206 protein-coding genes, 2 pseudogenes and 2 riboswitches (2 of these 210 cut by a window edge) are annotated in these 230,686 nt (G+C 63.6%); of the genes and pseudogenes, 135 read left to right on the forward strand and 73 right to left on the reverse strand.

Annotated elements, in window-relative coordinates:
• Positions 1-610, forward strand: partial view of a glycogen/starch/alpha-glucan phosphorylase gene (locus tag BUS12_RS05430; protein ID WP_074294594.1) — the 3' portion only. Its footprint begins 1,841 nt before the window's first position; the window shows 610 of its 2,451 coding nt (coding positions 1,842-2,451); its start codon lies beyond the left edge, outside the window; its stop codon occupies positions 608-610.
• Positions 611-716: 106 nt separating this feature from the next.
• Here BUS12_RS05430 and BUS12_RS05435 read toward each other — a convergent pair whose 3' ends face one another.
• From BUS12_RS05435 to BUS12_RS05445, 3 genes are all read right to left on the reverse strand, one after another.
• Complete coding sequence (locus BUS12_RS05435; protein ID WP_074294595.1) at positions 717-1,796, reverse strand: hypothetical protein; 1,080 nt, start codon at positions 1,794-1,796, stop codon at positions 717-719.
• 220 nt (positions 1,797-2,016) lie between these two features.
• Positions 2,017-2,364: a hypothetical protein gene (locus BUS12_RS05440; protein WP_074294596.1), complete on the reverse strand. Its 348-nt coding sequence runs from the start codon at positions 2,362-2,364 to the stop codon at positions 2,017-2,019.
• A gap of 161 nt (positions 2,365-2,525) precedes the next feature.
• Positions 2,526-2,921: a DUF6232 family protein gene (locus tag BUS12_RS05445; RefSeq protein WP_074294597.1), complete on the reverse strand. Its 396-nt coding sequence runs from the start codon at positions 2,919-2,921 to the stop codon at positions 2,526-2,528.
• A gap of 386 nt (positions 2,922-3,307) precedes the next feature.
• Between BUS12_RS05445 and BUS12_RS05450 the strand changes: the two genes are divergently transcribed.
• Entirely contained in the window at positions 3,308-6,160 is a 2,853-nt protein-coding gene (locus BUS12_RS05450; RefSeq protein WP_074294598.1) for an autotransporter family protein, read from the forward strand.
• Positions 6,161-6,294: 134 nt separating this feature from the next.
• Here BUS12_RS05450 and BUS12_RS05455 read toward each other — a convergent pair whose 3' ends face one another.
• The 3 genes from BUS12_RS05455 to BUS12_RS05465 form a co-directional block, all read right to left on the reverse strand.
• Entirely contained in the window at positions 6,295-7,455 is a 1,161-nt protein-coding gene (locus BUS12_RS05455; RefSeq protein ID WP_074294599.1) for a porin, read from the reverse strand.
• A gap of 456 nt (positions 7,456-7,911) precedes the next feature.
• Positions 7,912-9,027 carry a succinylglutamate desuccinylase/aspartoacylase family protein gene (locus tag BUS12_RS05460; protein WP_074294600.1) on the reverse strand — a complete coding sequence of 372 codons (1,116 nt, stop codon included), beginning with the start codon at positions 9,025-9,027 and terminating at the stop codon, positions 7,912-7,914.
• A gap of 267 nt (positions 9,028-9,294) precedes the next feature.
• Positions 9,295-10,077 carry an ABC transporter substrate-binding protein gene (locus BUS12_RS05465; RefSeq protein WP_074294601.1) on the reverse strand — a complete coding sequence of 261 codons (783 nt, stop codon included), beginning with the start codon at positions 10,075-10,077 and terminating at the stop codon, positions 9,295-9,297.
• Between the two features lie 372 nt (positions 10,078-10,449).
• On the opposite strand from BUS12_RS05465, the gene BUS12_RS05470 reads away from it, so the two are divergent.
• The gene (locus tag BUS12_RS05470) at positions 10,450-11,010 is read left to right on the forward strand and encodes a hypothetical protein (protein ID WP_074294602.1); all 561 of its coding nucleotides are present in this window, start codon (positions 10,450-10,452) and stop codon (positions 11,008-11,010) included.
• A 37-nt stretch (positions 11,011-11,047) separates the two neighbouring features.
• Positions 11,048-11,635, forward strand: a complete 588-nt coding sequence (locus BUS12_RS05475) for a hypothetical protein (RefSeq protein ID WP_074294603.1) — start codon at positions 11,048-11,050, stop codon at positions 11,633-11,635.
• 18 nt (positions 11,636-11,653) lie between these two features.
• Here the strand turns inward: BUS12_RS05475 and BUS12_RS05480 are convergent, their stop codons facing one another.
• Positions 11,654-13,135 carry a mannitol dehydrogenase family protein gene (locus tag BUS12_RS05480; protein ID WP_074294604.1) on the reverse strand — a complete coding sequence of 494 codons (1,482 nt, stop codon included), beginning with the start codon at positions 13,133-13,135 and terminating at the stop codon, positions 11,654-11,656.
• Between the two features lie 165 nt (positions 13,136-13,300).
• On the opposite strand from BUS12_RS05480, the gene manD reads away from it, so the two are divergent.
• The 4 genes from manD to BUS12_RS05500 all read left to right on the forward strand — a co-directional run bounded on the left by manD (position 13,301) and on the right by BUS12_RS05500 (position 17,944).
• Entirely contained in the window at positions 13,301-14,509 is a 1,209-nt protein-coding gene (gene manD / locus BUS12_RS05485) for a D-mannonate dehydratase ManD (RefSeq protein ID WP_074294605.1), read from the forward strand.
• A gap of 98 nt (positions 14,510-14,607) precedes the next feature.
• The gene (locus tag BUS12_RS05490) at positions 14,608-15,645 is read left to right on the forward strand and encodes an L-idonate 5-dehydrogenase (RefSeq protein WP_074294606.1); all 1,038 of its coding nucleotides are present in this window, start codon (positions 14,608-14,610) and stop codon (positions 15,643-15,645) included.
• Between the two features lie 101 nt (positions 15,646-15,746).
• Positions 15,747-17,036, forward strand: a complete 1,290-nt coding sequence (locus BUS12_RS05495; RefSeq protein WP_074294607.1) for an MFS transporter — start codon at positions 15,747-15,749, stop codon at positions 17,034-17,036.
• Positions 17,037-17,110: 74 nt separating this feature from the next.
• Complete coding sequence (locus tag BUS12_RS05500; protein WP_074294608.1) at positions 17,111-17,944, forward strand: GntR family transcriptional regulator; 834 nt, start codon at positions 17,111-17,113, stop codon at positions 17,942-17,944.
• Positions 17,945-17,963: 19 nt separating this feature from the next.
• Here the strand turns inward: BUS12_RS05500 and BUS12_RS05505 are convergent, their stop codons facing one another.
• From BUS12_RS05505 to phnG, 7 genes are read right to left on the reverse strand one after another with little or no spacing between them, the layout of a single operon-like run.
• Positions 17,964-19,097, reverse strand: coding sequence for an alpha-D-ribose 1-methylphosphonate 5-triphosphate diphosphatase (locus BUS12_RS05505; protein ID WP_074297134.1), 1,134 nt, complete (start codon positions 19,095-19,097; stop codon positions 17,964-17,966).
• A gap of 33 nt (positions 19,098-19,130) precedes the next feature.
• Positions 19,131-19,898: a phosphonate C-P lyase system protein PhnL gene (gene phnL / locus BUS12_RS05510; RefSeq protein ID WP_074294609.1), complete on the reverse strand. Its 768-nt coding sequence runs from the start codon at positions 19,896-19,898 to the stop codon at positions 19,131-19,133.
• 8 nt (positions 19,899-19,906) lie between these two features.
• A complete protein-coding gene (gene phnK / locus BUS12_RS05515; RefSeq protein ID WP_074297136.1) occupies positions 19,907-20,677 on the reverse strand; it encodes a phosphonate C-P lyase system protein PhnK in 771 nt (256 codons plus the stop codon).
• An 8-nt stretch (positions 20,678-20,685) separates the two neighbouring features.
• On the reverse strand, positions 20,686-21,603 hold the full coding sequence (locus BUS12_RS05520; RefSeq protein ID WP_074294610.1) for an alpha-D-ribose 1-methylphosphonate 5-phosphate C-P-lyase PhnJ: 918 nt from the start codon (positions 21,601-21,603) through the stop codon (positions 20,686-20,688).
• Positions 21,600-22,757: a carbon-phosphorus lyase complex subunit gene (locus tag BUS12_RS05525; protein ID WP_074294611.1), complete on the reverse strand. Its 1,158-nt coding sequence runs from the start codon at positions 22,755-22,757 to the stop codon at positions 21,600-21,602. The genes BUS12_RS05520 and BUS12_RS05525 overlap by 4 nt, the downstream gene beginning before the upstream one ends.
• On the reverse strand, positions 22,757-23,383 hold the full coding sequence (phnH, locus tag BUS12_RS05530) for a phosphonate C-P lyase system protein PhnH (RefSeq protein ID WP_074297138.1): 627 nt from the start codon (positions 23,381-23,383) through the stop codon (positions 22,757-22,759). Before phnH ends, BUS12_RS05525 begins: the two co-directional genes overlap by 1 nt.
• Before the next feature lie 23 nt (positions 23,384-23,406).
• Complete coding sequence (phnG, locus tag BUS12_RS05535) at positions 23,407-23,889, reverse strand: phosphonate C-P lyase system protein PhnG (RefSeq protein ID WP_074294612.1); 483 nt, start codon at positions 23,887-23,889, stop codon at positions 23,407-23,409.
• Between the two features lie 178 nt (positions 23,890-24,067).
• Between phnG and phnF the strand changes: the two genes are divergently transcribed.
• The 4 genes from phnF to BUS12_RS05555 all read left to right on the forward strand — a co-directional run bounded on the left by phnF (position 24,068) and on the right by BUS12_RS05555 (position 27,460).
• Positions 24,068-24,826: a phosphonate metabolism transcriptional regulator PhnF gene (gene phnF, locus BUS12_RS05540; protein WP_074294613.1), complete on the forward strand. Its 759-nt coding sequence runs from the start codon at positions 24,068-24,070 to the stop codon at positions 24,824-24,826.
• Positions 24,823-25,575: a DUF1045 domain-containing protein gene (locus tag BUS12_RS05545; protein WP_074294614.1), complete on the forward strand. Its 753-nt coding sequence runs from the start codon at positions 24,823-24,825 to the stop codon at positions 25,573-25,575. The genes phnF and BUS12_RS05545 overlap by 4 nt, the downstream gene beginning before the upstream one ends.
• Positions 25,572-26,129 (forward strand): phosphonate metabolism protein/1,5-bisphosphokinase (PRPP-forming) PhnN, encoded by a 558-nt coding sequence (gene phnN / locus BUS12_RS05550; protein ID WP_074294615.1) that lies wholly within the window; start codon positions 25,572-25,574, stop codon positions 26,127-26,129. Before BUS12_RS05545 ends, phnN begins: the two co-directional genes overlap by 4 nt.
• Positions 26,130-26,257: 128 nt before the next feature.
• Positions 26,258-27,460 (forward strand): M20 aminoacylase family protein, encoded by a 1,203-nt coding sequence (locus tag BUS12_RS05555; RefSeq protein ID WP_074294616.1) that lies wholly within the window; start codon positions 26,258-26,260, stop codon positions 27,458-27,460.
• Positions 27,461-27,559: 99 nt separating this feature from the next.
• Here BUS12_RS05555 and BUS12_RS05560 read toward each other — a convergent pair whose 3' ends face one another.
• On the reverse strand, positions 27,560-28,339 hold the full coding sequence (locus tag BUS12_RS05560) for an IclR family transcriptional regulator (RefSeq protein ID WP_171991656.1): 780 nt from the start codon (positions 28,337-28,339) through the stop codon (positions 27,560-27,562).
• Positions 28,340-28,655: 316 nt separating this feature from the next.
• Between BUS12_RS05560 and BUS12_RS05565 the strand changes: the two genes are divergently transcribed.
• The 9 genes from BUS12_RS05565 (at position 28,656) to BUS12_RS05605 (ending at position 38,515) form a co-directional block, all read left to right on the forward strand.
• Complete coding sequence (locus BUS12_RS05565; RefSeq protein ID WP_074294618.1) at positions 28,656-29,360, forward strand: FadR/GntR family transcriptional regulator; 705 nt, start codon at positions 28,656-28,658, stop codon at positions 29,358-29,360.
• A 106-nt stretch (positions 29,361-29,466) separates the two neighbouring features.
• Entirely contained in the window at positions 29,467-30,360 is an 894-nt protein-coding gene (ltnD, locus tag BUS12_RS05570; protein ID WP_074294619.1) for an L-threonate dehydrogenase, read from the forward strand.
• Between the two features lie 13 nt (positions 30,361-30,373).
• Positions 30,374-31,717: a 3-oxo-tetronate kinase gene (otnK, locus tag BUS12_RS05575; protein WP_074294620.1), complete on the forward strand. Its 1,344-nt coding sequence runs from the start codon at positions 30,374-30,376 to the stop codon at positions 31,715-31,717.
• Positions 31,714-32,370 (forward strand): 3-oxo-tetronate 4-phosphate decarboxylase, encoded by a 657-nt coding sequence (gene otnC / locus BUS12_RS05580; protein ID WP_074294621.1) that lies wholly within the window; start codon positions 31,714-31,716, stop codon positions 32,368-32,370. The genes otnK and otnC overlap by 4 nt, the downstream gene beginning before the upstream one ends.
• A 109-nt stretch (positions 32,371-32,479) precedes the next feature.
• On the forward strand, positions 32,480-33,829 hold the full coding sequence (locus tag BUS12_RS05585) for an MFS transporter (RefSeq protein WP_074294622.1): 1,350 nt from the start codon (positions 32,480-32,482) through the stop codon (positions 33,827-33,829).
• A gap of 74 nt (positions 33,830-33,903) precedes the next feature.
• The gene (otnI, locus tag BUS12_RS05590) at positions 33,904-34,692 is read left to right on the forward strand and encodes a 2-oxo-tetronate isomerase (RefSeq protein WP_074294623.1); all 789 of its coding nucleotides are present in this window, start codon (positions 33,904-33,906) and stop codon (positions 34,690-34,692) included.
• A gap of 97 nt (positions 34,693-34,789) precedes the next feature.
• A complete protein-coding gene (denD, locus tag BUS12_RS05595) occupies positions 34,790-35,770 on the forward strand; it encodes a D-erythronate dehydrogenase (RefSeq protein WP_074294624.1) in 981 nt (326 codons plus the stop codon).
• 460 nt (positions 35,771-36,230) lie between these two features.
• Positions 36,231-37,433, forward strand: coding sequence for a 3-oxoadipyl-CoA thiolase (pcaF, locus tag BUS12_RS05600; protein ID WP_074294625.1), 1,203 nt, complete (start codon positions 36,231-36,233; stop codon positions 37,431-37,433).
• A 497-nt stretch (positions 37,434-37,930) separates the two neighbouring features.
• Positions 37,931-38,515, forward strand: coding sequence for a hypothetical protein (locus BUS12_RS05605; protein ID WP_074294626.1), 585 nt, complete (start codon positions 37,931-37,933; stop codon positions 38,513-38,515).
• A 90-nt stretch (positions 38,516-38,605) separates the two neighbouring features.
• Here the strand turns inward: BUS12_RS05605 and BUS12_RS05610 are convergent, their stop codons facing one another.
• Positions 38,606-38,992 carry a DUF2917 domain-containing protein gene (locus BUS12_RS05610; RefSeq protein ID WP_074297141.1) on the reverse strand — a complete coding sequence of 129 codons (387 nt, stop codon included), beginning with the start codon at positions 38,990-38,992 and terminating at the stop codon, positions 38,606-38,608.
• Between the two features lie 189 nt (positions 38,993-39,181).
• Here BUS12_RS05610 and BUS12_RS38700 point away from each other — a divergent pair, with 189 nt between their 5' ends.
• The 4 genes from BUS12_RS38700 (at position 39,182) to BUS12_RS05625 (ending at position 42,307) form a co-directional block, all read left to right on the forward strand.
• Positions 39,182-39,325 carry a hypothetical protein gene (locus BUS12_RS38700; protein ID WP_171991599.1) on the forward strand — a complete coding sequence of 48 codons (144 nt, stop codon included), beginning with the start codon at positions 39,182-39,184 and terminating at the stop codon, positions 39,323-39,325.
• Between the two features lie 105 nt (positions 39,326-39,430).
• Positions 39,431-40,138: a response regulator gene (locus tag BUS12_RS05615; RefSeq protein WP_074294627.1), complete on the forward strand. Its 708-nt coding sequence runs from the start codon at positions 39,431-39,433 to the stop codon at positions 40,136-40,138.
• Positions 40,139-40,307: 169 nt separating this feature from the next.
• Complete coding sequence (locus tag BUS12_RS05620) at positions 40,308-41,105, forward strand: alpha/beta hydrolase (RefSeq protein WP_083640254.1); 798 nt, start codon at positions 40,308-40,310, stop codon at positions 41,103-41,105.
• Positions 41,106-41,185: 80 nt separating this feature from the next.
• Complete coding sequence (locus tag BUS12_RS05625) at positions 41,186-42,307, forward strand: ATP-binding protein (protein ID WP_074297145.1); 1,122 nt, start codon at positions 41,186-41,188, stop codon at positions 42,305-42,307.
• A gap of 28 nt (positions 42,308-42,335) precedes the next feature.
• Here the strand turns inward: BUS12_RS05625 and BUS12_RS05630 are convergent, their stop codons facing one another.
• Positions 42,336-44,672, reverse strand: coding sequence for a patatin-like phospholipase family protein (locus BUS12_RS05630; RefSeq protein WP_083640255.1), 2,337 nt, complete (start codon positions 44,670-44,672; stop codon positions 42,336-42,338).
• 317 nt (positions 44,673-44,989) lie between these two features.
• On the opposite strand from BUS12_RS05630, the gene BUS12_RS05635 reads away from it, so the two are divergent.
• The 4 genes from BUS12_RS05635 to BUS12_RS05650 all read left to right on the forward strand — a co-directional run bounded on the left by BUS12_RS05635 (position 44,990) and on the right by BUS12_RS05650 (position 47,832).
• Positions 44,990-45,529: a sigma-70 family RNA polymerase sigma factor gene (locus BUS12_RS05635; RefSeq protein WP_074294629.1), complete on the forward strand. Its 540-nt coding sequence runs from the start codon at positions 44,990-44,992 to the stop codon at positions 45,527-45,529.
• Entirely contained in the window at positions 45,529-46,335 is an 807-nt protein-coding gene (locus BUS12_RS05640) for an anti-sigma factor family protein (RefSeq protein ID WP_074294630.1), read from the forward strand. The genes BUS12_RS05635 and BUS12_RS05640 overlap by 1 nt, the downstream gene beginning before the upstream one ends.
• 169 nt (positions 46,336-46,504) lie before the next feature.
• Positions 46,505-47,449: a metallophosphoesterase family protein gene (locus tag BUS12_RS05645; protein WP_074294631.1), complete on the forward strand. Its 945-nt coding sequence runs from the start codon at positions 46,505-46,507 to the stop codon at positions 47,447-47,449.
• A gap of 38 nt (positions 47,450-47,487) precedes the next feature.
• Positions 47,488-47,832, forward strand: a complete 345-nt coding sequence (locus tag BUS12_RS05650) for a cupredoxin domain-containing protein (RefSeq protein WP_074294632.1) — start codon at positions 47,488-47,490, stop codon at positions 47,830-47,832.
• A 58-nt stretch (positions 47,833-47,890) separates the two neighbouring features.
• On the opposite strand, the gene BUS12_RS05655 is transcribed toward BUS12_RS05650, so the two are convergent.
• Positions 47,891-49,504 carry an EAL domain-containing protein gene (locus BUS12_RS05655; RefSeq protein ID WP_143788266.1) on the reverse strand — a complete coding sequence of 538 codons (1,614 nt, stop codon included), beginning with the start codon at positions 49,502-49,504 and terminating at the stop codon, positions 47,891-47,893.
• A 507-nt stretch (positions 49,505-50,011) separates the two neighbouring features.
• On the opposite strand from BUS12_RS05655, the gene BUS12_RS05660 reads away from it, so the two are divergent.
• The 9 genes from BUS12_RS05660 (at position 50,012) to BUS12_RS05700 (ending at position 64,092) form a co-directional block, all read left to right on the forward strand.
• The gene (locus tag BUS12_RS05660) at positions 50,012-50,557 is read left to right on the forward strand and encodes a GNAT family N-acetyltransferase (protein ID WP_083640256.1); all 546 of its coding nucleotides are present in this window, start codon (positions 50,012-50,014) and stop codon (positions 50,555-50,557) included.
• 82 nt (positions 50,558-50,639) lie between these two features.
• Positions 50,640-50,972, forward strand: a complete 333-nt coding sequence (locus BUS12_RS05665) for a DUF6916 family protein (RefSeq protein ID WP_074294634.1) — start codon at positions 50,640-50,642, stop codon at positions 50,970-50,972.
• A gap of 58 nt (positions 50,973-51,030) precedes the next feature.
• Entirely contained in the window at positions 51,031-51,639 is a 609-nt protein-coding gene (locus BUS12_RS05670) for a phage tail protein (protein ID WP_074294635.1), read from the forward strand.
• A 48-nt stretch (positions 51,640-51,687) separates the two neighbouring features.
• A complete protein-coding gene (locus BUS12_RS05675) occupies positions 51,688-57,645 on the forward strand; it encodes a DUF4347 domain-containing protein (RefSeq protein WP_074294636.1) in 5,958 nt (1,985 codons plus the stop codon).
• Positions 57,642-59,225, forward strand: coding sequence for a TolC family protein (locus tag BUS12_RS05680; protein ID WP_083640257.1), 1,584 nt, complete (start codon positions 57,642-57,644; stop codon positions 59,223-59,225). The genes BUS12_RS05675 and BUS12_RS05680 overlap by 4 nt, the downstream gene beginning before the upstream one ends.
• Positions 59,222-60,025, forward strand: coding sequence for an efflux RND transporter periplasmic adaptor subunit (locus BUS12_RS05685; RefSeq protein WP_074294637.1), 804 nt, complete (start codon positions 59,222-59,224; stop codon positions 60,023-60,025). Before BUS12_RS05680 ends, BUS12_RS05685 begins: the two co-directional genes overlap by 4 nt.
• Before the next feature lie 5 nt (positions 60,026-60,030).
• On the forward strand, positions 60,031-61,512 hold the full coding sequence (locus BUS12_RS05690) for an efflux RND transporter periplasmic adaptor subunit (protein WP_083640258.1): 1,482 nt from the start codon (positions 60,031-60,033) through the stop codon (positions 61,510-61,512).
• 29 nt (positions 61,513-61,541) lie between these two features.
• The gene (locus BUS12_RS05695; protein ID WP_083640442.1) at positions 61,542-63,656 is read left to right on the forward strand and encodes a site-2 protease family protein; all 2,115 of its coding nucleotides are present in this window, start codon (positions 61,542-61,544) and stop codon (positions 63,654-63,656) included.
• A gap of 103 nt (positions 63,657-63,759) precedes the next feature.
• A complete protein-coding gene (locus tag BUS12_RS05700; RefSeq protein WP_074294639.1) occupies positions 63,760-64,092 on the forward strand; it encodes a DUF2322 family protein in 333 nt (110 codons plus the stop codon).
• Between the two features lie 26 nt (positions 64,093-64,118).
• Here BUS12_RS05700 and BUS12_RS05705 read toward each other — a convergent pair whose 3' ends face one another.
• On the reverse strand, positions 64,119-65,993 hold the full coding sequence (locus tag BUS12_RS05705; protein WP_074294640.1) for a hypothetical protein: 1,875 nt from the start codon (positions 65,991-65,993) through the stop codon (positions 64,119-64,121).
• A gap of 282 nt (positions 65,994-66,275) precedes the next feature.
• Positions 66,276-67,169: an SDR family oxidoreductase gene (locus tag BUS12_RS05710; protein WP_074294641.1), complete on the reverse strand. Its 894-nt coding sequence runs from the start codon at positions 67,167-67,169 to the stop codon at positions 66,276-66,278.
• A 101-nt stretch (positions 67,170-67,270) separates the two neighbouring features.
• Between BUS12_RS05710 and BUS12_RS05715 the strand changes: the two genes are divergently transcribed.
• Positions 67,271-68,110 (forward strand): helix-turn-helix transcriptional regulator, encoded by an 840-nt coding sequence (locus BUS12_RS05715; RefSeq protein ID WP_171991600.1) that lies wholly within the window; start codon positions 67,271-67,273, stop codon positions 68,108-68,110.
• Positions 68,111-68,188: 78 nt separating this feature from the next.
• On the opposite strand, the gene BUS12_RS05720 is transcribed toward BUS12_RS05715, so the two are convergent.
• Positions 68,189-69,046, reverse strand: coding sequence for an oxidoreductase (locus BUS12_RS05720; protein ID WP_074294643.1), 858 nt, complete (start codon positions 69,044-69,046; stop codon positions 68,189-68,191).
• Positions 69,047-69,163: 117 nt separating this feature from the next.
• On the opposite strand from BUS12_RS05720, the gene BUS12_RS05725 reads away from it, so the two are divergent.
• From BUS12_RS05725 to BUS12_RS05735, 3 genes are all read left to right on the forward strand, one after another.
• The gene (locus BUS12_RS05725) at positions 69,164-70,117 is read left to right on the forward strand and encodes a LysR family transcriptional regulator (RefSeq protein ID WP_074294644.1); all 954 of its coding nucleotides are present in this window, start codon (positions 69,164-69,166) and stop codon (positions 70,115-70,117) included.
• A 116-nt stretch (positions 70,118-70,233) separates the two neighbouring features.
• Positions 70,234-71,427 (forward strand): phytanoyl-CoA dioxygenase family protein, encoded by a 1,194-nt coding sequence (locus BUS12_RS05730; protein WP_074294645.1) that lies wholly within the window; start codon positions 70,234-70,236, stop codon positions 71,425-71,427.
• A gap of 202 nt (positions 71,428-71,629) precedes the next feature.
• Positions 71,630-71,986 carry an RcnB family protein gene (locus BUS12_RS05735; RefSeq protein WP_074294646.1) on the forward strand — a complete coding sequence of 119 codons (357 nt, stop codon included), beginning with the start codon at positions 71,630-71,632 and terminating at the stop codon, positions 71,984-71,986.
• A 47-nt stretch (positions 71,987-72,033) separates the two neighbouring features.
• Here the strand turns inward: BUS12_RS05735 and BUS12_RS05740 are convergent, their stop codons facing one another.
• Positions 72,034-73,002: a LysR family transcriptional regulator gene (locus BUS12_RS05740; RefSeq protein WP_083640259.1), complete on the reverse strand. Its 969-nt coding sequence runs from the start codon at positions 73,000-73,002 to the stop codon at positions 72,034-72,036.
• A 113-nt stretch (positions 73,003-73,115) separates the two neighbouring features.
• Here BUS12_RS05740 and BUS12_RS05745 point away from each other — a divergent pair, with 113 nt between their 5' ends.
• From BUS12_RS05745 to BUS12_RS05780, 8 genes are all read left to right on the forward strand, one after another.
• On the forward strand, positions 73,116-74,393 hold the full coding sequence (locus BUS12_RS05745) for an MFS transporter (protein WP_074294648.1): 1,278 nt from the start codon (positions 73,116-73,118) through the stop codon (positions 74,391-74,393).
• 220 nt (positions 74,394-74,613) lie between these two features.
• Positions 74,614-75,492 carry a sensor histidine kinase gene (locus BUS12_RS05750; protein WP_171991601.1) on the forward strand — a complete coding sequence of 293 codons (879 nt, stop codon included), beginning with the start codon at positions 74,614-74,616 and terminating at the stop codon, positions 75,490-75,492.
• Between the two features lie 18 nt (positions 75,493-75,510).
• Complete coding sequence (locus tag BUS12_RS05755) at positions 75,511-76,038, forward strand: DUF892 family protein (RefSeq protein ID WP_074294650.1); 528 nt, start codon at positions 75,511-75,513, stop codon at positions 76,036-76,038.
• Between the two features lie 85 nt (positions 76,039-76,123).
• The gene (locus tag BUS12_RS05760; protein ID WP_074294651.1) at positions 76,124-78,490 is read left to right on the forward strand and encodes an HAD-IC family P-type ATPase; all 2,367 of its coding nucleotides are present in this window, start codon (positions 76,124-76,126) and stop codon (positions 78,488-78,490) included.
• Between the two features lie 291 nt (positions 78,491-78,781).
• On the forward strand, positions 78,782-80,764 hold the full coding sequence (acs, locus tag BUS12_RS05765; RefSeq protein ID WP_083640261.1) for an acetate--CoA ligase: 1,983 nt from the start codon (positions 78,782-78,784) through the stop codon (positions 80,762-80,764).
• 144 nt (positions 80,765-80,908) lie between these two features.
• Positions 80,909-81,508: an acetate uptake transporter gene (locus BUS12_RS05770; RefSeq protein ID WP_074294653.1), complete on the forward strand. Its 600-nt coding sequence runs from the start codon at positions 80,909-80,911 to the stop codon at positions 81,506-81,508.
• On the forward strand, positions 81,444-81,785 hold the full coding sequence (locus tag BUS12_RS39615) for an NAD(P)(+) transhydrogenase (Re/Si-specific) subunit beta (RefSeq protein WP_290439558.1): 342 nt from the start codon (positions 81,444-81,446) through the stop codon (positions 81,783-81,785). The genes BUS12_RS05770 and BUS12_RS39615 overlap by 65 nt, the downstream gene beginning before the upstream one ends.
• A 33-nt stretch (positions 81,786-81,818) precedes the next feature.
• Positions 81,819-82,853: a zinc-dependent alcohol dehydrogenase gene (locus tag BUS12_RS05780; RefSeq protein ID WP_074294654.1), complete on the forward strand. Its 1,035-nt coding sequence runs from the start codon at positions 81,819-81,821 to the stop codon at positions 82,851-82,853.
• 289 nt (positions 82,854-83,142) lie between these two features.
• Here the strand turns inward: BUS12_RS05780 and BUS12_RS05785 are convergent, their stop codons facing one another.
• Positions 83,143-83,355 (reverse strand): hypothetical protein, encoded by a 213-nt coding sequence (locus tag BUS12_RS05785; protein ID WP_074294655.1) that lies wholly within the window; start codon positions 83,353-83,355, stop codon positions 83,143-83,145.
• A gap of 234 nt (positions 83,356-83,589) precedes the next feature.
• Between BUS12_RS05785 and BUS12_RS05790 the strand changes: the two genes are divergently transcribed.
• Positions 83,590-84,402, forward strand: coding sequence for a PRC-barrel domain-containing protein (locus BUS12_RS05790; RefSeq protein WP_074294656.1), 813 nt, complete (start codon positions 83,590-83,592; stop codon positions 84,400-84,402).
• 87 nt (positions 84,403-84,489) lie between these two features.
• Here the strand turns inward: BUS12_RS05790 and BUS12_RS05795 are convergent, their stop codons facing one another.
• Positions 84,490-85,209 carry a Crp/Fnr family transcriptional regulator gene (locus BUS12_RS05795; RefSeq protein ID WP_074294657.1) on the reverse strand — a complete coding sequence of 240 codons (720 nt, stop codon included), beginning with the start codon at positions 85,207-85,209 and terminating at the stop codon, positions 84,490-84,492.
• 118 nt (positions 85,210-85,327) lie between these two features.
• A complete protein-coding gene (locus BUS12_RS05800) occupies positions 85,328-86,242 on the reverse strand; it encodes a LysR family transcriptional regulator (protein ID WP_074294658.1) in 915 nt (304 codons plus the stop codon).
• Between the two features lie 89 nt (positions 86,243-86,331).
• Between BUS12_RS05800 and mdlC the strand changes: the two genes are divergently transcribed.
• The 4 genes from mdlC (at position 86,332) to BUS12_RS05820 (ending at position 92,421) form a co-directional block, all read left to right on the forward strand.
• Positions 86,332-87,972 carry a benzoylformate decarboxylase gene (gene mdlC / locus BUS12_RS05805; protein ID WP_074294659.1) on the forward strand — a complete coding sequence of 547 codons (1,641 nt, stop codon included), beginning with the start codon at positions 86,332-86,334 and terminating at the stop codon, positions 87,970-87,972.
• A 73-nt stretch (positions 87,973-88,045) separates the two neighbouring features.
• Entirely contained in the window at positions 88,046-89,497 is a 1,452-nt protein-coding gene (locus tag BUS12_RS05810) for an aldehyde dehydrogenase (RefSeq protein WP_074294660.1), read from the forward strand.
• 114 nt (positions 89,498-89,611) lie between these two features.
• Positions 89,612-91,015: an MFS transporter gene (locus tag BUS12_RS05815; protein WP_083640262.1), complete on the forward strand. Its 1,404-nt coding sequence runs from the start codon at positions 89,612-89,614 to the stop codon at positions 91,013-91,015.
• Positions 91,016-91,284: 269 nt separating this feature from the next.
• The gene (locus BUS12_RS05820) at positions 91,285-92,421 is read left to right on the forward strand and encodes a porin (RefSeq protein WP_074294661.1); all 1,137 of its coding nucleotides are present in this window, start codon (positions 91,285-91,287) and stop codon (positions 92,419-92,421) included.
• A gap of 47 nt (positions 92,422-92,468) precedes the next feature.
• Here the strand turns inward: BUS12_RS05820 and gabD are convergent, their stop codons facing one another.
• The 3 genes from gabD to gabT all read right to left on the reverse strand — a co-directional run bounded on the left by gabD (position 92,469) and on the right by gabT (position 97,212).
• Positions 92,469-93,953: an NADP-dependent succinate-semialdehyde dehydrogenase gene (gene gabD / locus BUS12_RS05825; RefSeq protein ID WP_074294662.1), complete on the reverse strand. Its 1,485-nt coding sequence runs from the start codon at positions 93,951-93,953 to the stop codon at positions 92,469-92,471.
• 608 nt (positions 93,954-94,561) lie between these two features.
• Positions 94,562-95,697 (reverse strand): IS3 family transposase gene (locus BUS12_RS05835; RefSeq protein ID WP_253190019.1). Its coding sequence is split into 2 segments (ribosomal slippage): positions 94,562-95,439 and positions 95,439-95,697, totalling 1,137 coding nucleotides; the frame shifts between segments, so codons are not numbered across the junction.
• A gap of 225 nt (positions 95,698-95,922) precedes the next feature.
• Positions 95,923-97,212, reverse strand: a complete 1,290-nt coding sequence (gabT, locus tag BUS12_RS05845; protein WP_074294666.1) for a 4-aminobutyrate--2-oxoglutarate transaminase — start codon at positions 97,210-97,212, stop codon at positions 95,923-95,925.
• A gap of 115 nt (positions 97,213-97,327) precedes the next feature.
• On the opposite strand from gabT, the gene BUS12_RS05850 reads away from it, so the two are divergent.
• The gene (locus BUS12_RS05850; protein WP_074294667.1) at positions 97,328-98,854 is read left to right on the forward strand and encodes a MocR-like pyridoxine biosynthesis transcription factor PdxR; all 1,527 of its coding nucleotides are present in this window, start codon (positions 97,328-97,330) and stop codon (positions 98,852-98,854) included.
• A 54-nt stretch (positions 98,855-98,908) separates the two neighbouring features.
• Here BUS12_RS05850 and phnE read toward each other — a convergent pair whose 3' ends face one another.
• The 3 genes from phnE to phnC are packed head-to-tail and all read right to left on the reverse strand — an operon-like array spanning position 98,909 to position 101,633.
• Entirely contained in the window at positions 98,909-99,733 is an 825-nt protein-coding gene (phnE, locus tag BUS12_RS05855; protein ID WP_074294668.1) for a phosphonate ABC transporter, permease protein PhnE, read from the reverse strand.
• Entirely contained in the window at positions 99,730-100,695 is a 966-nt protein-coding gene (gene phnD, locus BUS12_RS05860) for a phosphonate ABC transporter substrate-binding protein (RefSeq protein WP_074294669.1), read from the reverse strand. The genes phnE and phnD overlap by 4 nt, the downstream gene beginning before the upstream one ends.
• 59 nt (positions 100,696-100,754) lie before the next feature.
• The gene (phnC, locus tag BUS12_RS05865) at positions 100,755-101,633 is read right to left on the reverse strand and encodes a phosphonate ABC transporter ATP-binding protein (RefSeq protein ID WP_074294670.1); all 879 of its coding nucleotides are present in this window, start codon (positions 101,631-101,633) and stop codon (positions 100,755-100,757) included.
• Between the two features lie 292 nt (positions 101,634-101,925).
• Between phnC and BUS12_RS05870 the strand changes: the two genes are divergently transcribed.
• From BUS12_RS05870 to BUS12_RS05895, 6 genes are all read left to right on the forward strand, one after another.
• Positions 101,926-102,960, forward strand: a complete 1,035-nt coding sequence (locus BUS12_RS05870; protein ID WP_074294671.1) for a M14 family zinc carboxypeptidase — start codon at positions 101,926-101,928, stop codon at positions 102,958-102,960.
• On the forward strand, positions 102,957-103,733 hold the full coding sequence (locus BUS12_RS05875; protein ID WP_074294672.1) for an alpha/beta fold hydrolase: 777 nt from the start codon (positions 102,957-102,959) through the stop codon (positions 103,731-103,733). The genes BUS12_RS05870 and BUS12_RS05875 overlap by 4 nt, the downstream gene beginning before the upstream one ends.
• A gap of 18 nt (positions 103,734-103,751) precedes the next feature.
• Positions 103,752-104,297, forward strand: coding sequence for a DUF3455 domain-containing protein (locus BUS12_RS05880; RefSeq protein WP_074294673.1), 546 nt, complete (start codon positions 103,752-103,754; stop codon positions 104,295-104,297).
• Positions 104,298-104,438: 141 nt separating this feature from the next.
• On the forward strand, positions 104,439-109,274 hold the full coding sequence (locus BUS12_RS05885; RefSeq protein WP_074294674.1) for an NAD-glutamate dehydrogenase: 4,836 nt from the start codon (positions 104,439-104,441) through the stop codon (positions 109,272-109,274).
• Positions 109,275-109,430: 156 nt separating this feature from the next.
• Positions 109,431-110,525 carry a selenide, water dikinase SelD gene (gene selD, locus BUS12_RS05890; RefSeq protein ID WP_074294675.1) on the forward strand — a complete coding sequence of 365 codons (1,095 nt, stop codon included), beginning with the start codon at positions 109,431-109,433 and terminating at the stop codon, positions 110,523-110,525.
• Between the two features lie 9 nt (positions 110,526-110,534).
• Positions 110,535-111,464, forward strand: coding sequence for a cation diffusion facilitator family transporter (locus tag BUS12_RS05895; RefSeq protein ID WP_074297156.1), 930 nt, complete (start codon positions 110,535-110,537; stop codon positions 111,462-111,464).
• A 59-nt stretch (positions 111,465-111,523) separates the two neighbouring features.
• Here the strand turns inward: BUS12_RS05895 and BUS12_RS05900 are convergent, their stop codons facing one another.
• Positions 111,524-112,504: an aldo/keto reductase gene (locus BUS12_RS05900; RefSeq protein WP_074294676.1), complete on the reverse strand. Its 981-nt coding sequence runs from the start codon at positions 112,502-112,504 to the stop codon at positions 111,524-111,526.
• Between the two features lie 272 nt (positions 112,505-112,776).
• On the opposite strand from BUS12_RS05900, the gene BUS12_RS05905 reads away from it, so the two are divergent.
• Positions 112,777-113,847 carry a purine-nucleoside phosphorylase gene (locus BUS12_RS05905; RefSeq protein ID WP_074294677.1) on the forward strand — a complete coding sequence of 357 codons (1,071 nt, stop codon included), beginning with the start codon at positions 112,777-112,779 and terminating at the stop codon, positions 113,845-113,847.
• A 76-nt stretch (positions 113,848-113,923) separates the two neighbouring features.
• On the opposite strand, the gene BUS12_RS05910 is transcribed toward BUS12_RS05905, so the two are convergent.
• Entirely contained in the window at positions 113,924-114,928 is a 1,005-nt protein-coding gene (locus tag BUS12_RS05910; protein WP_074294678.1) for a LysR family transcriptional regulator, read from the reverse strand.
• A 192-nt stretch (positions 114,929-115,120) separates the two neighbouring features.
• Between BUS12_RS05910 and BUS12_RS05915 the strand changes: the two genes are divergently transcribed.
• From BUS12_RS05915 to BUS12_RS05940, 6 genes are all read left to right on the forward strand, one after another.
• Entirely contained in the window at positions 115,121-115,987 is an 867-nt protein-coding gene (locus tag BUS12_RS05915) for an alpha/beta hydrolase (RefSeq protein WP_074297158.1), read from the forward strand.
• A gap of 42 nt (positions 115,988-116,029) precedes the next feature.
• Positions 116,030-117,250: an efflux RND transporter periplasmic adaptor subunit gene (locus BUS12_RS05920; RefSeq protein WP_074294679.1), complete on the forward strand. Its 1,221-nt coding sequence runs from the start codon at positions 116,030-116,032 to the stop codon at positions 117,248-117,250.
• A 64-nt stretch (positions 117,251-117,314) separates the two neighbouring features.
• Positions 117,315-120,500: an efflux RND transporter permease subunit gene (locus BUS12_RS05925; RefSeq protein ID WP_074294680.1), complete on the forward strand. Its 3,186-nt coding sequence runs from the start codon at positions 117,315-117,317 to the stop codon at positions 120,498-120,500.
• Positions 120,501-120,511: 11 nt separating this feature from the next.
• Complete coding sequence (locus tag BUS12_RS05930; protein WP_074294681.1) at positions 120,512-122,107, forward strand: efflux transporter outer membrane subunit; 1,596 nt, start codon at positions 120,512-120,514, stop codon at positions 122,105-122,107.
• Positions 122,108-122,350: 243 nt separating this feature from the next.
• Positions 122,351-123,553: an acyl-CoA dehydrogenase family protein gene (locus BUS12_RS05935; protein ID WP_074294682.1), complete on the forward strand. Its 1,203-nt coding sequence runs from the start codon at positions 122,351-122,353 to the stop codon at positions 123,551-123,553.
• 61 nt (positions 123,554-123,614) lie between these two features.
• Entirely contained in the window at positions 123,615-124,943 is a 1,329-nt protein-coding gene (locus BUS12_RS05940; RefSeq protein WP_074294683.1) for an Nramp family divalent metal transporter, read from the forward strand.
• A 68-nt stretch (positions 124,944-125,011) separates the two neighbouring features.
• Here the strand turns inward: BUS12_RS05940 and flhC are convergent, their stop codons facing one another.
• From flhC to BUS12_RS05960, 4 genes are all read right to left on the reverse strand, one after another.
• Positions 125,012-125,593 (reverse strand): flagellar transcriptional regulator FlhC, encoded by a 582-nt coding sequence (flhC, locus tag BUS12_RS05945; RefSeq protein WP_074294684.1) that lies wholly within the window; start codon positions 125,591-125,593, stop codon positions 125,012-125,014.
• A gap of 13 nt (positions 125,594-125,606) precedes the next feature.
• The gene (gene flhD, locus BUS12_RS05950; protein WP_074294685.1) at positions 125,607-125,927 is read right to left on the reverse strand and encodes a flagellar transcriptional regulator FlhD; all 321 of its coding nucleotides are present in this window, start codon (positions 125,925-125,927) and stop codon (positions 125,607-125,609) included.
• Between the two features lie 756 nt (positions 125,928-126,683).
• Positions 126,684-127,211 (reverse strand): GNAT family N-acetyltransferase, encoded by a 528-nt coding sequence (locus tag BUS12_RS05955; protein WP_074294686.1) that lies wholly within the window; start codon positions 127,209-127,211, stop codon positions 126,684-126,686.
• Between the two features lie 110 nt (positions 127,212-127,321).
• Complete coding sequence (locus BUS12_RS05960; protein ID WP_074294687.1) at positions 127,322-128,173, reverse strand: helix-turn-helix domain-containing protein; 852 nt, start codon at positions 128,171-128,173, stop codon at positions 127,322-127,324.
• Positions 128,174-128,387: 214 nt separating this feature from the next.
• On the opposite strand from BUS12_RS05960, the gene BUS12_RS05965 reads away from it, so the two are divergent.
• The 4 genes from BUS12_RS05965 to BUS12_RS05980 all read left to right on the forward strand — a co-directional run bounded on the left by BUS12_RS05965 (position 128,388) and on the right by BUS12_RS05980 (position 129,782).
• Entirely contained in the window at positions 128,388-128,642 is a 255-nt protein-coding gene (locus BUS12_RS05965) for a type II toxin-antitoxin system RelE family toxin (RefSeq protein ID WP_074294688.1), read from the forward strand.
• Entirely contained in the window at positions 128,626-128,952 is a 327-nt protein-coding gene (locus BUS12_RS05970; protein WP_074294689.1) for a helix-turn-helix domain-containing protein, read from the forward strand. The genes BUS12_RS05965 and BUS12_RS05970 overlap by 17 nt, the downstream gene beginning before the upstream one ends.
• 150 nt (positions 128,953-129,102) lie before the next feature.
• Positions 129,103-129,471 (forward strand): nuclear transport factor 2 family protein, encoded by a 369-nt coding sequence (locus BUS12_RS05975; RefSeq protein ID WP_074294690.1) that lies wholly within the window; start codon positions 129,103-129,105, stop codon positions 129,469-129,471.
• A gap of 53 nt (positions 129,472-129,524) precedes the next feature.
• Complete coding sequence (locus BUS12_RS05980; protein ID WP_074294691.1) at positions 129,525-129,782, forward strand: hypothetical protein; 258 nt, start codon at positions 129,525-129,527, stop codon at positions 129,780-129,782.
• On the opposite strand, the gene BUS12_RS05985 is transcribed toward BUS12_RS05980, so the two are convergent.
• Complete coding sequence (locus tag BUS12_RS05985; protein ID WP_074294692.1) at positions 129,760-130,698, reverse strand: LysR substrate-binding domain-containing protein; 939 nt, start codon at positions 130,696-130,698, stop codon at positions 129,760-129,762. The two genes, BUS12_RS05980 and BUS12_RS05985, sit on opposite strands and share 23 nt — an antisense overlap.
• A gap of 181 nt (positions 130,699-130,879) precedes the next feature.
• Between BUS12_RS05985 and BUS12_RS05990 the strand changes: the two genes are divergently transcribed.
• The 6 genes from BUS12_RS05990 (at position 130,880) to BUS12_RS06015 (ending at position 136,611) form a co-directional block, all read left to right on the forward strand.
• The gene (locus tag BUS12_RS05990) at positions 130,880-131,731 is read left to right on the forward strand and encodes an ABC transporter permease (protein ID WP_074294693.1); all 852 of its coding nucleotides are present in this window, start codon (positions 130,880-130,882) and stop codon (positions 131,729-131,731) included.
• A gap of 4 nt (positions 131,732-131,735) precedes the next feature.
• Positions 131,736-132,764, forward strand: a complete 1,029-nt coding sequence (locus BUS12_RS05995; protein WP_074294694.1) for an ABC transporter ATP-binding protein — start codon at positions 131,736-131,738, stop codon at positions 132,762-132,764.
• A gap of 41 nt (positions 132,765-132,805) precedes the next feature.
• Positions 132,806-133,897, forward strand: a complete 1,092-nt coding sequence (locus tag BUS12_RS06000; RefSeq protein WP_074294695.1) for an extracellular solute-binding protein — start codon at positions 132,806-132,808, stop codon at positions 133,895-133,897.
• 13 nt (positions 133,898-133,910) lie between these two features.
• The gene (locus BUS12_RS06005) at positions 133,911-134,756 is read left to right on the forward strand and encodes an ABC transporter permease (protein ID WP_074294696.1); all 846 of its coding nucleotides are present in this window, start codon (positions 133,911-133,913) and stop codon (positions 134,754-134,756) included.
• Positions 134,734-135,303, forward strand: a complete 570-nt coding sequence (locus BUS12_RS06010; RefSeq protein ID WP_074294697.1) for an SLOG cluster 4 domain-containing protein — start codon at positions 134,734-134,736, stop codon at positions 135,301-135,303. Before BUS12_RS06005 ends, BUS12_RS06010 begins: the two co-directional genes overlap by 23 nt.
• Before the next feature lie 108 nt (positions 135,304-135,411).
• A complete protein-coding gene (locus BUS12_RS06015) occupies positions 135,412-136,611 on the forward strand; it encodes a porin (protein WP_074297161.1) in 1,200 nt (399 codons plus the stop codon).
• A gap of 62 nt (positions 136,612-136,673) precedes the next feature.
• Here BUS12_RS06015 and BUS12_RS06020 read toward each other — a convergent pair whose 3' ends face one another.
• Positions 136,674-137,582: a LysR family transcriptional regulator gene (locus tag BUS12_RS06020; protein ID WP_074294698.1), complete on the reverse strand. Its 909-nt coding sequence runs from the start codon at positions 137,580-137,582 to the stop codon at positions 136,674-136,676.
• Positions 137,583-138,022: 440 nt separating this feature from the next.
• Here BUS12_RS06020 and BUS12_RS06025 point away from each other — a divergent pair, with 440 nt between their 5' ends.
• From BUS12_RS06025 to BUS12_RS06040, 4 genes are all read left to right on the forward strand, one after another.
• Positions 138,023-138,217 (forward strand): hypothetical protein, encoded by a 195-nt coding sequence (locus BUS12_RS06025; protein ID WP_143788268.1) that lies wholly within the window; start codon positions 138,023-138,025, stop codon positions 138,215-138,217.
• Positions 138,218-138,330: 113 nt separating this feature from the next.
• On the forward strand, positions 138,331-139,593 hold the full coding sequence (locus BUS12_RS06030) for an alginate lyase family protein (protein WP_171991602.1): 1,263 nt from the start codon (positions 138,331-138,333) through the stop codon (positions 139,591-139,593).
• Between the two features lie 55 nt (positions 139,594-139,648).
• Positions 139,649-139,957, forward strand: a complete 309-nt coding sequence (locus BUS12_RS06035; protein ID WP_083640264.1) for a hypothetical protein — start codon at positions 139,649-139,651, stop codon at positions 139,955-139,957.
• A gap of 125 nt (positions 139,958-140,082) precedes the next feature.
• A complete protein-coding gene (locus BUS12_RS06040; RefSeq protein ID WP_074294701.1) occupies positions 140,083-140,982 on the forward strand; it encodes a cytochrome c oxidase assembly protein in 900 nt (299 codons plus the stop codon).
• Between the two features lie 55 nt (positions 140,983-141,037).
• On the opposite strand, the gene BUS12_RS39620 is transcribed toward BUS12_RS06040, so the two are convergent.
• From BUS12_RS39620 to BUS12_RS06060, 4 genes are all read right to left on the reverse strand, one after another.
• A complete protein-coding gene (locus BUS12_RS39620) occupies positions 141,038-142,612 on the reverse strand; it encodes a methyl-accepting chemotaxis protein (RefSeq protein WP_171991603.1) in 1,575 nt (524 codons plus the stop codon).
• 59 nt (positions 142,613-142,671) lie between these two features.
• The gene (locus BUS12_RS06050) at positions 142,672-143,535 is read right to left on the reverse strand and encodes an amidohydrolase family protein (RefSeq protein WP_074294703.1); all 864 of its coding nucleotides are present in this window, start codon (positions 143,533-143,535) and stop codon (positions 142,672-142,674) included.
• Positions 143,536-143,544: 9 nt separating this feature from the next.
• The gene (locus BUS12_RS06055) at positions 143,545-144,792 is read right to left on the reverse strand and encodes an MFS transporter (protein ID WP_074294704.1); all 1,248 of its coding nucleotides are present in this window, start codon (positions 144,790-144,792) and stop codon (positions 143,545-143,547) included.
• Between the two features lie 143 nt (positions 144,793-144,935).
• Positions 144,936-145,667 (reverse strand): GntR family transcriptional regulator, encoded by a 732-nt coding sequence (locus BUS12_RS06060; RefSeq protein ID WP_074294705.1) that lies wholly within the window; start codon positions 145,665-145,667, stop codon positions 144,936-144,938.
• Positions 145,668-145,778: 111 nt separating this feature from the next.
• Between BUS12_RS06060 and solA the strand changes: the two genes are divergently transcribed.
• Entirely contained in the window at positions 145,779-146,951 is a 1,173-nt protein-coding gene (gene solA, locus BUS12_RS06065) for an N-methyl-L-tryptophan oxidase (protein ID WP_253190020.1), read from the forward strand.
• Positions 146,952-146,994: 43 nt separating this feature from the next.
• Here solA and BUS12_RS06070 read toward each other — a convergent pair whose 3' ends face one another.
• The 4 genes from BUS12_RS06070 to BUS12_RS06085 form a co-directional block, all read right to left on the reverse strand.
• Positions 146,995-148,413 carry a phospholipase D-like domain-containing protein gene (locus tag BUS12_RS06070; protein ID WP_074294707.1) on the reverse strand — a complete coding sequence of 473 codons (1,419 nt, stop codon included), beginning with the start codon at positions 148,411-148,413 and terminating at the stop codon, positions 146,995-146,997.
• Between the two features lie 81 nt (positions 148,414-148,494).
• Positions 148,495-149,550, reverse strand: a complete 1,056-nt coding sequence (locus BUS12_RS06075; RefSeq protein WP_216352694.1) for an aldo/keto reductase — start codon at positions 149,548-149,550, stop codon at positions 148,495-148,497.
• Complete coding sequence (locus tag BUS12_RS06080; protein ID WP_074294708.1) at positions 149,547-149,924, reverse strand: TIGR04076 family protein; 378 nt, start codon at positions 149,922-149,924, stop codon at positions 149,547-149,549. The genes BUS12_RS06075 and BUS12_RS06080 overlap by 4 nt, the downstream gene beginning before the upstream one ends.
• Positions 149,925-149,926: 2 nt before the next feature.
• Complete coding sequence (locus BUS12_RS06085; protein WP_074294709.1) at positions 149,927-150,463, reverse strand: cupin domain-containing protein; 537 nt, start codon at positions 150,461-150,463, stop codon at positions 149,927-149,929.
• Positions 150,464-150,721: 258 nt separating this feature from the next.
• On the opposite strand from BUS12_RS06085, the gene BUS12_RS06090 reads away from it, so the two are divergent.
• The 4 genes from BUS12_RS06090 (at position 150,722) to BUS12_RS06105 (ending at position 154,960) form a co-directional block, all read left to right on the forward strand.
• Complete coding sequence (locus BUS12_RS06090) at positions 150,722-151,000, forward strand: DUF3311 domain-containing protein (protein WP_074294710.1); 279 nt, start codon at positions 150,722-150,724, stop codon at positions 150,998-151,000.
• Positions 150,997-152,490, forward strand: coding sequence for a sodium:solute symporter family protein (locus tag BUS12_RS06095; protein ID WP_074294711.1), 1,494 nt, complete (start codon positions 150,997-150,999; stop codon positions 152,488-152,490). The genes BUS12_RS06090 and BUS12_RS06095 overlap by 4 nt, the downstream gene beginning before the upstream one ends.
• A 44-nt stretch (positions 152,491-152,534) precedes the next feature.
• Positions 152,535-153,740, forward strand: coding sequence for a porin (locus BUS12_RS06100; RefSeq protein ID WP_074294712.1), 1,206 nt, complete (start codon positions 152,535-152,537; stop codon positions 153,738-153,740).
• 206 nt (positions 153,741-153,946) lie between these two features.
• Positions 153,947-154,960 (forward strand): alpha/beta hydrolase family protein, encoded by a 1,014-nt coding sequence (locus BUS12_RS06105; protein ID WP_253190021.1) that lies wholly within the window; start codon positions 153,947-153,949, stop codon positions 154,958-154,960.
• 6 nt (positions 154,961-154,966) lie between these two features.
• Here BUS12_RS06105 and BUS12_RS06110 read toward each other — a convergent pair whose 3' ends face one another.
• The 4 genes from BUS12_RS06110 to BUS12_RS06125 form a co-directional block, all read right to left on the reverse strand.
• A complete protein-coding gene (locus BUS12_RS06110) occupies positions 154,967-155,368 on the reverse strand; it encodes a hypothetical protein (RefSeq protein WP_074294713.1) in 402 nt (133 codons plus the stop codon).
• A gap of 142 nt (positions 155,369-155,510) precedes the next feature.
• Entirely contained in the window at positions 155,511-157,220 is a 1,710-nt protein-coding gene (locus tag BUS12_RS06115) for a LeoA/HP0731 family dynamin-like GTPase (protein WP_074294714.1), read from the reverse strand.
• Positions 157,220-159,421, reverse strand: coding sequence for a hypothetical protein (locus BUS12_RS06120; protein ID WP_074294715.1), 2,202 nt, complete (start codon positions 159,419-159,421; stop codon positions 157,220-157,222). Before BUS12_RS06120 ends, BUS12_RS06115 begins: the two co-directional genes overlap by 1 nt.
• A 247-nt stretch (positions 159,422-159,668) precedes the next feature.
• On the reverse strand, positions 159,669-160,511 hold the full coding sequence (locus tag BUS12_RS06125; protein WP_074294716.1) for a DMT family transporter: 843 nt from the start codon (positions 160,509-160,511) through the stop codon (positions 159,669-159,671).
• A 99-nt stretch (positions 160,512-160,610) separates the two neighbouring features.
• Between BUS12_RS06125 and gcvA the strand changes: the two genes are divergently transcribed.
• Positions 160,611-161,534 (forward strand): transcriptional regulator GcvA, encoded by a 924-nt coding sequence (gene gcvA / locus BUS12_RS06130; RefSeq protein WP_074294717.1) that lies wholly within the window; start codon positions 160,611-160,613, stop codon positions 161,532-161,534.
• 72 nt (positions 161,535-161,606) lie between these two features.
• Here the strand turns inward: gcvA and BUS12_RS06135 are convergent, their stop codons facing one another.
• Positions 161,607-162,197, reverse strand: coding sequence for a TMEM165/GDT1 family protein (locus BUS12_RS06135; protein WP_074297169.1), 591 nt, complete (start codon positions 162,195-162,197; stop codon positions 161,607-161,609).
• 13 nt (positions 162,198-162,210) lie between these two features.
• Positions 162,211-162,393: riboswitch (yybP-ykoY riboswitch) on the reverse strand.
• Positions 162,394-162,509: 116 nt separating this feature from the next.
• A riboswitch (yybP-ykoY riboswitch) is annotated at positions 162,510-162,681 on the forward strand.
• Between the two features lie 6 nt (positions 162,682-162,687).
• Between BUS12_RS06135 and mntP the strand changes: the two genes are divergently transcribed.
• Positions 162,688-163,257 (forward strand): manganese efflux pump MntP, encoded by a 570-nt coding sequence (mntP, locus tag BUS12_RS06140; protein ID WP_074294718.1) that lies wholly within the window; start codon positions 162,688-162,690, stop codon positions 163,255-163,257.
• A gap of 26 nt (positions 163,258-163,283) precedes the next feature.
• Here the strand turns inward: mntP and BUS12_RS06145 are convergent, their stop codons facing one another.
• Positions 163,284-163,637 carry a hypothetical protein gene (locus BUS12_RS06145; RefSeq protein ID WP_074294719.1) on the reverse strand — a complete coding sequence of 118 codons (354 nt, stop codon included), beginning with the start codon at positions 163,635-163,637 and terminating at the stop codon, positions 163,284-163,286.
• Positions 163,638-163,685: 48 nt separating this feature from the next.
• Between BUS12_RS06145 and BUS12_RS06150 the strand changes: the two genes are divergently transcribed.
• Positions 163,686-164,123, forward strand: coding sequence for a MarR family winged helix-turn-helix transcriptional regulator (locus tag BUS12_RS06150; RefSeq protein WP_074294720.1), 438 nt, complete (start codon positions 163,686-163,688; stop codon positions 164,121-164,123).
• Between the two features lie 102 nt (positions 164,124-164,225).
• Here BUS12_RS06150 and BUS12_RS06155 read toward each other — a convergent pair whose 3' ends face one another.
• On the reverse strand, positions 164,226-165,047 hold the full coding sequence (locus BUS12_RS06155) for a CsgG/HfaB family protein (RefSeq protein WP_216352695.1): 822 nt from the start codon (positions 165,045-165,047) through the stop codon (positions 164,226-164,228).
• Between the two features lie 451 nt (positions 165,048-165,498).
• Positions 165,499-166,593, reverse strand: a complete 1,095-nt coding sequence (locus BUS12_RS06160; protein WP_074294721.1) for an MBL fold metallo-hydrolase — start codon at positions 166,591-166,593, stop codon at positions 165,499-165,501.
• Positions 166,594-166,677: 84 nt separating this feature from the next.
• On the opposite strand from BUS12_RS06160, the gene BUS12_RS06165 reads away from it, so the two are divergent.
• On the forward strand, positions 166,678-167,292 hold the full coding sequence (locus BUS12_RS06165) for a TetR/AcrR family transcriptional regulator (protein ID WP_074294722.1): 615 nt from the start codon (positions 166,678-166,680) through the stop codon (positions 167,290-167,292).
• Between the two features lie 23 nt (positions 167,293-167,315).
• Here the strand turns inward: BUS12_RS06165 and BUS12_RS06170 are convergent, their stop codons facing one another.
• Entirely contained in the window at positions 167,316-168,737 is a 1,422-nt protein-coding gene (locus tag BUS12_RS06170; RefSeq protein WP_074294723.1) for an aldehyde dehydrogenase family protein, read from the reverse strand.
• A 101-nt stretch (positions 168,738-168,838) separates the two neighbouring features.
• Here BUS12_RS06170 and BUS12_RS06175 point away from each other — a divergent pair, with 101 nt between their 5' ends.
• Both BUS12_RS06175 and BUS12_RS06180 read left to right on the forward strand, forming a co-directional pair.
• Positions 168,839-169,783, forward strand: a complete 945-nt coding sequence (locus tag BUS12_RS06175; protein ID WP_074294724.1) for a LysR family transcriptional regulator — start codon at positions 168,839-168,841, stop codon at positions 169,781-169,783.
• Between the two features lie 176 nt (positions 169,784-169,959).
• The gene (locus tag BUS12_RS06180) at positions 169,960-171,912 is read left to right on the forward strand and encodes a putative bifunctional diguanylate cyclase/phosphodiesterase (RefSeq protein WP_074297173.1); all 1,953 of its coding nucleotides are present in this window, start codon (positions 169,960-169,962) and stop codon (positions 171,910-171,912) included.
• Between the two features lie 59 nt (positions 171,913-171,971).
• Here BUS12_RS06180 and BUS12_RS06185 read toward each other — a convergent pair whose 3' ends face one another.
• A complete protein-coding gene (locus tag BUS12_RS06185) occupies positions 171,972-172,424 on the reverse strand; it encodes a MarR family winged helix-turn-helix transcriptional regulator (RefSeq protein ID WP_143788269.1) in 453 nt (150 codons plus the stop codon).
• Positions 172,425-172,531: 107 nt separating this feature from the next.
• Here BUS12_RS06185 and BUS12_RS06190 point away from each other — a divergent pair, with 107 nt between their 5' ends.
• A complete protein-coding gene (locus BUS12_RS06190) occupies positions 172,532-173,497 on the forward strand; it encodes a quinone oxidoreductase family protein (RefSeq protein ID WP_074294726.1) in 966 nt (321 codons plus the stop codon).
• 69 nt (positions 173,498-173,566) lie between these two features.
• On the forward strand, positions 173,567-174,070 hold the full coding sequence (gene msrA / locus BUS12_RS06195; RefSeq protein ID WP_074294727.1) for a peptide-methionine (S)-S-oxide reductase MsrA: 504 nt from the start codon (positions 173,567-173,569) through the stop codon (positions 174,068-174,070).
• Positions 174,071-174,147: 77 nt separating this feature from the next.
• On the opposite strand, the gene BUS12_RS06200 is transcribed toward msrA, so the two are convergent.
• Entirely contained in the window at positions 174,148-174,726 is a 579-nt protein-coding gene (locus BUS12_RS06200; protein ID WP_074294728.1) for a thioredoxin family protein, read from the reverse strand.
• Between the two features lie 205 nt (positions 174,727-174,931).
• Here BUS12_RS06200 and BUS12_RS06205 point away from each other — a divergent pair, with 205 nt between their 5' ends.
• The 7 genes from BUS12_RS06205 (at position 174,932) to BUS12_RS06235 (ending at position 180,426) form a co-directional block, all read left to right on the forward strand.
• Entirely contained in the window at positions 174,932-175,303 is a 372-nt protein-coding gene (locus BUS12_RS06205) for a GFA family protein (RefSeq protein WP_074294729.1), read from the forward strand.
• A gap of 212 nt (positions 175,304-175,515) precedes the next feature.
• Entirely contained in the window at positions 175,516-175,836 is a 321-nt protein-coding gene (locus BUS12_RS06210) for a DUF4148 domain-containing protein (RefSeq protein WP_074297175.1), read from the forward strand.
• Positions 175,837-175,912: 76 nt separating this feature from the next.
• Entirely contained in the window at positions 175,913-176,956 is a 1,044-nt protein-coding gene (locus BUS12_RS06215) for an alpha/beta fold hydrolase (protein WP_074294730.1), read from the forward strand.
• A gap of 303 nt (positions 176,957-177,259) precedes the next feature.
• On the forward strand, positions 177,260-177,655 hold the full coding sequence (locus BUS12_RS06220; protein WP_074294731.1) for a hypothetical protein: 396 nt from the start codon (positions 177,260-177,262) through the stop codon (positions 177,653-177,655).
• Between the two features lie 233 nt (positions 177,656-177,888).
• Positions 177,889-178,647, forward strand: coding sequence for an SDR family NAD(P)-dependent oxidoreductase (locus tag BUS12_RS06225; RefSeq protein WP_074294732.1), 759 nt, complete (start codon positions 177,889-177,891; stop codon positions 178,645-178,647).
• A complete protein-coding gene (locus tag BUS12_RS06230) occupies positions 178,628-179,464 on the forward strand; it encodes a carboxymuconolactone decarboxylase family protein (RefSeq protein ID WP_437123857.1) in 837 nt (278 codons plus the stop codon). Before BUS12_RS06225 ends, BUS12_RS06230 begins: the two co-directional genes overlap by 20 nt.
• 89 nt (positions 179,465-179,553) lie before the next feature.
• Positions 179,554-180,426, forward strand: a complete 873-nt coding sequence (locus tag BUS12_RS06235; protein WP_083640266.1) for an ABC transporter substrate-binding protein — start codon at positions 179,554-179,556, stop codon at positions 180,424-180,426.
• A 23-nt stretch (positions 180,427-180,449) separates the two neighbouring features.
• Here BUS12_RS06235 and BUS12_RS06240 read toward each other — a convergent pair whose 3' ends face one another.
• Positions 180,450-180,851: a VOC family protein gene (locus tag BUS12_RS06240; protein ID WP_074294735.1), complete on the reverse strand. Its 402-nt coding sequence runs from the start codon at positions 180,849-180,851 to the stop codon at positions 180,450-180,452.
• 256 nt (positions 180,852-181,107) lie between these two features.
• Positions 181,108-181,749 carry a TetR/AcrR family transcriptional regulator gene (locus BUS12_RS06245; RefSeq protein ID WP_074294736.1) on the reverse strand — a complete coding sequence of 214 codons (642 nt, stop codon included), beginning with the start codon at positions 181,747-181,749 and terminating at the stop codon, positions 181,108-181,110.
• 182 nt (positions 181,750-181,931) lie between these two features.
• Between BUS12_RS06245 and BUS12_RS06250 the strand changes: the two genes are divergently transcribed.
• The 5 genes from BUS12_RS06250 to BUS12_RS06270 all read left to right on the forward strand — a co-directional run bounded on the left by BUS12_RS06250 (position 181,932) and on the right by BUS12_RS06270 (position 189,174).
• Complete coding sequence (locus BUS12_RS06250) at positions 181,932-183,083, forward strand: serine hydrolase domain-containing protein (RefSeq protein ID WP_074294737.1); 1,152 nt, start codon at positions 181,932-181,934, stop codon at positions 183,081-183,083.
• Between the two features lie 267 nt (positions 183,084-183,350).
• The gene (locus BUS12_RS39625; protein WP_074294738.1) at positions 183,351-185,126 is read left to right on the forward strand and encodes a methyl-accepting chemotaxis protein; all 1,776 of its coding nucleotides are present in this window, start codon (positions 183,351-183,353) and stop codon (positions 185,124-185,126) included.
• Between the two features lie 235 nt (positions 185,127-185,361).
• A complete protein-coding gene (locus BUS12_RS06260) occupies positions 185,362-187,959 on the forward strand; it encodes a DNA-binding protein (protein ID WP_074294739.1) in 2,598 nt (865 codons plus the stop codon).
• A 127-nt stretch (positions 187,960-188,086) separates the two neighbouring features.
• The gene (locus BUS12_RS06265) at positions 188,087-188,524 is read left to right on the forward strand and encodes a lysozyme inhibitor LprI family protein (RefSeq protein WP_074294743.1); all 438 of its coding nucleotides are present in this window, start codon (positions 188,087-188,089) and stop codon (positions 188,522-188,524) included.
• 128 nt (positions 188,525-188,652) lie between these two features.
• On the forward strand, positions 188,653-189,174 hold the full coding sequence (locus BUS12_RS06270; RefSeq protein WP_074294745.1) for a low affinity iron permease family protein: 522 nt from the start codon (positions 188,653-188,655) through the stop codon (positions 189,172-189,174).
• A gap of 21 nt (positions 189,175-189,195) precedes the next feature.
• On the opposite strand, the gene BUS12_RS38705 is transcribed toward BUS12_RS06270, so the two are convergent.
• Positions 189,196-189,342: a hypothetical protein gene (locus tag BUS12_RS38705; protein ID WP_171991604.1), complete on the reverse strand. Its 147-nt coding sequence runs from the start codon at positions 189,340-189,342 to the stop codon at positions 189,196-189,198.
• Positions 189,343-189,404: 62 nt separating this feature from the next.
• Between BUS12_RS38705 and BUS12_RS06275 the strand changes: the two genes are divergently transcribed.
• Entirely contained in the window at positions 189,405-189,806 is a 402-nt protein-coding gene (locus tag BUS12_RS06275) for a DUF302 domain-containing protein (RefSeq protein ID WP_074294747.1), read from the forward strand.
• A gap of 51 nt (positions 189,807-189,857) precedes the next feature.
• Here the strand turns inward: BUS12_RS06275 and BUS12_RS06280 are convergent, their stop codons facing one another.
• Positions 189,858-190,061, reverse strand: a complete 204-nt coding sequence (locus BUS12_RS06280) for a hypothetical protein (RefSeq protein WP_074294749.1) — start codon at positions 190,059-190,061, stop codon at positions 189,858-189,860.
• A 199-nt stretch (positions 190,062-190,260) separates the two neighbouring features.
• On the opposite strand from BUS12_RS06280, the gene BUS12_RS06285 reads away from it, so the two are divergent.
• Positions 190,261-192,072: an ABC transporter transmembrane domain-containing protein gene (locus tag BUS12_RS06285; protein ID WP_074294751.1), complete on the forward strand. Its 1,812-nt coding sequence runs from the start codon at positions 190,261-190,263 to the stop codon at positions 192,070-192,072.
• A gap of 80 nt (positions 192,073-192,152) precedes the next feature.
• Here the strand turns inward: BUS12_RS06285 and BUS12_RS06290 are convergent, their stop codons facing one another.
• The 3 genes from BUS12_RS06290 to BUS12_RS06300 form a co-directional block, all read right to left on the reverse strand.
• The gene (locus BUS12_RS06290) at positions 192,153-193,385 is read right to left on the reverse strand and encodes an NAD(P)/FAD-dependent oxidoreductase (protein WP_074297177.1); all 1,233 of its coding nucleotides are present in this window, start codon (positions 193,383-193,385) and stop codon (positions 192,153-192,155) included.
• Between the two features lie 108 nt (positions 193,386-193,493).
• A complete protein-coding gene (locus BUS12_RS06295; protein ID WP_074294753.1) occupies positions 193,494-195,062 on the reverse strand; it encodes a PqiB family protein in 1,569 nt (522 codons plus the stop codon).
• A gap of 20 nt (positions 195,063-195,082) precedes the next feature.
• Positions 195,083-195,745 (reverse strand): DUF3313 domain-containing protein, encoded by a 663-nt coding sequence (locus BUS12_RS06300; protein ID WP_074294754.1) that lies wholly within the window; start codon positions 195,743-195,745, stop codon positions 195,083-195,085.
• A 321-nt stretch (positions 195,746-196,066) separates the two neighbouring features.
• Here BUS12_RS06300 and BUS12_RS06305 point away from each other — a divergent pair, with 321 nt between their 5' ends.
• The gene (locus tag BUS12_RS06305; RefSeq protein WP_074294756.1) at positions 196,067-196,636 is read left to right on the forward strand and encodes a TetR/AcrR family transcriptional regulator; all 570 of its coding nucleotides are present in this window, start codon (positions 196,067-196,069) and stop codon (positions 196,634-196,636) included.
• 83 nt (positions 196,637-196,719) lie between these two features.
• Here the strand turns inward: BUS12_RS06305 and BUS12_RS06310 are convergent, their stop codons facing one another.
• Positions 196,720-196,968 carry a hypothetical protein gene (locus BUS12_RS06310; protein ID WP_143788270.1) on the reverse strand — a complete coding sequence of 83 codons (249 nt, stop codon included), beginning with the start codon at positions 196,966-196,968 and terminating at the stop codon, positions 196,720-196,722.
• A 384-nt stretch (positions 196,969-197,352) separates the two neighbouring features.
• Between BUS12_RS06310 and BUS12_RS06315 the strand changes: the two genes are divergently transcribed.
• A complete protein-coding gene (locus tag BUS12_RS06315) occupies positions 197,353-199,422 on the forward strand; it encodes a hypothetical protein (protein ID WP_074294760.1) in 2,070 nt (689 codons plus the stop codon).
• A 3-nt stretch (positions 199,423-199,425) separates the two neighbouring features.
• Here the strand turns inward: BUS12_RS06315 and zapE are convergent.
• Positions 199,426-199,911 (reverse strand): annotated as a pseudogene (gene zapE / locus BUS12_RS06320) (AFG1/ZapE family ATPase); the annotation flags it as partial.
• A 292-nt stretch (positions 199,912-200,203) separates the two neighbouring features.
• Here zapE and deoC point away from each other — a divergent pair.
• The 8 genes from deoC (at position 200,204) to BUS12_RS06360 (ending at position 210,081) form a co-directional block, all read left to right on the forward strand.
• Positions 200,204-201,214, forward strand: coding sequence for a deoxyribose-phosphate aldolase (gene deoC, locus BUS12_RS06325; RefSeq protein ID WP_074294762.1), 1,011 nt, complete (start codon positions 200,204-200,206; stop codon positions 201,212-201,214).
• 13 nt (positions 201,215-201,227) lie between these two features.
• Positions 201,228-203,624, forward strand: a complete 2,397-nt coding sequence (locus BUS12_RS06330; RefSeq protein WP_074294764.1) for an aldehyde dehydrogenase family protein — start codon at positions 201,228-201,230, stop codon at positions 203,622-203,624.
• 50 nt (positions 203,625-203,674) lie between these two features.
• Positions 203,675-204,154, forward strand: coding sequence for an RbsD/FucU family protein (locus BUS12_RS06335; protein ID WP_074294766.1), 480 nt, complete (start codon positions 203,675-203,677; stop codon positions 204,152-204,154).
• Entirely contained in the window at positions 204,151-205,113 is a 963-nt protein-coding gene (rbsK, locus tag BUS12_RS06340; RefSeq protein WP_074294768.1) for a ribokinase, read from the forward strand. The genes BUS12_RS06335 and rbsK overlap by 4 nt, the downstream gene beginning before the upstream one ends.
• Positions 205,114-205,224: 111 nt before the next feature.
• Complete coding sequence (locus BUS12_RS06345) at positions 205,225-206,253, forward strand: ABC transporter permease (RefSeq protein ID WP_074294770.1); 1,029 nt, start codon at positions 205,225-205,227, stop codon at positions 206,251-206,253.
• Positions 206,254-206,372: 119 nt separating this feature from the next.
• Positions 206,373-207,377 carry a substrate-binding domain-containing protein gene (locus BUS12_RS06350; RefSeq protein WP_074294772.1) on the forward strand — a complete coding sequence of 335 codons (1,005 nt, stop codon included), beginning with the start codon at positions 206,373-206,375 and terminating at the stop codon, positions 207,375-207,377.
• 99 nt (positions 207,378-207,476) lie between these two features.
• The gene (locus BUS12_RS06355) at positions 207,477-209,009 is read left to right on the forward strand and encodes a sugar ABC transporter ATP-binding protein (protein WP_074294774.1); all 1,533 of its coding nucleotides are present in this window, start codon (positions 207,477-207,479) and stop codon (positions 209,007-209,009) included.
• A 25-nt stretch (positions 209,010-209,034) separates the two neighbouring features.
• Positions 209,035-210,081 carry an ABC transporter permease gene (locus tag BUS12_RS06360; protein ID WP_074294776.1) on the forward strand — a complete coding sequence of 349 codons (1,047 nt, stop codon included), beginning with the start codon at positions 209,035-209,037 and terminating at the stop codon, positions 210,079-210,081.
• 18 nt (positions 210,082-210,099) lie between these two features.
• Here the strand turns inward: BUS12_RS06360 and BUS12_RS06365 are convergent, their stop codons facing one another.
• Entirely contained in the window at positions 210,100-210,456 is a 357-nt protein-coding gene (locus BUS12_RS06365; RefSeq protein WP_074294778.1) for a hypothetical protein, read from the reverse strand.
• A gap of 245 nt (positions 210,457-210,701) precedes the next feature.
• Positions 210,702-212,021, reverse strand: a complete 1,320-nt coding sequence (locus BUS12_RS06370; protein ID WP_083640269.1) for an MFS transporter — start codon at positions 212,019-212,021, stop codon at positions 210,702-210,704.
• Between the two features lie 304 nt (positions 212,022-212,325).
• On the opposite strand from BUS12_RS06370, the gene BUS12_RS06375 reads away from it, so the two are divergent.
• The 9 genes and pseudogenes from BUS12_RS06375 (at position 212,326) to BUS12_RS06415 (ending at position 220,911) form a co-directional block, all read left to right on the forward strand.
• Positions 212,326-213,102, forward strand: a complete 777-nt coding sequence (locus BUS12_RS06375; protein ID WP_074294779.1) for a hypothetical protein — start codon at positions 212,326-212,328, stop codon at positions 213,100-213,102.
• 124 nt (positions 213,103-213,226) lie between these two features.
• Entirely contained in the window at positions 213,227-216,202 is a 2,976-nt protein-coding gene (locus tag BUS12_RS06380; protein WP_074294781.1) for a putative bifunctional diguanylate cyclase/phosphodiesterase, read from the forward strand.
• Between the two features lie 185 nt (positions 216,203-216,387).
• Positions 216,388-217,146 carry an SAM-dependent methyltransferase gene (locus tag BUS12_RS06385; protein WP_074294783.1) on the forward strand — a complete coding sequence of 253 codons (759 nt, stop codon included), beginning with the start codon at positions 216,388-216,390 and terminating at the stop codon, positions 217,144-217,146.
• Positions 217,147-217,199: 53 nt separating this feature from the next.
• Positions 217,200-217,646: pseudogene (locus tag BUS12_RS39240) on the forward strand (TIGR02594 family protein); the annotation flags it as partial.
• 93 nt (positions 217,647-217,739) lie between these two features.
• Positions 217,740-218,126, forward strand: coding sequence for a GNAT family N-acetyltransferase (locus BUS12_RS39245; protein WP_290439570.1), 387 nt, complete (start codon positions 217,740-217,742; stop codon positions 218,124-218,126).
• A gap of 47 nt (positions 218,127-218,173) precedes the next feature.
• A complete protein-coding gene (locus tag BUS12_RS06400; RefSeq protein WP_074294784.1) occupies positions 218,174-219,076 on the forward strand; it encodes a hypothetical protein in 903 nt (300 codons plus the stop codon).
• A 16-nt stretch (positions 219,077-219,092) separates the two neighbouring features.
• Complete coding sequence (locus tag BUS12_RS06405; protein ID WP_074294786.1) at positions 219,093-219,638, forward strand: GNAT family N-acetyltransferase; 546 nt, start codon at positions 219,093-219,095, stop codon at positions 219,636-219,638.
• 118 nt (positions 219,639-219,756) lie between these two features.
• Positions 219,757-220,446 carry a GIN domain-containing protein gene (locus BUS12_RS06410; protein ID WP_074294788.1) on the forward strand — a complete coding sequence of 230 codons (690 nt, stop codon included), beginning with the start codon at positions 219,757-219,759 and terminating at the stop codon, positions 220,444-220,446.
• Between the two features lie 27 nt (positions 220,447-220,473).
• A complete protein-coding gene (locus BUS12_RS06415; RefSeq protein ID WP_074294790.1) occupies positions 220,474-220,911 on the forward strand; it encodes an acetyltransferase in 438 nt (145 codons plus the stop codon).
• Between the two features lie 36 nt (positions 220,912-220,947).
• On the opposite strand, the gene BUS12_RS06420 is transcribed toward BUS12_RS06415, so the two are convergent.
• Positions 220,948-221,394 carry a GNAT family N-acetyltransferase gene (locus tag BUS12_RS06420; protein WP_074294792.1) on the reverse strand — a complete coding sequence of 149 codons (447 nt, stop codon included), beginning with the start codon at positions 221,392-221,394 and terminating at the stop codon, positions 220,948-220,950.
• 269 nt (positions 221,395-221,663) lie between these two features.
• On the opposite strand from BUS12_RS06420, the gene BUS12_RS06425 reads away from it, so the two are divergent.
• Both BUS12_RS06425 and BUS12_RS06430 read left to right on the forward strand, forming a co-directional pair.
• Positions 221,664-223,814, forward strand: a complete 2,151-nt coding sequence (locus BUS12_RS06425) for a tetratricopeptide repeat protein (RefSeq protein WP_074294794.1) — start codon at positions 221,664-221,666, stop codon at positions 223,812-223,814.
• A gap of 121 nt (positions 223,815-223,935) precedes the next feature.
• A complete protein-coding gene (locus BUS12_RS06430; protein WP_074297181.1) occupies positions 223,936-224,337 on the forward strand; it encodes a VOC family protein in 402 nt (133 codons plus the stop codon).
• A gap of 39 nt (positions 224,338-224,376) precedes the next feature.
• On the opposite strand, the gene BUS12_RS06435 is transcribed toward BUS12_RS06430, so the two are convergent.
• Positions 224,377-225,102 carry a DeoR/GlpR family DNA-binding transcription regulator gene (locus BUS12_RS06435; RefSeq protein ID WP_074294796.1) on the reverse strand — a complete coding sequence of 242 codons (726 nt, stop codon included), beginning with the start codon at positions 225,100-225,102 and terminating at the stop codon, positions 224,377-224,379.
• A 265-nt stretch (positions 225,103-225,367) separates the two neighbouring features.
• On the opposite strand from BUS12_RS06435, the gene BUS12_RS06440 reads away from it, so the two are divergent.
• The 3 genes from BUS12_RS06440 (at position 225,368) to BUS12_RS06450 (ending at position 226,792) form a co-directional block, all read left to right on the forward strand.
• A complete protein-coding gene (locus BUS12_RS06440) occupies positions 225,368-225,799 on the forward strand; it encodes a DoxX family protein (RefSeq protein ID WP_074294798.1) in 432 nt (143 codons plus the stop codon).
• A 90-nt stretch (positions 225,800-225,889) separates the two neighbouring features.
• Positions 225,890-226,162 (forward strand): hypothetical protein, encoded by a 273-nt coding sequence (locus BUS12_RS06445; protein ID WP_074294800.1) that lies wholly within the window; start codon positions 225,890-225,892, stop codon positions 226,160-226,162.
• Positions 226,163-226,312: 150 nt separating this feature from the next.
• Entirely contained in the window at positions 226,313-226,792 is a 480-nt protein-coding gene (locus BUS12_RS06450) for a DUF2501 domain-containing protein (protein WP_074294801.1), read from the forward strand.
• An 82-nt stretch (positions 226,793-226,874) separates the two neighbouring features.
• Here BUS12_RS06450 and BUS12_RS06455 read toward each other — a convergent pair whose 3' ends face one another.
• Both BUS12_RS06455 and BUS12_RS06460 read right to left on the reverse strand, forming a co-directional pair.
• Positions 226,875-228,365, reverse strand: coding sequence for an MFS transporter (locus tag BUS12_RS06455; RefSeq protein WP_083640271.1), 1,491 nt, complete (start codon positions 228,363-228,365; stop codon positions 226,875-226,877).
• Between the two features lie 98 nt (positions 228,366-228,463).
• On the reverse strand, positions 228,464-229,780 hold the full coding sequence (locus BUS12_RS06460; protein ID WP_074294803.1) for an MFS transporter: 1,317 nt from the start codon (positions 229,778-229,780) through the stop codon (positions 228,464-228,466).
• A gap of 419 nt (positions 229,781-230,199) precedes the next feature.
• Here BUS12_RS06460 and BUS12_RS06465 point away from each other — a divergent pair, with 419 nt between their 5' ends.
• Positions 230,200-230,686, forward strand: partial view of a response regulator transcription factor gene (locus tag BUS12_RS06465; protein WP_074294804.1) — the 5' portion only. 233 nt of this gene lie beyond the right edge of the window; only the first 487 of its 720 coding nucleotides appear in the window; its start codon is at positions 230,200-230,202; the stop codon falls past the right edge of the window.

Genomic DNA, 230,686 nt, shown 5'->3' on the forward strand with positions numbered 1-230,686 from the left:
TCACGACCCGCTGATCGGCGATCGCCTGAAGGTGGTGTTCGTGCCGAACTACGGCGTGAGCGTCGCGGAGCTGATCATTCCGGCCGCCGACCTGTCCGAACAGATCTCGATGGCGGGCACCGAAGCGTCGGGCACCGGCAACATGAAACTGGCGCTCAACGGCGCGCTGACGATCGGCACGATGGACGGCGCCAACATCGAGATTTGCGATGCCGTGGGACGGGAGAATATCTTCATCTTCGGCCATACCGCCGACGAGGTGGACGGCTTGCGTGCAGCCGGCTACCGTCCGCGCCAGCTCTACGAAGAGAACCCTGAACTGCGCATGGCGCTCGACCAGATTCGCACAGGCTTTTTCTCACCCGACGATCCGCTGCGCTTCGCGGACATCTTCCATACGCTGGTCGACTGGGGCGATCACTACATGGTGCTGGCGGATTTCGCGGCGTTTGCCGAGGCGCAGAACGCGGTGGATGAGCGTTTTCGCAATCCGCGTGCGTGGGCCGAAAGTGCGATCGAGAACGTGGCCGGCATGGGGCAGTTCTCGTCCGATCGCACGATCGGCGAATACGCCCGCAATATCTGGCACGTGAAGCCGCTCGATATGTGAGGACGTCGAGGATATCGACGATGTCGACGATATAAAAACGCCGCCGGGCCGCATGGAGGAACATGCGGCCCGGCGGCGTTTCGCGCTTGCGGTGTCGCGCGCGGGATTACGGCGCGAGCGTTTCCGACGTTGTGGCAGCGTGCAGCCCAAGCTGCCCGTGCGGGAAATCGAGCAGCACGTCGAGGTTCTGCATCGCCATCAGGCCGATCACGATGCGGTTCGCGCCGGGTTTCGACTTGGCGATCGTCACTTGCGCGCTTTCATAACGATGCCCCCACGAGCCGACGCCGAGCGCGACGTTGTAGTTGCCTTGCGCGAGCACGTCGTTTTCGTCGCCGTCGCCGGTCCAGTTCGGCGCCTTGTCGGTTTCCACACGAATCATTTCAGTGCTGCCGGTGGAGAACACCACGGGCGCGCAGAAGCGCATCTTGTCGCCTACCTGGACGCAGCCCACCGGCCACTGCGCCGCGCCGTTCTGCGCCGCCGTCATCGGCACCAGCGTGAACTCGCGCGTGAGGCCCGTCGACGGACTCAGAATCACAAACGGCTTGCCGAAATTGGCATGTACCAGATAGCGCTGACCGATGTTGCCCGGCAGCGCGCGCAGCGGCTGCGTGCAGCAGTCGTCGTTCGGTTGCGCGGCGCCTGCGCCGACGATGCCCGAGAACGCCCAGCCGAATTCGCCGGTGTAGCCGTCCATGGCCAGGCAGTGTTTCTGGCTGCGCTGGCAGCGCACGTCGTTGACGGTCTGCGCGGTGACATCCACCGGCTTCGTGCCGACCATGCTAAACGGCAGCTTGACCGACGGCCCCGACACCTGGGCGCCATTGGCGAACGTCAGCGAGGTGGCCGCGCCGGTGACGGGATAGTTCACGCCCGGCAGCACCGACGACAGCACGCGCACGCCTTGCGTGCCGGTGTCGAACGCCATGTACACGGCTTTGCCGTCGAGTTGGACCGGCAGGCCGAGCCGCGCGTGACCTTCGTCGGCGCGTTCGACATGCAGCGGAATCAGCACGCCGTCATTGCCGCCGTTGATCAGCGAGGCGGCGGGGGCGGGCGGCGTGGGAACCGGAAAGGTGACGGCGCAGCCGCCGAGCGCCGCCGCGCCGACCAGCGCGGCGGTGGTGCAGGCGCTCAAACGGCCGCGCAGGAAACGAAGGCAATATTGGGACAGCAGGAACATAGGGCCACACTTTGCAAAAGAGCGTGTCCCTGACGAAGGCGGTGTAGCGTGAACTGCAAGGCGTGCCGCAGTGGCGACAATCGCAAGGGCCGTCTGCCTTGTGGGCAGTGGAGCGGAGGCGCTTGCGAGGCCTGCGGGAGGGAACGCGGGATAAGAGAGCCGCAGACTGTACCTGCCTCGCTATACCGAATTGCAAATATGTGTAAATACTTGATCTTGATCAAAGATTGCAGGCGAGATCGAGTGGGCGGCGGATCACGCTTTCCACTGCGCGGCCGAGGATCGCCCGGTCGAGTGCGCGCGCTAGCGCGCCGATCACTTCATCGAGGGTGCGGGAGATGACTTCGACGCGGAAGGTGATGCGCTCGTTGCGTTTGTCGATGGTGACGACGTAAAGCCGCAGATTTTTGCCTAGCGCTGCATGCAACGCGCGCCTGCCGGTAGCCGAGGAGGTGCCGGGTACGGTGACGTTGAGTGTGACGAGGGGGACTCGGACGGGTGCCGAGGGCGCAAGCGAGCGCAAACCTCGGGGGACAACCGTGGCAGGCGTGGCGGTGGACTGTAACATCGTGATGCGCCGCTACGGAGTGGGGCGGCGTGTTGTGGAGACGAGTCCACTGTATCCGCGCGAGTCTCAAGCGAGTGCAAAAGCTCGCGGCGTTCAGGTTAATTTTGTGTTAACGCCGAAGCCGCGAGCGGCGTGGTTCTTTGGCCCGCAAGCTGGCTGGATCAGGCTTTTGGCGCTGCAGCCGGAGCGCTTGCAATGGTATCGCGGACGGTTTGCGCCACCCGTTCGACAAACTCGAGGTCGATGCTCGACAGCGCTTCGCGCTCGCCGCTGCTGGTTTCGACGATCAGGCGGTGCGTGACGTCCTGGGTGGACCACGTGAGCCAGCCCACCACCGCCAGCATGACGCCGCATACGATGCCGGCCGACGAGCGGAACACGCCGCCGACAATGGCACCCACCAGCCCGATCACCGAGATGGCAATGGGCAGTACCTTGTTCTTCTGCACGGTGACGACGCGCACGTTGAGGATCTCGCGGAGCGGGAAGACCTGGCCGGCGGCGGAAAGCGCATTGCGCGTGACCGAGACGCCACGGTCGTTGAAAGGGGTTTCCATCGGGTTCAATGCAAGCGGTGGCAAAGGGCGCAGGGTACCAGAAGCGGCGCGGGAGCAGGAAGGGGTGGGGTGACGCAGAGTGGTTGTTTGTTGCGCAAGTTGTGAATACTCCCGGCGACTGTTGACAATAAGTCACTTCGATTCGCATGACGTGCGAAATGATACGCGATAGGCGTCTGGACTTTTTGCCGGGAAGTCCGATAATCAATTGCACGAATTGGGATCTGACGAAAGTTGTTCTCTTTGGAGGTTAAATGGCCGCCATCGCGTGCAACGGCACATCTCCTCCAGCAACTCGGGTTGTTCACAACCGGCAAGGTGGGGTGCGGCGGCCAACGCGCCGGGCGTTGCCAAAGCGGACAGCGTTATCTCTATGCGTGGCGACTATGCTGACGCCGCCTGCCCATGCGCAGGTCACCATTCCCAACTCCACCGCGACCGTGCAGTTGCAGATTCTGAGCCCGGGCTCGAGCACGTTCCAGGCGCCGGCTGGCGCCGTCATTAACGTCGCCAGTGGCAGTGCCATCGTCGGAGACAATAGCCAGAACTGGCAGCTTACCAATTCCGGGCTGATTCGCTCCACCAGCGGCGGGGGAGGCTTTGGCGTCGTCCAGTTGAACTCCGCCACGTCCGGTGGCGCCCGCCTCGACAACTTCGGCAGCATAGTCTCTACAGCGGACGCTTCGAATAGCGTCGAGGGTGTTTATCTGCTTAAAGGCGGAACGGTTAACAACCATGCAGGGGCAAGCATCAGTGGCGCCAGCCAGTACGGCATCCTCGCGACGGGGGTGGCCAACGTTTCGAATGACGGCAATATATCCGCTGTCGCCGGCGGCATCCGGTTGGGATCCGGGGGCTCCGTCACACAAAGCCAGACCGGAACAATTACCGCCAGCAATGGTCCCGGCCTGTTGAACGACAATGGGCCGCTGACAGTCAGCAATGCCGGAACCATCACGGGCACAAACGCCCCCGCCGTGCTGATTCGTGGTACGAGCACCGGCACGCTCGTCAATAGCGGTTTCATCTCGGGCCTGGTCGGGGTGCAACTGCAAAGCAGCGGGATGGCGCTAACCAACACCGGCACGATCACCGGCACCGGCGGCACCGCCGTTACCATTAGCGGTAGTAACAATTCGCTGACGCTGGGAACGGCTTCGGTACTCAACGGCAATGCTGTGGTCACATCCGGAACCGGCAACACCCTCGTGCTGCAGGGCACCGGTAGCACAGGAAGCAGTTTCACCGGTTTTAACAGCCTGACCCTGTCCGGCTCGAACTGGACGCTGAGTGGCCCGGTCTCGACTACCGGCACGACGGCTGCGGCGACGAATGTGCAAAGCGGCACGTTGATACTCGCCGGTGCACTCGCTAACAACGGTACCGGTGGCGGTACCACCATCGGCGCAGGCGCCACCCTGCAGGTCGGTAACGGCGGCACCAGCGGCAGCGTCGCCGGTGACATGACCAACAACGGCGCGCTGGTGTTCGATCGTTCGGATAGCCTGATCTATGGTGGAACGATCAGCGGTACCGGATCGGTGACGCAGTCCGGCAGCGGCACGGTGATATTGAACGGGGTGCAGACTTATAGCGGCAAGACCGCTGTCACGGCCGGCACGCTGGCCATCGGGGATGCTTCGCACACGGGCGCGGAACTGGCCGGAGGCGGTCAGACGACGGTGAGCGCCGGGGCGGCGTTCGGCGGCTACGGCACGGTCACCGGAACGGTGATCAACGATGGTCTGATGGGTGTCGGCAATGCGCTCCCGGCGCTCTCCAACGGGCCGGATGCGATCTTTACGGTTATCGGCAACCTCGACAATCGCGGCACGATCACCATGGCTAACGGCGTCGCCGGTGACCGTATGATCGTGACGGGAGGAACCTACACTTCCGACGGCGGACAACTCCGGATCGACACGGTACTGAACGAAGGCGGCGCCAGTTCGCAAACCGATACGCTGGTGGTCGATGCAACCGCCGTGGGCGTGGGCGGTGCAACACGTATTACGGTTCAGCGCGTAGCAGGCGACGGGGCGGTCACGCAGGCTGACGGCATCCAGGTGGTCGATGTGGTCGATCCGAGCCGCTCGGCCAGCGGTGCCTTTACGCTGGATGGCCGGGTGGTTGCGGGACCCTATGAATACCGGTTGTTCCAGGGGGGGGGCAGCGATCCGGACAATGGCCAGTGGTATCTTCGCTCCGAGCAGCCGCCGACCCCCACTCCTACGCCTACGCCTACACCTACACCCAACCCCACGCCGGTCCCGCCGAAGCTGCTGCGACCGGAGGCGGGGGTGTATCTGGGCAACCAGTACGCGGCGCAGACGATGTTCCTGACCACGCTGTACGACCGGCTGGGCGATCCGCAGATCCCGGACGACGATAAACCGGACGGCAACGCGAGACTCGCGGCAGGCTGGGCGCGCATCGCGGGAACGAGCGTGCGCAGTCAGGGTGCCGACGGACAGTTGGAGGTGAATACGCAGGGCGAGGTATTGCAGGCGGGGGGAGATGTTGCGCAATGGTCCGCCATACAAAGTGGCGACCGTCTGCATCTTGGTGTGATGACCGCCTACGGCAACATGCGCACGAACGCGAGCGCGGCAGGTAACCCTTACGATGCGTACGGCACGGTCAATGGCTACGCGGTGGGAACCTATGCGACGTGGTTTGCCAATGAGAAGAGCCGGCTCGGCGCATACGTCGACGGCTGGATCCAGTACGGCAATTTCGACAACCAGGTACAGGGCGATCTGCTCCCCGGTGAAAGATACAGTTCACATAGCTGGACCAGTTCGCTGGAAACAGGCTACGCGGCGAAGCCGTTCGGTAACGATTGGGTGATACAACCGCAAGGACAACTGATTTATATCGACTACAGTGCCGGCACCCACACGGAGGTCAACGGGACGCAAGTGGCGGCCGATAGCTCAGGTGGTCTGGTGACGCGTCTCGGAGCGCGCCTCTACCGGGATTTTGCAAAGGACAGCGGCAAGATCATTCAGGCGTCGTTTGAAGCCAACTGGTGGTACACCAATCGCAAGAATGCAATCGCGATGGACGGCGTGAACGTCCCGCTCGATGGTGTCGCGAAGAGTACGGGCGAAGTCAAGGCAGGCGTCCAATACCGGTTTGCTCACCGGTGGCAGACCTGGGGTAACGTGGCGTGGGCCTTTGGCGGTAACGACTTCCAGCGGCTGACCGGCATGGCCGGCGTGCACTACGCCTGGTAGCGCTCACATGGCGTCGTCAAGTTGCTGAAGACGAGCCCATGCGATGACTTGCACACCGCGAAGGAACCTCCTTCGCGGCGTTTCCCACTTCACGCTCCGGGAAGCCAGCAGCCTCCCGAAGACGCGAATTCAGCTTAGAACTTGTGACGGATGCCCACGCGAACGGCCAACTGCGTGTCCGCACCGGCTGTCGGCAGGTAGCTGCTCGTGCTCACACCGATCTGCGACTGCAGGGCGGCGCCGTTCGAAGCCTTGCCCTTGGCGTCCTGGAACACGCCGAGCAGGTACACGTCGGTGCGCTTGCTCAGTGCGTAGTCGACGCTGGCGTCAACCTGGTTCCAGTGACCGTTGGTCAGGTCCTTGGCTTGCATGTACGTGTAGCCCAATGCGCCAGTCAGTGCCGGCGTGAAGGCGTACTTGGCGCCTGCTTCATACGCATTGAACGTCGTCATGTGGCCGACGATCTGCTCGATGTTCGTGTGGGTCCACAGGGCCCACATCGTAGCCGCTCCGATCGAGTACTTGGCGCCGACGCCAGCCGTAGCCAGATCCTTCACGACGCCAGCTGCGCCCGTGGTCGACGACGAACCCGCCACCGTCGTCGTGAAGGCTGCCGGCGTTGCCGAGGCCGGGAAACGGATGTCCGTGTACGCAGCGCCAATGCCGAACGGACCGTTCACATAGTTCAGGCCGAAGCTATAGGCAGACGAACCCGAGTTCGATGCGGTCGTCGGTGCGCCCTGGAACGCGCCAGCCGAGTTCGAGAAGCCGTACATCGCGCCGAACGTCAGGCCGTAGAAGTTCGCGCTGTTGAACTTGACGGCGTTGCTGATACGGCTCGACGTGAGCTGGTCGATATCGTTGATGTGGTAGCCGTAGTTGCCGGCGACGGTCTGGCCGCCGTTGGCATACGAGCCGCCCAGATAGTCGGTCGAGAACGAATACTGACGGCCGAGCGTGAGCGAGCCGACGCCGTCTTGCGTCAGGCCGACATAGGCCTGGCGGCCGAATTCCGAGCTGCCTTGACCCAGCGCGCCGGTACCGACGTTGAAGCCGTTTTCCAGGTTGAAGATGGCCTTCAGACCGCCACCGAGGTCTTCGGAACCGCGCAGGCCCCAACGGCTGCCTTGAGCGACGCCGTCGCCGAACTGGACGAGGTCCTTGCCGCCCGTGCCGGCGTGGTTCACATACGTGACACCCGCGTCGATCAGGCCGTACAGCGTGACGCTGCTTTGCGCGTGAGCGGCGCCTGCGAAGGAGGCGAGGATAGCGGTGGCTAAAACTTTCTTGTTCAAGAGATTCTCCGGTTTAAAAGAGGCAATCGCGTGCCTGGCTCTGTTGGCAGGTCATGCGATGGCCGCAATTTAAGGGAGCGGGGCGAAAGGAATGTGACAGCTAGATTATTTGGAGAATCTGTCGTACGAATGCGACATCTGAAACGCGGACCTAAAGAAAGTCGTGCACAGGCACGTCGCTTATGCAGCCTGGAGAATCACGATTATTGCGTAAAACAAGGTATATAACGATTCTGCAATGCGGTTTGTTATCGAAAAATAGAGTGCTAAGTGAAGCGGGAAAATCGCGGTGTGAGACGCCCATTATTCAATAACGAATCGCAGACAACGTTTGCGCGATGCGATGAATAATGGCAAGCATGACTAATCATCTTGCGTCGATTTAATCTCATTTGAAAATGAGCGGCCGGACCGGTGGCGGCATCTCTGCCGCCACCGCTACCGTCGACGCATCGATCAGTTGGACAACAGCGATCCCGAGCGGAAGGCCTTTGCGCCGGCAATGCGGGCGAATTCGATGCCTGCGGTCGCGAAGCGCGTCAGATGCCGCGCATACAGCACGCCGGCGACGCTGCTCTTGAGCGTCACGACGCGATCGGTCAGCGGGTCGACGATATCGGCGATCTCGTGACCGGCGTCGACCCAGGTGCCCACTTCGGTGCGATACACCAGCACGCCGCTGATAGGCGCGACGATCGGCTCGGCGCCGGCCAGCGGGGTGGCGGCGAATTCGAGCGCGGGCATCGGCGCCGCCGTGCCGTCGATCACGCCACGATGCGTCAGATATTCGATGATGCCTTGCGCGTCGTGTTCGGCGAGTTCATACGAGACGTTGCGCTGGCCGCGCAGTTCGATTGTCACCGAGACCGAGCCGTTCGGAATCGGGAACCGCTCGCCGTAACGGCCGCGCAGATCCGACCAGCAGAAGCTGTGGATTTCGTCGAACGGATTGCCCACCGAATTCAGCGCCAGCAGCGAGGCCTTGGCTTCCAGATAGCGCGCGAGCGGTTCGACTTCCGTCCACAGGTCCGGATTGGTGTAGATGTGCATGGCCGCTTCCCAGTCGCAGTGCAGGTCGAGCACGACATCGGCGTCGTACGAGAGCTTCTGCAGCGCGAGGCGTTGCGATTCCAGCTCCGTCTCCGGTTTGATCGCCTCCAGCGCTTCGCGCATCGCCGTGCGGATGGCCTTGCGGTTCTGGTCGATGTTGTCGCTCAGGCGCGCTTCGATTACCGGCTGCACGAGGGCGGACAGATCGTGGAAGTTGCGGTTGAAATTCTGCGCCGTGCCGGTTTCGAAGCGTCCCGTGTGAAGGCCGAGAAAATGCTGGTTCAGACCGATCGGATTCGCCACCGGCACGATCACGACCTCACCCTTGATCTTGCCCGCGGCTTCGAGCGCAGCCAGCTTGTTGCGCAGCGTCCAGGACACCAGCATGCCGGGCAGCTCGTCGGCGTGCAGCGAGGACTGGATGTAGATTTTTTGCCCGCCGCCGGGACCATAGTGAAAACTCGTCAGGTTGCGTGCGGTGCCGAGTGTCGGGGAAATCAGCGGATGGGTTTGGGTTTGCATGATGTCTGAAGCGCGGCGGCCTCGCGAGGGGTCGCGCTATGTTGTTGATTTCAGATTGAAAAGTGGACTTGCTGGGACGCTTGCCGCAGCGTCGAAGTGGCTCGCGCCGCGCGGCGTAATCGTTCGATCTTAGCCGATAAGCCGGCCGGATGTGAATCGATGCGCTGAATCCATGCGCGATGACGGGGCGCCAAACGAAACGGGCTCCGCGTGTTGCGGAGCCCGTCTGTGCAAGCGAAGTGGCGCGGCGAGCCGCGCCGGCCGCGCTTAGCTGCCGTACACGTCGAACGTGAAGTACTTGTTCTCGAGCTTCTTGTACGTGCCGTCCTTGATGATGTCGGCAATCGCCTTGTCGATCTTGGCCTTCAGGTCGGTGTCTTCCTTGCGCAGGCCAATGCCCGCACCGTTGCCGAGGACCTTCTCGTCGACGATGTCTTTGCCGGCAAACTCGTAGCCGGCACCGCGCGGGGTCTTCAGGAAGCCGATGTCAGCTTCCACGGCGTCTTGCAGCGAGGCATCCAGACGGCCCGACAGCAGGTCGGTGTAGACCTGGTCCTGGTTCTGGTACGAGACGACCTTGGCGCCCTTCGGCTCCCAGTAGGTCTTCGCGTACGTTTCCTGGATCGTGCCCTGTTCGACGCCCACCGACTTGCCTGCCAGCGATGCCGCCGTCGGCTGCAGCCCCGAGCCCTTCTTGGTCACGAGGCGCGTCGGCGTGTTGAACAGCTTCGCCGAGAAGGCGATCTGTTCCGCACGTTGCGGCGTCATCGACATGGACGACAGCACGCCGTCGAACTTCTTGGCCTTCAGTGCCGGGATCATGCCGTCGAAGTCGTTTTCGACCCAGACGCACTTCGCATTCAGACGCTTGCAGATTTCGTTGCCGAGGTCGATATCGAAACCGACGAGCTTGCCGTCCGAACCCTTCGATTCGAACGGGGGATAGCTGGCGTCAACGCCGAAACGGATCGTGGTCCAGTCCTTCGCATGTGCGCCAATCGAGACGGTGGCAAGCAGAGCAACCGTCAAAGCCGCTAGCAGTTTTTTCACTGTTTTACTCCTCGGAGTGGTTCGTATTACACCCGCATGCGGTTGTGCCGCTGCGAGATCGTGCCCGGCGCGACTCACGACCGGGCAGGGTTAAAAGGCTGCGGGCCGGAGCGGCCTGCAGCGCGGGCAAAGCTTATCAGGTCAAAAAGATTACGTACTCAGTAAAACACCGGATGGCGCTTGATCCCGGCGTCTAAAGTTCGCCGGCGACCCGCCGTTAAATCACCTTGACACGCCGCCGTGCGGGCCAGCCGGCGCGGGTCTCCGCCGAGTGCGTCGTCATGCTGGTTGCATAGGATGAGGGCATGAAGCGTGGCTGCGATTGACGCGGGATTGTGCGAGTTTCACCACTAAATCAACAACATTGGACCTATGAACCTTCTGATACGTGTAGGCGGCTGGCTTGCGCCGACTCTTCTCGCAACGGCCTGCTCGGTCGTGGCGCCGCCGTATACCCCTTCCATCGACAACGTGCAGGCGCTTAAAAATGCGCAGACTGCACAAGCGCACCTGGGCACGTTCGACTCTCAAGCGGGTACGTCCAACACTTACCCCGTGGCAGTGCGAGCCAACCTGATGCGCTCGCCGGTGGGCGATTCGTTTGGCCCCTACCTGGCCGATGCGATGACCCGCGAACTGACGATGGCCGGACGCCTCGCGCCGCAAAGCGACATCGAAGTCAAAGCGACCTTGCTGAAGAACAACGTGGATGCCGGCATTGCCACGGGAGAGGCTACGGTGTCGGCGCGCTTCGTGGTGACGCGAGCCGGCGCGGTGCGCTACGACCAGGTGAAGACGGCGGGCGCGAAGTGGGATTCGTCGTTCGCGGCCGCGATTGCGGTGCCGAAGGCGGTTCAGGAGTACCCGACGGCCGTGCAGAACCTGCTCGGTCAACTGTATGCCGATCCTGCCTTCATCCAGGCAATCCAGTAAACCACAACAACATACTCAAGACAGGAAGACCTACACCATGGCTATGATTCGCATGATTGCGGCGGCAAGCGTCGTCGCGGCGCTCTCGGGTTGCGCCCACCAGATTTCGCTCAGCACAGACGAGTCGAAAGTGCCGGCGCTGTCCACCCAGCCGCTCGACAAGAACGTGGCGATCGTCATCACCGAGGAGCAGTCGACCCAGGAAGTCATCACGCCGGGCGGCGGTGGCGACAAGGTCAGTTATCGTCCGTATCACGATCTCGAACTGCCGATGTACGTGAGCCTCGGTCACGTCTTCAAGAACGTGACGAAGCTTAAGAGCGCGCCGGATGCGGCGACCATCCAGGCGCAGCATCTGGACTACGTGATCACGCCGACAATCAAGACGACTTCGTCGTCGCCGAGTCTGCTGACGTGGCCGCCCACCGACTTCTCGGTGACGCTCACGTGTACCGTGACCGACCCGACCGGCCAGAAAGTCGTGACCGAAGACGTGACGGGTACGGGTCACGCCGAGTTCTCCGAGTTCAAGCGCAACTTCGGTCTCGCAGGCCAGATCGCGACCACCGATGCGGTGACGAAGCTGCAGACGGCGCTGGAGAATGCACCTGAACTGAAGAAGTAAACAGCAGAACCCGCTTGTTCAAGCCGCGTAAGCGGCGATCGCGCTGCGCGCGCCGTTGCCCAACACCTGCAACGCGTCGCGCAGCGCGCTTCTGAAGCGCGGCTGGGCGGCCAGCTCGGCGGGGAATACTTCGCGGACTTCGAGCAGGGCCGCAACGAGGGCGTCCGGTTCATCGTGCGCGGCGGCGGCGAGTGTCTGCAGCCGGGCGGCGAGCGGGTCTTTCACCTCAAAGCGCGTGCCGTCGTCGGCATGGCCGCGCAAAAACCTCATCCATGCGGCGACGGCCAGTGCGAGCCGGGCAAACGGCTGTCCGGCGTCGATGCGTGCCGCGATCGTGCCGAGCAGGCGCGGCGGAATTTTCTGGCTGCCGTCCATCGCGATCTGTGCGCAACGATGTTTGAGCGCCGGGTTGGCGTAGCGTGCGAGCAATGCGTCGCGATAGCTTAGGATGTCGAATGATCTGGGCACGCTCAACGTGGGGGCGATTTCGTCGCTCATCATGGCGTGGATCAGACGCCGCATGTCGGGGTTGCCGATGGCCGCATCGATGGTGTCGAAGCCGGCCAGCATCGACAGGTAGGCAAGCGTCGAATGCGTGCCGTTCAGCATGCGCAGCTTGGCGAGTTCGAACGGCGTGACATCGTCCACCAGTTGCGCACCGACGGCGTCCCACGCAGGACGTCCGGCCGGAAAGCGGTCTTCGATCACCCATTGCCGGAACGGCTCGCACGGCACCGGCGCGGCGTCGCAGTAGCCCAGCACGCGTGCCGCCGACTCCCGCTCGCTCTCCGTGGTGGCGGGAACGATGCGGTCGACCATCGTCGAAGGAAACGCCACGACGTCGGCAATCCAGTCCGCCAACGACGGATCGAGTTGCCTTGCGAACGAACACACCACCCGACGCAAGGCGGCGCCGTTATGCGCGAGGTTGTCGCACGACAGCACGGTGAACGGGTTGTCACTGGCGCGCCGCCCGCGCAACGCGGCGGCCAGAATGCCCGGCACGCTGCGCGGCGTATGCGGATTCGCCAGATCGTGCGCCACCAGCGGGTCGTCCAGTGCGACCTCGCCCGTCTTCGGATCGCGGCAATAGCCCTTCTCCGTCACCGTCAGCGAGACGATGCGCACCTGTGGATCGGCGAGGCGTCCGAACAACGCGTCGTGGTCGTGCGGCATCGCCAGCACTTCGAGCAGCGCACGCGCGAGCGTCACCTTTTCGCCGGCGGGGCCGCGCTCGACGACGCTATACAGACCCTGCTGCGCCATCAATGCGTCGCGTTTGCTCACGTCGCCCTGCAGCGTGACGCCACAGATGCCCCATTCGCCGCCTGCGGCGAGCATCGCCTCTTCGGTGTACAGCGCCTGATGGGCGCGATGAAAATTGCCGATCCCGAGATGCACGATGCCGATTCGCGGTTCGCACCATGACGTGGACAAAACGTGCGCATCGAGTGCAGGCAGGGCGTGGCGAGTCAGGCGAGGCAGGGCGGACGAGGTCATGAGCGTGAGATCCGGGAGTGAAGCAAACGGTGCAACCGAACGGTAACGCGGGCATCCCGGCCCGAAGCACGGGGGGAAACCCTCATTTGACGTGTTGCTATACTTGTATGGTAGCATCGTTTTCAAGCTGTTCTTCGCCGTCCCTGAACCTGCAAGGAAGCCTTCATGAAGATCGTTCGCGCCGACGTCATCGTCACCTGCCCAGGGCGCAATTTCGTCACCTTGAAGATCGTCACGGACGAAGGGGTCCACGGCATCGGCGATGCGACCCTCAACGGCCGCGAGCTGGCAGTGGCGTCGTATCTGAAAGACCACGTGTGTCCCACCTTGATCGGCCGAGATCCGGGCCGCATTGAGGACATCTGGCAATACCTGTACAAGGGCGCGTACTGGCGCCGCGGTCCGGTGACAATGACGGCGATTGCCGCCGTGGACGTGGCGCTGTGGGACATCCTCGGCAAAATCACGGGCATGCCGCTGTACCGCCTGCTGGGAGGCGCGTCGCGCGACGGCGTGATGGTCTACGGGCATGCCACGGGCCGGGATATTCCGGAAGCGCTCGATCGCTACGCGGAACATCTCGAAGCGGGCTACAAGGCGATCCGCATCCAGTGCGGCGTGCCGAACATGCGCTCGGTGTATGGCGTGTCGAAAGGCAAGGGCATGTATGAGCCGGCTACCAAAGGCGCGGTCGAAGAGCAGAGCTGGTCGTCGGAAAAGTATCTCGACTTCGTGCCGAAGCTGTTCGAAGCGGTGCGCGAGAAGTTCGGCTTCGAGTCGCATCTGCTGCATGACGTGCATCACCGTCTCACGCCGATCGAAGCGGCACGTCTCGGCAAATCCGTCGAACCCTACCGCCTGTTCTGGATGGAAGATCCGACTCCGGCTGAGAACCAGGCGGGCTTCCGCCTGATTCGCGAGCATACGGTGACGCCGATTGCAGTTGGCGAAGTGTTCAACAGCATCTGGGACTGCAAGCAACTGATCGAAGAGCAACTGATCGACTACATCCGCGCCACGCTCACGCATGCGGGCGGGATTACCCATTTGCGGCGCATTGCGGATTTTGCTTCGCTGTACCAGGTGCGCACCGGTTGTCACGGACCGTCGGATCTGTCGCCGGTCTGCATGGGCGCTGCCCTGCATTTCGACCTGTGGGTGCCGAACTTCGGCGTACAGGAATACATGGGCTTTCCCGAGCAGGCGCTCGACGTGTTCCCGCATGCGTGGCGTTTCGATCAAGGCATGATGCATCCGGGCGAGGCGCCGGGGCACGGCGTCGATATCGACGAAGCGCTGGCCGCCCGCTATCCCTACGATCCGGCCTATTTGCCGGTGGCGCGCCTCGAAGACGGCACGTTGTGGAACTGGTGAGCTGAGTCTGCCTGACGCCTTGCGACGTCGCTGCGCGTCCCGTCTTCTTCTTCAGTCGCGCCACCCTGCACGCGCGGCCTTACCGATTGGAGTCTCCCATGCTGGCAGCCGTTCTCCACGAACCCAAACTGATCCGCATCGACGCGCTCGATGCACCCGAACCCGGCGCAGGACAAGTACGCGTGCGGGTCCGCGCGGGCGGCATCTGCGGCTCGGATCTGTCGTACTACTTCAAGGGCAAGAGCGGCGATTTCGCGGTACGCGAGCCGTTCGTGCTGGGTCATGAAGCCGCCGGCGAAGTGGATGCAATCGGCGAGGGCGTAACGGGTCTCGCTATCGGCCAGCGTGTGGCGGTGAATCCGGGGCTCGCATGCGGCGCGTGCCGGTTCTGCGTGAGCGGCATGCCGAACCACTGCCTGCACATGCGCTTCATGGGCAGCGCGTCGACGTTCCCGCATACGCAAGGCATGTTCCGCCAGTTCATTGTCGTGACGGCGCGTCAATGCGTGCCGGTGCCGGACGGCGTCGACTTTGCCCAGGCCTCGATGGCCGAGCCGCTCGCGGTCGCATTGCACGCGGTCCGGCAAGCGGGGTCGCTGGTCGGGGCGCGGGTGCTGCTGGTCGGCTGCGGGCCGATCGGTTGCATTCTGCTCTCCGTGGCGCGGCGTGCCGGCGCGCATCGTCTCGTCGCGGTGGATATTTCGGACGCCGCGCTGAAGATGGCCCGTGCGCTAGGGGCCGACGAAACCGTCAATGCCATTGACGGCGCAACCATCAACACGTGGGCCGAGCAGCGCGGTCATTTCGACGTGGTGATCGAGGCATCGGGCAGTCCCGGGGGTCTCGATACCGCGTTGCGTTCGGTGCGAGCGGGCGGCACGGTGATTCAGGTCGGCAATCTGCCCGCCGGGCAGTCTCCGGTGGCCGCCAATCTGGTGATGGCGAAGGAAATCCGCTATCAGGGGTCGTTCCGCTTCACCGACGAATATGCGATTGCCGCCGAGGAAATCGCTGCGGGCAAGGTCGATCTGCGCCCGCTCATGACGCATGCGTTTGCCATGGAGGAGGCTAACCACGCCTTCGAAGTGGCGCTGGACCGTTCGCAGTCGATGAAGGTCCATTTGCATTTCGACTGATTGCCGCCGCGCCGCACCCCGGCAAGCTGTTTCACAACGCGCGGTTCCCGAACACGCCGTCAATCATCGCCCGGCAAGAGGCGACACGTAGGAGACACTTCATGATCAAGAGCCAGCGTTGGTTCGTCGTCGCACTGTTTTTCCTCGCGGGCGTTATCAATTACCTCGACCGCTCCGCGCTTTCGATTGCCGCGCCGCTGATCCAGAAAGACCTGCACTTCTCGCATGCGCAAATGGGCATCGTGTTCAGCAGCTTCTTTATCGGTTATGCGTTGTTCAATTTCGTCGGCGGCGTGCTGTCCGACCGCATCGGCGCGAAGCGCGTGTTCGGCGCCGCCATGGGCGTCTGGTCGATCTTCTGCGGCGCGACCGCGCTGGCGGGCGGGATCGTCTCGCTGATCGTGTTGCGGGTGCTGTTCGGCATGGGCGAAGGGCCGTTCAGTTCGTCGAACAGCAAGATGGTCAACAACTGGTTTCCGCGCAAGGAAGTGGCGAGCGCGATCGGCGTGATCAGTTCGGGCACGCCTTTGGGCGGCGCGATCGCCGGTCCGGTGGTGGGCTACATGGCATTGCGCTTCGGCTGGCGCTGGGCGTTTGTCGCGATCATGCTGCTGGGTCTCGCGTGGCTGGTGTTGTGGGTGACCATGACCACGGAGCATCCGCAGGACCATCCGCGCATTGCTCGCGAGGAGGTCGAACTCATCAAGTCAGGGCAAGCCGACGAGCATGCCATTTCGCACGCGGCGGACGGCGAGCGGCTGGGCCTCGGCTACTTCATCCGCCAGCCGGTGATTCTCGCCACCGCATGTGCGTTTTTCGCCTACAACTACGTGCTGTTCTTTTTTCTGTCGTGGTTTCCCACCTACCTGACTGAAGCGCATCATCTGAGCCTGCGCGACATGAGCTTCGCCACCGTCATCCCGTGGCTGCTCGGCAGCATCGGGCTGGCTGCCGGCGGCTTCGTTTCGGACGGCATTCTGCGGCTCACCGGCAAGCCGCTGCTGTCGCGCAAGATTGTGCTCGGCGTATGCCTCGGCGCCGCTGCCGTGTGCGTGGCGCTGGCCGGACGGGTTGCCAGCACGCAGGGCGCGGTCGCGTTGATGTCGGTATCGATCTTCTTCCTGTATGTGACCGGCTCGGTCTATTGGGCGGTGATCCAGGATACCGTGCCGCGTGAACATGTCGGCGGCGTGGGCGGCTTCGTTCACCTGCTGGCGAACCTGGCAGGCGTGATCGGGCCTGCGGTGACGGGCTTCATTGTGCAGGCGACGCACGGCGCTTACGGCAGCGCGTTTGTGCTGGCCGGCGCGATTGCCGTCCTCGGTGCGCTTTGCTCGCTGGTCTGGATTCGCGAGCCCCGTCCAGCGGCTTTGATGAAACGTGCATGGTAGTATGGTGCGGTGCCTGAGGCGACTGCCTCGGGCGCCTTTCTGTCGTCTCCCACACTCTCCCGCTGTTCCGTCCGATGCCGATCAAGAACTCCCGCGCTATCGCGCCCTCCGTGCCTGTCGACGCATTGCTCGCGACCCCGCGTGGCCGCCGCCGCGCCAGTGCGGCGGCCGAGCCGCGCGCTGCGTTGCCCGATCTCACCGAAAGCGTTTCGTTCGACTCGCACGAGCCAATCAGCAAGCAGATTTTCCGTGCCTTGCGCGAGGCGATCTTTGCCGGTCAGATGGTGCCGGGCACACCGCTCTCCGAGAAGGAAGTCTCGGATATGTTTCAGGTGTCGCGGCAGCCGGTACGTGAGGCCTTTATCAAGCTGGTGGAGACCGGTGTGCTGCAGGTGCTGCCGCAGCGCGGCACGCTGGTGAAGCGGATTTCGCCGCGCAAGGTGCGCGAGGGACGCTTCATCCGCGAGGCGATTGAAACGGCGGTGGTGCGCAAAGCGGCGCTGGCGATTACCGACGCTCAGCTCCAGACGCTAGCCGACAATCTGCGCGACCAGAAACTCGCGGCGAAATCCAACGATACGGCCGCATTCCTCGCCCTCGACGAAGCGTTTCACTACGGTATCGCGCAGGCGATCGACTGCACCGCGGCATGGGAAACGATTCAGGACATCAAGGCCCAGATGGACCGGGTGCGCTATCTGAGCCTGCCCGATGTGTCGCCGCTGGATCTGCTGATCCGGCAGCATGCGAAGATTCTCGCGGCACTGCGCATGCACGATGCCGGCGCAGCGGAAGAGGCGATGCGCCGGCATCTGCGCGAGATTCTGGTGTCGCTTGGGCCGATTGCCGCGCGCAATCCGGACTGGTTCGAAGCGGACGAGCCGGAACTCGTGCCGCTATCGGTCTGATCTCACGGGCCTGCTGCGCCTAGACGATCCGCGCCCCTTCGCGATAGGTGGCGCGCGGCACCGGCAGCGTGTCGAGCATCGTTACGCGCACGAAGTCGGCCCGCAGACCCGGCGCAATCGCGCCGCGATCGAGCAAGCCGGCGGTGCGCGCCGGTTCGGCCGACACGGTCGCCATGGCGCGCGGCAGCGTCCAGTCCGCTTTCTCCACCAGATCGAACACGGCCGTGAGCAGGCTCGACGGCACGTAGTCCGACGACAGGATGTCGAGCAGATCCGCCTTGGCGAGTTCGAGCGCGGACACGTTGCCCGAGTGCGAACCGCCGCGCACGATATTCGGTGCGCCCATGATCGTGGAGATGCGATGCGCGCGAGCCGCTTCGGCGGCGATGCGGGTGGTCGGAAATTCCGCCAGCACGATGCCCTCGGCGGCCGCCTGTTCGACGTGCTCGACGAGCGTATCGTCGTGGCTCGCCACCGGCAGGCCGAGCGTCTTGCAGCGTGCGACGATCTCGCGCCGGTGCGCGTCGGCGTAACGTTCCTGTTCGACGCTCAGTTCGGCCAGCGCCGTCGTCACATGCTCGTCGCTCAGCTTGCCGTTGCGTTCCTGGAAGCGGCGCCATTGTTCGCGGTCGTGCCATTGACGCTGGCCCGGCGTGTGATCCATCACCGAGGCAAGGCGCAGCAGTGGATGCCGGCAGAGCGAGTCGAATACTTCGACCACGTCGGCGGTGGCGATCTCGCAGCGCAAATGCAGAAAATGCTCGGCGCGCAGCAGGTGCCGCTCGGAGAAGCGGGTGAGGGCTTCGGCACACTGCGTCTGCAAGTCGCGGCCACGCAGACCGACGTTCGAGCGCGAGCCGATGGCGAGCGCGTCGAACACCGTGGTGATGCCGGCCGCAGCAACCTGCGCGTCGTGGATCACAAAGGCGGCATCCGTATTCCACTGCACGCCGGGGCGCGGCGCCAGATGCTTCTCGAGATTGTCCGTATGAAGCTCGATCAGACCGGGCAGCAGATAATCGCCGTCCCAGTCTTCGGCTTCGCGTGCCGAGGTCGTGCCGCGTTCGACGTCATGAATCTTGCCGTCTTCGATGCGCACCACGCCGGTAAATACTTCGTCTCGCGTCACGATGCGAGCGTTCCTGATCAACATCGACATGCTCCGTAGTCAGTCTGCGGTTGTACGTCAGTGCAGCGCCGGCTGACGACGCAGCGGCGGCTGGAGTTCAAGGCGGCGCGTGGCCACTTTGGTGCGGGTATCTTCATCATGAAAGATACCGACAATCGCCGCACCGCGCTCGCGTGCCTCGATAATCAGATCGGCTACCACGTCGCGGTTTTCGGCGTCGAGCGAAGCGGTGGGCTCGTCGAGCAGAAGCAGCGGATGTCCGGCGATCAGGCCGCGCGCAATATTCACGCGCTGCTGCTCGCCGCCGGAAAACGTTGCGGGCGCAAGCGACCACAGCCGTTCGGGCACATTCAGCCGCGCCAGCAGCGCGGCGGCGCGCTCGCGCGCTTCGTCTTCGGGCACACCGCGGGACACCAGCGGCTCGGCGACCAGCGTGAGTGTCGTCACACGCGGAATCACCCGCAGGAACTGGCTCACATAGCCCACCACGTTGCGTCGCAAGCGCAGCACGTCATGCGGCTCGGCGCCAGTAATGGCGACATGCTGCGCTTCGTGCGCCTGCGAGCGGATCGCAATGGAACCCGAGCTTGCCAGATAGTTGCCGTACAGGCAGCGCAGCAGCGTACTCTTGCCCGCCCCGGAAGGGCCGACCAGCACGACGCATTCGCCCTGTTCGACGTCGAGCGAGACGCCTGCAAGCGCATCGATCTGCACGCCGCCCTGGGCATGCAGCGTGAAGGTCTTGCCGATGTTGACGGCGCGCAGCATCAGCGCTGCGTTGTCGATGAAAGCGCGTTCGGACGCGCGTGATTCGATGGATGACATCGTGGACCTCAAACCGGCAGGACGGAAGAAACCAGCGTTTGCGTGTACGGGTGTTGCGGATCGTCGAGCACCTGATCGGTCAGACCCGCTTCGACGACCTCGCCACCTTGCATGACCATCAGACGATGCGCAAGCAGGCGCGCCACGCCAATATCGTGCGTGACGATCAGCACCGACAGATGCAGCGTGCTGGTGAGCGTGCGCAACAGATCGAGCAGACGGGCCTGCACGGAGACGTCGAGACCGGCAGTCGGCTCGTCCATGAATACGAGGCGCGGTCCGGTGACGAGATTGCGGGCAATCTGCAAACGCTGCTGCATGCCGCCGGAAAACGCGGCCGGCAATTCGTCGATCCGTGTGGCGTCCAGTTCGACCCGTTCCATCCATTGCGTCGCGGTATGGCGAATCTGGCCGTAGTGGCGCGCGCCGACCGCCATCAGCGGTTCGCCGATATTGGCGCCGGCCGACACGCCGCTACGCAGGCCGTCGCGCGGATTCTGCTGGACGAAGCCCCATTCGGTGCGCATCAGCAAGCGGCGGCGCGGCTCGGACAACGCTCGCAGATCGAGCCGGTCGCCGTGCGTGGCGTGGTAGTGCAGGGTGCCGCTATCGGCTTCCGTGCGCAGCGCGAGCGTGTTCAGCAAGGTGGTCTTGCCCGAACCCGATTCGCCGACGATGCACAGCACCTCGCCCGGATAGAGATCGAAGCTCACGTTTCTGCAGCCGTTACGGCCGCCGTATTGCTTCGTGATGGCGCGGGCGCTCAGAAGCGGGGTCATGCGCGCGGTCATGCGGACTCTCCTTCAGCAATGGCACCGGTCTCGTCGCCCTGCTGGTCGCGCCGGTCGTGACAATAGTCGCTATCCGAGCAGACGAACATGCGCTTGCCCGCATCGTCGACGATCATTTCGTCGAGGAAGCTCTCAGTCGATCCGCACAGCGCGCAAGCATGTTCCCAGCGCTGGATTTCGAACGGATGATCGTCGAAGTCGAGACTGCGCACTCGCGTGTACGGCGGAATGGCATGGATGCGCCGCTCGCGGCCGGCGCCGAACAACTGCAGCGCGGCGTTCATGTGCATCTTCGGGTTGTCGAACTTCGGGATCGGCGAGGGCGAGCTCAGATAGCGCTCGTTGACGATCACCGGATAGTCGTACGTCGTGGCAATGCTGCCGTGATGCACGATGTCCTCATACAGCTTCACGCTGATCAGGCCGTAGTCCGCCAACGCATGCAGCTTCTTGCATTCGGCGACGCGCGGTTCGAGCCGGTATAGCGGCTCGGGCATCGGCACCTGGTAGACGAGAATCTGCTTGTCGGTGAGCGGCGTTTCGGGAATGCGGTGACGGGTCTGCACGATCGTCGCTTCGGACGTGCGGCGCGTCGTCGCCACGCCGGTGGTGCGTGCGAAGAAGCGGCGGATGTTGACCGCGTTGGTGGTTTCGTCCGAACCCTGGTCGATCACCTTCAGTGTGTCGTCGCGGCCGATGATGGCCGCGGTCACCTGGATGCCGCCAGTACCCCAGCCGAAAGGCAAGGGCATTTCGCGCGAGGCGAACGGCACCTGATAGCCGGGCACCGCGATGGCTTTCAGCAGCGAGCGGCGGATCATCCGCTTGGTCTGCTCGTCCAGATAGGCGAAGTTGTAGCCTTCAGCCGCGCTATCGTACGACGCGCTGGTCAGTTGTGTGTCGGGCGCGTTCATGCGGCTTGCTCCTGCTGATCGTGGCCGTGGTCGGGTTGCGCTGCTTCTGCGGCATGCTGTGCACGCAAGCGGCGCACGAGTTCGAGCTCGGCCTGGAAGTCGACGTAGTGAGGCAGTTTCAGATGCTGGACGAAGCCGGACGCTTCGACGTTATCACTATGCGACAGCATGAATTCGATATCCTGGGTCGGCGACCCCAGCGTTTCGCCGAGTTCTTCGGCACGCAGCGCACGGTCCACCAGGGCCATCGCCATCGCCTTGCGTTCCGAATGACCGAACGCGAGACCGTAGCCTTGCGTGAAAGTGGGCGGCACGTCGCTGCTGCCGGCGAACTGGTTGATCATCTGGCATTCGGTAATGTCGATCTCGCCGATTTCCACCGCTTCACCGAGTTCGTCCAGTTCCATTTCTACGGTCACCGAACCGAAACGGATCTCGCCCGCGAACGGATGCGAATTCGCGTAACCGCGCTGCGTGGCATAACCCATGGCCAGCAGGAAACCTTCGTCGCCGCGGGCCAGATTCTGCAAGCGGGTCGCACGGTCCGCCGGAAACGCGAGCGGCTGGCGCGTCAGGTCGCCGGGTTCCGGCGCGTCGGGCACGGGCGCTTCCTGTTCGATCAGGCCTTCCCTGTTGAGCAGCGTGACGACCCGCGGCATGGCTTCGGGCGCTTCGGGAATCTCCTGAAGCGCAGCACGCGGTGCGGCAACCTGAGCGCTGGTCGCGTCGCTGCCGTCGGACTGTGCCTCGGCCATCAGCTTGAAATCCAGCAGACGCTGCGTGTAATCGTAGGTCGCGCCGAGCAACTGTCCGCCGGGCAAATCCTTGAAGGTCGCCGAGATGCGGCGCTCGACCACCATCGCTTCGCTATCGAGCGGCTGCGTGTAGCCGAAACGCGGCAATGTAGTGCGATACGCACGCAGCAGGAAGATCGCTTCCACCAGATCGCCGGCAGCCTGCTTGATGGCGAGCGCGGCGAGATCTTCGTCGTACACCGAACCTTCGGTCATCACGCGGGCCACCGAAAGACGCAACTGCTCGCGAATCTGCCCGACGCTCAACTCGGCCAGCCGCGTATCGCCGCGGCGCGACTTGTCGAGCAGACGCCACGATGCTTCGATCGCGCGTTCTCCACCCTTGACGGCTACGTACATCAGTTCACCTGTGCATGTGTTGTGCGCGGCAGGCCGATCAACGTATTGCCGCAGACGAGATAGCAATCGATGCCGCACGGAAACAGCGGCGCGAGGCTGGCGCGTTCGCGCCAGAAATGTTTGGGCAGGCCGAGCGGCGAGATGGTGGCGGTGTGCTCGATGCCCGGGCCGCTCAGCACGACCTGCGGACCGCCGCTCAGCGCCTCGACGCGGATCAGCAAGGTCACCGACTGCTCCGGCGTTTCCGCCGCGCCGAGCGAGAAGTGTTCGAGTTCGGGCAGCAGCGCGGCGTCGTGGATATAGGCGAACGCCGCGTCATGCACCTCGTCGACGAGCGGCGCACCGGTGTGAAAGCGCAGTGCCGAGGCCAGGGCCGCGTCGGGCTGTGCGAGCCAGACCGGGGTCGAGTAGTCGCACAGCGTGAGCAGTGCCGCTAACGCAGCCAGATCGGCGCGCGAGCGATGCGTGCCGGTGGCTTGCGACGCCGGCAGAACGTTGTCCACCACACCGACCGTGCCCGGCCGCGAGAGCGCATCGAGCAGCGTGCGAAACACCGCCTGGGTGTCGTGGACCGGATCGGTAAAGCCCGGTGCGAGCGTGGAAAGGGCAATCTGTGAGGGGTTCATCGCGTTTTCGGTCAGGTTGTCCATCAGTCGCCTCGCACCATCGTGAAGAATTCGACGCGCGTCGAAGCGGCGTCGTGCCGGCGCGCGGCACGCTGTGCCGCAAGCTGGGCGGCGAGCGGTTCGATCAGTTGATCGTGCAGACGCGCATGCTGCTCCGGCAATTGCAGCAGCGCGTCGGCGAATGCCGCCAGTTCGGCGCGGCGGCGGTCGCGGCCCAGATGGCAGGCCACGCCCACCGGTGCCGCGCCGGCCGCATTGCGCAAGCGCAGCGTGGCGCGGGTGACGGTGGCTTCACCGAGGTTGAAGGCGTCGCCGCTGCCGCCGATGCGCCCGCGCACCATGGCAAGCCCGGTTTCGGGCGGACGCAGCCAGTCGAATTCAGGCGGGCTCACACCCTCCAGCACCTGGCTCAATGCGGCTTCGAGTTCGGCGCGCGGCGTGTGCGCCAGGACGGCCATCCATGCGCGCCGCATGGCGGAGGAAGGCGAGGCGGAAGTGGCACTCATCGGGGTTCCTGTTGATCCAGCGAGTCGTCATTTGACCATCTATTCATCTAAACGTCTAGACGTTTAGAGGTAAAACGCTTGTGTCTGCGGCACGCTCGTGTTTTCATATTTCCATCACGGCTTGCGCACTACAATGCACGTCACAACGAATATTTGAACTGAAGGGAATGACAGCACCATGACATCGAACGACACCGCCACGCCAGGTACGCAGCTTGAACGGGGCGCGGGCGTTGCCGTGTGGCGGCAAATCGAGCAGATCCTCGCCGCTGAAATTGCGGCGAGCGGCTTCGGCGCAGAAGGACGCCTGCCGAGCGAAGGCGAACTGGCCAAGCGCTTCGACGTCAACCGTCACACTGTGCGGCGCGCCATGCTTGGACTGGCCGCGCTGGGCCTCGTCAGTGTGGAGCAGGGGCGCGGCACGTTCGTGCAGCCCGGCGCAATCGACTATTCGATCGGCCGTCGCACGCGCTTTACCGAGAACCTGCGTCAGCAGCATCACGCGTCGGCCGGCGCCATGTTGTCGGCGGCGCGGGTGAAGGCCGAACCGAACGTGGCCAAGGCGCTGGGCCTGCGGGCCGGTGCGCCGGTCTACCGGATCGAGACGATGCACGAATCGGACGGCGTGCCGCTCACTTTTGCGCGCAGCTGGTATCCCGCCACGCGTTTCCCGGATTTGCCCGACGTGCTGGAGCGCACCGGCGGCATCACCAAGGCGATGGCCGAAATGGGCGTGCCCGACTATCTGCGCAAGTGGAGCCGGATCGGCAGCGTGCTGCCCGAGCCCGAAGTGGCGCGGCGCCTGAATATCAACCGGCAACAACCGGTGCTGTGGGTCGAGAACGTCGACGTGGATCTGCAAGGCGTGCCGGTCAAATACGGTGTCACGCACTTCGCTGCGGATCGTGTGCAACTGATGGTGGAAAACGACGTATGAGCAGCGCGGCTAGTGTGGTGAACGAAGCAGTTGAATGGTCTGCCGAGGCGCGTTTTGCGGTGTATTACGCGCCGTCGCGCGAGTCGGCCTGGTGGCAAGCGGGTTCCGAATGGCTCGGCGGCGACGTGGAGAGCGGCGTCCGGTACACACCGCCGCAACCGGCTACGGTGGTTCGCGCCGTGAGCGATCTCACGCAGGCACCGCGCCGTTATGGCTGGCATGGCACGCTGGTCGCTCCCTTTCGGCTTGCTGACGGTGTGACTTCGCTTGGCTTGCTGGATGACGCGCGCGCTTGGGCGCGGCAGCAGGCGCCCTTCGATTTACTAGTGGAAGCGGCGACGCTCGGCGATTTCGTCGCGCTGCGGCCGGCCTTGCCCGCAGGCGACGCCGCCATGCGCGAGCTCGCCTCCAGCGCGCTGCGCACGCTCGGCGGCTTGCGGGCCAAACCGTCCGCGGCCGACCTGGCGCGCCGGCTCGCTGCGCCGCTCACGGAGCGCCAGCGGAGCTTGCTGATCGAATGGGGTTATCCGTACGTCTTCGACGAATTCCGTTTTCACATGACGCTTTCGAGTTCGCTCGAAGCCGCCGACGAGCGCGCTGCGCTGGTCGCGTGGTGGCACGAAAGAGCGGCCGGGCTCGGCCCGCTGGTGGTCGACAGTGCCGCGCTGTTTGTCGAACCGGCGCCGGGCGAGCCCTTCGCGCTGTGGCAGCGTCTGCCGTTTCAAACTGGGGGAGTGGCGCAACAATGAGTGGCCGTTTGATCTATGTGATGGGCCCGTCCGGCGCGGGCAAGGATTCGCTGCTGGGTTTCGCACGCAATCGGCTCAAGACCGAACCTATCCTGTTTGCGCATCGCTACATTACGCGGCCGAGCGGCAATGGCGAAGCGCACGTCGAACTGTCCGACGAGGAGTTCGAGGTGCGCTCCGCGCTCGGTCTGTTTGCGCTCGAATGGTCGAGTCACGGGCTGCGTTACGGCATCGGCATCGAGCTCGACGCGTGGCTCGAACGCGGCTGTACGGTGGTCATCAACGGTTCGCGCCAGCATCTTGAGCAAACGCTCAGGCGCTATCCCGCGGCCGACGTGGTCCATATCGACGCGGCCCCTCACGTGCTGGAGGCGCGGCTCGGCGCGCGCGCCCGCGAGAGCGCGGAGCAGGTGGCGGCCCGCCTTGCGCGGCGCGCACCTTTCTCGTTGCCCGATGGGGTTCATTTCACGACAATCGACAACTCCGGCGCACTCGAAGACGCGGGCCGTGCGTTCGTCGAGATGCTGCGCGGCGCGGTGGCCTTCGGGCTGTGACGCCGCGTCCTCGCTGCTGACTGGCTTGCGCTGAACAAACCGCCGGACCGGATATTCGAGCAAAATGGCGTACCAGTAGCGCTTTCCAGTTCGCGGCGCTGGCCGCGACGTCACATTCGGAGTCCACGATGAGCGAAGCATCCCATCCCGCCGGCCAGTTCACCGAGCTCGAGCATCTGGCGTCCGCCGCCGACCGCCTGCGCGAAATCCGCCACCACATTCACCATCACCCGGAGCTGGCCTACGAAGAGGTCGCGACCGCGGCGCTGGTGGCGGACAAGCTCGAGCAATGGGGCTGGCAGGTGACGCGCGGAGTGGGGCGCACGGGCGTGGTCGGCACGCTCAAGGTGGGCGACGGCGCGCGCAGCATCGGGATTCGCGCGGACATGGATGCGCTGCCGATCGTCGAACAGACCGGCCTGCCGTACGCGAGCGGCACTCACGGCAAGATGCACGCATGCGGCCATGACGGTCACACCACCATGCTGCTCGGCGCCGCTGAACATCTGGCGCAGACGCGGCGCTTCTCAGGCACCGTGCATCTGTATTTCCAGCCGGCTGAAGAAAGCGGCATCGACAGCGGCGCGAAGAAGATGATCGAAGACGGCCTGTTCGAACGCTTTCCCTGCGATGCCGTGTTCGGCGTGCACAACCATCCGGGTGCGGAGCCGGGCGTGTTCCTGTTCCGCAAGGGGCCGTTCATGTCGGCGGGGGACAAGGCGATCATCACCATCGAAGGGGTCGGCGGCCATGCGGCGCGTCCGCAACTGACGGTGGATCCGGTGGTGGTGGCGGCCAGCATCGTGATGGCGTTGCAGACCATCGTGTCGCGCAATGTCGATCCGTCGCAGCCGGCGGTGGTGACAGTCGGCTCGATGCACGCGGGCACCGCGAATAACGTGATTTCCAGCACGGCGAGGCTCGAATTGAGCGTGCGGTCGTTCAGCCCGGAGATTCGCGCGCTGCTGAAAAAGCGCATCGTCGAACTGGCCGAGAGCCAGGCGCAGAGTTATGGCGCCAAGGCGCTTGTTGAGTACATCGAAGGTTATCCGGTGGTGGTCAACTCGGATGCGGAGACGGAGTTCGCGATTGAAGTCGCCCGCGAGCTGGTGGGCGACGACAAGGTGGTCGCGCAAACCGGCATCCTGATGGGCAGCGAAGACTTCGCGTTCATGCTGCAACAGCGGCCGGGCACGTTTTTGCGCATCGGCAACGGTGTGGGCGAGGATGCCTGCATGGTGCACAACCCGCATTACGATTTCAACGATCGTAATCTGACTGTGGGAGCGGCTTACTGGACGCGGCTGGTGGAGCGGTATTTGGGGCAGTGAGGGCGACGGGTGAAGGTGGTTGCGTGCGCAACGGACTATCGGGACGGTCCGCGGCGAACAGCATGACCCATGCCGTCGATGCATCCCAACCCCCAACCCTCATCCCCGCCGTGCCACCAGGTCCGACACATTCTGCGCCGCTGCCTGCAGCGGCTCCAGAAACGCCTTCACCATTTGCCTGGCCGAATTGCGCTGGGCATTGCCGCTGATATTCATCGCGGCGATTACACGTCCTTGCCGGTTGCGGATCGGCGCCGAGAGCGAGATCAACCCGCCTTCGAGTTCCTGATCGACGATCGCCCACCCCTGGCGGCGCACCTGGGCGATCGCCTTCTTCAACTCTTCCTTGTCGGTGACCGTGCGCGGCGTGTGAGCGTATAACGGCGCCGAGGCGAGCGTCGCCTCGAGCGTCTCGTCGTCGAGCGCGGCCAGCAGCACGCGGCCCATCGACGTGCAATACGCGGGCAGCCGGCTGCCGATCGACAGGTTGATGGTCATGATCTTGTGAGTCGGCACGCGCAGCACATAGACGATCTCGGTGCGGTCGAGCACGGCCGCCGACACGCTTTCGTGGACCTGCGCCGAGAGCTCTTCCATCACCGGTTCGGCGAGATTCCAGAACGGCATCGAGGTCAGATAGGCGAAGCCAAGATCGAGAATCTTGGGCGTGAGGCGGAACAGACGCCCCTCCGCTTCGACATAACCCAAGGTCTGCAAGGTCAGCAGGATGCGCCGTGCCCCCGCTCGCGTGAGGCCGGTGGCGGCGGCGACGTCGGTGAGCGTCTGCTCGGGACGCTCCGCGTTGAACGCACGGATCACCGCGAGACCCCGTGCGAACGACTGCACGTAGGAATCACCCGGTTTGTCCGGCGCATCCATTGCCTCGGGGGCGCTGGCCGGATCGGCAGGGGACGCTTGCGGGGCTTTGCTCATGGGCCTCTTCAGGAATGCACGGGGTAACGGGGCGCGCCGCCGGCGCAGAAAGCCGTGAAGATAGCTTATGCCCCGCGTTTCGCCAACCTCGCCGATTTTGTCGCCTGCGTTAGGCCTCGGTCCGACAAGGCCTTTGCACGTATTTCGGCCCCGCGACGATTCGCTTGACGCGAGAGCGTACGCCATAACCAGGGTTTTCGTGGATGCCGAACGCAATCGAAATTTGTATGATGACCCGATCACATGATCAATTGAGAACCGCATGTTCGATAAGATCCCCGCCCGCGCACTCAGCGACACGGTCGCGCAACAGTTGCTCAAGCAGATCGACAAGGGCACCTTTGCGCGCGGCGGCAAGCTGCCGACCGAAGCCGTGCTGGCCGAGCAGTTCGGCGTCAGCCGCACGGTGATCCGCGAGGCGATTTCGCGCCTGAAGAACGAGGGCGTGGTAGAGCCGCGTCAGGGCAGTGGGGTGTTCATCGCCGCGCACGGTGCGATCCGGCCGCTGCGCATCGACTATGCGGAAGCGGTCGAAGCCGGCTCGGTGCTGCAGATCCTCGCGCTGCGCCGGGCAATCGAGGCCGAGGTGGCGTCCGAAGCCGCGATGCGGCGCAGCGATGCCGACATGGTGTCGATCGACGCCGCGCTCGCCAGGATCGACGAGGCCGTCGCCGAAGGCCACGACGGCGTCGCCGAGGACGTGGCGTTTCATCGCGCGATTGCCGTGGCCACGGGCAATCCGTATTTCCTCAAGACGTTGACGTTCCTGAATCAGTACCTCGAAGCGGGGACCGTCGTCACGCGCCGCAACGAAGCGTTGCGCGAAGACTTCTCGCGCCAGGTGCGCGACGAGCATGCGGCGATCGTCGCCGCAATCCGCGCGGGCGATCCGATGGAAGCGCGCAACGCCGCCCGCACCCACATGTACAACGCGGCACGCCGTCTGGCGGAAGCCGGCATTTGCTGAAGCCGCGAGGCGTTTGAGCCGGGCTGGGCCCTCGTGCCTTGCCGGCGGCAACGCGGCAACGCGGCAACCGCTACGTCGAACCTACGAATTTCATCCGGAGTAGAGCATGTCCAGAAATGTTGGAGTCATCGGCCTCGGCGCAATGGGGCTGGGCGTCGCCCGCTCGTTGCTGCGGGCTGGGTTTCGGGTGCATGCGTGCGATCTGCGCGCGGCCGTGCTGGAGAGTTTCGCGGCGGACGGCGGCATCGCCTGTGCGAGTCCGGCTGAACTGGGCGCGCAATGCGAGGTCGTCGTCACGCTGGTGGTCAATGCGGCGCAGACCGAAGCGGTGCTGTTCGGCGCGCAGGGCGCGGTGGCCAGCATGAAGCCGGGCAGCGTGGTGGTTGCGAGCGCAACCGTCTCGCCTGACTTCGCCATCGAGCTCGGCCGGCGCATCGAGGCAGCCGGTCTGCAGATGCTCGACGCACCCGTCTCCGGTGGCGCGGCGCGTGCCGCTTCCGGCGAGATGACCATGATGACCTCGGGTCCGGCCGCCGCCTACGCCGCCTGCGAGGATGTGCTGGCCGGCATGGCCGGCAAGGTTTACCGGCTGGGCGCCGTGCATGGCATCGGCTCGAAAGTGAAGATCATCAACCAGTTGCTGGCGGGCGTGCACATCGCGGCCGCTGCGGAAGCGATGGCGCTCGGCCTGCGCGAGGGCGTCGACGCCGAGTCGCTGTACGACGTGATCACGCACAGCGCCGGCAATTCGTGGATGTTCGAAAACCGCGTGCCGCACATTCTCAAGGGCGATTACACGCCGCTCTCGGCGGTCGATATCTTCGTCAAGGATCTCGGCCTCGTGCTCGATACCGCGCGCCGTTCGAAATTCCCATTGCCGCTTTCGGCAGCGGCGCATCAGATGTTCATGATGGCCTCGTCGGCAGGGCACGGCGGGGAAGACGACTCGGCGGTCATCAAGATTTTCCCCGGCATCGACGTGCCGGCGGCGAAATCCTAGCCGGAGCGCCGCCATGACGACTTCATCTGCGCGCCCGCTGCTGGGCTGCATTGCCGACGACTTCACCGGCGCCACGGACCTCGCCAACATGCTGGTGCGCGGCGGCATGCGCACGGTTCAGACCATCGGCGTGCCGGCTTCCGACGAACCGGTCGAGGCCGATGCGCTGGTGGTGGCGCTGAAATCGCGCACCATCCCGGCTGCGGACGCGGTGACGCAATCGCTTGCGGCGCTCGACTGGTTGCGCGCGCAAGGATGCCGTCAGTTCTTCTTCAAGTACTGCTCGACTTTCGATTCGACGGAGGCGGGCAACATCGGCCCGGTTGCGGATGCGTTGCTCGATGCGCTTTCGGGATTGGACCTTGGCCTGGGCGCCGGCGAAGAGCGAGATGTCAGCGCCGAGGCCTTCACGATCGCCTGTCCAGCGTTCCCGGAAAACGGGCGCACGATCTATCGCGGCCACCTGTTCGTCGGCGATGTGCTGCTCAACGAGTCGGGCATGGAGAACCATCCGCTCACGCCCATGAAAGACGCAAACCTCGTGCGCGTCCTGCAGCGGCAGACGGCATCGAAGGTGGGGCTGGTGCGTTACGACAGCGTGGCGCAGGGCGCGGCCACGGTGCGCGAGCGTTTCGACGCGTTGCGGCGCGACGGCGTGCGCATGGCGATTGCCGACGCACTGTCCGATGCCGACCTGCACACGCTCGGCGAGGCCTGCGCGAATCTCAAGCTGATCACGGGCGGCTCCGGCGTCGCACTCGGCTTGCCGGCGAATTTCCGCCGTGCCGGTTTGCTCTCTGGAACGGCAGACGCGGGTCAGTTGCCGCGGGTTGAGGGCCTGTCGGTCGTCCTTGCGGGCAGTGCGTCGAAAGCGACCAACGCCCAGGTGGCGGTCTGGCGCGAAAGCCGGCCCGCATTCCGGATCGACCCGCTGGCGGCCGCGCGCGGCGAACCGGTGGTCGAACAGGCGCTCGCGTTTGCGCGCGAGCACTTCGGCGCCCGGCAGCCGGTGCTGATCTACGCCACCGCGACGCCCGACGAGGTCAAGGCGGTGCAGCGCGAACTCGGCGTCGAACAGGCGGGACACCTGGTCGAAGGTACGCTGGCGGCGATCGCACGCGGCTTGCGTGAACTGGGCGTGCGCAAGTTCGTGGTGGCGGGCGGAGAGACCTCCGGTGCGGTAGTTCAGGCGCTCGATGTGCAGACGTTGCGCATCGGCGCGCAGATCGACCCGGGCGTGCCGGCGACCGCAACCACCGGTGACATCCCGCTTGCACTCGCACTCAAGTCCGGCAACTTCGGCGCGACCGACTTTTTCGCCAAGGCGCTGCGCCATCTCGACGGGACGGCATCATGAGCTTGGCAATCCATAGCGGCGACGAAGCCAGGGTTCGCGAGGAGATTTGCAGCACCGGCGCGAGTTTGTATCAACGCGGCTATACGGTGGGCAGCGCCGGCAATATCAGCGCCCGTCTCGACGACGGCTGGCTGATCACCCCCACCGACGCCTGCCTCGGCCGGCTCGATCCGGCCGAGATCGCCAAGGTCGATCTGGCGGGCAACGCGGTATCGGGCGGCAAGCCGTCGAAGACACTGGCCTTGCATCGCGGCATCTACGCGCGCAACGCGCAAACGCGCGGCATCGTGCACACCCATTCGACGCATCTGGTCGCCCTCACGTTGGCCGGCGTGTGGAGCGAGGCCGACGTGCTGCCGCCGATCACCCCGTACTACGTGATGAAGGTCGGCCACATTCCGCTGATCCGCTACCGGCGCCCGGGCGACCCGCAAGTGGCGGAGCAGATCGCGGCGCTGGCGGACAGCGTGCGCGGCGTGCTGCTGGAGCGGCTTGGGCCGGTGGTGTGGGAACGTTCGGTGGCGCAGGCATCGTATGCGCTCGAAGAGCTCGAGGAGACCGCGCGGTTGTGGCTGATGACGAACCCAAAACCGGCGCCGCTCGACGAAGCGGCGCTGGAAGAGTTGCGCACCGTATTCGGCGCGCGCTGGTGAACGACGCCGCGGCGTTTGAACCCAGGCGCCGCGGCACGGTGGATACCCATAAAGCCCGACGGCTGCTGCAGGCATACCGTCGCCGGCCCATCATCAAAGGAGACAAGGCATGAGTTCTTACGAGGCGGCTTCACTCGGTCCCGATGGCCTCGCTGCACAGGCCGCAGCGGCAGCCGGACAACCCGGCGCGGCCGAAGTCGAACGCACCTACAGGAAGGTGTTCTGGCGCATCGTGCCGTTCCTGATGCTGTGCTACGTGGTCGCGTATCTCGACCGGGTCAACGTCGGCTTCGCCAAGCTGCAGATGTCGACGGATCTCGCCTTCAGCGAAACGGTATTCGGCCTCGGCGCCGGCGTGTTCTTCATCGGCTACTTCCTGTTCGAGTTGCCGAGCAACATCCTGATGCACAAGCTCGGCGCCCGTATCTGGATTGCGCGGATCATGATCACGTGGGGCCTTCTTTCGGCCGTATTCGTATTCGTCAAGACTCCTGCGCAGTTCTACATTCTGCGCTTCCTGCTCGGTCTGGCCGAAGCCGGTTTTTATCCGGGCGTGATCCTGTATCTGACTTACTGGTTCCCGTCGCATCGGCGCGCGAAGATCATCGCGGTGTTCATGTCGGCGATTCCGGTTTCGGGCATTTTCGGCAATCCGCTCTCCGGCTGGATCATGCAGTCGTTTCACAACAACCAGGGCCTGGCAGGCTGGCAATGGATGTTCCTGATCGAAGCGATTCCCGCTATCGCGATCGGCATTGCGACGATCCTGTACCTCGACAACGGCATCGCCAACGCCAAATGGCTCAGCGAGCGCGAAAAGCGCCTGCTGACCGACGACATCTGCGCACAGCAGCAGGAGAAGACCCGCACGCATTCGGTTGCCGGGGTGTTTCGCGACCCGCGCACGTGGTGGATGTCGCTCATCTACTTCGCGTTCGTCACCGGCCAGTATGGCTTGACGTTCTGGATGCCCACGCTGGTGAAATCAACGGGTGTGACGGGGGCGTTCAACATCGGCTTGCTGAGCGCGATTCCCTTCCTCGTGGCGATTGTCGTGATGAACATCATGGGCCATAGCTCGGACCGGCGGCGCGAGCGTCGCTGGCATCTGATCGGGCCGGCGCTGTGCGGCGCGATCGGCTTTACGGTAGCCGCCTCGTTTGCCCACAATACGGCGGTGTCGATTGCGTTCCTGTCGCTCGCGGCGGCGGGCGTGCTGACCTGTGCGCCGCTGTTCTGGTCGTTGCCGACGGCGTTCATGTCGGGCGCCACAGCGGCCGCCGGTATCGCCATCATCAATTCGATCGGCAATCTGGCGGGTTTCGCGAGCCCGTACATGATCGGCTATCTGAAGGACCTGACCCACAGCACGCAGTCCGGTATGTATGTGCTGGCCGGCATGCTGGTGATCGGCGCACTCGCCGTGTGGTTGACGCCGGCCAGACTCGTCAACCGATAGATCGGGCCTGTCCCGGCCCGTCTGCCAGCGCGCGTAGGGCGGCTGGCAGTTCAATAGTAAAAGGAGTTGTTGCAATGCCTCGCTTCGCTGCCAACCTGACCATGATGTACAACGAGCACGGCTTTCTCGAGCGTTTTGCCGCCGCGGCGCAAGACGGCTTCAAAGCCGTGGAGTTTCTGTTTCCCTACGATTTTCCGGCTGCGGCGCTCAAAGATCGGCTCGTCGGCCACGGCCTGACCCAGGCACTCTTCAACGCGCCGCCGGGCGACTGGGCGGTGGGCGAGCGCGGCATCGCCTCGCTGCCGGGCCGCGAAGACGAGTTCCGCCGCAGCATCGACACCGCGCTCGACTACACGCGCCAACTGGGCAACCGCAAGCTACATGTGATGGCCGGCCTGATTGCGGCGGGGCAGTCGCGCGAGCAGCATCGCGAGGTGTATCTGCGCAACCTGGCGTACGCCGCGCAAACCGCACAGGCTGACGGCATCACGGTGGTGATCGAGCCGATCAACACGCGCGATATCCTTGGCTTCTTTCTCAATCGCCAGGACGATGCGCAGGCCATCTGCGCCGAAGTGGGCGCACCGAACCTGAAGGTGCAATTCGATTGCTATCACTGCCAGATCGTCGAGGGCGATCTCGCGGTCAAGCTGAAACGCGATATGGCGGGCATCGGCCACATCCAGATTGCCGGTGTGCCCGAGCGGCATGAGCCGGATCTCGGCGAACTGAACTACCCGTACCTGTTCGATCTGATCGACACGCTCGGCTACGACGGCTGGATTGGCTGCGAATACCGGCCGCGGGCGGGGACGTCGGCAGGTCTGGGTTGGCTCAAGCCCTATCTCCAGCAGGACGCTTGAATCCAGAATCATTGAGGCATGCCAGGCAATCGGCCATGCACGGACAGGGTTGAAGACAGGCAGCAACGACTGGCAACGATTAAGGACAACGGACATCATGAAAGTATTGATCACCGGCGGCGCGGGGTTTCTCGGCCAGCGTCTCGCACGTGAACTGCTGGCGCGCGGCGAACTGAAGGGACCGGACGGCCAGCCGCAGAAGATTACCGAACTCGTGTTGCTGGACGTCGTCGCGGCGAGCGGCTTCAGCGACAGCCGGGTTCGCGCCGAAGTGGGCGACATCGCCGAGCGCAGCGTGCTCGAACGTGTGATCGACGAGCGGACTTCGGTCATCTTCCATCTGGCCGCGATCGTCAGCGGTCAGGCGGAAGCGGATTTCGAGCTCGGCATGCGGATCAATCTCGATGCCTCGCGCCTGCTGCTCGAAACATGCCGGCTGCGCGGGCATCGGCCGCGGGTCGTGTTTACGAGTTCGGTTGCGGTCTACGGCGGCGACATGCCGGACGTGGTGCGCAACGACACGGCGCTGAATCCGCAGTCGTCGTACGGCACGCAAAAGGCGATCGCCGAACTGCTGCTGAACGACTACACGCGGCGCGGTTTCGTCGATGGGCGGGTGTTGCGCCTGCCCACCATCAGCGTGCGACCCGGCAAGCCGAATGCGGCGGCTTCGTCGTTTGCGAGCGGCATCATTCGCGAGCCGCTCAATGGCGAGGCCGCGGTCTGTCCGGTGACGGGCGGCACGCGGCTGTGGCTGTTGTCGCCGCGTCAGGCGATCGCTTGCCTGATTGCCGGGCTCGAACTCGACGCCGCCGCGCTCGGCCACCAGCGTGCGCTGAATCTGCCAGGCATTTCGGTGAGCGTCGACGAGATGGTGGCCGCGCTGCGCGAAGTCGCGGGCGAGGCGGTGGTCAAGCGTATCCAGTGGCAGCCGGATCCGCGCATCGAGAAGATCGTCGGTAGCTGGCCCGGCCGTTGGGATACGACGCGCGCGGAGCAGCTCGGTCTGTCGGGCGAGAAAAGCTTCGCGGACGTGATCCGCAGTTACATCGAAGACGAGCACATTCAACCTGTTTGAGCCGGACGGTCCCGCATTCCTCAGACGTTCCTTGCCTTGACCGGTCCCACGCCGTTTAACGACGGACCGGCGACGCGCAAGCCGCCGCAGCCCTTGCGTTCAGGCTTGCGGCGGCCATTTTCCCTTCCAGGTATTTCCCTGACGGCGGCGCGGCGCGCTTGACACGCTTTCCGGGCCACGCCTATTATCATGGCTGAATGTTCGATATACGATCCATTGTTCGTATGTAGAACAATTTTGAGCCAACCGGCCACCATTCGCTGTTATTCTGCCTGGGCTGCACGGCGTCCGCGTTTGGGCCTGCGTTTTGGCCTGCGTTTGGCAGTGGCATGGGCTCCGGATATCCCTTCCGCTCGCCGTGACGGCGTGACCGGGCAAGCCGGCTGTGCTGCGCAACGCGGCGGCCGCGCGCCGGTTCGTGGAGTACGCAAGCGGCGCAGCATCCAACTGGAGACATCACATGACTGAAGCTTTCCTGTGCGACGCGATTCGCACGCCGATCGGCCGCTATGCGGGTTCGTTGTCGTCGGTGCGCGCCGACGACCTGGGCGCGGTGCCGCTCAAGGCGCTGATGGAGCGTAACAAGGACGTCGACTGGAGCGCTATCGACGACGTGATCTACGGCTGTGCCAACCAGGCCGGCGAGGACAACCGCAACGTCGCGCGCATGTCGCTGCTGCTCGCGGGCTTGCCGCAGGCCGTGCCGGGCTCCACGGTCAATCGTCTGTGCGGTTCGGGCATGGACGCCGTGGGCATTGCCGCGCGCGCGATCAAGTCCGGCGAGGCGGCGTTGATGCTGGCCGGCGGCGTCGAAAGCATGAGCCGTGCGCCGTTCGTGATGGGCAAGGCCACCAGCGCGTTTTCGCGCCAGGCCGACATCTTCGACACGACGATTGGCTGGCGTTTCGTCAATCCGTTGATGAAGCAACTGTACGGCGTCGATTCGATGCCGGAGACTGGCGAAAACGTCGCGACCGACTACAAGGTGAGCCGTGCCGATCAGGACGCGTTTGCGCTGCGCAGCCAGCAGAAGGCGGCACGTGCGCAGCGCGACGGCACGCTCGCGCAGGAGATCGTCTCCGTGACGATCCCGCAGAAGAAGGGCGATCCGCTGGTGGTGTCGCAAGACGAACACCCGCGCGAAACCAGTCTCGAGGCGCTCGCCAAGCTGAAGGGCGTGGTGCGCGCGGACGGCACGGTGACGGCGGGCAACGCCTCGGGCGTGAACGACGGCGCGGCCGCGCTGCTGCTCGCCAACGAAGCGACGGCGAAGCGCTTTGGCCTGACGCCGCGGGCACGCGTGCTCGGCATCGCCACCGCCGGCGTCGCGCCGCGCGTGATGGGGATCGGCCCGGCGCCGGCCACGCAAAAGCTGCTGGCTCGCCTGAACATGACCATCGACCAGTTCGATGTGATCGAGTTGAACGAGGCGTTCGCTTCGCAGGGGCTGGCGGTGTTACGCGCACTCGGTGTCGCGGACGACGACGCTCGCGTGAACCCGAATGGCGGCGCGATTGCGCTGGGTCACCCGCTCGGCATGAGCGGCGCGCGGCTCGTGACCACGGCGATGTATCAACTGTACCGTACGCAAGGGCGTTTCGCTTTGTGCACGATGTGCATCGGCGTCGGCCAGGGCATTGCGATCGCGATCGAACGCGTTTGAATTTTGCGGCATGGCGTAGAACAACGCGGCCATTCGCCGCAATAGTGTAGAGAAGAGCCGAAGCCCCATTCCCTGGCGAATGGGGCTTTTTTCGTTTCAGACATTGCTGTCTGGGCCGATAATTTTATATCAATGGATTTGTGAAAAAATCCATGAATTTTTATCTGTTATTTGATAAAAATGTAAATAATACGGATGGGATGAGGGAGTTATCGGATATTCCGCAAGAGTTCAATGCCAATTGCATCGCGGATGCAGCCTTCCTATGCCATAGGCGCCCAGAGGCCAAGTCGCCGTACAACAGTTCTTCTATAGCGATTTAAAAACCCCCTGATTTAGGTCAGCGCGATTTTCGGCGCGCCATGTACAATCGTCCCGCTGGTGTTATTTGAATCCTTCGTCTGAAAAGACTTGTTTAATTCAATGATGCTGCATATCGGAAATTCATTATTTACGTTGCCGAAGCGCTGGATCAAACCATTTCAAGGAGAGCATCAATGAAAGCAGCCACGATTGGAGTCGCTCTGTTGCTGGCGGCGGCCGCCGCGCAACCCGTGTGGGCGCAGAACACGCTCTCGGACGCCACACGCGGCGTGGTCAGCGTGGTGGATCCGGTGCATGTGAAGGCGGAGATCGTCGGTATCGATCCGGGCGTACGCACGGTGACCCTGCAAGGGCCGGCCGGCAACGTTGTCACCCTGATGGTCAGTCAGGAAGTGGCCGGGTTCGACAAGCTCAAGGTCGGCGACCGGGTCGACGTCCTCTATAAGAACGCCTTGCTCGTGAAGGCGGACAAGGTGACGGGCGGCAACAAGGGCATCCGTTCGCGCGTCGATACGCAGGTCTATGCGCCGGCGTCGGGCGGCTTCGAAACGGCGCGGCAGATCGAAGTGCTCGCCACCGTGCAGAAAATCGACCACAAGAAGGGCCTCGTAACGCTGCGCGGCGCTGCGCAAACCCAGACGCTGCAGGTCGGACCGGACGTCGATCTCAAGGGCGTGAAGGTGGGCGATACGGTTCACGCGGTGTTCGTCTCGGCAGCAGCGGTGCAGATTACGCCGCAGGACGAGGCGACGCAGTAACGCTATGCGGTGAGCCTTGCGGTTCGGCTAAAAACAGTAAGCGTCGACAAACACTCCTGCGCGCAGGGGTGTTTGTCATCCAGGCGCCGCTCACGGCGTGCGCGCCGCCATCCGGTCGAAGCCGAGCCACGCCACGCGCGCCAGCCACCGGCTCACCACCCCTCGCCGCACCGGCAGACGGCTGCTCAATGCGAGGTGCGCCGGCGCGTCGCCATCGGTGCTGACCCACAGGCGTTCGCCGCGCTTCAGGCGCAGCGAATTGCCCGGCGTCAACCAGTAGTCGTAAGGGGATTGGCTGCGTGTGAGCCAGATCCGTGCGCCGTTCACGCTCAATTCGGTGGCGGCGTTCACACGCCATGAAAACGTCGCGCCGGGTGTGACGACCACATGCACGACTACTCTGGGTAGTCGCTCGTCTTGCACACCGGTGTATCGACCGGACTCTTCATCCATGCACTGCGGGCTTGCATCAACCATCTTGCTCTCCGTCATCGAGCCGGCAGACGGAGACGCCTCATAAAGCAAAAGGCCCCTTCCGTTTCCGGCGGGGCCTTTGGGACTTGTTTTGCTGGTTCAGACTGCTAACGCGCACACGCTCCCAAACGCCCGCCATGAATGGCGTGCACTGGGGTATTAATCGCGATGGCGATGAAGGCGTGGGTCAGCATGGATCTGAGTTTGTCTGGCGGCAGCGAGCTTGTCAACCAGAAATCCGCGCCGTTTCAGGCAGCAGTTGCGGCCAATGAGCGATCCGCCGCGCCGTGCCGCCGCGTCGAATTGACTGGTGAATTGTCGAGTTTTGTCGTCTAATTTCGGTGCGTGTGGCGCCATCCGCTATGCTGCGAGGCGCCGGGGGCTACGTGGCGTGCGCCGCGTGCCGGTATCGAAACCCTGTCAGTTCCAGACGATTCCCTCATGGCTTTCCGCATCCTGCTCGTCGAAGACGATAATCGCCTGTCCGCCCTGGTTGCGGGCTATCTGCGCAAACACGACTATGAAGTCGAGGTGGTGCTGAACGGTAACGACGCGGTGCCGGCCATCCTCAAGCGTCAGCCGGACCTGGTGATTCTCGACGTCAACCTGCCGGGCAAGGACGGTTTCCAGATCTGCCGGGAAGCGCGCGAGCAATTCGACGGCGTGATCATCATGGTGACCGCGCGCGACGAACAGTTCGACGAAGTGCTGGGCCTCGAATTCGGCGCGGACGATTACGTCCATAAGCCGGTCGAGCCGCGTGTCCTGCTTGCGCGGATCAAGGCGCAGTTGCGCCGTGTGGCGGGACGCGGCGTGGAAATCGCCGGCCAGCCGGAGCGCTATACCTTCGGCAAGTTCGAGATCAACCGCGCCACGCGCACGGTGACGTTGCCGGACGGCAGCCGCCCGGATCTGACCTCCGCCGAATTCGACCTGCTGTGGGCGCTCGTCAGTTGCGCGGGCGAAGTGGTGAGCCGCGACGACCTGATGCGGCAATTGCGCGGCATCGAATTCGACGGACTCGACCGCACCATCGACGGCGGCATTTCAAAGCTGCGCCGCAAGCTGCACGACGATTCGGGTACCCCGCAGCGGATCAAGACCGTGCGCGGCAAGGGTTATCAGTTCAGCAAAGTGGCCTGGGAATAGGCATCGGACGTTTGCTGTTGGCCCTTGGCTCTTGACCGTTGTCTGACAGCCCGCCCGCCGGCCCGCCCGTTGTGCGCCGACAAAACTCCACGGGAGTTATCTCAAATCTACAGTCGCGCGCGCGTCGCGTGGCTAGTATCGCAGGCTTGTTCACTTACGAGCTTGCGTCATGTCCGCCCGCGCCTTACCGCTTTCCAAACATGCAGTGCTGATGATTCACGGCTTGGGCGGCACACGTCACGACTTCGGTTCGCTTGACCGCAAATTCGAGCAGATCGGCTGCGACGTGTATCTGCCGTCGCTGCCTGGGCACGGCTCGCGTCCCGATCAGTTGAGCGGCGTGAGCCTGCGCGACTACATGCAGTTGCTGAGCCGCACGTATCGCGAACTGGTCACGCGCTATGAACGGGTCGACGTCGCCGGCATTTCGATGGGCGCCTTGCTCGCTGTAATGCTGAGCGCGCGTGAACGGATGACGCATGGCCGGCTGATCCTGCTGTCGCCGCCGCTCTTCCTCGACGGCTGGGGCGGCTCGCGTCTGCGCCCGCTGCGTTACCTGATGTATTGCGTGCCGGGCCTGCGTCATCTGATTCGCGTGCCGGAGGGCGAGCCGTTCGGCATCAAGAACGACCGCATTCGCAACCTGATCCGCCGCGCGCTGCAAAAGGGCAGCGGGGTCCACTATCCGTACGTGCCGCTTGCCGCGATCGCTCAGGTGGACTGGATGCGCTTTGCCGTCAAACGTGCGCTGCCGCGCGTCGCCTGCGAAACGCTGGTGATGCATTCGGAAGAGGATGAGGTCACCAGCATTCGCTCCGCCGAATTCGTCTGCGAACACCTCGGCAGCCGCGACGTCACGCTGGTGCGCCTGACCGACAGCTATCACATGATCACGCTCGACAACGAGCGCAATACCGTTGCCGACCGCACGCTCGCGTTCCTTCAGCGTCCCCATGTGCTAACGTAAGCCGCGCGCGGGCCAAACGAACTTGACGGGCTGAACGGCCTTTTGCGGCCGGCGCGCATTTTCCCCCGATGTTCGTGACCATGAACCCTACTGCGCAAAAACTCTCCGTTTTCCGCTATTGCAAATGGCGCTGGCTGCACTTCCGGCGTTCCTGGACCGACACGCGTGCCGACCGCATGCCGAGCTGGTCGCGCCTCTATGTGCGGGCCTATCTGCGTCTGCTGAGCCTCGCGTTGCTGGTGGCCGTGATTCCGTTGCTTGGTTTGTCGTTGGAACTGACGGCCGCTGTCGTCTGGCAGGGTTTTACGGCGTTGCCGGGCGGCGTCGTGCCGGTTTTGCTTGTGGTGTTCGGTGCGCCGGCGGTGGTCGCGTATCGCTGGATGCGTCCGGTGTGGGTCGATCTGGTGATGGTCCGCGAGCGCGCCATCGATTTCACCGGCGGCCGTTTCAACACGCGGGCACGCGAATCGTATAGCACGATCATCGGACCGCTGGCGCGCACGCTCAATGCGCTCGCCGAGCGGATGGAACGGCTGATCGCCGCGCAACGCGAGTTGACCAACGGCATCTCTCACGAACTGCGCACGCCGCTCGCACGGGTGCGCTTTGCGCTGGAAGTGTTGCGCGAGCCGGCCTCTGCCGCCGAGTACGACAGTGCGCTCGCCAGCATCGACCAGGACGTCACGGAACTCGACGAGCTGATCGACATGAGCCTGACCTACGCGCGGCTCGAATACAGTTCGCTGCAGTCGAACCTCGAGCCGACCGTACTCGCGAGCTGGTTCGACGGTCAGGTCAACGACGCCTCGCTGCTCTACACCGACAAGCAGATCGTGCCGCAGGTCGAGATCGACCCTGCACTGCGCGTGGTGATGGACAAGCGCCTGATGTCGTACGCGATGCGCAACCTGCTGCGCAACGCCAGCAAATACGCGCGGACGCAGATTCGGGTGGGTCTCGCTGTGAGGCACGGTAACGTCGAGATTTTTGTCGAGGACGACGGCAGCGGTGTGCCCGAAAACCAGCGCGAGCACATCTTCGACGCCTTCGTGCGGCTCGATCGCCACACCGGCGGCTACGGCTTGGGCCTCGCCATCACGCAACAGGTGCTGCGGGCCCACAAAGGCCGGATTGCCGCGACCGACCCGCTGACGCTACCCGGCGCGCGCTTCGAAATCAGCTGGCCGGCGGGGACGGTGTAAGCGGCGGCGGGACACGCCCGCTCAATCCTCAATACGTGTGGCCGAGCTGGATATAGAAGTTGTTCCGTCCACCCGGCGCGAACGCCACACCCAGGTAGATCGGCCCGAACGAACTCGTCACGCTGGTGAAGAACGTCACGCTGCGTTTGAGCGGGCCGCCGCCGTACTGGATATCGCCGTCCCACACGTTGCCGGCTTCGAGGCTCAACCCCGCGTAGAGCGCATGGAAGGGCGACGCGGTGAACGTCGTCAGCTGGTTCATGTACGTGACCTGGCCGTAGAGCATCGAATTGCCGGCCAGTTGATCGGCGGCATAGGCGGACAGATGCTGGAAGCCGCCGAGCGTGAAGCCGAACGGATTGACCGGGTTGGTGTTCTGGAAGTCCTTGCCGGCCTCGATGCTGGCGTTCACGCTTTGACGCCCATAACTCGCCGCCACCAGCGCCTTGCCGTACAGCTCGGTGAAGGTGTTCTGGGGCTGCGCGAACAGGGTCCGTTCCGCACGCAGTTCGAAGTAATAACCCTTGCGCGCAAACAAAGGATCGTCGAGCTGGTCGATGACAAGGCGCGCGCGTGCCGTGAACTCGCGCCCGTAGATGTCGGGATATTCCAGTTGCAGATTGCCGTTTTCGTCGTAGTACTGGCCGTTGTATTGCGGCGAGGCGAAACCGTGCGCGTAGGCCACCCCCACGCGGAAGTCCCCCAGGTTCGCGAGCGGCAGTCCGAAGTCGAGGCCGGCGCGCTCGGTCTGCTGCTGGTACTGCGTCAGCTTGATGTATGGATCGTCCTGGAAGACATTCGCATAGCTGCGCTCGAATTCCACATACGGCGCGACGTAATAGCCAAACGAATCCGAGAGCGGTTGCCGCAATTCGCCGTGGAAGGAGAGCATGTCGCTACCCACCGTGGCGTCGACGAGCCCTTCTAACCCCGACGACGTCAGCCACGGCCGGCGATAGCCAACATGCAGACGGAAGCCGCCTTCGTCCGAGGAACTGGCCGACAGGCCGAGCCCGAACAGCAGGAAATTCGGCCCCCACGGTTTGTCGCGGGCATCGACGACGAGCGTGTTCTGGTCGCCCTCGGTGACCAGTTGCTGCGTCACGCTTTCGAAGCCCCCCGCGGTGGTGAGCGCCAGCATGTCCTTGTCGAGCGCCTTCGGATCGTAGACGTCGCCAGGGTGCACGTGCAGCGCTTCGACGATGCGCTTCTCCGGCACCGCGCCGTGCGACTTCACTTCGATGCGGGTGATGCGCACCGGCGTGGCGACCGGCGTCATGTGCGCGGTGCGCCACGCCGCATACTGTTCCGGCGACAACGCGAGATGCTGCAGCTTCGGCAATGCGGCGCGCGCCGCGGCTTCGCCCGCGGCGATGGCCTGCGGGGCGTTGGCGAAATCGGTGAAGCTCAACGGCCCGAGCGACGGCTCGATCAGCACGTCATTGGCGTCGAGCTGTTCGCGCTGACGCGCCACGTTCTGATGGATCAGGATGCCGATCATCTGCTGCATCACGTCGGCAGGCGAGGCGAGGGCGTCGAGCGGGCGCAGCGGCGAGCCGATGTCCACTGCGATCACCACTTGCGCGCCCATGTCGTGAGCGGTTTCGATGGGCAGGTTGCTGACGAGGCCGCCGTCCACCAGCGTCCGGCCGTCGACCTCAGTGGGCGCGAACAGGCCCGGCAGCGCGATACTGGCGCGGATCGCTTGCGGCAGCGAACCGTTTTCGAGCACGACCTTCTGGCCGGTCTGCAGGTCCGTGGCGATCGCGCGAAACGGGATGGGCAACTGGTTGAACGAGGCGTTGCCCGGTATCGCTGCGGTCCAGTCCTGCAGCAAGGCCTGCAAACGATTGCCTTGCACGAGCCCGGCCGGCAGCCTGAAACCGCTGCCGCTAAAACCCAGCGCAAGGCTGTTCGCGTAGAGCTGCTCGTCCTCGCGTTGCGACTGCGGCAGGTCGGCGCGCTCGACCACGTCGAAAGCGATGTCGGCCAGATTGACCTGCGCGAGCCGGGTTTCCATTTCCTGCGCGGTCATGCCGCTCGCGTACAGGCCGCCGACCACCGAGCCCATGCTGGTGGCGGCGATACAGTCGATCGGGATGCGGTTTTCTTCGAGCACCTTCAGCACGCCCAGGTGCGCATAGCCGCGTGCGCCGCCGCCGGACAGCACGAGGCCGACCGCGGGACGACCGTCCGGTCCGGCGTGAGGCGTACAGGCCGCGTCTGCTGCATGGGCGGATTGCACGAAGGTTGCCAGTCCGAACAGTAGCAGCGCAGCGGCGCAGTGCAAGCGATGTTCTGCATGGCTGGGCCTTGTCTGTGCCGCCGTTTGTGGTTTTGTCTGGCTCGCCAACGCTCGGATCATCCGCTTCACAACTGTAGGAAAAACCGAGAGATTACCTGTTTTTACGCTCTATTACAGAGGTTGCTGCGGGGGCGCGCAAGAAAGACCAATGTGGTACGCGCAAGGCCGCTTTGATCCGGCTCGATCAGGGGGCTGCGGTGGCCCGATGCGGTGGTCCGATCTGGTGGCACAATGACTGGCCGGGAAGGGCGCCGGTTACGGAAAGCGCTCGCCGGGCAAGGGAGTAGCGGTCCATTCGACCGTCCGGGAATAAAAACACGCTGCGGACGGTCTGCTCAATGTCGGTCACAGAGAGGGGTTACCGCCGGGATACAACAATGGCCGATCCAATCATCGCGAAGCGCTTCGAGTCGCTCGTCTTGCCGCATATGAATTCGGCGTTCAACGTCGCGCGTTGGCTGACGCATAACGACCAGGACGCCCAGGACGTCGTCCAGGAGGCGTATCTGCGCGCGTTCCGTTACTTTGGCGGATTCCGCGGCGAGGATGCGCGCGCCTGGTTATTGAGCATTGTGCGTAACACGTTCTACACCTGGCATCAGCAGAACCGGGGCCATGCCGCGAATACGACGGAGTTCGAGGAAGACCTGCATAGCTTCGAGACCGATCGCGCCGGGCAGGACGACAGCCCTGAAGCGACGCTGATTCGCAGCCAGAGCCGCAAGCGGGTGCACAACGCGCTGCGCAGCTTGAGTCTGGAATACCGGGAGGTGGTGGTGCTGCGCGAGCTGGAAGAATTGTCATACAAGGAAATCGCCGTCATCGTGGGCATCCCGATGGGCACGGTGATGTCTCGCCTCGGGCGCGGCCGCCAGCAACTGGCGACGCTGCTCGCACCGACGGATGAGGGGGCGTGATGGATCACGAACAGGCGTTTGAACTACTGCCGGGCTATATCGACGAGGAACTGAGCTTGTCCGAGTCGCTCGAATTCGAGCGGCATCTGGCCGGCTGCGAGCAATGCAAGCGTGCCTATGAGCAGCAGCGTCAAGTCAGCGCGCAGTTGCGGCAGAACGATTTGCGGATGGACGCGCCGCCGGAACTGGCGGCACGCATCCGCGCGGCGCTGCCGGTGCAGCGCTCGTGGTGGCAACGCCTCGGCGCAAGCTTCGGCGGATCCGGCCGCCTTGGCGGCAAGGGTCGCGCGGTTGGCACGCTCGGCTGGGCGCCGCTCGGTGCGATGGCGGTGAGTCTGGTGGCGCTGACCTGGAGCGCGGGACTCTACCTTTCGATGCCGTCCGGCGATACGCGCCTGACCGAGGAACTGGTGGACAGTCATGTGCGCTCGTTGCAATTCGATCACCTGTACGACGTGATTTCGACGGACCGCCACACGGTCAAGCCGTGGTTCGACGGCAAGCTCGACTTTGCGCCGCCGGTGGTCGATCTCGCTCAGCAAGGCTACCCGCTGGTGGGTGGCCGGCTCGATTACCTGAACGGGCGTGCCGTTGCGGTGATGGTCTACCGCTACAAGCTGCATCCGATCAATCTGTATGTGTGGCCAGGCAGCGAGGCGGGTACGACGCCGCATATCTATGAGCGGCAGGGTTATCACCTGGCGCACTGGAGCGCCGCCGGGATGAACTACTGGGCCGTTACCGATGCCGGTGAAAGCGAGCTCAATGGCTTCATTACGGATCTGCGTGCGCATCCCGCTTCCTAGCGTGGGCCGCGAACGGGGCACTTGCGCCGGCTAAGCGAGGCCCCGCTAAAAAATTCCAGTGAAGCGGGGAATAAACCGCACGACGTCGCAGTCTCCTCATTGAATCTGTTCAGGAATCCCATCGGATGATCCGGTGGCCCATCTCCTGGACCTTAATCGTGAGGTGACCATGTCGTCAGATCTTCCATCCGATCCGTCGCGCCGCGGCGCGCTGAAGTGCCTCGCTTTCGGCGGCGTGGGCACGGTGTTTGTCCTCGCCGGCGGTATTCTCACGCCGGTCGAACTGGCGCTTGCCGCTAGCGCCAAAGATTCCTCCGCGGTGTCGGGCGTGCCCCTGTTCCTGCAGATCAGCGATACCCACATTGGCTTTAACAAGGAAGCCAACCCGGATGTGGCGGGTACGCTCAAGCAGACCATCGACTTCGTCAACGCCATGCCGGTCAAGCCCGCGCTGACGATTCACACCGGCGATATCACGCATCTCTCGAAACCGGAGCAGTTCGATCTGGCCTCCCAGTTGCTGTCGGGCCTGAATATCACCGAGTTGCATACGGTGCCGGGCGAGCACGATGTGACCGACGGCCCCGGCACCGAGTACTTCAATCGTTTCGGCGCGGCGTCGGACAACAAAGGCTATTACAGCTTCGACCATCAAGGCGTGCACTTTATTGGCCTCGTGAACGTCATGCATTTCAAGCCGAACGGCCTGGGCGGCCTAGGCGACGACCAGCTGGCGTGGTTGGAAAACGACCTGAAGGGCCGCTCGTCGAGCACGCCGATCGTCGTGTTCGCGCATATGCCGATGTGGACGATTTACGAGCCGTGGGGTTGGGGGACCGGCGATGCGGGGCAGGCGATGAGCTATCTGAAACGCTTCGGCTCGGTCACCGTGCTCAATGGGCATATTCATCAGATCGTGTCGAAGGTGGAGGGCAATATCACCTTCCATACGGCGCGTTCCACGGCCTATCCGCAACCGACCGCCGGCAACGGGCCTGGCCCCATGCCGCTGACGGTGGCGAGCGATCAGCTACCGCGGATGCTGGGCGTCACCAGTATCAAGGTCACGCGCCATCCGCTCAAAACGACGCTGGACGACGTTACGCTCGTCTGAGTCGGCACATTGAAATTTCATGAAGAGGTACACAAATTATGATAAGTAATCCTATTCGACGTACGTTCTCAATCGCCCTCGGAGCGATGCTGTTGACGATGGCATCGGCCGGCCTGCAGGTTGCCCAGGCCGAGGAATCGAATGCCGTCTTGATCAAGAACTTCATGTTCTCGCCGATGGCGATGACCGTCAAAGCCGGCTCGACGGTGACCTGGAAGAATCTCGATGGCGAACCGCATACGGTGGTCAACGACGCAGGGCTGTTCCGTTCCGCCGCGCTCGATCAGAACGAGACCTACCAGTTCAAGTTCGATAAGCCGGGGGTGTACAGGATTTTCTGCGGCATCCATCCGAACATGAAGGCGACCATCACCGTGCAGTAGGGTGGTTGCGCGTCGCTGCGAAGTTGCGCCATCGGTAGCCGCGTCCCGCGTGACGCGGCTACGAATGCGCGTAGAGGCTCGTCTTCTGCTTCTCTGCCAGTTCGCTTGCCCGCAATGGCCGCTGGTATAGGTAACCTTGGCCGAACGGTATGCCGGCGTCGCGCAGGGCACGATGCTGCGCCTCCGTCTCCACGCCCTCGGCGATCACAAGGAGCCCAAAATGCCGCGCGACGGACACGATGCCCTTGATCAGTTCGGCACCGCCCGTATCCACTTGTGCCACGAATTGCCCGTCGATCTTCACGAAATCGAATGGAAAGCGGCTGAGCAGATCGAGGTTGCTGTGCTGCGTGCCGAAGTCGTCGATGGCGAAGCGAACGCCGCGCGCCTTGAGCGTCTCGAAGATATCCATAACCCTCGGGCTCTTGTTCAGCAGAAAGCGCTCAGTAAGCTCCAGCACCAGGCTGACACCTTCGGGCAGTGCATCGTTCACCGCCAGCACTTCCGCCACGAAGCCTTTTCGTTCGAGATCGCGCGGCGCGATATTGACGGCGATGCGCAGCGGCCGTGCCGGCATGCGCGCGCTCATTTCCGCCGCGGCCGTGCGCAGCGTGAAGCGCGTGACATCGGCGAGCAGGGCGCTCGACTCGACTTCGATCATGAATACGGCCGGACTGATGTTCCCCCACTTGGGATGGTGCCAGCGCAACAGCGCTTCGACTCCCACCGTGGCGCGGCTGGCGATGTCGACGATCGGCTGATAGACGACGTACAGTTCGCCTTGCCGCAAGCCGCGCCGCACTGCGGCGAGCAGCAGGCGGCGCGGTGCGAACGTGAGGAGATAGAGCGCGGCGAGCAGCGCATTCACCAGCACGCCTATCCCGCCGAACAGCAGCCCGTACTTCCAGCGCATCTGCGAGACGAACTCCGGCGAGGCGGACAGCACGATCGAGAGCGGCCATGTGCCGGATGCCACGCGGCTCAGGTCGGCAGGCTGCGGCTCGCTGGCCGGCTCGAACTTGCCCTGGTCGTCGAGACGCCCGTTGTCCGCGATCGACACGGCGATCTGCCGCGCGCCGTAGCGCACGCCATGCGCGAGCAGGTCGGCAATGTATTCGCCTTCGACGATGTATAGCACTCCGAGACGATTGCTTGTGGCATGGAACATGACGAGGACAGGCACCCCACGCTGGAACTGCGTGCCGGGAAGAAGCTTGATGCTGACGGGTGTGCCGGGCGTGTGCCGATAGTCCGACAGCGGTACGTCGATCGCCCCGAGGCCGGACGAGCAATACAGGCGCCCGTCCGCGACGAGGGCGATCGCCCGCACGTAGGTCACATAGGTCTGCAACTCCGACAACTGACGCTCGACCTGCGCGCAGGGACGCCCGGCGAGCGCGGTCAACTCGGGCTCGCGCCGCGAGACGACGCTGCTGAGGATGCGGTCCACCGACGCGGCGAGTTCGCTACCGATCAAGCGCTCGCGGGCATCGATACTGCGCGCGGCGTACTGCTCGCCGGCCAGCACGGCGCCGAGCAGGATCAGGAGGCCGCAGGCGAGCGTCGCGAGTTGCCACAGACGCGGGGCGATGCCGTGCCGGCCAGGTGTAGCGGCGAATCCGGCGGGGGAGGTCGGGGTGACCGGGCCTGCGGCTTTGGACGTGTCGTACATGGCAACGCGGGAAATGTGAACGGTCGACGACGTGACTGCGTCATCGGAACAGTCGACGCGGGGCATTGCTCAGATGATATCCCACGCATGTCCGGTCGAGGTGCGCGGGAGTCGCTATGTGCGATCCGTTTAAAATCGATTTCAAGCTTGAGCTTTCAGCAAAACAAAAATGAAAGACGTCACATTGATGTCAAAAAGCCAAAGCGTTTAATCGAAACGTCGCATACCGGCTCGCAATACGAATAAGAACCGGTCAGCTATGGCGACACGGATTCAGGCGATCCCGGTTTTAACGCAAACCTTTGCGGACCCCCTGCCGGAAGGCCGACAGGACAGGGGGTTAAGGTCATTGTTGCCGCCCGCCCGGCATTGTCCATAAATGCTGAAAATTATTAAGGGTAGCCGGGTAATCCCTTAGCACATTTGTCAGGCCAATCGATTGCAAGCTTTATAACTACCGGCTACGATGCGTTCGCACATTCGTCTCACAATTGATAAATAGCTTTCGTGAGCATTACATCCGGCCTCGACGACTCGATCATGGCAGCGCTTGAAAGCGAAGCCGAAGCACTCGAATTGCGTGCCGCGACGAATGCCGACCGCGAGTTTTTGCTGGCGGTATTTACCAGCACACGGCTTGATGAATTTGCACGCTCGGGATTGAGCGGCGAGGAAATCGCAGTTCTGCTCGAACAGCAGTTCACGATGCAGGACCGTTATTACCGGCGGCACTATCCACAGGCGCGTTTCGATGTGGTGCTGTGCGAGGGGATGGCGGCCGGCCGGCTGTATCACGACTGGCAAGACGCCGGGTTGCGCGTGATGGATATCGCGCTGTTGCCCGCCTTCCGGGGCCGACGCATCGGCACGCGGTTGATGCACGCGCTGATCGGACAGGCGGCGCAACGGGGCATGGCTGCTCAGTTGTATGTCGAGAGCGACAACCCGGTGCGTTCGCTGTACCGGAGATTGGGTTTCGAGAAAACCGGCGAGAACGGCATTTACGAACTGATGTGCCGGCCCGCTGCGCCGTTCGAGGCGGTGGCAGAGTAACGGGCAGAGAGTAGAACGAAAAATACGAGCGATTTGAAGAACGCACAGGGTCGCGTTTCAGCTTCGTTTCCGGGGGGGCGGGGTGTCAGCAATACCAGGTCATGCCGAGTTGACGGAGTCGCTCGGCCGCACTTTTATCCTGACGACGGCGAGCGGGCACGCGGTTCAGGCGCAGCTTGTCGGTGCGCCGGCCGGCATTCCCATGGACGACAGCTACGTCTGCTATTCGGCGCTCTTCGAGTTGCCGCCCGGCGTGCAACTTCCTCAAGACGTGTACCAGGTGCAATCGCCCGACGGGCCGAGCTGGTCTTTGCTCGCCACGCCGGTGCGGCCTTCCGAAAGCGGCGCGGCCATGCTGTGCGCGGTGATGCACTGCGTGAAACCCGCCCTATCCCCTTCGACGGACGCGCCATGACTCTCCCGGTGTTGCCCGTTTCCTTGCGGTCCAAACACCGCGTTTCCAGGAGAAATGTATGAGCGATCCGTATCTCGGCGAAATCCGCATGGTCGGTTTTAATTTCGCCCCGCAAAACTGGGCCCTCTGTCAGGGGCAACTCATGTCCATCAGCCAGAATAACGCGTTGTTCGCGCTGCTCGGCACGTTTTACGGCGGCAACGGCACGACCAACTTCGGGCTCCCGGATCTGCAAGGCCGTTCGCCGGTCGGCGTGGGTGCGGGCAATGGTCTCTCGCCGATCACGGTAGGCGAGCTCTCCGGCAACGAGAGCGTCGCGCTGACCCTCAACCAGTTGCCGTCGCACACGCATACGGCCACGGCTACCGGCGGGACGGCGAGCGCGGCGATCAGCATACCCGCCACCACCACGAACACCGGCGAAGGCGCCACGCCCGGCAACACCACGGTGCTTGGACCGATCGCGGCGGGCGGCCGTCCCGGAACGCTCTACAGCACGAGCGCGGCGAACACCACGCTGGCGCCGTTCAACGCTTCCGTGACGGGGCCGGCGCCCACCGTGACGGTCGGGCTCACCGGCGGCAGCACGCCGGTCGCGCTGCGTAACCCGTATCTGGGCATTACTTTCATCATCGCGCTGAGCGGTGTTTTCCCGCCGCGCGGTTAAGCGCGCCCCCTAGCAGGGCCACGCGGCGGCCCGGTGGAGTGTTTCGTCATGGACTTCGTCAAGCAAATCCTGAAACGTCTGAGCGTCGAGCGGGGAGGCAGGATTCCCGTCGTCGCACCGGCGCCGCTGCTGCTCGCACTCGAGCCGCGTGTGGTCTACGACGCATCGGTCGGTGCGGTTGCGGCGCACCCGCATCCGCATGGCGTCGAAGCGGACCACGCGCATCCCGCCACCACCAGTTCGGCCCCACCGAAGCCGGTGGCCGAGCACGATGTGAAGCTCGTCGGGGCGAACGGCGTGCGCGAGCAGAAGCTCGCCGTCGCCAACGCGGCGCCGGCCGTATCGCATCAGGTGGTGTTTATCGATCCGAGTGTAGTCGACTATCAGGCGCTGATTGCCGGGTTGCCGGCGGGGACGCAGTACGTTGTGCTCAATGCGAACACCGACGGCTTCGCGCAGATCGAGCAGTACCTGCAGACGCACAAGGGCGTCGACGCGATTCACCTGATTTCGCACGGCACGGATGGCGAGATTCAGGCGGGCGACGTCTGGCTCGACGCCGGCGATCTGTCGAAGTACAGCGCCGAGCTCACGCAGATCGGCGCCTTGATGAAGCCGGGCGGCGACTTCCTGATCTATGGTTGCGACGTCGCGCAGAATGCGGACGGGCAGATGCTGGTGCAGGAAATTGCCGCGCTCACGCATCTGAACGTGGCCGCCTCGACCGACGCGACCGGTTCGGCCGCGGTGGGTGGCGACTGGACACTTGAGTACCAGGTCGGCACGGTGACGACGCCGGTGATTCTCTCGGCCGCGGCCGAGCAGAGCTACGACCATCTGCTCGGCGTGACGATCGAGAACTTCACCAACGCGGACGACGTCAGTTACGACTCCGGCGAGGTGCCTTCGTTTACGCTCGACGGTCTGACCTACACCTATAACACCGGCTCTACGTCCTACGATACGCAGGTGCAGGCGGATCCCAACCTGCAAGCGCTCGCCGACGAAAACAGCGGGGACCAGTCGCTCGCGTTCGATGCGCAAGGGCAGGGCGGCGTGAACTCGATCACCATCTCGATGTCGAACGGCAAGGCGTTCAACATCCAGAGCCTCGACATCGACATCGTGGCGAACGGCAACGTCGAGATCGTTCCGGACAGCAATACGGCGGGCGAAGTCACGCTGGTCTCGAATGGCGATTTCGTCACGCAGACCGTGTCGTTGTCGTCGAGCAATGCGGCGTTCGACGAGGTGCATAGCATCACGATTTCCGGTGTCGGCGGCGATCTGATTGTGAACCTCGGGCATCTGGTGTACAGCATCGATGGGCCGACCATCACGACCGACGCCGGCAGCGCCGCATTCGTCGCCGGCGACAACGTGACGTCGACGCCGGTAACGGTAGACAGCGGCGTCAGCGTGACCGACACCTCGGCGACCACCTCGGGCAGCGGCACGGTCAGCATCACCGGCGGCTTTCACAGCGGCGAAGACCAGTTGGGGTTCACCAACAGCGGTCCGGGGATGGGCAATATCACCGGCTCGTACAGTGCGTCGACGGGCGTGCTGACGCTGACGTCCGCGGGCAACACGGCGACCACGGCGGAATGGCAGGCCGCGTTCGAATCGGTGACCTACACCGACACGGCGGTCACGCCCAGTCCCACGACCCGTACCATCAGCTTCAGTCTGACCGACAGCAACGGCGACTCCAGCAGCGTCGCAACCCGCACCGTCACGGTGACCGACACCGACCAGACGCCGGTACTCACCACGAGCGGCGGCAGTGTGGGCTACGTGGCGGGCGCGGCCAGCACGTCCGTGTATAGCGGCGTTAGCGTTAGCGATCGCGACAACGGCACCTTGCCGTCGGCCACCGTATCGATCACGTCCGGCTTTCAGGCGGGCGATCAGCTCGCGTTCACGAACAACGGCTCGACGATGGGCAACATCACGGGGAGCTACAACTCGGCGACCGGCGTGATGACGTTGAGCTCCGCCAGCGATACTGCGACGGCCGCGCAGTGGGACGCCGCCATTGACGCCGTGCATTTCTCCGCGCCCGACACGGCGTCTGGCACCCGCAGTGTGTCGGTGCAGATCAGCGATGGCAGCGAAAACAGCGCAGCGGTGATGGAAACCGTCAACCTGACCGCGGTGCCGCTGGTTACTACGGACGTAGGTTCGGCTGCGTTCGTCGCCGGAGACAATACGGCCTCGACGCCGGTGACGGTCGATTCCGGCTTGACCGTGTCCGACGCGGGGCACACCACGCTCGATTCGGCGACGGTCTCGATCAGCGGCAATTTCCATGCGGGCGAGGACGTGCTGGGCTTTACCAACAACGGCACGACGATGGGCGACATCAGCGGTTCGTATGACGCCGGCACGGGTGTGATGACGTTCACGGCCGCAGGGGGCGCAACCCTCGCGCAATGGCGCTCGGCGCTGGAGTCGGTGACCTACACGGATACCGCGGTGACGCCGAACAACGCGACGCGCACCATCAGTTTCACGGTCAACGACGGCACTGAGAATAGTCCGGCGGCGACGCGTACGGTGACGGTGGTCGATACCGATCAGACGCCGATCCTCACGACCTCGGGCGGCACCACGGCCTTTACCGCGGGCAACGACACCGCTTCGACACCGGTCGTGGTGGACAGCGGCGTCACCGTGAGCGATCTGGACAACATCACGCTGGCTTCCGGGACCGTCGCGATCACCGGCAATTTCCATTCGGGCGAGGACGTGCTGGCGTTCAACAACACCAGTTCGACGTTGTACGGCAATATCACCGCCTCATACGTTTCCGGCACCGGCGTGCTCTCGCTGACCTCGGCGGGCGCCACCGCGACGCTCGCGCAATGGCAGGCTGCGCTGGAAGCGGTGACGTACACGGATACGGCGGTGACGCCGAACAACGCGACCCGCACGATCGCCTTTAGCGTCAACGACGGCACGGACAACAGCAACGTCGGCACGAAGACCGTCACGGTGACCGATGTCGACCAGACGCCGATTGTGACCACTTCGATCGGCAACACGTCATTTACGGAAGGCGACAACACAACCTCGACGCCGGTGGCGATCGACACCGGCATCACCGTATCGGACCGGGACAACACGACGCTCTCCCTGGCCACGGTGTCGATCACGAACGGCTTCCACGGCAGCGAGGATGTGCTGGCGTTCACCAATACCAGCGCGACGCTGTACGGCAACATCAATGCCTCGTACAACGCAGGCACCGGTGTGCTGACGCTGGAGTCGTCAGGCGCTGATGCGACGATTGCCCAATGGCAGGCCGCGCTGCGCGCGGTGACCTACACCGACCTGGCGGCCACACCCAACACGGCGACCCGGACGATCAGTTTTGCCGTCAACGACGGCACGGAGACGAGTGCCGTCTCCACCAAACTTGTTACCGTGACGGACGTCGACCAGGCGCCGGTGGTCACGGCCTCGGGCGGCAGCACGTCGTTTACCGCGGGCGACAACGTGACCTCGACGCCGGTCACGGTGGACCCCGGCGTGACCGTCTCCGATGCCGACAACACGACGCTGGCCTCCGGCACTGTCGCGATCACCGGCAATTTCCATTCGGGCGAGGACGTGCTGGCGTTCAACAATACGAGCGCGACGACCTTCGGCAACATCACCAGCTTGTATGATGGGACAACCGGCGTGCTGACGCTGACCTCCGTGGGCGCCACGGCGACGGTTGCGCAATGGCAGGCGGCGCTGGAGGCGGTGACGTACACGGATACGGCGCTGACGCCGAACAACGCGACCCGCACGATCAGTTTCACCGTCAACGACGGCACCGACGACAGCGCGGTCAGCACCAAGGCCGTGACGGTCACCGATGTCGATCAGACGCCGGTCTTGAGCGGGACGGGTGGCTCTGTCAGCTATCTCGACGGCCACGCGCCGCTGGCGATCGACAGCGGCATCACCGTGTCGGACCGCGGCAGCGCGACGCTGGACTCGGCGACCGTCTCGATCGCAAGCGGTATGCAGGCGGGCGACACGCTGACCCTGAACATCGACCCGGCGACGATGGGCAACCTCACCGCTTCGTACAACGCCACGACGGGTGTGTTGACGCTCAATGCATCCGGCGCGCCGCTGACGCTCGCGCAATGGGACGCGGTACTGGATGCTGTGTCGTTTTCCAGCAGCAGCTATACCGCGCCGCAGGGATCACGTGTGATTTCGTTTACCGTCAACGACGGTGTGGAGAACAGTGCGGCGCTTACGCGGACCATCGACGTGGTGAATTCCACGCCGTCGGTGACGACCAGCAATACCAGCACCACCACCTTCACGGCAGGCGACAACGTTGCATCGACGCCGGTGGCGGTTGACCCAGGTATCACCGTAGCGGATCCGGAAGCAAACATCGAGACGGCGACGGTGTCGATTGCGGGTGGCTTTCACAGCGGCGAAGACGTGCTGGCATTCACCAATAACGCCGCCTCGATGGGTAACATCACGGGCACGTACGACGCATCGACGGGCGTGCTGACCCTGAGTTCGTCCGGCAGCGCCGCGAGCCTCGCGCAGTGGCAAGCGGCTTTGAGTTCGGTCACCTACGACAACAGCGCGATTACGCCGAACACGGCGCAGCGCACGGTCGAGTTTGCGATTAGCGACGTCATGCAGACGAGCGCGCTCAGCAGCAAGACCATTGACGTGCAGGATACGGACCAGACACCGGTTGTCAAAACCGGCTCGGGCAACGGCCCAACCTTCATCGCGAGCGGCAGCGCGGCGACGCCGGTGACGATCGATACGGGCATCACGGTGAGCGATCGCGACAGCAGTGCGACGCTTGCGTCCGCAACCGTTTCGATCACGGGGCACTTCGTGGCGGGCAGCGACGTGCTTGCCTTTAACCCCTCGGCCGCGACGGGCGACATCACTGCAACCTACGACGCCGCCACAGGCGTCTTGACGCTCACTTCGTCTGCCGCGTCAACAACGACGCTCGCGCAATGGCAAGCGGCGCTGTCTTCCGTGACCTATGCGGACACGGCGGTGGAATCGGCAGGCGGCAGCCGCACGATCAGCTTCAGCGTCAACGACGGGCATAAAACCAGCGCGCCGGTGACGACGACGGTGAACGTGGCGGCGACGCCGCTGGTGACGACTGTCGCGCCACCTGTAACAGAAGGCCCGCATCCCGCCACGCCATTGACGCTACCGCCGCCCTCGACGTTCAGCGAAACGGGGAGCGGAGGGCAGGCTACAACGACCACACCGCCCACCACGCAGCCTGGCGACTACGTGTCCGAGTCGCTGCCGATGTTCCCACTCGACCTCGGCGACAGCATCTCCAACCCGCTGATCGTACTCGACGCGTTTGCGCCGGCGCCCGCGCTCGGTGGCGTGCCCGCTGTCTTCACAGCGACCTTCACGAGCGACGGCGGGCACACAACCAATGTACTGAGCGACACCGGCATCTCGTCGATGGCGCCAATCCCCACCCCCGATCTCACGCCGCCATCCATCGAGTTGCCGAAGCTCGCCGTGCACGTGGCCGTGCCGCCCAGCCATGCGTTCTCAGTCTCGCTGCCGGCCATGCTGTCAGCCGCCGAGGGCCTGCCGATCGGCTCGGACGTCCACGTCGACGTGCGCCTCGCCGACGGCCGCCCGTTACCCGCGTGGCTGCATTACGACGCGGTGCGAGGCGTGCTGAGCGGCAAGGTGCCGCCGAATCAGGGCGGCTTGCGTTTCGCGATCGTCACGCACGATGCCGCGGGCCATCAGACGCGCCGCGAAGTGGCGATCGACTTCGGCGGCGCTGCGGGGCAACGCGCCGGCGAGCCGCCCGCTCACGAGCGCAGCCACGCAACCCAGCACGCGCCGCAAGCTGCCGTCCCGCTTGCCAAACCGTCGCTCGCGCAACAGTTCGCCCAGGCTCACGCGACGCTGCACGTGGCGCGTGCGACGACTGCGCCTGCACCGGCGGCGGCCCTCGCGTCGCGAGGCAACGCATGAGCCGTCACGTATTCCGAACTCCAATAACTTTGAGAAAGAGAGTCGCCGAAGTGAAATCCTCGTCCGTTGCGGTGCGCCCACCGCGTCCCGCGCTGCTTGCGCTGTCGCTCGCCGTCGTTTGGCTGGCGGGCTGCTCGATCAAACCTGTGCCCTTCACCGACGCCGAACGCGTGCAGACCGCGCAGACCGACCGCACCTCGATGTTTGCCCAACAGCAGCCGGTGACCGGACCGATTACGCTCGACGAAGCGATGGCACGCGCGATCCGCTACAACCTCGACCATCGCCTCAAGATGATGGAAGAAGCGCTTGCGCAAAAGCAGCTCGACCTCTCGAACTTCGATCTGCTGCCCAAGCTCACCGCGCAAGCGGGCTATACCACACGCAATCATCCACTCGCCTCGTCCTCGACTGATGTGTTCACCAACGAGCAGTCGCTGGCGCCGTCGTACTCCACGGACAAGAACGACCGCACCGCGGACCTCGGCTTCTCATGGAACCTGCTCGACTTCGGCGTGAGTTACTACGAAGCGAAGGAGCAGGCGGATCACGTGCTGGTGCTCGAACAACGCCGCCGCAAGGTGGTGCAACTGATGATGCAGCAGGTGCGCGAGGCCTATTGGCAGGCCACCGGCGCGCAACGATTGCGCGACCGCATTGCGCCCCTGCTGGCGCAGGCCGGCGCGGCGCTCGACGACTCGCGCCAGGCGCAGCGCGAAAATCTGCGCTCGCCGCTCGACACGCTCAACTACCAGCATGCGCTGCTCGATCTGATGCGCCAGCTCGAAGAGATTCGCGATCAGCTTGAAGAGGCCAAGCCGCGTCTCGCCTCGCTGATGAATCTCGAGCCGGGCAAGGACTACACGCTGGCGCCGCCGACCGATTTCGCCGCTCCAAGCTTCGACATGCCGATCGACCAGATGGAGGAGACGGCGCTCGAGCGTCGCCCGGAACTGGTGGAGGCGAGCTATAACGAACGTATTAGCGTCAACGAAACCCATAAGGCGATGGCCAAGCTGCTGCCGGGGATCGAACTCGATCTCGGCACGCACTACGACAGCAACAGTTTCCTCGTCTACAACGCGTGGCGGGCGGCCGGTATCAGCGTGAGCTGGAACCTCCTGAACGTGCTGAACGTGAAGAACATCCGCGGTATGGCCGATGCGCAACTGGAAGTGGCGAAGACGCAGCGGCTCGCGTTGAGCATGGCGGTGCTGACACAGGTGCACGTCGCGCGCAGCGAACTGGCGGCGAAACAACGTCAGTTCGATTTGCTCAAGCAGATGAACGACGTCGATCAGCAGATTCTGGAGCACACCCACAACGCGACCGAGGCCACTGCGCAAGGCAAGCTCGAAGAAATTCGCGCCGCGACCGGCGCGATGATGTCGGAACTGCGCCTCTATCAGAGCTACGGCGAACTCGAAAACGCCTATGGCCAGATGCTCGCGACGCTCGGCCTCGATCCGATCCCGGATACGGTCAGCGGTCACGATCTGGGCACGCTCGAGCAGTCGATCGATGAGGAGCAGCGGCGCTGGGCAGCACTGGGCAGCGCGAACGGAGGCAAGACGCAATGAAGTGGTCGCAGTATGTAGCAGGCAGTGCAGTGGCTGTTCTGTTGTGCGCGCAACCAGTGTGGAGCGCGGCGCCGTCACCGTCACCCGCGGTGATGCCCGTTGCGGTCCCGGCTTCGGCCACCACCGATCCGACCGGCGATGCTGGCCGTATCCGCATCCAGCTTGTGTCGCGCGACGAAGTGGATCTGTCGAGCGAGATCGCCGCGAAAATCGCCACCTTGCCGTTGCGCGACGGCGATGCGTTCCATGCGGGCCAGACGCTCGTTTCGCTCGACTGTTCGCTGTACGCGGCGCAGTTGCATAAGGCGCAGGCCGAAGCCGATGCCGCGCGCGACCTGTTGCAGGTCGACCAGCGTCTCGCGCAATTGCATTCGGTAGGCGACCTCGAAGTCGAGCAGGCAGCGGCCAAGCTCAAAGCCAGTGCCGCTGAAGTGGCGTATATGCAGGCCACGGTGCGCCAATGCGTGATCGTCGCGCCGTTCGACGGCCGCGTCTCGAAGCGCAGCGCCGCGCCGCAGCAGTTCGCCGAACCGGGCAAGCCGCTGTTGACGATCGTCGACACCAGCCATCTGGAACTGAAGATGATCGTGCCGTCGAAGTGGCTCGCGTGGTTGAAGCCGGGTCATCCGTTGACCGTGCAGGTCGACGAGGTCGGCAAGACCTATCCGGCGAAAGTGGCCCGGATCGGCGCACGCGTCGATCCGGTCACACAGACCGTCGACGTGACCGCGGCGCTGACCGGCAGCGTGCCGGATCTGTTGCCCGGCATGAGCGGCTGGGCCACCTTTGCGGCGCGGTGACGGGCATGCCGTCCACGCCCGCTTCACCGCCGCCGGAAGCGTCCGACCGCACCGGCCGCGCGGCGCATGCCGATGCATCGCCGAACGTGCGCATCGACGCGCAGCAACTCGCCTTGCTCTGGCAGCTTGCCAGCCGTGCGCGTGCTGCGAAGAGCGAAGCGACGCTCGGCTTTACGATCGTCAACGAAACGCTGGCGCTGGTGCCTTACCGCCAGGCCGCATGGTGGCGCGGCACCGCACCGGGTTCGGTGGCGGCGGTATCCGGTTTGCCGCAGAGCGATCCGAATGCGCCCTACGTGCAGTGGCTCGGCGCATTGTGCCGGGTGCTCGCGCGTGCGCCTGGGGTGGGGGTCGCTGACGCCACGCTTCACGAACCCGGCGATGCAAGCGTACCGCTGCCCGAGGGACCGCGTCCCTTCACCGCCGCCGACCTCGGCGATGAAGGTGCCACGCATGTCGCGCAGGAGTGGCAGGCATGGTGGCCCGCGCATGGTCTTTGGCTGCCGCTGGTGGACCGCGAAGGCCGCCGGCTCGGCGGCCTGGCGTTCGCGCGCGAAGCGCCGTGGACGCCCACCGAGTGTGCGCTGCTAGGCGAGCTCGCGCAGGTATGGGGTCATGCGTTCGCGGCCTTCGGTCCGCAACCGTCCTGGTTCGAACGCGCGCGTGTGCTGTTGCGGCCGGGCCGTCAGCAACGGCGCGTGCTGATCGCGCTGGCGTTGGTTTGCGTGATTCCATTGCGCTTGTCAGTGCTCGCGCCGGCCGAGGTGACGCCGAAAGATCCGTTCGTGGTGCGCGCGCCGCTCGACGGCGTGATCGACCGCCTGTACGTGCAGCCGAATCAGCCGGTGACGGCCGGCACGCCGCTCCTCGGCCTCGACGCCACCACCTTGCAGTCGCGCTACGCGCTGGCTCGCAAAGACTTCGACACCGCGCAGGAGGAGTATCGGCAGACGGCGCAACTGGCGGTCACCGAGGACCGCGACCGGCTCGATATGGCCGAGCGCAAAGGCAAGCTCGACCAGAGCGCCGTGCAACTCGACTACACCGCCGAACAACTGGCGCGCGTGCGCGTGAGCGCAACGCGCGCAGGCGTCGCGGTGTTCGCCGATCCGAACGAATGGACCGGTAAGGCGGTGGCGGTCGGCGAAAAGATTCTGCTGCTGGCAGACCCGGCTCACGTCGAACTGACCGCCTACGTGCCGGTTGCCGATAACGTCGACGTCAAACCCGGCATGCTGCTGACGCTGTATCCGAAGAGTTCGCCGCTCGCCACTTACGACGCGCGCATCGATTCGGTCGCCTATCGCGCGGAGCCGACGCCGGATGGCGTGCTGGCGTATCGCGTGAAGGCGAGCTTCGCGGCAAGCGGCGCGCAGCCGCCGCTCGGGGCGATGGGCACAGCACGCATTCACGGCAGTTGGGTGCCGCTCGTCTACTACGTGCTGCGCCGGCCGTTGACGCTCGCGCGTCAATGGCTGGGCTGGTAGCGTCACGCGAGCGCCGCGCCGAACCCATCATGTCCCGACTACCGCCACTTCGCCAGGAACTGACGTTGACCGCCGGCGCGCCGACCCCGGAAGGCGCGCCGACGTGGATGCTGCACGATCCCGCGGCGAACCGCTTCTTCCAGCTCGGCTGGCCTGCGTTCGAAATGCTCTCGCGCTGGCCGCTCGACGACGCGCATGCGATCGTCGCGAGCGTCAACCGCGAGACGACCTTGACGATTTCGCTCGACGACATCGAGGCACTGCTGCGCATGCTGCGTCAGCAGAACCTGCTGGTCGCGACGAGCGCAAGCGACACCGAGCGGTTGGGCGCCTATGCCGAAGCCGGCCGCCTCACGCAGGCCATGTGGCTGCTCAAGCACTATCTGATGATCCGCATTCCGCTGTGGCATCCCATGCCGTTCCTGCGGCGCGCGGCGCGTTATGCCGCGTTCGCTTACCGTCCGGCGTTCTGGGCAATCGTGGCGGCGTGCGCGGCGACCGGTCTGTTTCTCGTGTCGCGCCGGTGGGACGAATTCCTGCATACGTTTCATGGTTACGCGGACCTGCAAGGCGTGGTTGCGGTGGGCGTGGCGTTAGCATGTGCGAAGGTGCTGCACGAGTTCGGTCATGCGTTTACCGCGCAACGTTATGGTTGCCGCGTGCCGACCATGGGTCTGGCCTTTCTCGTGATGCTGCCCGTGCTCTACACCGACACCACCGAGGCCTGGAAAGTGCCGAGCCGCGCGAGCCGTTTGCGCATCGGTGCGGCCGGCATGCTCAGCGAGCTGGCGTTGGCCGCGTTCGCGACGCTCGCGTGGAATCTCTTGCCGGATGGCCCGCTGCGAGCGGGTGCCTTCCTGCTCGCGACCACCACCTGGATCGGCACGCTGGCGATCAATGCCAGCCCGTTCATGCGCTTCGACGGCTATTTCCTGTTGTCCGACTGGCTCAATACGCCGAACCTGCACGACCGCGCGTTTGCGCTCGGTCGCTGGTGGCTGCGTGAATGGCTATTCGGTTTCGGCGATCCGCAGCCGGAGCCGTGCTCGCCGTCGCGGCGACGCTTTCTGATCGGCTTTTCGTTTGCGACGTGGCTGTATCGGCTGGTGGTGTTTTTTTCGATCGCGCTTGTGGTGTACCACGCTTTCTTCAAGGTGTTGGGCATGGCGTTGTTTTGCGTCGAGTTCGGCTGGTTTATCGTGCGGCCGGTGTTGCGCGAAGCGGCGGCGTGCTGGCGGCGCCGCGCGCAGTTGCGCTGGCAGCGTCAGACGCGCCGCAGTGTGCTGCTTGGCGCCGTGCTGCTGGGCTTTTTTGTGCTGCCGTGGCATGCCGGTGTCAGTGCGCCCGCGGTGTTTGGACCGCAGCAGGCGCAAGGGCTGTATGCGATCGAGGCGGGCTATCTGGCGGCCTCGCCGGCGCCGGTGCGCGACGGCCAGACGGTGCAGGCGGGGCAGGTTCTCGCCGTGCTGGTGTCGCCCGATCTCGCGTACAAGCTGAAGGCCGCGCAGGCGGACGAGGCGCTGTTGCGATGGGAAGTCGAGCAGCAACCGTTCGACGACCGCTTGCGGCAAGAAGGCGTCGCCCTGAAACGGCGTTGGGATGCCGCGCGCGAGACGGTCAACGGCTTTAGCGCCGAGATCGATCAACTGACGATTCGCGCGCCGTTTGCGGGCATCGTCGATATGGGTGACGACGATCTGGCCGCCGGCACCTGGTTGCCGCGGGGCGAGCGTCTGTTCGATGTGATCGGTCCGCATGGGGTGAAGGGCGAAGCGTTCGTCGGCGAGAACGACGTGGCGCGGGTCGTGGCCGGTCAGCGCGCGAGCTTCGTGGCGAGCCTGGCGGAAATGCGCGCGGTGCAATGCCGTGTGCTGGCCGTCGACAGGGTCAACGTCGCGACGCTCGACGAGCCGTCGGTCGCGAGCGTGTATGGCGGTCCGATTGCCGCCGAGCAGGAAACGAAGACGCATCAACTGGTGCCGCTGCAGGCAATCTGGCGGGTGCGTTTTGGGGACTGCGAAGGCTCGCAGGTGTTGAGCCGCCAGTTGACCGGCACGGTGACGTTCGGCGCCGGGCGCGAGAGCTTTGCTTCGCGTGGGGTGCGAGCGCTGGTGGCGGCGGTGCAGCGGGAGGCGGGGTTTTAGGGGGGTACGGGAGTAGGGCGGGTGGATGGCGACGGGCCGCCGCAGTCCCATCGGATAAAATACCGCCCGTCATGCCACTTCCCGAACCCACGGAGTATTTTCAGTGATTCAACCGAGCAACATATTCAAGGACAACCTCGCCCAACTGCCTTCCATCGACGGTATCGAGCGTATCGATCTGGTCGACGGCAAGGGCGCCGTCGTGGCCAGCATCGAGAACAAGCCGGGTAAGCAGGGCTCGCTGGCGGTGTACCACTATCTGCAGCAAAGCTTCGGCACGCTCGACGCCAAGGCGGCCGAACACGGCCTCGCCGTGTTCGCCGAGCATACGGCCGACGCGCGCAATCGTCCGGGGGCCCACCCGAATGTCGACCATCTGCTCGCGATCGTGGCCGGTGGGCCCGCGCTGCGCATCGAGGTTGTTGCGGCTGCCTGAGCGCGGTGCGATTCGCACGCCGGCACTCAGGGAAGTGCGGCCGCAGCATCCCTGCTGGCCAGCAACACGGCCAGGGCCGTGTTCTGGTTTGCCTTGAGTTCTTTGCTTATCTGACCAAGCGCATGCTGCTGCCGGTCGAAGAACTCACGGGGACTGCGCAAGGTCGGGTGCCGGTGGAATGCGTCGAGGAACGCCGACAGGACGGTCTTCAGGTAAAACTCCAGGTTCGCGCAGAGCAGCGTCGCATCGACCACACGCTGCGCGCTGTGCACGATATCGCAGCGTGCCCGGTAGATTCTCTGGACGTGCCAGCGTAGCCGCCTTTCGTGATTGTTCAGCGCATCGGCGACTTTCTGGTGGGTTGAAATCATGGCGAGGAATCGCCGCGTTCGGAACCAGATGAAAGGACGCGCCTTGCACGCATCTTCGACCGCGCGCCTCATGGCACCGTCCTGCAGGAGGGCATGAAACGACGACAAGCCCATGCTACCCAGTTCCAGCGGCTCGTTCGCGGCGTTGCGCAGATCGATCTTGAGATCGACCAGCGCCGAGCGTAGCGCCACAAGGTGCTTGGGGAGATAGGACATGGCCACGGTTGGCGCCAGCGAGTTTTCAACACCGTCGCCGATGCCGCCACCACCACCGCCAATACCCTTGACCAGGAATTCTACGGCCGTCCACCAGTTGACCAGCTTGTTCTCGAAATTAGACGTCTCGGCACCCACCCGATACAGCCTGAATGTCGAATAGATGCGGTCTTTTGCGTCCGCGGAAAGCGTTCCGCTGCCGACCAGTTCCTGCAGGCGGCGCATGAACTCCTCCAACTGCTCAGCGGTAAGAGACGAATCCGGATTCGGAACCGTGCCGGGTAGCGGCAGCAGCATGTGCCTGTCCGCCTTCGCCAACAGGAAACTGTTAGAGAGTTGGACGTTCTTCCGCTCATAGTCGTAGCGGACCACGTCGAGGACCTGACCGATGCGGTCCCCTGCGAGCGAACCCGCCATGCGGCCGTCCTGCGCGTGCGCAGTCGTTGTAGCGAACAGCCGTCCGCCGCGAACCGACGCATAGCGACGGACATAGTTGCTCGATTTCGGCCCGATCTCCGGGGGCTGCGTGCTGAATTCAATGTCACCCACGCGCGCGGGGAAGTGATCGGGCTTGCTGACGTTACTGATCGAAAACGTCACCGTGTAGGGCTTCGGCTGTGCCCCAAGGCGCTGGAACACCTCGTCAAGCGCTTTGCTGAATACGTATGCCGATGGTTCTGCCGCCTTCTCAACGGTGGGCAGCAACATGAGGCGATACAGCATGAAGAGCGATTCAAAACTCCAGCCCCGATTAATCAGTGTACTCAACAACGTTGATGTCACGTTTTCGATTTCGCCGAGTTTTGTCTCGATGTTTTCAAGTTCAGCAGGGTCGCCCTGCACGGATAGCTCACGCTCCAGCCATGACACGCAACGGGCGATGAAATGGTCGTCGAGCGCCTTTTCCAGTTCTCTTCCAAAGGCGTCGATCAGCGAATGATGTTTGCCAAGTGCGGCGCCCCAAGCCTTCAGCACCTTCGACTCATCTGCGTCCTGACTGCTTTGCTTTGGTTTTGCTTCCGTCAGAATGGAAACGAGGTGGCTGGCCGACGCGCGAAATGCATCGTCCGACATGATGATGCGGTCGGTGAGGATTTCTACCGCCTCGGCCGTCACCCTGCCGACATCGCTTTCGTTTGCATGCCCACCGTCGACCATGCGGAGCAGTTCACGTACGATGTTCAACGGGTTCATTGCGCGCACACGAAACGCATCCAGCGACGCCTCATGGACGAGGTTAAACCAGCACTCGCAAAAGAAGTGTTGACGTGCTGTCAGGCCATGCTGCTGCACGATCCGCTGATCAATTCGCATCGACTTGCCGCCAGGAAGGAAAGAAGTTATTCTAGCGGCTCAGTCGACTGATGATAGTTGGCAACGAAAAAAAGGGGTCAGGGCTTGTTGGCCTGGACGTGTTCCGCAGCATTCTCCGCCCCGCCTATGTAACGGTCCGCTCAACGAGCGGACCGTTTTTTTTTGTGGTCGGAATGGTGGACGGAGGAGTCCTCTGTAAAAGCGCTCTTAACCGAGAGGGCTCAGACGAGGGGCTCTCGCTACGAAACCTTTTCGCAGCGCGTGGATCCGCAAGGCGTCGTCTCACGAACCCACGTAATACCCAGGCTGGTCGATATCGTCCAGAAGCCCGGGACCGGTCGGCCGCCAACCCAGCGCGTCGCGCGTCCATTGACTGGAGGCCGGCACGTCCATGGTCGTGAATATGCCGAACCAGCCGAAGTGTTCGTGCACCTCCTCGGGCCGCTTGCTCACCACCGGCAGGTTCAGGCGATGCCCGATCACGGTGGCGATCTCCTTGAACGGCACGCCCTGTTCGCCGACCGCGTGATAGCGGGCACCCGTGGTGCCCTTTTCAAGCGCCAGCCGGTAGATCGCTGCAGCATCGAAGCGATGAACGCCAGGCCAGCGGTTTAGTCCGTCACCCACATAGGCCGACACGCCTTTCTCGCGCGCGATGGCAATGAGCCTCGGAATGAAGCCGTGGTCGCCCTCGCCGTGCACCGAGGGAGCGAGACGTACCGCGCAGGTACGCAAGCCGCGCGCCGCCAGTTCGGTCGCGGCCACTTCCGGATCGCGCGGAAATGCGGGGTTGGGTGCACGCACATCTTCCTCGTACGCGAGACGGCCCGGCGCCAGCAGCGCGACGCCGGAGGTGACGATCAGCGGCCGCTCGGAGCCTTCGAGCGCGGCGCCGATGGCATCGAGTGCGCGCCGTTCCGTCGCGCTGTTTTCGGCGAACTTCGTGAAATCGTGGTTGAAAGCCGTATGGATGACGCCGTCCACCGCGAGCACGCCGCGGCGCAGGCTGTCGAGCTCTTCGAGCGAACCGCGCTGGACGTCCGCACCTGCCGCGGCAAGCGCGGCGGCTCCCGCATCCGAGCGCGCCAGACCGAGCACCTGGTGCCCCGCACCGATCAGTTCCTTGACGACCGCAGTGCCGACGAAGCCGGTTGCGCCAGTAACGAATACACGCATGCAAACCTCCAGATCAACGATGAATGGAGGCGACTGTGGGCGCATAATCTATCAGGGTAAAGTAGTGACGTTACACGGGTATACCGACTAACAGGATCAGCATGCCGGCCGCCAACGACAATCCGCTTGGAACCTACCTCAAGGACCGCCGCACGAAACTGGACCCTGCCGCTTTCGGCATTGAGTTGACGCGCCGGCGCACACCCGGGCTGCGGCGTGAGGAAGTGGCGCAGCGCGCCAACGTCAGCGCGACCTGGTACACGTGGCTCGAACAGGGCCGCGGCGGGGCGCCTTCGGCTGACGTACTGGAGCGCATCGCCCGCGCTTTGATGCTGACGGATGTCGAGCGCGAGCATCTGTTCCTGCTGGGTCTCGGCCGGCCGCCGGATGTCCGCTATCAGGCAAGCGAAGGCGTGTCGCCACGGCTGCAGCGCGTGCTCGATGCGTTGGCGTTCAGCCCGGCCGTCGTGAAGACCGCTACGTGGGATATCGTGGCCTGGAATCGCGCGGCCGCCGCCGTGCTGACCGACTACGGCGCGCTGCCGCCGTCGCAACGCAACGCCTTGCGCATGGTGTTCTGCGACCCTCGCGTGCGCGCCGCGCAGCCCGATTGGGAGCACGCTGCGCGCTTCGTGGTGGGGGCGTTCCGGGTGGATGTCGCGCGCGCCGGGGCTTCGAGCCAGGTCGCCGAGCTGGTCGACGAACTGTCCGCGTTGAGCCCCGAGTTCGTGGCGCTGTGGCGCGACAATGATGTCCGTGCTCACGGCGAGGGCGTCAAGCATCTGCGGCATCCGATCGTTGGGTCGATCGCATTCGAGTATTCGAACTTCGCCGTCGACGGCCGGCCCGATCTCAGCCTGGTGATCTACAACCCGGCCACGCCGGCCGATGTCGCGCTGGTCCGATCGTTGACTGAAACCCGGGCCGTCGCGTTGGGGTGATTCGCCCCGTCGTCCCTTTGGGCGCCTTCACCGCCTGCCAAGGCAAGCGCAACGGCAAGCAAGCGCAATGACAACGGCTCAGGCAGGAAAATCCGTGGACGCCGACAACGCCTTCCACGTTTCCGTCTCCTGCGTGACGTAGGCATTCTTGTCGGCGATCGCCTTCAGCGTATCGGTGCCCAGCGGCAAACGCAGCGGCGGGGTGGGGGCGTCGACCAGTTCGAGCATGGCTTGCGCCAGCTTCTCGGGATTGCCCGGCTGGTTGTGGTTCATCTCGACCGCTCTGCGGCGCACGTTACCCGAGGTCGCGTCGTAGTCCGCGATGATTTCCTTGGCGACCATCAGCGAAGACGCGTCGAGGAAGTCCGTGCGGAAGTATCCCGGCTCCACCACCGTTGCATGGATACCGAGCGGCGCCAGTTCTCCGCGCAATGCCTCAGTCAAACCTTCCACCGCAAACTTCGTGGAACTGTAGGCGCCGAATCCGGCGGCTGCCCGATACCCCCCGATCGACGACATGTTGATCACGTGACCGGCTCGCTGCGAACGCAGCGTCGGCAACACGGCGCGCGTGATATTCAGGAGACCGAACACGTTGGTGTCGTACATGCGGCGCACGTCGGCGTCGCTGGATTCCTCGATGGCGCCCAGCAAGCCGAAGCCCGCGTTGTTCACCAGCACGTCGATCCGGCCGAATTTTTCGAGTGCGGCTTGCACCGCGGCCTTCGCCTGGGCTTCGTCCGTCACATCCAGTGCCACGGGCAACAGCGCCGGCGAATTGCCGAGACGCTCCGCGATCGCCGCGACGTTGCGACCGGCCGCGACCACCGCATTGCCGTCGGCGAGCGCCGCCTCGGCGATCAGCGCGCCCAGACCGCGCGATGCGCCGGTGATGAACCAGACCCGTTTGAAACCACTTTTTGTGACATCGACCATGATGTTGCTCCTGCGCTTGGGGTGGAAGTGAACGAATGATAGAAGCCAGGATTGACACAAACTAGGCGTCGATTGGTAGACTGATAATCAACTTTTATTTGCGAATCCGAGGCGGTCATGAACGAAGTTCGCGCGATTACGATATTCGTCCGGGCCGCGACGCTGGGAAGCCTGCGCAAGGCCGCGGTGGATCAGGGCATCTCACCGCAGGCGGCGAGCCACGCGGTGATGCAACTGGAGAAGGAACTGGGCGTCCGGTTATTCCACCGGACCACGCGCAAGCTGAGTCTGACGGAGGAGGGGCAGCGTTTGCTAGATAATGTGCAGCCCGCATTGGCTACGCTTTCTTTCGCGCTCGACGACGCGCGCCGCTCGAAAGAGGAGATCGCGGGGCCGCTGCGAGTGAACGCGCCGAGGGCCATGAGCCGCTCGCTGCTGTGGCCATTCTTCCTGGAGTTCTCGGCCTTGCATCCGAACGTGCACCTTGATGTGCAGTTCGACGATCACTTTACGGATCTGGTCGGCGAGCGCGCCGATGTCGGTTTTCGCGGCGGTTCGCCGCCCTCGGGCGGCACGATTGCACGCAAGCTGTTGCCGATTCAACTGATCGTCTGTGCGTCGCCGGCCTATATCGAGCGCCATGGCGCGCCGCAAACCATCGAGGAACTGGATGGGCACCGCTGCACGGGGTACCGGCGCGCGAATACGGGCAAGCAGGCGCCGTGGGAGTTTCTCATCGGCGACGAAATCGTCTATCGCGACATGGCGACAACCCTTTGCATCAACGACACCGATGCGGAGACCGAAGCCGTGCTCGCCGGACTCGCGGTCGGTCAACTGGGAAGCTTCTCGGCGACTTCGCCTATCCGCAGCGGCCGGCTTGTGCCGTTGCTGCTCCAGCATGTCACGCAGCGTGAGGGTTTTTATATCTACTATCGGCATCGCACCGAGCAGCCGCTGCGGGTGAGGACGTTCATCGACTTCATGGTGGCGCGTATCGCGGACAACCGGAGTTTCTTTTTCGAGCCGTCGGAGCTTCGTGCGGCAGGCGGCGTGCGTCGGGTTCGATGAATCTCCCGGACCGTGACTCTATCCGGGAGGTCCCGTTTGATGGGTTTTTGATGGATTTGATGGTGACGCAGGGCCCCGGTGAAGCGCTATGCTTGATCGAACGGAGACACCACACCATGAAACACAACGATCCGCGCTCAGGCGCAAAACCCTCGCACTGGTATCGCGAGCAGGACTGTTCGCTCGACGATTTTCTGACCGTACTTCAATCGCGCGAGGAGGATGGCCTCCTGCGCTTTGCTGTCGACATACGCCAGCACATTCCGGTCTACGACTGCCGCGAACTCGGTTCAGCGCTTGACGACCCGTCCCGCCGTCTCGACCTGCAAGCCGAGTGGGCGGACGTGCTCAATGACGGCGCGGGTGTGCTGGTGCTGGAGAACGCCTTCGCCGATACCGCGCCGATCGACGCTGCAACGAAAGTGTTCGAAGCCATCATTCGTGACGAGCGCGACGCTGGCGTTGCAGTGGGAGATCACTTCGCCAAGGCAGGCGCCAATGACCGGATCTGGAACGCGCAGGAAAAGCTCTGTCTGCGCGCGCCCGAGGTGTTCGCCCGCTACTACGCCAATGCTGTTCTGGTTGCCGCGGCTGAGGCGTGGTTAGGTCCATATTTTCAGGTCACTTCCCAGGTCAACGTGGTTCGGCCTGGCGGCGCGGCGCAGCAGGCGCACAGGGACTATCACCTCGGCTTTCAGAGTGCGGCCCAGTCCGAGCGCTATCCGGCCCACGTGCATGCGATGTCGCCGTTTCTCACGCTGCAGGGTGCCGTCGTACATAGCGATATGCCGGTCGAGAGCGGGCCCACCAAGCTGCTGCCGTTTTCGCAGCGCTACGCTGCGGGCTATCTCGCGTGGCGTCGTGAGGATTTTCGCAGTTACTTCGAGAGCCACTATGTGCAGTTGGCGCTCAAGAAGGGCGACGCGCTCTTCTTCAATCCCGCGCTGTTTCATGCAGCCGGTTCGAACCAGACCTCGTCGATTCAGCGCATGGCCAATCTGTTGCAGATTTCTTCGGCCTACGGACGGGCGATGGAATCGTTAAATCGCATGCGGATGTGCGAGGTGATGTATCCGGTCCTGCAGCGGAATCGCGCGTCGCAACAGATGAGCGACGCGGAGATAGACGCCGTGATCGCATCTTGCGCCGAGGGCTATCCGTTTCCCACCAATCTGGACCGGGACCCGCCTGTCGGCGGCCTTGCGCCTGAAAGCCAGCAGGAACTCTTTCGGCGCGCGCTCAGAGAGTCGTGGACCGCTGAGACGTTCATTGGCGAACTGCGTCGCCGGGACGAACGACGAGAAGCATAGCGGCGCGGGTTAGATCATGTGATGCTCGGGCAGGCCACGGCGCCGTGCAACCCAGGGGTTTTGGCAAACCGGCGATCTTTGTGCCATCATCTCCCGGCGTTAGTCTTTTGAACGCCGCTGGGCATCAGCCACGTCATGCAGCCGATAAGTCATGACATCGACCGCAAACCCGCTATCTAGCCACTCTCTTTGAGGCGCAGCTATGAAAAAGACACTCATCGCGCAACTTGTGATCGTTTCCCTGCTCGGCACGTCCGGTGCCGCATTCGCACAACAGCACAATGACGACCATCGCGGCGGTCCGCCGTCGCATGGCCGGCCTGGCCCGCGCGAAGCCGATGTCAGCCGTGACGGCGGCCCCATCCCCCACAGCGACTGGCATAAGGGCGAGCGGCTTCCGGCCGAGTATCGCGATCGCAATTACGAGGTGGACAACTGGCGCGAGCACGGCCTGCAAGCGCCGCCGCGCGGCTACCACTGGGTCGGCGTGAACGGGGACTATGTCCTCGCCGCGGTTGCGACCGGTGTCATCGCAAGCGTGCTGCTCTCCGGGCACTAATCCGCAGTGGCCGGGCATGTTTGCCCGGCCATTGCGACACCGAGCGGCTAAAGCGCCTCTACGCCTTTAGCCTTACCGCTCATCGCGGTTGTTGCGGTTGTCGCGTATGTCGCACCCGAACGATCGAGCGCCGCCGGCAAGTCCCTTTCCAGCATCGTCACGATGGCGCGCGTCTTCGCGGGGATCGGCCGCGCGGCCGCAAACAGCGCGTGCAGGTCGAACCCCGGCACGGTGTATTGCGGCAGCACGCGCACGAGGCGGCCGCACGCCAGCGCTTCGGCGCAGGCCGGTTCCTGCAGGACGCCAATCCCCGCTCCGGCCATCAGCAATTCATACACCGGGCGCCAATGGCTCGCACTCATGGCGACCTTGATCGGCGCCTGAACGACCGCTTGCTCCGTATCGATCAACCTGAGCAGTCCGTCGCCGAAGAGATTCCTCACGCGAATGAAAGGATGCTCGATCAGTTCGTCTGCATTGCCTGGGACTCCAGATTGGTCCAGATAGGCGGGGGCGGCAACGAGGACGCGGCGCACGTGCGCGAGGCGGCGGGCGATAAAACCGCCTTCGCCGGGCTGGCCAAGACGCAGGGAAATATCGACGCCCTCGGTCACCGGATCGACGAGCTGGTCGTTCAGGATCAAATCGATGTCGAGCGCCGGGTGCAGTTCGCGGATGTGCAGCAGAATGCGCGGCAGCACCACCTCGCCGAGGCTCTGCGGAGCGGCGATGCGCAGCGTGCCGCGCAAGGCGCGGTCGTCGGGCGAGACCGCCGCACAGGCTTCTTCGGCGGCTTCGAGCACCTGCTTGCTGCGCTCATAGAACAGGTTGCCTTCGTCCGTGCACGAGACCGCTCGCGTACTGCGGCGAAGCAGTAGCACGCCCAGGTGCTGTTCAAGCCGGTCGATGCGCTCGCTGACGGCAGGTTGCCCAATACCCAGGTCGCGCGCGGCCCTCGACATGTTGCCGCGCTCAACCACCCGCACGTAGATTCGCATTGCTGCCAGTAGGTCCATGGCGAATATCGTATCAGTTTCACCGATAGAAGTTATCGGCCGCGGCCGTCTACCGGTGCCTGCATGGTCGGCGCTACTGTAGCGAGCACTTTGTGTTTGCCTACAGACCGCTCATGTCAAAACTCAACCTGAAACTTCTCGGTCCCTGCCTGCTTGCGATTGCCATCGACGCAATGGGGTTCGGCCTCGTCTACCCCATGATGTCGGCGATTTTCGGCGACCCGCAAGCGGGCATCCTGGCGCCGCACAGCAGCGCTCAGGTTCGCAACTTCTATCTCGGCCTCGGCTACGGCGTCTATCCGTTCTGCATGTTCTTCGGTTCGTCGCTGATGGGCGAACTGTCCGATGGCTACGGTCGACGCAAGATCCTGCTGGTATGCGTATTCGGCCTGTCGATCAGCTACTTCCTGATGGCGGCCGGCGCCTTGTGGCCCAGCGTGTGGCTGTTGCTCCTTGGCCGCGGCCTGAGCGGTCTGATGGCCGGTTGCCAGGGCATCGCGCAAGCGGCGATCACGGACATGAGCACACCTGAAAACAAGGCGTACAACATGAGCATCATGTCGTTGGCCTTCAGTGCGGGCGTCGTTGTCGGCCCCGTGCTCGGCGGGCTGACTTCGGACCGTAGCATCGCACCGGTGTTCAACTACGGCACGCCGTTTCTGCTGGTCGGTGCGTTGTCGCTGATCTGTGGAATCTGGACGTGGCGCTCGTACCGGGATGCTGTCGCGCCGTCCGGCCATGCCCGCGTCGACTTGCTGCTGCCGTTGCGCATCGTTTATCAGGCGGCGCAGCACAGGCAGGTCGCGTTTCTGTCGGCGGTGTTCTTTCTGATGCAGGTCGGCTACGGACTCTATCTGCAGACCATCATGCTGCTGCTGCAGACGAAATTCCACTATACGAGCGCGCAGCTCGGCGTGTTCAGCGGCGTGATCGGCCTGTGCTTCGTGCTGGGCCTGCTGTTCGTGGTGCGGTTGATGCTGCGCGTATGGCGTGTCGTCGACATCGCGAAGACCGGTTTGCTGATTGCCGGTGTGTGCCAGATTCTCTCTGCGCTCTTCCCGCACGAAAAGCTGCTGTGGTGTCTCGCAACGCTGGTCGGCTGCTTCGACATGGTGGCCTACACGACGATGTACACCGCTTTCTCCGACGCAGTCAGCGAAGAGCGGCAGGGTTGGGCGTTGGGTGTCGCCGGATCGGTGATGGCGGTGGCCTGGGTCGTGACCGGCTTGCTGACGAATCTTTTGCCCGTGTTCGGAGAAACGGGTCTGCTTCTGCTGGGCGGCCTCGGTTTTTTACTGAGCTTCCTGATGATGCTGGCGTACGGTCGTTCGCGTGCAACAACGCATGGAGTTGCAACACGAGCGAACGTTCCGCCCACAACCGGAGCGTAGTGCTCCTGGAAGAGAACGGTTGATTTACCCGAACAGGCCGAATACGGTTGTTTTTACTGACTTGAACGCTACCGTACAGACTTACCGCCTGGTTCGTGGGACTCTGCTCTTTCAGCCCGTGCGTACCAGTGAGCTCCAGACCGCTCTCGCGCCGCAGGCCATGGCCAATTGCCGTCTACCGATCCAACGCTCTCACAAGGGGCGTGACTGGAGGATCAACATGTCCGCTCATTCTGGCTCTTTCCGCTGGTCCGTGGGCACGCCCACGGCGGAGCACGCACCTTTGACCGACGCGATGATGGAACCGCCGCCGCAGCGTTCCGCCAGTGCGTTCTCCATGCCCGCTTCGCAGCCGCTTCGTCAATTCGATGCCTTGCGGCTCAAGGACGAAATTCTGGCCATGGTGGCGCATGAGCTTCGCGGACCCTTGACGCCGTTGCAGCTCGCGGCGCATCTCATTCGCAGGGTGTCGACCGACCGGCCGGAGGTGCTTCGATCGGTCGACATGATCGACCGGCAAATCGCGCACATCGTACGACTGTCCGAGGATCTGATGGACGCCATGCGGGTGGAGCATGGCGCGCTACGTGTGAGCAAGGTTCCGGTGGACGTGGTGGCGGTGCTCGCCGCGCCGCTGACCGCTGCCGCGCTGGCAGCGGCGCAGCGCAGCCAGACCTTCGCGGTGCAGATCGCGGACAGGACGTTGCGCGTGGAAGGCGACCCGGTGCGCCTCGCGCAGGCCGTCAACAATCTTCTGCATAACGCGATCAAGTACACCCCCGAGCACGGGCACATCGCGGTCAACGTGCTTGCGGACCGGCATGTTCTGGTCGTATCGGTGAAAGACGACGGCATGGGCATATCGGATGCACTCTTGCCGCATATCTTCGATCTGTTCGCGCAATCCTGCAGAACGATCGGGGCGAGCGCGGGTGGTCTAGGAGTCGGGCTTGCGGTCGTGAAGGCCGTTGCCGAGTCGCACGACGGGACGGTATCGGCGGTCAGCGCAGGTCCAGGTGCCGGCAGCGAATTCACGCTTCGCCTGCCTATCGTGGTGCAAACGGTGGTGCAAACTCGCGCGCCCATGTCGTCGGTATGAATTTGATAGGGATTCCGAATGACCCATCTTAAAGCGGACCTGATGCGCACGCTGCGGGATGCCTGTGCGATGGAACGGCATGCGGAGTGGCTTCTGCGTACCCATGTGGCCGCGACGGCACGTTATCCCGAGGTCAGCGCGCGTATCGACGCGGACCTGACGGCCACGCTCGCGAACCAGAAAGCGTTGGCGGGCTGCATGGAGCGTATCGAAGGTACCGACGGCAGCGACGCCACCCTGGCGGCGCTTCCCGCTGACGTCGCCGGCGCAATCGAAACAGGGAGCATCGCGCAAACGCCGGAAGAGTTGGCCCGCAATCTGGCCATCCTGATGGCTTTCAAGCGCTACGAGATTGCGTCTTACACCTCGCTGATTGCTGCCGCCGAAGCGAGCGGCTTCTTTGAAACCAAGTTCACCTGCGAGGGCATCCTGATTCAGCAGGTCGCCATGGCGGATTGGCTGTTTGACTGTCTGCCCTCAACCGATGACGCCTCGACGGGCCGCGTGCGCCCCTCCGCGGGCGCGGCACCTCGTTCCGTCCATTGACCGATTCAGTCTCTCGGCCAGGCTGTCGCCTGGGCCGTCGTCGTCTCGGCCGATCCGGCGCACGATAACCGAGACCTGATCAGCCATGACTCCTGCGGCCACGACCTTGCCGAAAGACGGTGCACCGAACCCGCCAACTGCGCCATCGCCCGGCGGACTGAGCAGCATTCAGGCGCGTCACGAACTGACGGCGTCCGGGCCGAATACCATGCCGGACACGTCGGCGCATCCGCTGCGCATGGCGCTCGAAAAATTCTGGGCACCGGTGCCGTGGATGCTCGAGGCTGCGATCGTGCTGCAATGCGCTCTCGGCAAGTATGTCGAGGCAGGGATCATTGCCGGGTTGCTCGTGTTTAACGCCGCGCTCGGACTGTTGCAGGAAAGCCGTGCGCAGGCGACGCTCGCGGCGCTGAAATCGCGCCTCGCGCTGAGCGCGTCGGTACAGCGCGACGGCAAGTGGTCGATTGTCCCGGCGGCCGACCTGGTGCCGGGCGATGTGGTCAAGTTGTCGCTAGGCGGCGTGGTTGCCGCCGACATGCGCCTCACGTCCGGCAACGTGCTGCTCGATCATTCGATGCTCACGGGCGAGTCGGAGCCGATCGAAGCGAGTGCCGGCGTGCAGACCTTTGCCGGTGCGCTGGTGCGGCGTGGCGAGGCGGTGGGTGTCGTGACGGCGACGGGCGCCCGAACGCGCTTCGGCCGCACGGCGGAACTGGTGCGCACCGCGCACGTGGTGAGTTCACAGCAAAAGGCCGTGCTGCTCGTGGTGCGCAATCTGGCTGCGTTCAACGGCGTGGTTATCGCGCTACTGATTGCCTATGCCCTTTTTGTGCACATGCCGGTTGCGGATATTGTGCCGCTGGTGCTGACGGCCGTGCTCGCCTCGATCCCCGTCGCGCTGCCGGCCACTTTCACGCTGTCTGCGGCACTCGGTGCGCGGGCCCTGGCGAAACAGGGGGTGCTATCCACGCGCCTGACCGCCGTGGACGAAGCCGGGACCATGGACGTGCTGTGCGCCGACAAGACCGGTACGCTGACGTGCAACGCGTTGAGCGTCACCTCCGTGCACGCCATGGCGGGTTTCGACAAAGGGCACGTGTTGGCGCTGGCGGCGCTGGCGAGCGCGGAGGGTGGACAGGACCCGGTCGACACCGCGATCCGTACGGCCTCCGAGGCCGGTGTGGTTGCGGACGCACCAAAGCTCGTCACTTTCACCGCGTTCGACCCCGCGAAGAAAATGTCCGAAGCGCTTGCCATGGCGCCGGGTGGCGGCACGCAGCGCATCGTCAAGGGCGCCTTCGCGGTCGTTTCCACCCTGGCGGCGCCGTCGCCGGATGCGGTGGCTCAAGCGAACACGCTCGAGCAACAGGGCTTGCGCGTACTCGCTGTCGCGGCGGGTGCGCCGGACGTATTGCAACTGGTCGGACTGGTTGCGCTCAGCGACCCGCCGCGGGCCGACTCGGCTGCGCTCGTCACCGAACTCCATGAGCTTGGCGTGCGCGCGGTGATGGTGACCGGCGATGCGCCCGCGACCGCCGCGATTGTCGCGCATGCTGTGGGTCTGGACGGCGCGATCTGCCCGCCCGGGCCGATTCCGGAAGAGGTGGCGCCGCAAGCGTTCGCGGTGTTTGCTGGCGTGATGCCGGAAGACAAGTACAAGCTCGTCAAGGCGTTCCAGCAGGGCGGGCATATCGTCGGCATGTGCGGCGACGGCGCCAACGACGCGCCCGCGCTGCGCCAGGCGCAAATCGGCATCGCGGTATCGACGGCAACCGATGTCGCCAAATCGGCGGCCGGCATGGTGTTGACCGAACCTGGTCTGGCCGGGATCGTTGCTGCGGTGAAGGAAGGCCGCATCACCTTCCAGCGCATCATGACCTATACGCTGAACTCGATCCTCAAGAAGATCGTAACAGCGCTGCTGCTCGTATTCGGTCTCATCATGACGGGACACGCGGTCCTGACCCCATTGCTGATGGTGATCCTGATGATTGCGGGCGACTTTCTCGCCATGTCGCTGACGACTGACAACGTGGACCCGTCGCCATCGCCGAATGCCTGGAAAATCGGCAACCTGACGATCGCCGGTGTCGTGATGGGCATTGCATTGCTGGCCTTCTGCACGGCGGTCCTCGCGACCGGCAAGTTCGCCCTGGGCCTCGGTACGGCGGCATTGCAAACCCTCACATTTGTGACGCTCGTCTTCGGCAGTCAGGCCATGCTGTACGCGATCCGGCAGCGCCGGCGCATGTGGGGCGCACGGCCGAGTGTCTGGCTGGTCGCGTCGTCGGCGACTGATGTTCTCATTGCTTTGCTGCTTGCCATCGGCGGCATCGCGATGACGGCGTTGCCCGCCACGACGGTGATAGGTGTGCTGGCCGCCGCCGTGGTCTTTGCCGTAGTGATGAACGCAGTGAAGATTCCGGTGTTCGCTCGCCTGAGCATGACTTAGCGCGCATCGCGGGTAACTGCCGTGCCGAAGCAGGACACAACCTGGTACGCCACCGTACCGACCTCAGTGCAGGGCAGGCGCACCGTAACCCCAAGCACCTTTGCGTTTCCATTCCAAAGGTGCTCGCGACAGTCCCACGCAATGTGATCCAGCCGGATCACTCGTCAGTGCCGCCCCGCTTTAGCCAGGGAGTGGCCATCATGCCCCGCATCCGACAACCCTATCTCTTTCCGCCACGCACGTGGCGGATCGTGTCGCAGATTCATGCTCAAACCCGCATGGGAGCAAGCAATGCTAATCGATGATGTCGCTGGCGCGGTTCTTCGCGAACCGCCAATCTTCCCTCCGTCCGCTGCGTTTTCGGCGCAGGCGGCGATTTCGGGCATGGATGCCTACCGCACGCTCTGCGCCGAAGCGGAACGCGACTATGAGGGCTTCTGGGGGCGTCTGGGCCGCGACGCGCTGACGTGGAAAAAGCCGTTCTCCACGGTACTCGATGAATCGCGCGCACCGTTTTATCAGTGGTTCAAGGATGGCGAGCTCAACGCGTCGTACAACTGCCTCGATCGTCACGTCGAGGCCGGTCAGGGCACGCGCGTCGCGGTGATTTTCGAGGCCGACGACGGTACCGTGACGAACGTCACCTACCAGGATCTGCTGCAACGTGTTTGCCGCTTTGCGAATGCGCTGAAAAAGCGCGGCGTGCAAAAGGGCGACCGCGTGGTGATCTATATGCCGATGTCGGTCGAAGGCATCGTCGCGATGCAGGCCTGCGCGCGGATCGGCGCCACACATTCGGTGGTGTTCGGCGGGTTCTCGTCGAAATCGCTCAATGAGCGGCTCGTCAATGTAGGTGCGATCGCGCTGGTCACCTGCGACGAGCAGATGCGCGGCGGCAAGGCGCTACCGCTGAAAAACATTGCCGACGAAGCGCTCGCCATGGGCGGCTGCGAGGCGGTGAAGAGCGTGATCGTCTATCGGCGTACCGGCGGCAAGGTGGCCTGGCACGACGGCCGCGATGTGTGGATGCATGAGCTCATGCAGGCCGAGTCCGATCAATGCGCGCCCGCATGGGTTGGGGCCGAACATCCGCTCTTTATCCTCTACACGTCCGGCTCGACCGGCACGCCGAAGGGCGTGCAGCACTGCACCGGCGGTTTTTTGCTGTGGGCCGCGCAGACCCTGAAGTGGACCTTCGACTGGAAACCGTCGGACGTGTTCTGGTGCACCGCCGATATCGGCTGGATCACCGGACACAGCTATATCGCGTACGGTCCGCTGGCGCTTGGCGCGACCCAGGTCATGTTCGAAGGCGTACCCACCTGGCCGAACGCTGGCCGTTTCTGGCAGATGATCGAGCGCCACAAGGTGAGCCTCTTCTATACCGCGCCCACCGCAATCCGTTCGCTGATCAAGCTGGCGGAAGCCGACATCAAGGTCCACCCGGACAGCTTCGATCTGTCGAGCCTGCGCATTCTCGGCACCGTGGGCGAGCCGATCAATCCGGCGGCATGGATGTGGTACTACGAGCACGTCGGCCGTGCGCGATGCCCCGTCGTCGATACGTGGTGGCAAACCGAGACCGGCGGCCACATGATCGCGCCGATGCCGGGCGCAACGCCGCTCGTGCCCGGCTCATGCACCTTGCCCTTGCCGGGGATCATGGCGGCCGTGGTGGATGAAACAGGGCAGGATGTGCCGGACGGGCAGGGCGGCTTGCTGGTGATCAAGCGCCCGTGGCCGTCCATGCTGCGCACCGTATGGGGCGACCCTGAACGTTTCAGGAAAGGCTATTTCCCCGACGACCTCGGCGGCAAGCTGTATCTCGCCGGCGACGGCGCAGTACGCGATAGCGAAACCGGCTACTTCACCATCACAGGACGCATTGACGACGTGCTTAACGTGTCGGGCCACCGGCTGGGCACGATGGAAATCGAATCGGCTCTGGTGGCCAATCCGCTCGTCGCCGAAGCGGCCGTGGTGGGTTGCCCGGACGAAACCACCGGCGAAATTGTCGTCGCCTTCGTGGTCCTGAAGGGGCCTCGCCCAGAAGGGACGGAAGCCGAGAGGATTGCCAACGAATTGCGCGCCTGGGTGGGCAAGGAGATTGGACCGATCGCGAAGCCGAAAGTGATCCGCTTCGGCGAGAACCTGCCGAAGACGCGCTCCGGAAAAATCATGCGCCGCTTGCTGCGTTCGCTGGCAGCGGGCGATGAGATCACCCAGGACGTCTCGACACTCGAAAATCCCGCGATTCTCGATCAGTTGGGCTAAGCGGCCACAGCACCGGCAACAGCAGCGGCATCCACAGCGGCACCGGCACGGCGCGTGGGTTGCCGCGTGCCCAGAACGGCGTACAGAAGCATTCTGCGTCAATCGACCTTGACGGTCGGGTTGGCGCCACGTCAGGAGCAGATCATGCGTACTGAAACAGTTTTACCGCGGCTTTCGAATCCTGCTCCGCTGGGGCTGGCGGGTTTTGCGTTGACCACCTGGCTGCTGAGCATGATCAACGCGGGCTGGTTTAGCGGCGACTCGATGGGGATGGTGCTGGCGTGCGCGCTAGCCTACGGCGGCACCGCTCAGGCTATCGCGGGAATCATGGAGTTGCCGCGCGGCAATACCTTTGGTGCGACCGCTTTCCTGAGCTACGGCGCGTTCTGGTGGTCGTTTGCGTTATTCGTTCTGTTTCTGCACGACAAGGTGCCGGCTGCGTTTGTCGGCTGGTATCTGTTCCTGTGGGGCGTCTTCACTTTCTATATGTGGCTGGCCACGTTTCGTTCGCCACGCGCGCTGCAATCCATTTTTCTCGCGCTGTGGATCACGTTCTTCCTGCTCGCGGCAGGTGAATGGACCGGCTCAGGCCTGCTGCACATGGCAGGCGGCTATATGGGGCTTGTCACTGCCGCGTTGGCTTTCTACCTGTCCGCGGCGGATCTGATCAACGAAGTTTATGACCGCGTCGTCTTGCCCATTGGCGAGCCGCGGAATTTCAGGCGGCACGCCGTCGTTTTGTAACACCCGGCTGCAGAAGCGCGGCGTATCGGTGAAGTGTGCGGTCCACCCGGCCGCGCGCACCGATGCAGCGTCCGCTATTTGCGGCATGCCGATTCTCAACGCCGACCACGCCAAGCAGGTGTTCGTGATCAAGCGCGGGGAAGGCGAGGGCTACGCCGGCATCGTCAATGAACTCTTCTACGCGGACAACTGCAACATGGTCTATGGCGACGCCCGGGCCGTGCTCATCAAGATGGGAGAAGCGGTCAGGGGGCTCGGCTTGCCGGCCGTGGCCTAACCCGTTGAACTCATCAAAACCGAGGAACAAGCCATGACATCGAAAATGCAAGCTGCTGTTGTCGAACAGTTCGGCAAGCCGCTGGTGCTTAAAGAACTGGATATTCCCGAACCCGGTCCGGGCCAGATACTGGTCAAGACCGAAGCCTGCGGTGTCTGCCACACCGATTTGCACGCCGCGAATGGGGACTGGCCGGTCAAGCCTGCGTTGCCGTTCACGCCGGGCCATGAGGGTATTGGTATCGTCACGGCGCTGGGTTCGGGCGTCACCGCCGTGAAGGAAGGCGACCGCGTGGGGGTGCCATGGCTTTACTCCGCGTGTGGGCATTGCGAGTTTTGCCTCGCCGCACGAGAACCGGTGTGTGCCGAAGCGCAGTTTGGCGGCTACACGAAGAACGGCGGTTTCGCCGAATACATTGTTGCCGATCCGAACTACGTCGCTCACATTCCGGCCCATCTGGCGGCGCGCGAAGCGGCCCCGCTCATCTGTGCAGGGATCACTTCCTATAAAGGCATCAAGGAGACCCAGGCAAGGCCGGGTGAGTGGGTGGTGATCTCCGGCGTCGGCGGTCTCGGGCACCTGGGCATTCAGTATGCCAAGGCGATGGGCTTGCATGTGTGTGCGGTCGATATCGACGACGGTAAGCTCGCCCACGCCAAACGCCTCGGCGCGGATGCCACGGTCAATGCAAAAGACGGCGACCCCATCGCGGCGGTCATCAAAGCCACCGGGGGCGGCGCGCACGGTGTGCTGATCACGGCCCCGTCGCTGGGGGCATTCAAGCAAGGCGTCGGCATGACGCGCAAATGCGGTACCTGCGTGCTTGTCGGGTTGCCGCCGGGTGAGTTTCCGACGCCGTTGTTCGATGTCGTGGCGAACTGCATCACGATTCGCGGCTCCTTCGTCGGCAGTCGCCGCGATATGGCCGAAGCGCTCGCCTTCGCCGCAGACGGCAAGGTGAAGGCCGATTTCGAGCTTCAACCGCTGTCGGCGATCAACAGCGTGTTCCACCGTCTCGCGCATGGCGATGTGCCGTCGCGCGTGGTGCTCGAATTCGCGAAGGCTTGAGGGGTGCGCGCCAAGGGATGCTCTGTTTATACGTGGCGTGCACCACCGGATGGCAGTCGGTCTGGAGACGGTCCCGCAGCGTACAGACACGTTTCCCGGTTCAGGGGAGCATCAACGAAGTTCCGTTCCCGGATGAGGTCGTCCAGACGGTTGATGATTGATCGCGATGCATGGCGTCGCGAGCCACTTAAAGGAATAGATATGACTGCCGCAATGTGGGGAATCGTACTAGGAATGGGCCTGATCTTCGGGACTTCGCTGTACCGCTCCAAGACCCAGCCGGTACGCGTTACCGCGACGACACCGACTCGCGCTCGAACTCGTTGAAGAGTTTGAGCAGCCTGGCCACACGTTTGGTGCCATCCGGCAAGAGGGACTGCTGGGCCTGGAGCGCGGTGACGCGATTGCGCCAGTACGGAAGCGAGAGCGGATTGCCGCGTTCGAGTAGCGGAACGACGTATTCGAGGTGTGCCAGATCTTTGGCGAATTCATGCAGTGACATTGTTTTCCTTTTGGAGGCTGGTCAATGCCTCATCTGCAAGATAGGCCGATTGAAACCGGGCGTCTGCACGTTACCGTACAAGTCCTGTATTGCCGCTCCATTACGCCAGCTACCAGCGAGTTTGTACGCTGACGTACCGCTTTTCGAACCGATCGGGCGTAGCGTCGAAGCAATCTCCCCTTGGGAGGCGACGCGGCCCGCCGCGTGACGCGAAGCGGAAATGGAGCATCGAACATGTTGCGCAATATCGAGTTTTTGCAGGGGTCCACCGTCAAGGCAAGCGACGGCGATGTCGGGACCGTCACGCAACTCTACTTCGACGATGAAGCGTGGGCCGTTCGCTACCTGGTGGTCGACACCGGCAACTGGCTGAGGGACCGGCAGGTGCTGATTTCGCCGTATGCGGTGTTGCACGCCGATCCGGGTTCGACTGAAGTGCGCGTGAGGCTCACGCAGCAACAGGTGCGCGATAGTCCGAATATCGATGCGCACAAGCCGGTGTCGCGTCAGCACGAGATCGACTATCTGCGGTACTACGGTTATCCGACCTATTGGGGCGGCCCGAACGTCTGGGGGATGGGGGCGTACCCGGCCTTCGACGGACTGGATGCAACAGCGGCGCTGCCATTAGGCGCTTATCCGTCTATAGAACCGGATCCGGACGAGCCGCCGGCGGATACCCATTTGCGCAGCACGGAAGGCATGAAGGGCTATCACATCGAAACGATCGACGGCAGCATCGGCCACGTTTCCGGCTTCGTCTTCGACGACGAGTCGTGGGTCATCCGTTATCTGACCGTCGATACGCGCAACTGGTGGCCCGGTGGCAAGGAAGTGCTGCTGGCAACCGGGTGGATCGAACTGATCGACTGGTTCGGTTCAACCGTGTCCACGACGTTGACGCGCGATGCGATCAAACAAAGTCCCGCGTACGACGACACGATTCCGGTTACCCGCGACTACGAAACGGCACTGCACGAGTTTTACGGCAGACCGGGCTATTGGACTAAACAAAGGACGGCATTGCCGGGCGAAATCCAGGCATGACCGGGCCATGAGCGCTAGCGGCTGGGGGTATTCAGCTTTGAGAGGCCACGATCCTTCCGTGAAGGTCGCGGCCTGTTTGTCTCGCGCCTAGATGGCGCGCAGATCGGGCAACAGGCGGTCGAATTCGCGCCGTACCACGCCGTAGCATTCGCAGACACGCTTTTCCAGACCGGGCCTGTCCAGTACCTCGATATGACCATAGCTGTAGCGGATCAAGCCTGCATCCTGCAACTTCATGGCCGCCTCGGTCACGCCAGGCCGGCGTACGCCGAGCATGTTGGCGATCAGTTCCTGCGTCATCTTCAGTTCATTGGACGGCAACCGGTCGATGCTGAGGAGCAGCCAGCGGCACAACTGTTGATCGATCGAATGGTGCCGGTTGCAAACCGCGGTTTGCGCCATCTGTGTGATCAATGCCTGGGTGTACCGAAGCAACAGCCGCTGCACTGGGCCGGCACGATGAAACTCTTCCTTCAGGAGGCGGGCTTCAAGCCGATAGGCGTGCCCTGCGCTTTGCACGACCGCGCGGCTAGGGGTGGTTTCTCCGCCCATAAACAGCGCGATGCCAATGAGCCCCTCGTTGCCGACAATCGCAATCTCCGCGGAGGCGCCGTCTTCCATGACGTACAGCAGCGAGACGATGGCGGTGGTGGGGAAATACACGTGATCGAGGCGGTCGCCGGATTCGTAGACAACCTGGCCCAGCGGCATCTCGACCGGCACGAGGTGCGGTTCAATGCGTAGCCACTCTGCATCAGGTAAGACGGATAGCAGGTGATTCTGTTTCGGGTGTTGAAGGTTCGACATCAAATGTCCGCGCGTGGTGTGAAATCTGTGAGTGCCATAAAGGCGGCGCAGCGGGCTTCAGCATCTCACAGTTGCGCGGAACTGTCTGTACGGTGCCGTGCATGTGCCGCGTTGCCCGTTATCCGTTATCCCGATCTGCCGTCAACAGGCGCAACTGCTCCAGCAGCCTGACCGCCGGACTCGGCAATATGCCGCGCCGCCGGCGAAATGCCGTCAACGTCCGCCTGCCGACCAGGCCGGCAATCGGCAAGGTGTCGAACACACCCGCGGCACTTTCGGTGTCGTACATCGGCGCGGCCATCCAGCTCAGGAAGCCCGCACGCGTCACCAGGCTCTTCAGCACCGTGATCGAACGGGTCTCCACGGCAATCTCAGGCATGCCCAGGCCCTGTTCGGCGAACACCCGTTCCAGATGCTCGAAGGGCCCTGTGCCGCGCGGCGGCAAACACCATGGCAGGCCCAGCGTATCCGCGAGGCATAGATTCGCCTTGTTACGCAGCGGATGATCGAGCGCGGCGACCACATAACTCAGGTCTTCCCAGCAGCAGTCAGCGATGGCGGTGATTTCGTCCGTGTCGGGCACCGCCATGCTGAGCGCGAGGTCGATCTCCTGCTTGAGCAGGCTGTCCGCCAGGCGGTCCCACACGCCCTCGATAATCTGCACGCGCAGGTTCGGCCAGCGCGCCAGCACGCCGCTCACCGCCAGCGGCAGAACGAGCGTCGCGATACTCGCCACCGCGCCCACCCGGATCGTGCCCTTGGCGAGGCCGCGCATTGCGTCGATTTCTTCGCGGGCGTTGTCGGCTTCGCGCAGCAGCAGGGTAGCGTGCGGCAGCAGCGTTTCGCCAATCGCCGTAAGCTGCATGCCTTTGGAGTGACGCTCGAACAGCGGTGTGCCGAGTTGGTCTTCGAGCCGCTTGATCGAACGGCTGAGCGCCGGCTGGGTCACATGAAGCAGTTCCGCCGCCCGGCCGAGGCTGCCGCTCTCGACGATGGTCGTGAACGCATGAAGTTGTTGCAGATTGAAAGTCATGCGCAAAAGTAATGCCTTTTCTCAAAAAAGGCAATTTTCAATCAAGGGGCGGCTTTCGATAATGCGCCATCAAGATAGGAGACACGAGCATGACCAGCAGCGCGCCCCGTTCCTCAGACGTTTCGGGCACTCTCACCCCTTCCGGCACCACCCCGGCCGCGCCGTTCACCGTGCGTCACGCGGTCATCGACCTGATGCGCCGCTTCGGCATGACCTCGGTTTTCGCCAATCCCGGCTCGACCGAACTGCCGCTGTTCCGCGATTTCCCCGCTGATTTCCGCTATGTGCTGGGCCTGCAGGAGGCCGTCGTGGTCGGCATGGCCGACGGTTATGCCCAGGCCACCGGCAATGCCGCGTTCGTGAACCTGCATTCGGCGGCTGGCCTCGGTAACGCAATGGGCAACATCTTCACGGCGTTCCGTAACCGCACGCCGCTCGTGATCACGGCCGGCCAGCAGGCCCGCTCGATTCTGCCGTTCGATCCGTTCCTCGCCTCCACGCAGGCGACCGAGTTACCGAAGCCCTATGTCAAATGGAGCATCGAACCGGCGCGCGCCGAGGATGTGCCGCTGGCGATTGCGCGGGCCTACCACGTGGCGATGCAGGAGCCGCGTGGCCCGGTGCTGGTGTCGATTCCGGTCGACGATTGGGATCGCCCGGCCGAGCCGGTGCCGGCACGCGTGGTCAGCACCGTGACGCGGCCCGAGCCACAGGTGCTCGAGCAGATCGGCGCCGCGCTCGATGCGAGCGAGCGTCCTGCGCTCGTGGTCGGCGGTGCGGTGGATCGCGCCGGCGCCTGGGACGCCGTCGTGCGTCTTGCCGAACGGCACAACGCTCGCGTCTACGTGGCGCCCATGTCGGGACGCTGCGGCTTTCCTGAAGACCACCGGCTGTTCGCCGGTTTCCTGCCGGCGATGCGCGAGAAGATCGTCGACCAGCTCGCGGGACACGACCTGATCTTCGTGGTGGGCGCCCCGGCTTTTACGTATCACGTGGAAGGCGCCGGTCCGCATGTGCCGCAAGGCGCGGCACTGTGCCAACTGATCGACGATCCGGGCGTGGCCGCGTGGACGCCGGTCGGGATCGCTGCGGTGGGCAATATCCGGCTTGGCGTGACCGATCTGCTGGCGCGTCCGGCGCCCCGCACGCGGCCGTTGCCCGAGCCGCGTGCGCCACGGCCGCGCGCCGAGCCGTCGCCGCGCATGTCGGTGGCCTTCGCGCTGCAAACGCTGGCGGAGGTGCGCGACGCAGCCGATATCGTGGTCGAAGAAGCACCGAGTTCGCGTCCGGCGCTGCAGGCCTACCTGCCCATCACGCGCAGCGGCACGTTCTATACGATGGACAGCGGCGGCCTCGGCTACGGCATGCCTGCCGCGGTTGGGGTGGCGCTGGCGAAGCCGGGCACGCGGGTGATCGCCGTGATCGGCGACGGCTCCAGCATGTATTCGATTCAGGCGCTGTATAGCGCGGTGCAACTCGATGTGCCGATTACCTTCGTGATCCTGAATAACTCGCGTTATGCCGCGTTGCAGGAGTTCGCGCCGGAGTTTGGTTTTGCCGACACCGACCCGGTGCAAGGCACCGATCTGCCCGGCCTCGATTTCGTCTCGCTGGCTGCGGGGATGGGCTGCCAGGGCGAGCGCGTGAGCGACGCGAACCGCCTGCACGAGGTATTGCGCGCGGCATTGCGCTCGCCGAAGCCGAGGCTGGTCGAAGTTGTGGTGGCCTGATCGCTAATAAGGATGACAGCCCTGCGGTGGTGTCGCTGCCGGCAGGAGACAACGTTCCAACGGAGACAAAACGATGCAGTCCATTTCGATGTTGATCGACGGCGAAGCGGTTCAGGCCAGTAACGGCGCGACCTTCGAACGCCGCAATCCCCTTGATGGCGAGGTCGCCACGCGAGCCCCGGCGGCGACCGTGGCCGATGCCGTCGCGGCCGTCGATGCGGCGGCTGCCGCCTTTCCCGCCTGGGCGGCGATGGGGCCGGGCGAGCGGCGCGCGCTGCTGATGAAAGCCGCGCATGCGCTCGAAGCGCGCGGTGAAGACTTTGCCGCCGCAATGGCCGCGGAAACCGGCGCATCCGGCATGTGGGCGGGTTTTAACGTGCATCTGGCGGCAGGCGGTTTGCTCGAAGCCGCCGCGCTGACGACCCAGGTCGGCGGCGAACTGATTCCCTCCGATGTGCCGGGCAGCCTCGCCATGGGCGTGCGTCAGGCGGCGGGCGTCGTGCTCGGCATTGCGCCCTGGAATGCGCCGGTGATCCTGGCCGTGCGCGCCATCGCCTTGCCGCTGGCGTGCGGCAACACCGTGGTGCTCAAAGGCTCCGAGATCTGTCCGGCCACGCATGGGCTGATCGTCGAGGTGCTGCAGGAAGCAGGCTTGCCGAAGGGCGTGGTGAATTTCGTGACCAATGCCCCTGCCGATGCGGGTGCCGTAGTCGAGGCGATGATCGCGCATCCGAAGGTGCGGCGCGTCAACTTCACGGGCTCGACGCACGTCGGCAAGATCATTGCCGCGACGTGTGCGCGTTATCTGAAACCAGCCGTGCTCGAACTGGGCGGCAAGGCGCCGTTGATCGTGCTCGACGACGCGGATCTCGACGCGGCAGTCAACGCCGCGGCCTTCGGCGCATTCGCCAACTCGGGGCAGATCTGCATGTCGACCGAGCGGATTATCGTCGACCGGCGCGTGGCCGATGCCTTCGTGGCACAACTGGCCACCAAATCGCGTGGCCTGCCGCTGGGCGATCCGCGCAAGGGGCCGGTCGTGCTGGGTTCGGTCGTGGATATGAGCACGGTCGAACGCTGCAACGCGCTGATCGACGACGCGCTGGCCAAAGGCGCCACGCTGGTGTGCGGCGGCAAGGCGGACAGCACGCTGATGCCCGCGACGCTGCTCGATCACGTCACGCCTGCGATGCGCATTTATGCCGAGGAATCGTTTGGGCCGGTGAAGGCCATCGTGCGGGTCGACGGCGAGGAAGAGGCGCTGGCCTGCGCGAATGACAACGAATACGGTTTGTCGTCCGCAGTGTTTAGCCGCGATGTGGCGCGGGCGATGAATCTCGCGCGACGCATCGAATCCGGCATCTGCCACGTCAACGGTCCTACTGTGCACGACGAAGCCCAGATGCCGTTTGGCGGAGTGAAGGGTAGTGGCCTGGGACGTTTTGGCGGTCAGGCGGGGATTGCGGAATTCACCGATCTGCGCTGGATCACGGTGCAGACGACGCCACGTCACTATCCGTTCTGAGCGTAGCGGCCGGCATTGCGCCGGGCAGGTGCGGTGCCGGTTCCATATGGAGTACCAGGTAGTAGAAAACGCGAATCGAAGAACGCGCAAATACAAAACACAGGAGACAGTTCGATGACCCGTTATTCCCTGCCGGCCGCGGTTGCCGGCGCACCGCCTGGCGACTATAGCGCGCGCCAGGCGAGCGAGCCCGCGCAGACCGCGGTGGATATTGGCAGCGTGCTCGACGATGGACCCTATACCGTGGTTCAGAAGGTGGTGGTGTTCCTCGCGGCGCTTTCGATTATCGTCGACGGCTTCGACAGCCAACTGATCGGTTTTGCGATTCCGGTGCTGATCAAGGAGTGGGGCATCGCCCGCACGGCGTTCGCGCCGGTGGTGGCCGCCGGCCTGACCGGCATGGGGATAGGCAGCGCCTGCGCCGGGCTGTTCGCGGATCGCTTCGGGCGGCGTTGGGCGGTGATCGGCAGCGTGCTGCTGTTCGGCGCGGCCACATGCGCGATCAGCTTCGCGCCGAACATCCTGACGATCGCGGTGCTGCGCCTGATCGCGGGGTTCGGCATCGGCGGAGCGCTGCCCAGTTCCACCACCTTGACGGCGGAGTTCACGCCGTCGCGGCGCCGCACGCTGGCGATCACGGCGACGATCGTGTGCGTGCCGCTCGGCGGCATGGTGGCCGGCCTGTTCGCTCACGTGATCCTGCCGGCGTACGGCTGGCGCGGTCTGTTTCTGACCGGCGGGATCCTGCCATTGGTGCTTGGCGTCCTGTTGCTGTTCACGTTGCCGGAGTCGCCCCGTTTCCTCGCACGTCGACCGCAGCGCTGGGCGGAATTGAGCCGCTTGCTCGCGCGCATGTCGCGCCACGTCGCAATGGATGCGGTGTTTACCGATAAGCGCGAGCAGGCCGCCGAACAGCACACTGGCTTCACGGCGCTGTTCCGCCAAGGCCGCGCGGCCGACACGGTGGCGATCTGGTGTGCGTTCTTCATGTGTCTGCTGGCGGTGTATAGCGCATTCAGCTGGCTGCCGACCATGCTGACCACGCAAGGTTTGTCCGTCTCCGTGGCGGGGTCGGGGCTGACCGCGTACAACCTCGGTGGCGTGGTGGGCGCACTGGTTTGTGCGGTGGCGATTGCCCGCTCGGGATCGCGCTGGCCGCTCCTGATCTGCAGTGCCGGCGGCGCGCTGAGCGCATGGTTTCTGCTCGGCGTGGACGTATCGCAGCACACCGGCTGGTTGATCTTCGGGCTTGGCGTGCATGGCCTGTTCGTGAACGCGGTGCAATCGACGATGTATGCCCTGTGCGCCTACGTTTATCCGACCGGCGTGCGGGCAACCGGTACTGCTTCGGCGCTGGCGTTTGGACGCATCGGTGCGATTCTGAGCGCCTTCGCGGGAGCCGTCGTGATCACCACCGGCGGCGCTTCGTCGTACCTCACGATGCTGGGTGCAGCGATGCTGGTCGTGATGATCGCGCTGATGGTGGTCAAGCGGCATATCCCTAAGCCCGGCGTTTGAGGGGGCGAGTGTCGTAGTAGTACGGAACGGCGTCGGCGAAGCGCGGCGAAAGTGGACACCACTGCGCTGTGTCGACGCTGGGTAGGGGCAGCACGGATGGAGTGATGTTCAAGCCAGATGGTTCGCCGAATGGTCTGGAGCATCACGTCATTACTTAGTATGACTATATAAAATATGCCGATAGAACGGATACGGATGGTTCTTCTCCGAAGCAACGGGGACGACTATGCGCGCCATTCTGAAGACCTGACCACGGAGAAGCGGAGACAATGAAATATCGGATCGCATTGGGCAGCGCCCTGCTGGGCGTCAGCGCCACGTCGTTTGCACAGAGTAGCGTGACGCTGTATGGCATTCTCGATACCGGCGTGGAATACGTGACGCATGCCGACGCCGCAGGCGACAGCGTCGTGCGGATGCCGGGCGTGACCGGCGAATTGCCGTCGCGCTGGGGGCTGCGCGGCAAAGAGGATCTGGGGGCCGGCTGGTCGGCGATCTTCACGCTGGAGAGCGGCTTTAACGTGAAGAACGGCGCGCTCAACCAGGGCGGCCGCCTGTTCGGACGCCAGGCGTGGGTTGGGCTGATGGGTCCATACGGCAGCCTGACGTTCGGCCGCCAGTACACGATGACCTATTGGGCCTTGAGCGACTCCGACCTGCTCGGGCCGGACATCTACGGCGGTACCGGCTCATTCGACCAATACCTGCCGAGCGCTCGCAGCGACAATACGGTGGTCTACAAAGGCACATTTTCGGGCATCACGTTCGGCGCGACCTATTCGTTTGGCCGCGATTCGACGGGTACCGGCAATTCGGCGGGACAGGGTACCTGCGCGGGGCCGGTGCCGGGCAGCTCGCAAACCTGCCGTGAATGGTCGACGATGCTGCGCTATGACATGAACGGCTACGGGGTAGCGGCCGCGTACGACGAACAACGCGGCGGCCCAGGCGCGGCGGCGGACTTTTATGACGGCACCACGCCGTTCGCGCTGACCAATTCGGGCGACAAGGACGTGCGCATGCAGTTGAACGGCTACGGCCATATCGGCCCGGTGAAGATTGGCGGGGGCTGGCTGGGACGGCATGTCGAAACGGTGTCGCCGGACATTCCCGATGTCCGTTCGAATCTGTTCTACGTGAGCGCTGCCTATAACCTGAATCCGGCGCTGGTTCTGGACGGCGGCGTGTACCGGATGCTCAATCGCCAGGACGACACGCGCGGTACGATCGCCGTGGTGCGCACGACGTATCTGCTGTCGAAAAGCTCAGCGGTGTATCTGCAAGGCGGGTATCTGTTTAACAGCGCGCACGCGGCCTATACCATCAGCCAGGGTGGTGGTGGAACCACGCCGGGGTTTGGGATGGGGCAGCCTGGTGTGATGGCGGGGGTACGGCATGCGTTTTGAAATGGGTCACGCGGGGTATCCCGCGTGACCGGCGATGCCGTGCTACCTCAAACTCCACCGATGCACAGATACTTGATCACGACATAGTCGTCGATACCGTAGTGCGAGCCTTCGCGACCGAGGCCGGACTGCTTGACGCCGCCAAAGGGGGCGACCTCGTTGGAGATGAGTCCGGTGTTGATGCCGACCATGCCGTACTCGAGCGCTTCGGCGACGCGCCACACACGGCCGATATCGCGGCTATAGAAGTAGGACGCGAGGCCGAATTCCGTATCGTTGGCGAGGGCGATGACTTCCTCGTCCGACGAGAAGCGGAACAGCGGCGCGAGCGGGCCGAAGGTTTCGTCGCGCGCCACTTTCATTGCGGGGGTGACGTCGGCGAGGACGGTGGGTTCGAAGAAGCCGTGGCCGAGCGCGTGACGCTTCCCGCCGGTGACGATGCGCGCGCCTTTGGCGAGTGCGTCTTCGATATGCGACTCGACCTTGAGGACTGCGGCTTCATTAATGAGGGGGCCCTGGCTGACGCCGTCATCTGTACCGCGACCGACCTTCAACTGTTCGACGGCGTCGCGCAGTTTGGCGGCGAAGGCGTCGTAGACCTTGTCATGCACGTAGAAGCGGTTGGTGCAGACGCAGGTTTGCCCGCTATTGCGATACTTGGAGGCGATGGCACCGGCAACGGCCGCATCGAGATCGGCGTCTTCGAAGACGATGAAGGGGGCATTGCCGCCGAGTTCGAGCGAGACTTTCTTGACGGTGGGTGCACATTGCGCCATCAACAGACGGCCTACGGCGGTCGAGCCTGTGAACGACAGCTTGCGCACGATCGGATTGGCGGTCATTTCAGCGCCGATGGCTTTCGGGTCGCCGGTGACGACGCTGAAGATGCCGGCGGGCACGCCGGCGCGTTCGGCCAGCACGGCGAGTGCGAGGGCGGAGAGCGGGGTGGCTTCGGCGGGTTTGACGATGATGGGGCAACCGGCGGCGAGAGCGGGGCCGACTTTGCGGGTGATCATCGCGGCGGGGAAATTCCACGGGGTGATGGCTGCGCAGACGCCGATGGGTTCTTTGGTGACGACGATGCGTTTATCGGCTGCGGGCGTGGGGATGGTGTCGCCGTAGACGCGTTTGGCCTCTTCGGCAAACCATTCGAGGAAGGACGCGGCGTAGAGGATTTCGCCTTTGGCTTCGGCTAGGGGTTTGCCTTGTTCGGTGGTGAGGATGAGGGCGAGGTCGTCGGCGTTTTCGAGCATCAGGTCGTGCCAGGCACGGAGGATGGTCGAGCGTTGTTTGGCGGTTTTGGTTCGCCATGCTGGCCAGGCTTTGTTGGCTGCTTCGATCGCGCGGCGGGTTTCGGATGTGCCCATTCGGGGGATTCTGGCTAGCTGTTCGCCGGTGGCGGGGTTTCGGACTTCTATGGTTGTTTCGTCGTCCGACGGGGTCCATTCGCCTGCGATGTAGGCCTTTGTTTTTAATAGCGTGGGGTCATTCAGTTTTATCTGCGATGCTGAGGTGGACGCTGCTTTTTCCATTTTCTGTTTTCCGTTTAGTTAGTGAGGTTTTTGCCTGCGGCGCCTTGTATTTGGCTGTGGTCTTAGGGTGTTGGCCTTTCCTTGCATTCGTATCGGTCTATTAGCTTCGCCCCTGTGCGGGGCGGCACTTACTTTCTTTGCCGCCGCAAAGAAAGTAAGCAAAGAAAGCGGGCTGCAACCGCTAGCCCGTAGTGAGCCATCTAGGTCTACCACCGGAAACGGCCCAACACGAGACGCTCTCTCGCACCACACGTGCCGGTGACAAAGCAGTCATCCGTTCCAGCGTTGCGCTGCGCGCCCCGCCGTCGGGCATAACGCTTTCTGCGGAGGCTGGCTCGGCACCGCCGCCGCGACACTTGCAAGCAACTCGCTTTCCCATGCAGACCCGACCGCGACGCACGTAGTGCGGAGTGGGGTGGATGAGTGCTGTGTCACGAGTGGTGGAAATGCGAGGGCGGGTCTCGTGTTGGGCCGTTTCCGGAGGTAGACCTAGATGGCTCACTAAACGCTGGCGGTGTGAGCCCGCTTTCTTTGCTTACTTTCTTTGCGGCGGCAAAGAAAGTAAGTGTGTAGTGGTCAAGCCCCTTTGGACACCCACAAAGGGGTTTTCAGTAAATAGAAGCCTCATAACGCGCCGGTGGCGAATCATTGGCCGCCGAATGGATGCGCCGGTAGTTGTAAAAGTCAGCCACGTAACCCGCGATATCGCGCTGGGCCTGTTCGTGACTGCAGTACTCCTGTTCTCCGATCCATTCACTCTTCAGGCTTCTGAAGAAGCGCTCGACCACCGCGTTGTCCCAGCAGTTTCCCTTTCGGCTCATGCTCTGCACCATCCCGTTTGCCTTCAGATCACTCACGAAGCGTTCGCTGGTGTACTGGCAGCCCTGGTCGGAGTGGAACATCAGTCCGGGGGCTGGGCGCCGGCTGCTGCGGGCCTGCTGTAGCGCCTGGATCACCAGCTCGGTATCCGCCTGCAAGGCAAACGCCCAGCCCACGATGCGACGCGAATGCAGATCCATCACGATCGCCAGATAGGACCAGCCCTGCCGCGTTCTCACATACGTAATGTCACCGGCCCATACCCGGTTGATCGCACCCGGCTCGAACTTGCGCTCCAGCAGGTTGGGCGCCACCAGTGCTTCACCTTCGGCCTTGCGATAGCGGTGCGTTCGCCGTCGCGCCACCGCCAGTTGCGCCTCGCGCATCAGCGAACGGGCCCGGTAGCGTCCGATCGCGTGACCTTGCTGCTGCAGCGCCCGCGCCATCCTGCGACTGCCGTAACTGCTGCGGCTCTCGCTGTGGATCTGGCGCACAGTTCTGAGTAGCGCGGGTGAAGCTGCCGGCTTGCAAACCCGTCCCGCGAACGCGTAGTAGCTGCTTCGCGGCACCTTCAGCAACCTGCACATCAGACTCACCGGCCAGGCCTTCTTCAGCGAACGGATCACTTCGAGGAGCGATCCAGTTCCTTGACGAAGAAGGCCGTGGACTTTTTTAGTATGTCGCGCTCACGTTCAAGCTCGACCACCCGCGCCTCAAGCTCCCGGATACGCCGCTGGTCAGCTTTGACCTGCACCTGCGTGCGCGGCGGCTGGACCTGCTCGGCGCGCCACTGCGCCACCCACCGCCGCAACGCCGTATCGCCAACACCTAGCGCTTCGCTGGCCTTCGCGAACGAGTAGCCCTGCGCAACCACCAGCTGCACCGCTTCTGCCTTGAATTCGTCAGTTATGTTCCGTCTGCTCATTTCTCACCTCGGTTGGAGAATTATCCCCTTTAGAGGTGTCCAGAGTCATTGGACCACTACAGTGCCGCCCCGCACAGGGGCGAAGCTAATAGACCACTAAGAAAGCAAGGAAAGGCCAACACCGCAGGAACACAGCCAAAGCACCGCACAGGCAAACCAAATGAACTAAACCCCACCGGCAGCGCCAAAGAAGCCACCAAAGAGCCGCCAGCAGGGCAAAAAAAACTAAGCTACGACGCCAACAGTCTCCTTAAGCACATCTTCAAGAATGGCAACAGCCTCGTCGAAGACATCCTCTTGAATAGTGAGCGGAAAAAGAAACCGAACAACGTTCGAATAAACCCCACAGACGAGCAACAACAACCCGCGCTCAAGCGCGCGAGCCTGCACCCGCTTGGTAAATTCGGCATCCGGCTCATGCGTCCCAGCCTTGCAGAATTCAACCGCCACCATGCCCCCCGGCCCGCGCACATCAGCAATCTGCCCAACCTCACCCTGCAAGGCAACCAGCTTCGCCTTAATCCGATCGCCAAACAAAACCGCCCGCTCGCAGAGCTTCTCCTCATCGATGATGTCCAGCACAGCATGCGCAGACGCCACAGCAAGCGGATTGCCCGCATACGTCCCACCCAACCCGCCAGGCGCCGCCGCATCCATAATCTCCGCACGCCCCACCACGCCCGACAACGGCATGCCCCCCGCCAGGCTCTTGGCAATCGTCATCAAATCCGGCACCACGTCGTAGTGATGCATCGCAAACAACTTGCCGGTACGCGCAAAGCCCGTCTGCACTTCATCCGCAATCAGCAAAATGCCATGCTCGTTGCACAGCTTGCGCAACGCCCGCACAAACTCCGCCGGCGCCGGATAAAAACCACCCTCACCCTGTACCGGTTCAAAGATGATCGCCGCAACACGCTTCGGATCGATGTCCGCCTTGAACAGAAACTCAATCGCCTTCAACGAATCCGCCGTCGTCACACCATGCAGCGGATTCGGGAACGGTGCATGGAACACGTCCGCCGGGAACGGTCCAAAGCCAATCTTGTACGGCGCCACCTTGCCCGTCAGCGCCATCCCCATCATCGTGCGGCCATGGAAACCACCCGTGAACGCAATCACGCCCGGTCGGCCCGTCGCCGCGCGCGCAATCTTGATCGCGTTTTCCACCGCTTCCGCACCCGTCGTGAAGAACGCCGTCTTCTTCAGATGGTCGCCCGGCGCGCGCGCATTGATCTTCTCCGCCAGCGAAACATACGACTCGTACGGCACGATCTGATACGCGGTATGCGTGAACTGATCCAGTTGCGCGCGGATCGCCTCAACAATCTTCGGATGGCGGTGGCCCGTGTTGCACACCGCAATCCCCGCCGCAAAATCAATGAAGCGCCGCCCCTCGACGTCCCACAACTCAGCGTTCTCAGCGCGCGCAGCATAGAAATCGCACATCACCCCAACCCCACGCGGCGTGGCGGCATCCTTGCGGCTCTTCAGTTCAGCATTCTTCACAGTCATCTCCTTCACTCCCGGTTTGGCAGAAGCCGTCCACACGGCGCGGCACATGCAACGACTATAATGAGATTTGGCTCCGACGTTCAGAGCCATTTAAATAAAAATGTAGGAGCCAATTATGCGTGCAAGCGTTTTGTCAGACTGGCTGGCGCAGCGTCTCGACCGCGGCAACGGTCTGCCGATCTACCGGCAACTGCATCGCTTGCTGCAGCAGGCCATCCTGTCGCGCGAGCTGCCCGCCGGCAGCAAGGTGCCGTCCTCGCGCCTGCTCGCCAATGAACTCGGCATCGCCCGCAACACCGTGACTCAGGTCTACGAGCAGCTCGCGCTCGAGGGTTACGTCACCTCCACCACCGGTCGCGGCACCTTCGTGGCCGATAGCGCGCCGGACGAAATCGTCGGCGCGCCTGATGCCGCCGCGCCGGCCGCCGCCCCTGATGCCGCCGCGCCGGCCGCCGCCCCACAGCCGCTCTCGGCGCGGCGCGCGCTGTCCACCCGAGGTACGCGGCTGATCGCCGGGGCAGGGGTGTCGAAGCGTCAGTGGGGCGCGTTCATGCCCGGTGTGCCGGATGTCTCGAAGTTTCCGGCGCGCGTCTGGAGCCGCCTGCAGGCCAAGTACTGGCGCCGCTTGCGCCCCGATCTGCTGACCTATGCGCCGGGCGGCGGTCTGTCGTTGCTGCGGCACACCCTGGCCGACTATCTGCGCACCTCGCGCTCGGTGCGCTGCACGCCCGAGCAGATCGTCATCACCACCGGCATTCACCAGTCGGTCGATCTGGCCGTGCGTCTCCTGTCCGATCCCGGTGACGTCATCTGGACCGAGGATCCCTGTTATTGGGGCGTGCGCAGCGTGCTGCACGTGTCGGGGCTGCAATCGCGTCCCATCGCCGTCGACGCCGAAGGAATCAACCCCTCCGCCGAGGATCTCGCCCAGCCGCCCAAGCTGATGCTGGTCACGCCCTCGCATCAGTATCCGCTCGGCATGGTGATGAGTCTCGCGCGCCGCCGCATGTTGCTCGAATACGCGCGCCAGCATCAATGCTGGATCATCGAGGACGACTACGACAGCGAGTTTCGCTATGGCAGCCGGCCGCTGGCATCGCTGCAGGGGCTGGATACGGCGGGGCAGGTGATCTATGTGGGCAGCTTCGGCAAGACGCTGTTCCCCGGTTTGCGGATCGGTTACCTTGTGGTGCCCGAGGCGCTCGCCGAAAGTTTCGCTATGGCCAGTGCCGAGCTGTATCGCGAGGGGCAACTGCTGCAGCAGGCCGTGCTCGCGGAGTTCATCGCCGAAGGGCATTTCACGTCGCACATTCGCAAGATGCGCACGCTCTACGGTCAACGCCGCCAGACCGTGCTCGATGCCGCCGCGCGCCGCTATGGCGATGCGTTGCCGGCAGTGGGCGGCGATGCGGGTCTGCATCTGGTGATGCAATTGCCCGAAGGTGCCGACGATCGCGCGGTGGCAGCGGCGGCGCTCGAGCGCAATATCGTGGTGCGGGCGTTGTCGGGGTATTACGCGCAGCCGCAGCGTGCGCCTTCGGGTCTGTTGATCGGCTATGCCTGCGTGCCCGATGAGGAGATCGCGCCGGCCTTCAATACGCTCGCCGACGCGATCGATGCCACGCTGCTGCAGTTCGCCTGAGGCCGCGCGTTTCATGCATGAAGATCCAGCCGATCGGCACCGCGAAAATCGAACTCAGATCACTTTTTCGCGCAGCCAGGCAGAGGCCAGGTCGATGGCCGTGACCACCACAATCACCATGATCAGCACCGCCGCGGTGGACGCGTAGTCGAACGAGCGGATCGCCTCATAGAGCACCACGCCGATTCCGCCCGCGCCGACCATGCCCACCACCATCGCCGAGCGCACGTTCGATTCGAAGCGGTACAGCGCATACGAGATCCACAACGGCAGCACTTGCGGCAATACCGCATAGACGATCTCGTCGAGACCGGTCGCACCGGTGGCGCGCACGCCCTCGGCGGGCCGCGGGTCGATCGCTTCGACGGCCTCCGCGAACAGCTTGGCCAGCACGCCGGTGGTGTGTACCCACAACGCCAGCACGCCCGCGAACGGGCCGAGCCCGACCGCGACGATGAACAGCATCGCGAAGACCATTTCGTTGATCGCGCGGCAGGCGTCCATCAGGCGGCGCACCGGCTGCACGACCCATTGCGGCGCCATATTGCGCGCGCACATCAGGCCGCACGGCACGGCGCACACCAGCGACAGCACCGTGCCCCACACCGCCACCGACAACGTCACGTACATTTCGTGCGCATAGGTGCGCCACTCGGTGAAGTCCGGCGGGAAGAAGTCCTTGGCGAACTGGCCCATGTTGCCGGCGTCCGACCACAGATCGAGCGGCCGCATATCCGCGCCGTGCCAGCCGACGCCCAGCACGGCAATCACGACGATCCAGCCGAGCAGCGACGTCCAGCTTCGCTTGCCCGCAACGGCCGCCGCCGGTGCGCCGCTCGCGGCGGCGGGGCGGGCGCCGGTCAGGTCGGCGGCGCTCATTGCTTCGAGGTCGCGGCGTTCAGCGCGCTCAGCTTCGCATCGAGCGCGGCGATCTGGGTCTTGCGATCGTCGTCCGAGAGATGCGTGTCGGACTGGATCTTCTGCTTCTGCTGGAACAGGGAGATCTGGCGGACCGGCAGCAACTGCGCATCGGACGACGCCACGAAGCCGCTATAGCCGGTAATCGCCGCCATCACGGCCTTCTCGTGCGGATCGGTCTTGCCGTAGTTCAGGAAGAACGTGCGCACCTTGTCCTTGGTGGCCTGCGGCAGATCCTTGCGCCACACCAGCGGGTCCGAATCGATCAGCGGCGAGGTCCACAGCACCCGCACCTGGGCGAACTTGTCCGGATGATCTTTCTTCAGCGTGTCGAGCATCTCGGTGTTGTTGGTCGCAATGTCGATCTTGTTGTTCACCACAGCCAGCAGATTCGCTTCATGGCTCGATGGCAACACCGCCTTGAACGACGTGTTCACCGGCGTATTGTGCCTGGCGAACAGGTAGTAGCCGGGAACCAGCGTACCCGAGGTGGAGTTCGGATCGCCGAAGCCGAGCGTGACATCCTTCGTATTCTTGAATACATCGTCGAGCGTCTTGAAGCGGCTGTTCACATTGGTGATCAGCACGGACTTGTAGCCGGTGTCGCCGTTCGCGTACGTGATCTTGGCGAACACTTCGCCGTTGGCGCGGTCCACGGCTTCCATCGCCGAGGCATTGCCGAAGTAGCCCACCTGCACTTTGTTAAAGCGCATGCCTTCGATGATGCCGGCGTAGTCCGTGGCGAAAAAGGCTTTGACGTGCAGGCCGGTTTGCTTGCTCATGTCGTCGACCAGCGGTTGCCAGCGCTGCGAGAGCACGGCGGACGAATCGGTCGAGATGATGCCGAGGTTGAAGTCTTCGGCGTGAGCGGCGACGCAGGCGAGCGCAGCCGCGCCGGCGATCAGTGAGCGCAGGAATGTCATCGGGTTAAATCCAGTTAACTAAAGAGGGCTGTCAGAAGATAAAAGGGCGACGCTGTGTATCAGGCAGTGTGCGCAGGATCCAGTGCAAACGCATAGCGCTGCGGTCTGGTTGCATCCGCATCCATGTTCATATCCGCAGGAGATTGCGCCACGCTGCTCCCGGTTTCGTCGAGCAGTTCGCGTGCGTCGTCGCCGTAGAGCTTCTGCAGGAGCTCGGGCGTGAGCGCGGCGGACGGTCCGTCGTAGACGATCTTGCCGCGACGCAGGGCGACGGTGCGCGGGCAGTACTGCACGGCAATGTCCACCTGGTGCAGCGAGACCAGCACGGTCAGGCCATGGTCGCGATTCAGGTTGCGCAGCATCTCCATGACGCGTCGCGACGACTCGGGATCGAGCGAGGCAATCGGTTCATCGGCCAGCACAATGCGAGCGTGCTGCACCAGTGCACGGGCCAGCGCCGCGCGTTGCTGCTGGCCGCCGGAGAGCGTTGCCGCGCGTTCGCGCGCATGTTCCGCAATGCCGACTTCGCCGAGCGCGGCCAGCGACAACTCGCGTTCGCTGCGCGGAAAGCGTCCGGTGATGCGCCGCCAGAACGGCAGCCGCGCCAGCGCGCCGATCAGCACGTTGGTCTCGACGGAGAGCCGGTTGACCAGATTGAACTGCTGGAACACGAAGCCGATATCGCGGCGAATCCGCCGCACTTCGCGCACGAGGCGGCCGTTCTGCTGGATCGGCCGGCCGAGAATCGCGATCTGCGACGGCTGCGGATCGGAGACGGTGAAGCCTGCGATATGTCGCAGCAGGGTCGATTTACCCGAGCCCGAGGCGCCGATCAGCGCCACCATCTCGCCGGACGCGACGCGCAGGTCGATCTCGTCGAGTGCCTTGCGGCCGTTGGTGAACGTCTTGCTCAGCCGTTCGATACGAATTGCTTCCATGCTTGTCCCGTTGATGCATCCGGCCAGTGCCGGAACGTGTGGCACATTCTAGGAAGGCTCTGTGACGGTTGAGTGAACCTATCTCAACGTCTAGACGACTATATCTTTCCAGGCGGCTTCACGAGGAATGCGTGCCGGAACGCAAAGCCTTGAACGGGCCGCGATATGTCAGCCAGATGACACAAACTGCGGAGGGTGCACGCCGTCATCTAATATGTGCCGCGACAGGCTATATTGCTGAAATAGTGCGTGTGCCGTCCCCAATAACCTTGCCCATCTCATTCGGCGTCCCATGCAGGCTCTCAGCTTTCTACCCGACAGCTTTGCGGAATACGAGGATTTGAAGGCGATTCTCGACGCCGGCAGTGCCAACTTCGACATTCGCACGCTGTGCGAGGCGCGGGTGCACGGCCGGACCTTTCCGGTGCTGACCGCGAGCATCGGTTCGAGCGATCCGCTGGCGCCGGCCATTGGTTTCTTCGGCGGCATTCATGGGCTCGAGCGTATCGGCACGCAACTCGTGCTCGACTACATGCGCTCGCTGCTGTCGCGGCTCGAATGGGACGAGCTGCTGGTGCGGCAATTGCAATCGATTCGTCTGATCTTTATGCCCATCTGCAACCCGGGCGGCATGTGGGCGGCGACGCGCGCCAATCCGAACGGCGTCGACCTGATGCGCAATGCCCCGCAGGACGCCGACGAACGCGTGCCGCTGCTGGCGGGCGGCCAGCGCCTCGGCGCCTGGCTGCCCTGGTATCGCGGACGGCGCGGCGCACCCATGGAGGTGGAGGCCGCGGCGCTGCTGAAGCTGGTCGAAACCGAACTGGCCTCGCGGCCGCTCAGCTTCGCGCTCGATTGCCACTCGGGTTACGGCTGGGCCGACAGCATCTGGTTTCCGTATGCGCGCACTCGCAAGCTGATGCCGCATCTGCCTGAGATGTACATGCTCAAGACCATGTTCGAGCGCGCTCATCCGCATCACGGCTATGCGTTCGAACCGCAGAGCCATCAATATCTGCTGCACGGCGATCTATGGGATTGCGCGTACGATCGCGCGCCGGCGGAAAACGTGTTTTTGCCGATGACGCTCGAGCTCGGCTCGTGGCTGTGGATCAAGAAGAATCCGCGCCAACTGTTTTCGCGCCAGGGCATGTTCAATCCCGTGAAAGCGCATCGCACGGCGCGTGTCTTGCGACGCCACGCCAACCTGCTCGACTTCCTGACACGCGCCGCGTTTGCCTCGCAGCGCTGGTTGCCGCAAGGCAGCGGCCGCCAGCAACTGCTGCATCACGCGATTCAACATTGGTATCGGACGGCCGGTGTATGAGTACGTGGATCCTGTTGCGTGGACTGACGCGCGAGACGCGGCACTGGGGCCGGTTTCCGGCTATCCTGCATGACGCCGTCAAGACCGACAGCTTGTTGCAGCTCGATCTGCCGGGCAACGGCGCGCTCGTCGAGCAACGCGCGCCCGCTGAAGTGGCGGCGATGGTCGGCTTCGTGCGGCTCGCGGTAGCGCAAAGCAGCGTGCCCGGTCCATACCGCGTGTTGGCGATGTCGCTGGGCGGGATGGTGGCGACGGCGTGGGCGCAACAATACCCTGACGAGATCGAGCGGCTGGTGCTGATCAATACCAGCATGCGGCCGTTCAGCAGCATGACCGAGCGTCTGCGTCCGCAGGCATGGCCGGGACTGCTGCGAGTGGCGTTCGACTGGCGAAGCGCACGCGAAGCCGAAACCGGCATTCACCGGTTGACCTGCAATAATCCGGCAGGACTCGCGGACGATCTCGCGGCGTGGAGTGCGATTCGCGAGAGCGCGCCGGTGAGCCGGCCCAACGCGCTGCGTCAGTTATGGGCAGCGGCGCGTTTTAACGCCGGTGTTGAGGTGCCGCGCTGTGCGACCTTGATTCTGTCGTCCGCCGCCGACCGGCTGGTGAACCCGGTCTGTTCGGCGCGGCTCGCGGCGGCGTGGGGCGCGGCGCATCTGCAGCATCCGTGGGCCGGACATGATTTGCCGCACGACGACCCGGTGTGGACGAGCGAGGCGGTCGGCGCGTGGCTGCCGCAAGCAGCGGATACGACCGGGACACTGTTTTGACACTAAGGAGATGACTGCATGTATTCACGTTTTGCCTCGCGCCGCTCGCTGGCGCGTGTTGTCACCGGCGCGTCGCTTGCGCTTGCCTGCAGCGCCGCCTGGGTTAGCAGCGCGTTCGCGCAAAGCGCTGTGCCCGCTGCGCTCGCACCCAGCGACGCAACCCACGTCATTGCCACGCTCAAGGCGAGCGGCACGCAGATCTACCTCTGCAAGCGCGACGCCAACAACAAGCTGTCATGGGCTTTCAAGGCGCCGAGCGCCGAACTGTACGACGCTTCGGGCGAGCTGATCGTCACGCATAGCGCGGGCCCCTCGTGGGCCGCCGCGGACGGCAGCAAGATCACCGGCGAGGTCCTGCAGCAGGCGCCGAGTGCCGATCAACCCGGCAGCATCCCGCTTCTGCTGCTGCGGGCAACCAACGCCGCCGGCCCGGGCTTGCTCTCGCCGGTGCGCTACGTGCAACGGCTCGACACGCACGGCGGCGTTGCGCCCACCGGTCCTTGCACGCAGGAAGGACAAGAAGGCCGCAGCCCTTATATCGCCCGCTACGTGTTCCTCGGCTGAGGCCGATCAGCGAGCGTAATGCCGCGCTGATCGGAGGTCCAGTTGAAAGTCGATGTGCGGATGCACATTGACTTTCAACTATCGGGCGCATAATTCTCTTCTAAACGATGCAGTCGATTGCCGCCCGTTGTGGAGGAGATCATGCAAGCGAAGAACGAAGAATCCGTTGCGCACCTGCTGAACGACGTCGTCGAATTCGCTCGTGGACGATTGCCGGAACCGGCATTCGCTGTCGTCGAACCTTTCCTGCGCCATTACTACGACTTCGTCGACGCCGACGATCTGCAAAGCCGCGCGATTGCCGACCTGTATGGCGCCGCGCTGGCGCATTGGCAAACGGCCCAGCGTTTCGTGCCCGGCAGCGAACGGCTGCGCGTCTATAACCCGATCCTCGAGCAGCACGGCTGGCATTCGGACCACACGGTCATCGAAATCGTCAACGACGACATGCCGTTCCTGGTCGATTCGGTGTCGATGGCGGTCAACCGCCTGGGGCTCGCGCTGCATTCGGTCGTGCATCCGGTGTTTCGCATCTGGCGTGGCGCCGACGGCAGCATTGTGCGTGTCGGGCAGGGTGCCGAAGACGCGGCTGACACGCAATCGCAACTGGCCTCGTTCATCCACTTCGAAGTCGACCGCTGCGGCGACGCCGCCAAGCTCGATGGGCTGCGCGACGATATCGCCAAAGTATTAGGCGACGTGCGCGCGGCGGTGGAGGACTGGCCGAAGATCGTCGAGATTGCGCGCACCACGATCAAGGACATGAAGGGGCGCGAAGCCGGTGCGGAAGGCGCTGAGGCGCGGGCCTTCCTCGAATGGATGGTGGACAACCACTTCACCTTCCTCGGCCAGCGCGACTATGAACTGGTTTCGCATGACGTCGGCTTCGGCTTGCGTGCGCTGCCGGAATCGGGTCTCGGCATTCTGCGCGACACGCTGCGGCCCGTGGGCGCCGCCGACGTCACACCGTTGCCGGCCGCCGCCGCGCAGATCATCACCGGCGCCTCGCCGATCTTCCTCACCAAAGCGAACACGCGTGCTACCGTGCATCGCCCCGGTTATCTCGACTACGTGGGCATCAAGTTGACGGGCGCGGATGGCAAGACCATCGGCGAGCGGCGTTTTATCGGCCTGTATACGTCGACGGCGTATCTCGTGTCGGCGGCGGAGATTCCGATCGTGCGCCGCAAGTGCGCCAACATCGTGCGGCGTGCCGGCTTCCTGCCGAAAGGGCATCTGGCGAAATCGCTGGTGACGGTGCTCGAAACCTATCCGCGCGACGAACTGTTCCAGGCCGAAGAGGACCAGCTTTACGACATCGCGCTTGGCGTGCTGCGTCTCCAGGAACATCAGCGCACGCGCCTGTTCGTGCGGCGCGATCGCTTCGACCGCTTCGTGTCGTGTCTGGTGTTCGTGCCGCGCGACAAGTACAACACCGACTTGCGGCGGCGCATCGCCAATCTGCTGACCGAAGCGTTCAACGGAGCGAGTGTCGAGTTCACGCCCTTGCTCTCGGAGTCGACGCTCGCACGGATTCACTTCGTCGTGCACGCCGAACCGGGCGCGATGCCGGATGTGGACACCCGCGAACTCGAAGCGCGGCTCGTGCAGGTGACGCGCCGCTGGCAGGACGATCTCGCCGATGCGTTGCTCGACGCGTTCGGCGAGGAGCAGGGTAACCGGCTGCTGCAGCACTACGCCGATTCGTTCCCAGCCGGCTACCGCGACGACTATCCGGCCCGCACGGCCGTGCGCGATATCGAGCTGATCGAGCGCTTGCAGAGCAACGAGCGGATTGCGATGAACCTGTACCGGCCCATCGAATCCGGCCCGCGCGCGTTTCGCTTCAAGGTCTACCGCGCGGGGCATCCGATCGCCCTGTCGCGCAGCCTGCCGATGCTCGAACATCTCGGCGTGCGCGTCGATGAAGAGCGGCCGTACCTGATCGAAGCGCTCGATGCGACCCCGGCATGGATCCACGATTTCGGCCTTGAACTCGCGGACGACGCCGAATTCGATATCGAGCGCGTGAAGAATCTCTTCGAAGACGCCTTCGAGCAGGTCTGGACCGGCGAGATCGAAAGCGACGACTTCAATCGCCTCGTGCTGCGTGCCCAGCTTGCGGCGCGCGAGGTGACGATCTTGCGCGCCTATGCGAAGTACCTGCGGCAAGTCGGCTCCACGTTTAGCGATGCCTATATCGAGCGTGCGTTGACCGGCAATCCCACGATTGCCCGCAAGCTCGTCGAACTGTTCGTGGCGCGCTTCGATCCGCGGGTGGGCGACAGTCGCGAAGCGCGCGTGGAGCTGCTGCTCAAATGGATCGACACCGCGCTCGACCAGGTGCCGAATCTCGACGAGGACCGCATCCTGCGGCAGTTTCTCGGCGTCATCAAGGCCACCGAGCGCACCAACTACTACCGGCTCGATCACGAGGGGCATCCGAAGCCGTACCTCTCGTTCAAGTTCAATCCGGCGCGCGTGCCGGGCCTGCCTGAGCCCAAGCCGATGTTCGAGATCTGGGTGTACTCGCCGCGTGTCGAAGGCGTGCATCTGCGCGGCGGGCGCGCGGCGCGTGGCGGCCTGCGCTGGTCGGATCGGCGCGAGGACTTCCGCACGGAAGTGCTCGGCCTGATGAAAGCGCAGATGGTGAAAAACGTGGTGATCGTGCCGGTCGGCTCGAAGGGCGGCTTCGTGGTGAAGAACCCGCCGCCGCCCAGCGACCGCGAAGCGTGGCTGCGCGAAGGCATTGCCTGCTATCAGACCTTCCTGCGCGGCCTGCTCGATCTGACCGACAATCTGGTCGGCAACGAGATCGTGCCTCCGCCCGATGTGGTACGGCACGACCCCGACGATCCCTATCTGGTGGTGGCGGCGGACAAGGGCACGGCGACGTTTTCCGACTACGCCAACGCCATTTCGCAGGAGTACGGCTTCTGGCTCGACGACGCGTTTGCTTCGGGCGGCTCGGTCGGCTACGACCACAAGAAAATGGCCATCACCGCGCGCGGCGCATGGGAGTCGGTGAAGCGGCATTTCCGCGAGATGGGTGTCGACACCCAGACCACGGATTTCAGCGTGGTCGGCGTCGGCGACATGTCGGGCGACGTGTTCGGCAACGGCATGCTGCTGTCGCCGCATATCAAGCTGGTGGCCGCATTCGATCACCGGCATGTCTTCCTCGATCCGCAACCCGATCCCGCCGCCAGTCTGGCGGAGCGTGGGCGCATCTTTATCCTCGAACGCTCCAGTTGGGCCGACTACGATCCCGCCTTGATCTCGGCCGGCGGCGGCGTGTTTCCGCGTACGGCGAAAACGATTCCCGTGTCGTCCGCGATGCAGGCCGTGCTCGGCATCAATGCCGCTGCACTCGCGCCGAACGAACTGATTCGCGCGATCTTGCAGGCACCGGTGGATCTGCTCTACAACGGCGGCATCGGCACCTACGTCAAGGCGAGCCGCGAAACGCACGCGCAGGTCGGCGACCGTACCAACGACGCGGTACGCGTGAACGGCGCGGATCTGCGCTGCAAGGTGGTGGCGGAGGGCGGCAACCTGGGACTCACGCACCTGGGACGCATCGAATTCGCGTTACGCGGTGGGCGCATCAATACCGATGCGATCGACAACTCAGCTGGCGTCGATTGTTCGGATCACGAAGTGAACATCAAGATTCTGCTCGGCCTCGTGGTGGCGGACGGCGAGATGACCGAGAAGCAGCGCAATGCCTTGCTCGCCGATATGACCGATGAAGTCGGCCTGCTGGTGCTGCAGGACAACTACTATCAGACCCAGGCGCTGTCGATTGCGGGGCGCTACAGCGTCGAACTGTTCGATGCGGAAACGCGCTTCATGCGCTGGCTCGAACGGGCCGGGCGTCTGAACCGCGTGATCGAGTTCCTGCCGACAGACGAGGAAATCGCCGAGCGCCAGGCTGCGAAGCAAGGGCTGACCTCGCCGGAGCGCGCGGTGCTGCTCGCCTACAGCAAGATGTGGCTCTACGATGCGCTGGTCGCATCCGACATGCCGGAAGACCCCCTGGTCAGCAGCATGTTGATCGACTATTTTCCGAAGCCGCTGCGGCAGCGCTTTCGCGAGCCGATGCATCGTCATCCGCTGCGGCGCGAGATCCTCGCCACCTATCTGACGAACGCGCTGGTCAACCGGGTGGGCTGCGAATTCATCCACAGGCTGATGGAGGAGACTGACGCCCAGCCGGGCGAGATCGTGCGGGCCTGCATCATGGCTCGCGATGTGTTCGATCTCGACGAGGTGTGGCACAGCATCGACGCGCTCGATAACCGCGTAGCCGACGACGTGCAGGCGCGCATGTTCGTCGAGGTGGCGCGGCTCGTCGAGCGTGCGGCGCTGTGGTTCCTGCGGCAACTGCAAACGGGTGCCGTCAGCGACGTGACGGATCTGCTGACGCGTTGCCGCGATGCGGCCCAGCGGCTCGCGTCGCAATGGCCGTCGCTGTTGCCCGCCGCGGACCTGGAGGCGCTCTCGGAACGCCAGCGGGTCCTTGTGGATGCAGGCGTGGATAGCGAACTGGCGGTGCGCGTGGCGAGCGGCGAAATCTCCGCGGCGGTGCTCGATATTGCCGAGGTGGCGGCCAAGTGCGGCAAGGATCTCGAACGGGTGGCGGGGGTGTATTTCGCGCTCGGCACGCAGCTCAACTACGGCTGGATCGGCGAGCGTGCGAATGCGCTGCCCACGCCGACGCATTGGGACACGCTGGCGCGCGCCGCCGCGCTTGCCGAGCTGGCGCGCCTGAAGCGCGCCTTGACGACGAGCGCGCTGATGGGCGCGGAGGAAGCATCGACGCCGGAGGAGCTGGTCGAAACATGGCGTGAACAACGGGCGGCGCCGCTCGAACGTTATGCGCGCCTGCTGGCCGATCTGCGCGCCTCGGGCGGTGCGAGCCTGTCCGTGCTGCTGGTGATCGTGCGTGAAATGGCGTTGCTGGAGCGGGCTTGAAGTCGAGTGCGCAGGTGACGGCTTCGAACCCGTCGTGACGGGCCGTCGTGGTGCCGGTTGGACGGATGGGCCCCGGATTGCCCATAATGCTGACTATAGCCTTGCAAGGTCAACCCGAACTTCAACCCGAACCGGCAACCGCGCCCTGACTCATCCATGACCGATCACGTTGCTTTGAATTCTGCTGCTTCAGATCCCGCTGCTTCACATCCCGCTGTACCGCGGCTCACAAGTCTTTCGCACGGCGGCGGCTGCGGCTGCAAGATTGCGCCCGGCGTCCTCTCCGACCTGCTCAAGCGCAGCGTGCCGCTGCCGGTCTTTCCCGACTTGCTGGTCGGCACGGAAACCGCCGACGATGCAGCCGTCTACCGTCTGAACGACGAGCAGGCGATTATCGCCACCACCGATTTCTTCATGCCGATCGTCGACGATCCGTACGACTTCGGCCGCATTGCCGCAACCAACGCACTCTCCGACGTCTACGCGATGGGCGGCAAGCCGATCCTTGCGCTGGCCCTGGTCGGCATGCCGATCAACGTGCTGCCGCACGACGTGATCGCGGCGATACTGCGCGGCGGCGAAGACGTGTGCAAGGAGGCGGGCATCCCGGTTGCGGGCGGCCATTCGATCGATTCCGTCGAGCCGATCTACGGTCTTGCCGCGCTGGGCGTGGTCCATCCGCAGCGGATCAAGCGGAACGCAGACGCTCGGGCCGGCGATGTGCTGGTGCTCGGCAAGCCGCTCGGCGTGGGTGTGCTGTCGGCGGCGCTGAAAAAGAACCAGCTCGACGACGCGGGCTACGCGGCGATGATTGCCAACACAACCAAACTCAATCGTCCGGGTACGGATCTCGCCGCCTTGCCGGGCGTGCATGCGTTGACCGACGTCACGGGCTTTGGCCTGCTCGGGCACACGCTGGAACTCGCGCGCGGCGCGGGCTTGAGCGCCCATCTTCGTTACGCGGATCTCCCCTGGCTCGCCGGCGTGGAAACCTTCGCGGCTGCCGGCGTAATCACCGGAGCGTCAGGCCGCAACTGGGCTTCGTACGGAGAGAGCATTAGCCTGGACGCCGGATTGCCTGCCATTGCCCAGGCGCTGCTGACCGATCCGCAAACCTCGGGCGGGCTGCTCGTGTCCTGTGCGCCGGATAGCGTCGACGACGTGCTGGCGATTTTCCGCGCGGACGGCTTCGATCGTGCGGTGGTGATCGGCGAAATGCGTGACGGTGCGCCGCGTGTCGAGGTTGCGTAAATGACGGAGATGAAAGAAGAATCGCCGAAGGCCATCTTTTACGCGCTCGCCGCCAACCTCGGGATTGCGGTGTTCAAGTTCGCCGCGGCGACCTTTACGCAGTCCGGCTCGATGTTCGCGGAGGCGATTCACTCCACCGCCGACTGCGGCAACCAGCTTCTGCTGCTATTCGGCCTGCGTGAGGCCAGGAAGCCGCCTAGCCCGCTGCATCCGATGGGCGCGGGCCGCGAGATCAACTTCTATTCGCTGCTGGTGGCGCTGCTGCTGTTCTTCGTCGGCGGGGCGTTCTCGGTGTACGAAGGCATACACCGCCTGTTTGCGCGCGAGCCGCTCTCGCATGCGTACGTGGCGCTGGCCGTGCTGGGTGTCTCTGTGGTGCTCGAGACGTTGTCGCTCATGGGGGCCGTCAGGGAGATTCGCAAGACGCATCCCGACAAGTCCATGTGGCGCTGGTTTCGCGAAACGCGCGAATCGGATCTGCTGGTGGTGGCGGGCGAAGACATCGCGGCGCTTGCCGGCCTCGCCATCGCTTTCGTCGCAGTGCTGCTGACGATGATCACCGGCAACCCGATGTTCGATGCGCTCGGCTCGATCGGCGTCGGCCTGCTGCTGATGGTGATTGCGTGGCTGGTGGCGCGTGAAGTGAAGTCGATGATCGTCGGCGAATCGGCCGGCCCGGACGTGCGGCGCGCCATCGAAGCGCATTTGCTGGCGCGTGCCGAGATCCGCAGCATCATCAATATGATCACGCTGCAGTGGGGCCGCGATGTGGTGGTCGCGGTGCAGGCGGAGATGATCGATTATCCCAGCGGCCGCGCGATGGTCGACGCCATCAACATCGTGGAAGCCGATTTGCAGGCGACCTTTCCGCAGGTCCGCTGGGTGTTCTTCGAACCGGACGTGCCGCGCGATCAACGCGGCGGGGCGTCATATACCTGAATGACGATGCCGGGCCCCGCATCGACACGGGGCCTCTTGCATTGTGCGCGGTGCCGCGCTTATTTGAAGCCCGTCACCGCGTGCGGCACGTACAGTTCTTCGAGCTGCTTCACTTCGTCTGCGCTCAGCTTGAGCGACAGCGCCGCCACGGCATCGTCGAGATGCTGCGCTTTGGTTGCCCCGACAATCGGCGCGCTGATCACGCTCTTTTGCAGCACCCACGCCAGCGCAACCTGCGCGCGCGGCACGCCGCGGCTGGCCGCAATCTGACCCACCCGTTCGACGATCTGGCGGTCCGCGTCTTCGGTCTGCGCATACAGCGTGCGGCCGAATTCGTCGGTTTCCGAGCGTGCGCTGCTGGTGTTCCAGTCGCGTGTGAGACGGCCGCGCGCAAGCGGGCTCCACGGAATCACGCCGATGCCTTCGCTTTCGCACAGCGGCAGCATCTCGCGTTCTTCTTCGCGGTACAGCAGGTTCACGTAGTTCTGCATCGTTACGAAGCGGGTCCAGCCGTGCTGCTCGGCCACATGCAGCGCCTTCGAAAACTGCCACGCATACATGGACGACGCGCCGATATAACGTGCCTTGCCCGCCTTCACGACGTCGTGCAGCGCTTCCATGGTCTCTTCGATCGGCGTGGCATAGTCCCAGCGGTGGATCTGATACAGGTCGACGTAGTCGGTGCCGAGACGCTTCAGGCTCGCATCGATTTCCGCCATGATCGCCTTGCGCGACAGGCCCATGCCATTAGGACCCGCGTGCATGCGGCCATGCACCTTGGTTGCAAGCACGATCTCGTCACGCTTGGCCAGATCTTTCAGCGCGCGGCCCACGATCTCTTCACTGGTGCCGTCGGAATAGACATTGGCCGTATCGAAGAAGTTGATGCCGTGATCGAGCGCCTGCTTGATGAACGGGCGCGAGTCGCTCTCGCTGAGCGTCCACGGATGGTTGCCGCGATCGGACGCGCCGTAGCTCATGCAACCCAGACAAAGTCGAGAGACATCGAGGCCGGTGCGGCCCAGTTTCACATAGTCCATGCTCATGCTCCTGTGAGTAATGCCGATTGCGCAAGCGGAGGGCTCTTCGTTGGTCGAACGTGCTTTCGCGTCGCTGATCAGCCAATGCGCATACCGTGTTGAAGCATATTCGATATTGGCGCAGACTTCACGGGCCGAGACATGGACGCCGCTGCGCTTGACCCCGCTTGACCCCGTTTGACCTCGCCTGACCCCCGTTCGACCCTTCAGCGAGTCCGTCTCAGGCAGTAGCGCCCTCCCAATCCGCATGACAGAAAAAAGGAAGGACACCGATGCTGACTCGTATTCTCGCGGCAAGCGCTGCGTTGACTTTCGCGGCGTGTGCGGCTGTTTCGACAGTCCCGGCGCGCGCCGATGACGACACCGCCACGCAAAGCGCCGACGCTTCGCACGGACGCCCCGTCAAGGTGATGATCATTTCGATGTTCGGCCCCGAAGGGCAGGTCTGGCTCGATCATCTCGGCCCCTGGCAGGAGATCCCGGTTGACGGCCTCTCGCCCGATTATCCCTCGGTCCACTGCAACAAGCAGGACGTGTGCGTGATGACCACCGGCATGGGGCACGCGAATGCCGCAGCGTCGATCATGGCGCTGACTTTCTCGCAGCGCTTCGATCTGCGGCATACGTATTTCATGGTGGCCGGTATTGCCGGTATCGATCCGCAGCGCGGCACTGTGGGGTCTGCGGCATGGGCGAAGTATCTGGTCGACTTCGGCATTCAGTGGGAAATCGACGCGCGCGAAATTCCCGCTAACTGGAACACGGGCTATCTCGGCATCAATACGCAGAACCCGACACAGAAGCCCTCGCTCGACTATCGCACCGAAGTGTTCCAGCTCAATTCGCAGCTTGCCGACGCGGCGTTTGCGTTGTCGCGCAACGTCACGTTGACGGACAACGCCCAGGCGCAAGCGGCGCGTGCCCGCTATGGCTATGCGCCGGCGGATTTGCCGCCCACGGTCATCCAGTGCGATACGCTCGCGGGCGACACGTGGTGGTCGGGCACATTGCTCGGCGAACGCGCACGCGACTGGACCAGGATACTGACCGACGGCAAAGGCGTGTACTGCACGACGCAGCAGGAAGACAACGCTACCTATGAAGCGCTCAAGCGCGCGGCGAGCGCGCATCGGGTGGACCTGAACCGCGTGGCCGTGCTGCGCGCCGGATCGGATTTCGACCGGCCGTATGCGGGCCAGACGAGCGCCGATAATCTGTTGAACTATGCAGCGCAGGGCGGCTTCACGATTGCGATTGCCAATCTGTTTCTCGCCGGCAACCCGCTGGTCCAGCAGATTGTGACGCACTGGAGCCAGTGGCGTGAGGGCGTGCCTCAGCAATAAGACGCAAAGAAACGTGCGCGCGCAACGATCCGCGATCGCCGCGCGCGCCGCGTCGTGCAGTGCGGGGTGGGGTGGCTCAGGCGACCCACTCCGTCATCACCGGCGTATCCAGCACCGGCGACGATTCGCGCTGCTCGAAGGTGCGCTTCGTGCAAGGCGTGTCGAGACTGCAGCGGCCGCTCAGCAACGGGCAGCGGTCGAATAACTCCGCAATCCAGTCGACGAACACGCGCACCTTCGGCGACAGATGGCGGCTGTGCGGATAGACCGCCGAAATCGGCATGGGCAGCGGCTTGAGTTCGGGCAGCACTTCGACCAGTTGGCCCGACTCCAGATGCGGCAGCACCATGAAGAGGGCCGGCTGGATCAGGCCGAAGCCCTCCAGACCGCAGGTGACATAGGCGTCCGCGTCGTTGACCGACACCGTGCCCTTCATTTTCACCTCGACTTCCTTGCCGTCCACCTTGAAGGCCCAGTCGATCACGCGCCCCGTGCGGCTCGAAAAATAATTCACCGCGCAGTGGGTCTCCAGATCGTCGAGCGTGTGGGGCATGCCGTACTTCTGCAGATATTCGGGCGCCGCGCACGTGACGCCTTCGAAAATGCCGATGCGGCGCGCCACCAGCGACGAATCCTGCAGCGCGCCGACCCGCACCACGCAATCCACGCCCTCTTGCAGCAGATCGACCGGGCGGTCGGTCAGGCCGAGCTGCAGGTCGATATCCGGGTAGCGCGTGTGGAATTCACACAGGGAAGGGATCACCAGCAGGCGACCGATCGAGCCCGGCATGTCGATGCGCAGCTTGCCGTGCGGCTTCTTGTTGCCGCTCTGGAAGCTGGCTTCGGTCTCCTCGACGTCCGCCAGAATGCGCACGCAGCGCTCGTAGTAGGCGGCGCCGTCCGGCGTGAGCGACAGGCGGCGCGTCGTGCGATGCATGAGGCGCGTGCCGAGAAACGATTCGAGGTTCTGGATGATGGTGGTGACCGAGGCGCGCGGCAGATCGAGCGTTTCCGCGGCACGGGTGAAGCTGTTGGTGTCGACGACACGGGTGAACACCTGCATGGCCTGAAGACGGTCCATGGCTAACCTCCAAAAGGGGCCGGCGGCCCGCAACGCCAGTCGAATAGGCAGGATTAGCCCGGTTTGGCCGGGGTGCGAATTCGATTGTTTGGGCATGCCGAATTGTGTTGCCGGATTATAGGCATTTATTTAGGAGTCTGCCGAACCCACAATTCACACCATTCCAGTTCTATGCGTATTGCGCTGTTCGATATGAATGCATTCAAACCGCCGTACTCCTCCTTTGTGCCGCCTGACGTTGCGCAGGTGGCCGATGCACCGTCGGCGCGCACGGCACTCGATGTGACCGACGTGACGATCGAGGGGCACGCGCAGGACATCACGTTGCGTTTGTATCGTCCGGGCGGCAAAAGTGCGCTGCCTGTACTGCTTTATTTTCACGGCGGCGGCTTCGTGCGCGGCTCGCTGGGCGAGGCCGACTTCGCCGCGCGCTATTTCGCAGAACACTTACCGGCGCTGGTCGTCTCGGTGGGCTACTCGCTCGCGCCGCAGTTTCCGTTTCCCGCCGCGCCCGAAGATGCGCACCGCGCGGCGCTGTGGGTGCAGACCCGCGCCCGGGCGTTCGGCGGCAACACCAAACATATTGGCGTCGCGGGGCACGACGCGGGCGGCCAGCTCGCCAATTGCCTCGCCTTTATCGCGCGCGACCGCGGCGATGTGCGGATCGGCGCGCAGGCGCTGTTCGGCCCGATGCTGGACCCCAGCCTGACGCGCCTTGGCGACGAACAGCGGCTCGGCTCCGACATCACCGCCAAGGAGTGCGCGGCCTGCTATCGCGCGTATCTGCCGCAAGCCTCGCAGCGCATGCATCCGTATGCCGCGCCGCTCGAATCGGCGCGTCTGGCGGGTTTGCCCGCCACGCTGATTGCGACCGCGCAAAACGACGTGTTGCACGTCGAGGCCGAGAAATATGCCAGCAACCTGATCGATGCGGGTGTGCTGACCCAGGTGGTCCGTTATCCGAGCGTCTCGCACGCCGCGCTGGCCGACCATCCGGCCGCGTTGCAGGAAGCGGTGCGCTTCTTTCAGTGGCGCTTCGACGCGCGCGCCCACCGATAAACCGATTTCAATCCAACTAACTAACAACGACGGGAGCCGTACATGTCTATTTTTTCTACCAAGCGCCATCGTCTGGCGCTAGCCGTTCTGACTGTTGTCGTGATTGCCGGGCTCGGCACGTTCGGCGCGATTCGCGTCGATGCGAGCTCGCCCGCGCAGGCCACGCCGACCATCGTGCCGGAAGTGGACGTGGCGGCCGTGATCGAAAAAACCATCACTGACTGGCAATCCTATTCGGGGCGCCTCGAGGCGGTCGAGAAGGTCGAGGTGCGCCCGCAGGTGTCGGGCACGATCGTGTCGGTGAATTTCAAGGACGGCGCGCTCGTGAAGAAGGGCGACACGCTGTTCGTGATCGATCCGCGCCCGTACCAGGCCGAAGTGGATCGCGCCGCGGCGCAACTGGCTGCTGCGCAGGCGCAAGCCGGTTATACGCAGAGCGATTGGGAGCGTGCGCAACGCCTGATCGGCGATAACGCCATCGCCAGGCGCGACTACGACGAGAAGCAGAACGCCGCGCGCGGCGCGAGCGCCAACGTCAAGGCCGCGCAGGCCGCGCTCGAAACCGCGCAGATCAACCTGGGCTACACCAAGGTGGTCGCGCCGGTGTCGGGCCGCGTCTCGCGCGCCGAAATCACCGTGGGCAACGTGGTTTCCGCGGGTGCGGGTGCGCCGGCGCTGACGTCGCTGGTGTCGGTTTCGCCGATCTACGCCTCGTTCGATGCCGATGAGCAGACCTACCTGCAATACATCGGCCGCGAGAAGGACGGCACCAAGGTGCCGGTCCAGCTCGGGCTTGCCGATGAGTCGGGTTATTCGCGCACCGGTGTGATCGATTCGGTCGACAACCAGCTCGATACCTCGTCCGGCACGATCCGCGTGCGCGCGCGCTTCGACAATCAGGACGGCACACTGATTCCGGGTCTCTACGCCCGCGTCAAGGTGAGCGGCAGCGCGCCGCATCCGGCGCTGCTGATCGACGATGCCGCGGTGGGCACCGATCAGGACAAGAAGTTCGTGTTCGTGGTCGACAAGAGCGATCAGGTGGTCTACCGCGAGGTGTCCCTCGGGGCGATGCAGGGCAGTCTGCGCGTCGTCAAGTCGGGCCTGCAGAGCGGCGACCGGATCGTCGTCAACGGGACGCAGCGTGTGCGTCCCGGCGAGACGGTGCGTGCCCACGCCGTGCCGATGAGCGGCGACGACGATGCGGACAGCGCCTCGGTCGCACAGACGCAGGGACATGCGAAAACGCAGAAGAGCTCGTGAGCCGCGTGCTTAACGGTTGCTTCCTGCGCGCCGCTTCCCAGCGCTTTAATTTTCAGAGCCTCTCATGAACATATCCAAATTCTTCATCGACCGGCCGATCTTTGCGGGCGTGCTATCGGTCCTGATCCTGCTGGCGGGCATCATTTCGCTCTTCAAGCTGCCGATCTCCGAGTACCCCGAAGTCGTGCCGCCCTCGGTGGTGGTGCACGCGCAGTATCCGGGCGCAAACCCGAAGGTGATCGCCGAAACGGTGGCTTCGCCGCTCGAAGAGCAGATCAACGGCGTGGAAAACATGCTGTATATGCAGTCGCAGGCCAATAGCGACGGCAACCTCACGCTGACGGTGACGTTCAAGCTCGGCACCAATCCGGACCTCGCGACGCAGCTGGTGCAGAACCGCGTCAACCAGGCGCTGCCGCGCCTGCCGGACGACGTGCAGCGTCTCGGCGTGACGACCATCAAGAGCTCGCCGACCCTGACGATGGTGGTCCACCTGATCTCGCCGAACAACCAGTACGACATGACGTATCTGCGCAACTACGCGCTGCTCAACGTCAAGGACCGGCTGGAGCGTATCCAGGGCGTGGGCGAAGTGCAGTTGTGGGGCTCGGGCGACTACGCGATGCGTATCTGGCTCGATCCGCAGAAAGTCGCGCAGCGCGGCCTGACGGCCACTGACGTGGTCAACGCCATCCGCGAGCAGAACATTCAGGTGGCAGCCGGTCAGATTGGTTCGTCGCCGTCGTTGCCGGGCACGCAGTTGCAGTTGTCCGTGAATGCGCGTGGCCGTTTGCAGACCACCGGCGAATTCGGCGACATCGTCGTCAAGACCGCGCCGGATGGTGCGGTGACGTATCTGCGCGACATTGCCCGTATCGAACTGGCCGCGTCGGAATACGGCCTGCGTTCGCTGCTGGACAACAAGTCGGCGGTGGCGCTCGCAATCAACCAGGCGCCGGGCGCGAACTCGCTGCAGATCTCGGATCAGGTGCGTGCGGCAATGAAGGACCTGAAGGAAGACATGCCCGCAGGCGTGGACTACCAGATCGTCTATGACCCGACGCAGTTCGTGCGCTCCAGTATCGAGGCCGTGATTCACACGCTGCTCGAAGCGATTGCGCTGGTCGTGATCGTGGTGATCGTGTTCCTGCAGACGTGGCGTGCGTCGATCATTCCGTTGATCGCGGTGCCGGTGTCGATTGTCGGGACGTTCTCGCTGCTGCTGGCGTTCGGCTTCTCGATCAACGCGTTGTCGCTGTTCGGCATGGTGCTCGCCATCGGGATTGTGGTGGACGATGCGATCGTGGTGGTGGAGAACGTCGAACGCAATATCGAAGCGGGGCTGAGTGCGCGCGATGCGACGTACAAGGCCATGCAGGAAGTGAGCGGGCCGATTATCGCCATCGCGCTGACGCTGGTGGCCGTGTTCGTGCCGCTCGCGTTCATGACGGGTCTCACGGGTCAGTTCTACAAGCAGTTCGCGGTGACCATCGCGATCTCGACGGTGATCTCGGCGTTCAACTCGCTGACGCTCTCGCCGGCGCTGTCCGCGATGCTGCTGCGCGGCCATGGCGCCAAGGAAGACTGGCTGACGCGGGGGATGAACGTCGTGTTCGGCCGCTTCTTCAAGGGCTTCAACAAGGTGTTTCATCGCGGCTCGACTGCGTATGGCAAGGGCGTGCAGGGCGTATTGCGCCGTAAGGGCGGCATGCTGGCGGTCTACGCCATCCTGCTCGGCGCGACGGTGCTGATCACGCGTATTGTGCCGGGCGGCTTCGTGCCGGCGCAGGACAAGGAATACCTGATCGCCTTCGCGCAGTTGCCTAACGGCGCCTCGCTCGACCGCACCGAAAAGGTGATCCGCGATATGAGCGCGATTGCGCTGAAGCAGCCGGGTGTCGAAAGCGCGGTGGAGTTTCCGGGCTTGTCGGTGAATGGCTTCACCAATAGCTCGAGCGCGGGCATCGTGTTCGTCACGCTCAAGCCGTTCAAGGATCGCGGCAGCAAGGCGCTCTCCGCCGGTGCGATTGCGGGCGCGCTGAACCAGCAGTATGGCGCGATCAAGGATTCGTTCGTGGCCGTGTTCCCGCCGCCGCCGGTGTTGGGTCTCGGTACGCTGGGCGGCTTCAAGATGCAGCTGGAGGATCACGGTGCGCTTGGCTACGCGGAGCTGAACAAGGCGACGGAAGCGTTCATCAAGAAGGCTGCCACGACGCCTGAACTGGGGCCGACCTTCTCCAGCTATCAGATCAACGTGCCGCAACTGAATGTGGATCTGGACCGCGTCAAGGCCAAGCAATTGGGCGTGCCGGTGACGGACGTGTTCGACACGATGCAGATCTATCTGGGCTCGCTGTATGTGAACGACTTCAACCGCTTTGGCCGGGTGTATCAGGTGCGGGTGCAGGCCGACGCGCCGTTCCGTCAACGTGCCGACGACATCGGGCAACTGAAGACGCGCAATGCCGCGGGCGAAATGGTGCCGCTGTCTTCGCTGGTGACGGTGACGCCGACCTTCGGTCCGGAAATGGTGGTGCGCTACAACGGCTACACCGCGGCCGACATCAACGGTGGACCGGCGCCCGGTTATTCGTCGGGCCAGGCGCAGGCCGCGGCGGAGCGCGTGGCGGCGGAAACCTTGCCGCGTGGCGTGAAGCTCGAATGGACCGACCTGACGTATCAGCAGATCATCGCCGGCAATGCGGGCATGTGGGTGTTCCCGATCAGCGTGCTGCTGGTGTTCCTGGTGCTGGCTGCGCTGTATGAAAGCCTGACGCTGCCGCTCGCGGTGATCCTGATCGTGCCGATGAGCTTGCTGTCTGCGCTGACCGGGGTCTGGCTCACGCATGGCGACAACAACATCTTCACGCAGATCGGCTTGATGGTGCTGGTGGGGCTGGCCTCGAAGAACGCGATTCTGATCGTCGAGTTCGCTCGCGAACTCGAACACGACGGACATACGCCGCTGTCGGCGGCGATCGAAGCGAGCCGCATGCGGTTGCGCCCGATCCTGATGACGTCGATCGCTTTCATCATGGGCGTGGTGCCGCTGGTGCTGTCGAGCGGGGCGGGTTCGGAGATGCGTCATGCGATGGGTATCGCGGTGTTCTTCGGCATGCTGGGTGTGACGCTGTTCGGCTTGATGCTGACCCCTGTGTTCTATGTGGTGCTGCGTACGCTTGCCGGCGGCAAGATTCACGTCGCGCAAAAAGACTCGCCGCACTACGCGTTGCCGGTCACGGACGCTTGAGGAGAAAAACAATGAAACGGTTTGAATCATTACCAGGGTGGGGCCGGGCGGCAGCCAGTGGTTTGCTGGTAGCGCTGCTTGCAGCCTGCTCGGTGGAGCCGACCTATAAGCGTCCCGATGTCGATACGTCGGCAGCGTTCAAGGAAGCGCCGGTCATCGCACCGCAAGACGCGGGCACGTGGAAAACGGCTCAACCGGCCGACGACGCGCATCGCGGCGAATGGTGGCGCATCTTCGGCGACCCGGCGCTCGACGATCTGGAACAGCAGGCGGCTGCCGCTAACCAGGACCTGAAGGCCGCGGCGGCGCGCGTGCAGCAGTCGCGGGCGTCGTTGAAGGCGGCCCGCTCGGACTGGTTCCCGAAGCTCGATGCGGGTTTCGGACCGACGCGCGAAACGGTCTCGCCGGCCTCGCAGTTCCTGCCGCAAAGCAATGGTCCGGAAACCACGACGCTGTGGCGCGCGGACGGCACGGTGTCGTACGAAACGGATCTGTTCGGACGGGTCGGCTCGAATGTGAACGCGACCCAGGCCGATGCGCAGCAGAGCGAAGCATTGTTCCGTTCGGTGCAGCTCGCGTTGCAGGCGGACGTCGCGCAGAACTACTTCCAGTTGCGCGAGCTCGATACCGACCAGAACCTGTATCGCCAGACGGTGACGTTGCGTGAAGACACGCTCAAGCTGATCCAGCGGCGTTTCAACGAAGGCGACATCAGTGAACTGGATCTGGCGCAGGCCCGCAACGAACTGGCTAGCGCGCGTGCGGATGCAGTGGGCGTGGCGCGTCAACGGGCCGCGTCCGAGCATAGCCTCGCGATCCTGCTCGGCAAGGCGCCGGCGAACTTCTCGTTCCCGGAAACGCCGCTCGTGCCGGTGACGGCGAAGGTGCCGCCGGGGTTACCGTCGGCCTTGCTGGAACGCCGTCCGGACGTGGCGGCCGCCGAGCGTGCGATGGCCGCGGCGAATGCGCGCGTCGGGCTGGCGAAGTCGGCGTTCTTCCCGAAGCTCGACATCACCGGTGCGCTTGGGTATGAGTCGGCTACCTTGGGCGATCTGTTCATGTGGTCGAGCCGCACCTTCCTGCTCGGGCCGTTTGCCGGCACGGCGTTGACGTTGCCGCTGTTTGACGGTGGCCGTCGCAAGGCGAATCTGGCCCAGGCGCGCGGCAAGTACGACGAAGATGTGGCGCAGTATCGTCAGCAGGTGCTGGTGGCGTTCAAGGAAGTCGAGGACAACCTCTCCGATCTGCGACTGCTCGACGACCAGATCCAGGCGCAGGACGATGCGGTGAACGCATCGCAACGGGCGTCGCATCTGTCGCAGACGCAGTACACGGAAGGGCAGGTCAGCTATCTGGATGTGATCGACAGTCAGCGGCAAGTGTTGCAGTCGCAACTGCAGGCGAGTCATCTGGAGGGCACGCAGGCGGTGTCGACGGTCAATCTGATTCGCGCGCTGGGCGGTGGATGGGGTGAAGCAGGGGCGTCGGATGTGCCGGTGGCGGGGGCTGCTTCTGCTCCGGTTGCAGGTGCTGGGGCCGTTGCCCCGGTTGTCACCACTGCATCTGCTGCTGCGAAGGATGCGCCGCAGCAGGTAGCGAAGCAGTGAGCTTTTAGGCGGTAAGTAGTCAAGCGGCAAGGGGCGGCCAGTCGATTGCGCCCCTTGCCGCAGTTCGTTGCGTCTTCCTTTGCGTGGATGGCCTTTGCGCCTCGCGTGCCTTTCTCCGGTTCAGTCCCACCCTCCGTGCGGTCCTCGCCGCATATCGCGTTTGCCACTTTCCTTTCCAACATCCCTTGGTAGACCGCCGATTTTCAGCGGTTTATCATCTTCCGCTTGTCATCTGGAGACTCCATGAACGAACCGGGCCATCCAGCGTCGTTCGACGGGCAAGCGTCAGCGGCGATTGGCGATCTGACCGGGCTGCTCGACGCATTGCGCGCCACTGCAGCCGAGCGCGATCGCGACGGCGGCCATGCCGCTCAGGAAAAACAGTGGATCGCCGATGCGGGCCTGCTCACGCTCGCCGTGCCGCGCGAGTTTGGCGGTGCGGGTGCGCCCTGGCCTGCGATCTACGCAACGATTCGCGCAATTGCCCGCGTAGATAGCGCGCTCGCCCATCTGCTTGGCTTCCAGTGCCTGCAAGTGGTGAGTGTCGACGTGTGGGGCAATCCGGCGCAACGGGCCCGTTATCTGCGCGGCACCGTCGAGGCGCGCTGGTGGTGGGGCAACGCCGTCAATCCGCTCGACACCCGCCTGGTTGCGACCGCAACCACCGACGGCGGCTTCCGTCTGAACGGGCAGAAGGGCTTTTGCTCCGGCACGCGCGGCTCGCAGATGATGACTGTCTCGGCGCACGACCCGCAGACCGGCAAGCCGATTTTCGCCGTGGTGCCAACCACGCGTGACGGCATCACCGTGAACGAAGACTGGAATCCGATCGGCCAGCGGCAGACCGATAGCGGCAGCGTGTCGTTTGCCCAGGTCAAGATCGAAGCAGACGAAGTCCTGCACCGTTCCGAAACGCCCCCCACGCCGCACGCCACGTTACGCACGCTGGTGTCGCAACTGGTGCTGACCAACCTGTTCGTCGGCATTGCGCAGGGGGCGCTGGAAGAAGCGCGCCGCTACGTGACGCAGAATGGGCGGCCCTGGATCAGCTCCGGCGTGGAGAAGGCCACGGACGATCCGTATCTGATCCAGCGCTTCGGCGAAATGCGTCTGCAGACGGTGAGCGCGGAAGCGTTGACCGAGCGTGCCGCGCAAGCTCTCGAGAACGCCTGGCAAAAGGGCGCCGCGCTCAGCGCCGAAGAACGGGCGCACGTGGCGCTCGCCACCTCCGAAGCGAAGATTCTCGCGCACCGGGCGGCGCTCGAAGTCAGCCAGAACCTGTTTGATGCCTGCGGGGCGCGTGCCACGCACGCACCGCTTGCACTCGACCGATTCTGGCGCAATGCCCGCGTCCATACGCTGCACGATCCGCTTGACTACCGCGTGCGTGACGTGGGCCGCTACGCGCTAAGTGGAACATTGCCGGACGTTTCTTTGTACACTTGAGGCCGTCTGCGGCGCCCGAAACTGGGCGCCGCTGCTACGTCTACCTCAAGAGGTCACCGGCTTGCCATTCAATCTACCGACTACCGCTACCGCACCGTTTTGCCCATCCGAGGTTCAGGGCACGGTCGCCGTCCCGCAGGGCGCGCCGTTATGGAAGCGGATCATGCAGTTCGCCGGCCCCGGCCTGCTGATTTCGATCGGCTACATGGACCCCGGCAACTGGGCCACCGATATCGAAGCCGGCTCGCGCTACGGCTATAGCCTGCTGTTCATCGTGGTGCTGTCGAGTCTCGCGGCGATCGCGCTGCAGTGCCTGAGCATGCGGCTCGGCATCGCAACCGGCCAGGATCTCGCGCAACTGTCGCGCAGCCGCTACTCGCCGGCCGTCGCCCGCGTGCAATGGCTGCTTGCCGAAGTGTCGATCATTGCCTGCGACCTTGCCGAAGTGCTCGGCGGCGCACTCGCGTTTCACTTGCTGTTCAAGTGTTCGCTGACCACCGGCGTGATCCTGACGGCGTTCGATACGCTGATCGTGCTCGGCCTGAAGGGCAAGAATTTCCGCGACCTCGAAGCGATCATTCTCGGGCTGATCGCCACCATCGGCATTGGTTACATCGTGCAACTGGTACTCGTGCATCCGCACTGGCCGTCCGTGATGGCGGGACTCGTGCCGTCGTGGCACGCCGTCAGCGCGCGCGAGCCGCTCTACCTGTCAATCGGCATCCTCGGTGCGACGGTGATGCCGCACAACCTGTATCTGCATTCGTCGATCGTGCAGACCCGCGCGGTGAAGCGCGATTCGCGCAGCATTGCCTCGGCCATTCGCCTGTCGCGTCTCGATACGATCGTCTCGCTGGTGATTGCCCTGCTGATCAACGCGGCGATCCTGATTCTCGCGGCGGCCGCGTTCAACGCCACCGGGCACAACCAGGTCACGGAAATCGAAGACGCTTACCGGCTGCTGGCGCCGATCGTCGGCACCGGCTTTGCGGCCGTGCTGTTCGCCATCACGCTGCTGGCGTCGGGGCAAAGTTCGACGTTCACCGGCACAGTGGCTGGCCAGGTCATCATGGAAGGCTTTTTAAAGCTGAAGATTCCGTGCTGGCAGCGCCGCTTCATCACGCGAGCGCTTGCGCTGATACCCGCCTTGATCGGCGTGCAGACGCTCGGCAACGGCGCGGTGGGCACGCTGCTGGTCGCAAGCCAGGTGGTGCTGAGCCTGCAATTGCCGTTCGCCCTCTATCCGTTGATCCGTATGACTAACGATCGTGCCCTGATGGGCGAATTCGCCAATCGCCTGCCGACGCGCTTGATCGCGTGGGCGCTGTTTGTTGTGATTACAGCGGCGAACCTCTGGCTGGTCGTGCAGACAGTGGGGTGGTTGGGCTGAGCGCGATCCGCTCATGGAGCGCGGCGCCGGAAGCCGGCTTCGAATGAGCCAACCGGACAACGGTCGGCTCAGGCGGCTTCCGCGATCTGCGTAGCTTCGAGCGCTTCTTGCGCTTCCAGCCTGGCCGCTGCGGCGGCCTTCTTGGTCTTGCCGGCGCGCGACGGCGGCTGGCAGGCACCACATACGACGTTGTGCTGCAAGTCGTGCTTGTGCGCGACGAACTTGCCCGTGCAACGGCAGCACGGCGTCAGTTGCAGGATATCGGCGTCGAAGAAACGTACCAATGTCCATGCACGCGTCAGGTCCAGCACCGGTTCCGTGTCACTGTGCTTGCAGTGCTCCAGATACAGCCGGTAGCCTTTCGTCAGCGCGTCCAGATGCGAACAACGCGCTTCCTTCTTGAGGAACAGGTACGTGTTATAGAACAGCGAGGCGTGGATGTTAGCCAGCCACGTCATGTACCAGTCCGCCGAGAACGGCAACATTCCCTTGGGCGGCGAAACGCCCTTCACCTCGCGATAGAGGCGAATCATGCGGTCGCGCGACAGCGTCAATTCGCTCTCGAGCACTTGCATGCGCGCGCCGAGCTCGATCAGAGCAATGGCGCGAAACACTTCCTGCGCATCTTCCGTCAGGCTTCGCTTGAGCATCGCAGTCACCTCGTTAAGCGAATTGCTCTGCTGGCTGGCCGGCCAACAGGATAGCCGCATGCGTCGGCGCTACTTCTGCGTGCTTGCTCGTCTGCGTCAACGCCGACAACATGGCGTGATCGTTGAAACGGAAAAAGCACAGAAGCTGATCGGAAGAGGCCAGTTTGACGATTTGCGCGAGCGACAGCCCGGCAAGCAAATCGGCCAGTTCCGACGACAGGCCCAAGCGGAACATCCCGACAGGCTTGTCCTCGCGCAACATACGTTGTGCGAGCATGATGTAAGACAAATTAATCTCGCGGATAGACTCCCGCGTCTCGCTGCTACGGTCCATTTTTGTGTTTCCGAAGCCCCGAATTGCTATGTCGGCTTTTTTGCGCCGTTATGCTTTTTGTACCCTAGCCGGACACTGATGACCTCCGGCTACATTCACTTCTTGATACCGGTCCTGACTCTTTGATACAAGGTGTTACAACTCGTAACACCTTGGAAGCAATTGTATGAAGTGGATTTCAGGAAATCAATACCTTCTCAAAAAAATATCTCACAAAAATACAACATTTCCCGGTAACTCTTTCACGGTGCCGTAATAGAAGCTGCGGCGTCGGCTTCCCGGCGCGTGCGAACCGCGCGCAGTGGGCCTCAGGCCTTGTGTGGCGGCTTTCTTTGAAATGATCTGAGGAAATTGCCTTGATTGCCTGTGATAACCCTAATAGGCAATTCAAATAGAAAGCTAAAAGAAAGGATTTGAGATTTTCAGTAATAACTACTGCTCGCCGGGAGGCTTACGGGGACAAATGAAGCTGTAACACTTCGGTGCGGCCCCAGTTACAAACTCGGGCCGCAATTGTAACTCGTAGCAGGTTTGCACTGACGGCCAGCCCGACCGGTCGGTCGGGCTGACGGCGGGTGAGATTACATGTGGGGCGAGTGGGGCGACTGACCGATGCGTTTGCCCCGTTTGATCGAGCATCCTCTGAGGACAGGCAGGCTGCCTGACACGAGGATCCCATGTTAAGAATGGATATGACAACTCCAGACGGGACGGGCGTTGCAGCGGACCTGGTGGGCGCAGTTGTCAGTGCAGTTGTCAAATAAACCGGGCCATCAGGTCCAGATCGCTGAATACGCCGTTGACGCACAGCCCCTCGATTTCCCGTCCGTAGGGGCGGAAACCGACGGATTCATAGAGACGGCGAGCCGCGTCGTTTTTGCTGGCGACGACCAGCTGGATTTGCCGCAAGCCCTCGACGCGATCGGCGCGCGCCAGCAGTTCGGTGAGCAGCGCGCGTCCCACGCCGCGACCCGCCGCTTCAGCCGCGACATACATGCCGACGACCGAAGCCTTGTGCAGGTCCTTGATCCGTTCTTGTCGCGTGAGCCCCACCATGCCGATCAGCGCTTGATCCTCCGCCGTGAATGCGCCGAGCACGAAATTGCCTTCAGCTGCTCGTGCGCCTTGCAGTACGGCGTCGTAGTGCTGCGGGCCTCTCTCGAGCGCCTCCTGATGACTCTGACCGAACGACTCGGGGTGCGCCAACAGGGCGCGCAGACGTAACTGGAAGAAAGCGTCACGGTCGGCCGGGTTGAGTTGGCGGATCAGCGGGGCAGGCGCCATCGGAGTGTCTCCATGTGCAGGGTGTGGGGGAGCTCGCATGTTACCAGGGCGGCAAGGTGCGCGGCGCGTGGCCGTTCATCACGGGCCTTTGGTTTTCGGCTGCAGGTTGTTTACGCGGCCTGATCTTCTGCGTAGGCGCGCAGGGCAGCGGCGGTTTGCGGATCGGCAGGGAAAAACGCCTCGATCGCGAGCTCTGAGAGCGTGACGTCCACGGGGGTGCCGAACACGGTCGTGGTGCTGAAGAACGACAGCACGCCGAGCGGCGTACGCAGCCGCAGCGGTACGGCGATCTGGTTGAGGATGGCGTTGCTGTCTTCGTCGGCGCTTTGTGCGCCGGGCGGCGTCGGGTAGGCGGCCAGTTCGTCGCGCAGGGCGGCGAGCGTGTCGTCGGCACTGACTTCGACCTGGCGCTGCAGGCGCGCCAGCACATGAGCGCGCCAAGCATGCCAGTTGACGATGGTCGACGCGATACCTTCCGGATGCAGGCTCAACCGCAGGGCGTTCACGGGCGCTTCCAGCAAGGCCGCGCTCGCCGCGCCGACCAGCGGCGCGAGCGCGCGGTTGGCGGCGACGATCGTCCAATGGCGGTCGATCGCGAGCGCCGGATACGGCTCGTGTCCCTTCAATACCAGTTCCACCGCTTCGCGTGCGGCGCTCAGTTGCGGATCGGTCAATGGCCGCTCGCGGAACAGCGGTGCGTAGCCGGCCGCGACCAGCAGCGCGTTGCGGGCGCGCAGCGGCACCTCGAGACGCTCGGCGAGGTGCATCACCATTTCGCGGCTCGGCAGCGCGCGGCCCGATTCGACGAAGCTCAGATGGCGGGTCGAGATATCGGCTTCTGTTGCCAGCAACAACTGGCTCATCCGGCGCCGCTGCCGCCATTCGCGCAGCAATTCGCCGACGGTGCGGCTGACCGACGATGTGCCGGGCGGGATGGTCTGGGGGTGGGAGAGGGTGCTCATGGAGGGATGATAGCCAAGGCTGGCCGGGAATCCATTACCTGGGGGGTAATGGCGGGAGGTTGGCCGTCGTTGGCGCTCGGTCCGATTGTCAACGTGCGGCGCTGCGAACGGCGCCAGATGTCGAACGATGGCTTTTTGGAATGGGCTTTTTCACGGCTCACTTAAACTTATATGGGGACTTGATATAACTTATTTTTGACTTATAATTTAATCGATGACTGCGATAAACTGGACGCAAAAGGCCGTTAAACAGTTGCGCAAGCTGGATCGCCAGCAGCAGATTGCGATTCGTGACGGGGTCGGCACGTTGGCGGCGATGCCGGACTGCCAACACGTCAAGTCGCTGACCAATCATCAATACGGGTACCGGCTCAGGGTAGGAAACTACCGGGTCTTGTTCAACTGGGACGGCACAATCAAGGTCGTCGAAATCGAAGAAGTGAGGAAGCGCGATGAACGGACCTACTAACATTCAGGTCATCAATGGGCTGGATGGGAAGCCCGCCTTCGTGGTCATTCCGTACGAGGACTACATTGCCGAGCGAAACGTGGAACGTGAGCTGATTCCGCACGACGTCGTGAGCCGCACGGTCGATGGCGCGACACCGGTACGTGCGTGGCGGGAACATCTCGGTCTCACCCAGGCTGAGGTCGCGAAGCGCCTCGGTATCAGCCAGTCGGCGTATGCGCAACAGGAAGTCAGCGAACGTTTGCGTAAGGTGTCGCGGGAGAAAATCGCTGCAGCGCTTGGCATCACGCAGGAACAGCTTGACCTGTGACGATTGCCGAATAGAACCCTCCGCCCCAATTCCATTACGTCTTAGGTAATCGACTCACGCCTCCTCAACGTCGATTCTTCAGTCCGAGCCCGCCGCAAACACACGGTTTGCCGAGCGTAGCGCTCACTCAAGCGACTGAAGGAATCTGCGATGAACGCCCATACCGACCTGATCGACCGCTATTTCGCCGCGTGGAACGAAACCGACACGGCGAGCCGTCGCAAACTGATCGCCACCACCTGGAGTACCGACGCCGCCTATCTTGACCCGTTGCTTTCGGGCGACGGCCATGACGGGATCGACGCGATGATTCGCGCCGTGCACGAACGCTTCCCCCGCCACACCTTCCGCCGCACCACGGATGTGGACGGCTTCGCCAACCGCCTGCGTTTTTCGTGGGAACTGGCGTCGCCCGACGGCACGCCGGTCGTCAAGGGTTCGGATTTTGGTGTCGTCGATCCGAGCGGCCGCCTGCAGGCCGTCACCGGCTTCCTCGACGCCATGCCGGGCGCTGCCTGACCCACCGCCCATCAACCGGGGCTGCCAGCCTTCCCGCCTTCAAGGAGACGATCATGCACGGGCCTCGTGCCGCTGGTTTCGCCGTTGCGCTCGCGTTCGCGCGGGTGTTCGGCGCTCTCGACGCAGCCAGCACCGCGATTGCCGGTTTCGCGCTGTTGGCCGGCACGCGGGCCTTCACCTTTACCGCGCTGCTTGCATGGCGCGAGCCCGTGCTGGGTGGCGCTGGACTCGTGCTGCTGGGGCTGGTGGGCTGGCTGCGCTGGTGCTGCGACCGTGGCCGCTGTCGAGCTAAGCCGTCGTGGAACGGTTAGTTACCCGAAGCGAGTCGCCACTCGTCGTGGCTTCGACCTGCGACAGCACCCACCGGCGGAACTGAGCCAGCGGCGGCCGCGTCTCGATACGTTCGGGGAAATAGCAGAGGTAGTGACCCTGATCGACCTCGATGGGCGCCGCGATCGGTTCGATCAGCGTCCCGGCGGCCAGGTTGTCCGCGACGAGAAATGCCGGGACAAGCGCGAGTCCGAGGCCGGCTTGCGCAGCCTGAAACAACACCGAATACTGCTCGAAGCGTGGGCCGCCGAGCGCATGCAGGCCACGCACGCCGTAGCACTGCGCCCATTGGGCCCAAACCTGCTCGGCTTGCCCATGCAGCAGTCGTGGCGCATGCGCCGTGTCTTCCGGTATCCGCAGCGGATGCCGACGGTGATAGTCAGGTGAGCAGACCAATATGAAGTGCCGACCGTCGATGTAATCGCACACCACGCCCTCCCAATTGCCGTCGCCATAGCGGATCGCCGCATCGAGGTCGAGCGGGAACGGGTCGCCTTGCGCGAGATGCCGGCTAAAGCTGATCGTCGCTCCCGGCGTGCTGGAGAGGAAGTCGGGCAGCCGCGGAATCAACCATTTGGTTGTGAAGGTCGGCACGCTGGCAATGGTCAGCAGGTCGCTCTGTCCGGCTGCGCTCATCAATTCCAGCGACGCATTGCCGATGTCGCGCAAAGGCCCCGCCACGCGCGACAGGTAGACGCTGCCGGCGCGGGTCAGCACGAGGTTGCGGCCGTCGCGAATGAAAAGCTGCACGCCGAATGCGGCTTCAAGGCTGGCGATCTGCCGGCTCACCGCGCTGGGCGTCAGGCCGAGGGCGCGCGCCGCCCGCGAAAAATTCAGATGCTTTGCCGAACTCGTGAAGGCAAGCAGTTCCGCAACGTTGGGATAGTGGTGTTTCATCGGCAAGGTGGCATCGAAGTGTGGCGCGAACTGTTCCGATCAGGCACAGCGCAATGCGTGTTTTGTACGTTTTTTTCATGACGACGCCATGTCGTATCCGCACACTTGCAAGCAATTCGAAACCCGCACCGGTTCGTCGCATGGTGGGCGGGTTTCATTTTGCTCATCGAGGAACACCTGCATGCAGACCCCCGCCACCCCCGCTATCCAGCCGCGCCTCCCCGCCCGCCGCGGGGCGCCGCGCGCCGTGCCGGCCGGGCGCATCGCGCTGCAGATCGTCGTGGTGCTGTTTGCGTGCTACATGCTGTTGCCGATCGCGCTGCTCCTGATCGGTGCATTCGGCAAGACGTGGACCAATACCGTGCTGCCGGCCGGCATCACCGGACACTGGTTCGCGGAGCTGGCCGCCAACCCGGGCTTGCGGCGCGCCTTCGGCGTCAGCCTGCTGGTGGCGCTGGCCTGCTGCGGCGCATGTTCCGCACTCGGTTTGCCGCTCGCGTATGCGTTGCATTACCGCTCGCGCTCGGGACGCGGCATGAGCGCACGGCTGATCGCGCTGCTGCCGGTGGGCGTCCCGGCGCTGACGCTCGGTTTCGGCTACATCGCGGTCTTCAGCGGCGACACCTTGCCGTGGCTCGGCTCGCTGCCGCTGCTGATCGCCGCTCATACCGTATTGACGCTGCCTTATCTGACGCAAACGCTGCTCAGCGATTTGCGTCACCTCGACATCGAGCGGCTCGAAGCGTGCGCCGCCACGCTCGGCGCTACGCCGCTGCGGCAGTTCCTCACGGTTGCGCTGCCCAACCTCCGGCAGAGCGTGCTCTCGGGACTGGTGATGGTGGCTGCGCTGTCGATTGGGGAATTTCAGGTCTCCAATCTGATCGCGGGCTTTCGCTACCGCAACTATCCGGTGGTGCTGCTGCAGGCGTTCTACGGCGCGACCGGCCTGGCGTGCGCCGCCACCGTGGTGCTGCTGGGCCTCGCGGTGATCGCGACGCTGGTCTCGGTCAATACGGTTCAACGGTTCAAGTAAAACGATGAGTCTTCATTTCGACAACGTGAGCTTTGCTTACCCAGGTGCGCGGCACGGCATCGATTCCGTGACGCTGACGGTCGCGCCCGGGGAGTTGCTGGCCGTCATGGGCCGCAGCGGCTCCGGAAAATCCACGATCCTGCGGTTGACCGCAGGACTGCTAAACGGTTATCGCGGCCGCATCGCCATTGGCGGAACAGATGTCGCCGGCGTGCCGGTGTGGCGTCGCGAAACCGGCATGGTGTTCCAGCAATATGCGCTGTTTCCGCATCTGAGCGTAGTGGATAACGTGGCCTACGGGCTGCGCATGCGAGGCGTCGACCGGGACCGGCGCCGTGCCCGCGCACTCGAGATGCTCGAACGGGTAGGGCTCACCGAACACGCAGCGCGCCGCCCGGCCTTGCTCTCGGGCGGACAGCAACAGCGCGTCGCGCTGGCGCGCGCGCTTGCCTTCGAGCCGAAAGTCCTGCTGCTCGACGAACCGCTCGCGGCGCTCGACGCCGGCATCCGCCAGCAATTGCGCGACGAAATCCGCACGCTGCAGCGCGCCTGCGGCGCGACCACGCTGCTGGTGACGCACGACCAGGACGAAGCGCTGAGTCTTGCCGACCGGGTGGCCGTGGTCGACGGCGGGCGGGTGTTGCAGGTGGATACGCCGGAGCGCCTCTACACGCAGCCGGTATCGACGCAGGTCGCGCGCTTTGTGGGCCATTCGAGCGTGATGCCTGGCCGCGTGATCGGCGTGAACGCCGTCGACGTGTCCTTCGCAGTGCTATTCGCCGACACCGGCGCGTTCCGTCCCGGCGAGCGTGTCAGCGTGCTGCTGCGGCCGGAGCACGTGCAGCCCGATCCGCCGGCGGACGCGCTCAACCGGCTGGGCGGCCGTCGCACCGAGGTGCGCTATTTCGGCGCGACTTGCCGCTACGACTTCGTTCCCGAGCACGCGCAAGCGCCGCTGCTATGCGAAGGGCGGTGTCTTGCCGAACACGCCATCGCCATCGCCCCCGAGGACTTGCGCGTCCTGGCCGCGTAGTTCAACTGATTTCCATTCATGCAGTTTGACGGAGTGTCACCATGGTTGCAGGGTTTCGTCTTGTGTCGCACGTGCGCCGTGCGGCCGGATTCGTTTGCGCATTGACGCTGCTGGGCGGCGCGTGCAGCGCGCAGGCCGCGCCGCTGTATCCCGGCGAGGACGCGTTGTATGAGAAGGCCGCTGACGAAGGACTCGTCGTTTCGTTCGACACCGGTCCGGAATGGGCCAACTGGAAGTCGCTGTTCGCCGAGTTCAGGAAGCGCTATCCGAAGGTCGAGATCACCTACAACGACATCGGCTCGGCCGCGACCGTGGTCGCCCTCGACAAGGCCCGCCGCCGCCCGCAGGCCGACACTGCCTACTACTTTGCCGCGTCGGCGCTCGACGCGGTCAACAAGGATGTCGTCGCGCCGTTCAAGCCGTTGAACTTCGACAGGTTGCCGCCGGTATTCCGCGACCCCGACGGCCGCTGGTTCACGGTCCATTCGCTGAATATCGCGCTGCTTGTCAACCGCAAGCTGGTCAAGGATGTGCCGACCGGCTGGGCCGACCTGCTCAAGCCGGAATACCGCAACTCGGTGGTCTATCTCGACCCGCGTTCGACGGGCCAGGGGCAAGTCGACGTCTTCGCCGCCGCCTATGCATTCGGCGGCAGCGTCGACAATCCGAAGCCGGGCGCCGACTTCTTCGGCAAGCTGCGCGAAGCCGGTAACGTGATGCGCGTCGAGGGCACCACGCCGTACGCGAAGTTCCTCAAAGGCGAAATTCCGATCCTGATCGGCTACGAGAACGACGGGCTGAAAGCGAAATACGTCGACGGCATGGGCGACGCGGCCGAGGTGGTGATTCCGAAGGAGGCCAGCGTATCGGCGCCGTATGCGATGAGCCTGGTAAAGAACGCACCGAATTCCGATGCGGCGCAACTCTGGTTGAACCTGGTGATGAGCGACGTCGGTCAGGCGTTGTTTGCGCAAGGCTATGTGCGTCCGGCCGTGCCGGGTGTGCCGCTCTCGCCGGAGATCCGCGCGAAGATGCCCGATGCACCGCAAGTGCATCCGCTCGATGTGGTCAAGGCCGCCGCGAAGAAGGCCGAGGTGGACCAGTTGTGGGCGCAGGCTGCGCTCGCGAAGTAAGGGGCCCGGCAAGATGGATGCATCGTCAACCCACGGCGCCGACGACAACGCCGGCCTCGTGAGACGCTTCGGCGCTGTGCCGGCCGGGCTCGTTCTCGCGTTGTTTTTCGCGCTGCCACTGGGCGCGCTGATGGTATCGGCGGCGGACGATCGCGGTTCGGCTTTCGTGCGGCTCGTCCGGGATCCGCTGGTGTCGAGCGCGCTGGCGAATTCGCTGGTGCTGGCGGTGAGCGCCGGCACCGTCTCGCTGGCGGTGGGGGTGCCGCTTGCCATGGCGCTGGCTGCGCAAGCGCCCGGCCGCCGCCGCTGGTTGCTCGCGCTGCTCGGCGTGCCGCTGGCGTTCTCCGGGCTCGTGATCGCTTACGGTTTCATTCTCGCTTTCGGCCGCGCTGGATTTGTCACGAGCCTTCTCGCAGGCATGGGCGCGGATCCCGCTAGCGTGGGATCGCTGATCTACACGAGCGCAGGGCTGGTGCTGGCTTACGCGTACTACCTGATCCCGCGTGTGGCGCTGATGGTGTATCCGGCTATCGCCAACCTGGACCGCCGGCCGCTCGAAGCCGCGTTGACCTTGGGCGCTTCGCCGCTGCGGGCGTTGTTCGATGTGGCGCTGCGCGAGCTTTGGCCTTCGATCGCGGCCGCCTGGTGTCTCGTCACTTCGATCGCGCTCGGCACCTACGGGACGGCGCTCGCGCTAGCCGGCACGCAGATCAATATTTTGCCGCTCCTGATGTATCTGAAGCTGTCCGATGGACAGACCGATTTTCCACTGGCCGCAGCGCTGTCGCTCGTGCTGATGGCCGTTTGTACCTGTGTCCTTGCGCTGGGGGAATGCCTTGCACGGCAACGAAGAGATTGATTGGTCGCATCACGCGTATCTTGCGCTGCAAAAACTGGCCGCCCGTCAGACGAGTGCGAGACGCCATGTCACGCCGGTCGGCCTGATTGGTCCGCGCGAGGCGACTGCGGAGCAGTTGTCGTCGGCGCGAAGCCTGGCGTACGCATTGGCCGGTGCCGGCATGGCGCTTCTATGCGGCGGCAAAGGCGGCGTGATGGAAGCAGCCGCCTGCGGTGCAAAGGCAGCGGGCGGCGTGGTGATCGGTTTGTTGCCCGAAGACGATGCAGCTGAGGCAAACCCGTATCTGACCGTGGCGTTGCCGACCGGACTGGGCATCACCCGTAACGCGTTGATTGCGCGTGCCTCGGTGTGCCTGATTGCGGTGGGCGGCGGACTGGGCACGCTCTCCGAGATGGCGTTGGGCCTGCAGTGGGGCAAGCCGGTGTTCACCACATGCGGCGCCCCACATGTGCCAGGCGTCGAACGGTTCGACGACATCGATCAGCTTGTCGTGACGGTCGCGAACTGGCTCGCCTCGGAGGGCGGGACCGTCACCATGAACGATTGAATCTGGCGCCGTACGCCAGCCCTGGAGTGAATCCGCTCCGAGTCCGGTAGGAAGTGTGCTTCAACAAGGCGGTCGGTATTTCATTAACATATAGGTATCCTAATGATGATTAAAAAGTCGCTTTTCGCTCTCGTCACCCTGAACGGTTTGTGTGCCGCAGCCCACGCGCAGAGTAGCGTCACCTTGTACGGCATCGTCGATGCCGGTCTGGGCTACACCAGCAATCAGGCCGTCGTCCAGACGGCGGGTAAGGCCGGCACGCCCGCCGTGCTGGTCGGCAAGTCGAACTACGCCTTCGCGAGCGGTACGTGGTACGGCAGCCGCTGGGGCCTGAAGGGCAAGGAAGATCTGGGCGACGGCCTGGCCGCGATCTTCCAGCTCGAAAACGGCTTTAACATCGGCACCGGCCAGTTGGGGCAGAGCAGCCGCGAATTCGGCCGGCAGGCATTTGTGGGCCTTTCCAGCACGAAGTTCGGCACGCTGACGATGGGCCGCCAGTACGACCCGATCGTCGACTTCGTCGGCTCGATTGGACCGACCAGCTTTCTGAGCGGCATGGCCGCGCACCCGGGCGACCTCGACAACATCGACAACCAGTCGCGCGAGAACAACTCGTTCAAGTACGTGACTCCGTCGTTCCGCGGCCTGCAACTGGGCGCTCTGTACGGCTTCGGCAATCAGGCGGGCAGCCTGAAGAACCAGAGCACGTGGAGCCTGGGTGGCCAGTACACGAACGGCCCGTTCGCGCTCGGCGCGGCGTATCTGCAGGCGAACAACACCTATGGCCCGACGGGCGGTACGTGGACCAGTTCGTATGACGGCACCTTCTCGTCGTCGATCAATCAGGGCTTTGCGACGGCGCAGAACATGCAGATCGTCGCCGCGTCGAGCTCGTACCTGGTCGGTCCGGTGACCCTCGGCCTGTCCTATAGCAACACGCAGTACAAGGCGAGCAGCTTCTCGCTGTTCAAGGGCAAGGAGACGTTCAATTCGGCAGGGGCGACGGCATCGTGGCAGATCGATCCGGAACTGCGTGTCGCCGTGGGCTACGACTACACCGCGGGCAGCTCGATCGAAGGCCAGTCGGCTCCGAAGTACAACCAGTTCAATCTGTCGTCGTTCTACTTCCTGTCCAAGAGCACCTCGCTCTACGCCATGGTCGGCTATCAGAAGGCCAGCGGCAAGACGCTTGACCAGTACGGCAACGTGGTGAACGCCACCGCGTCGATCGGCGACGTGGCGAACGGCATCTCGTCAGCGGGCGATACGCAGACGCTCGTGCGCGTCGGTGTCCGCCACAACTTCTAGGCCCCGGGCAGCGGCCGGCAGCCGCGAGTGTTTTCGACTCGGCGCTGCTGGCCCGATACCGCTCAATTGACGCCTTCAGCCGTCTGGATCGTCTCGATCAACTGCTTGAGTCCTGGCGCGGGCTGCCGGCGGCTTGTGTAGTACATCATCAGCGGCTCGCCGAGCGCGGCCCAATCGGCCAGGACGATTTCGAGCTGTCCGGTGCGGACAAAATCCCGCGCGTGCCGTTCGAGACAATAGCCGAGGCCGATGCCGTTCGTCACAGCGTTCAGGACCGATTGCGTGTTGTTGACGCAAATCGGTCCCGGCACGTCGATCCTCTCGAACTCGTTGCCTTTCTCAAGCTCCCATTTATACAGCGTCTTGTCGCCTAGGCGCATGCGTACGCAGGCGTGGCTGCGCAGGTCCGCCGGCCGCAGCGGGCGTCCGCGTCGCGCCAGGTAGGCGGGAGACCCCACCACGACCCAGCGCAGCGGTTGCGTGAGCGGCACGGCGACCATGTCGCGCGGCACGGAGTTGCCATAGCGGATGCCCGCGTCGAAGCCGTCCGCGACGATATCCACAATGCGGTCGTCGACGGCGATGTCGAGATCGATTGACGGATAGGCGGTCACAAACCCGGCCAGAACCGGGTGCAATAACAGCACGGACGCATCGTAGGGAATGTTGAGGCGCAAGCGTCCAACCGGGAAGTTACGATGCTGTTCAAGCGCATCGAGCGCCGTACCGATCGATTCAAAGCCTACCTCCAGTTGCTTGGCGAGCGTTTCGCCCAACACGGTGGGGACGACCGAGCGGCTGGTCCGGTTCATCAGTTTGACCCCCAGCCGGTTCTCCAGATTGCGAAGGGAGTGGCTGATCGCGGAAGAGGACACGTCCAGTTCGAGCGACGAGACCCGAAAGCTTCGGGACCGTGTCAAACTTAAAAAGACATTTAATTCCGTCAGATCGGAACGGGTCAAATTGCGCATAGCGGTCTATTGAGGAAAAATTGAGAATTTTTACAACATTTTCATTGTGCAGATGGAATCGGCTGGGCTGTGCGGATGCAGAACAGGGCTAGCGCGCGATTGTGATTGTAATGGGTGCGCGTCAGGTCTTTGGAGTGCCGATGGCGTTGCGTGGACGGATGCGGTGACGGCGCCGGGAGCGCTGATCACCTCGTCTGCCGGCAGGCAGGATGAATGGATTTCACTGCCGCGCTGAGTTGCCATTGATAGGCTGTTAGGTATTATTCCGGATATTTTTTATTAAATTGTTACCTTGTCGAATGCGGATGGATGGACTTTTCAATTAAAATTGATGCAATCTTAACGGGTAAAGAGAATAAGATGAGTCCGCGCTTTTGCTGGCCCATGTTTCGTCGAGGCAGATACATTGAATGAAAAGTCGAGTGTCGACGGGGGCCGGGGTGGGTGACTGGATCGAGGTCATCATTGGCGTGCTGATCCTGAACTTTGTGCTGTTCATTGCTTCCTGCCTGCTGGAGCTTCTCTCTATCAACAAGGAATCGAGGCGGCTCGACGAACTCCTTGAAGGTCAACGAAGAGCCGCCGGGCTCGAGAGCCGGAAGCCCTCCGACCCCTCAAGCCGCTGGCGGCGCTAGGTGGGTTGTTGCGCGGACCGAATAGGACTATTGTGCTCGCAAAGCGTCTGCGGGGCCGGACGCTGGTGAGCTAACGGCAGAGCGTTCCGGGGCCGCGTGCAATGAAACCTTCAATGCTGGTGATATCCGCATGTCTCATCCTTACGTGTTCGATCGTGCGCGCGGTTGAAGCCGGCGCGCCTGTGGCGCCCGCGGTCTACACGCTCGATCCGGCATCCCTTGCATTCGCGAAGCAGCGCATCCAGGCGGGCGACCCGGCGTTACTGCCGGCGTATCGGCAGCTCATTCGCGACGCCGGCGAGGCGCTCGTCGCCACGCCGTTTACGGTCACGGCCAAAGGCGTGACGCCGCCGAGCGGCGACAAGCACGACTATCTGAGCATGGCGCCGTACTGGTGGCCCGATCCGTCCAAACACAACGGTCTTCCGTATGTGCGACGCGACGGCCGGATCAACCCGGCAACCAAGAACGACGAGACCGACTCGAAGCGCATCGCGCAGTTTTCGCAAGCGGTGGGCGATCTCGGCACGGCCTACTACCTGTCCGGCGACGAGCGTTACGCGCAGCGCGCGGCGCTTCTGTTGCGCACGTGGTTTCTCGACCCCGCCACGCGGATGAATCCCAATCTGAACTACGGGCAGGCTGTGATGGGCGTGGCGCACGGGCGCGGTACCGGCATTATCGATACCCGTTATTTCTGGCAGATCGTCGATGCGATTGGCTTGATCGCACCCTCAGGTCAACTAAGCGAAGTGGACAGGGCGGGCTTGCGTCAATGGTTCGCCGACTATACGCAATGGCTGCTGACCAGTCCGGCCGGTCACGACGAAGCCGCCGCGCGCAACAACCACGGCTCGTACTTCGACGAGCAGGTGATCGACTATGCCTTGTTCACGGGCGATCGCCCGCTGGCTGGGCAATATTTGCAGAAGGTGCTCACCGCGCGCCTCGATACGCAGATCGCGGCGGATGGCCGGCAGCCGCTCGAGCTCGAACGCACGCGGTCGTTTCACTACAGCACCTTCAATTTGCTGGCGCTGTTTCGAATTGCCCGCTATGGCGAGCAACTCGGCGTAGACGTCTGGCATTACCCGAATGCGAGCCGCCCGGCGTTACGCATCGCGAATGCCTACCTCGCGGCGTATGCAGCGGATCCATCGAGCTGGCCGTACAAGGACATTGAGGGCGTGAGTCTCGCAGACTATCTGCCCCTGATGCTGATGGCCGAACGTGTCTACGGCGCCGGTACGGAGGCCGCCGCACTTCGGCAGCAAATGCAGGACCGCTTGCCCACCGCGCGTGACTGGCTCTGGTGGCCGGGTGTTGGTTTGAATGCGCCGGAATCTCAGCCGACTGGCGCTGCGTCGCAAGGCTGACTGACAAAACGATCATAAAACAGAGGGGAACCTCATGATACGGGGTGGTGTAGTGATGTTGACTGTCGCGGCGCTTGTCGGGCTCGGCGGTTGCGGGAACAAGGAAGGCGACGAATTCGTCGGCAAATGGCAAAGTACTAAAAGCGCGCAGAGCGTCGAGATCACGCGGAACGACGATGGGTTTATCATCGCCAATACCACCCGTGGCGCCATGAAGGGCGCGGTGATTTCAGCCGCTTACCGGGATGGCGCGCTGGAGGTCAGCACGGGCGGCGGGACCGAAAGCATCGCTTACGACAAGGCACACGATGCGATCGTCTTGCCGACCATGGCGGGCGCCACGCCGTTCAGCCGGGTGAAGTGAGACTCGCGGCGCGGCGCGCGCTTTGCCGGATCCTGGCAAGACACCTGCTAACATGCGAGTCGCCGGGCCGGACCATGGGACCATGATTGCGGCCCCGCAGTCCCGCCGTTACCGTTGAATTCGCCATGTCGCTGATTAGTCTGCTTGATCCGTGGGAGCCGTCGTTCGCGCTCGTCGCCGTTTTCGTCGCCGTTGCGGTGCTGTTCGCGCGCGGTTCGCGCCGCGTTCGCATCAGCCTTGCGCGGCAGGTGGCGTTCTGGGTCGGCCTCGGGCTGTTCTATATCGCGCTGCATACGCGGCTCGATTACTACGCCGAGCACCAGTTCTTCGTCCATCGGCTCCAGCATCTGGTGCTGCACCACCTGGCGCCGCTGATCCTGATGGCGGCCTATCCGGGCAGTGCGCTGCGCGCCGGCTTGCCGTTGCGCTGGCGCAGCGCGCTGCGGCGCTGGCAACGGACGCGGCCCGCGCGTATCGCGGCGGCGGTCGTGCTGAATCCGGCCTTTATTTCGGCGGCCTTCGTCGTGTCGGTGGTCTTCTGGCTGATTCCGTCCGTCCAGTTCGTCGCAATGCTCGACTGGCGCATCTACACGTTCATGAACTGGTCGGTGGCCGTCAGCGGCCTGCTGTACTGGTGGATGCTGCTCGACCATCGGCCCAGTCCGCCGAGCCGCACCCGGCCGGGCCTGCGCGTGCTCTCGCCGGTCATCACCATGACGCCGCAGATTCTGGTGGGCGCCATCATCACGTTCTCCTCGCGTGACCTCTATCCGATCTTCACGTTATGCGGCCGCGCGTTCACGTCGGTGCCGGCCTCGCTGGATCAGAGCCTGGGTGGCCTGATCATGTGGGTGCCGGCCGGCGTGCTCGAAGCGATCGGCGCCATGATGGCGTTGCGCCATCTGATGCGCCTGTCCACCTTGCCGTCGCGTGTGCCGCCGAAGGCGAGGCGGGGTGGGGCGCAGGCTGCGAAATTCGAATCCATCGTGCCGCCGGCGGCAGCCGTCCCGAAGGAGCGGCTGTGAGCCGGCCGCAGCCGCAGCCGCAGTCAGCGTTCAATCGCACGCGGCCTGCGGACGTTCACACCCTCGCCGACGCATGCCCATCCACGCGGAAGATCGCCACCGCCTGCTTCAACGACTTCACCTGATCTTCCAGCGATTGCGCCGCCGCCGCGGCTTCTTCAACGAGCGCGGCATTCTGTTGCGTCACTTCGTCCATCTGGGTGACCGCGCGTGCGATCTGGTCGATCCCGCCGCTCTGCTCTTCGGATGCCGCTGAGATTTCGCCCATGATGTCGGTCACGCGCTGTACCGCGGTCGTGATCTCGCTCATCGTCTTGCCGGCCTGATTTACGAGGCTTGCACCGGCTTGCACGCGGTTCACGGACGTGTCGATCAGCGCCTTGATCTCCTTGGCCGCTGCCGACGAACGTTGCGCGAGGCTGCGCACCTCGCCCGCAACCACGGCAAAGCCTCGACCATCCTCGCCTGCGCGCGCCGCTTCGACGGCTGCATTGAGCGCGAGAATATTGGTCTGGAACGCAATGCCTTCGATGATCGTGATGATGTCGGCGATCTTCGCCGAGCTCTGGTTGATCTCGTCCATCGTGCCGATCACGTTGTTCACCACGGCGCTGCCCTGGCCCGCAATCTCCGATGCGTTGAGCGCAAAGGCACTCGCCTGACGCGCGTTGTCGGCGTTCTGTTTGACCGTGCCGGTGATCTGTTCCATGCTCGCCGCCGTTTCCTGCAGCGAGGCCGCCTGTTGCTCGGTTCGCGCCGACAGGTCGGCATTGCCCGAGGCAATCTCGCTTGCCGCGACGGTGATCGATTCGGTGGATGCGCGGATATGGCGCACGGTGCCTGCGAGTTCCATCTGCATGCGGCGCAAGGCGCCTTGCAACTGGCCGATTTCGTTGGTGCCGCGCGCGACGATGTCGCTTTGCAGATCGCCCTTCGACATGCGCTCGAAGTCCTGCGCCATTTCGTTGATCGGCTCCACCACCACGCGCGTGAGCGCCCGGCGCACGAAGATGCCGATCGCCACCGCCAGCAGCGCACACGCCACAAGCACCAGATTCATCACATGCGCGCGCGCCTGTGCATCGGCGAAGCGCTGTGCCGCGCGCGAGACGGCATAGTCGAGCAGCGGTTGGGACAGCTTGTCGAATTCGTTATAGAGCGGGCTGCTGAACTGCAGCTGGATCCGGTGATAAGCGTCGAAGTCCTTGGCCTTGAGGGCATCGAACTCCGGCATGATGCCCTTGCTCATCATGGCGGCGTGCTTGTCCGCTGCGTCGTTGACGAGCGATTGCGCGTCCGGCGAAACTGGCACCGCCAGAAAGGCGTCCCATTGCTTCTGCGATTCGCTGCAGTAGGTGGTGGCGAGTTGCAGTTGCCGCGCCGCGTCGTCATCCTTTTGCTGGCCTGTGAGCGATTCGTAGCGATTCTTCGCGGAGCGGCAGCGCAGCAGCAGTTCGGAGCTGCGCGACAGCGCATTGGTAGCCGTCATGTCGTGCTGATACATGTGGCTGAGCGCTTCGTTGGTCGAGGCGAGCGACGTAAAGGCACAGGCGCCGACCGCCAGTACCAGCAGCACAAAGATGCCGGTGGCGAGAGTCAGACCCGTTCTGACCGATAGATTATTGAACACGTTGGTCTCTTGGTTGAGCGTAGCGAAAAGCGATTGTTGTTGTGTCCGGTGACGCCCGTTCAAACAAACTGAAAGAGCGAGGCCGGTGTATCGATCAGCACGGCACGCAACTGATCGGGTTGGTTCACGAAGGCGCCCAGATGATCGCGGACGAGGCGCGCGTTCTGGACGTCTTCGAACTGCGTATGCGGCCAGTCCGTTCCCCACACCAGACGATCCACGCCGAATTCGCGAAGCAATGCCGGCCATGCACGGGCGGCGATCGCGAGCGCTGCGTCCGGATCGCGCGGATCCGGACTCACGCGGTACGCCGCCGATATTTTCACCCACACACGCCGCGTGGCGCCTAGCGAGAGCAGGCTGGCAAAGCCTGGATCGGCGAGGCCGAGCGCGGGGTCGAAGCGTCCAAAGTGATCGACGACAATACGCACCCCGCTATTGAGCAAAGCCGGTGCGATGTCAGGCAGGCGGGCCGCTTCGATCTGCACTTCGAGATGCCAGTCCAGCGCCGTCATGCGTTCGAGAAACGGCGCCCAGAGCGGATTGCCGAAGTCGGGTAAGGCCTTGCCGATCAGATTGGCGCGCACGCCGACCACACCACGGGCATGCCACGCGTCGATCTCACCGAGATCGCGGGCGGGATCCACGACGACGATGCCGCGCAACTGCCCGGGATGCGCAGCGAGACAGGACAGCAGGAAGCCATTGTCGGTGCCGAGGAAGCTCGGCTGGACCAGAACGCCGTGCGATAGCCCGAGGCTCGCGAGCATCTTGCGATAGTCGTCGAGCGTCGCATCGTAGGACGGCGCATAGCGGCGTCCCGACGCAAGCGGAAGACCGCGCACGAATACATGCGCGTGGCTGTCGATGCCGGTGATCGGCTGTGCGGTGTGAAGGGCGGTCGTACCGTGAGAGAAGGTCATGCGTCGACGTCAGGCTGCGGGTTCATCGGCAAGTGTACGGCCGCGGGTTTCCGGCAGCATCAAAATCGAAACGACGACGATGGCATAGGCGAAAGCCGCGGATGTCCCGATCGCAAAGCCCAGCGAAAACTGGCTCGCAAGATGCCCGACCAGCACCGGGAAGCCGGCGGAGACCACCCGTCCAAAGTTGTAGCAAAAGCCCACGCCGGTGCCGCGCGTGCCGCGTGGATAGAGTTCGTTGAAGAGGGCGCCCATGCTTGCCGGAATGCCGGCGGCGAAGAAGCCGAGCGGAAAACCTAGCGCGAGCATGGCGTGGTTCGACATAGGCAGGAACACGTACAGGATCACGGTCGCCACGCAGCACACCGAGAACAGCAGGATGGTCTGCCGCCGTCCGATCGCGTCGAGCAACACCGATGCGGCGAGGCAGCCGCAGAAAAACGCGAGGATGATCACGGCCAGGTAGCCGCCGGTGCCGAGCACGGACAAGTGTCGTTCCGTCTTCAGGAACGTGGGCAACCAGGTCGTCAGCGCGGAATAGCCGCCATGTGCGCCGACGCCGAGCAGACCGCCGATCAGCGTCATGCGCAGGACATCCGGTGCAAAGATGGACAGAAGCGGCATGCGTTCGACGGCGCCGCCATCCTTCTTTATTTTGGCAGCGGGTGCTTCGGGCTCCTTGATATGGCGCCGGATGTAGATGACGAGCAGGGCGGGCAGCATGCCGACCGCGAACATCACGCGCCAGCCCATGGCCGGCGGCAGGAACGAGAACACCGCGGCATAGAGCAGCACAGCCGCGGCCCAGCCCACGGCCCATGCGCTTTGCACGGCGCCCATGGCCTTGCCGCGATGCTGGTTGCGGATCGTCTCCGCCATGAGCACGGCGCCGGCCGCCCATTCGCCGCCGAAGCCAAAACCCTGCAAGGCCTTGAGAACGATGAATTCAGGGAAGTTCTGCGCGAATGCCGACAACAGCGTGAAGACGGAAAACCACGCAACCGTAATCTGCAGGGTGCGCACACGGCCAATGCGGTCCGCCGCCGCGCCGCAAATCCAGCCGCCCAGCGCCGAGGCAATCAGCGTGACGCCGCTGACGAGACCGGCCTCGGTTTTGCTGATGCCCCATTCGGCGATGATCGCCGGAATCACGAGGCTGAACATCTGCACGTCGAGCGCATCGAGCGCCCAGCCACCGAAGCACGCCCAGAAGGTGCGCCGCTCGTTTTTGGATACTTCGCCATACCAGGAAAACATCTGGACTCCACGCGCCTGATGCCGGCGCTGCTACTGGTTAAACCCCGAAAACTGCGCGGCGCACAGGGCGCCATTTAACTGTGCCGGCAATGGCAAGCCGTCGCTGCGCGCCGCGATGGGCGCGCAGAACGCGACTGCGGCGCCTAGCGAATTTCGATTTCGTATGCGAAGTGTTGGGCGGCGCCACGCGAGAGGCGCCATTCGAGCGGCGCGCCGTCGTAGCCGAAGGCGACCCGTTCGATGACGACGATCGGGCTATGCTCGGGTACGCCCAACGCGGCGACGTCTGTTGCGTTGGCGGTTTCGACAGTGAGGCGTTCGTCGGCGCGCGCCACCACACGGGCACAGCGTTTCTCGTAGAACGGATACAGCAGTGGGCCGAATTCCTCGACGGGGCAGTCGGCTAACGCCGCGAAGGGCTCGTACGGCAGCCAGATCTGTTCGGCCACGATGGGTGTGTCGTCGATCAGACGCAAACGGGCGAGCCGGATCGCTTTAGCGCCGGATTTCAGGCTGAATCGGGCCACCACCGCCTTGGGCGCTTTCGTGACCACACGCTCGAGAATGCGGCTCTCGGGGACGCGGCGCTCGCCGTTAGGCGCATGAAAACGGAAGAAGCGGAACAGCGAGCGATCGAAGGTGGCGCGGCGCACGAAGGTGCCGCGGCCCTGGAAGCGTTCGACCAGCCCCTCGCGCTCCAGCAGGTCGACCGCCTTGCGCACGGTGCCCACGGCGAGGTCATATGCGAGCGCCAGTTCCTGCTCCGTCGGCAGCGGATCGTGCGGCTGCCATTCGAGCGCAGCGATACGCGCGGCCAACTGGTCGCGCAGGCGGTGATAGCGGGGAATGCGGTCGTCCACGATCGTATGGGCCAATGGCCGGGTAAATTCATATATATGATTGTATGAATTCTGTGCGCTGAGGATCGGGGTTTTCCCTGGACGAAGGTATGATCGCGAATATCGTCAACTGCTGGAGGAGAGGCTGTGTCTGAAGAGCGATGCGAGGTTGCAGTAGTTGGGCTGGGCGCGATGGGCGCGGCGACGCTTTACCAACTCGCGAAAGCCGGGGTAAAAGCGGTGGGCATTGACCGTTTCGCTCCGCCGCACGATCAGGGATCGAGTCACGGCGATACGCGTATCACGCGTCTGGCAGTGGGCGAAGGGGCCGCTTATGTGCCGCTGGTGCGCAGGTCGCATCAGATCTGGCGCGAGCTGGAAGCGCAGAGCGGTGAAGCGCTGTTCGAGCAATGCGGGGTACTCGTCATGAGCTCGAGCGCGACGACGACGTCGCATCATGGCGCGGCCGATTTCACCGCGAACACCATTGAGCTGGGGCGTACCTATGGCATTGCGCACGAGGTCCTCACGTCGTCGCAGATCCGCGAGCGCTTCCCTCAATTCGGACCGATCCGCGATGGCGCGGTGGGGTACTTCGAACCCGAGGGAGGCTTTGTGCGTCCGGAGCGTTGTATCGCGACGCAGCTAGAGGCGGCGCAAGCGCTTGGCGCCACCCTGATCACCGGTGCCACGGTTTCCGCATTGGAATCGCTCGGTGGTGGGGTTCGCGTCAAAGCGGGCGAACGGACGCTCGTGGCTGACAAGGTCATTGTCTGTGCCGGCATGTGGTCCGCCAACCTGCTGGGCGAGCCGTTTAGCGCCTTGCTGAAGGTCTGCCGGCAAACGCTGTACTGGTTCAAGCTGGCCGAGCCGACGATTTTCCCGGAAGTGTCGCCGAGTTTCATTCTGGCCCATGGTCCCGGGGAAGCCGATATTTGCTATGGCTTTCCGCCTATTCCCGGTGAAGGCAGCATGAAGATCGCGACCGAGCAGTATGTGGCGCTCAACTCGATCGACGCGCTCGACCGCACGGTCTCCGCCGCCGAGGTGGACGAGATGTATCGCAAGCAGGTGGCGGGCAATATCGCCGGTGTGACCTCTGAGTTGGTCAAGGCACGCGTTTGCACGTATACGGTGACCCCTGACTTCGGCTTCATCATCGACGATCATCCGACGCTCGACAATGTGACCGTGGTGTCAGCCTGTTCGGGGCATGGCTTCAAGCATTCGGCGGCGATTGGCGAAGCGGTGGCGCAGCGCTGCGTGAGCGGCGCAAGCCAGATTGATCTGTCCGCGTTTTCGTTGAGCCGCTTTGCGTGAAAGGGTGCGGTCCGAAGGGCGTGCTGTTGGCCCTTCTTCGGACCTATGGGTGAAGACGGTCTTGCGCTTCGCCATACGTCTGTGGGTTCAGGCTGCAGGCGAGACCGTTCCAGTTGAAGTCGCCCGCTTGCCATCGTGTTTCGTTATCGCGTGCGATACGTTGATAGAGCTGCAGCGCGGACACGTCGTCGAGGTGACGCGTGTCTTCGCCCAGATGTTCGAGGAAGAGTTGGCAACGCAGCTCGCGCACCGCATCCGGGTCCCAGACCGTCGCATTCATCTCGCTGTGACCGAACAGCGAATTCGCATGCAGGTTGCACGAGCCGATCGTCATCCACGCATCGTCGACGAGCATGAGTTTGGCGTGGACGTAAACGTAGCGCCGGCCGCCGGATCGCGTTGGCCCCGCAATCCCAGCTAACGTGAAATTCGCGTAGCGGCCGAGTGCTTCGATCTGATCGAAAAACGGCTTGCTTTCCGGTTTCAGTCTCCACTGCGCAACATATCCCTCGGGCTCGCCGGGTAAGAGCAGGACGACGGCTACCCCGCGTTTCAAGGCATCTTCGAGCGCGCTGGCAATAGTGGGCACAGGCAGCGCCTGGTTTTCCAGGTAGATCGAACGGCGCGCAGCCTGAATGGCCAGCAAGTATTGATCCGTGATGGAGCGTTCGCCGGCCGCGATGGGGTAAGCCTCGCTGTCAGCAGCAGCGTGTGCCTCACGATAGCAATCCGCGTGGACGTTGCGCTGAATCTGCACGACGCTCGGGCCGCATGGCTCGGATGAACGCGTCGGGAAAGCGAGCGCGGAATGGCCTTGCGGGCCGTAGACCCCAAGGGCCTGCGTCCGCTCGCTGGTTTCGTTCCAGCGCTGCACGAAATTGTGATGCACGTCGCTTGCGCACGGACCCGTAATCTCGACATACACATCGTGGCGTGGCTCGCCGTCTACATGACCGGGTTCGACAATCGCAAAGGTCGGATTGATGCCGCCGACAAACGTGGTCTCGGCCGGCTGACCCGCATCGATTAGCCAGCACTTCTGGTGATGACAAAAGGCGCGCGGCGCGCGGTCCCAGCGGGCGCTAAAACGCGAACCCCGCGCAGCGAGCCACTCGAAGTCCGCGGGCGTGCCGGCGAAGGTCTGTCCGTATCCGCTGCTCTCGGGATTGGGGCGCCAAAAAATCACGCGGACGTCGAGACCTCGCTCGACGGCGCGATCCAGTACATCGAACAGTGTGCCCCGGCCATCCGGCATCTGAAAGTCCGTGGCGATGAAGGTCACGGTGAACCAGACGCTGTGCTGCGCATGCTCCACCGCTTCGCAAATGCGGCGAAAAGCCGGCCCGCTGTCGACGAGCGGATGAACCCGATTGCCCACGCGTCGCGGATAGGACCCATGCGTGATGAATGGGATGGTGTGCGGCTCGGTTGCGTCGCCGGCTGTCTGGTCGCTGTGACTCATCGAAGGTATCGGATCCGGGTTGTCGGCGGCTTGGGAGAACCGCGGATCATGATACGGTAGATCGATGACAGGGATGCAACGTCACGTAGCGCTGTTCAGCTCGTACTTCATGATGTTGCCGTGCCGTCCATGAATGTCGCGTTCGACGCTATACACGTCCCCCTCGATCGTCGAACTCTGCGCCAACACCTGCGCGATCGCCGAACGATCCTCTGCATCCAGTGCGACCGCCATGACCTTCAGATGCTCCGGCAGATGATCGCCGCGGCGCACGCCGACAATGGCGCCCGCGACCTGCTCCTGGTCGAGCACCCAGCGCGTCGCGATGGTCGCAATCGACACGCCGTGCTTAACCGCAATGCGCTCGAGCGTTTGCAGCAGCGTCTGGAACAGATCCCAGCCGCCGAAATCGTCGATGATCAGCTTGTACTTGATGAGCGAGCGGTTGGCGATGTCCTGTCCCGGTTCGGCGGCGCCGAGCCATCGCCCGGACAGAAACCCGCCCGCTACGGTGCCGTAGCAAAACAGATGAATGCCGTGCTCGCGCGCATATGCGCCGAGTTGCCGCGCCGGACGCCGGTCCAGCAGGGAGTACTGCACCTGCATGCTGGTTAGTTCGATGCCTGCATCTACCAGCTCCTTCGTGCGCTGTGTGTCGAAATTGGTGCCGCTCAGGCGGTCGATCTTGCCCGCCTGCTGCAATTCGCGCAGCCATTGCGCGACTTCGAGGTAGCGCGGGACCGAATAGTCCCACCAGTGAAACTGCACCAGGTCGAGTCGCTCGACGCGCAAACGCGAGAGCGAGCGGTCGATGGTTTGCTGAACTAACCGATGGTCGATCGTCTTGAGCGCGGACAGATCGGGGACGAACTTCGTATGAATCTTCAACTGATCGAGACTGTCCGCGCCGCGGCGATTGCGGTAGTCGTCACGGAATTCGCCGATCATTTCCTCGACACCCGTGTAGATGTCGGCACAATCGAAAGCGGTCACGCCGGCGTCGTAGTAAGCGCCCATGTCCGCAATCGCTGTGGCGCGATCGACGCTGCCATGGTCCCCGGCAAGTTGCCAGCCGCCTTTGAGAATACGTGAGATCGAGTAGCCGGGCGCCAGCTCGACGCGCTGCATCTGTGTCATTCAAAGTCCTTTTCGATGAGTTTGACCGCGGTCGTATCCGCATGCCGGAATCGGCGTTTGCCGAGCCGGGTGATGCGAAAGCGCGAGGGGCAATTAGGATCGGGGCAGGCCACTTCGGCGTCCGTGGACATCCAGTCATGCGGGTCGGTGGCACGTTGCTTGGCGGGCAGCAGCGGCAGCAATGCCGCGAGCGAGTAAATCGAAAACGCCTGGCCCGGCGGCAGATGCAGCATCTCGCCGTGCAATTCGAAGGAGTCGCCGACCTGTGCGCCGCAATACAGCTTGGCGCCCTCCGGTGCAACGACTTCGACGCGCAGATCGTAAAGCTCGAACGAGGGCGCTTCTGCGCGCTCGTCGTGGGTGTGAGAAGTCATGTTCAAGGATTCGGTGGGGTGACCGACAGGATGATTTCGGTGGGATGGGCAGAGCCGTTGCGATAGCGGTGCGGCAGCCGCGAGTCGAACGAAATGCTCTCGCCGGCCGCCACCTGGTACTCGATGCCGTCGATCTGTGCGATCAGCTCGCCGGCGATCACATACACGCATTCCGACGACGCGTGGCCGCGCGGTTCGTCGGCAGACACTTCGCCCGGTTGCAGCACGGCGCGTAGCACTTCAAGCTGACCGTTGCCGGCCGTCAGGCGTTCGTAGCCGACGCGCCCCTTTGGCGCAATCAGTCGCGAGCGATTGCCTGGCCGGCTGATCCAGACCGAAGGTGCGATTGTCTGGGCGAACAGTGAGGCGACCGATTCGCCGAATACGCCGGCGAGGCGCCGCATGGTTTCAAGGCTCGGGTCCGTCACCGCCCGCTCGATCTGGCTGAGCAGCGTAGGCGAGACATCCGCGAGACTTGCCAGTTGGCGCAGCGACATGCCGCGCGCGGTCCGCAATTCCTTGAGTCGTTCACCAATCAATTTGTGGCCTCGTGTCGTGCAGCTCGATCGAACATTGGTGTGTAGTATAGGTGCACGATATTGTGTCGTCAACGTGGCGCCAATGCGCCTCATGCTGATTCGCCTTGAACTGGGTTAACGCCAAAAATACCCAATAAACCAGGGTTAACCTGATCCGTCCGCGCCACAAATTATTTTTGACCTGCTTGAAATGATGTGCACTACAGGTGCACACTCTGCCTCCATTAGTGCAGTCCAACTTCACGTGGAGCAAAGGTCATGGCGCAAGGTCAGGCGGCGGGCGGCAGTGCCCGTCACGCGTATCGGTGGTTGCTGGTCGTTCCTTTTGTCTGGCAGGCGGGGCTTGCCCCCGTCGTCAACGGCGTGTCGTGGTCGCCGCTCGGTCTGCCGTTTCCGATGCTGTGGCAGTTGGTGGGAATCGTGCTGACGAGCGTGCTGATCGCAATCGTGTTCCGGCTCGACCGTGCGCATGGCGTCGAGCGTGAAGAAGAGGCCTTCATTGCGGCGACCTCCGGGTCCACGGGAGAGCCGCGATGAAGCTCGCCATTGTGATCGTGATCCTGCTTGCCACGCTGACCGGCGCGGTGGGATATGGCCGGCGCACCCGCAAGGGACACACGTTAACGGACTGGGCAGTGGGCGGCCGCAGTCTGGGCGCGGTGATCTTCTGGTTCATGAACGCAGGGGAGGTCTACACGACTTTCGCTGTGCTCGGCATTTCCGGCTACGCGTGGGCGCTAGGGGCGCCGGCTTACCTGGCATTCTGTTCGGTGTCGCTGAGCTATGCGATCGGCTACTGGCTGATGCCGAAGATCTGGCGAGCGGGGCGTACCCGTCAGCTCGTCACGCAGGCCGATTTTTTCGCGGCCCGCTACGACGCCACCTGGCTGGGTGTCGTGACCGGCGTGATCGGCATTGCCTCGTTGATTGTCTATGTGCAGATTCAACTGGTGAGCCTGGGATTGATCGTTCAGTTGACGCTCGACGATCTGATCTCCACCCAGGCGGCCACCTTGATTGCCGGCTTGCTGATGATCACCTTCGTCTTCGTCGCCGGGGTGCGTTCCGCGGCGTTTGCGGCGGGCGTCAAGGACGTGCTGATGATCGTGGTGGTCGTGTTGTTGAGTGCGACGGTGGCGGGCAAAGTGGGCGCGGCGTCCATGCTGGATATCTTCCACATGGCCGAGGTGCAGCATCCGGGCATCGGCAAATTCCCGGGGCTGGATCCGACGTCGCCGACGACAGCCATCTGGTTAATGACCTCGTCGATCAACATCGCGCTCGGCAACTGGGTGTTCCCGCATCTGTTCCAGATGTCGTACACGGCGCAAAGCGCGACCGCGATTCGACGCAATGCCATCTGGCAGCCGCTCTATTCGCTGGCGTACTTCTTCATCATTCTGCTTGGCTTCGCGGCACTGCTTGCCGGTACCCATCCGCCGGGCAACAACCTGAACGCCGCGCTGCTGCAATTCATCTCCGAGCGTTATGCCGCACCCATCGTCGGTCTCGTGGCAGGGACGGGATTCCTGTTGGCGCTCGCGCCCGGCGCGTTGCTGTTGCTGACCGCGGGTTCGATCTTTAGCCGCAATGTCGTCGCACCGTTCATGCCCAATCTCAAGGACAGCACCTCCTTGCTGATCTCGCGCGGTTCGCTGACCGTGTTTGCCGCGATTGCCGTCTGGCTGTCGATCAGTCAGAAAGGCTCGCTCGTGAAGATTCTGCTCGACGCGTATTCGGCAATCGGCATGCTGGCGCCCGCTGTCTTCCTCGGATTTCTCTGGAAGCGGACCACCGCGGTGGGTGTGCTGGCGGGTCTCGCGGCCGGCTTCGTTGCGCTGCTGGCGCCGTTTGCCGCGCACTACTGGGCTGCGGTGGCCCCTCAATGCGAGCCGGGACTGATCGCCATGGCGATCAACGCCGCGACGGTCGTACTCGTCAGCCTGGCCACGCCATTGCCGACGCGGCATGCGGTATCGCTCGGCGTCGCGTCTGAGTCTATTGCCGGCAAGCAATCGGCGGCCTGAACAAACTTCATTCGAATAGCCGTGCCCCTTACCTGGAGATCCTGATGAAAAAGAGCAGTATCTGTATGGCTGTGCTACTCGCGCTGCCGGCGCTGGCCGAGGCCCAAAGCAGCGTGACGCTGTATGGCCTTGTCGATGCGGGTATCACGGTCGTCAACAATACCGGCAAAGGTCATGTGGTCGAATCGGACACTTGCGGACCGCCGAGTTGCAACCTGTGGGGGCTGAAGGGCAAAGAAGACCTCGGTGGCGGTACGTCGGCGATCTTCACGCTCGAGAACGGTTTCAACATCCAGAACGGTAAGCTCGGGCAGGGCGGCACGGAGTTCGGGCGGCAGGCCTTCGTGGGGCTGAGCAACGATCAGTGGGGCACGGTCACGCTGGGACGTCAGTACGATCCGCCTTCGTTGACGGTGGGCTATTTCCCGTCGAGCAATAACTTCGCCACCGGCTACGGCTCGCACTTCGGCGACCTCGACAACCTGAACCAGTCGATCCGCTTCAACAACGCGGTCAAGTACGTCAGCCCGACCTGGGGCGGCTTGCATGTGGAGGGGATGTTCAGCTTCGGCGGTGTGGCAGGCGACTTCTCGACCAATCGCGTCTGGTCCCTGGCTGCGGCGTACACGCGGGGACCTTTCTCGGTGGCGGCGGGCTACCTGGACATCCAGAATCCCGCTACCAATTCGGGTGGGACCGGCGGTGTGTACGCGTCGAATGGCAACTATGTCGGGTCATTGAACGACTATGTCGGACTGCAGGACGCCAATGCCATGAAGGTGTTCACGGTGGGCGGTTCGTACACGCTTGGGCCGGCGACTTTCGCACTGAACTACTCGCATACGGACCTTGAAAACAGCCAGTATTTTGTCGTCAACGGCTTTGCCGGCGCCGGTGGCGGCAATGACTTCAAGATGGACGCCTACGAAGCCAGTGCGACCTACAAGGTCACCCCCGAACTACTTCTGGGTGCGGCCTACATCTATAACGCAGGCAAAGCCGACTATCAGAATCTGAAGCCGGACTTCCAGCAGGTAAACCTGGGCGTGAACTATGCGCTCTCCAAGCGCACCAGCCTGTATGCGCTTGCGATCTTCCAGAAGGCGGGCGGCGATGGCATCGCACCTGTGTTCGACGCGGATGGCGCAGTAGTGGGGCGCACGGCGATTGCCGAAATTCCGGGGGCCGGTTATGACTCCAGCACATCGAAGCAATTGCTGATGTCGGTGGGGGTGTATCACGCGTTCTGAGCGGCGCAGCAGGCCGTCGTCGGTTGTGACGGCGGCCGGCAGATATGCGGCCACTTCGTGCTAGTTGTGTGTTTTGCCGATTCGCCACCGCTTGCAATGACGCTCGTGCCCAGTAAAAATGCCGAGGTGGCTGCGGCGACCACAGTACCTGAGCCCGTATGTTCGAATGCCGCGAGACGTGACAGAAGACGAAACAGGAGACTGCTGTGAAACTCGCGGCCATGATCGCCACCGTGCTTACCCTCTTCGCTGCGCCGGCCTTTGCCGCCAATGTAGGTTTCGAGGAAGTCAGGATAACGAATGGGGACGAACCGCCGCTAACGGTAGGGATCTGGTATCCGACCGATGCGCCCGCGACCCAGCACCCCCTCGGCTATTTCACCCAGACGGTGGCGCCCGGCGCTCCGATTGCGGGCCGTGACCTGCCGCTGGTGGTGATGTCGCACGGTGGCGGAGGTTGGTACGACGGTCATTACGACACGGCGCTCGCCCTCGCGCACGCGGGCTTCGTGGCCGCCGCGGTCAGCCATGCGGGCGATACGTTCGACGACCAAAGCAAGGTCTTGCAACTGTGGCGCCGTCCCGCCCAGCTTCGCCGGCTGGTGGACTATATGCTCGGCGAGTGGCCCTCGCACGAACGGCTGGACGCGGGCCGTGTCGGCGCGTTTGGATTTTCCAACGGTGGCTTCACCGTGCTGGTGGCGGCCGGTGGTGTTCCGGATCTTGCGGCGATCGCGCCGTATTGCGAAGCGCACCCCGATCACAACCTGTGCCAGGTCCTAACGCATGCCGGCGTCGATCTTCATTTGGGCCAGGGCATTCCCGCCGATGCCTGGGTGCACGACGCCCGCATCAAAGCCGTGGTCGTCGCCGCGCCGGCATTCGGCTTTAGCTTCGGCCGCGCGGGCTTAAGCGGCGTGCGTGTGCCGGTGCAGCTCTGGCGGGCGGCGCAGGATCATCGCCAGCCTGATCCCTACTATGACGAAGCGGTGCGCGCAGACCTGCCCCGAGCGCCGGACTATCACGTGGTCGAAAACGCGGGCCACTTCGATTTCCTGCCACCCTGCAGTGCACGCATGTCCCAGACGATGCCGGAAGTTTGCGCCAGCTTGCCGGGCTTCGACCGCGCGGCGTTTCATGAACGATTCAATGCGGACGTGGTGCGTTTTTTTCAGGCGAGGCTAGATTCATCGCGACCTGCCAAAGCTGACACGCCGTAAGCGCATTCACTCCCCGCACTGCACGTCTTTCTTTTGCACGACGATGATCGCCGGGTAAGTCCCCCGGTCGAGTTCGACACGGGTGACGACGGCCATTGTTACGCTGTCGCTGTCGTCGTACACGCTGATTTCTTCATGCCGAAGGTTGGTGACCCCAGTGCAGCCAGTCGCGCGACCGTCGTCCGAAACATCGCATTGGATCGCGTGGTCTGCAAGGAAGCGAAACCTGTCTCTGTCGGGCGTAGCAAGATAGTCGTGCATGCTCTGCGCCGCTCCACCCACGCCGGTGACATACCCCATGGTGCACGACTGTTTAGGGGCGGCGGCGTTGCTGGGTGTCTGGGCGATGGCTGCGGTGCTTGCGGCCGCGATGACCGCCGCGAGTGTCGATGCAAGGAGGTATTTCATGGGCAAACCACGGTTGACGGAACGTAGTGCTGGATTGTAGTGGCATTTTGCCCAAGGGGTCGGGGAGCGGGACGAAATCAATCTCGACCCGCGCCCCAACGACATGCCACCCGCGTCATGCGACTTCGCCAGCTTGCACAGCTCAAGCCGCGTCCATCATCCGAAATTCCGCGTCGATCGCTTCGCCGTGATCGCGCCAGCGATGGAACTGCTCGCGCTTCTGGCGCCCCGAGGCCACGCTCTGCTCGACGGCGTCCACGTTGCCGCGCAACTCGACGAGTTCCGGGAAGAACTGATCTTCGAACCGAGGCCCGTCGATCAGTTCGAGCAATTCCGCGCGCTGCTTCGTAAAGTTGTCGACCATCTTCGCGATCACCTCGCGGAACGCCCGCTCGCGGTTGGCCTGCTCCCACGAGTCCCAGATTTCAAGCGCGAGCCCAAGCACCGATAGCATGCCGTTGAGCCCCTTGGCAAGATTGACCGCGCCCCACGGCTTGAACTTCAGCAACTTGCCGAGATCGAGCCCGACCACCTTCGCAACACCGAGAACGCCATCGCGCGCGGCCAGTATCGACGTGTTGTTGATCATGCCGCTCTTGACCACGTAATCGATGCCCTGTTTGCCGTACACGCGCACGGTGGCGTTGAAGTGGTTGACCTCCGCGTCGAAACCAACGGCCATCTTGCCGACCTCGAACTTCACCGAGCGCAGTTGCTGGTCGAACGCGTTCTGCAGGTTCGCGCTCAACACCGCGCCGTCCGCGCCCACGTTGCGCTCGAAGAACTCCGAAAACGTCTGCATGGACTGCTTGTGGGTCTGCAGGATCAGGTCGGTGAAGAACTCGGAGACGAAGCGCCGCAGGCCGATTCGCACGTCGACGATGCGCGCGTCGGCCGTGACCATCTGTTTCTTCAACTGGTTGCTCATGGTTTCGAGCCGGTCGACTTCCTGGGCAATCTTGTCGTCGTTGTGCACGGCGATCGGCAACTGTTTGCCGAGCACATCGCGGACGATGCTGCGCTTGGTTTCATCGACGACCGCCGCGACGCCGCCCGCCGCCGATACCTTCTCCGACGTCGCGCGCTGCAGCAGCCCGATGCGCGACAGCGCGCGGAATCGATCGAGATCCGCCAGCCAGTACTCGGTGCCCATCTCGAACGGGTCGGCAGCCACGGCCACCACCGCGAGCTCGCGCGCCTCGGCGTCGCTCAGTGCGATCAGGTCGCGCAGGCGGCCGACAACATTCTCCTTCTTGATGTTCAGGCTCTGCGCATATTCGTGTTCGTCCTCGACGTCCGCCACCGCGTCGAAGCGGCTCAGCACGAATACCGTACGCGGCAGCAGGTTCAGCGTGCGGAACAACCACGTCAGATCGTCGCGGTGACTCTCCTTGATCGGATTGGTCGGGTCCATCACGTACACGACAAGATGCGCTTCGCTCACATACTTGCGCGTGAGCTCCTTGTATTTTTCGAGCGTGTTGGTTTGCGCGTCGAATTGCTCCTTGAAGCCGAACAGCCCGGGCGTGTCGATCAGCACGCAGTCCGGGCCGGCCTCGTAGACCGTGACCGCATTCGACGACTCCTGATGGCTGATCTTCATCGTCGACTTGTCGAGCCGCTCGAGCCACGCGGCCGCAATCGCAGTCTTGCCTTCGGAAAAGCCGCCGATCAGCACGACACGCAGCTTGTCGTCTTCGATGCTGCGGATCGCGCCGTCGAGCTTCGCCTTGACGTTCGGATCGGCGTCGATCCCGAACGCCTCACCCTGCGCGAGGAACGCCTGAAGTTCATGCAGCACCTTCAACGTTCCCGCTTGCCGTTCCTTAAAAGACTCCAGCGTCTGTTCCATTACACCGCCTCTGTTTCGGACATCGTTTTAGACAAATGCGCGAGATTCGCGCAGACCCGCAGCAGCGCCGAGTTGACGTGCGCGGCTTGCTGGACCGAGCGCTCCACTTCCGTCGCGATCTCGTCGATACGCGCGGTCACGTTCTCGATCACCTCGTTGTAGCTTCGCTTCATGGCGTCGCCCATCCCGTCGACGACGCGGTCGAGATTCTCGTTGACGGCTTTGCGCTGCTGCGACTTCTTGTAATCGCTGTCAAATAGCCCCCAAACCGCCTTCGCAATGCTCACCACGAGCGTCACGCCGCCAATCGCGAGCGTCACCCAGCCCACCGGATTCCACAGCATCATCAGGCCGCCCGCGAGCGCCGCGACGAGCGGCATGTATTTCACGCCGCTGTCGAAGGTCATGTTCAGTTCGAAGCCGCCTAGCGTGGGCGCGCCGATCGAGCGGTACGCGTCCTGAAGCTGCTCGACGCGTTGCTGGAAGCGTTCGAGAATATCGCCCACTTCCTGCTGGAAGCGCTCGAGTTGGGCCTTCATCTGCTCCGGCAGCTCGGCTTCCAGGGTCGCCTGCTCGCCCCGGATCGCGAGCCCTAACGCATGCTTCAGATCGTCGTTGCCGATGCCGTCGTCGATGCGGTTGTAGACGCGCCGGCGCACGCTCGTCTCGAACGTTCGGATCGCGCCGTCCGCGAGCGTTTGCAGCGCGGGGCCGAGGCTGCGGACTGTCAGTTCGAGCTGCTGGCTGACCAGTGCCCAATCGCGCTTCAGTTGCGCGGCGAGCGGCGCGACCGTATCGCGCTGGATCAGGGTGATGGTCCCCGTCGCTGCCTGCACCGCGCTGCGCACCTTGTTCACGTTGGCGGTGCGGATGCGCGCGTCGCAATCGGTCACCATGCTGCCGGTCAGCCAGTCGACGAACGGCTGGAAGCCCGACTTCGACAGCAGCTCGGCGGCGCTCGCCTTGGCGAGAAACTTCGCGCGGCTGCGCGCGACGTCCGAGAACGGCACGAGACAGTCGGCCGCCGCGAGAAAGGCCGGTTGCGCGCTCAACGCAATATGGCGCTGATAACGTTCGCCCAGATGCTCATGCATCGTCTCGTCGAGCACGGCAAGGCTGTCGCGTTCGCCCTGACTCAGCAACTCGCCCTTGTCGAGCTGGATCGGATTGGTGATGCGTTTGTTGTAGATGGTCCAGACTTCGCTTTGGTCGCCCAGATGCGTGCGAATTTTTTCGAGCGTGCCTTGCCCGTTTTCGTCGCCGGTCTGCGGCGCGGCGGCCTTGCCGGTCACGTAAAACACGGCGTGCGCGGCCTTTACCGCGCCGAGAATGCTGTCGAGCACGCGCGCTTCCTTGCCCTCGATGCCCGGCACGTCGAGCAGTTCGAAATGCTGCTGGTTCGCGTCGAACCCGTAGCCGTGCGCATCGAGCGTGTAGTCGGAGCGGCCGGTGCCGACGATCTGCCCGTCGGCGAGCGGCGCGAGGCTGTCGAGTGCGGCATGCGCACTCGTTTGCCGGGCTTCGAGCGCCTCATGCGCGGCCTGAGCGCGTTCACGCTGCGTGTCGAGCTGTTCGCGTTCGGCCGCATGCGCTGCGCCAAGCGCGAGACGTTGCTGCTCGCCCTGTGCGAGCGCCACTTCTTCCGGTCGCTTGCGGAACAGATGTATCAGCTTTTGCCAGAACGACGCCGCCTGTTTCTGCGCGACGATCAGGTGCCGCAGGCGGCTCAGTTCCTGTTCGAGAGCATCGCGGTCCGCATCGAGCTGCGCGCTGCGTTCGACGGCTTGCGCCTGCAGTGCGTCGAGCTGTGCGCGGCTGTCGTCGATCGCTTGCTTCAAAGTCGACAAGGCGGCTTCGCCAAGGCCGAACTCCGCCTGCTTCGCGCGAAACGCCGCGCGCGCGTCGGCTTTGCTGCGTTCGCCGAGCAGGATGCGCAGCGTTTCGATGATCGTCGATTTGCCGGCATTCGTTTCGCCGTAGAACGCGATCGTGAACGTGTCCCAACGCGCGTGACGCTGCAGCGCTTCGATACGCTGCACGAGATCTGCGTGAATCGGGGCGACGAGATTTTCGACCTGCGCCATCGTTTGCGCGACGCGCGCGTCGGTCGCATCGAGATCGAGCTGCTTCAGCAGATCGTCGATTTCATTCAGTACGGCTTGGTGGAGATCGTTCGATGAGGCCCCGGCGGTTGGTCGCATACGGATTTGTTGTTAGGTTTGTAGTTTGGAGAGACGAGATCGATCCGTGCGCGAACGAGTACCGGATTCGCGCGCGCATCACGATGCCATGGTTTTCGGCAATTCAGCCCAAAAATTTAGGGCGATTTTCCGAAATGAACCTGTGAGCGGAATGCAACGATCCTCACGGCAAAGTCACGCCGACAGCGAAGATAGATGCGCACGCGGACATTTCATGTCCCAATGCGGCAAGCGTGGACCACCAGGCTCAAAGCCCCAGACAAACTGCACCGGCCGCGACGACGATGCACGCGAGCCAGCGCTTTCCACTGACCGCCTCGCGCAGAAACACGCGCCCGATCAGCACCGCGAACACCACGCTGGTCTCGCGCAGCGCCGATACCGCACCCATCGCGCCCGACTGCAGCGCCCAGATGACGATGCCGTACGCCGCGATCGACACGAGCCCACCCACCAGCGACGAGCCGAGCGCCATAGGCGCCGTCCGCAGCGGTGCCCACAGCGCCGCTAGCCCGCGCTTCGCGACGAACAGCAGCGGCATCAGCCAGTAGAACAGGAACATCCACGCGGTGTAGGCGAGCGCTTCGCCGCCGGACAGGCGCACGCCGATGCCGTCGATCACGGTATAGAGCGCGATGGTGGCGCCGGTCGTCAAGGCGGCTAGCGCGCCCGCGCGCGACACATGCTGCCCCTGCAGCGCGAGCGCGATGATGCCGCCCGAGATCATCACGATCCCGAGCGCGTGCAACGGGCCGATCGTTTCATGCGCGAAGAGCGCGGCGCCGAGCGTGACGAGCAAGGGCGACGAGCCGCGTGCGATCGGATAGGCCTGCGCCAGATCGTTGCGCCGATACGATCGCACGAGGCTCACGTTGTAGACGATATGCACGAGCCCCGATGCGACGATATACGGCCACGCCGCAGCGGCCGGCCACGGCGTGACCAGCACCACGAGTGCGGCGACCGCGCCGATGGCGATGCTCATCCACGTCATGGACAGGAGGCGGTCGGCATTGCCGTGCAGCATGGCATTCCAGCTCGCGTGGAGCAGGGCGGCAAGCAGGACGAAGCCGCCGGTATAACTGAGCATGCGGATTCCGGAGCGACGGTGAAGTAAGTAGGGTATCTATCTTGTGGCCCACTCACAAACCAGATAAATTGCCGGTTCGCGTTAGACAAACTCTTGCGGATGAAGCGGCTATTACCTCCACTCAATGCCTTGCGCGCTTTCGAGGCCGCAGGCCGCCTCGGCAGTTTCAAGGAAGCCGCCGCGGAACTGCACGTCACGCACGGCGCGGTGAGCCAGCACGTGCGGCTGCTTGAAGAGTGGCTTGAGTCTTCGTTGTTCGAGCGGCACAACCGGCGTGTGGTGCTGACGCCGGCGGCGAAGGCCTACCTGGCGGAAATCGCTCCGCTGTTCGAGCAGCTCTCGCAGGCCACTGCCCGATATGGCGTTTCCGAAACGGTGGCGCGGAGCTTGTCCGTGAATGCGCCCGCCACCTTCACATTGCGCTGGCTGGTGCCGAGGCTGGCGAAATTCCGCGCGGCGTATCCCGAGGTGGACGTCAACGTGGAGACGTCGAACGAACCGGTGGAGAGTCTGCAAGCCAGCTATGACGTCATCATCCGCGGCGGTCCGGATACGTTCTATGGCTACGCGATGCGGCCGTTCCTGTCCGAGGAACGACTGCCGGTCTGCAGTCCGGCGCTCCTGCAGCGACTGCCGCTTCGCACACCGGACGATCTGCGGCGGCATACGTTGTTGCACACATCAAGTCTTCCGCGACTGTGGCCGGACTGGCTGGCTAGCGCAGAGACGCCCGCGCTCAAACCCGCCGCCACGCTGACCTTCGACCACTTCTATCTGACGTTGCAGGCCGCCATCGACGGCATAGGCGTTGCCATGGGGCCGACTGCGCTGGTCTCCGACGATCTCGCTACCGGCCGGCTTGTCGCGCCGTTCGTGGGTCCTCGTCTGCCGTCGCGCAGCTACTGCACTTACGTCGCGGATGGCAATGCCACGGATGAGCGGGTCGTGCTATTCCGCTCATGGCTCGAACGCGAGGGGATGCCTTCGCAAACCGAACCGGTCCGCAAGAAGCGAACTCGCTGAGCGCTGGCGGAGCGGCTTCGCTTGCAAACGGGGCGGCTTGCATAAAGCTGGCTGACGGTCGAACCGGGCGTGCTAGAACATCGGATGCGCGTCCGGATAGAGCGCCGTTCTCAAGGCGAGTCCACCGAGTACGACAAAGATGATGGCAGCCAGAATGTGCACGGCCTTGGTCGGCAAGCGGTCGGCGAACTTGTGCCCGAGATAGATGACCGGCACGTTCGCCAGCATCATGCCCAGCGTCGTACCCGCGACCACGCCGAAAAATTCGTGGAAGCGCGCGGCAAGCGCGATGGTGACGATCTGCGTCTTGTCGCCCATCTCGGCGAGAAAGAAGGTCACGGCCGTCGTGCCGAAGACGCCCATTGTGTTCTTGGTTAGCGCTGCATCGGCGTCGTCCAGCTTGTCCGGAATCAGAATCCACACAGCCATTACCGCAAACGATGCGACCACGGCCCAGTTCAGGATGCCCGGCCTGAGCACGCTCGCGAGCCACGCTCCCAGCGCACCGGATGCCGCATGGTTGATCAGCGTGGCGGCCAGCACACCGAGCACAATGGGAATGGGTTTGCGATACCGCGCAGCCAGTACGAGGGACAGTAGTTGGGTTTTATCGCCGATTTCGGCGAGGCCGACGACACTGGTCGCAACGAGAAAGGATTGCATGGGATGTTGTACCCGGGCCGCGCTGAAAAAACGCGATGACGCGCATTCCGGCGACCCGGTTAGGTCGGAATGCGAGTCATCGGTCTTGCCAGGCATTTCGCTGCGTACGCCATGGCGAGTCTTGCGACTGGCCAAGTATGTTGACGTGCGCCCTCGAACATCGCGTTCGAGGCGGCTACTCCCCAATGAGCAGGCGCGATTCTATCGCGCGGCCCATTACAAATGCAACCTTCCCGTCTAACCGCTTCCTGCGAAGCCGGGCGCCTTGACGAGCGGACGGCATTACATAGGCCTTTCAGTCATGGTATGCTCGCCCCTGTCTTTGGGGAGTAGCCGGCTTCTACCCAGAAGCGCCTGCATCAACATTCTCGGTCGCGCAGACCGTGGTGCAGGTAGCCGTTTCGGTTGGCAAGACCATCGACACACCACGCGACCGGTCGGGCGCGGCGGTGTGTCGTGGTTTTCAGCCCGACCTCGAGCGCCTACTCTGATGAATCCTGTCGCAACGCTATTCCTGGCTTTTGCCATGTCCACCGACGCCTTTGCAGCCGCTATCGGCAAAGGCGCCACGCTCCATCGCCCGCATTGGAGCGAAGCCATCAGGACGGGGCTGATCTTCGGCGCGATCGAAGCGCTGACCCCTTTGGCCGGATGGTTCCTCGGCAAGGCCGCCGCCCAATACGTCTCCGCATGGGATCACTGGATCGCGTTTGCGCTGCTGTTGGTCCTCGGCGCCCGCATGGTCTTCAACAGCTTTGCCGCTAAAGAAGTCGAGGAGAGCAGGCCGGCGACCCATTCGTTCTGGTTGCTCGCCTTGACCGGCTTCGCCACGAGTATCGATGCGATGGCGGTTGGCGCGGGCCTCGCCTTTGTCGACGTCAACATCTATTCGACGGCTGCCGCGATCGGTCTCGCCACTATGGCGATGGTCACTCTCGGCGTCATGCTCGGCCGTGTCATCGGCCACGTCGCGGGCCGGCGTGCCGAGATGGCGGGCGGCGTCGTGCTGATCGGCATCGGCAGCACCATCCTTGTGGAACATCTGCAGCTATTCGGCTAACGCCGACCGCGCATTGACGCTCTCCGTCACGCCGCCTGACGCGTCGTGCGAAGGAGCATGACAGCCGACGCGAGCGTCAGCACGGCGAGCGTGACCGGCCCGATCGTCTTCATGACGTCATGTGAAGACCATCCGACCAATGCATCGCAGAACTGAATGGATCCCAGCAGCAGCGCAAGAACGGTGACACCGGGACGAGAGCGCGCCGCAAGCGCAATGAGCGCGGCAATCGCAAGCGGTACGGTGCGGGCGACGCCATACAGCGCCGCAACATCAACCGCCGGCTGACCGATGACCATGGCCAGCGAGAACGCAACGCTCACCAGCGCGTTGAGACAGGCGATGACCGCACAGACATAGAACGCGAATTTTGTACTCATGGAGAATGGTTCTCTATGTGAATGATTTGCGTAATGTAGTATGCGCGGATGAAACCGTCAAGCCATCTGACCGACACGTCGGGCTACATGTTGAGCAAGCTCGGCCAGGCAACGATCGAGCAGTTCGCTCAACGTCTGCGTCCGCTCGGGATTCGTCCGAAGCATTGCGGCTTGCTGGCGGCGATCCGTCATATGCCCATGACGTCTCAACTGGCGCTCGGACAGGCCTTGAATGTGGTGCCGAGTGCGATCGTCACGATGATCGACGATCTGGAAGCGCTGGGTGCAATCAAGCGGGTTGCGGATGAAGCGGACCGGCGTCGATACGCAATCGAACTGACCGAAAAAGGCGCGGCGATGCTGCAGCAGGCAACAGCCATTGCGCAACAGGTCGATGAGTCAATCCTCGCTCCCCTTGGGAAAAGTGAGCGGGATACGTTGCGTCAACTCCTGAAGAAATTGAGCACGGGTTTGTCGCAAGCGTGAGAGGGGTGTGCGCTCGCTATTTGAATTCGCCGCACCTGGAGGATGACGCCATTCCGCCTGCCTGGTGATGAGCGCGGCAATACGGATTGGCGCCAGCCATAATCAATTCACCTGCAGAGTGCCGCCGTTGCCGAGGCCGCCCTTCACGTTTTGCGCTTTATATTGCTTCACCGACACAACGAGATTATTCAGCGAGTCGGTAAACGCCGCGACGACGACCTTGCCCTGCGCCGTATTCGCATACGCACCGCCTGCACCGCCGCCCGCACCGCCAAAGCCACCCGCGACGACGCCGGCGAGCATGCCATAGTCGACGTTCTTGGCCGAGCCTTCTGCGGCAGCCAACTGGACGCTCGAACGGTTGTCGACCAGCGTGAGCAGGGTGGATGCTTCCTGCGTCTTCATGGTGCCGGCAACCCCCGCGAGCGCTCCGCCGACCACCGGCACAAAGGCCAGAAGCCCCGCTGCGCCGCCACCCGCGTTGTTGTTGCTGAAGGTGATGCTGGGGCTGATGGTGTAGTCGGCAGCGACCATCTGGCCTTTATGCATCTTCGACGTCTTGCGCAGTTCGCCGGATTCGTTCAGTGCGCGCTCGTCCATGGCGGCAGCGAGGCCGCGGCCACGATCGACCACTACGAAGCAGTTCGACTGCTGCACCAGCAGTTTTAGAACCGGCACTGTGCTGCCAAGCTGATATTGGCCGGTCAACATGCCATACCAGGGTGCAGTGGTGTCCTCGACAATCGAAACCGTCCCGAGCGGCGCCGTGCAGTGCTGCAAGCCGACGTTGGCGTTCTGGGATGTCCCGCCGGCCGCCGAACCGGTTGCGGTGGTTTTTGCCGACGTAGCGCCCATCTGCATATCCGAGCAGGCAGTCAGCATCAGCAGCGACAAGGCTGCAGCCCCTGTTAATTTAATGTTCACGTTTCCTCTCGCGTTTGAAGTTGTTACGTTTTTTGCCCAGCTAGCGCTGGGCAGTCAGGTCTGGACCTTCTGCATTAACGCAATGGGAATAACGGCAATGGGGTGCGAAAACTTAATAGAATCAGCTTGGGTTTTTTATTTTATGCTGAATGGATAAAATCGCGATGGATAGTCCATCCGAAATATCGATCTATTGGCTCGCGTGAAAGCGGAGCGGTTTAATCGTCAATTCGATTCAGTAAAGCGGATTTGGTTTGCGGCAAACGTTTTCGCGGTTAAACACCGGAAGGTTTTATCGTCGCTTGGGGGTATCGGGCGTCCTGGATTTTGATTGCGGACGCAACCAGTTCGGGGTCGTTCGGAGCGGTGCTGCCAAGGTGAGGCGTCGAGAACCGGCCAACCTGCGTCCGCGATGGTTCGGGCGCAGGTTGGGGTGTAGAGGTGGGGTTCGTTACGTCGGAAGCGAATTCAGGCTGTAGTTGCCCGCCGTGGCGGTGTTGCGCCACCACCGTTCGCCGCGATGGGGCGCGGCCAGATCCAGCCGCTCGCCCATTCGCGGCGTGGCGAGCGGAATGCCGCGCGCCGTGGTGAGGCCCGTCACGCGCTCGAACGGTTCCTGCCAGCGATGCATCGCCAGATCGAAGGTGCCGTTGTGCACCGGCATGAGCCAGTGGCCGCGCAGATCGACGTGTGCCTGCACGGTGTCTTCCGGTTGCATATGGACGTACGGCCATTGTGCGTCGTAGGCGCCGGTTTCGAGGAAGGTCACGTCGAACGGACCAAACCGCTCGCCGATCGCCTTGAAGCCGTCGAAGTAGCCCGTGTCGCCGCTGAAGAACACCCGCAGATCGTCGTCGACGATCACCCACGAGGCCCATAAGGTGCTGTTGCCGTCGAACAGGCTGCGGCCGGAGAAATGCTGAGCCGGCGTGGCCGTGAATGCCAGACCGTCGATCTCCGTACCCTGCCACCAGTCGAACTGGCGCACCTTCGAAGCGTCGATACCCCACTCGATCAGCCGGTCGCCGACACCCAGCGGCGTCAGAAACACACCTGTCTTGCCGGCGAGCGCCAGCACCGTCTCGCGGTCCAGGTGGTCATAGTGGTCGTGCGACAGAATCACGCCGGCGAGCGGCGGCAAATCGGCAAGCGCGATGGGCGGCGCATGAAAGCGTTTGGGGCCGAAGCGCCGGAATGGCGACGCGCGTTCGGCGAACACCGGATCGGTGAGCCAGAACCGACCACGCAGCTTGAGCAGCAGGGTCGAGTGTCCGAGGCGAAACAGGCTGCGGTCGGGTGCGGCGTCGAGCTGGGCGCGCGTCAGCGGATCGACGGGCAGCGGGCTTGCCGGCGCCGTGCCGTCCGGCTTTTTGAACAGCAGATTCCACGCGATGCTCAACGTCTTGCCGAACCCTTCGACAGGACGCGGTTTGACGTTGCGAAAGCGCTCGCTGTCATGCTGGGCCGACGAGCCAAACGATTCGCGCCCGCGTTGAGCCGCTGTCAGGCCCAACGTGCGGCGCAAGGATTCGGTGAACGAGGTCATGTAGAGCGTTCCAGGACACAAAGTAGACTGTTCAGTGTAGTTTATCCTGGAAAAAAGTAAACTGCATGGTGTAAAATTTTAGCTATGGATGCCATTGATACCCGTCTCCGTCTAACCGACCGCAAGCGCGCCGCCATCATCGGCGCCGCGATTGAAGAATTTCTCGCGGCCGGTTTCGACGCCACCAGCATGGACCGCGTCGCAGCCCGCGCGAGTGTCTCCAAGCGGACGGTCTACAACCACTTTCCGAGCAAGGAAGCGCTGTTCGCGGCGATTCTGCGGCAGTTGTGGGACTCGAGTGACGCGGGGCAGGTCTTTGCTTATTCCTCGTCGCAACCGTTGCGCGACCAGTTGCTCGAGCTGTTGCGCAAAAAGCTGAGTCTTCTGAACGACGAAGCCTTCCTCTCGCTCGCACGCGTGGCGATCGCGGCGGGCATTCATTCGCCGGAGCGCGCGCGCGACATGGTGGCGCGCATGGGCGAGCGCGAAGAAGACCTGACCGTGTGGATTCGTGCCGCCGCTGCCGACGGCCGCCTCAAGACCGAGGACCCGGTGTTCGCCTCGCTGCAATTGCAAGGCCTCGTGAAAGGCTTCGCGTTCTGGCCGCAGGTGACGATGGGCCAGCCGTCGCTTAGCAAGGCCGAGCAAAAGCACATCGCCGAATCCGCCGCCGATATGTTTCTGGCGCGCTACGCCTGACTGGCGCCGTCACCATGACGCCGTCACGAGGCGGCAAGCACCGACTTCGGTTCAAGAAACGCCTCCAGACCGAACGTGCCGTACTCGCGACCGATCCCCGATTGCTTGAAACCGCCAAACGGTGCGGCCGGCTCGTGCGCGAGCGTGTTGACGAGTACGCGGCCGGCGTCGATCCGCGCCGCGACTTCGCGCGCCCGCTGCGCATCCGCTGAAAATACGTAGGCCTGCAAACCATATTGCGTGTCGTTGGCAATCGCGATGGCTTCCTCTGTATCGCGGTAGGTGAGAATCGACAGCACGGGGCCGAAGATTTCTTCGCGGGCAATCGTCATGTCGTTCGTCACGTCGCTGAAGACAGTCGGGCGGACGAACCAGCCAGCCTCGACGCCATCCGGCCGGCCAGGGCCACCTGCGATCAGCCGCGCGCCTTCGTCCGTGCCGATGCCGATGTAGCGTTGCACGCGCTCCCACTGCTTCTGGCTAACCATGGGACCTACGGTTGTTTGCGGATCGCGCGGATCGCCGGCCTGCGTGCGGGCCACTTCCTCCTGCACGCGTGCTTCGAACTCCGCCAGCCGGTGTTGCGGTACGAGGATGCGCGTGCCCGCGATGCAGGCCTGGCCGCTGTTCATGAAACCGGCCTGAATCGCCAGCGGCACTGCCTGGTCGAAGTTCGCATCGTCGAGCACGATCACGGGCGACTTGCCGCCCAGTTCGAGCGTGACGCGCTTCAAGGTCTCGGCGCCGGCGCGCAGGATCGCCTTGCCGACCGCCGTGGAGCCCGTGAAGGAGAGCTTCGCGACATCGGGGTGCGTGCTGATCTGGGCGCCGACAGTCTCGCCCCGTCCCGTGACGATATTGAACACCCCTGCCGGCAAGCCCGCTGCATGCAGCGCTTCGGTGACGACGCGGGTCTGGATGGCGCTCATCTCGCTCGGCTTGATGACGGCCGTGCAGCCCGCGGCCAACGCGGCGGCCAGCTTGCCGCAGATGAAGCCCGCGTCGCTATTCCATGGGGTAATCAGTCCGGCGACACCGAGCGGTTGCATGACCACGTCAGCGGTGCCCGCACGGCGCGTGAAGGCGTAATCCTCCAATACTTTCGCCGCTTCGAGCAGCACGTTGCTCGCGTGTTGCGCCATCCACCGGCCGCGCGACACCGGCGCGCCATATTCCTCGGTGATGGCCTCGTAAAGCTCGTCTTCTTTCGCAACGACGGCTTCGTGCATCCGCTTCAGCATGTCGATGCGCTCGCGCTTGCTGGTGTGCGAAAACGCGGAAAAGGCCCGCTTCGCGGCAGCGATCGCGTCGCATGCGTCTTGCGCATCGGCGAGGCGCACGCGGCCGATCACCTGTTCGGTGGCGGGATTGAAGAGGTCGAAGAGTTCGTCGCCGTGAGGCGTGACGAACGCGCCGTCGATATAAATCTTGTCGATCATCTGCATGGTGGCTACCCGGAAGCGGTTCTGGAACACACACGATAGATCGGCACGATTGCGTTGACTAGCCGTACAATCTGGCATGAAACATTGAGCGATTTGGGATAATGAACACTTCAGGCCTGAGCGAACTGGAAGCGGTACTGGCCGTCGCGCGTCAGCGCAGCTTTCGCGCGGCGGCAACCGAACTCGGCGTTTCGACGTCTGCGCTCAGTCACGCGGTGGCGGCGCTCGAGTCGCGCATCGGCGTGCGGCTTTTCAATCGCACGACCCGCAGTGTGTCCTTGTCGGAGGCGGGCGCGCAATTCGTCGACAGCGTGGCGCCGGCGCTTTCCACCATCCGTCTCGCGCTCGAACAGGCGGGCAGCTTTCGCGACACGGTGTCGGGCACGTTGCGCATCAACACGTCGGCGGGCGCCGCGAGGCAGGTGATGCCGCTCTTTATCGCATTCCTGCAGCGCTATCCGGAACTGAAGCTCGATATCGTCACCGAGGGCCGCCTGATCGACATCGTCGTCGAGGGCTTCGATGCCGGCATCCGTCTCGCGGAAACGGTGCCGCGCGACATGATCGCGGTGCCGTTCGGCGAGCCGCAGCGCTTCGCCGTCGTGGCCAGTCCAGGCTACTTTGCGCAGCACATGCCGCCGCGCACGCCGGCCGATTTGCACGCGCATCGCTGCATCCGTGCGCGGATGCCGAGCGGCGCGATCTATCAGTGGGAGTTCGCGCGCCACGGCGAAGCGCTGCGTATCGACGTGCAAGGCGCGCTGACGCTCGACGAGCCGGGTTTGATGCTGCAAGCCGCGCGGGCCGGTCTTGGCGTGACCTATCTGACCGAGTGGAACGTCGCCGCGGATCTGCAGGCCGGCACGCTGGTGCGAGTCCTGGAAGACTGGACGCTGCCACTCGACGGTCTCTGTCTCTACTATCCGGGTCGCCGTCATGTGCCGGCCAGCTTGCGCGCGCTGATCGAGATGATTCGCGAGCATGCCGAAGCGCAGCGCACGCGACCCTCCTCGAAGGGCAGGGCGCGCCGCCCCCGGCGTTCGTGAGACATCGGCGGTCAGTTCAGGCTGGGTAGCATGCCCGGCGTACGTGGCAGGCATGCTGCGTGGCCAGCACTGCCGGCGGCGCCGTCGGCACGTCAATCAACCTGTTATTTGACGTTTACGTAATAATTGCGATGCACGGCTGTTTCGATCCACTAACCATCAAAAATGTGCGGGTCATGGCTTTCAGCGAACCAAGGTCTCCATTTTTCAAGTGGGTCGTCTCTTCCGCCCAGCACCTGAGCGCGGAAAATCGGCAAATCTTGCTCGCCAATCTGTTCACGCGAACCGCGTCAATCGTGTTCGCGTCGATCTGCGAAATCAGTGTCTGCGCCACCGCGTACTACCTTTATCCGAACCGCGGCATCTACGCCTTGTGGGGCGGCGCCGTCGTCGCGCTGCTGGTCGCCCGTCTGACCTTGATCCGGGTGTGCTGCACGCAGAGTGCGCGCGGCCAGCCGACCCCTACCTCGGCGTTCCTGCTCGCCAGCATCCTGTGGAGCGCGCTGTTCGGCTTCGGGAGCCTGCTCTGCAATACCAGCGGCGACAACACGCTGTTTCTGCTCGGCAACGTTTGCGCCGTCGGGGTGATCGGCGGGCTGGCAGGGCGCAACGCCGGCACGCCCCGCCTCGTGCTCATTCAGATCACCTTGATTCTCGGGCTATTGGGTCTGGGAGCGGCACTGTCGCCCGGTTCGGGCAAGCTTGTCCTGCTGTTTCAGGCGCCGTTCTGCGCGGCCGGCTTTTTCACGGTTGCCCTGCGCAGCAATCGCGATACCGTCGCGTTGCTGATGGCGCGCGAAAGCAGCCATCGCCTGGCGCGCCACGACAGCCTCACGGGGCTGCCCAATCGCGCGCGTATCAGCGAGCTCCTGCTGGAGCGTACCGGGGCCGGCTTTGCCAAAGCGGATCGATCGTTCGCAGTTCTGCTGATCGATCTCGACGGCTTCAAGGCCATCAATGACAGTCTGGGTCATGCGGCCGGCGATCAGATTCTTCAGGAAGCGGCGGTGCGCTTGCGTGAAATACTGCCGGCCGGTGGCCTGGTCGGCCGTCTGGCCGGCGACGAGTTCGTCGCCATTGCCGACGATACCGCTGCCCAGGCCACCGACGTCCGTGCGCTGGCCGGCCGCATCGTCAAGACTTTGGCGCGCCCATTTGCGCTGAGCGAAGCACGCGTGCATATCGGCGCGAGCGTGGGCATTGCGCTCTACCCGGAGCATGGCAAAACCGGTCCGCAGTTGCTGATCTGCGCGGACCGCGCCTTGTACGCGGTCAAGCGTAACGGCAAGAGTGCGTTCGCCGTATTCGACGCTGACAAGCACGCGTCCGACGAGAGTCTGAGTCTTCTGCGCAGCGACCTCGAAGGCGCGATGCAGTCGTTCAGCGGTTTGCGGATGGAATACCAGCCTATCTTCGATCTGAGCGACGGCACCATCTCCGGCCGCGAGGCCCTGCTGCGCTGGACGCACCCGACCCGCGGCGAGCTGTCTCCGGTGGCCTTCATTCCCACTGCAGAACGGACCGGTCTCGTGCTTCCGTTGGGGGAGTGGGCCCTGCTGCAATCCTGCACGGAAGCCGCCGCATGGCGCGACCCGGTGGCCGTCGCGGTGAATGTATCGCCTGTGCAGTTGCGCGAGGAAGCGTTCGCGGCGAGTGTCGCCTCGATCCTTCGGAAAACGAACTTACCGCCGGAGCGCCTGACTATCGAGGTCACGGAATCGGTGCTGCTGAGCGACGACATCGCGACCCGGCGTAACGTTGCGCAACTGCGCGCGCTGGGCATCGCGCTCTCGCTCGATGACTTCGGCACCGGATTTTCGACCATGTCGACGCTGGTGCGCTTCTCGTTCGACAAGCTCAAGATCGACAGTTCCTTCGTCATGGACGCGGTGCATCGGCGCGAATCCGCGGCGGTGGTGCGGGGCATCGTGGCGTTGGCGCGGGAAATGGGCATGCCCACCACCGCGGAAGGCATCGAGACGCCGGAGCACCTGGAATTCGTGCGTGCCTGCGGTTGCACTCACGCGCAAGGCTTCCTGCTCGGCAGGCCGGAACGGGCAGACGAGATTGCCCGTCTTGACGAGACGTTCGCGGAGCCGGGCGTCGACAAGGGGCAGGCGGTCGGCTAGCGGCATGAACACTGCCGGCGCGACACGCTCCAGAGTGTTTCGCCGCACCGCGTACCGATCTACAGCGTCCCCACCCACTCGAGCGCATCGTCCGCGAACTTGCGCAGCAGACGCGCCAGCACGCGCACGTCTTCGGCCTCCCAGTCGGCCAGTAACTTTTCGATGATCTTCTGGCGCGCAGCGTCCAGCGCGCTTGTCATGACCCGCCCCTTGTCCGTGATGATCGCCGCACGAACCCGCCCGTCTGCCGGGCTCGGACAACGGGCGACCAACTCCAGGCTCTCCAGCTTCGCGATCTGCCGGCTGACGGTGGTGTAGTCGCGTCCGACCAGTTCGGCCAACTCCACAATCCCAAGCGGTCCCTGCCGGGCCACGCGGGCCAGCAGCGGAAACAGCGCCCGGTCCAGGTCCACACCGGCCGCATCGATTAGCGCGGCATCGGGCTGCGGCCGATTCAGCACGCCCGTCAAATCCAGCAGTGCTCCCCGCAGTTCGCGGATCTCCTTCTTCATCGTCACCTCGTTTTTGTCGATCTCGACATATGTGTATAATACACGTATATTCAGTCATCCAATCCCGGATGATGCCGGTGCCCACCACTCGGCAAAGGAGAGCAGAGATGAAAGCAGCACTCGTCAAGCAACCCGGCGCAACGCCGGTTTACGCCGACTTCGCAGAGCCGCCCGTCACCGAGGGCCTGGCACGCGTTGCGGTGATAGCGTCCGCGCTGAGCCATGTTACGAAAAGCCGGGCGTCGGGCAAGCACTATAGCGCTTCGGGCGCATTGCCTCTGGTGCCGGGGATCGACGGCACCGGTGTTCTCGCAGACGGCACGCGGGTTTATTTCGTACTCCCTGAGGCTCCGTTCGGCGGCATGGCGGAGTACTGCGTTGTCAACGCGGCGCATTGCATCCCATTGCCGGCAGAGCTGGATGCGGTGACCGCCGCGGCGATCGCGATTCCCGGCATGTCGTCATGGGCGGCGTTGGTCGAGCGTGCCAGACTGGTCAAGGGAGAAACCGTCCTGATCAATGGCGCAACGGGCGTCTCGGGTCGGTTGGCTGTGCAGATCGCCAAATATCTCGGCGCGGGTAAAGTCATCGCGACGGGACGCAACGCGGAAGCGCTGCAGTCTCTGCGCGCGCTCGGCGCAGACGTGACGATCAGCCTCGCGCAGGACAGCGCGGCGCTTGAAAGCGAGTTCAAGACGCAGTTTCACCAGGGTATCGACGTCGTTCTCGACTATCTCTGGGGCGCAAGCGCGGAACTGTTGCTGGTGTCCGGCGCCAAGGCGGCGCCGGAGGCCGTGCCCATCCGCTTCGTTCAGATTGGCGCGATCAGCGGGCAGGCGATCAACCTTCCGGGCGCCGTGCTGCGTTCGTCGTCCATTGAACTGATGGGCAGCGGGATAGGCAGCATTCCGATGCCGCGCATCCAGCACGCAATCGGGCAATTGTTGAACGCCACGGTTCCGGGCGGCTTCAGGATCGCAACGAAGCCGGTGCCGCTGGCGCAGGTGGAAGAACACTGGGCGGATGACGGCAGTCAGGCGCGGGTTGTATTCACCACGGGGTTGCGGGGCTGAGGCAGCGCGTTGTGCCGATGGTGGCACAATGTGTTCGGCAGACTCACACCACTGATGGAGATGATTGCAATGACGACGCAAACCGAAACCGCCCTGCTGGCCGGCGGGTGCTTCTGGGGCATGCAGGACCTGTTGCGGCGCTATCCCGGCGTGCTGTCCACGCGGGTCGGCTATACGGGCGGTGACGTGCCCAATGCCACGTACCGCAACCATGGCACGCACGCAGAGGCGATCGAGATCGTGTTCGATCCGAGCCAGATCAGCTATCGTCAGATCCTCGAATTTTTCTTCCAGATTCACGACCCGACCACTAAAAACCGCCAGGGCAACGACGTTGGAACGAGCTACCGCTCGGCCATCTTCTATCTCAACGACGCGCAGAAAAAAGTGGCTCTCGACACCGTGGCGGACGTCGACGCATCCGATCTCTGGCCCGGCAAGGTCGTCACCGAGATCGCTCAGGCGGGCCCGTTCTGGGAGGCTGAGCCGGAGCATCAGGATTATCTGGAACGCCTTCCCAACGGCTACACGTGCCACTTCATCCGGCCGGGCTGGAAACTGCCCGCTCGCTGAACCACAGGCGTGCCATTGAAAAGCGCGGCCGCGGCGCACGTCGCCCGGCCGCGCGCCCGCTTATCCGCGCAGCAGCCTCAGTTTTCCGCCAGCAGGGCTTTGATCTCCGCCTCGGTCTGATCGTAGTCACCCTCGCCGAAGTGCGTGTAGACCACCTGACCTTTCTTGTCGACCAGATAAAACGCAGGCCAATACTGGTTGTCGTAGGCGCTCCACGTTGCATAGTGGTTGTCCTGCGCCACCGGGTACGTAATGCCGAAGCGCTTGATGGCCTTCTGAACGTTGTCCGTGTCGCGCTCGAACGAATACTCGGGCGTGTGGACACCTACCACCACCAGTCCCTGGTCCTTATATTTCTGATTCCATGCCTTGACGTAGGGCAGGACGTGAATGCAGTTGATGCACGTGTAGGTCCAGAAATCGACCAGCACGACCTTGCCCCGCAATTGCTGCACCGTCAGGGGATCGCTGTTGAGCCATTTATCGATGCCGGTGAATTCCGGCGCGGCATGGCTGCCGTTTGCCTGCTTTGCGCTGGGGCTAGCGTTATTCATGGGCGCGGAGCTTGCATCGAGGCTGGCGATTGCCGCGGCGCTGCTGGCCGCGGCTGCAACCAGCAGAGCGATGAGCGCGGGCGTTCTGAGTCGGGTGAACATGTCGGAGTCCTTTTGGCGAGGGGAATCGAGCGGGCATTCCAGTGGTGAACGATGACTGCATTGGAACGCCTGTCCGTATCTGGCATGTGTCGCCAAAGCGGCCTGGATGAAACGTTTTGTGTCGGGAGCCCACTCAGACACACTGCGATACAAAGCGTCGCGCGTACTGGGCTATAACGCAGCCTTTACAACTGCGGAGCTCACCATGAGTACCGAACTGCTGCGAGGATCCTGTCATTGCGGGACCGTCAAATTCGAAGTCCGTACCGCCGTCGTGCCTGCGGCGCGCTGCAATTGCAGCCTGTGCCGACGCAAGGGCGCGCTGATGACGCCGCCGTTCGCTGCGGGCGAACTGAAGATACTGAGTGGCGAGGAATCGCTGACGCTTTACCAGTTCAATACACGCGTGGCGAAACACTACTTCTGCCAGCACTGCGGCATTTATCCGTTTCACCAGACGCGTAAAGATGCGCAACTCTGGCGCGTCAACATCGGTTGTCTCGAAGGTGTCGACCCGTATGCGCTGGAGGCGGACTTGTCCGATGGCGCCAGCCTGTCCGTCGTGGAAGACGCGTGAAACGGCGAGTGCCGATCTCTGTCTGGCACAGCGTCTTTGTATCCCAATGTATCCGCAGCGCCGGTCAATACACAACGTTGCATTGCGGCTCTTTGCGGACACAAGCCAGATACGTCCACGGGTTCTAATGGTTTCAGGCCAGACGTTCTGGCTTCGCAAGCCAGATATCCAACCGGACGTCTGCATGAAAAATCCTTTTCGAGGTGGAAATCATGAAAGTCATTCAATCGCTGCTGGTCGCTGCTGTTGTCGCTCTTCCCGCGTTGTCGTTCGCACAATCGAATCAGAATCAACCGCTGACCCGCGCCGAGGTCCGTGCGCAACTGGTCGAACTGGAACAGGCCGGCTACAACCCGACCAGCGATCAGGCGCAATATCCGCAGAATCTCGAAGCCGCCGAGGCGCGTCTGAACGCGCAGCATGGTGTGGCAGTGTCGTCGTACGGGCCGTCGGCTGCTGGCACTTCCGCCGCGGGCTCGCGCGTGGCCGGTTCGGATGTGATCGGCCTCGGTCCGATCTATGCGAAGCCGTAAGCTGAATCGACATTCATCAAGAGCCCGTGTCAATCGGGACTGCGTAGCGTTGGCTAATCTTTGAGGAGTATCTGCAATGACGGATCAGATCAATACACGACGTCGCCGTCTGCTGGGGACAACCGTGGCGGGCATCAGCTTGCTGGAGTTGGGCCTGAGCGGACTCGTCCAAGCACAGTCGAACGATGCTGCGGCCGGCTTGAAGGGGACGACGCGCGCTGCTTCGTTCGACACCATCCGGCAGATCAACGCGGGAACGCTCAGCATCGGATACGCGGAAGCGGGGCCGGCGAACGGACCGGTCGTTATCCTGCTGCACGGCTGGCCGTACGACATCTACAGCTTCGCTGACGTGACGCCGCTGCTGGCGGCCGCGGGTTATCGGGTGATCGTGCCGTATCTGCGCGGCTATGGTTCGACGCGCTTCCTGTCCGCGGATACGCCTCGTAACGGGCAGCAGTCTGTCGTCGCAGTCGACATCATCGCGCTGATGGACGCCCTGAAGATCGACCAGGCCATTCTTGGCGGCTTCGATTGGGGCGCGCGCACGGTCGACATCATTGCCGCGTTGTGGCCGCAACGGGTCAAGGCGCTGGTGTCGGTGAGCGGCTATCTGATCGGCAATCAGGCGGCCGGCAAGACGCCACTGCCACCGAAGGCGGAGCTGTCGTGGTGGTATCAGTTCTACTTCGCAACGGAGCGCGGCCAGGCGGGCTATGAAGCGAACCGCCACGACTTCAACAAGCTGATCTGGCGTCTCGCATCGCCCAAATGGAATTTCGACGACGCGACGTACGACCGTTCAGCCGAGTCGTTCAACAATCCTGATCATGTCGCAGTGGTGATTCACAACTACCGCTGGCGTCTGGGACTGGTCCAGGGCGAGCCGCAATACGATTCGCTCGAAGCGCGTCTGGCGACGGCGCCGACCATCTCCGTGCCCGCCATCACGATGGAGGGCGACGCCAACGGTGCGCCGCATCCGGAGCCGGCCGCGTATGCGAAGAAGTTCACCGGCAAGTATCAGCACCGCAATATCGACGGCGGCATTGGACACAACCTGCCGCAGGAAGCACCGAAGGCATTTGCCGATGCGATCCTCGATGTCGTTCGGCTCTGACGGGACGGGAAGAGGGTGGTTGACGCGTTAGCTCGACATCATCAGCGGCAGGCTTCGATGCACTGCACCAATTCGCCCGGCACCGTGCATCCCTCCACGCCGCGCATGCCGCCACGGCGGGTTTGACGCTTCAGCGGCCGTTTGCGCGGCGCTCGTGTAAGGGGCAGCCCGGGGTAGATAACTGTCTAAAAGCGGGATAGATTGAGCGTCGGAATAGATGCGGTCCTATGATCGACAGGGGCGCGTGAGGCGTGGCAGGCGATCCAGCATGATGACAATGCGTCTTCAGGAGCGGAGCAAACCATGGGCACACAACTAAGCCATCGCTGCAGGACCTCGCTGTACCGGCTGATGTTCGGCCACGCGCAGGACGAAAGCATCGTGTTCCTGATGGCCGCCAGCCGCGACGCCGCGCGCAAGGAAGCCACCGACGCGCTCGCCGCGATCCATGGCATCGCGCCCGACAATGTCTGTCTCTACAATCTCTCCTCGTTTCGCGAGCTGCTCGATAGCGGCGTCAGCGAAGACGAAGATCTCCGCATCTTCGAGGTGGCCTGGGAAGGCCCGAACGTCAGCGCGTGGGCAGAACACCCGCTGTTCCTGACCGATGACGCGACCTTGCTCGGCAAGTGGGCCGAGCTCTACGCGGAGCTCGCGCAGAATCTGGCGACCCACGCCATTAATCGGGCGCGGAGCTAGGGGCCAACCTTCCTGCCGCTAGCGTTTGCTGGCAAAGCTAGAGGACCGTCGAAGCCTCCCCATGACATTGATGAGCTCAATTCATGGGTCTTTGCCGTTTTCACCGGCTAGTCAAGCCGGGACGCATCCAGCATGCTGGATGCCCGCTCAACCATTCCCGTCGTGTCCGGCTGCGTCGCGCTGACGTGTAGCGCCGCGCGCCAGCATGCGCATCTCACTCAAGGAAAAACACCATGAATCCCGTCTATGATTTCAAAGGCCAGGTAGCGCTCGTCACGGGCGCCAGTTCAGGCATGGGGCTGGTGACCGCGCAGGCATTTGCCGAGGCCGGCGCGAGCGTGGTACTGGTCGACCGGAACGCAGCGAAGCTGAATGCCGCGGTCGAGACGCTGACGGCCGCGGGGCATCGGGCAATCGCGATCGTGTGCGATGTGTCCGACGAAGCGCAGGCCAAGGCAGCGGTCGAGCGCACGGTCGCCGAGTTCGGCCGGCTCGACATGGCTTATAACAATGCCGGCATTCTGGGCCCGATGTGCGAGATGTCGTCGGAAACCGCAGAGGGCTATGACGAAGTGCAGGCGGTCAATCTGCGCGGCATCTGGACCTTCATGAAGCACGAACTGCTGCAGATGAAGAAGCAGGGCAGCGGCGCGATCGTGAACTGCTCGTCATTGGGCGGTCTGGTGGGTCTGCCGGGACGCGCGGCCTATCACGCGAGCAAACATGGCGTGATCGGCCTCACCAAGAGCGCGGCACTCGACGTCGCGGCGCAAGGTATTCGCGTGAACGCCGTATGCCCTGGGTGCATCGACACGCCCATGGGCGAAGAGATCGATCCGGCGGCCATGAAAGAGTTTCTCAAGGGCCAGCCGATCGGCCGCTTCGGCAGGTCCGACGAAGTGGCGGCGGCGGTGCTGTGGCTGTGCAGCCCGGGCGCCAGCCTGATTGTCGGCGTGGCGCTGCCGGTCGACGGTGGGTTCGTCGCGCATTGAGATTTCATGGAGACAACCCATGAGAACAATCACGGCAGCGATCGCGGTGTTGTGCCTCGGCCTCGCTGCCTGCTCGTCAATCGGAAGGAAAACGGATATGGAAAGCTCGGAATCCCGGCATATCGTCAGCATGACTGACGATATGCGTGCGGTTTCGCCCGCCCTTGAGCGGTATACGAACGACGTGCTGCTCGGCGATTTGTGGAAGCGCCCGCAACTGTCGGCACGCGACCGCAGCATTGTGACGCTGTCGGTGTTGATTGCGCGCAATCAGAGTTCGGAGATGCCGTATTACCTTAACGTGGCCCTCGACAGCGGTCTCAAGCCCAGCGAGATTTCGGAGATCATTACGCATCTCGCGTTCTATTCGGGCTGGGCCAATGCCACCGCCGCCGCCCGGGCGACAAAAGCGGTGTTCGAGCAACGCGGGATCACGGTGGATCAGCTCCCGCCGGCCGCCGGTAATCGCCTGCCGCTCGACGCGGCTGCCGAGGCTCAGCGCGATGCCGCCGTTGCGCAAAACTTCGGGGCAGTGGCGCCGGGCGTGGTTCAGTTCACGCGAGATGCGCTGTTCCTGGATCTCTGGCTGCGTCCGGGGCTGGCTCCGCGCGATCGCAGTCTCGTCACAGTCAGCGCGCTGGTCGCCAGCGGGCAAGTCGCGCAACTGACCTATCACTTGAACAGGGCGATGGATAACGGCCTGACGAAGGCGCAGGCTTCGGAAGTCATGACGCAACTGGCGTTTTATGCAGGCTGGCCTAATGTCTTTACGGCGCTGCCTGTTGTTAAGGATGTCCTCGAGAAGCGACCCGATTGACGATAGGACGCCGGCGTGGAATCGGATAGCATAGTGGCGCTCGCCGATCCGCCGCTTCGGTTCCTCCTCGTCCTACGTCCTTCTCTTCAATGAAAAAGTCCCGTTGCCTTGTTTCGACGCTCTGTGCCACGACGCTTGTCCTGTCGTCCGCCTTTGGCGCCCCCTCGGCATTCGCACAGACCCAAGGCGCGAACCTCGCTCCCGCCTCGGTTTCACCCGCTGCAAGCGAGGTAAGTGAAACCGTGGTGAAAGCCTTTGCGCCGAGCGGTACGCTACGCGCTTCCATTAACCTGGGCAACCCGGTGCTGGCGAGCCTCGATCCGGCAAGCGGCAAGCCGGTCGGCGTATCGGTCGATCTCGCCGCTGAACTCGCCCGCCGTCTCGGCGTGCCGCTGCAACTGGTCGCGGTTCGATCGGCGGGCGCCTCCGTGGACAACGTGAATCAGGACAAGGCCGACGTCGGCTTCTTCGCCGTCGATCCGAAGCGCGGACAGGAAATCAGTTTCACGAAACCGTACGTGCTGATTGAAGGCTTTTATCTGGTGCGCGACGCATCGCCGATCACCACCAACGCCCAGGTCGATCAGGCGGGCGTGACGGTCGCCGTCGGCAAAGACAGTGCCTACGATCTGTTCCTCTCGCGCGAATTGCATCACGCGACAATCGTGCGGATTCCGACCTCGCCGGCCGTGGTGCAAGGCTTTCTGGATCAGCATCTGGACGTGGCCGCCGGCGTCAAGCAGCAACTGGAACGAGATGCGGCGAAGGCCGGCGGATTGCGGATCCTCGATCAACGCTTTATGGTGATCCGTCAGGCGATGGGCGTGCCCAAGGCAAAGGGCGCTGATGCGGCTGCGTACCTGGCGAAGTTTGTCGAGGACATGAAAGCATCGGGTTTTGTGGCGGCGTCCCTGGAGCGTCATCAGATCGAAGGCGCGGCCGTGGCAAAAGACAACGACTAGCCACGATGGCCGACCTCGCTGCTTTAAAACAGCTTCTGCCATTGCTCCTGCTTTTGCATGTCCTCACGCGTGTTGACTTCGATCAGGACGCCACCCGGCGAGCGGCAAAAGAACCGCGATCCGCGCGAATTGTTGAAGACCGCCGTTTCCATAAGAACGCCGCCTTCCAGGAATTCCGTGTAGAGAGTATGGACGTCGTCGAGGCTCTCGACCTCCAGACCGAAGTGGAAGTTCGTCGGCCAGACCGGCGCTTCCTCCTTGACGTGGTCCAGAACGATGTCAAAACCGTTCCGTTTCAGCAGGCAGCTCTCGCCGACCGCGACGATCTCGCAGCCGAGGTATTTTTCAAAGAACGCAGCCGTCTCGGCGACGTTGGTGGTGGGGAAGCTCAGGTGGTTCAGTTTCGCTTCTTTGTGAAGATTCATGAGGGTTCTCGCAGAAAAGTTGAAATGTGCCGTCGTGGGAGCGGTCACAGAGCCGACCCTGTGCAATCTCAGCAGCTCGTGTGACATCCCACGGAGTCAATTTTGCGAGTAATTGCTCGATTTTAAAACTCGCATTGGACAACAGCTTTTCGTGGGGCGCCTGGCCCAGTATTGGCGGGGGTTTGAAGTGTCGGTCACAGTCGCAATGCGAATCATTGCTCGCATTTGTGAGGCTGCGCGGCCAGCGGAATATCGTCTATTTCCTGGCGCGTGACTTTTCGGGCTGCCGATCCACAATCCCAAGGTATCCGAACAAGGCACGGCCGACGCGCGATTCCAGCGCTCCGCGGTTCACTTCGCCGCGCTCTCCCGCCGCGTCGACCATGGCGCGCAGAATGGCGACGAGGTCGTCGATCGCGATCTCGATGTCCGGCTGCGGCGGAATATCGTCATGCGCCAGAATCTGCCTAACCAACTCGCCAAAAGGAGCCTTGCATGTCGCGAGCTCTTTGCTGATAGCCGGCCGGTTTTCCTCGAAATCGAGCGCACGCGCAAGCAGAGGACGGCGCAGTTGCTGGTGAACCGAGACGGTAATCATGTACTTCAACGCGCTCTGACCGGTTGGCTGGCTCAGCGCGCCTTGGGCCTCGGCGTAGAACACGGCATGCTCGCGCTTGCTCAGGGCAACGATAATCGCGTCCTTGCCGGGGAAGTACTGATACAAGGTGCCGACGCTGACGCCCGCGCGCTGCGCGACGAGATTGGTATTCAGGCCGTCCATGCCTTTGCTTTCCAGCACGCGCGCCGCGGCCTCCAGAATCGTCGCAACGGTCTGTTCGGCACGGGATTGCTGGGGGATCTTGCGCGGCTTGACGGAGGGGTGCCGGGTTTTCGTCATGATGCGGTCTGGTCCTGGTAAGAAGCGAGCATTGACTCGGATTCTACCGCGTAGACGACAACACGCCCTCCGGTCAGGCGTGTCACCACGTTTCTCGCACATTGGCGCAAAATATCGCGAGCCGTACCACGGCCGATGCGCTGCCGTGTGCGGACTTCCCATCACGAACGCAGGAGACACCCATGACGTTTGACGGTTCGGCCATCAAGGCGCTGCTGGACAAGGCAGTTTCGAAGGGCGGGGTTCATGGCATTGCGGCAGTGGTCGTCGACCGCAACGGCCCGCTGTTTCATCACGCCGCCGGCGAGGCCGGCCCACACACGCTGTTCCGCAACGCGTCGATGACGAAGGCTGTTGCCACGACGGCGGCACTGCAGCTCGTAGAGAAGGGGCTGCTGAGCCTCGAGGCCAGCGTCGAATCGATTTTGCCGGAGTTCGGCCAGTTACAGGTGCTGGACGGCTTCGACGGCGACCAGCCACGGCTGCGCCCGCCTGCCAGCAAGGCCACGGTGCGCCAACTGATGACCCACACAGCCGGCTTCGGCTACTTCTTCCTCAACGAAAAGCTAAAGCGTTACCACGAGGTGACGGGTGAACCCCATCCCCTCACAGGCCTGAAGCGCAGTCTCTCGGTGCCGCTCGTCAACGACCCCGGCACCGCCTGGGAGTACGGCACCAACGTCGACTGGCTTGGGCTGGTGGTCGAAAAGCTCTCGGGGCAGAGTCTCGGCAGCTATCTCAAGCAGCATGTGTATGGTCCGCTGGGAATGAACGATTCCACCTTCACGCCCAGCGCCGAGCAACGCAGCCGCTTGCTGCGCGTGATGCAGCGCCAGGCCGACGGTACGCTGGCGCCTTCGGGCATCGATCTGCCGCCGACCTCCGAATGGGACGCGGCCGGCCACGGCTCGTACGGGACGGTGCAGGACTACGGCCGTTTCCTGCAGGCGTGGCTTGACGATGGCGCCGGCATCCTCGAGCCGGCGACCGTGCAACTGGCGCTGCGGGACCACCTTGCGCCGATCGTCCTTCCGGGAGCGGTGAAGCCCACGGTGCCGGAGTTGTCGAACGAGGTGCCCACAGGGCTGGTGCCGCAGAGTTGGGGGCTGGGCTTCTGCCTCACACTCGCCGATCTGCCGGGCATGCGCAGCAGCGGCACCGCCGACTGGGCCGGCATCTTCAATTCGTACTACTGGATGGACCGCGCGAAAGGCATCGGCGGGGTGCTGATGACGCAGATCCTGCCGTTCTTCGACATGCCGGTCGTCGAGACGCTCATTGGCTTCGAGGCCGCGGTCTACCGGCAGGTGGGGGCGGTCGTACCGGCTGCATGACGCGACTCTGAGAAGGAAACGGAAGGGAAAGCGGCCGCTTTCCCGCTCCCTTCCTGTATCCGAACCTAAATATTTCTTTAAACCTGTCGTAAACACCTAGGTAGATTGTCCAATTCCATGGTGACGCTGGAGCTGGACCCCGGCACGCGTGCTCATCCCGTCCGAGCATCGCTTCTGAACCCCGCGCATCCGATGCCGGCCAACGGCAAGCGGCAAGCGTGAAGTGTCCAGCCGGGCCAGTCCGTCACAGCAAACAAGGGAATCATCGTGCCGTTTCTTAAGAACATGCGAGTGGTGACGCAGCTCGTTGCAGGTTTTGCGCTTGTCATCCTCCTGCTGGTGGGCTTGGGTGTGTTTTCGCTCTATGAGGTCAGCGCCGAAAACGATCATGTCGCGGCGCTGCGCGACAAGTGGGCGGCCAGCGTCAGCAGCAGCCTGCGGATGCAGAACGCGCTGAACCAGATGCGCCTCTCCGAATTCCGCATGGCCTCGACCGACAAGGCCGCCGAGGTACAGGCGGTCGATTCGCGCATGGAGCCGCGTATCGAGGCCTTCCGTAGCGCGAGCGCGGAATACGAAAAGCTCATTTCCGAGCCGGAAGAGAAGACGGCCTTTGCGGACATCCAGGTTCTGATGCCCCAGTACATGGATCTCGATCAGCAGGTTCGGACGGCGGCGAAGGCCGGCAATCCGCAGCAGGCCATGAGCATCCTGACGGGGCAATCCGGGACGGTGCGGGATGCCGTCGCGAAGGACATCGACAAGATCGTCGCCATTAACGAGCAGGGCACGGCGCGCGAAGGCAAGGCGGCCCGCGACGCCTATCACGCGGCGATCGCGCTGGTGGTCGGCTTGATCGCCGCCGCAGCCGCCGTGGCGCTGGCCGTGGCGCTGTTCATCGCGCGCGGCTTCGCGCGGCAGCTCGGCGGCGAGCCGCGCGAAGCCGCCGCCATGGCCAGTGCGATCGCAGCCGGCAACCTGCGCGTCACGGTGCCGCTGAAGGCCGGCGACAACGCCAGCCTGATGTATTCGCTGGCCGCCATGAAGGAACAGTTGACGTCGATCGTGAGCGGCATCAAAAGCTCGAGCGAGTCGATTTCAGTGGCCGCAAGCGAGATTGCGCAAGGCAACACCGATCTGTCGCAGCGCACGGAAGAACAGGCCGCTTCCCTGGAGGAAACGGCGTCGAGCATGGAGCAGTTGACCAGCGCCGTGCGCCAGAATGCGGACAACGCCAAGCAGGCCAGCACGCTCGCCACCTCGGGTTCGAGCGTTGCACAACGCGGCGGCGCGGAGATTGGCCGCGTGGTCGCGACCATGCACGAGATTGCCGAAAGCTCGGCGCGGGTCGCCGAGATCATCAGTGTGATCGAGGGGATCGCTTTTCAGACCAACATCCTGGCGCTCAACGCGGCAGTCGAGGCGGCCCGCGCCGGCGAACAGGGACGCGGCTTCGCCGTGGTGGCGGGCGAGGTGCGCACGCTGGCCCAGCGCAGCGCCACCGCCGCCAAGGAGATCAAGGACCTGATTACCGAATCGGTGAGCCGCATCGATGCCGGCTCGAAGCTGGTCGAAAACGCCGGCCGGACGATGGACGAGATCGTGACCTCCGCCGGGCGCACGACCGATATCATGAACGAGCTCGCCGCAGCCTCCGAGGAGCAGAGCACCGGCATCGGCCAGGTCAATACCGCCATCACCCAGATGGACGAAGTCACGCAGCAGAACGCCGCGCTCGTCGAGCAGGCCTCGGCCGCGGCGCAGGCGCTGGCGCAGCAGGCGCAAGCCCTGCGCGATGCGGTGTCGGTCTTCAGCGTCGAGAGCGACGCGCCGCGTGCTGCGGTTTCGGCACGAGGGGCATCGGGGGCATCGGCGTCATCCGCCTCGCCGAGAAGGGCGCAGCCGGTTGCCCGTAGCGCGAAGACGCCGGCGCGGGCCACGCCTCGCCGAACCACTGTGCGTGCCGAGCCGGCGGGCGGCAGCGCGCCGTCCACAGCCACCGCCGCAGCCGCGAACGAAGCGGATAATTGGCAGACCTTCTGAGCGAAGCGGGCAAGCTCCCGGCAAGACCCGCGGTCCCGATGACATGATGCGGTTCGTCCGTTCCAGCGGCAGCGCCAGGGCCACGGCCATGCCACGGAGTAGGCTGACGCGCGTCCCGCGAGACGTGTTCACATTACGGCAGCCGTCATCGGGCTTTCAACGGAGACCGCGCGGGACGTAGTAAGGTATTGGGGACTCGGTCTTCCGCCCGCTCACATTGATTTTTGAGGCGCTTATGTCCAAAGACGCAGACTTGATCACCGACGAGCAGGTCGCTGCCATCGCCGATCGCATGGTCGGAGAAGGCAGACGGGTTTCCCCAGTGACGATCTGGTCGGAGGCGCGCGGCGGTTCGCTGGTGGCGATTGTGGCGGCGCTGGAGCGCTGGCGCGAGGCCCGCCAGCCCAGAACGCCGGATTTGCAGATACCGGGCGGATTGCCGGAAGGGCTTGCCGAGACCCTCATGAGCGCCGCGGGCCAGATCTGGACGACTTCCCAGGGCGAGGCGGAAAAGGCCTTCAGCCAGCGCCTCACGGCGGCGAGCGAGCATGCCGACGCCGCGCTGGCGGATCGGGACGAAGCGCTAGCCGAGTTTCAAAAGCTCGCGGACGAAATCGACGCCGGGCGCGAGCGGCTCGCTGCGCTGACGGAGGCGTTGGGCGCCTCGGAACAGACTGCCGCGCAGCTTGGAGCGGAACTTGCCACGGCGACCGGCCGCGCGGATGCCGCCGAGACACGTATAGAGGAACTCACGCAGCAGGTGTCGGCGGCGGACGCCAATCTTGAGACCGCGCAGGCATCGCTCGAAGTCGAGCGCCAGGCGCGTGAAGAACTGGCCGCGACGGTTTCAGCCAGGAACGATGAAATCGCCCAACTGACCCAGCAGCGCGACGACTCGCGGCAGGAGGCCGCCACGCTGAGCGCCGAGTGCCAGGCGAAGTCGGACGAGGTGGAGAAGTGGTCGCAGGCGTCGAGCGCGCTCACGTTGCGCGCGCAAACGGCCGAGGCGCGGATCGAGGAACTGGTGCAGCAGGCGTCGGTGGCGGACGCCACGCTGGAAACCACCCAGGCATCGCTCGAAGACGAACGCCGGGCGCATGAAGAATTGACCGCGGTTGTCGCGAGTAAAGACGGCGAGATCGCGAGCCTCAACCAGGCGCTCGATGGCGCGCGGCAGGAGGTCGCGTCGTTGCGCGCCGCCGGTGAGGCGAAGTCGGAAGAAATCGACAAGTGGTCGCAGGAAGCCAGCGCGGCTACCTCGCGTGCCCAGGCGGCCGAGGCACGTGTCGAGGAACTCGTGCAACGGGCGTCGGTGGCCGATGCGAGTTTGCAGGCGACCCAGGCATCGCTCGAAGAAGAGCGCAAGGCGCGTGACGAATTGGCCGCGCTGGTCGCGAACAGGAATGACGAGGTAGCGCGGCTCGCTCAGGATCTCGATGGCGCACGGCAGCAGGTTGCGACTTTGGACGCGGCCGGTCAGGCGAAATCGGAAGAAGTCGCCAGGTGGTCGCAGGAAGCCGGCGCGGCCACCTCGCGTGCGCAAGCGGCCGAGGCCCGTGTCGAGGAACTGCTGCGGCGTGCGTCGGTGGCCGATGCGAGTCTGCAGGCCACCGAGGCCTCGCTCGAAGAAGCCCGCAGAGCGCGAGAAGCATCGGCGCTGGCGCTCTCCGAGAAGAACGATGAGGTGGCACGACTCACTCAGGAGCGTGACGACTCGCAGCAGCAGATCGCCGCGTTGAACGACACGGGCCTGGCGAAGTCGGAAGAGATCTCGAAGTGGTCGCAGGAAGCCGGCGCGGCCACCTCGCGCGCGCAAGCCGCCGAGGCGCGGGTAGAGGAACTCCTGCAGCGCGCATCGGTGGAAAATGCCAACCTGGAAACCACCCGGACATCACTTGAAGAAGAGCGCAAGGCACGTGACGAGCTAGCCGCGCTTCTTTCGGATAAGAACGATGAGATCGCGCGCCTCACCCAGGAGCGCGACGACTCGCAGCAGCAGATCGCCACGTTGCGCAATACGGGCGAGGCGAAGTCGGAAGAGGTCTCGAAGTGGTCGCAGGAAGCCGGCGAGGCCACCTCGCGCGCGCAAGCCGCCGAGGCACAGGCGAACGAGAGCCTTACGCGGCTTGCCGCTCTGCAGACGGAACTGGATGAGGCCCGCCAGGTGCTGGAGACAGAGCGCCACGCAACCGCGACGCGACTCGACGCAGAGTCGGATCAGCTCAACGAAGTGCAGCGTATCACCCAGGAACTCGAAGCAGCCCGCGGGCAGGTCGGCGCCCTCACGGAGGCGAAAACGTCCGCGAGCGCCGAATTGGCCCGCGTTTCGCAAGACGCCTCCGCCGCGAAGGAGCGCGCCGATACAGCCGAACGCTATGCAGCCCAGTTGGCGCAGCGCCTCGCAGAGCTCGCTGAGACCGCCGGCCAGGAGGGCCAGCGCGGCCAGCATCCCGGCACTCGCGCGGACGAGCCGGAGAGCGCAGAGCAGGTGGCCGCCTTGCAGCGTCAGATATCGGCTCAGGCCAAAGCCCACGAAAAGGCCCTCAGCGATCTGCGCACCAATGCCGAACAATGGGTGGCGCATGCCAGGGATCTGAAACAACGGCTAGGCCAGGCCGGCGAAAAGATCTTGTTCATCGATGCACGCAGCACGGGAGAAGTCGCGCTTGTCCGCAGGCTGGCATCGGAACTGGAGCGGCTTAAGCCTGATCATGAATTGATATCCCGGGACGCGCAGCAAAAGCTGATTGGCGCGACCATGAGTCTGCAACTCGCCCAGAAGGGTTACCAATATGATCCGGCTACGGCGGTGATGTCGAAGATAAATGGCTAAGGTTTGCCGGCGAGGGCGCCCGTTCGACATGGCCATGCAAATCACTGACAATCGAAGATGCAGTGGGCGAGCGTCACGCATAGCGCGCCCACTGATTATTCAAAGCCATCTTCGATAAAAAGAACCGATGAAAAAATATCTCGCCATTCCGGTTGTTTTGCTGGCCTGCGGTTTCGCGCACGCGCAAGGGAATTCCCAAACTCCGAGTCCGTATTCCAAGGAATATGCGGCTTGTATAGCGAAAGCCGGTCCACCTGGTTTCTACGATCAATCGGCGGCGTCCAATTGCGATGTCGCGGAAATCAAGTTTCAGAAGAAGCGGATTAACACGGCGTACAACAAGATTCTGAAGTTGTGGCAAGACAATCCCGATGCGATCGCCAGGCTCAATAACGCGCAAAAGGCCTGGGTGCAGTGGCGAGACGAAACCTACGGTTTGCTGTCGGAGGATGGCGGCATGAATGGCCAGGTTGTCTACATCGTCAGTTCGAGTTTCATGCTCAAATCCCTGGCCGATCAGGCGAACCTGCTGGAGGGCATTCTTTCTGCGAATGGCGGCGATTAGATCGCCCAGGGCTTGCTTGCTCACTCACGTAGCGGGAGGCCGGCATCGGCTTCGGAGCCGTGCGGCATGGATCGTGCTGACAGAAAGGCGTTAAGGACGTCGAAGACGTCAAGCTTCTGGAGCCGGTCATGCCTATCAAGCCTGTCGCCCCTTCGCCGACTGACGAACTCGGCACCGTCCCGGATACAGCGAGCCCCGCGTATGCCGGGCGTCATCCGATTACGCGTCTGTTCGACCGGTTTGCCAGCCTCGTGACCCGATGGACCGGCTCGCCCACGGCCTTCACGCTCGCCGTATTGACGGTTCTGATCTGGATCGTGACGGGGCCGATTTTTCACTACTCCGACGGATGGCAACTGGTCATTAACACCGGCACCACCATCGTCACGTTTCTCATGGTCTTCCTGATCCAGCAAAGCCAGAACAAGGATAGCGTCGCATTGCATCTGAAACTGAATGAGCTGCTGTCCTCGCATCGGGCCGCGAACAATCAGCTGATCGGTATCGAGGATGCGTCGGAAGAAGAACTGCGCAGGCTGGCGGCGGCTTATCTGCGCCTGTCCACGCAGCCTAATTCCGTAGAGGTGTCCGCTAGAGAGGGGGCGGAGCCAGCGCCGCCGGTCGGGGCAATGGTGGACCGTCAATCGTGAAGCGATGGCGCGGGTGTGATCTCAAGCGGCAGATTCTCTACCGCTAATCGACAGGGGCAGCATGCCGCCACTGTCGAGCGCGAGCCCAATCTGCTCGCCGCCGATCAGCCGGTCGGAATCGAGGCAAGGAATATCGTAAGAGCGGGCATAAGGCGAGCCTTCGCTCACGCGCGTCGTTTTGCGAGCGGTTAAACTCGAGCGACCACGCTCGCCACCCCCCAGGAGCCCCCATGTCCACGCCAACAACCGACAACGGCATCGTCACCCTACCCACGCATCGCTCAGTAGCGGAAGCCGCCGACCGACTCGCCGCGCTGATCGAAGCGAAGCAGATTCTCCTGTTCGCCCGCATTGATTTCGCCGCGGACGCACAGCGCGCGGGCCTGACGATGAATCCGTCGCAGTTGCTCGTATTCGGCAATCCGCGCGCCGGGACGCCGCTGATGCAAGCGGTGCCGACGGCGGCGCTCGATTTGCCGCTCAAGGTTCTGGTGTGGCAGGACGGCGACGGCCGCGTCTGGTTCTCGTATAACGCAACGAGCTACCTGCAGGCGCGGCATGGTGCGCCTGCGGATCTGATGAAGGCCATTGATGGCGTCGTCGCGCTGGTGCAGGCGGCAGCGGCCGACTAAGCCGCGGCCACGCTCAAACGCGCGCGGTCGCCGCGTCGGCGCCCCGAGCCGCTAGCGACGGCCGCTGCGGCCCCACACATAGCGCACCCAGCGCTGCCACCGGCTTTGCGGCGGCGCGGCAGCGTGATGGGCGGCCTGCTCCTGGCGGTCGCGCTGGACGCTCTTTTGCACCTGTTCGTGAATCTGGCGCAAGGTCATGCCGCCGGGGCCTTTCAGTTTGTCGGGGTCGGCGTTGGGATCGGGATCATCGGTCATGGGAAGGGGGATTCCAGATGAGTCGATCTGATCTTGATACAGATGGCGAGTCGCGGCAAGCACGCCCGAGCCGCATCCAGGCAAACAGGAACCCAGCACGAACCCACCAACGGACCGGCCGCCCGCTTTCATCATGTCACGCCGTCGAATCCGCAAGACTGGCACAATCGGATGATCTTCGACCCGCCCGGGAATCCCGATGTCAGACCCCGCCTCACCTGCGCCGCGCATCGCGCCCCTCTTCGCGCTGTTTCCGTTCCTGCGCCCGTATGCCGGACGCTGGGCGCTCGCGTTCCTTGCGCTGGTGACATCGGCGGGGGCCACGCTGGTGCTGCCGGTGGCGTTCAAGTACCTGATCGACCGCGGGTTCGCCAGCGGCGAGCGGGCGCATATCGACCGCTATTTCCTCGCGCTCTTCTGCGTTTCGCTGGTGCTGGCCGGCGCCACGGCGCTGCGTTTCTACCTGGTGTCTTGGCTGGGCGAGCGGGTTACGGCCGATTTGCGGCGCGCGGTCTACGACCACGTGCTGGAGATGAGTCCGCAGTTCTTCGAAACCACACAAACCGGCGAGGTGCTTTCGCGGCTGACTGCCGACACCACCCTGATCCAGGCGGTGGTGGGCACCAGCCTGTCACTAGGGCTACGCAACTTCTTCCTGCTGATCGGCGGTGTCGCGATGCTGGTGGTGACAAGTCCCGTGCTGTCCGGGTACATCATCGCCACGTTGTTCGTGGTGGTGGCGCCTATCGTCATCTTTGGACGACGCGTGCGGCGCCTCTCGCGTGCCAGCCAGGACAAGGTAGCGAACGCGAGCGCGCTGGCGGGCGAGGTGCTCAACGCCATGCCGACCGTGCAGTCGTTCACGCAGGAGCCGTTCGAGTCGCGGCGCTTTGCGGGTGCGGTGGAAACCGCCTTCGACACGGCGCTTACCCGGATTCGGGCGCGCGCCTGGCTGACCGCGGTGGTGATCGTGCTGATATTCACGGCCATCGTGTTCGTGCTGTGGCTCGGGGCGCAGGCGGTGCTGGCCGGGCGCATGACGGCCGGCCAGTTGTCCCAGTTCATCCTGTACGCGGTGTTTACTGCCGGCGCGGTGGGGGCGGTCGCCGAGGTGTGGGGCGATCTGCAGCGCGCCGCCGGCGCGACCGAACGTTTGCTGCAACTGCTGGCGGCGCGCTCGCCGGTCGTGCAGGCGGGGACGACGGTCGCGCTGCCGGCGCGTGGCGACGGCATCCAGTTCGACGACGTGAGCTTCTCGTATCCGTCCCGCTCCGGCATTGCGGCGCTTTCCGGTCTGTCGCTCCATGTTCGCGCGGGCGAGCATGTCGCATTGGTGGGCCCATCAGGTGCGGGCAAGACCACGCTGTTCCAGTTGCTGCTGCGCTTTTACGATCCGCAGTCCGGCACCATTCTGATTAACGGCGTCCCGACGCGGGATGTGCCGCTGGTCGAATTGCGGCGGGAAATCGGCGTCGTGCTACAGGAGTCGGTGATCTTTTCGGGTAGCGTGCTCGACAACATCCGCTATGGCGCGCCCGAAGCGACGCTTGCAGACGTGCAGCGGGCCGCCGGCATGGCCGCTGCAGCCGGCTTTATCGAAGCCTTGCCGCAAGGCTACGACACGTTTCTCGGCGAGCGCGGCGTACGCTTGTCCGGTGGACAGCGTCAGCGCATCGCAATCGCGCGCGCGATCCTCAAGAATCCGCCCATCCTGCTGCTCGACGAGGCCACCAGCGCGCTCGACGCAACCAGCGAACGGCTGGTCCAGACGGCGCTCGACAATGCCGCGCAGAACCGCACCACGCTCGTCATCGCACACCGCCTCGCGACGGTGCAGCAAGCCGACCGCATTGTCGTGCTGGAGCATGGGCGCATCGTCGCGCAGGGGCGTCATGCCGAGCTGCTGCTGAGTTCGCCGCTCTACGCCCAGCTTGCCGCGCTGCAGTTCGGCGAGCCGCTCGCGCAGACCGTGCCGCGCGATGCGGTGCGGGATCACATGGATTCGGCCTGACGTGCGTGTGGCGCAGCCGCTTCGGGCGGCTGCTGTCGCCGTCGTCGTCAGCGCCGCTTGTCGTCACGGGACAGGTGCGACTAAAACCGCTCTACCCTGAACGGCCGCGCATCCACTACGGTCTCCTCACCGGTCATCATCTCGGCGATCAGGCGGCCCGTGATGGGGCCGAGCGTCAATCCGTGATGCGCATGGCCGAACGCAAACCACAGTCCGCGGTGACGCGGGGCCGGCCCGATGATGGGCAGCATGTCGGCTGTGCATGGGCGCGCTCCCATCCAGGCCTGTTCGTCGAGACGCTCGCCCAATGGAAACAGCGTGCGCGCAACCGGCTCCACGGCTTCAAGCTGGATGGGCGTCCTGGGCGCATCGCGAAGGGCGATTTCCGCGCCCGTGGTCAAGCGGATGCCGCGTGCCATAGGCGCCAGCACGTAGCCCACTTCTACGTCCAGCACCGGATGATGCAGGCGGGCCCCTGCGTGGGCCGCATAGTGCATGTGGTAGCCGCGTTTGACGCCAAGCGGCAGACGGTAACCGAGCCGCGAACTCACGCGATCCGACCACGGACCGAGCGCCACCACCGCCGATGGCGCCGTGATCGTGCCGTCCTGCGTATCGACCTCCCAACCTGCGCGAAGCGAGTCGGCATCGCCGATGAAAAACCGTCCACCGAGCGCTTCGAAATATTTTGCGTAGGCGGTGACGAGCGCGTTCGGGTCGCTCACGGAATCGGATGCCGGATAGCGCAAACCGCCGGACAAGGTTGTGGCGAGATCGGGTTCGGCCTGGTGCAGGGCGGCCGGGTCGAGCGATTCGAAGGCGACGCCATACTCGCGTTGCCACCGTTCGGCGAGCCGGTTTTCCGCGTCGCGTGCCGCTTCGGTGCGAAACACCTTGATCCAGCCGATTGGCCTTAACAACGCGCTCGCATCGGCATCCGCCGCCAGCGCCCGGTGCTCGCTGACGCAATGTTCGATCAAAGTCGAGTAGGACTTCGCAATCGCCGCATGTTTTGCCGGATGCGAATTGCGCCAGTATTGCCACAGAAATGGCGCTACCCTGAGCAGCGCATCGGCATGGTAGCGAACGTCAGGCGACTGGTTGCGCGCGTAGCGAAGCAGGGTGCCAAGTCCGCGCGGAAACGCATAGGGATAGACGCCTTCACGCTGGATCAGGCCGGCATTGCCGAACGAGGTTTCGTTGCCGGGCAGCTTGCGGTCCACCAGTGCGACCTGGCGGCCGCGCTTTTGCAGATGCACGGCAACGCTCACGCCGACCATACCCGCGCCGAGTACGACGGTATCGAAGTTCAATCTGCTCATGAGCTCATGGTGACCGGTCAGGCGAGACTTGCCGCGACGTACGGCGGAAGACGGAATCGACGTAAGTTATCACATGGCCCGCAGCGGGCAGATCTCGTCTCAATGCCGTTTGTCTCGTGCCTTGCCGCTCAGTAACGACTCGGGATGCTGCTCGAGATAGTCCGCAAGCTGGTTCAGCGTCTGCAACGTCCGCGTCAATTGCGTGAGCGCCAGGTGCAGATCGGACTGCAGAGGCGAGTCCTGCTGCAAGGTCGCCTGCGCGGCGCTGAAGGTCTGCTGCGCGCTTTGCAGCGTGTCGCGCGCCTGCGGCACGAGTTGCGTATCGAGTTGGTCGAACAGGTGAGCGGCGCTCCCTAGCGTCTTGTTGAGGTTGCTGCCTATCTCCGCGAACGGCACCTGATCGAGCCTGGTTGCGATGTCCCCGATCTGCACCTGCAGTTCTTCTAGCGTGTTCGGTACGGTCGGCAATACGAGCGGCGTCCGGCTCATGTCGACGGAGACGGGGCGCGCACCGGGAAACATGTCGAGCGCCACGTAACGCCGATTCGTCAGCAGATTGCCGGTGCGCAACTGTCCGCGCAAGCCGCGCGCCACGAGTTTGCGCAGCAGCGCCTTGCCTTCTTGCGGGTCGCCGTGGCCGACCGATTCGCGATAGCTGCGGCCCAGCCGGTCTGGAAACAGATTCATCGTCACCGGCATGGTGAAGTCGCCGCGCTTCGGGTCGTAGGCGACATCGATCGCGGTCACATAACCCAGTTCGATGCCATGGAAGTCCACCGCCGCGCCGACCGACAACCCGCGCAGCGACTGCTCGAACTTCATGATCACCTGAGCCGGGGGACCGTCCGGCTTCTGCATCGCGTTGGCCTCGTCGTCGGCGAGACTGAAGCCGGCGCCGTCCGGCGCCGCTTCGCCGACCGACTGATCCGGCGGCGGCTGCTGGAAAGCGATGCCGCCCAGCAGGACCGTCGCGAGCGATTGCGTGTTGAGCTTGAGCCCGGCCGAGTCGATCCGCAGATCGACGCCGCTCGCGTGCCACCAGCGCGATTTGACGTCGACGTAGCGGTCATAGGGCGCATCGACGAACACATCGATAGTCACGCCGTTGCCGTCCCGATCCAGCGAAAACCCGGTCACCTGTCCGACCTGCATGTGGCGGTAATACACCGGCGAACCGATATCGACCGAGCCGAGCGAACTGCCGTGCAGGACATAACGACGCCCGTTGCGCTCGCTGGTGACGGTGGGCGGCGTTTCGAGCCCGGCGAACTGCGAACAGCGCTCGCGCGAACGGCCCAGGTCCACACCGATGTAGGCGCCCGATAGCACGGTTTCGAGCCCGGAGATGCCGCTCGAGCCGATGCGGGGGCGCACCACCCAGAAGCGCGTGTCTTGCACTGCGAACGGCTTGGCCGTGCCGGTCAATTGCGCGTCGACCAGCACGCGCGCGTGATCGTTCGACAGGCGGATCGCCTTGACCGAGCCGATATCGAGGTTCCGGTAGCGGAGTTTTGTCTTGCCGGGTTCCAGACCTTCGGCGCTGACGAAGCTGATCGTCACGTTCGGTCCACGGGCGTTGAGCGACTCGATAAGGAATGCGATACAAATCGCCGCCGCGGTAAACGGGACGAGCCAGATGAAGTACCGCAGTGCTTGCCTGCTGGACACGGCGGTCTCCGGATCCGCGACTAGTTTAGCTGGGCGGCGAGCGCGTCGGCGCCCTTGTCGATACCGGTTTTTGCAGCACTGAGCGAGCCGAAGGTAGCGCCGATATTCATGGCGTTCGGATACTGCTTCGAGACATAGGCATGCAGCAGGCGGTTGGTCGACGCATCGTATATCTCCACGGCATACGTAACCGAGCCGGTAAATGCGCCGTTACCGCCGCGGATGGCCTGGACGCCGTTGTAGAGACCGCCTGCGATATCGAATCGCGACACGGTTGAGAGGAACGCCGTGCTGGTCTCGGCGCCGGTGAGCGTCAGTTTCAGGCGCAAGGTGTCCGGCGCGGCCGTGTTCGCCAGTTCGAAATGCTTGCCCAGCTTCTGCGCGAAGGTGGTCTGCATGTAGCTGGCAAGGGTGGTTTTGTCCGCGTCGTGCATTGTGCCGAACTGATTGTCGGGGCCGCGATAGACGATCACAGGGTCGATGATCAGCTTGCGGTACCGCCGCCAGTCCGCGAGGGTCGCGTAGCGGTAGGGGATCCGTGCAGCGTCGCGCTGCGAGTTGGGTTGCAGGTAGCTCGACGAATCGATCCCCGAATAAGCGACCGGCTGCACGCTCGAACAGCCGACCAGCGCTGCGCATGCGATCGCGATCACCAGTAGCCGTGTGTGATTGGATTTGTCCATTTGAAGCTCCGTTGAGTGTGCCTTGCGATGAGGGCGCCCGGGCCTGATCCGGCTGCCCGTGATGCGAGACCGAAGCGTAGCATCGCCAGTTTAGAATGTAAACCGGATGTACGGTTTGTTTTTGGGTGGCCGTGAATGTGCCCAAAAATCGGCGGTCATCTCGTCAGGCGTTGAGACGGGCGGGGCGGTATCGCACCCCTGAAGCTCCGCCAACGCGCTCAAACCGGCGATAATGGCGGGATTTTTCTGGCCTCGTGCGCGCGGCCGGTCTTGCGGGACCGCGGTCTGCGCGTGCAATCGCTACTCTCTTTGCTGGAGCTCATGGACAATCCCACTCGCTCGGAACGATCCCGTAACGCCGCCATTCAGGCGGCGCTCGCCATTCTTGCCCGCGACGGTCCGGGTGAACTGACGTTCGAGGCGCTGTCGCGCGAGAGCGGCATCAGCAAGGGGGGGCTGCTGCATCAGTTCGGCAGTAAGAACGGCATCCTGAAGGCCCTGCTGGCGCATCAGGTCGAACACTTCGAGCAGTTCTCGCAGCAGTATCTGGCCGCATCTGACCCGGCGACGCCGGAGCTCACGTTGCTGTCGCAGATCGCGACGGCGCGCGAAGCCGTGAACCAGCATCACTCGGTCGCGCTGGCGGTCATTGCGGCGATGGTTGAAGACCCGGAGTTGCTTGCCAGCACCCGCAAGCTCGACAACAAGAAGATCGACGCCATCAAGGCGGAGGCCGCCGATCCGGATCTCGCCCTGCTGCGCTGGGCGGCCGCGAGAGGGCTGATTTTCACCGAACTGCTCGGACTGTCGCCGTTGTCGAAGAAGGACCGCGACCGCCTGTTCGATTGCCTGCTCGACGCGAAGCGCTGGGGCGCCGGCAAGGGGAAGTGAATCGAACCGCGTTGCGGCCCGGAGCGTCATCGGGCCGAGAACTTTCCTAAGCGGCCTAGTCCACTTCCTGCGGCCCTGAGTGCTTACGCTGGGGCCGCCGACGGCGCCGCACGGTCTTCGCTCGCGCCCCGGCCATCGAGGAATCGCCAGATGCAATCGCAACTGGCGCCGATCAGCACGCGCGAAAACGATGAGCCGCAGGCGACGCAGCGGTAATGCTCGACGGCGGGAACACCGCACAGCTCGCCTACGCCAAGCAGCGCCATCTCACACAGTTGGGTGGTCGAAGCAGGGCGACCATGTAGGTCCGAACACGATTTGCAGGTCTGCATTCTGCGCTCCGTGGGGGCTGTCCATTCGAGACTAGCACGCGCTCGGAATGCTGCAAAGATTTTGCTGCGTTTGATTTGAGGGTCGGTCGGATTTGTTGGCGATGGCGTCGCGGGATTGATATGGCACTGACCCGATAAGCATGCATGCGAATGCGCGCGCATAAATAAGCATGGCTGGCGCATCTTAAGCTCGGCGACACATCGAACCTCGTTCGCTTATTGGGCTTCGTTGCTTTGGATCGGTCGGGCCATCTTCGTGTTTTCGCCGCTTGCTTCGCTAGCGGTGCGACGAACCGGCGCTGCGATTCATATGATGGCTTTGCGCCGCGGGCAGCCGAAGGTAGCCGCGTGCTTTCGCCGAACCCATCGCCGACGAGATATCGCATGCTGAACACCCAGAAGATGGCCCCGTCTACGGCGGGACCCGCTAACAGCAGCCCCGTCGATACCGGGCACAAGCCGCAGGAAAAAAAGCCGGACGGGCAGCCGTCGGCGAATCCGAATTCGGTCGCGCCCGAGATTGCGCGGCTAAGCGGACACCCGGCTTCAGCGGTGCAAAATGACACGAACCCGCCGCGCAAAACGGTGACCTTCGCGGTGGGCACCGCTGGCGCGCAGGGCAGCAAGGATGCAACGCGTGGACAGGGTTCGAGTAATTCAACCGCGTTGCGGGACAAGGCTTTGCCCGCGCTGCCGCCAGGCGCGGCGACGCCAGGCAATATCCCCGCGGGAAGGCCGCCGATTCCAACCAGGCGGTTGCCGTCGCTATCCACCGCGGCGAATGAAAGCGCACAGGGCGTTGCGTTGCACGCTACCGTGCAGACGCCAACTGTCGGCACGAGGCCGGCTGCTCCGACGAGACCGCCGCCGCCCGTGCCGGGCGCGTCAACCGTGACGCGCACCGCGACCGCGGATGCATCGCCGCCGCCGTCGCGCGCAGGCTCGATCAAGGCCGACGCCGAGCCTGCCGCAAAAGCAGGCCCCGAAGATCCCGGCTTCCGCATGCCGCCCCGCGCGCAACGCTTCGGCCAGCCGGTCGATCGCGACAAGCCCGGCTTTTCGCTGCTCGAAACCAACAAGCTGCGTCCGGGCGCGTCGGTGGCGGCGGCGGTCGGCATCGGCACGCATACGACAGCCGGCACGGTCGACGCCGCGTTGGTCGGCGGCAGCCTGACGGCAGCCCACGAAACCGTCGGCGCCGTAGTCAACAGTCATGCGTTCTTCGCCGCGACCCAGCGCAAGAAGCGCTACGGTGCACAGCTCGACACCATGCTGAAGGACGACGTAGCGAAGTTCCATGGCCGCGATCCCAGTGTGAAAATGCGGCCAGAGGCGTTGATCTTCAAACGCAAGAACGCCATCAAGAAACTCGACGATGTCTACGACGCGAAGGCGGCCGATACGAAGGGCAAGCAGCGCGCCGACGGCAATCAGGACGCTACGTCCGCCGCCAAACCCGCCGAGCTCGAATACGACATGGAAGCCGTGAAAAAGCTCGCCGCCTCGGACGATCCCGAGTTGAAGAACGAGAGTGCCCATGCGAAGAACGTGCTGCTCACCGCGTTCCTGAAAGACGACGTCGCCGCAAAGCAGGGCAACCGCGCCGCGTACGAATTCATCCGCAATACCGTGTCCATCAGTGCCGCGACGGCGACGGCCATCGGCACGCACGGCGCGTCGGTGGCCCTGGCCGGATCGCACGCGGCAGCGGTTGCGGGACACACCCGCATTGCGGGCAGCGCGCTTTCAGCGGCCGGTTCGCTCGACGTCGCGAAGGGCATCCGCGGACTCAAGCAGCGCATGCGCAACGACAAGGCGGAAGTGGTCGGCAGCTACGCGTTGCAACGACGCCAGGCTTTTGCCAACGAGTACGCCGGGCCGGGCGCGTCCGACGACAAGAAGAAGATCATCAGCGACCTCGGCGATTCGCACGACAAGGCAATCAAGGACATTCATTCCGCATTCACCGCGCAGGCTCGCGTGCAAGCGGGCAACGAGCGTTTCGGACGGATCTTCAAGGGCTCGAAGATCAATGACACCCGCTCGACCGCTGCGAAGAAGGAAACGCGCGACCTCGTCGGCAAGCACGCGTATGCCGTGGTGGACTATCACATGGGCACGAGCGATCCCGTCAAGTCGGAGAAACTTGCGACCGAGTGGGACAAGATCATGAAAGAGCCGAACGGCACGCGCAAATCGCGCCAGAAAAAGTTCGCCGAACTGTTCGACAAGGATTCCGGCACCAAGACCGCATATCACCTGTTGCGCGATACGGGCATGGGACGGGGAGAATCGATCTATACGATGCAGCGGATGATCGAGATGTCGATCGAAACGAAAATGGCGAGCGACCCGGAGATGTCGAAGGTCGGCGGCTCACCTGACTTCGCCAAGGACGACGCGGCACAGAAGGCGACCACGAGCCGTCTGACCACGGCCTTTGCGCGCCGCTGATCTTTACACCGCTACGCCTTCGAGCGGGTTCGGATACGCACGCGACTGCATTTCGGCTAGCCGGCTCAGCGTACGCGACAGATCGTGCGCACCTTCAAGACCAGCGATGGGCTGATCGGAAGCGATGAACAACGCGCGCTTACGGTCGTAGAAAATATCGACCAGCCACACGAAGCGCTGCAGCGTATGCGGTGTCGCAAGCCAGTGCGTCTCCAACTGGTCGACGATCAGCCCTTGCCAGCGCTCGGCGAGATCCAGATAGTCGAGATGCGAACGGCTCGCGATGCACAGTGCTTCGAAACTCGCCCATAAGAGCGACGCGCCGGCGGCCTGCGCGTGGAGCGGCCGTCCCGCTGCAGACAGCGTCTGTGCGCATAGCGCATCTTCACCTTCGTACTGCAGAAAGATGCGCTGCAGATGCTCGTGCGTCGCCGCATCGAGCGGTGCGAAAAAGCGTGGACGTTGTGCCGGTTCGGCACTGAAACGATATCCGCAAGGGATAGAGAGGGTTGAGGGGCAGGACGCTCATCGTGCCACAGCTTGATCCGTGCGCGCTTCGCCGCAAGCACCCCCCGCACGCACTCCGCACCCTCTTGCCTGGTGAAAACACCGATGGGCAAACCAGGATGAACCAAGCGGTCGGCGCGCCGCGCCACTCCCGCAAACCGCACGTAAGGAAATGATCGTAACGCCACTTGTTACGATCCTATCATTCGATGTACGATGGTTGCGAATAAACCATCAGCCGTTGCTGTGCGCTGCACAAAATCACGGACGTCCCATGCCTGAAGCTCCTTCTTCGTCTTCCTCGGTCATCGCGTTGCGGCGCGATCAGGCCATTCATCCGGAACGCAATCCCGGCGTACCGTTCGACGCTGCCTGGCTCGACGGTTTGCGGGTCAACCAGTCGGCCGTCGAGCGGCGCACGGCCACGCTCGGCACGCGGCGCACCGTCAAGAAAGATGCGCAGGCGGCGTGGCTATTGAAGGCCGTCACCTGCATCGACCTGACCACGCTGAGTGGCGACGACACCGAAGGCCGCGTGCGGCGCCTCTGCGCGAAAGCGCGCCAGCCGGTGCGGGCCGACATCCTCAGCGCGCTCGGCATTGCGCCGCAGACCATCACTACTGGCGCGGTGTGCGTGTATCACCGCTTCGTCGCCGCTGCGGTCGATGCGCTGCAAGGCAGCGGCATTCCGGTCGCGGCGGTGTCCACGGGTTTTCCGGCGGGCCTGATCCCGCATCCGCTTAAGCTCAAAGAGATCGAGGCGTCGGTGGCGGACGGCGCGCAAGAGATCGATATCGTCGTCACGCGCGAACACGTGCTGACCGGTAACTGGCAGGCGCTCTACAACGAAGTGCGCGATTTCCGCGCGGCCTGCGGGCCGGCGCATCTGAAGGCGATTCTCGCCACCGGCGATATCCGCACGCTGTCGAACGTGGCGCGTGCGTCGATGGTCTGCATGATGGCGGGTGCCGATTTCATCAAGACTTCCACCGGCAAGGAAGGCGTGAATGCGACGCTCGACGTCTCGCTGGTGATGGTGCGGATGATCCGCGACTACCAGGAGCGCACTGGCGTCCTGATCGGCTTTAAGCCTGCCGGCGGTGTGTCCACTGCGAAATCCGTGCTGACCTATCAGATCCTGATGAAAGAGGAACTGGGACGCGCCTGGCTCGAACCGGAGTTGTTCCGGATCGGCGCATCGAGTCTCCTCGCCGACATCGAACGCCAGCTCGAGCATCACGTGAGCGGCCGTTATTCCTCCTTCAATCGTCACCCCGTTGCTTAAGCAGACCGATCCCATGAGCGTAGCCGAATATTTTTCTTCGATGGAGTACGGTCCCGCACCCGAGGACGATCAGCCCGCGCGGGCCTGGCTCGCGCAGCACGAGGCCGGCTTCGGTCATTTCATTGGCGGCGCGTGGCGCGCACCGGCTTCGGGCGAGCGCTTCGAATCGCGTGAACCGGCCACGGGTGAGTTGCTCGCGCAGCTTGCCCAGGGCGATGCGGCTGATATCGACGCAGCGGTCGCCGCGGCCCGCGCCGCGCAGCCTGGTTGGCTGGCGCTGGGCGGCGCGGGGCGCGCGCGTCATCTGTATGCATTGGCGCGCATGGTGCAGCGGCATAGCCGGCTGTTCGCCGTCCTCGAAGCGCTCGACAACGGCAAGCCGATTCGCGAGACGCGCGACATCGACGTACCGCTTGTCGCGCGTCACTTCTTGCATCATGCGGGTTGGGCGCAGTTGCAGGATAGCGAGTTCGTCGACTTCGCGCCGCTGGGCGTCGTCGGGCAGATCGTGCCGTGGAATTTCCCCTTGCTGATGCTTGCGTGGAAGATCGCGCCGGCCATTGCAACCGGCAATTGCGTCGTGCTGAAGCCCGCGGAATACACGCCGCTTACCGCCTTGCTGTTTGCCGAACTGGCGCATCGCGCCGGCTTGCCGGCGGGCGTGCTGAACGTGGTGACCGGCGATGGCCGCACCGGCGCCGCCCTTGTTGAGCATCCTGAAGTCGATAAGCTGGCGTTTACGGGGTCGACCGAAGTCGGTCGGCAGATCCGCTCGGTCACTGCAGGCTCGGGCAAGTCGTTGACGCTCGAACTCGGCGGCAAGTCGCCGTTTATCGTGTTCGACGATGCCGACCTGGACGGCGCGGTCGAAGGTGTAGTCGACGCGATCTGGTTCAACCAGGGGCAAGTGTGCTGCGCCGGTTCGCGCCTGCTCGTGCAGGAGGGCATCGAAGCGCGTTTCATCGACAAGCTGAAGCGCCGCATGGAGACCCTGCGTGTCGGCTCCTCGCTCGACAAGAGCATCGATATCGGCGCGATTGTCGATCCGGTGCAGCTCGAACGGATTGAATCGCTGGTGGAAGCCGGCCGCCGCGAAGGCTGCGCGGTGTGGCAGTCGCCGGATGCCACCGTGCCTGCACACGGTTGCTATTACCCACCGACGCTCGTGACCGGTGTCGCGCCCGCTTCGATGCTCGCCCAGGAAGAAATTTTCGGCCCCGTGCTGGTGACGATGAGTTTCCGCACGCCGGATGAAGCGGTGGCGCTCGCCAACAACACGCGTTATGGCCTGGCCGCGAGCGTGTGGAGCGAAACGATCGGCCGCGCGCTCGACATCGCACCGCGTCTCGCATGCGGCGTGGTCTGGATCAATGCAACCAATCTGTTCGATGCCGCGGTCGGCTTTGGCGGCTATCGCGAGTCGGGTTATGGCCGTGAAGGCGGTCGCGAGGGCATTTACGAATATCTGAAGCCGCGCGCGTGGCTTAAGCTCGCCGAGCGTCCTGCGCGGGCTGCGGCAACGGGTTCGCTTGAGGCGCTGTCGAACGCGAGCGGCTTGAACGTGACGGCGATCGATCGCACAGCGAAGCTCTTTATCGGCGGCAAGCAGGTTCGCCCCGACGGCGGTTATTCGCTGCCCGTCCATGGTGCAGACGGTGGACTCGTCGGCGAAGTGGGCGAGGGCAACCGCAAGGACATTCGCAATGCCGTCGAGGCGGCGCGCGGCGCAGGCAAGTGGTCGCAGGCCAGCACGCACAATCGCGCCCAGGTGCTGTACTACCTCGCGGAGAATCTCACGGTACGGGCCGACGAATTCGCGCGGCAACTGGTGGTGCGCACCGGCGCCGACGAGACCGCCGCACATGCGGAAGTCGAAGCTGCCGTGACGCGGCTCTTCACGTACGCCGCGTGGGCCGACAAGTTCGACGGCGCGGTGCATACGCCGCCGTTGCGCGGCGTCGCGCTGGCCATGCACGAACCGCTGGGCGTGATCGGCATTGCCTGCCCGGATGAAGCGCCGCTGCTGGCCTTCGTCTCGCTGGTGGGACCGGCGCTGGCAATGGGTAACCGCGTGGTGGTCCTGCCGAGCGAGGCCTGCCCGCTGACGGCGACGGACCTGTATCAGGTGGTCGAAACCTCGGATGTGCCCGGCGGCGTGTTGAACATCGTCACGGGCGAGCGCGCCGCCTTGCTGCCGGCGCTCGCGAAACACGACGACGTCGACGCGCTCTGGTGCTTCGGCGGCGCGGCGGATTCGGCGCTCGTCGAACGCGCCTCGGTGGGTAATCTGAAGCGCACCTTTGTCGATCATGGGCGCCAGTTCGACTGGTTCGACCGCTCGACAGAAGGACCGGCCTGGCTGCGTCAGGCTGTGCAAGTGAAGAACATCTGGATACCTTACGGAGACTGACCGTCCGATTGTGGACGGGTAGCAGGCCGATCGAACATGGAGGAGACACCGTGCTGAAGAATCTGGACCCGCTGTTGAATGCCGATGTGTTGCACGCGCTGCGCGCGATGGGCCACGGCGACGAAGTGGTGATTTGCGATGCGAATTTCCCCGCCGACTCCGTTGCGCGCGCAACGGTGCTGGGCAAGCTGCTGCGTTTCGACGGCGCGGATGCGGCGCGCGCGGTTCGCGCGGTGCTGTCTGTGCTGCCGCTCGATACCTTTGTCGAGCATCCGGCGCAGCGCATGGAAGTAGTCGGCGAGCCGAACACGATTCCTGCTGTGCAACGCGAGGCGCAGGCCGAAGTGAATGCGGCCGAAGGGCGCGATCTGCCGTTTGCTTCCATCGAGCGTTTCGCGTTTTATGAACGCGCCAAGAAAGCGTATTGCGTGATCGCCACCGGCGAGCGGCGCGGTTACGGCTGCTTCGTGTTCACCAAGGGCGTGTTGCTGGCGCCGGACGCGCCGAGTGCCGGGGAGCAGCAAAAATGAGCACGCAGTCCCAACAGAGCGGACGCGTCGTCATTCTCGGCATCTATGTGACCGATCTGACGTTTCGCGCCGAACGCATGCCGCTGATCGGCGAGACCATCGCCGGCTCGGCCTTCGCGATGGGCCCGGGCGGCAAGGGTTCGAATCAGGCGGTCGCTGCAGCGCGGGCCGGTGCGCAAGTGGTCTTCTGCACACGCATCGGTAACGATGCCTTCGGCGCGATCGCGCGCTCGACGTGGACCGCGGAAGGCATCACCGCGCGGGCCACGACGGTGGAGGGTGTCTCGACCGGCGCCGCACACATCTTCGTCGACGACACCAACGGCAAGAACGCCATCATCGTCGCCTCGGGCGCGGCGGGCACGATGAACGCGGCCGATGTCGATGCGATCGAAGCGGATATCGCTGCCGCGCAGGTGTTCGTCACGCAACTGGAGCAACCGCTCGCAGCAGCGCGACGCGGTCTTGAAGTGGCACGGCGGCACGGCGTCATCACGGTGTTCAATCCCGCGCCTGCGTTACCGCTCGACGACGACATTTTCCCGCTGTGCGATTACATCACGCCCAACGAAACGGAGGCCGCCGCCTTGACGGGCGTGCCGATCCAGAACGCCGACGACGCGCGGCGCGCAGCCGACGTGCTGCTTGCCAAAGGCGTGGGCACGGTGATCGTGACGCTTGGCGAAGCGGGGGCGCTGCTTCATTCCGCCAGGCAGTCGGTGCTGGTGCCGGCGTTCCAGTGCGGTCGCGTCGTGGAGACGGCCGGTGCGGGCGACGGTTTCACGGGCGGGTTTGCCGCAGCGCTGGCACGCGGCGCGGATCCCGTGGAGGCGATGCGCTTCGGTTGTGCGCTGGCCGGTATCTCCGTGACACGTCCGGGCACGGCGCCGTCGATGCCGACGTTAAGCGAAGTGAACCAGCTATTGAGTCAGGCGGGCCAGCCGGTGTCTGCGCACTGAAGGTGCACTGCAGATACACGCAGGGCGCGTTCACTGCTCGTTGAGGTCTCATGGATCGCACCTCAACGGCCCGCTGAAGTTTCATGCAGTCTGACGGAGTTTCTCTTCACCATGAAGTCCTCGTTCGCTGTTGGAAAACTGTTCGCCGACCGGCAACTGAATTTCTTGCTGGCCGTCAACGTGCTGGTCGTATTGGTGGCGACAGCGCTGTCGCACGGCCAGTTTGTCGATGTCGACAATCTGCAGTCGATGGGCAGCCAGTTGCCCGAACTCGGCCTGCTTGCACTCGGCATCATGCTTTCGATGATCTCCGGCAACGGCGGTATCGATCTGTCCGGCGTCGGCCTCGCGAATCTGTCGGGCATGATCGCCGCGCTGATCGTGCCGAAGTGTCTCAGCGCCGACGCCTCGCCAGTCGCTTACACGGCCTTGTTTTGCGCGATCGTCGTGGCGATAGGGCTGCTCGGCGGCCTCTTGAACGGCGTCGTGATTGCGAAGCTGCGGCTCACGCCGATTCTCTGCACGCTGGGCACACAGTTGCTGTTTACCGGCATCGCCGTGGTGTTGAGCAACGGCGCATCGGTGCCGGTCGAGTATGTCGACCAGCTTTCGGATATCGGCAACGGCACCGCGTTTCAGGTGCCGATCTCGTTCATCATCTTCATTGCCGCCATCGTCGTGCTGGGCTGGTTGCTCAAACGCAGCCCGTTCGGCTTGCGCCTGTATCTGATGGGCACCAATCCCAAGGCCGCTTTTTATGCGGGCATTCCGCGCGCGCGGATGCTGATTCTGACCTACACGATGTGCGGCGTGCTCGCCTCGTTGGCCGGCCTGATCAGCGCGACCCATACGTCCAGCGCGAAATGGGACTACGGCAACTCGTATCTGCTGATCTCGATCCTGATTGCCGTGATGGGCGGCGTGAATCCCGCCGGCGGCCGCGGCCGCATCATCTCGGTGTTCTTCGCCGCCACGGTGCTGCAGTTCCTCGCGAGCCTGTTCAATCTGCTGGGTGTGTCGCAGTTCTTCGGCGACTGCGCGTGGGGCTTTCTGTTGCTGTTGTCGCTGGCTTTCGCGGGTGGCGAGCGGGTTAGCGCGATCTTCGGTTTCACGCGCTCCGATCCGGCGGCGCGAAGGTAGCGCTCGCGTTCAGCATGAGCGCCGGCACGTAGGCAAAGTTTAGTACGCGGCGGACATCGGGGCCCTGGATGTCCGCAACCGTGAAGCAGGGCGACATCGAAAGAAAAAGGAGACATGGAATGAAACTGACTCGATTGGGCGCCGCACTGGCAGCAGGCGTGCTCACGGTAGGCGTGATCGCCGCAGCGCACGCGGCGGACAATGTGACGATCGTCACGGTGGTGAAGGTGACCGGCATCAACTGGTTCAACCGCATGGACGAGGGCGTCAAGGAATTCGCCAAGGACAACCCGGGCGTAACGGCCTATCAGACCGGCCCGGGCCAGGCCGACGCGGCGCAGCAACTGAAGATCATCGAAGACCTGATCGCCAAGAAGGTCGATGCGCTGGCCGTGGTGCCCTACGATCCGCCCACGCTCGAACCCGCGCTGAAGAAGGCGATGGACCGCGGCATCAAGGTGGTCACGCATGAGGCGGACAACGAAAAGAACACCATGGTCGACATCGAAGCGTTCGACAACACGGCGTATGGCGCGAACCTGAACCAGCGGCTGGCCGGCTGCATGCACGACGAAGGCAAATGGGCCGTGCTGGTGGGGTCGCTCGGCAGCCGCTCGCAGGTGCAGTGGGCGGATGGCGGGATCGGCAACGCCAAGGCCAGGTATCCGAAGATGGATCTGGTCGAACCGAAGCTCGAAACCAATAACGACGGCGAACGCGCCTATGAAGTCGCCAAGGAAGTGTTGCGCAAGCATCCGGACCTGAAGGGCTTCCAGGGGTCGTCGTCGCTCGACGTGATCGGCATTGGCCGCGCGGTTGAAGAAGCGGGCCTGCAGGGCAAGATCTGCGTGTACGGCACGGGCCTGCCGACCGAAGCCGCCAAGTTCCTCGAAAGCGGCGCCATCAACGGCATTTCGTTCTGGGATCCGAAGCTTGCCGGCATAGCGATGAACAAGATCGCGCTGATGCTGATCCACGGCCAGACGGTGCATGACGGCGACAACCTCGGCATTCCGGGCTACACGAAGGTGACCGTGACCAAGGGTCCGGGCAAGGGCATCATCGTGCGCGGCCAGGGCTGGGTCGACGTCGACAAGTCGAACTACAAGAACTACGCGTTCTAACGGCTGTCGCTTCCTGAGTGGAGGTGTGCTCGCTTGCGGGCACACCTTTGAAGAAGAAAACGCAGGCTGCTCCTAGGTCTTAAAGGTTGCAATCGGACTATGAATACAGACGCTGCTTCCGTGCCGTTTCTGCAAGTGGTTGGCGTGCACAAGCGTTTCACCGGCGTGCATGCGCTGCGTGGCGTGAGCCTGTCGTTTCAGCGCGGACAGATCTATCACCTGCTCGGCGAAAACGGTTGCGGCAAGAGCACGCTGATCAAGATCATCTCCGGCGCGCAGCCGCCCGATGAGGGCGAGCTCATTATCGAAGGCGAGCGGCACGCTCGCCTCACGGCGCTGGAATCGCTCGCGGCGGGGATCGAGACGGTGTATCAGGACCTCTCCTTGTTGCCGAACATGAGCGTGGCCGAAAACGTCGCGCTGACCTCGGAGCTGGCTACGCACAACGGCCGCCTGACCCGTACCTTCGACCGCCGCGCATTGGCGAAGACGGCGGAGCGTGCGCTGGCGGCCGTCGGCCTGCCCGGCGACGCGGAGTTCCAGTCCACCCTCGTCGAAGAATTGCCGCTCGCGACCCGCCAGCTCGTGGCGATTGCGCGCGCCATTGCGAGCGAGGCGAAGTTCGTCATCATGGACGAGCCCACCACCTCGCTGACGCAGAAAGAAGTCGACAACCTGATCGCAGTACTAGGCAATTTGCGCGCGCAGGGCGTGACGGTGCTGTTCGTCAGTCACAAGCTCGACGAATGCTATGCGATCGGCGGCGAAGTAATCGTGTTGCGCGACGGCCAGACCATGGCGCAAGGGCCGATCGCGAACTACACCAAGTCCCAGATCAGCGAACTGATGACGGGCCGGCATCTGTCGAGCGAGCGCTATCGCGAAGGGGGTTTCGGCGCCGAAGTGGTGCTCGACGTGAGCGGCCTCACGCGCACCGGCCAGTTCGCCGATGTCTCGTTTGCGCTGCACCGTGGCGAGATTCTCGGCGTCACCGGACTGCTCGACTCGGGACGCAATGAACTGGCGCGCGCGCTCGCGGGCGTGGCGCCTGCGCAGCATGGCGAGATCGTGCTGGACGGCAAGCGCATTGTTTTGCACACGCCGTCCGATGCGAAGAACCACCGGATCGGCTATGTACCGGAAGACCGCCTGAACGAAGGGCTGTTCCTCGACAAGTCGATTCGCGACAACGTCATCACCGCGATGATCTCGAGCCTGCGCGACCGCTTCGGCCAGATCGACCGCACGCGTGCGCAAGCGCTCGCCGTCGACACCGTCAAGGAGTTGCAGATCGCGACGCCCGACGTCGACAAACCCGTGCAGTCGCTGTCCGGCGGTAACCAGCAACGCGTGCTGATCGGCCGCTGGCTCGCCATCGATCCGCGCGTGTTGATCCTGCACGGTCCGACGGTCGGCGTGGATGTCGGCTCGAAGGACATCATCTACCGCATCATGCAGCGCCTGTCGCAGCGGGGCATCGGCATTATCCTGATCAGCGACGACCTGCCCGAGCTGCTGCAGAACTGCGACCGCATCCTGATGATGAAGAAAGGACGCGTTGCGAACGAATATCAAGCCGACCAGTTGCAAGAAGCCGACCTGTATCACGCGCTGCTGTCGGAAGCCGCATAGAGTACGCTGAGAGGACGTGACCCGCATGAACCCGCGCATCAACCAGACCATGACCACGCCAACTGTCATCGACATCGCACCGCAGGTGAAGCCGCTCAGCTTGCGGGCCAAGCTCGCGCGCAACCCCGAGTGGTTCACCGCCGGGCTGATCGTGGTGATGTGCATCATCGTCGGCGCGATCAATCCGCGCTTCTTTCAACTGGCGACGCTGTTCGACCTGCTGCATTCGGCCACTACCGTGTCGCTGTTTGCGCTCGGCACGCTGGTGGTGCTGGCCTCGGGCGGCATCGACGTGTCGTTCACCGCGATCGGCGCGCTCACCATGTATGGGATCACGAAGGCCGTGTTCGCGTGGTGGCCCGACGAGCCGTTCGCGTTGATCCTGATCACCGGCGCGCTCGGCGGCATTGTGCTCGGCCTGATCAACGGCGTGCTGGTGCACCGGCTGAAAGCGCCGTCGCTGATCGTGACGATCGGCACGCAGTATCTCTATCGCGGCATCCTGCTGACCTTCATCGGCACGACGTTCTTCATGAACATTCCGCACAGCATGGATCGCTTCGGCCGCATCCCGCTGTTTTTCTATCAGACCGCCGACGGCTTGCGCGCCGTGCTGCCGGTTTCGGTGCTGGCGCTGCTGGTGGCGGCGGTGGTGACATGGTGGCTGCTGAACCGGACCATGATGGGACGCGGCGTTTACGCCATGGGCGGCAGCCTCGCGATTGCGGAGCGCCTCGGCTACAACCTGCGCGCAATCCATCTGTTTGTGTTCGGCTATACGGGCATGCTGGCAGGCATCGCAGGGATTCTGCACGTAGCCAATAACCGGCTCGCGAATCCGTTCGACCTGGTCGGCTCGGAACTCGATGTGATCGCGGCGGTGATTCTCGGCGGCGCGCGCATTACGGGTGGCACCGGCACCGTGGTCGGCACGCTGCTAGGCGTGGTGCTGGTCACCCTGATCAACAACGTGCTGATCCTGGTGGGCGTGCCGAGCACGTGGCAGAAGGTCATTATCGGCGCGTTCATCCTGCTCGCTGGCACCCTGTTCGCCCTGCAGCGCAAGGCGTGAGGGGCAACGTGTACGGCGTTACAGCGCGTACTGCAACGCCAGGTCGAAGCCGAGCACCACGAAGGAGCAACCGATCCCCACCAGAACATTCGAGACCCGATGTTCGAAGTCCGGATGTTTGGTGATGCCTGCACCCGCGAGGAACACAATCTCCACCAGGATCTGCAGCGCGACGAACGTCAGCATGAGCAGGAATTCATAGCCCATGTAGCGGAAGTTCGCGAAGTTCATGCCGTAATCGAAGATCCAGTGCCCAACCCGCCACGCCTCGTAGGCGAGCAGCAGAATGGGAAACAGGTAGCTCGTCACGTAGGTGGGTACCGTTGCGTGGCGTAGCTCGAGGTGGAAATGGTGAGGTTGATGAGCGGTCTGCATGTCTCCTCCGTTTTCACATCAGTCTGGGACCTATGCTACTCGTTTGACTGGAGATTCGCAGAATGGTGCGATTCGACACGGGCCGCTGCAAACGCCGCGTTCACTGAACTGCCGGTCGTTTTTTCTTGAGCCTGAAGCGACCGGTAAGTTTGACGCGCGAGGCATCGCCGTCGCGCGCCTCGCGCAGTGCTCTCATGTCGCCTCAGCGCAACACTCGCTCACCTGGGACATTCACCTGGCAGATCTTACGAACCTGCGGTGACGGGTTCGTCTTCATGGCCTAGCGTGCGGACCCGGCGAAGCTCGGGAAACAGCTTCATCCACAGCAGTGCAACGGCGATGGTTGCCACGCCGCCTATCAGCACCGCAGGCTGGGCACCCCACCATCCGGCAGTCAGACCCGACTCGAACTCGCCAAGCTGATTCGACGAGCCGATGAACAGCGCGTTGACTGCGCTCACGCGTCCGAGCATCTCGTCAGGCGTGCGAAGTTGCACGAGCGAGAGGCGCACCACGACGCTGATCACATCCGATGCGCCAAGCACGGCGAGCGCCAGCAGCGAGATCACGATCTGATGCGAGAGCCCGAACACCAGGGTGGCGAGGCCGAATGCGATGACCCCGCCAAACATCGCAGCACCGGGCCGCTTGCGCAGCGGAAAGTGCGCCAGCCAGATCGTGCCGGAGAGCGCGCCGACCGCCGATGCCGAGCGCAGCAAGCCGAGTCCCAATGGCCCGGCGTGCAGGATGTCGCGTGCAAACACCGGCAGCAGGGCAGTCGCGCCACCGAACAGGACAGCGAACAGATCGAGCGAAAGCGCCCCGAGGATGACGGGCTGTTTGCGGATGAAGCCGATCCCCGAGAAGACCGATGTCAACGTCACCGGCGCGCGGGTAGCGGGCCGTGCCTGTAGTGGAATACCCCACACGAGTGCGGCGGCCGTAGCAAACGTGAGCGCGCACACGAGATACGCCGGACCGGCACCCACTCCGTACAGCAGGCCGCCGAGCGCGGGACCGACGATCTGCGCCGTCTGGCCGGCCGAGGTCGCCCATGCGGTCGCCTGAGGCAACTGGCTGCGCGGCACCACACCGGGCAGCAGCGACGACACGGCGGGCGATTCGAAGGCGCGGGCAGCGCCGAGACAAGCGGCGAGTCCATAGATCACAGGCGCACTCAGCCAGCCACCGAAGGTACCCCATGCAAACACCAGCGCAGCGGCGGCTTCGGCGCTTTGACAGACGGCCGCGATACGCCGGCGGTCGTAGCGGTCGGCGACCTGGCCTACGACGAGGGTCAGCGTGAACATCGGCAGGAATTGCGCGAGGCCGAGAAGGCCGAGCGCGAAGGCACTGTGCGTGAGTCCGTAGATGTGCCAGCCCATTGCGACCGCCAGCATCTGGAACGAAAGGGACGAGAACACGCGGGTACACCAGAAGCGCTGAAACGGCCTGCTGCGCGGCAGGCTGCGATGCAGTGCTTCGCTAGTGAAGGTCTCGTCGCCAGGGGCAGAGGAGGGCGGAGGTCGGGGCTCGTCGGAGGTGTCGGCGGATTGAGCGGTCATGAGTTCGCGAAGCGCGATTTAGCAAGGCGCGATGTTGTTGAAGGCCGCAAGTTTAGTGCAAGCGCAACGATCTGGCTTGCGCCGGGCGATGCGCGTTGCCGGGCGTGCCTTTGCGAGGAGGTGGAAGCCCACGGCTGCAATGGCTTGGCGTCCTCACTAAGACGTTAATTATTAAGAAATATTAGATAGGACTCACCCGTAAATTTCAGTTCGTGAGAGGCTAGATTTGTCGTACTGAAGCGCGGAATTCTGGAGTGCCAGGTGCGATGGTTTCCTTTCTCTATTAGCCAACTGGGGTTATAAAATGGATCGCCTAAATCCTTCAGTATTAGTTTCCGAACTCCATCACGAACACGCCGCCAACCCGGAGATCGCAGAGACGATTCCACTCAGGAAAACGGAGAGACTGCCGTTTACCATTCGTATAGCCGCCGATAGCGATTCCCTTCAAAAAGCTGTCATGATGCGACAAATGGCTTACGGCCGGCATTTGCCGGACTTTGCCAGCAAGATGACGATTGAAAAGGGGGACTGCGAGCCCGGAACGGCCGTGTTGCTGGCCCAGTCGAAGCTGGACGGCGGCCCGCTCGGCACCCTGCGGATTCAGACGAACGAGTTCGCACCGCTGGCCGTCGAGCAGTCGGTGCAGTTGCCGGACTGGTTGCAGGGCACGCGCATGGCGGAAGCCACGCGGCTGGGCGTGGCCGGCGGGACGATTGGGCGGATGGTCAAGATCGGCCTGTGCAAGGCATTGTTTTTGTATTGCCAGCAACAGGAGATCGACTGGATGGTCATTACCGCGCGTTCGCCGCTGGATCGCGAGTATGAAGCCATGCTGTTCGACGACGTTTTCGGCAAGAACCAGTTCCTGCCCATGGCGCACGTCGGCGGCCTGCCGCACCGGGTGATGGCCAAGCCGGTGGCCGTGGCGCGCGAGCGCTGGGCGGCGGCCGGCCATCCGCTGCTCAAGTTTATGATCCATACGTATCACCCGGACATTGATTTGTCGCCCGCAGATTTATCTTTCAACCGGGAAACTGTAGGATGCTTGGAAGCTACTCAAATTGGATATGGCAAGTAAAACAAAGTGCTCCGGCAGGCCAACGAACGTGTCACGCTGTAATGGGTAACGCGGTGGTGGCGGGGCCTCTTGGCTCCGTCATCGTTTACGTTGAGGGCTTTGCCGCATAAGGGGAATTCCGGGTATGGAGTCGGCGACGTTCTTTTCGCGGTCGAAATACATGCGCGCGGGGTCGTTTATCGACTGGCTTCTGTACGCATTCGCGGTCTACGTCGTGCCGGCGCTTATTACGCTCGCCACGGTCGCCACGTTATTCTGGGCACCCCGGCAATTTCAGTCGGCGGGTGCTGTCACGCTCGCGCTGCACATCGTGCCGGACAAGCGCGCATCGCTAGGGCCGGCCGAGGCGCTGGCCACCTTGAAGAGCCTGCAGCAGGCGCCCACCACCAGGCGCTACAGCACGCGGCTTGCCGAATCGCCCTTCTGGTTCCTGTTCGACGTGCCGCCGGTCAATCCGGGGCATCCGACCGTAGTTGAATTTCCCTCGCGCCACGCGCAAACCCTGGCTTGCTGGAATGCCGCGACGCTGGCGCCGCTCGGCCAGGCCGATCGCCATGGCACGAGCGGCAAGCTCAGTCCCGTCAAGGCGGGTTTCGAGTTGCCGGTCAATGCCGCCGCCGAGCCCGCACAGGTATTGTGCCGCGGCACATTTTCGGGCCCCGCGTACCTGAATGTGCTCGCCTGGGATGGCGCGGCGCTCAGCGACTCGGCGCTCGACTTCCACGAAAACGCGGCGCTGATTGCCGGCGGCCTGCTGACGCTCGCCATCTTCGTGTTCGTGACGGCCCTCATCAACCGCGAGTTGACCTATGTGATCTTCGCGGCCTGGCTGATCGGCAATCTGCGGCTCTGCTCGAATGCGATGGGCTGGGACATGGAATGGATTGGCCGCGTCATTCCACCCGACTACATGCCTTTGCTGCGCCAGTACACGTTTGCCGTGTACTACCTGCTGACGGGGGCCCTGTTCAATCAGTTGTTCCGCCGCGAACTGAAGGTGGTGGGGTATCGCTGGCTGCTGCGCACGGTGCTGTACGCCGGCCTGTTGAACCTCGCTGCGGCGGCGGTGCTGCCATACGCGAAGTTCATTCCGGTGATGTGGACCTTCAGCAGCATCGGCATGGCCGTGCTGGTCTTCCTGCTTGCGCGGCTGGTGTGGATGACCGGCTCGCGCACCGTGCTGTGGTACGTGGCGTCGATGGTCGTCGTGCTGTTTTCGATCTTCTCCGAAGTGCTGGGCGCGGCGTTCGGCATCAAGCTGCTGTTCGGCGGCGTGAATCCGGTGGTGGCGGCGCTGTCGTCGAGCATGATGGCCGCCTTTGCGATTGCCGAGCAGATGCGCGCCGAGCGCGAGCGCCGCCGGCGGATGCAAACGGAGTTGCGCAACACCTATGACGTCACGCCGATCGGTCTCTTCACGCTCGATGAGAACGGCCATTTCGTGCGCGCCAATCCCGCCTTGCGTGCGATGCTCGATCTGCGCAAGGCCGAATACAAGGTGCGGCTCTGGAAGGATTACTTCGAGCCGGGCGCGTGGGGCTCTTTGCAGGCGCTGGCGCAGAAGGGCAGCGAGGGCGAGCTCGAACTCGGCGGTTCGGCGGAGTGGGGCACGGCCGAGCGGCGTTACTCGCTGAAGGCGACGCGCTCGAACGGCTGGATCGAAGGCTCGTTGCAGGACGTGACGGAGCGCGCCAAAGCGATCGAGCGTCTGCATTTTCTCGTCGACCATGATCCCCTGACCGCCTCGTTGAATCGCCGCGGAGTGGAACGGGCCATCGCGGCGCAAAGCGAGGAGCACACGCCGTGGGCGCTGGCCTATATCGACCTCGACCGCTTCAAGCTCGTCAACGATCTGTTCGGGCATCGCGCTGGCGACGAGGTGCTCAAGCAGGTCGCCGCGCGTGCCCGTTCACTGTTCCGGCCTGAGTATGCGGTGGGACGCATCGGCGGCGACGAGTTCATCTGCGTGATGAGCAACACCTCGATCGACGATGCGATCGAGCAGTGCCGCGAACTTGTCACCTTGCTCAGCGCCGCGCCGTATCAGGTCGGCAATTGCGCGTTTCAGGTGAAGGCGTCGATTGGCCTCGTGGAATGCTCGCACGGCGTGCGGGTGCAGGACGCGCTGTCCAACGCGGATGGCGCCTGCCGTGAGGCGAAAGGCGTGGCGCACGGGCATCTCGTCACCTATCGCAAGGGCGCGGCGGCCTTCGAGGAGCGCGCCAAGGAACTCATGCTGGTCGAGACGCTAGGGCAAAACCGCTTGCCCGGCGGACTGTTCCTGGTGATGCAGCCGATCATGTCGCTCGCCGCACCCACCGCGTCGCTCGACTTCGAAGTGCTGCTGCGCTGGCGTGCGCCGGACGGCGCGATACTGCCGGCCGGCAAGGTGATCGTGGCGGCGGAGGAGTCCGGCAACATTGCCGCCATCGACAGATGGGTGCTGACCACGGTGCTCGAATGGATCGAGCGGAACCGGCATGCGTTGCCGAAGACGCGCTTTGTGTGCGTCAACCTGAGCGGTGGGTCGCTCAACGACGAGCAGTTCATGGAAGACATCTTCGCGCTGTTCGCGCGCTACCGCCCGATTATCCGTTACCTGTGCCTCGAAATCACCGAGAGCGTCGCACTGCACGATCTGGAAAACACGCAGCGGTTTATCGCGCGCGTTCACGATATGGGCGGCAAGATCGCGCTCGACGACTTCGGCGCGGGCTATACCTCGTTCAAGTATCTGAAGGACCTGTCGGCCGATGCCTTGAAGATCGACGGCGAGTTCATTCGCACGATGTGCGAGCATCCCGCCGATACGGCGATCGTCGAGGCAATCGTCGCCCTTGCGCGCAACCTCGGCATGCGCAGCATTGCCGAGTGGGTCGAAGATGCGAACACGCTGCGGGCGCTCAAGGAAATCGGCGTGGACTATGTGCAAGGCTTCGTCGTTGCGCGACCGCAGGAGTGCGAGGCGATCCTGACGGCCGGTTCGGCCGCCAGCTTCATTAGCGATCCGGCCACGCAATGCTTCGTCGACAGTTTGAGCGAACCCGCGCCGAATCTGGAAGAGGTGTACGAAATGCGCGCGCGGGCCGACCTGCATTGAGCGGTTGCGTTCGGTCGAGGTGTTGTGCCGCTTCACTTCGTGCGGAAAGATTCGTCAAAAGCAGATTTCTGCCTTACTATCTGTCGCCGCGAATTCCATTTAACGCATCGGAGGTCTGGATATGAAAGTTGTGTGCCACTCAGGTTTTATCCATCTTTCATCCCACCTCTCCATGCAATGGAATCATGTCCGGTACATCCGCAAATCCCTTTCGCTTCTCGACGATCGCGCATCGCGATCATCACTATCTCAGCCCGCTCTCGCCATCTAAGGCACAGCAACTCTTAGACAGTCTCGGCGACGGCTTGACCGCGCACGACGTCGTACTCGACGCAGGGTGCGGCAAGGCCGCCTTGTTGCGCGAACTGCTTGAACGATGTCCTGCGCGCGGCGTGGGCGTCGATATCAACGCGGCGTTTCTCGATCGCGCGCGCCTTGAATGGCGAGGCGCTAACGATCGTCTGCAGTTGTTCGACTGTCCGCTGCTGGAGCATCCCCGCGAGGCCGAGGCTTATGCCGCGGTGCTATGCGTCGGTTCGGTCCATGCGTTCGGTTCGTTCGACGCGTGTCTGCGAACCTGCTTCGACTGGCTCAAACCCGGTGGACGCCTGCTTGTCGCAGACGGGTATTGGAAACAGCCGCCGTCAAGCGGCTATCTCGAGGCGATCGACGGCACGCTTGATGAGTTCGCGACGCACGCGGACAATGCGGAGCGGGCACGGACCTGCGGATACGTGGTGCTGCGCACGACAACGAGCAACGATGACGAGTGGGACGATTACGAAGGCAAGTACTGCAACGCGATGATGCGCTACCTCGCCGACCATCCCGACGACCCCGAGGCCGAGGCCTTTAGCGTGCGCATGCAGAAGTGGCACATGGCGTACCTCAAGTGGGGACGCGCAACGCTAGGCTTTGGCTACTACCTCTTGATGAAACCTTAAGTCCGATTGGGGCGGCATGATTCAGCGGCCGCCCCAAAGTTGAACTGCACACTATGGACGATCCTCAATACAACATCGAATCAGTCAATGTCCCACCCTGGTTTGCCGTTGCACGGAGGGAAACCGGCATCGCGCAATATCCGCCAGGGCAGAGCAATCCGCGCATTACCGAGTACCACGAACACACGAATATTCGCGGCTACGACGACAAGGCCTCGTGGTGTTCGTCGTTCGTGAACTGGTGTTTAGCGCGGCTCGATATGCCAGGTACGGGTTCGGCGCTGGCCCGCTCCTGGCTCGAATGGGGCGAGCCGCTCGCGCAACCGGCTTTAGGATGCATTGCCGTGCTGTACCGCGACGAGCCGGAGAGCTGGAAGGGGCATGTTGGCTTCTTCCTGCGCGCCGATAGCGAATCGGTTTACCTGTTGGGCGGCAACCAGCTTGGCCAGGTCTGCGAGAACGCTTATCCGCGCGAATCGGTGCTGGGTTATCGCTGGCCTGTGGGTGGCGTCCGTCCGCAAGGCGATATTCAGGCAGCGTGCGAAGCCATCCTGCGCAGCGTGCCTGAATGGTTCGGCATTGAAGAAGCGTTAATGCAGTACGTCCGCGATACGGCCACGTTGCCCACCTTTGTGATGCGTCATGAATGCCGGATTATCGGCTTCTTGACGTTACGCGAACACTTCCCTCAAGCTTGGGAAATTCACTGCGTGGCGGTGCATGCCGAAGTGCGAGGCCAAGGTGTCGGCAAGAAGCTGTTGATGCACGTGGAATCCTGGCTCGCCGAACACGGCGCACGCTTCCTGCAAGTGAAGACCATCGCGGCGACGAGTCCCAATCCGCATTACGCCTTGACGCGCGGCTTTTATGAGCGGATGGGATTTGCTCCTGTCGAGGTGTTCCCCGAGCTTTGGTCGCCGAGCAATCCCTGCTTGCAGATGCTTAAGATCGTCAGCCGGCCGGCGGTTGGACGCACTTAAAGCGATGCCGCTTGAATGACGTGTTCTCTAATTGAGGAATCAGCACGATGACGATCGCAGACGAACTTGGCCTGTTGATGCAGAACCACGACGACGAGCCGCAAGCGGCAGCCGAAAAACTGCGCCAGCTAGCAGACCTTGCGTTACCCGCCGACCAGCTTGCGCGCTTCAGCTGGCTGTCGAATCACGTGGTCGGCGAATTGAACCAGCGCTGGCAGGAGGCTTACGAACTGATTGCCAAAGGCACCGCGAGCCACGAGTCGTTGCCGCTGGCGGTCTTGCGTAACGCGGCGGTGTCTGCGCATATCAGTGGAAATCTGCTGGCGGGCGTCGCGCTGGAGCGCCGGATGTCGAAGCTGGGTCTACGGGCCGAGCAGGCAACGACGGTCGTGCGCGCGGCGGCGATCAGCTTTCTGCTGACGCCTGGACGCGCGCTGGATGTCGCCGTGGCGCTGCAGGGTGTGGTGGAGGGTGTCGAACGCTGGAACGAATCGAGCGAGGCCGATGCGCTCGCAGCGCCCAGTCTCAACAATATCGTCTCGGCGCTGCTTGAGCAGGATGACGAAACGCTTGCCCATCCGCAGGTCCGCGAGGTGATGATCGAGGGCGCGTCCGCGGCGCGCGAGCTTTGGCAGCGCGCGGGCACATGGGTCAATCTGGAGCGGGCAGATTACCTCTGCGCGATGGTGTTCAATCGCCTGGGCGAGTTTGCCAAGGCACTGGAAGCGGCCGAGCGCGGCACGCATTTGATCGAGACCAACGGCAGCGAAGACGTCGACCGTGCCTTCCTGATGCTTGAGGCCGCTCAGGCACTGTTCGGCCTTGCACGGCAGAAAGAGGGCACCGCGTTGCTGCAGGAGGCAGCGGGTATTGCCGGGAGCTGGGACGACGCGTCGCTTCGGGACTGGTTTGCGGGCAAGGCCAAGCCGCTATACGGCCTGAGCGTCTAAACAAACCAAACACGCTATGCCATTCTTCGAACCCATTACGTTAAACACGCCGCGTCTGGTGCTGCGCCCGTTGCGCGAAGACGATGCGGCTGTGCTATTCGCGATGTACTCCGATCCGCAATTCATGCGCTATTGGTCATTCGCTCCCATGACCCAACTGGAACAGGCGCGCGAATATCTATCGCGTCTGATGACGGCGAGTGCATCCGGCAAGGACCTGGTGTGCGCCATCGACCTGCGTGAGACCGGGCAAATGATCGGCACTTGCACGCTCTTCAGTCTTTACGAACCTTCGTTGCGGGCGGAGATCGGCTTTGGCGTGTCCCGCGAGTTCTGGCGGCAAGGCTACACGCAGGAAGCGGTCCATACGTTGATCGGACATGCGTTCTCGACGCTGTCGCTGCGGCGCCTCGAAGCCGATATCGACCCGCGCAACAACGGGTCGGCGCGCGTGCTGGAACGCGCCGGCTTTGTCCGCGAAGGATTGCTTAGGGAGCGCTGGGTTGTCGGCGGCGAGGTGTCGGATACCGCGCTGTATGGTTTGTTGCGCAGCGATCGCTAGCGTTGCAAAGGACGCGATTTACTGGCGGGTTTGACGCCTCGCTGCGCTTAGGCGCATGATGCGCAACCAAAGCGGCCATGGGCCGCAATAGCGAGTTGAGACAAGGAGGCGAAAGACCATGAGCGTGTCCATCGTTCGAATTGCCGCGGCGGCGGCCTTTAGCGTGCTCGCAAGTGTGGCGGTGGCCCAGAGCAACGCCGGTGCGGTGATCCGCGTGTCGACGGATGCCAACGCCGCCTCGTCTGCCGATCAGACCGAAACGCGGCCAGCAGGCAAGTTTTCAGGCATTGAGCTGCGTGCGCCGGCTGAGGTGGTCTTCTCGATTGGCGCAAGCCCGTCGATCACGGTCTCCGGTCCGGCGAACCTGTTGCCGTTGCTGCTCACTTCCATCCACGACGACGTATTGACCATCGAGTTGAAGGAGCCGGTCGCGCTGGCGAGGGACCTCAAGGTCGTGATTACGAATCCGTCGCTGCGTGCGGTGAGTCTGCAGGGCTCGGGGTCGATGACGGCGTCGGGCATCCATGGCGATGCCTTGAACCTCAGCGTTTCCGGGTCCGGCTCGTTCGTGGCTTCCGGCCGCGTGAAGACGGTGAACGTGGCCATCCAGGGTTCGGGCGCGGTGGATGTCCACGCCGTCGAGGCGAACGCGTTGAACGCGAGCGTGCATGGATCGGGCGACCTGCGTGGCGATGCCTCAGTCTCGGCGATCGTCAATGTAGCCGGTTCGGGCGATGTTCGGATCAGCGGGAACCCGTCGACGCGAATCGTCAACCGTTCCGGTTCGGGGGACGTGCGTTTCGAGTAGCTGTTGAGGCGTTCGCTTATACCCATCATGACCATACGAAGCCGCATTCCCGCCGACAACTCGGCGCTGGTCGAAATCTGGCTGCGCTCTGTGCGAGCGACGCATACGTTTCTGCGCGAGCAGGATATCGAAGACCTCTATCCGCAAGTCAGAGACCTGTATCTGCCGGCGGTGGAAGTGTGGGTCTGTGAGAGTGCCGAGGGCCTCATTGCCGGTTTTATCGGCATGCATGAGGCACAGGTCGAAATGTTGTTTGTGGACCCCGAGCAGTTCGGGCGAGGTGTCGGTACAAGCCTGCTCGACCATGTGAGGCAGAAGCACGCCAGTCTCACCGTGGACGTCAACGAACAGAATCCGCGCGCGCATGAGTTCTATCGCCGCTACGGGTTCAAGGATGTGGGACGTTCCGCAACGGACTCCGCTGGCCGGCCGTTTCCGCTTGTGCATATGGCCTGGCAGTCTTAGGGCGGTGATTCGGACCGCCGTGCCGGCAAGCTCAGCTTAAAAGTCCCGTTGCAACTGAATGTCGCCGTCCTCGAGCACACCCACGCGACGAAAACCGAGCCTGGCATAGAGGCGGCCGGCCACTTCGTTGTCCGGCTTATGCATCGTATAGGCCAGTCGAGCGCCCATCGTTTCCATCTCGGCTAATGCGAGTGTCACCGCCTGGTAGCCAAGGCCTTTGCCTTGATGCGAAGCGGCGATCATCATGCGGAACAGCCAGAATGCTTCAGCCTGCTGATCGGTGTCGTCCTGGCAATACATCAGGAAGCCGGCCACTTCCTCATCCAGCAGAATCACTCGCGGCTGATAGTGCGGTTCGAATTTCGATTCCGCAATGGAGTAGACGTTAGGGGCGACATAGCCGCGCTGGCTTTCCGGCAATTCGAGCTTGGCGCAGGCGATCCAGTTGTCCTGCGTGACGGGGTGGAGCGTAAGTTGGGTCATTGTTATGGTTCCGATTTTCTTTGCGACGCGCTTCGGAGCTTAGCGTATCGCCGGGCGCAAGGCATCCCGATTGGGCGGGCCCATCCGATGAATAACGTGCGGCAACACGCTCATTTCGTCCCATCGCGCCGGCCTCAAGTGCCGTAACCTGCTTGTTGGGGCGCTCCCGTTGCATGAAGAGCGTGCCAATCACGCATCCGCACCGGACCCGATCAGGGAACAACTTTCCCCGAGCTTACAAGCGCCGACAATCGCGCCTACCACCATCCATGACTTCGGCATCGACGCTCGCGCCTCTCACCACGGCACCTCATCAGGTGGCGGTTTCGCTGTGCGGGGCCGGGAAGTTTGCCGAAGCCCTGGCCTTGCTTCAGCCCATACTCGATGCACGGGAAAGCGTCGCCGAACACTTGCTGGTCGAGACGCTGAATGTTGCCGCGGTCGCGGCGCTCGGCCTGAACCGCTGGGACGACGCGGAAAATTACTGGCGCCAGTCGATCGCGGTCAAACCCGATTTCGTCGATGCGTACAACAACCTCGGCATCCTGCTCAAAGGTCTAAACCGCCTGCTCGAAGCGGAAGCGATGTTTCGCAGCGTCGCGGCCATCCGGCCCGATCAGGCTCAGGCCTACAACAATCTCGGCGCGGTGCTGTACAGCCTCAAGCGTTTGCATGACGCAGAAGCGGCCTACCGGCAGGCCATTGCCATCCGCTCCGATTACGCGGAGGCTCACTACAACCTGGGCATCGTGCTCTACGATCATCGCCGTCTGCATGAGGCGGAAAGCGCTTACCGGCAATCGCTTGCAGTGCGGCCCGACTGCGCCGAGGCGCATAACAATCTGGGTAATGTGCTCAGAGAACTCGGCCGTCTTGCCGAGGCGGAGCAGACTTACCGCCAGGCGTTGACCGTGCGGCCGCAATATCCCGAGGCCCTCAATAACCTCGGCAGTGTGCTGAAGATTTCAAAGCGCTTGCCCGAAGCGGAACTGGCTTGCCGCCTGGCGGTGACGATTCGCCCGAATTACAGCGACGCGCACAACAACCACGGCAGCGTGCTGGCCGACCTCGAGCGCTTGCCCGAAGCCGAAGCGGCCTACCGGCAGGCACTCGCATTGCGTCCCGACTACGCTGAGGCGTACTACAACCTGGGCATCGTGCTGCACAAACTGGAGCGGCTGGCCGAGGCTGAGGCCGCGTATCGCGAGGCACTGCGCATCAATCCGGGAGGCGTCGAAGCTCACAACAACCTGGGCAGTGTGCTGCAGGTCCAGGAGCGCTGGCAGGAAGCGGCCGCCGCTTATCAGCAGGCGCTCGCGCTACGTCCCGATCTTGTCGAGGCGCTCTATAACCTGGGCAACGTGCTGAAGGAGCTCAACCGTTTGCCCGAGGCCGAGGCGGCTTACCGGCAAGCCATCGCCATCCGCGCGGACTATCCTGACGCGACGTTCGCGCTTGCGACTTTGCTGATCAGTACCGGCGAGTTCGAAGAAGGCTGGCGACTCTACGAATCACGCTACAAGAAGACCGACTTTATCTATCACAAGACGCCAAGGCTGTTGCCCTGTGCGCAGTGGCATGGCGATGCATTGGCGGGCAAGTCGCTGCTGGTCTGGCAAGAGGACGGTCTTGGCGACATGCTGCAGTTCGGCCGTTATCTGCCGTTGCTCAAGGCGCAGGGCGCCACGCATATTACGGTGGCCTGTCTGGCGCCGCTGCGCCGCTTGTTGGCGGCGGTGGAGGGCGTGGATGCGGTCGTCGATCACCAGGGGGCCGTGGACCGCGCTTCGGGCTTCGATTGCTGGACCAGCCTGTTGAGTGCGCCGCTGCATCTGCGCACGACGCTGGAGACGATTCCGCCCGTCGAACCGGTGAGACTTGCGGAGCCTGTCGTCGAACAGTGGCGCGCTCGGCTCGCGACGCTGCCCGCAGGACGCAGGATCGGGCTGGTGTGGAAGGGCAATCCGCAACACCACAACGACGCCAACCGTTCGCTGCCCTCGCTGACTGCGGTGGCGCCGCTGTGGAGCGTGCCGGATCTGCAATTCGTGAGTCTGCAAAAAGGTCAGGGCGAAGAAGAGGGCCAGTCGCCGCCGGCTGCTCAGCCGTTGCTGCATCTCGGCTCGGAGACGACGGACCTGGTCGACACCGCGGCGATCGTCGCGCAGCTCGATCTGGTGATTTGCGTCGATACCTCCGTCGCTCATCTGGCTGCCTCAATGGGCAAGCCTTGCTGGGTCATGCTGCCGAGCCAGGGCCTCGACTGGCGCTGGATGCACACGCGCAGCGACTCGCCGTGGTATCCGGATACGCTGCGGCTGTTCCGACGCGCGGCGGACGAGGACTGGTCGTCGGTGATCGAACGGGTGCGTGAGGCGTGTGTGGCGGCGTTCGCTACGTCGCTCGCTGCGCAGACCTGAGAACGCGTTTGGCCCGAGCGTGGTATTTTGCCTGGGTGGCATACGGTTGGCGTTGCCGGCGCATCGGCCGGTGCGACAGATGCCCGTCCCCAACGCGATCTGCACAACACTCTCGACGATCATGAGCTTCTCGATAGACAGCATCGACCACATCGTTCTGAACGTAGCGGATGTGGAAGCCAGTGCCGAATGGTATGTGCGTGTGCTGGGCATGCAACGCATCGATTTCGATTCGCGCACCGGCGTGCGGGTCGCCGTGCATTTCGGCGTCCACAAGATCAATCTGCGGCCGAAGGATGCGGATACGGTGGCGTGGTTCACCGGCGCGGCGCCGGTACCGGGCAGTGCGGATCTCTGCTTCGTGACTCAGGCGAGTCCGGAGTCAGTCAAGGCGCATTGGCTCGCGCAAGGTGTCGCGATCGAAGCGGGCCCAACTGCGCGATCCGGCGCACGTGGCCCGATGACCTCGGTCTATTGCCGCGACCCGGATGGCAATCTGATCGAGGTGGCTACGTATCCTTGAGACGCGGCAAGTGCCGTTTCGCGGCCACGGCCCCAACGCTCACTTGCGCTGGCGCAACTCCTGGCCTTTCTCGGTGATGATCGAATCGAAATCGTCGACCTGCGAGAAACGGACGGCTTTGACCGCGCCGAACTTGCTGGTATCGACTACCAGATGCCGTTCGACGGCGCTCGCCATGGCCGCCTGCTTGAGCGCGACCTCATGGAAATTCCAGCAGGTGACACCACGCGCCTGGTCCACCCCACCCGCCGAAATGAAGGCCTTGTTGATGCCCATCCGGCGCAGCATTTCGATGCTCTCTTCCCCCGCGAACGAATCCGATGACGGCACGTAGACCCCGCCGAGCAGGATCATGCGTACGTTGGGCTTGCGCCGCAGGATTTCCGCGACGTTCAGCGAATAGCAGACCACGGTGACATGCCGCTCGGCGGGAATCAGCCGGGCCAGTGTGGTGAGCGTGGTGCCGCAATCGATGAAGAGCGTTTCGTTGTCGGCGATGAGCTTGGCGGCGAATGCCGAGGCCTCGGCCTTGGCTTGCGCGAAGTGATCTTTTTCCTGCTCCAGCGAATAGCCGGCGGTGTTCGGCACATCCGTCGCGCTGACGATGTAGCCGCCGAGATAAGTGAACTGCCCCGGACTCGCGGCGACGTCGCGGCGCACTGTCATTTCCGACACCCCGAGCAGCGCGGCCGCGTCGCGCAGACGCATCACGTTTTGTCTCGCCAGCGCATCGGCGAGCGCGCGAAGGCGATCAGTTTTCAGCATGGAAGTCCTGGGGCCCGTGACGCAAAGCTGCGTTATATTTCGTTCGAAATCGTGAAAGGATTATAACAAGAGCGGCCGGGCGCGGCGAGCAATTGAAAGCGCGATTCCGGGCGTCCTGCAGGGAAGAATTCTCCTTGTAAGTGCCTGCCGTAGCGCGTATTCGCTTGGAAAAGCGAGTCAATGGACATATTCTGACAGTCAACCTCCGGGAACTGACAGCGCGCAGCCCGGTCTTCTGCTTATTCATTTACAGGAGCCCTCTCTCATGACGCGTCCCGTCGATTCCGGCGTTATTTTCCTCGCACGTCTTGCGCTGGCCGTGTTGTTCTTATGGGGCGGTGTGATGAAACTGCTGGGATACGCAGGCTTCGTCGGGTATCTGCACTCCAAAGGCGTGCCATTCGTGCAGGTGGCGGCGCCGCTCGCCACCGCGGTCGAAGCGCTCGGCGGACTGTGTCTGGTGGTCGGTTTCAAGATTCGCCCGCTTGCGCTCATTCTGGCGGTGTACACGGTGGCCACCGCCGTCCTCGGACACGATTTCTGGAACGTCACCGATGCGGCCGTCCAGCACGACATGGTGATCCACTTCTGGAAAAACATCGGCATTGCGGGTGGTTTCCTGCTGCTGTTCGTGACGGGTGCGGGCCGGATCAGCATCGACGGGGCGCGTGCGCCGCGCGGCGGTTTGGGTCGGTGATTCAGCGCGGGTGCCGTGGCACCGGAATTGCGTGGGGAAGGCGTGGGCCGGCAAGTCTCTTCGATTCGGATAGTCAGCAAGGAGCCAACAATGATTCAAAGTTTTGAGCAAACGATCGGCGGCAATGTCATGCAGTTTTGCGCGAGCCTCGGCGAAGGGCCGACGCCGCATCGCGTGATTATCAGCCGGGCCGATTCGGCGGAAACGCTGGTGATCCTCGATGCCTCCGGCTTCCTCAGCACGATCAAGGCAGAGATCGAAGAGCCGGAGAAGCTGATTGCCGACGCGATCCGCAAGGTGGAAAACGAAGGGTTGATCCAGCGCGCACTGGATTCCGGGGAGATTCAGGAAACCTCGCTATAGCGTTGAAAGTGCACTGTGATGAAAAGGACAACTGCGCAATTGCCTGAAGTGCAAAATCAGTGGGAAACCAATGATTTCCGCACTATTGTGTCCTGTAGGGTTGTCAAAAAATATTGAACAACTGGAAGCGGCGACCCACAGGAGGAATCTATGAAAGCACGCATGCACTGCGTTGTAGCTGCGGCAACGCTTATTGGACTGTCGATCCCGCTTCCCGCAGCTTATGCTCAACTCGGCAATCTGCTTAACCAGGGGAGCAGCAACGGTTCCTCACCGAGCCTCGGTGGCTTGACCGGGGGCGGTTCGTCGGGAGGCCTGGGCGACCTTGGCAGTGCGTTGTCAGGGGGCTCGGTGACGTCCGGCAGCAGCAGCAATGTCGCCGGTGTGCTGCAGTTCTGCATCAAGAACAACTACCTGGGCGGCAACAGCGCGTCGTCGGTCAAGGATTCGCTGATGAGCAAGCTGCCGGGCGGCGCGTCGAATTCCAGCAGCGGCTATACCGATGGCGCCAACGGCGTGGTCGACACAGGCAGCGGCCAGAAGCTGAGCCTTGGCGGCGATGGCGTCAAGCAGCAACTCACCAAGCAGATCTGCGACAAGATCCTCGATCAAGGCAAGTCGATGCTTTAAGCATCGCCGGCCCAAATTCTGCGAGCGTCGCGGTTACCCGCACGGTCATCTTCATGGCCGCAAACAAACACCACACGGCGGCTCAACCGCGCCCGGCGCCATGCACCGGGCGCAAGGGCGGTTTCTTCCTGTCATCCGGTTCCTGAGCGTGCGGCTGCGGATGGACGAGGCACGCCAGCGCCAGCGCAGTGAGTAGCAAGCCCGCGGAAATCGCGGTGGCCGCTTGCATGCCGAACACAATGTGCGCGGCGCCCGCTCCGCTCACCAGCGCGCCGAAGGCCGCGACGCCCACTGCGCCGCCCGCTTGCCGCGCGGTGTTGAGGACCGCTGACGCAGTGCCGGCGCGCTGCTTCTCAACCGACGCGAGCACGGCGGTCGTCATGGCCGGCACCGCGAGGCCCATGCCCGAAGGAATCAGCAGGAACGGCAGCAACAGCCCGATAAGCGGTGTCGTTGCGCCCACGAGATGCAGCAAGCCATAACCCAGCGCCGCGATCAGCGCGCCGCAGATCATCGGCACGCGCGCGCCGTAGTGCCCCACGACCCAGCCGCTGAGTACGTTCGAGACCAGAAAGCCACCGGTCAGCGGCAGGAATGCGAGCCCCGCCTGCAGCGGCGTGTAACCGCGCACCCGTTGCAGATACAGGCTCAGCACGAACACCATGCCGTAGTAGGTCAGGTTCACGCAGATGCCGAACAGGACCGCCGCGCTGAAGGTGCGCTTGCGGAACAGCGAGAGCGGCAGCATCGGTGCGGCCACGCGCGATTCGATGGTGACGAAGGCGATGGCGGCGATGAGTGCGAGGACAAAGCCGCCTGCGACGAGCGGATGGCTCAGGCCGAGCGGTCGCCATTCGATGACCGCGCCGGTAAAGGCAGTCAATGTGACGACGGCAAGGGACTGGCCGGGCAGGTCGATGCTGCGCGGCGGCACCGCGGGTTGCGAGGCCTGGGCCGACGGTTGTGCCGACGCTTGCGCCGGCTTGGCGTTCGGCCCCGGCACCCATGCGAAGGTCGCGAACAGGCCCGCGGCGCACAGGGGCAGGTTGACCAGAAAGATGCTGCGCCAGCCGAAGCCCGCAATCAACAAGCCGCCAACCACCGGGCCCGCTGCGATAGAGATGGCGCCCGCCGCGGTCCACAGACCCACTGCACGCGCCCGCAGCTTCGGATCGTGCCCGCAGGCCTGATTGAGCAGCGCGAGCGAGTTGGGCAGCATCGCGGCGGCGCCGATGCCCTGCACCGCGCGTGCGGCGACGAGCATGACGTCGTCGAACGCGAGTCCGCAGGCGAGCGATGCGAGCGCAAAGATCACGATGCCGGCGGCGTACATGCGGCGCGCGCCGAGCCGGTCGCCGAGCACACCGGCCGACAGCATCAGGACCGCGAAAGCCAGCGCGTAAGCGTCGACGATCCATTGCAGGCCTGCGACGCTCGCATGCAGGTCGGTGCTGATGTTCGCGAGTGCGATATTGACGATTGTCACGTCGAGTTGCGTGACGACGAACCCGACGCTGACCGTTCCGACAATCAGGGCGATGGCGCGGGTGAAGGGGGCGGTGGGGGTATTCATGAGACACATCGTAACGCCGCGCGGCACGCGACGTTTCGGTGTGACATGAAGTATCGATGTATCGCCGCGGGTGAGCCGGCGCCGCGCCTAAGCCAGCCTCAGCGGCTCGACGAAGGCTCCTGAGGCGCATCCTTGATGAAAAAGGTGGTCACCGCGCCGAGCACGCACACTGCGCCCACATAGAGCGCCGGCGCCATCGGATTCGATTTCATCATCAGCGAAACGACGATTGGCGTGAGGCCGCCGAACACCGCATACGCGACGTTATACGAGAACGAGATGCCCGAGAAACGCACGGCGGCCGGAAACGCCTTGACCATCACAAATGGCACGGCGCCGATCACGCCGACGAGAAACCCCGTCACGGCGTAGAGCGGCAGCAGTTTGGACGGATCGACGGCGAGCTGCGCGAACATCACGTAGTACGACGCCGCCAGCGCCAGACCGCCGATAAACAGCGTGCGTCCCGCGCCGATCCTGCCGGCAATCGAACCCGCCACGACGCAACCGAGCGTCAGGCACAGCGTCGCCACGCCGTTGGCGAGCAGGGCGGTGGCCGGTGCGATATGAAACTGCTTTTGCAGCAGCGTGGGCGTCATCAGGATCACGACGACGATCGCCGCCGACAGCATCCACGTCAGCAGCATCGACACGACGACGGCGCGGCCGTGGTCGCGCAGCACCGCCTTCAAGGGGATTTCCGCGGCAAGCGACTTGCGTTGCTTGAGTTCGGCGAACACCGGCGTCTCATGCAGCCAGCGGCGCAGGTAGACCGAGAACAGGCCGAACACGCCGCCCAGCAGGAACGGGATCCGCCACGCGTAGCCGGTGATGTCCGCGGGCGCAAAGTGGCGGTTCACGCCCGAGGCGACCAGCGAGCCGAGCAGGATGCCGGCTGTCAGACCCGCCGTCAGCGTGCCGCAGGCATAACCGATATGGCGCTGCGGCACGTGTTCCGACACGAACACCCACGCGCCCGGCACTTCGCCGCCCACCGCGGCGCCTTGCAGCACACGCAGCACCAGCAGCAGCACCGGCGCGAGCAGGCCGATGCTGGCGTAAGTGGGCAGCAGGCCCATCAGCAGCGTCGGCACTGACATCAGCAGCACGCTCAGCGTGAACATGCGCTTGCGGCCGAGCAGGTCGCCGAAGTGCGCCATGATGATCCCGCCGAGCGGGCGCGCCAGGTAGCCCGCCGCGAAGATGCCGAAGGTCTGCAACTGGCGCAGCCAGTCGGGGATCGCTTGCGGGAAGAACAGTTGTCCGATCGCCGGGGCGAAGAACACGAAGATGATGAAGTCGTAGAACTCCAGCGCGCCGCCAAGTGCGGCGAGGCCCAGGGTTTTGTAGTCGCTTGGGCCAAGGGTGCGTGGGGTGACAGCCTGTTGTGCTCCACCCAGATTTGTTGCTTGCATTGCTCTGTCGTTTTATTGAATAGGAAGCCACGCGCGCTGCGTGGAATGCGGCGGTTGTCGGGCGAGAAGTGTGGGGGCGCTGGGTAGAGCACGGGACACGGGCGCGTCTGCCGGGATACGACAGGCGCGATGACAACGTTGGCCGGCCGGCGATTTTACAGGATGAAAGGGATTGGCCGCTGGAAGTGCTTAATTCGATTGAACAAGTTGGTCGGCGGGGCGCGGCTCATTGGGACGTCACGACGCTTTTCTGACGGTCCCAGGCAGCCTCGCGCACGTAATGCGGAATACATACGTCGGAACGCAAGACAGCTCTGTCGGACGACGCCGATCGGCGGCTAAATTAGGACTGCTCCTATGGGCTGGCGGTCATGCGACTCACAGAATCGCGTCCGATCTATCAGTTGAGAGCCACCCTCATGCGTATTGCCATCCTTCAGCGCGACCCCTTGCAGCGCCAGTCGATCGAAAAGACTCTGGTGCAGGCGGGCCACACCTGCGTGACTTATGACGACGGCCTGAACATGTCGAGGGTTCTCGCGCGTTCCACCGTCGACCTGCTCGTGCTGGACTGGCACGGCGTGCGCCTGTCCGGCGTCGACGTGCTGAAATCGGTGCGGGCCGTGGGCGGCGACCGGCTGCCGGTCGTCTTCGCGTCAAAAGAAAGTACCGAGGAGGCGGCCGTGCGCGCGTTCGCAGCCGGCGCTGACGATTACGTGTCGTTGCCGTTGCGCCCGGCCGAGTTCCGCGAGCGCGTCGCCGCGCTGCTGCGGCGCGCTTACCCGGACCGCCACAGTGTGGCGAGCTTCGACGCCGGGCCGTATCACTTCGACGGCCGTCGCCAGCTCGTCATGTTGCGCGGCGAGCCGGTGAATCTGTCGGGCACGCAGTATCGGCTGGCGTCGC

It is taken from the genome of Paraburkholderia phenazinium (assembly GCF_900142845.1).
Taxonomy (GTDB): domain Bacteria; phylum Pseudomonadota; class Gammaproteobacteria; order Burkholderiales; family Burkholderiaceae; genus Paraburkholderia; species Paraburkholderia phenazinium_A.

Coding starts and splice junctions, on each gene's coding strand:
- mdlC (WP_074294659.1), top strand. CDS start 86,332: ATGACCAGCAGCGCGCCCCGTTCCTCAGACGTTTCGGGCACTCTCACC.
- BUS12_RS06355 (WP_074294774.1), top strand. CDS start 207,477: ATGAATACAGACGCTGCTTCCGTGCCGTTTCTGCAAGTGGTTGGCGTG.
- BUS12_RS05900 (WP_074294676.1), bottom strand. CDS start 112,504: ATGGACTATGTGAAACTGGGCCGCACCGGCCTCGATGTCTCTCGACTT.
- BUS12_RS06090 (WP_074294710.1), top strand. CDS start 150,722: ATGGCGCAAGGTCAGGCGGCGGGCGGCAGTGCCCGTCACGCGTATCGG.
- BUS12_RS06420 (WP_074294792.1), bottom strand. CDS start 221,394: ATGACCCAACTTACGCTCCACCCCGTCACGCAGGACAACTGGATCGCC.
- BUS12_RS05675 (WP_074294636.1), top strand. CDS start 51,688: ATGGACTTCGTCAAGCAAATCCTGAAACGTCTGAGCGTCGAGCGGGGA.
- BUS12_RS39615 (WP_290439558.1), top strand. CDS start 81,444: ATGACCGCGTCGTCTTGCCCATTGGCGAGCCGCGGAATTTCAGGCGGC.
- BUS12_RS05930 (WP_074294681.1), top strand. CDS start 120,512: ATGAAACGGTTTGAATCATTACCAGGGTGGGGCCGGGCGGCAGCCAGT.
- BUS12_RS06050 (WP_074294703.1), bottom strand. CDS start 143,535: ATGACCTTCTCTCACGGTACGACCGCCCTTCACACCGCACAGCCGATC.
- flhC (WP_074294684.1), bottom strand. CDS start 125,593: ATGCTCAAGCGAAGCCTGACGGAAGATGCGCAGGAAGTGTTTCGCGCC.
- BUS12_RS06250 (WP_074294737.1), top strand. CDS start 181,932: ATGACGTTTGACGGTTCGGCCATCAAGGCGCTGCTGGACAAGGCAGTT.
- BUS12_RS05450 (WP_074294598.1), top strand. CDS start 3,308: ATGCTGACGCCGCCTGCCCATGCGCAGGTCACCATTCCCAACTCCACC.
- BUS12_RS06400 (WP_074294784.1), top strand. CDS start 218,174: ATGACGATCGCAGACGAACTTGGCCTGTTGATGCAGAACCACGACGAC.
- BUS12_RS06035 (WP_083640264.1), top strand. CDS start 139,649: ATGTTGACTGTCGCGGCGCTTGTCGGGCTCGGCGGTTGCGGGAACAAG.
- BUS12_RS06435 (WP_074294796.1), bottom strand. CDS start 225,102: ATGCTGAAAACTGATCGCCTTCGCGCGCTCGCCGATGCGCTGGCGAGA.
- BUS12_RS06205 (WP_074294729.1), top strand. CDS start 174,932: ATGAGTACCGAACTGCTGCGAGGATCCTGTCATTGCGGGACCGTCAAA.
- BUS12_RS06220 (WP_074294731.1), top strand. CDS start 177,260: ATGGGCACACAACTAAGCCATCGCTGCAGGACCTCGCTGTACCGGCTG.
- BUS12_RS05625 (WP_074297145.1), top strand. CDS start 41,186: ATGAACCCTACTGCGCAAAAACTCTCCGTTTTCCGCTATTGCAAATGG.
- BUS12_RS06410 (WP_074294788.1), top strand. CDS start 219,757: ATGAGCGTGTCCATCGTTCGAATTGCCGCGGCGGCGGCCTTTAGCGTG.
- BUS12_RS05720 (WP_074294643.1), bottom strand. CDS start 69,046: ATGGTCGATGTCACAAAAAGTGGTTTCAAACGGGTCTGGTTCATCACC.
- BUS12_RS05780 (WP_074294654.1), top strand. CDS start 81,819: ATGACATCGAAAATGCAAGCTGCTGTTGTCGAACAGTTCGGCAAGCCG.
- BUS12_RS06235 (WP_083640266.1), top strand. CDS start 179,554: ATGAAAAAGTCCCGTTGCCTTGTTTCGACGCTCTGTGCCACGACGCTT.
- BUS12_RS06425 (WP_074294794.1), top strand. CDS start 221,664: ATGACTTCGGCATCGACGCTCGCGCCTCTCACCACGGCACCTCATCAG.
- BUS12_RS06020 (WP_074294698.1), bottom strand. CDS start 137,582: ATGCGCAATTTGACCCGTTCCGATCTGACGGAATTAAATGTCTTTTTA.
- BUS12_RS05525 (WP_074294611.1), bottom strand. CDS start 22,757: ATGTACGTAGCCGTCAAGGGTGGAGAACGCGCGATCGAAGCATCGTGG.
- BUS12_RS06440 (WP_074294798.1), top strand. CDS start 225,368: ATGACGCGTCCCGTCGATTCCGGCGTTATTTTCCTCGCACGTCTTGCG.
- denD (WP_074294624.1), top strand. CDS start 34,790: ATGAAAGTATTGATCACCGGCGGCGCGGGGTTTCTCGGCCAGCGTCTC.
- BUS12_RS06075 (WP_216352694.1), bottom strand. CDS start 149,550: ATGACACAGATGCAGCGCGTCGAGCTGGCGCCCGGCTACTCGATCTCA.
- BUS12_RS06260 (WP_074294739.1), top strand. CDS start 185,362: ATGTCCAAAGACGCAGACTTGATCACCGACGAGCAGGTCGCTGCCATC.
- BUS12_RS05895 (WP_074297156.1), top strand. CDS start 110,535: ATGAAAGAAGAATCGCCGAAGGCCATCTTTTACGCGCTCGCCGCCAAC.
- phnE (WP_074294668.1), bottom strand. CDS start 99,733: ATGAGCGCCGCCGACCTGACCGGCGCCCGCCCCGCCGCCGCGAGCGGC.
- BUS12_RS06000 (WP_074294695.1), top strand. CDS start 132,806: ATGGTTGCAGGGTTTCGTCTTGTGTCGCACGTGCGCCGTGCGGCCGGA.
- BUS12_RS05605 (WP_074294626.1), top strand. CDS start 37,931: ATGAAAGCAGCCACGATTGGAGTCGCTCTGTTGCTGGCGGCGGCCGCC.
- BUS12_RS39245 (WP_290439570.1), top strand. CDS start 217,740: ATGCAGTACGTCCGCGATACGGCCACGTTGCCCACCTTTGTGATGCGT.
- BUS12_RS05685 (WP_074294637.1), top strand. CDS start 59,222: ATGAAGTGGTCGCAGTATGTAGCAGGCAGTGCAGTGGCTGTTCTGTTG.
- BUS12_RS05975 (WP_074294690.1), top strand. CDS start 129,103: ATGAACGCCCATACCGACCTGATCGACCGCTATTTCGCCGCGTGGAAC.
- BUS12_RS06370 (WP_083640269.1), bottom strand. CDS start 212,021: ATGACCGCTCAATCCGCCGACACCTCCGACGAGCCCCGACCTCCGCCC.
- BUS12_RS05705 (WP_074294640.1), bottom strand. CDS start 65,993: ATGCGAATTGATCAGCGGATCGTGCAGCAGCATGGCCTGACAGCACGT.
- BUS12_RS05815 (WP_083640262.1), top strand. CDS start 89,612: ATGACCCGTTATTCCCTGCCGGCCGCGGTTGCCGGCGCACCGCCTGGC.
- BUS12_RS05695 (WP_083640442.1), top strand. CDS start 61,542: ATGTCCCGACTACCGCCACTTCGCCAGGAACTGACGTTGACCGCCGGC.
- pcaF (WP_074294625.1), top strand. CDS start 36,231: ATGACTGAAGCTTTCCTGTGCGACGCGATTCGCACGCCGATCGGCCGC.
- BUS12_RS05445 (WP_074294597.1), bottom strand. CDS start 2,921: ATGGAAACCCCTTTCAACGACCGTGGCGTCTCGGTCACGCGCAATGCG.
- BUS12_RS06375 (WP_074294779.1), top strand. CDS start 212,326: ATGGATCGCCTAAATCCTTCAGTATTAGTTTCCGAACTCCATCACGAA.
- BUS12_RS06170 (WP_074294723.1), bottom strand. CDS start 168,737: ATGCAGATGATCGACAAGATTTATATCGACGGCGCGTTCGTCACGCCT.
- BUS12_RS05680 (WP_083640257.1), top strand. CDS start 57,642: ATGAGCCGTCACGTATTCCGAACTCCAATAACTTTGAGAAAGAGAGTC.
- BUS12_RS05630 (WP_083640255.1), bottom strand. CDS start 44,672: ATGATCCGAGCGTTGGCGAGCCAGACAAAACCACAAACGGCGGCACAG.
- BUS12_RS06070 (WP_074294707.1), bottom strand. CDS start 148,413: ATGAGTCACAGCGACCAGACAGCCGGCGACGCAACCGAGCCGCACACC.
- BUS12_RS06115 (WP_074294714.1), bottom strand. CDS start 157,220: ATGGAACAGACGCTGGAGTCTTTTAAGGAACGGCAAGCGGGAACGTTG.
- BUS12_RS06040 (WP_074294701.1), top strand. CDS start 140,083: ATGTCGCTGATTAGTCTGCTTGATCCGTGGGAGCCGTCGTTCGCGCTC.
- otnC (WP_074294621.1), top strand. CDS start 31,714: ATGAGCTTGGCAATCCATAGCGGCGACGAAGCCAGGGTTCGCGAGGAG.
- BUS12_RS05490 (WP_074294606.1), top strand. CDS start 14,608: ATGCTGGCAGCCGTTCTCCACGAACCCAAACTGATCCGCATCGACGCG.
- BUS12_RS05505 (WP_074297134.1), bottom strand. CDS start 19,097: ATGTTGATCAGGAACGCTCGCATCGTGACGCGAGACGAAGTATTTACC.
- BUS12_RS06380 (WP_074294781.1), top strand. CDS start 213,227: ATGGAGTCGGCGACGTTCTTTTCGCGGTCGAAATACATGCGCGCGGGG.
- BUS12_RS06200 (WP_074294728.1), bottom strand. CDS start 174,726: ATGTTCACCCGACTCAGAACGCCCGCGCTCATCGCTCTGCTGGTTGCA.
- BUS12_RS05810 (WP_074294660.1), top strand. CDS start 88,046: ATGCAGTCCATTTCGATGTTGATCGACGGCGAAGCGGTTCAGGCCAGT.
- ltnD (WP_074294619.1), top strand. CDS start 29,467: ATGTCCAGAAATGTTGGAGTCATCGGCCTCGGCGCAATGGGGCTGGGC.
- BUS12_RS06285 (WP_074294751.1), top strand. CDS start 190,261: ATGTCAGACCCCGCCTCACCTGCGCCGCGCATCGCGCCCCTCTTCGCG.
- flhD (WP_074294685.1), bottom strand. CDS start 125,927: ATGGACCGTAGCAGCGAGACGCGGGAGTCTATCCGCGAGATTAATTTG.
- BUS12_RS05965 (WP_074294688.1), top strand. CDS start 128,388: ATGACTGCGATAAACTGGACGCAAAAGGCCGTTAAACAGTTGCGCAAG.
- BUS12_RS05645 (WP_074294631.1), top strand. CDS start 46,505: ATGTCGTCAGATCTTCCATCCGATCCGTCGCGCCGCGGCGCGCTGAAG.
- BUS12_RS05435 (WP_074294595.1), bottom strand. CDS start 1,796: ATGTTCCTGCTGTCCCAATATTGCCTTCGTTTCCTGCGCGGCCGTTTG.
- BUS12_RS38700 (WP_171991599.1), top strand. CDS start 39,182: ATGGATCTGAGTTTGTCTGGCGGCAGCGAGCTTGTCAACCAGAAATCC.
- BUS12_RS06160 (WP_074294721.1), bottom strand. CDS start 166,593: ATGACCTCGTTCACCGAATCCTTGCGCCGCACGTTGGGCCTGACAGCG.
- phnH (WP_074297138.1), bottom strand. CDS start 23,383: ATGAACCCCTCACAGATTGCCCTTTCCACGCTCGCACCGGGCTTTACC.
- BUS12_RS06275 (WP_074294747.1), top strand. CDS start 189,405: ATGTCCACGCCAACAACCGACAACGGCATCGTCACCCTACCCACGCAT.
- BUS12_RS05995 (WP_074294694.1), top strand. CDS start 131,736: ATGAGTCTTCATTTCGACAACGTGAGCTTTGCTTACCCAGGTGCGCGG.
- BUS12_RS05610 (WP_074297141.1), bottom strand. CDS start 38,992: ATGGTTGATGCAAGCCCGCAGTGCATGGATGAAGAGTCCGGTCGATAC.
- phnD (WP_074294669.1), bottom strand. CDS start 100,695: ATGACATTCCTGCGCTCACTGATCGCCGGCGCGGCTGCGCTCGCCTGC.
- BUS12_RS05850 (WP_074294667.1), top strand. CDS start 97,328: ATGCGTGCAAGCGTTTTGTCAGACTGGCTGGCGCAGCGTCTCGACCGC.
- selD (WP_074294675.1), top strand. CDS start 109,431: ATGACCGATCACGTTGCTTTGAATTCTGCTGCTTCAGATCCCGCTGCT.
- BUS12_RS05560 (WP_171991656.1), bottom strand. CDS start 28,339: ATGGATGCGCCGGACAAACCGGGTGATTCCTACGTGCAGTCGTTCGCA.
- BUS12_RS06350 (WP_074294772.1), top strand. CDS start 206,373: ATGAAACTGACTCGATTGGGCGCCGCACTGGCAGCAGGCGTGCTCACG.
- BUS12_RS06315 (WP_074294760.1), top strand. CDS start 197,353: ATGCTGAACACCCAGAAGATGGCCCCGTCTACGGCGGGACCCGCTAAC.
- BUS12_RS06165 (WP_074294722.1), top strand. CDS start 166,678: ATGGATGCCATTGATACCCGTCTCCGTCTAACCGACCGCAAGCGCGCC.
- BUS12_RS06120 (WP_074294715.1), bottom strand. CDS start 159,421: ATGCGACCAACCGCCGGGGCCTCATCGAACGATCTCCACCAAGCCGTA.
- BUS12_RS06135 (WP_074297169.1), bottom strand. CDS start 162,197: ATGCAATCCTTTCTCGTTGCGACCAGTGTCGTCGGCCTCGCCGAAATC.
- manD (WP_074294605.1), top strand. CDS start 13,301: ATGAAGATCGTTCGCGCCGACGTCATCGTCACCTGCCCAGGGCGCAAT.
- BUS12_RS05905 (WP_074294677.1), top strand. CDS start 112,777: ATGCTGACTCGTATTCTCGCGGCAAGCGCTGCGTTGACTTTCGCGGCG.
- BUS12_RS05585 (WP_074294622.1), top strand. CDS start 32,480: ATGAGTTCTTACGAGGCGGCTTCACTCGGTCCCGATGGCCTCGCTGCA.
- BUS12_RS05795 (WP_074294657.1), bottom strand. CDS start 85,209: ATGTCGAACCTTCAACACCCGAAACAGAATCACCTGCTATCCGTCTTA.
- BUS12_RS05980 (WP_074294691.1), top strand. CDS start 129,525: ATGCACGGGCCTCGTGCCGCTGGTTTCGCCGTTGCGCTCGCGTTCGCG.
- BUS12_RS05480 (WP_074294604.1), bottom strand. CDS start 13,135: ATGACCTCGTCCGCCCTGCCTCGCCTGACTCGCCACGCCCTGCCTGCA.
- BUS12_RS06415 (WP_074294790.1), top strand. CDS start 220,474: ATGACCATACGAAGCCGCATTCCCGCCGACAACTCGGCGCTGGTCGAA.
- BUS12_RS05555 (WP_074294616.1), top strand. CDS start 26,258: ATGAGCGAAGCATCCCATCCCGCCGGCCAGTTCACCGAGCTCGAGCAT.
- mntP (WP_074294718.1), top strand. CDS start 162,688: ATGAATCCTGTCGCAACGCTATTCCTGGCTTTTGCCATGTCCACCGAC.
- BUS12_RS06430 (WP_074297181.1), top strand. CDS start 223,936: ATGAGCTTCTCGATAGACAGCATCGACCACATCGTTCTGAACGTAGCG.
- BUS12_RS05730 (WP_074294645.1), top strand. CDS start 70,234: ATGAAACACAACGATCCGCGCTCAGGCGCAAAACCCTCGCACTGGTAT.
- BUS12_RS06455 (WP_083640271.1), bottom strand. CDS start 228,365: ATGAATACCCCCACCGCCCCCTTCACCCGCGCCATCGCCCTGATTGTC.
- BUS12_RS05565 (WP_074294618.1), top strand. CDS start 28,656: ATGTTCGATAAGATCCCCGCCCGCGCACTCAGCGACACGGTCGCGCAA.
- phnN (WP_074294615.1), top strand. CDS start 25,572: ATGAGTGGCCGTTTGATCTATGTGATGGGCCCGTCCGGCGCGGGCAAG.
- phnC (WP_074294670.1), bottom strand. CDS start 101,633: ATGGAAGCAATTCGTATCGAACGGCTGAGCAAGACGTTCACCAACGGC.
- phnG (WP_074294612.1), bottom strand. CDS start 23,889: ATGAGTGCCACTTCCGCCTCGCCTTCCTCCGCCATGCGGCGCGCATGG.
- otnI (WP_074294623.1), top strand. CDS start 33,904: ATGCCTCGCTTCGCTGCCAACCTGACCATGATGTACAACGAGCACGGC.
- BUS12_RS05870 (WP_074294671.1), top strand. CDS start 101,926: ATGCAGGCTCTCAGCTTTCTACCCGACAGCTTTGCGGAATACGAGGAT.
- BUS12_RS05710 (WP_074294641.1), bottom strand. CDS start 67,169: ATGCGTGTATTCGTTACTGGCGCAACCGGCTTCGTCGGCACTGCGGTC.
- BUS12_RS05885 (WP_074294674.1), top strand. CDS start 104,439: ATGCAAGCGAAGAACGAAGAATCCGTTGCGCACCTGCTGAACGACGTC.
- BUS12_RS05440 (WP_074294596.1), bottom strand. CDS start 2,364: ATGTTACAGTCCACCGCCACGCCTGCCACGGTTGTCCCCCGAGGTTTG.
- BUS12_RS05500 (WP_074294608.1), top strand. CDS start 17,111: ATGCCGATCAAGAACTCCCGCGCTATCGCGCCCTCCGTGCCTGTCGAC.
- BUS12_RS06150 (WP_074294720.1), top strand. CDS start 163,686: ATGAAACCGTCAAGCCATCTGACCGACACGTCGGGCTACATGTTGAGC.
- BUS12_RS05790 (WP_074294656.1), top strand. CDS start 83,590: ATGTTGCGCAATATCGAGTTTTTGCAGGGGTCCACCGTCAAGGCAAGC.
- BUS12_RS05750 (WP_171991601.1), top strand. CDS start 74,614: ATGTCCGCTCATTCTGGCTCTTTCCGCTGGTCCGTGGGCACGCCCACG.
- BUS12_RS06360 (WP_074294776.1), top strand. CDS start 209,035: ATGAACCCGCGCATCAACCAGACCATGACCACGCCAACTGTCATCGAC.
- BUS12_RS05875 (WP_074294672.1), top strand. CDS start 102,957: ATGAGTACGTGGATCCTGTTGCGTGGACTGACGCGCGAGACGCGGCAC.
- phnF (WP_074294613.1), top strand. CDS start 24,068: ATGACATCGAACGACACCGCCACGCCAGGTACGCAGCTTGAACGGGGC.
- BUS12_RS06405 (WP_074294786.1), top strand. CDS start 219,093: ATGCCATTCTTCGAACCCATTACGTTAAACACGCCGCGTCTGGTGCTG.
- BUS12_RS05690 (WP_083640258.1), top strand. CDS start 60,031: ATGCCGTCCACGCCCGCTTCACCGCCGCCGGAAGCGTCCGACCGCACC.
- phnL (WP_074294609.1), bottom strand. CDS start 19,898: ATGTCATCCATCGAATCACGCGCGTCCGAACGCGCTTTCATCGACAAC.
- BUS12_RS06240 (WP_074294735.1), bottom strand. CDS start 180,851: ATGAATCTTCACAAAGAAGCGAAACTGAACCACCTGAGCTTCCCCACC.
- BUS12_RS06145 (WP_074294719.1), bottom strand. CDS start 163,637: ATGAGTACAAAATTCGCGTTCTATGTCTGTGCGGTCATCGCCTGTCTC.
- BUS12_RS06110 (WP_074294713.1), bottom strand. CDS start 155,368: ATGAAATACCTCCTTGCATCGACACTCGCGGCGGTCATCGCGGCCGCA.
- BUS12_RS05800 (WP_074294658.1), bottom strand. CDS start 86,242: ATGACTTTCAATCTGCAACAACTTCATGCGTTCACGACCATCGTCGAG.
- BUS12_RS06210 (WP_074297175.1), top strand. CDS start 175,516: ATGAAAGTCATTCAATCGCTGCTGGTCGCTGCTGTTGTCGCTCTTCCC.
- BUS12_RS05910 (WP_074294678.1), bottom strand. CDS start 114,928: ATGGACCGTCTTCAGGCCATGCAGGTGTTCACCCGTGTCGTCGACACC.
- BUS12_RS05650 (WP_074294632.1), top strand. CDS start 47,488: ATGATAAGTAATCCTATTCGACGTACGTTCTCAATCGCCCTCGGAGCG.
- BUS12_RS06385 (WP_074294783.1), top strand. CDS start 216,388: ATGTCCGGTACATCCGCAAATCCCTTTCGCTTCTCGACGATCGCGCAT.
- BUS12_RS06190 (WP_074294726.1), top strand. CDS start 172,532: ATGAAAGCAGCACTCGTCAAGCAACCCGGCGCAACGCCGGTTTACGCC.
- BUS12_RS05935 (WP_074294682.1), top strand. CDS start 122,351: ATGAACGAACCGGGCCATCCAGCGTCGTTCGACGGGCAAGCGTCAGCG.
- BUS12_RS05545 (WP_074294614.1), top strand. CDS start 24,823: ATGAGCAGCGCGGCTAGTGTGGTGAACGAAGCAGTTGAATGGTCTGCC.
- BUS12_RS05985 (WP_074294692.1), bottom strand. CDS start 130,698: ATGAAACACCACTATCCCAACGTTGCGGAACTGCTTGCCTTCACGAGT.
- BUS12_RS06005 (WP_074294696.1), top strand. CDS start 133,911: ATGGATGCATCGTCAACCCACGGCGCCGACGACAACGCCGGCCTCGTG.
- otnK (WP_074294620.1), top strand. CDS start 30,374: ATGACGACTTCATCTGCGCGCCCGCTGCTGGGCTGCATTGCCGACGAC.
- BUS12_RS06345 (WP_074294770.1), top strand. CDS start 205,225: ATGAAGTCCTCGTTCGCTGTTGGAAAACTGTTCGCCGACCGGCAACTG.
- BUS12_RS06330 (WP_074294764.1), top strand. CDS start 201,228: ATGAGCGTAGCCGAATATTTTTCTTCGATGGAGTACGGTCCCGCACCC.
- BUS12_RS06185 (WP_143788269.1), bottom strand. CDS start 172,424: ATGAAGAAGGAGATCCGCGAACTGCGGGGAGCACTGCTGGATTTGACG.
- BUS12_RS06055 (WP_074294704.1), bottom strand. CDS start 144,792: ATGTTTTCCTGGTATGGCGAAGTATCCAAAAACGAGCGGCGCACCTTC.
- BUS12_RS05640 (WP_074294630.1), top strand. CDS start 45,529: ATGGATCACGAACAGGCGTTTGAACTACTGCCGGGCTATATCGACGAG.
- BUS12_RS05755 (WP_074294650.1), top strand. CDS start 75,511: ATGACCCATCTTAAAGCGGACCTGATGCGCACGCTGCGGGATGCCTGT.
- BUS12_RS05880 (WP_074294673.1), top strand. CDS start 103,752: ATGTATTCACGTTTTGCCTCGCGCCGCTCGCTGGCGCGTGTTGTCACC.
- gcvA (WP_074294717.1), top strand. CDS start 160,611: ATGAAGCGGCTATTACCTCCACTCAATGCCTTGCGCGCTTTCGAGGCC.
- BUS12_RS06265 (WP_074294743.1), top strand. CDS start 188,087: ATGAAAAAATATCTCGCCATTCCGGTTGTTTTGCTGGCCTGCGGTTTC.
- msrA (WP_074294727.1), top strand. CDS start 173,567: ATGACGACGCAAACCGAAACCGCCCTGCTGGCCGGCGGGTGCTTCTGG.
- BUS12_RS05735 (WP_074294646.1), top strand. CDS start 71,630: ATGAAAAAGACACTCATCGCGCAACTTGTGATCGTTTCCCTGCTCGGC.
- gabD (WP_074294662.1), bottom strand. CDS start 93,953: ATGGAAAAAGCAGCGTCCACCTCAGCATCGCAGATAAAACTGAATGAC.
- acs (WP_083640261.1), top strand. CDS start 78,782: ATGCTAATCGATGATGTCGCTGGCGCGGTTCTTCGCGAACCGCCAATC.
- BUS12_RS05745 (WP_074294648.1), top strand. CDS start 73,116: ATGTCAAAACTCAACCTGAAACTTCTCGGTCCCTGCCTGCTTGCGATT.
- BUS12_RS06310 (WP_143788270.1), bottom strand. CDS start 196,968: ATGCAGACCTGCAAATCGTGTTCGGACCTACATGGTCGCCCTGCTTCG.
- deoC (WP_074294762.1), top strand. CDS start 200,204: ATGCCTGAAGCTCCTTCTTCGTCTTCCTCGGTCATCGCGTTGCGGCGC.
- BUS12_RS05725 (WP_074294644.1), top strand. CDS start 69,164: ATGAACGAAGTTCGCGCGATTACGATATTCGTCCGGGCCGCGACGCTG.
- BUS12_RS05820 (WP_074294661.1), top strand. CDS start 91,285: ATGAAATATCGGATCGCATTGGGCAGCGCCCTGCTGGGCGTCAGCGCC.
- BUS12_RS05770 (WP_074294653.1), top strand. CDS start 80,909: ATGCGTACTGAAACAGTTTTACCGCGGCTTTCGAATCCTGCTCCGCTG.
- BUS12_RS06445 (WP_074294800.1), top strand. CDS start 225,890: ATGATTCAAAGTTTTGAGCAAACGATCGGCGGCAATGTCATGCAGTTT.
- BUS12_RS05990 (WP_074294693.1), top strand. CDS start 130,880: ATGCAGACCCCCGCCACCCCCGCTATCCAGCCGCGCCTCCCCGCCCGC.
- BUS12_RS05520 (WP_074294610.1), bottom strand. CDS start 21,603: ATGAACGCGCCCGACACACAACTGACCAGCGCGTCGTACGATAGCGCG.
- BUS12_RS05655 (WP_143788266.1), bottom strand. CDS start 49,504: ATGTACGACACGTCCAAAGCCGCAGGCCCGGTCACCCCGACCTCCCCC.
- BUS12_RS05670 (WP_074294635.1), top strand. CDS start 51,031: ATGAGCGATCCGTATCTCGGCGAAATCCGCATGGTCGGTTTTAATTTC.
- BUS12_RS05715 (WP_171991600.1), top strand. CDS start 67,271: ATGCCGGCCGCCAACGACAATCCGCTTGGAACCTACCTCAAGGACCGC.
- BUS12_RS06225 (WP_074294732.1), top strand. CDS start 177,889: ATGAATCCCGTCTATGATTTCAAAGGCCAGGTAGCGCTCGTCACGGGC.
- BUS12_RS05620 (WP_083640254.1), top strand. CDS start 40,308: ATGTCCGCCCGCGCCTTACCGCTTTCCAAACATGCAGTGCTGATGATT.
- BUS12_RS05785 (WP_074294655.1), bottom strand. CDS start 83,355: ATGTCACTGCATGAATTCGCCAAAGATCTGGCACACCTCGAATACGTC.
- BUS12_RS06245 (WP_074294736.1), bottom strand. CDS start 181,749: ATGACGAAAACCCGGCACCCCTCCGTCAAGCCGCGCAAGATCCCCCAG.
- BUS12_RS06365 (WP_074294778.1), bottom strand. CDS start 210,456: ATGCAGACCGCTCATCAACCTCACCATTTCCACCTCGAGCTACGCCAC.
- BUS12_RS06270 (WP_074294745.1), top strand. CDS start 188,653: ATGCCTATCAAGCCTGTCGCCCCTTCGCCGACTGACGAACTCGGCACC.
- BUS12_RS06100 (WP_074294712.1), top strand. CDS start 152,535: ATGAAAAAGAGCAGTATCTGTATGGCTGTGCTACTCGCGCTGCCGGCG.
- BUS12_RS05495 (WP_074294607.1), top strand. CDS start 15,747: ATGATCAAGAGCCAGCGTTGGTTCGTCGTCGCACTGTTTTTCCTCGCG.
- BUS12_RS06450 (WP_074294801.1), top strand. CDS start 226,313: ATGAAAGCACGCATGCACTGCGTTGTAGCTGCGGCAACGCTTATTGGA.
- BUS12_RS05925 (WP_074294680.1), top strand. CDS start 117,315: ATGAACATATCCAAATTCTTCATCGACCGGCCGATCTTTGCGGGCGTG.
- BUS12_RS05970 (WP_074294689.1), top strand. CDS start 128,626: ATGAACGGACCTACTAACATTCAGGTCATCAATGGGCTGGATGGGAAG.
- BUS12_RS05955 (WP_074294686.1), bottom strand. CDS start 127,211: ATGGCGCCTGCCCCGCTGATCCGCCAACTCAACCCGGCCGACCGTGAC.
- rbsK (WP_074294768.1), top strand. CDS start 204,151: ATGAGCACGCAGTCCCAACAGAGCGGACGCGTCGTCATTCTCGGCATC.
- BUS12_RS05615 (WP_074294627.1), top strand. CDS start 39,431: ATGGCTTTCCGCATCCTGCTCGTCGAAGACGATAATCGCCTGTCCGCC.
- BUS12_RS06300 (WP_074294754.1), bottom strand. CDS start 195,745: ATGGACAAATCCAATCACACACGGCTACTGGTGATCGCGATCGCATGC.
- BUS12_RS05740 (WP_083640259.1), bottom strand. CDS start 73,002: ATGGACCTACTGGCAGCAATGCGAATCTACGTGCGGGTGGTTGAGCGC.
- BUS12_RS06175 (WP_074294724.1), top strand. CDS start 168,839: ATGAACACTTCAGGCCTGAGCGAACTGGAAGCGGTACTGGCCGTCGCG.
- BUS12_RS06215 (WP_074294730.1), top strand. CDS start 175,913: ATGACGGATCAGATCAATACACGACGTCGCCGTCTGCTGGGGACAACC.
- BUS12_RS05460 (WP_074294600.1), bottom strand. CDS start 9,027: ATGCAAACCCAAACCCATCCGCTGATTTCCCCGACACTCGGCACCGCA.
- phnK (WP_074297136.1), bottom strand. CDS start 20,677: ATGACCCCGCTTCTGAGCGCCCGCGCCATCACGAAGCAATACGGCGGC.
- BUS12_RS05635 (WP_074294629.1), top strand. CDS start 44,990: ATGGCCGATCCAATCATCGCGAAGCGCTTCGAGTCGCTCGTCTTGCCG.
- BUS12_RS05475 (WP_074294603.1), top strand. CDS start 11,048: ATGGCTATGATTCGCATGATTGCGGCGGCAAGCGTCGTCGCGGCGCTC.
- BUS12_RS06460 (WP_074294803.1), bottom strand. CDS start 229,780: ATGCAAGCAACAAATCTGGGTGGAGCACAACAGGCTGTCACCCCACGC.
- BUS12_RS05915 (WP_074297158.1), top strand. CDS start 115,121: ATGAATGCATTCAAACCGCCGTACTCCTCCTTTGTGCCGCCTGACGTT.
- BUS12_RS05920 (WP_074294679.1), top strand. CDS start 116,030: ATGTCTATTTTTTCTACCAAGCGCCATCGTCTGGCGCTAGCCGTTCTG.
- gabT (WP_074294666.1), bottom strand. CDS start 97,212: ATGACTGTGAAGAATGCTGAACTGAAGAGCCGCAAGGATGCCGCCACG.
- BUS12_RS06125 (WP_074294716.1), bottom strand. CDS start 160,511: ATGCTCAGTTATACCGGCGGCTTCGTCCTGCTTGCCGCCCTGCTCCAC.
- BUS12_RS05760 (WP_074294651.1), top strand. CDS start 76,124: ATGACTCCTGCGGCCACGACCTTGCCGAAAGACGGTGCACCGAACCCG.
- BUS12_RS06280 (WP_074294749.1), bottom strand. CDS start 190,061: ATGACCGATGATCCCGATCCCAACGCCGACCCCGACAAACTGAAAGGC.
- BUS12_RS06030 (WP_171991602.1), top strand. CDS start 138,331: ATGCTGGTGATATCCGCATGTCTCATCCTTACGTGTTCGATCGTGCGC.
- BUS12_RS06095 (WP_074294711.1), top strand. CDS start 150,997: ATGAAGCTCGCCATTGTGATCGTGATCCTGCTTGCCACGCTGACCGGC.
- BUS12_RS05960 (WP_074294687.1), bottom strand. CDS start 128,173: ATGAGCACCCTCTCCCACCCCCAGACCATCCCGCCCGGCACATCGTCG.
- BUS12_RS05470 (WP_074294602.1), top strand. CDS start 10,450: ATGAACCTTCTGATACGTGTAGGCGGCTGGCTTGCGCCGACTCTTCTC.
- BUS12_RS06305 (WP_074294756.1), top strand. CDS start 196,067: ATGGACAATCCCACTCGCTCGGAACGATCCCGTAACGCCGCCATTCAG.
- BUS12_RS06080 (WP_074294708.1), bottom strand. CDS start 149,924: ATGACTTCTCACACCCACGACGAGCGCGCAGAAGCGCCCTCGTTCGAG.
- BUS12_RS06180 (WP_074297173.1), top strand. CDS start 169,960: ATGGCTTTCAGCGAACCAAGGTCTCCATTTTTCAAGTGGGTCGTCTCT.